Below are 227,574 nucleotides of genomic sequence, written 5' to 3'. Positions count from 1 at the left end.
ACCGGTACACCACCCTCGCCGAAACCACGGACCGGATCCTCGCCACGGACGTCACGGCCAAGTGGCGCTACGCCCCGGACGCGGACCTGGCCGCCCTGGATTTCAACGCCCTCTACGCCTCCGCGCGGACCCTGCTCCTGGACGCCTTCGCCACCACGCACTCCCTGGCCCTGCAGCAGAGCATGTATGAAATGGGCAAAGCCGTGATCGCCGCGCACCCGGAAATCGTGGAAGTGCGTCTCTCCCTGCCGAACAACCACCATTTCCTTGTGGACCTCTCACCCTTCGGCCTGGACAACCCCAACGAGGTCTTCTTCGCCGCGGACCGGCCCTACGGACTGATCGAAGCGTCCGTGCTCCGCGAGGGCACGGACCCGGACGCACCGGTGTGGAACACCGTGGGCGGGTTCTGCTGATGAGCCGCGCACACCGCGCCGCGCCGGATCGGGCCGCCGCCCGCCCCGAGGATGCCCGGCTGCCGCTGGGCAGCACGTTCGCGTACGGCTTCCAGCACGTGCTGACCATGTACGGCGGGATCATCGCCCCGCCGCTGATTGTCGGCACCGCCGCCGGCTTGGATCCCACCGACGTCGGCATGCTGGTGGCCGCCTGCCTGTTTGTCGGCGGCCTGGCCACCCTGCTGCAGACCGTCGGCATCCCGTTCTTCGGCTCCCAGCTGCCCCTGGTCCAGGGTGTGTCCTTCGCCGGGGTGGCCACCATGACCGCCATTCTCGACGGCGGCGGCGGGCTGCAGTCCGTCTTCGGCGCCGTGATCGTCGCGTCCCTGATCGGGCTGCTGATCACCCCGGTGTTCGCCAGGGTGATCCGCTTCTTCCCTCCGGTGGTCACCGGCGTCGTTATCACCACTATCGGCCTGACCCTGATGCCGGTGGCGGCGAACTGGGCCATGGGCGGCAGCAGCGCCGCCCCGGACTACGGCAGCGTCTCCAACATCGGGCTGGCCGGGCTGACCCTGCTGCTGGTGCTGCTGCTGAGCAAACTGGGCAGCTCCGCCATTTCCCGGCTGTCCATCCTCATTGCCATTGTCCTGGGCACGGTCTTCGCCCTCGTCACCGGCAAGGCCGATTTCTCCGGGGTGGGCACCGGCCCCGTGTTCGCGTTCCCGCAGCCCTTCGCCTTCGGGCTGCCCACCTTCGAGGCGGCGGCCATCATCTCCATGGTGATCGTCATCCTGGTGACCCTCACCGAAACCACGGCGGACATCATCGCCGTGGGCGAGATCGTGGACACCAAGGTGGATGCCAAGCGGATCGGCAACGGCCTGCGGGCCGACATGCTTTCCAGCGCCCTGTCCCCGGTCTTCAACTCCTTCACGCAGAGCGCCTTCGCCCAGAACGTGGGCCTGGTGGCCATCACCGGAGTCAAGAGCCGCTTTGTGGTCAGCGCCGGCGGGCTGATCCTGGTCATCCTTGGCCTGCTGCCGATCCTTGGCCGGGTAGTGGCGGCGGTGCCGACGCCGGTGCTCGGCGGCGCCGGAATTGTCCTGTTCGGCACGGTGGCGGCCAGCGGTATCCGCACCCTGGCCAAGGTGGACTACCGGGACAACATGAACTTCATCATCGTTGCCACGTCCATCGGCTTTGGCATGATCCCGATTGCCGCTCCCACCTTCTACGACCGGTTCCCCACCTGGTTCGGCACCATTTTCCACTCCGGCATCAGCTCCGCCGCCGTCATGGCCATCCTGATGAACATCCTGTTCAACCACATCCGCTCCGGCAACCCGAAGGACCCCTCCGTCTTCGCCGAAGGAGCCGACCGGATTGTGCGGGTCGAGAACCTGGCCGCACTGAAAGAGGGCGACCATGTGCAGGACGGCAAGCTACTGGATGCCGACGGCCAGGAAATCCCGCTGACCACCACCGGAACCGAACCCCATTAGGATCTCCACCGTGACACCACCCCTTGCGCACCAACCCGTCCTCGGCGCCGAGCACCTGGCCCGGCTGGACGCCGTCCTCGCGGACACCGACCGGCTGCTCACCGCCGCCTACCCCGGCGGCGACGGCAGCCGCCAGCCCGTGCACACCGTCTACATTCCGGCGGACCGCTGCGTGCCCGCCCTCCCCGCAGCCTGGGGCGAGGAGGGGCTGGCCGCGGTGGCGGAGCACGGCACCCTCGCCGGGCTGGCGGACCAATTGGGGATCGACGCCGGAACGGCCGGCGCCGTCGTCCCGCTGGTCGAGGCGAAACTGCGCACCGAACCGATCGAGGACCTACGCCTGGACTTCGAGGACGGCTACGGCGTCCGGCCCGACGACGAGGAGGACGGCCATGCCCGGCAGGCGGCCGCCGCCGTGGCCGGGGCGGTGGCCGCCGGAACCGCCCCGCCGTTTGTCGGGATCCGGTTCAAGTCCTTCGAGGCTGCCACCCGCGCCCGCGGCGTCCGCACCCTGGACCTGTTCCTGGCCGGCCTGCTGGCAGCCGGGCCGCTGCCGGACGGACTGGTGCTGACCCTGCCCAAGGTCTCCACCGTGGAACAGGTCGAGGCCATGGTCTACATCTGCGAACTGCTGGAGGACGCCCACGGGCTGCCCGAACGGCGGCTCCGGTTCGAGGTGCAGGTGGAAACCCCGCAGCTGATTCTGGCCGCCAACGGCACGGTGCCCGCCGCACAGCTGATCCACCGGGCCAAGGGGCGGGTTTCGGCCCTGCACTACGGCACCTACGACTATTCCGATTCGGTGCAGATCGCCGCGGCGTACCAGTCGATGGAGCATCCGGCCGCGGACTACGCCAAGGCCGTGATGCAGGTGGCCGCCGCCGGCACCGGCGTCCGGCTCGCCGACGGCTCCACCAACATCCTCCCGCTGGGTACGCCCGCCGAGATTCGTTCCGCCTGGCAGCTGCATGCCCGGCTGGTGCGCCGATCCCTGGAACGCGGCTTCTACCAGGGCTGGGACCTGCATCCGGCGCAGCTGCCCACCCGCTTCCTGGCCACCTACGCCTTTTACCGGGAGGGGTTCGACGCCGCCGCGGGGCGCCTGCGCAATTACGTGCAGAAACGCGGCGGCAGCGTACTCGACGAACCGGCCACGGCCCGTGCGCTGGCCCGGTTCGTCCACCGCGGGCTGGTGTGCGGAGCACTCACCGACGCCGAGATTGCACGCGGCACCGGGCTCACCGGCGTCGAACTTGCCGCCCTCGCCCATCCAGCCGCCCAGCCCTCCAACTCCGCCACCGCCTCCGCCACCGCGGAAGCCGCCAACGCCGAAGAAAAGGTCCGATAGTGAACACGCCCCGCTACTACGCCCCCGAAGGCGGCCTGCCCGCACAGACCGATCTGCTCACCGGACGGGCCGTGGTCACCGAGGCCTACACCGTGATTCCCCGCGGCGTGCTGCGGGACATCGTGGTCAGCGTGCTGCCCGAATGGACCGATACCCGCGCCTGGATCCTCAACCGGCCGGTGGCCGGCGGGGCCACCACGTTCGCCCAGTACCTGATGGAGGTGGCCCCGGGCGGCGGCTCCCGCGCCCCCGAACCGGAACTTGAAGTGCAGTCCTTTATTTTCGTCCTCGAGGGCACCCTGACCGTCCGCCGCCTGGGCCGGGACCATGAGCTGACCCCGGGCGGGTTCGCCTACCTGCCGCCGGAAACGCTGTGGGGTGCGTTCAACGAGGGGCAGGAAACGGTGAAATTCGCCTGGATCCGCAAGGCGTACCAGCCGCTCGTTGGACATACTCCGGCGCCGGTGTTCGGCAACGAGGCGGACATCGCGCCGACGCCGATGCCCGGCACGGACAACAAATGGCGCACCACCCGGATGATCCCGGTGGACGACGTCGCCTATGACATGCACGTGAACGTGGTGACCTTCGAACCCGGTGCCGTGATTCCCTTCGCCGAAACCCACGTGATGGAGCACGGACTGTACGTGCTCGAGGGGAAAGCGGTGTACCGGCTCAACCAGGACTGGGTGGAGGTGGAGGAGGGGGATTACCTGTCCCTGCGCGCGTTCTGTCCGCAGGCCTGTTACGCCGGCGGTCCCTCGAACTTCCGCTACCTCCTTTATAAGGACGTGAACCGCCAGGTCCTGCTGGGAGGCCGGTGATGCACGACGGCGCCCGCACCGGATACTCGGTGAACTGCTCCATCCTGTTCACCGAGCTTCCGCTGCTGGAACGTCCGGCCGCCGCACGCGCCGCCGGCTTCGACACGGTGGAATTCTGGTGGCCGTTTCCCGAACCGGTTCCGCCGCAGGCGCAGGTGGCGGAGTTCGAGGCAGCCATCCGCGACGCCGGGGTGCGGCTGGGGGCCTTGAACTTCGACGCCGGGGCAATACCCGCGGGCGAACGGGGACTGCTCTCCCTGCCGCACCGGGGAGCGGATTTCCGGGCCAACGTGCAGGTGGTGGCGGGGATCGGGGAACGGCTGGGCTGCCGGCTGTTCAACGCCCTCTACGGCAACCGCAACGCGTCCTATCGCCCCGAAGAGCAGGACGCCGAAGCCGAGCGGAACCTGCTGGAGGCTGCCCGCGCCGTCGCACCCTTCGGCGGAACCGTGCTGCTGGAACCGCTCAGCGGCGCCCCGGACTATCCACTGAAAACGGCGGCGGACGTGTTCGCGGTGCTGGACCGGATGCACCGCGCCGGGGCGGCCAACACGGCGCTGCTCGCGGATTTCTATCATCTGGCGGTCAACGGCGACGACGTCGCGGCGCTGGTGGCCGCCGACGCCGGCCGGTTCGGACACATCCAGATAGCCGATGCGCCCGGCCGCGGGGCGCCCGGAACCGGAAGTCTTCCGCTGGCCGACTGGGTCCGGGCGAGCCGCAGCGGCGGCTACCGCGGGGAGGTGTCGCTGGAATACGCGGCGCCGGTTTCCGGGGCTTTCGACTGGTTGGATTCGGACGCGGATTCGGACGCGGAGGCTGCGGCGCCCGGCGCGACACCGGCGGAGTCGCCCGCCGCGACACCGGAGGCCGACCGCTACGACCTGGTGATCCGCGGCAATGCCGTCCTCACCCCGGAAGGGATTGCCCCGGCGGAAGTGGCCGTGCGGAACGGCTCGATTGCCGCGGTCGTCCCGCTGGGCACCGGGCTGGAAGGGGAGCGGCTGCTGGAGCTCGCCGAGGATGAAACGCTGCTGCCCGGACTGGTGGACACCCATGTCCATGTGAACGAGCCGGGCCGCACCGAGTGGGAGGGATTCGCGTCGGCCACCCGGGCGGCCGCGGCCGGCGGAGTCACCACGCTGATCGACATGCCGCTGAACAGCATCCCGCCCACGGTGAACGTGGAGGCGCTGGAGACCAAGCGGGCCTGCGCCGAGCCGCAGGCCGCCGTTGACGTCGGATTCTGGGGCGGCGCGATTCCCGGAAACGAAGCCGAGCTGCGTCCCCTGCATGACGCCGGCGTGTTCGGCTTCAAATGCTTCCTGGTCCACTCCGGCGTCGACGAATTCCCGCACCTGGAACCGGCGGAAATGGAAACCGTCCTCGCCGAACTGAAGACCTTCGACGCCCTGCTGATTGTCCACGCCGAAGACCCGGGCAAGATCCGCGACACCCCTGCCGGCTCGCGGTACGCCGGCTTCCTCGCCTCGCGGCCGCCGGAAGCGGAGAACACCGCCGTCGGACAGGTCATCGAGGCGGCACGGCGCACCGGGGCGCGGGCACACATCCTGCACCTGTCCTCCGCCGAGGCGCTGCCCCTGATCCGCGCGGCGAAGGACGACGGCGTCCGCCTCACCGCCGAGACCTGCCCGCACTACCTGACCCTGACCGCCGAGGAGATTCCCGACGGCGCCACGGCGTTCAAATGCTGCCCGCCCATCCGTGAAGACGCGAACCGGGAACAGCTCTGGGCCGGACTGACGGACGGAACCATCGACTGCATTGTCTCGGACCACTCGCCCAGCACCCAGGACCTGAAGGACCTGGTGCGCGGGGACTTCGGCGTCGCCTGGGGCGGGGTGTCCTCGCTGCAGCTGGGCCTGCCGCTGATCTGGACCGAGGCCCGCACCCGGGGAATTCCGCTGGAGCGGGTGCTGCACTGGATGTCCGCGGCGCCGGCGGCGCTGGCCGGACTGGATCGGAAGGGCGGCATTGCGCCGGGCAAGGACGCCGACTTCGCGGTCTTTGCGGCCGGAGACACCTTCACCGTGGATCCGGCCGCCCTGCAGCATAAGAATCCGGTCACGCCGTACGCGGGGAAGCAGCTCACCGGCGTCGTGCGGCGGACGCTGCTGGCCGGCGTCGACGTCGACCCTGCCGTCCCTGCCGGCCGGCTGCTGCGCCGGGGCGAGGCGTAGCCGGGGACGGTTTAGGTGACGGTGCCCACATGACGCCCGTCGCATTTACGCAACCGCCGACCCTGAAAGTAATGTCTTCTGTATGGCCCCCTTCCGAAACAGCCGCGCTGCTGCACTCCCCGCAAAACTGTCCCGTTCCTGGCTGCTGGCATCCGCCGCAGACGAAGCGAACTTTGCACCGGCGCTGGCGTCCGAGGCCGATTCCGTGGTCTTCGACATGGAAGACGCTGTTCCGGCGGGCGGCAAGGCGGAGGCCCGCGAACGAGTCGTCGAGGCACTGTCCACCGGCATGACGGCCTGGGTGCGCGTCAACGGCATTGAAACCGACTACTGGGCCGATGACCTCGCCGCCCTGTCCAAGGCCCCGGGCCTGCGCGGCGTGATGCTCGCGATGACCGAGAAGCCCGAGCAGGTCACCCACACGGCCATGCGGCTGCAGGCCGGCACCCCGGTGCTCGCTCTCGTTGAATCCGCCCTCGGCATTGAAAACGCCACCGCTATCGCCAGCGCGCCGGGCACGTTCCGCCTCGCGTTCGGCGTCGGCGATTTCCGCCGCGACACCGGCGCCTCGGATGATCCGATGGCCCTGGCCTACGCCCGATCCAAGCTCGTGGTCGCTTCCCGTGTCGGCCAGCTCCCCGGCCCCATCGACGGTCCCACCGTCGGCGCGCTGGGCGAGAAGCTGCTGGACGCCTGCAAGGTCACCCAGAGCATGGGCATGACCGGCAAGCTGTGCCTGATGCCCGAGGCCACGGACTTCATCAACCAGGGCCTCTCGCCGAGCGAATCCGAAATCACCTGGGCCCACGAGCTGCTGGAAGCGCACGCTGCCGGCGCCGTGGTGGGCGACGGCTCCTACCTGCCGCGTCTGGCCCGCGCCCAGAAGATATCCTCGCTGGCGGACTCCTACGGCCTCTGGAACGCCTAAGCCGGTTTGTCTGCCCGCTCCAGCAGCTGCAGCACCAGCCGGGTGAGGGTGAACGCGGCGTCCATGTCGTAATCCGGCTGGCTGATGTCCGCGAACAGGTGTGACGCTCCCATGTAAAGGAAGAGCTCGGCGTCCGGTGTGGACGCGGCCAGGTTCTCCGCGGCGTCGAGGTCCCCGCTGTCCACGAATTCCTCATCGGCGTCCATGCCGTGGATCTGCACCGGCACGCCGTCCGGCCATGTGTCGGCGAAGGCGCCAAGCGGGATGCAGCCGCTGACCAGCACCGCGCCACGGGCACCGGGCCGGGTCTGCGCCAGCCCCTGCGCCGGGATCACGCCGAGCGAGAAGCCGATATAGACCATTTCCGCAGGGAACCGGTTCGCAATACTGACGCCGAGCTCTTCGATGGTGTCCATGCCGATCTCCTGGGCATAGGCCACCCCGTCCTTCAGATCGGTGAAGATGCGCCCGTCATAGAGATCGGGCACCGTCACCGTGTGGCCTGCTTCGCGCAGGACGTCGGCGAAGGCATCCATGCCGGAGGTCAGGCCGAGCGCGTGGTGGAAGAGCAGGACGTTGGCCATGGGGACTCCTAGGGTTCGACGAGGATCCCGTCCTCGTCGGCGTAGAGCGTTGCGCCGGGACGGAAGGTGACGCCGCCGAACTCTACGTGCACATCCACCTCGCCGACAGAGTTTTTGGCGCTCTTGCGCGGATTCGAGCCCAGCGCCTTCACACCCAGCGGCAGCTTGGCGACGGCGGCGCGGTCACGGATGGCGCCGTTGATGACGACGCCGGCCCAGCCGTTCTCCACGGCGGCCCCGGCAATCAGGTCCCCCATCAGGGCGGTGTTCAGCGACCCGGCGCCGTCGACCACCAATACCGCGCCCTCGCCGGGGGAGTTCAGCAGGGACTTGATGATGCCGTTGTCCTCCAGACAGCGGACGGTGCGGATGGGGCCGGTGAAGCCCACATGGCCGCCCAGGTCCTGGAACTGCAGGGACACCGACGCCAGTTCGTCGCCGCGTTCGTCGTACAGGTCAGCTGTGCTTGTATTCATGGCACCACTGTGACAGACGGCATAGCAGCGAATCATCCTGCCACGCCGATCGTTGGACGTCAGCCGGCCCTCGGTTTGTCCGGATCCCTGCAGTTTGTCCGGATCCCAGCGTTGCGCGGCGCAGGGATTGTCACAAACCGCAGGGTTCTTCCCAAGCCGCGGGGAATTCCGCGCCGGACACCGCCGGGTGCCGGAGGTTACGTCTGCGCCTGCTGGGCGTGGGATTTCAGGATGTCCACGATTTCCAGCAGGTCGGAGACGGAATGTGCGCGGCTGTCGCGGGTGGCCTGCGGCCAGCCGCCGGGCAGGCCCTCGTTGTAATACAACCCGTCGGCCAGCAGGGTGATGGCACGGGCAATGCCCGGATCGCCCACCTCGTCATGGACCAGATCGAACCAGCTGCGGTGGATGTCCTGCAGCAGCTCCGAGGCCACGGGGTCGGATGCCTGCGCCAGGCGGACGACGCCGATCAGTGCCCGGTCCAGCTCGCTGCCGACGTAAACGGAGCTGCGGACCAGATACCGCGCCGGCCCTTCCGGATCCTCGCGCATGGTCTGCAGGTCTGCCGCGGCGAGACCGCGGAGCTTTTCGATCAGTGCGCCGGCCATCGCTTCCTTGTTCTTGAAGTGATAGAGCAGGCCGCCTTTGGAAACCTCGGCGCGCGCGACGACGGCATCCAGGGTGGCGCCGCGGGGGCCTTCGTTGATGAGGAGCTCCTCATAGGCATCAAGGATGCGGTCCCGGGCGGGACGAGAGTTGGGCATGCTTTTACGCTACGCCATCAGCGGAGGAAACAGCTGCAGATTCGCCACCGTACAGTCTAGACGGTACAGTAGTTATTCGGGTATTTCCCGTTATAAATCCCTAACGCAGTTCCAGAAGGAGGAAGCCGTGCTGGCGGTCCAGGAAAAACCCGCAGTTACGCGTGCAGGAACGCGCGAATGGTGGGGGCTCGCAGTCCTGATGCTGCCCGTTCTGCTCATCTCCATCGACAACAACGTCCTGAGCTTCGCCATCCCGTCGCTCTCGCAGGCGCTGGCCCCCACCGGCGTCGAACTGTTGTGGATCGTGGACGTCTACGCCCTGGTCCTGGCCGGCCTGCTGGTGCCCATGGGCAGCCTCGGCGACCGGATCGGCCGGCTCCGCCTGCTGATGATCGGCAGCGTGGGCTTCGGCGTCTTCTCCCTCGTGGCCGCATTTGCACCCTCCGCCGCACTGCTTATCGTGGCCCGCGCCCTGATGGGTGTGTTCGGCGCCATGCTGATGCCCGCCACCCTGTCGCTGATCCGCAACATCTTCACCGACCCGTCCCAGCGCCGGATCGCGGTGGCCATCTGGGCGGCCGGCTTCTCCGGCGGCGCGGCCCTCGGCCCGATCGTGGGCGGCGTGCTGCTCGAGCACTTCTGGTGGGGTTCGGTGTTCCTGCTGTCCATCCCGGTGCTGCTGCCGCTCCTGATCTTCGCCCCGATGCTGCTGCCCGAGTCCAAGGACCCCAGCCCCGGCGCCGTCGACATTCTCGGCGTCGTCCTGGTTATGGGCGCCATGCTCTCGGTCACCTACGGCATCAAGGAGTTCGCGCACGACGGCGCCGCGGCCGGCTTGCCGTTCATCGCCGCCGGCGTGGTGCTGGGCTTCCTGTTTGTCCGCCGGCAGCTGTCGCGGGAAAAGCCGATGCTCGACGTCCGGCTGTTCCGGAATCCGGTCTTCAGCGGCTCCATCGCCGCGAACCTGCTCAGCCTGTTCGCGATGGTCGGCTTCATCTTCTTCCTCTCCCAGCACCTGCAGCTCGTGGTGGGGCAGACGCCCATCGAAGCGGGCCTGACCATGCTCCCCGGCCTGGTGTTGACCATCATCACCGGCCTGGCCGTGGTGCCCCTGGTGAAGCGGGTCCGCCCCGCGGTTGTGGTGGCCGGCGGGCTGCTCTTCAACGGAGGGGGCTACGCCCTGGTTTTTGCCGCGGGGGAGTCGGTGACCGTGCTCGAACTGGTTGTCGCGTTCCTGCTGCTGGGCGTGGGCGTGGGAGCCGCGGAAACCATTTCCAATGACCTGATCCTGGCCAGCGTTCCGCCGTCCCGTGCCGGATCCGCCTCGGCCATTTCCGAAACGGCCTATGAGATCGGATCCGTCCTGGGCACTGCCGTCCTGGGCAGCATCCTGACCGCTGCCTACCGCAACGGCGTTTCCGTTCCGGGCGGCTTGACCCCTGAGCAGACGGCTTCGGCCGGGGAAACCCTTGGCGGCGCCGTCGAGGCGGCCCGGGACCTGCCTACGGAGGCCGCCTCGGCACTGCTGCATTCCGCGCAGGCGGCCTTCGATTCCGGCGTCAACATCACCTCGCTGATCGGCCTGGTCACCATGGTGGTTGCCGCCGTCGGTGCCGGCATCCTGCTGCGCCGGGTTCCGGCGCACCGCTAGTTCCGGTCCGGCCCCGGGATTCCCGGTGCGACGCGAGGACCGGGCCGCCGTCGTCGCCCGCTCCTCGCGTGCGCGCCGGCAGGGCTCAATCCCGGTGGGGACGGGCGATCAGCACCGGGCAGTAGGCGTGCGCGGCCACAGTGGTGCTGACGGAACCGAGCAGCAGCCCGGCAAAACCGCCGCGCCCGCGGTTGCCCACCACCAGCATCTCGGCCCCGCGGCTGGCTTCCATCAACACCCCGGCGGTCTGCCCGGCCACCGCTGACTGGGTTAGACCGTCCGGAGCGCCCTTACCTTCGAAGGCCGCTTCCACCGCCTCGGCCAGGCCCCGCTCGGCTTCCACCCGCGGCGACCATTCGGCGGTGGGGAACGGTGTGGCCAGCATTGCCGGATACTCCCACACCGTGATGGCATCAATGCGGCAGTCCAGCAGGTCAGCCAGGCGACGGGCCAGGCGGAGCGCCTCCAGTGACTCCTCCGAGCCGTCCACGCCAACGACAATCCGCTTCCGGGTTCCCTCAGTCATGATGTTCCTTCCAAGGCAGTTGGATATGCAGCAGTTTGCGCCCCCGGCAGCTGGCAGGGCCAGAGCAGCGGCGATTTGTGCGGCGGAACCGCGGACTTGAGCGGAACCGCTAATCGGGCATAGGGTAATAAGCATGCTTACTTAGCGTGAGCGCCCGCCTTTTACGGCGGCCCTAACCGGACCGCCCGAATGGACTGACCTACCGAAAGTGGGAACTTCTATGACAAACGGCAACAAGTCGGACCAGTACACCTTCCAGAACCCCGTGGACCGCTACCCGTCCATCGCCCCGCCCATCCAGGACCAGCCGGAGCCCGGCCTGGACAAGGACATGACCCCGCATGTGGACCACGGCGAGGACACCTACCGCGGCACTGGACGTCTGGAAGGCCGCAAGGCGCTCATTACCGGCGGCGATTCCGGCATCGGCGCGGCAGTGGCCATCGCCTTCGCCCGCGAGGGCGCAGACGTTGCCATCTCCTACCTTCCCGAGGAGGAGCCGGACGCCCAGCACATTGCCGAGGTGGTCGAGAAGACCGGCCGTAAGCTGGTGCGGCTTCCCGGTGATCTCAAGGATCCCGAGTACTGCCGCCAGCTGGTCGAGGACGCCGTTTCGGCCCTGGGCGGGCTGGACATCCTGGTCAACAACGCGGGCAAGCAGATTGCCGTGGAGAACCTCGAGGATCTCTCCGACGAGCAGCTGGACCACACGTTCAAGACCAACATCTACTCGTTCTTCCGGGTTACGAAGGCCGCGCTGAAGCACCTGCCGGCCGGATCGAGCATCATCAACACCACCTCGATCCAGGCCTACGAGCCGTCCGCTGACCTGCTGGACTACGCCAGCACCAAGGCTGCCATCAACAACTTCACCAAGGGCCTTGGCCAGCAGCTTGCACCCAAGGGAATCCGCGTGAACGCCGTGGCACCGGGTCCGTTCTGGACCCCGCTGCAGCCGTCCGACGGACAGCAGAAGGAAGCGCTGACGGAGTTCGGCCAGAGCACCCCGCTGGGCCGTGCGGGCCAGCCCACCGAACTGGCCCCGGCCTACGTCTTCCTGGCGTCGCCGGAATCCAGCTACGTCATCGGCGAAACCCTGAACGTCAACGGCGGCACCCCGTCCCCGTAACGTCTGCGGTTTCATCCCGTTAGAACTGAGGCCCCGCATCTGCGGGGCCTCAGTTTGTTTAAGCCGTCCGGCACCAATTCCTGCTTGCCGGGCACCCTGGCCGACACAGCATCCCACGCTTTGGTGCTGGTGTTCCTGGTGGGGTCACAGGAGCCACAGGAGTACCGGATCGTGGGACGTCGTGCTCGGAGCGCGCCGCGGCGGACACAGCATCCCACGCTTTGGTGCCGTTGTGGCTTGTGCGGTCCCAGGGGCCACAGGAGTACCGGATCGTGGGACGTCGTGCGCATGGGGGAACCCGAACCAACAAAAACGGCCGCCGCAACTCCCGGAAACCGGAGGTTGCAGCGGCCGCAGAAGCCGAAGGACCGTCTTAGCGGGCGACGGTTTCTTCCGTGCGGAAGTCGGCACGGTCAATGCGACGGTGGTAACGCATACCGGCCAGGCCGCCCAGGATGGCGCCGAGCAGGGTGGCCACAAGGCTGGCAGCGACGGCGATCCAGGTGCCGGCGTCCATCCCTTCCAGGTTTTCGGGCAGCGGTGCAACCGAGTTCAGCTGGCTGATGCTGCGGATATCGTTGCCGAAGATCAGGCCCAGGACGATGACGACGGCGGCCGCCACCAGCGCCCACAGCCATACGGCCAGGCCCTGCTTGGCGCCGTTGAAGCGGGCCATGCGGCCGGCGACGTATCCGCCGGCAAAGTAGGAGAGCAGCAGTACCAGGAGCATGATGATCGCTCCGATGATCCCGGCGGACTGGTTGGCTGCTGCAGATTCCAGCGCCTGGCCCAGGTTGGTTTCAGCCGAAAGGCCCACGGCAGCGCCGATCGCCGCAGCCAGTGCCGAAAGCAGCACCACCATTCCGGTAGCGGTCAGCCAGCCGAAGAACGCTGCACCGAACTTGAAGCCGCCGAAGCGTTCCTTCTCCCGGGCCAACAGTGCCTCGCGGTTGGGCAGTGCTGCCTCGCGGGTGTGCATCGCGTCACGGTCATCAATTCGGCCGTCCCGGTCGTGGTCGCGTACGACGCCGCGGTCATCGTTCCGGTCGTCGAGGCCGTCGCGTCGATCATCCGTCGTGTCGCCGGCGTTCGTGGCGTGCCGGTTCTCGACGTCGCGGTCCGAGTTGCGGGTGGTGTCAGCGTCGCGGTGGTCACGCACGGCGGATACCGATGTTGCGCCGCGGTGCTCGCCGGTGCCGTCGGTGTCAGCGGAGCGGGTGGCGGTGACCGGGGCGACCCGGGTACGCGTATCTTCGGAGTCCGAACGGGAATCGGAGACCGGCATCGTGCGGCCGGCGGCGTCGTCGTTCGCGGTGCCCGCTACCGGTTCGGCGGCATGGCTGCCCGAGCGGCGTCCGGAGGAGTGCGACGGAGAGGAAGCCGTGTCGGTGTCCATGGCCCGGGTCGCCGTGTCCTCCCGGTGTCCGTCCACGGGAACGGCCTGGCTGTCGTCGACGGGTGCCGGACGATCGGACCGGTCCCGGAACGGGCCGCCCTCAGAGGCTCCGCGTCCGGTGTTGGAAGCGTTTGTGTTCCCTGGTTCGGTGCTCATTTACTGCTCTCCTGTTTTCCGTCCGGTGAATCGGGCTGAAGATGCCACCTTATAAGCATCCTTAGTAGTTTCTCCACCCGGCGGTCCGAGCCACGCCGGGGATTTCGGGCCCGGCGGGCCGGGTAAACGCTCCGATTTGGGAAAAACCGACCGGTTTGGGAAATCCCTGCCACTGCGCAGCGGAGGGATTTCCCCAACCGGCAGCAGAATCGCCAAGGCCGAACCGCCCCGGCCGGGCAAATACGGGGGGAGTAGACAGCTGGTGGAACACTAGGGGAATGGACCCCGACCTTCTTGTAACCATTGCTGCAGCCCTGGTGATCGCCGTGGGCCTGATCGGCATTGTGGTGCCCGTGCTGCCGGGCAGCATCCTGATCATCATCGCCCTGCTGGGCTGGGCCCTCGGAGTGCAGAGCGCGCCGGCCTGGTGGGCCTTCGGGATCGGGGCGGTGCTCCTGATCGCCGGTATGCTCTCCAGCGCCTTCCTCACCGGACGGCGGCTCAAGGAACGGGAAATCCCCAAGCGCTCCGTCGTGGCGGGTGTGGCCGTGGGCATCGTCGGCATGTTCACCATTCCTGCCGTGGGCCTGTTCATCGGATTCGCCGTCGGCCTGCTGCTCAGTGAGTGGCTGCGCAAGCGGGACCTGCCCACCGCCTGGTCCTCCAGTGTGGCAACCCTGAAGGCCATGGGCATTGGCATCCTGGCCGAACTGGCGCTGGCGCTGACCGCCGGCGGACTCTGGGGCGGGGCTGTCTGGCTGCACTTCGCCACCCGGTAAGCCAGCACTGCACCCGGTAAGCCAGCAATGCGGACGGCAAGAAAGCAATGCGGAGCGTAAGCCAGCAATGCGGAGCTGATACAGCACCGCCCCGCGGCTGAACCCTAGCCCTCCGTCACGAACCCCGCGAGGTTCCGCAGCTGGTCGGCACGGCAGCCGGGGTTCACGTACATCATGTGCCCGGCCTCGTAGTAGTGGTGCGTGAACCGGGACCGTGCTTCATCGCTCAGCCGCATGTGCGCCCACACGTACTCCGCGGCGAAATGCGGCGTGGCGCCGTCGTAATAGCCGTAGTCCACGTGCACGCGCAGCGCCGGGTTGTGCACCAGCAGCCGTTCCAGCGTGCCGGTGACATCCACGGGCACGCCCTCGAAGGTCTTGTAGCTCCACGGCTGGACCCGCCCGCTGAGGATTTCGTAGGGGAGATCGTTCTCGTAGCCGAGCTCGGCGCGGACATAGTGGTTGATGGCCGCGGAATAGGGGCCGTTGATGGCTACCAGGCTGGGGTCGTCCCAGTTGATCCAGTCCTGCTGGTGCGCCGGCGCGGCGGTGAACCGGCCGTCGATACGCCCCACCGCCAGGTTCTGGTCCCGCAGCAGCTCCGCGGAAAACATGGCGTAGTCCCAGCGCAGGTTGGTACGGCGGATGAAGCCCTCGCTCAGGGTGGTGATCGCGGCGAGGCGGGCGACGACGTCGTCGTACTCCTCCGCGCTCAGCCGGGCCCCCTGGGTCAGCGCGTACCCGTACTCCCGGGCGGCGTAGGCTTCGGCTTCGCGGACGACGTCGGCCAGCTCACGGCCCGGAAGCCGGCCGTGGAAGTGCGCGATGGCGGCGTAGGTCGGCAGATGCAGTGCATAGGGGGTGTCCCGCCCCGGCGCGAAATCCAGGGTGGCCAGGTTCAGGACCGTCGAAATGAGGCCCAGACCGTTGACTGCCAGTCCGTAGGCGTCGAACAGCTTCCCGGCCACGGCCACTGCGCGCAGCGTGCCGTAGGACTCACCCACCAGGTACTTCGGGCTCAGCCAGCGGTTGTTGCGCGTGGTCCAGAGCCGGATCACCTCGGCCACCAGGTCCCGGTCCTCCTCGAATCCGTGAAACTCCGCGGCGTCGTTGCCGTTCACCACGCGGGAGAAGCCGGTGTTCACCGGATCGATCAGGACCAGGTCCGCGTGCTCCAGCAGTGTCTGCGGGTTGTCCACCAGACCGAACGGGGGAGGGGTCAGCGAACCGGCGTCGCCCGAGTCCACCATCCGCGGGCCCAGTAGCCCCATGTGCAGCCAGACGGAGGAGGAGCCCGGCCCGCCGTTGAAGGCAAACACCACCGGACGCCGGTTGGGACCGGTCTCCGGAGCATCCGCCGTGTAGGCAACCAGGAAAATCTCCGCCTTGGGCCGGAAGCCGTCCGACTTCCCGTCGCTGACTTCTTCCTTGCGGAACACCAACCGTCCGGTGGTGGTGGTGTACGCCAGGCCCGAGGGCAGGGTGTGCCGCCGCACCGCGAAGTCATCGGTGACGTCCGGTGCGGGGTCCGCATCCGGGCCGGCGGGGGCGGAGGCGGGGGTGTCGGGATGTTCCTGGGAGACCATGCCAAGGACACTACCCGGGCATCGGCCGATTACCCGGGAGGAAAACGGCACGGTTGCCACCTGCGTCCGGCAAGTGTCCTGCCCACTCTTCCGCGGGGTCGGGCACGGGTCTACGTTGGAAACACCGTGACCGGCCACGGCATTCCGCCAGAGGGAACGCCCACTTCGGTGCCGGTCCATAAGGTGCGGAGGAATGCATGTTTTTCCACAAACAGGAACTCCAGTTCAAGTCCACGCCGGATCAGCCCGATGCCGTGTTTGCCCGGAAGCTACAAGAGGCCCTGGGGGGACAGTACGGCGAAATCACCGTAGCCATGCAGTACGGCTTCCAGTCCTGGAATGCGCACATCCCGGGCAAATACCGGGACCTGCTGTACGGCATTGCCGCAGAAGAAATGGGCCACGTGGAAATGCTGGCCATCATGATTGCGCAGCTGCTGGAAAAGGCTCCGCTGGGGATTACCGGCGACGCCGTCCAGAACGACCCCACGGTCGCAGCGGTGGTGGGCGGCATGGATGTGCAGCAGGCCATCGTGGCCGGTGCCGGTGCCCGCCCCGCGGACAGCAACGGCAACCCCTGGTCCGGCGGCTACGTCACGGCCAGCGGCAATATGCTGGCGGACTTTACGTCCAACGCCAACATCGAAATGCAGGGCCGCCTTGCCGTTGCCCGGCTCTACCATATGACCGATGACCACGGGGTGCGGGACCTGCTGGCGTTCCTGCTGGCCCGGGACACCATGCACCAGAACCAGTGGACCACCGCGGCACTGGAACTTCAGGCGGAGAACATGGAACAGCTACCGGTACCCAGCAACTTCCCGCTCAACAAGGAACACCGCGAGGTGTCCTACCAGTACCTGAACTTCTCCGACGGGGAGCATGCGAAGGAAGGCTCCTGGGCCAAGGGTCCGACGCCGGACGGCAAGGGAGAATTCAGCTACCACGACGGCCCCACCACAACGGCCCCGATGCCGCCGCCCACCCGCCCGGACGCGCGGTACTACGGCACCACGGACGTACCCAACCCGGTCGAGAAGGCGGCAGGAGCGGTGCAGGACAAGCTGAACAAGGAATAACCAACCCCTGCCAAATCCGGGCGGAGCCGCAGAGTCTCCGCCCGGTTTCCTGCTGCCCGGCGGCAAGGAGAATGACGGCGGCGGTCCGGCGCGGTGGAATCTTCGATGTCCTGAAACTCGCCGGTCTGAATAAGGGTCACGACGCCGGTGGCGGGCGTACGATGCCTGCATCCGGCTGCGGGGACCGGATCCGTTTTCCACTGTCCGTCTCAAAACTGTCCGTCTCAAAACAATGGAGTTTTAGATGAGCGTCAATGCCGCGTCCGCCGCGCCCTCTTCCGGCCGGATGAGCCGGGAGGAACGCAAGGTCCTCGCCGGAACCCTGGTCGGCACCACCATCGAGTGGTACGACTTCTTCATTTACGCCCAGGCAGCCGGCCTGGTGCTGGCCACCCTGTATTTCGGCCCCATCAACGACGGCCCGCTGGGACAGGTGGTCTCCTTTGCCACCATCGGCATCAGCTTCCTATTCCGCCCCCTGGGCGCCGTCGTCGCCGGGCACCTGGGGGACCGGATCGGCCGGAAGAAAATGCTGGTCTTCACGCTGGTCATGATGGGGATCTCGACCGCCCTGATCGGCGTGGTGCCTACCTACGCACAGATCGGCGTCGCCGGTCCGATCCTGCTGATTGTGCTGCGCATTATGCAGGGCTTCTCCGCCGGCGGAGAGTGGGGCGGGGCCGCCCTGCTGTCGGTGGAACACGCACCGGTGGGCAAGCGCGGGCTCTTCGGCGCGTACCCGCAGATCGGCGTGCCGGTGGGCATGATCCTGGCGACGTTCGTGATGTACGTGCTGAGCACGAGCCTGAGCGAGGAGGACTTCCTGGCCTGGGGCTGGCGGATCCCGTTCCTGGTCTCGGTGGTGCTGATCATCGTCGGCTACTTCATCCGCCGCTCGGTGGCGGAGAGCCCTGTTTTCAAGGAGATCCAGGAGCGGAAGAAGGAATCCTCCGCGCCGTTGAGCCAGCTGTTCCGGTACAACAGCCGCGAGGTGATCCTCAGTGCATTGATCTTCATCGCCAACAATGCGGCCGGGTACCTGGTCATCGCCTTCTTCGCCTCGTACGCCACCGGTAAGCCGGACGCGGGCGGGCTGGGAATGGACCGGCCCTCGGTGCTGCTGGCCACCACGCTGGGATCCTTCGGCTGGCTGATCTTCACGCTCTACGGCGGGATCCTTTCCGACCGGATAGGCCGGGTCCGCACCTTCCAGATCGGCTACGCCTGGGTGTTCCTGTGGTCGGTCCCGATGTTCCTGCTCATAGACACCACCAACATTGTTCTGTTCGCGGTGGCGATTTTCGTCCTGACCATCGGCCTGGGCCTGTCCTACGGTCCGCAGTCGGCCATGTACGCCGAGATGTTCCCGGCCCGGGTGCGGTACTCGGGTGTCTCCATCGGGTACGCACTCGGGGCCATCCTGGGCGGGGCTTTCGCGCCGACCATTGCGCAGGCGCTGCTGAACGAGACCGGCTGGTCGCCGTCCATCGGCCTCTACATCATGGTGCTGTGCGTGGTGTCCTTTGTGGCCGTGTCCATGGTGAAGGAAACCAAGGGCAACGACCTGCACGTGGAGGGCTCACCGAAGCAGCGGTCCCGGCACTAGCGAACCTACCGTTCCAGGACGCCGATTTCGGTGCCGGCCTGATCATAGATCCGCAGGGTGCCGCCGTCGACGTCGGCAGCGGCACCCGCGGCGAGCCAGGTGTCCATTCCCGGCGGGCAGGCCATCAGGGTGGTTGCCATGTCCCGGAGGGTGACGTGGCTGCCGGAGATGCTCCAGTGGCCCATCAAACGGTTGCAGCCGTCCGTGCCGCTGACCCGCCCGTCGGGGCTGAAGTCCAGAGACGGTGCGTCCGGATTATCGACGTCGCCCCACGTGCCGGTGACATCCGCTGCCGAACTCCCGCCGCTTTCCCCGGGATCCGGGGACGCGCCGGCGTCGTTCCCGCAGGCGCTCAGCAGCAGCGCTCCCGCCAGCACGGGGAGCAGCAGCCGCATCAGAGCCACTTGTTCCGCTTGAAGGTCACGTACAGGATGAAGCCCATCCCGAACATCGCCAGGATGGCCAGCGGATACCCGAATTCCCATCCGAGTTCGGGCATGTCTTCAAAGTTCATGCCGTAAATGGTGCCTACGAGGGTGGGGGCAAAGAGGATGGCTGCCCAGGACGAAATCCGCTTCACCTGTTCGTTCTGTTCAATGCTGGTCTCCGCCAGCCGGTTGGAGGCGAGCGTGGAGGAGAGGGTGAGTGCGTTGTCCAGAATGGCGCGGTAGGCGTTGACCCGGTCGATCAGGCGCAGCACGTGGTCCATCACGTCCCCGAGGTTGTCATGCAGGTCGGCCGGGATGCCGTACTGGTCCGCATTCTGGCGCAGTTCGCCCACCACGCTTTCCAACGGACTGATGGCACGGTGGAACTGGATGACCTCGCGGGAGAGTTCGTAGATGCGGCGGGACACCTCGGCGTCGCCGCCGAACAGCTGGTCCTCAATCTCGTCGATGTCGTTTTCCAGCCCGGCCGCCACGGGAGCGTATTCATCCACCACCTGGTCCAGCACCGCGTAGAGCACCGCCTGCGGTCCAAGCGCCAGCAGGTCCGGTTCCTGTTCCAGCCGCTTGCGGACGCGGGCCAGGTCCGGGGATTCGGCGTGCCGGACGGTCACCACGAAGTTGGGCCCCACAAACAGGTGCAGCTCACCGAACTCCACGCGTTCGACGTCGTCCAGGTAGCGGGCTGGCCGGAGCACCAGGAACAGCTGGTCACCGTACTGTTCCAGCTTGGAGCGCTGGTGACCGGCCAGGGCGTCTTCGACAATCAGCAGGTTCAAGCCGAATTCCTCGGCCACGGCCAGCAGCTCCACCTCGTCCGGGCGGTACAGGCCGATCCAGGCCATGCCGCCGGAACTGCGGGTCAGCTCGAACGTTTCATCCAGGCTATCCGGGTCATGGTGGCGCTTGCCGTTCACATACACCGCATTGTCGACCAACGTCATGGACATTCCCCTAGCGTCTAAACCGAAAAACCCGTTATCGGCCGGGCACCGGGCGGCGGCCACTGCCCATTATCCCTGCCCGCCGGTCCTTGTGCCGCTCGGTGCCGCGAGCGGGGCGGTGTCCCGGCCCGTGCAGGGCACGCAGGGCATTGAGGATGGCAGCCAAATCCACCAATTCCTGGGTCAGGGCTCCGGCGACCGCCGGAATGTACCCGAACGCTGCCACCAGCATCAGGACCAGGCTCAGCGCGATGCCGAGCCGGATGCTCTGCAGCGCCACCCGAAGCGTGTGCTGGCCGATGTCGACGGCGACGGCTACGCGGGAGAGGTCGTCGGCAGCAATCACCGCGTCGGCGGACTCGCCCGCCGCGGTGGATCCCCTGGCACCCATGGCAATGCCGACGTCGGCCGCCGCCAGCACCGGAGCGTCATTGACGCCGTCGCCCACCATCAGGACCGGCCGGCCGGGCAGGGCGGCGACCGCCCGGACCTTATCCGCAGGCAGCAGGCCGGCGGATACCTGCGTAATGCCCAGCTCGTGGGCGACGCTGCGTGCGGTTCCGGCGGCGTCACCGGTGAGCATGACCGCGGACCGGACTCCCAGCCGCCGCAGCTTCGTCAGCGTGGCCGCGGCATTGGGCCGCACGGTATCGCTAAGCACCAGGGTGCCGGCGAATCCGCCCTCCACCCCTACATAGACCGCCAGCTCGCCGGGCTGCAGGGCCTGTTCGGCCGGGTCCGCGCCCGTGGCGGCAATGAACCTCTGCTTGCCTACCCGGATCCTGCGGCCGCCGATCAGCGCTTCCACCCCGTTGGTCGCCGCCTCCGAGGCGTAGTGGGCCGGCAGCAAGGTCAGGCCCCGTGCGGTGGCCGCCGACTGGACTGCGGCGGCCAGCACATGGGAGGAATACTGCTCCGCGGACGCAGCCAGGGCCAGCAGCTCGTCCGCCGTGAACGGCGGCTGCGGATGCACCGCCACCAGTTCCGGCCGGCCTGCGGTCAGCGTGCCGGTCTTGTCGAAGGCGGCCGTGCGGATCCGGGCAAGCTGTTCCAGGGTTGCTCCGCCCTTGACGATGATGCCGTGCCGGGCAGCCCGGCTCATGCCGCCCATGAAGGCCACCGGGGCGGCGATCAGCAACGGACAGGGCGTGGCCAGGACCAGTACCTCCGCGAAACGGACGGGATCGCCGCTGGCCAGCCAGGCAGCACCGGCAATCAGCAGCGAGAGGCCGGTGAACGGCAGCGCGTACCGGTCCGCCAACCGCACCAAGGGCGCCCGCGTCGCCGCGGCCTCCTGCACCAGGGCCACAATCCGCTGGTACTGGCTGTCCGCCGTCGTCGCCGTGGCGCGGATGCGGACGGCAGCGGTGCCGTTGACCGACCCGCTGAGCACCGTCTCCCCGGCGCTGCGCAGGGCGGGCAGGGATTCGCCCGTGAGTGAGGATTCGTCGAACTCCGCGGCCGGATCCAGCAGGACGCCGTCCACGGGCACCAGTTCGGCGGGCCGGACCAGCAGGATGTCGCCGGGGCGGACATCGGTGGCGGCGAGATCGACGACGGCGTCCGCTTCCAGCCGGTGGGCCTGCTGGGGTGCGCGCTCCAACAGGGCATCCAGCTCGCTGCGGGCGCGGCCGGCGGCATAATCCTCCAGCGCCTCGCCGCCGGAGAGCATCAGCACGATGATCAGCGCGGCCAGGTACTCGCCGACGGCGATGGTGCTGAGGATGGCCATGACAGCCAGAATGTCCAAACCCCAGTTGCCGGCACGGATGTTCCGGACCATCCCCGCGGCGGTCTGCAGCGCCACTGCCCCTGCATACAGGCTTGCCGTCCAGGCCGCGGCGGTACCGGCGTCGACCGCGAGCAGGACAAGGACCGCCAGGCCGACCAGCAGCGTGGCGAACACCAGCGGATAACGGCGCACCGCATCCGGGATCCTGGATAGTCCTTTGCTCCTCATGCCTTCAGTTTTAAGCCGGTCGCGGAGCAGTTTCCAGCAAGATAATGCTTACCTAAAATTCCCCTGCCCGGCACTCAGCGGAGGGCCGCCTCGATCCGCCGGGCGGTTTCGGCCAGCCGCAGTCCCATGGCGTCTTCGTCCTTGCCGGCGCCGAAGTACACCACCGAGACCGCGGCGGGCAGCTGGCCGGAGGCAGTGACGGGAGCGGCAACGGCGGAGACCCCTTCGATGACCTCGTTGTGGCTGACGGCGTAGCCGCGCTCCCGGGCTATGCGGCTTTCGCTGCGGTACTTCTGCCCCGGGGCCAGCCGGTCCCACTGTTCCTCGGTCATGGCGGACTGGATGGCGATCCCCGGAGCGCCGGCGGTGAAGGAGTGCCGGGTGCCGGGGCGTTGAATGAGGGCGGTGCGGCTGTGGGTGGGTTCCACGGTCATCAGGGTTACGCAGTTCTGCCGGTCCCAGACGGCAACGAAGGCCGTCATGGACAGCTCGTTGGCCAGCGCGCTGAGCTCGGGCAGCGCCGCTGACTGCAGGTCCCGTGACACGCCCCGGGCCAGCGCCGCGAGGCCCGGTGCGGCCGAGACCCGGCCGGCGTCGTCGCGCATCACCAGGGAGTGGGATTCCAGCGTCCGCAGAATCCGGTAGGCGATGGAGCGGTGCACGCCAAGCCCTTCGGAGAGTTCGGCAATGCTCAGGGAGCTCTCCGCGTCCGCGAGGAGTTCCAGGGCGCGGATGCCGCGGGAGAGGGTCTGGGACTGGGAGCCGGCTCCGGTTGGCTCAGGGGGTGTCATGGGCCAATCCTAAGCGCACGGCCGCGCACGGCCCTGCGCTGCCGTGCCGCTGCCGTGCCGTGACGGGAGACGCGACGGGAGCCGCGGGACGCCCCGCTACACGCCGCGGCGGCTGAGCAGCCCGGACGTCAGCAGCAGCAGCCCGCCCGCGAGCGGCCAGAGGATGTACATGCTCAGCAGGGCACCGAAGGCAGCGACCACGAGGCTGGTCAACATGGTGCTGCAGACCAGGATCATTCCCAGAACAATCCGGGCCTGGCCGCGGTGCGGCGATGGAATGGGCGGAAGCCATGCGGGACGCTCATCTGTCCAGCTCATGCGAGCCATTTTAGGACTGCGCGCCGAGGATGGAACCGGTCCGTGGCCCGATTTTTGTGCTGCGGCCCGGAAACGGACTCTTCCCGGACACGGACCGGCGTGAAACGATGGCGAAACCCTGCCGCCAACCCAGAGGGAGCCAGCGCGATGGACGAAAGCGATCTTCTTGTTGATGCCTTCGGACGGCTCCCCGGTGCAGTCCGAAGGGCCGTGAACAATCTCGACGCCGGTGCACTGAACCACCGCCCCTATCCGGAAGGTAACTCCATTGCCTGGCTGATCTGGCACCTGAGCCGGGTGGAGGACCACCAGATTGCCGAGGTGGCCGGGCAGGAACAGTCCTGGACCGCCGACGGCTGGGCAAAACGGGTGGGTCTCCCGCTGGCGGTGGAGGACACGGGCTACGGACATACTTCCGAGCAGGTGGCGCTGGTCCAGGTGCATTCCGCGGAGCTGCTCCTGGGCTATTACGACGACGTGCATTCCCGTACCGAGGCCTTCGTCTCGGGACTATCCGGCGAGGACCTGGGCCGGATCGTGGACCGGGCTTGGGATCCGCCGGTTACGCTGGGCGTCCGGCTGGTGAGCACCTTGGCGGACTGCCTTGAGCACGTGGGGCAGGCGGCCTATGTCCGGGGAATGGTGCTGGCGCACTAACCACGTGAAGTCAGCAGTTTTTCGCAGGCGTTAATGCAACGGCGGCAGGCCTCCGCGCAGATCCGGCAGTGCTGGTGCATGGCGGCGTGCTGCTGGCATTCCTCGGCACACGCGGCGCAGGCTGCAATGCAGGCATGCAGCAGGCTGGCGCTCGCCGGCCCCGCGGCACCGGTTCGGGACAGCACTGCGGACGTGGCAGCGCAGATCTCGGCACAGTCCAGGTCGGTGCGGATGCAGCTGACCAGCTCGCCCACCATTTCCTCGCTCAGGCAGGCGTCCGCGCAGGCATTGCAGACGGAAGCGCATTCACCACAGGCCAGTAGGCACTCGACTAGGAGGCGGGGATCGGAAGTGCGGGGGCCGGCGGCGGGATGGTTTTCGAGCATTTCGGTGATCAGGGCCATGGCGTTCTCCTTGGTTCCGGTGTGCTTTGCGCCGACCGCTCTCCGCGGGCGAACCGTGCCGGTTCCTCGACGGTAGCGACGGTCCCAAAGCATTCCTAGGGTGCCGGGGGTTTGGTGCGGGCCGGAGCTCGTGTTTAGAATCGGTGTAGCCTAGCGGGGTCGGTGGTTCATGCTGGTTCGGACTGTAGTTCGGACTGCGGCTCGGACGGAGCACGACGCGGCACGGTGCAGTTTCGGGGCTTTAGCTCAGTTGGTAGAGCGTTTCGTTCGCAATGAAAAGGTCAGGGGTTCGATTCCCCTAAGCTCCACAGGAAAACCCCCGGGAAACCGGGGGTTTTTGCTTTGTCCGGACCGGTAAAACGACTACGGGCTCTTCCGGCGGGAACAATCCGGGAACTGCCTTTTTCATGGCTTCAACCCATCGGCGCACGTCGAGGAACAGGCTGAGCGGCACCGGACTTTCACGCCCGCGATTGAGGGAAAACCCATTCTCGAAGCGCGGGAAGCACTCCAGGCTCAGTTCCCGGAAGGCTGGCAATTGATTATGGTGACCACCCGTTCATAACGCTTAATTAGCGGTACCGGAAGTCCCTAATATAATTCTTTAGCGATACCGGGAGTCCCTTTTAGTTCGAAATACCCCCGGGAATCCGCGGATTGCAGGGGAATAGCGGCACCCCCTCGGTTGGTCAATAGCAGGATGAAAAAACGGTGCCGTAAATGTCCGACTTTTCGGTGACATAACCCGGAGTGCGTGTCATGATTTGGCAATGCCGACCCGTGAAGAAATAGAAGCAGCGCGTACTCCCGCAGGTGGTTTTACCAAACAGCAACTCGAGTTGTGGGGTATCTCCTGGCCGCCCCCGCGCGGCTGGCGCCGCCGGCTCGAAGAAGAAGCGGAAAAGTCCGCCCTGACCGGAAGCCAGGACCGGATCGGCACGCTCTAAAACCGCACGTTACACTTCCCGCATGACCATCACCTTCCGCAGGATGACCCCTGACGACGCCGGTGCGGTCGCTGCCTTCCTGACCGCCAACCGGTTCCCCTTTCATGTGAATCCGGCGCCCGGCGAGTTTCATGTGAATCCGGCGCCCGGCGAGACCCAGGTAAACAAGCGGGTGGCGGAGGGGCACTTCTGGTGCAAGGATTCCCAGGGGTACTGGGTGCAGCAGGGCGGCGAAGACCTCGGGCTGGTGGTCCTGGAGGGACTGGCCGACGAAAATCCGGACTTTGATATCCGCCTGGCGGAAAGCCGGCGCACGATTTCCGGCAATTCGGTGAAGGCCAGCCGGCACAGGGCGCGAACCACGTCCACGCCCAGTCCTTGGCGTCAGGTTTGAAGGCCAGACGCGGGAAGACAACATTGCCATGCGTAAAACGTTCCTGCGCGCCGGTTTCGTCAAAGAAGCCCATTACCGGCAGGCGTGGCCGACGGCGGATGGGTCCCGGCTCGCTTCCGTCGCCTATGCGATACTTCGCTCGGACTGGGAAAACAACACGGTGACTCCACTGGAATTCGATGATCTGCTCCTGGACGCATAGAACCGCAAGAACTAGGGGAGCCAATTGGGAACCATGAATGCCGCAATCTCCGTTCGGGGATTGACCAAACGGTTCGGCCGGGTGGCGGCGGTGGACAACTTGTCCTTTGACGTAGAGCCAGGGAGTGTTTTCGCCTTCCTGGGTGCCAACGGCGCGGGGAAGTCCACCACCATTTCCTGCCTGACCACTGTCCTGCCGTTCGACGCCGGCACTGTCGAGGTGGCGGGGCACGACGTCCGCGGCAGCGGCGGCGGCGTCCGCGAAGCCATCGGTGTGGTGTTCCAGGATTCGATGCTGGACCCGATCCTCACCGGCCGGGAAAACCTTCAAACCCGCGCACGGTTCTACTCACCCGACAAAGCGGCCAACAATGCCCGCATTGATGAGCTGGGCCGGATGGTCGGCCTGGGGGACTTCCTCGACCGGCGCTATGCCACCTATTCCGGCGGAGAACGACGCCGGGTGGACATCGCCCGGGCGCTGTTGCACTCGCCGTCGATCATCTTCCTGGACGAACCCACTGCCGGCCTGGACCCGGCCAGCCGTGCCCTCGTCTGGTCCACCATCCACGACCTGCGGGAAAACCACGGCCTCACCGTTTTCCTGACCACCCATTACATGGAGGAAACCGAGGAAGCGGACCGGGTCTGCGTGATTGAGAAGGGGCAGATCATTGCCGACGGCACGCCCACCACCCTGCGCGCCGAGTACAGCAGCAGCATCCTTTCCATCACGTCTGCCGCCCCGCAGGTACTGGCAGCTTTGGCCAGCGAAGCCGGGGTCGACGTCGCCGCCGTAGACGGCAACGTGCTGCGGCTGCGGGTGGACCGGTCGGATACGGCCCGCCGCCTCCTCGCGGCGCACGGCGACAGTGTCCTGGACTTCGAGTTCCGCCACGGCACCATGGACGACGTTTTCCTGGCCTTGACCGGCCGGCAGGGGGAAGCAGCATGAACGTGGTCCTGGACATCACCGAACGGAACCTGCGCCTGTACTTCCGTGACCGGCTCAACCTGTTCTTTTCCCTCCTCGGCGCACTGGTCCTGTTCCTGCTCTACACCCTGTTCCTGGGCAACCAGCAGACCGAAAGCCTGGCGGAAATGTTTCCGCAGGCCGCCGAGGAGGACATCAAGGGCTTTGTGGACGCGTGGATGTTCGCCGGGATCGTGGGCATCACCGCAATCACCACGGGGCTCGCCGCCGTGAACGTGATTGTGGATGACACCGCCACCGGGCGCTTCCGGGACTTCCTGGTTTCCCCGATCAGCCGCGGGCAGTTGGTCCTGGGGTATCTGCTCTCCACCGTCGCGATCGCGCTGATCATGACCACCGTGGTGCTGGCCGTGAGCCTCGGATATCTCGCCGCGGTGGACGGCGTCGTGCTCACAGCGGGCCAGCTGGCCCGCACTTACGGTTACCTGGTGCTTAGCTGTATCGCCTTCGGATCGCTGAGCGCCTTCATCGTCACTTTCGTCCGTACCCCGGGTTCTTTCGCCGCCCTGTCCACACTGGTAGGCACCATCCTCGGCTTCGCTGCAGGGTCCTACATTCCGGTGGGGGCTTTTCCCGAGGGGGTGAAGAACTTCGTCAGCGCGCTGCCCTTTATGCAGGCCTCCATGGTGGTGCGCCAGGAAATGACCGCCGGACCCATGGACGCCGTGACGGACCAGCCCGAAGCCGTGGCCCAGGTGCAGGACATTTTCGGCATCACCGCGTCGGTGGGGGACTGGGAAGTGCCCACCGGCTACGTCGTGTTCGTCCTCGGTGCCATGATGGTGGTCTTTGTCCTGCTGGCGGCGCTGAGGATCCGTTCCCGGATCCGCTGAGCGTCAGGGCCGGAGCGACCCTAGCGGACCAGTGTCAGTTATCTCCCGCCGGGACTTCATAAACGATCTCCAGCCCGTCCTCGTCATCCCATTGCTCACCCGTGGCCACGAACCCGTACTGTTCCACCAGCCGCCGGGATGCGTCGTTGTCCGGGCTGATGGTTGCACGGACGGTGCGGATCGAGGGTTCCTCTGCAGCCACGGCAAGCAGCGCCTCCAGGGCGGCACGGGCGTAGCCCTGACGCCGGTAGGCCGGGTCCACCGAGTACCCGACTTCCACCATGCCATTGCCGTCCGGAGGGCCGTGGAACCCGGCCAAGCCCACCGCCCGGCCCAGTCCGGGGTCAAAGATGGCACGGGTAATCCATGCCGCATCCCCGGGTTTCTCTTCCAACTGAGCGCTCCGGATACGCCACAGCGGCCGCCGGTCCTGGGAAAAGTGCTCGGTAAGCTCCAGCGGCGCCTGCCGGTTGGCCCCGGGCAGGTCGCCGGCGGCAAGCGCATCAATCACTCCGCGGGGAAGCTGGATCAGTTCAATGGGTTTGAGTGCCGCTGCCACTACTGGCTCCTTTGCCGATTCCGGCCCCGCTTAGCGCGCCCGGGCTACCGACCCTAGCCTGCTCCCCGACAGACTTGAAGGACCGCTGCGGCGAAGGGAAGAGCAGATGGGTACAGATTCCGTCCTGATCATCGGGTCAGGTCCGGCAGGCTACACCGCAGGGGTCTACGCCGCCCGGGCCGGATTGAAACCCCGCATCCTCGCGGGCTCCGTCACCGCCGGCGGCGCCCTGATGAACACCACGGAAGTGGAGAACTTTCCGGGTTTCCCCGACGGCATCCTGGGGCCGGACCTGATGGAGAACCTGCGCCGGCAGGCGGAGAAATTCGGTGCCCTGGTGGAGTACGACGACGCCGTGTCGGTGGAGCTGGGCGTCCACACCAAGCGGGTGGCCACAGGCGGCGGGAAAACCTACAAGGCCCGCAGCGTCATCCTCGCCACCGGCTCGGTCTACAAGGAACTGGGACTGCCGGAGGAAAAACAGCTCAACGGCCGGGGCATTTCCTGGTGCGCCACCTGTGACGGCTTCTTCTTCCGCAACCAGGACATCGTGGTGGTCGGCGGCGGGGATTCAGCCATGGAGGAAGCGCTGTTCCTGACCCGCTTCGCGGCGTCGGTAACCGTCGTCGTACGCCGGGACACGCTGCGTGCCTCCCGCATCATGGCCCAGCGCGCCCGGGACCACGCAAAGATCCGCTTTGAGTTCAACAGCGAGGTCACTGCCATCCACGGCACGGACAAGGTCACCGGCATGACCCTAACGGACACCGTCACCGGCGCAACGCGGACTCTGCCGACGCAGGGGATTTTCGTCGCCATTGGGCACGCCCCGCGTACCGATCTCCTTGCGGGGCAGGTGGACCTGGATCCGGACGGATACATCAGGGTCGCTGCTCCGAGCACCCAGACCAACCTGGACGGGGTCTTCGCGTGCGGCGACGCCGTGGACCACCGCTACCGGCAGGCGATCACCGCTGCGGGCACGGGCTGCTCCGCTGCGCTGGACGCCGAGCGGTATCTCGCAGCGCAGGCGGACGTCGACAGCATCGCCACCGCGCTGGTGGAGGGTTCGCTGAAAGGCTAGCGTCAGGCGCCGGTGAAGGTCAGCACCAGCAGGGTGATGTTCAGCCCGACCAGCAGCACCGAAACCAGCACGCCCAGGCCCGTGGTCCACCAATGGTTACGGTGGCTCCCCATCAGTTCCCGCTGCGCGGTCAGCCAGACCAACGGAATCAAGGCAAACGGAATGCCGAAGGAAAGGATGACCTGGCTGAGGATCAGCGCCCAGGTGGGATCGATGCCGACGGCGAGGATCGCCAGCGCGGGAATCAGGGTAATCAGGCGGCGCAGCAGCATGGGGATGCGCACCTTCAGCAGGCCCTGCATGATTTCGGCACCCGCATACGCACCCACCGACGTCGATGCCAGGCCCGACGCGAGCAGTCCGACAGCGAACATGGTGGCCACCACCCCGCCCAGCGATGCGGCAATGGCGGCATGGGCGCCCTCGAGGGTATCCGTCCCTTCCACGCCCTGCAGCGACCCGGCCGCGAGCAGCAGGATGGCCAGGTTCACCGAGCCCGCCACGGCCAGGGCGATGGTCACGTCCCACTTGGTGGCCTTGATCAGGCGGGTGGTGGTGAGTGAGGCAGTGCGTCCGGGGAAGCGGTCCCGGGTCAGGGCGGAGTGCGCGTAAATGGCGTGCGGCATCACGGTGGCACCCAGGATCGATGCTGCCAGCAGCACCGACTCGCTGCCTTCGAAACGCGGCACCAGGCCGCCCGCAACAGATGCGCCGTCGGGCGGGTTGAGGAAGACGCCGGCCGTGAAGCCGACGGCAATCACCAGCATCAGCGTGACGATCACGTATTCGAAGCTCCGGTGCCGGCCGCTGTTCTGCAGCTGCAGCACCACCATGGAGATACCGCCGGTAATGACTCCGCCCAGGAACAGCGGAAGATCGAAGAGCAGCCAGAGTGCGACGGCGCCGCCGATCACCTCCGCGACATCAGTGGCCATTGCCACGAGTTCAGCCTGCAGCCAGTACAGCCGCCGGGCAGGTTTGAGTCCGATGCGTTCCCCGAGCAGTTCGGGCAGGCTGCGGCCGGTGACCAGGCCCAGCTTGGCCGACAGGTACTGGATCAGCCACGCCATCACATTGCCGGTCACCACCACCCAGACCAGCAGGTAGCCAAACTTCGCCCCTGCAGTCATGTTGCTGGCAACGTTGCCGGGATCCAGGTAGGCGACCCCGGCCACCAGTGCGGGGCCAAGCAGCCACAGGATATTGCGTGGACGCGTTGCTGGGCTCGGGGTATCGGGGAGCTGGACGGTACGGGCCATGACAGCAACCTAACACCTTAAGTTCGGCATGCCTAACAATTCTTCGGGGTGCACCTGAGCAGCCGCGGAACCCGTGTCCCGGTCGCTGTGGAGGGTGGAGAACACAAAGAAAAGGCGCGCATCCCCAAGGGATGCGCGCCTTGTACGGATGGGGTGAGGGTTAGCGTCCGGCCGGCGTGTAGGCGGGCTGGTTCGGGTTCTCGGCCAGGCCGAAGGGGCCCTTGCTGGCCTGCGGGCCGAAGTACCGGGCAGAGCTGTAGGAAAGGTAGAAGTACATCACCAAGCCGAAAAGGGCGATCAGTACGGCAATGAGGGCGCTCTGGCCGAAGACCTTGGCAAGGTTGATGGCCATGAAAATAACGAGAACGAAGCCCGCGAACGGCACCAGGGCCAGCAGGATCCACCAGGGGGACATGCCGGCGATGCGGAGCAGCACCACCGTGGAGTAGACGGGAATGAACGCTTCCCAGGTCTTGCGGCCGGCCTTCTTGAACATGCCCATCATGGAAAGGCCACCAATAACGAAGCCGATAAGGAGAGCAATGAGCCCGCCGACGGCGGCGCCGGCTGCCATTGCCGGGTCGGGGGTGGTGGTGGTGAATTCGGATGCAGAAATGACAAACGGAAGGCTCGAGACTGAATTGATCATGCCGAGAACGATATTGGGTGGAGTATCCATGTCAAGGGCCGGGGCCGTGTTTGCCGAACCGTTATTCGTTCTTATTCTTAAGCTCGCCTGCCTGACGCTTCCACGGCAGGGAGCCGGTGACTTCCAGCTGCAATGAATAACTTAAAAACGTGCGGATAAGCACAATTACGGCAAGTATTCCCACCGACTCGAAGGTAGGAGTAACGGCCACCGTGCGGATAATGTCCGCAGCCCCAACCACCGCCGGAACAACGTTCCGCGTGCCGCGGTTCTGCCGCACCCTTCCATCAGTCCCCTCCTGTTGTGAGGGGTCAAGGGTGCACCGGCAGGGCAGTGCTGCCTCCAGTCGAATCCAGGCGAACGGCGGGGGCGGCGGGTTCAGGCGGCGGCGGGGGAGGACTGGTAGTAGAACCGGAAGTCGTCGTAAGGGTCACGCCAGGCGGAATCGTCCCGGGCAATCCGGTGCACAGTGGAAGCCGGCGTCCACCGGTTATGGGCCTGGCCGTCGTCGTCAATCCAGTGCAGGAGGACCTCTGTGCGCGTCCAGGCCACAGCCTTTCCGTCAACGGTCCCGTTTTTGGTCCGGCAGCGGACGTAGGGTTCCCGGCGGTAGTGCGCGTGGGTGACAGGGTCGGCGGGGGCGGAGCGCATCCGGGTGCCCAGTGAGGAAGTCATGACCTCCACAATGGCAACCGCCTCTGACATTCCTGTCTAAGGGCCTGCCTGGCCGGTCCGGGCTAGGAAGCGCGGTCCCGCCATTTGGCGGCAGCACGGCTGGTGAGGGCAGCGCCACGGATCGCGGCACGGCCGGTCAGGGCGGCACCACGGGCGGCGGCGCGGCGGGGCGTCATCCGGATCACGGGCGCCAGGCCGTTGCCGTGTGCCTCCTCGGCCTGCGGTGCAGCAGACGGTGCGGCGTGCCCCTTCGGCCGGTTGAGTACGAGGTACGCAATACAGATCGGGAGGAAAAGCAGCGAAATAAGCGTGAGTGCGCCAAGGGCGAACACAGCAAGAGCAGCATGTATGGGTGAATCGAAAAGAGCTGCGACAAAGTCAGCGGCGCCGAAAAGCATCCATAGCCAGAAAAGCGCAATCAGTACGAGGCCGCTCCGGGCGCGGCGGAAAAGCATGGTGGACCGCCTCGGTGCTGAAGGCATGGCCTGAGACTGACTGCCCATTCGGTTATTCTCCCCAACTGAGGGTCCATTTTTACGGAACCCGTAAGGCAGATAATAGCCGTTATTTATTGGATTGGAAGGCAGGATGCCGCGTTTTGTTCGGTGTTGGCGGCTCCAATAGTCAGTTTTCCGGCTGGGGATTTCCCCTGAGGCTCCGATGCCGCGGACTGCTTGGATTCAGCAGGGAATGCCGATACCCGTAGAACGCGTAAACCAGCATCCCGATGACCAGCCAAATACCGAAGCGCAACCAGGTTTCCCAGTGGAGCTGCAGCATCAGGAACCCCGAGGCAAGCACGCCGAACGCCGGTACCCACGGCATCAGCGGGAGCCGGAATTCCCGCGGGGCGTCCGGTTGACGGTAGCGCAGCACAATCACTGCCACGCAAACCACCACGAACGCGGCGAGGATGCCGATGTTTGTCAGATCTGCCACGGCGCGAATGGGGAAGAATCCGGCCAGCAAAGCCGAGGCCCCGCCGGCGATCCACGTCACCCGCTGCGGTGTGCCCCGCTTGTCCGTTCCGGAGAACCAGCCCGGCAGCAGCCCGTCCCGGCTCATGGAGAACCACACCCGGGTCACGCCGAGCAGGAACGTCAGCATCACGGTAAGGATGGACAGCACCGCGAAGGCTGAAATGACGGTGGCAATGACGGGCAGCCCGACGGATTGGAACGCGGAGGCGAAACCGGCAGTGGGGCTGATGTCCTGGTAATTCTGCATTCCGGTCAATACCAACGTGGCCAGGATGTACAGGACCATGGCAATGGCCAGGGAGAGCAGGATGGCTTTGGGCATGTGTTTCTTGCCATCCGTGGCTTCCTCGGCGGCGGTGCTCATGGCGTCGTAGCCGAAAACGGCGAAGAAGACAGTGGCAGCGCCGGTGAAGACCGCCCCGAAACCGCTGGGCAGGAACGGCGTGTAATTGTCCGTGTTGACGTAGAAGAAACCCAACCCCACGATGAACACGATCAGCAGGACTTTCAGGCCCACGGCCACCAGTTCAAAGCGTCCGAAGGTCATGGTGCCGCGGCTCAGGATCCAGGTAATGAACAGGCAGACGACGGCAGCGGGCAGGTTGATCAGCCCGCCCTCCACTGTGTCCCCGGTCCCCTGCATCCAGACGGGCATGTCGATGCCGAAACCGGCGAGGAACTCGGTGAAGTAGCCGGAGATGCCGATTGCCACGACTGCCACGATTGCGGTGTATTCCAGCAGCAGGTCCCAGCCGATGAACCATCCGATCAGTTCGCCCAGCGCCACGTAACCGTAGGTGTAGGCGGAACCGGCGCGGGGCACCATTCCGGCGAACTCGGCGTAGGACAGGGCCGCTGCGGCGCTGGCCAGGCCGGCGACCAGGAAGGAGATCAGCACGGCCGGCCCCACGGGAGAGGCATCGGCACCGCCGTTAGCCACCAGGCCGGCGAGGGTGAAGATGCCGATGCCGATGATGCCGCCCACGCCGATGGCCGTCAGCTGCCAGAGGCCAAGGCTCTTGAACAGCTTGTTGCCGGTTTTCTCCTCGTCGATTTCCTCAATGGGCTTGCGGCGAAGGACGGAACCGCCGCTTCCGGCGACTGTGGACATGTGTGCTCCCATCCGTACCCGGCAGGCCGCCGGAATCAAGGTCTACGGCTTCAGCTACGGCAGAAGTATGGACCTTCATTCGATGGCGGGGTACCCCCGCCGCTGTCTTTTCCGGCGGAGCGAGTTCACCAGGCCTCAATGCGGGCACAGTATCCCAGCGGGTGGGGCCTGTGTTGCCTCCGGGTGTCCCACCTGTCACAGGAGCACCAAACCGTGGGACCCTGTGCGGCGGGCGAGTCGTCACCAGGCCTCAATCCGGGCACAGTGTCCCAGCGTGTGGGGCCCGTGTTACCCCGGGTGTCCCACCTGTCACAGGAGCACCAAACCGTGGGACGCCGTGCGGCGGGGCGAGTTCAGCAGGCCTCAATCCGGGCACAGCATCCCAGCGGGTGGGGCTGGTGTTGCCTCCGGGTGTCCCACCTGTCACAAGAGCACCAAGCAGTGGGACCCCGTGCGGCGGGGGCGAGTCACCAGGCCTCAAATCCGGGCACAGCGTCCCATCAGGTGGGGCTGGTGTGGCCTCCTGCTGTCCCACCAGTCACAAGAGCACCAAACAGTGGGACCCTGTGCGGCGGGGCGGGTCACCAGCGCCGGGCCGCCAGCAGAGCGTCCCATCAGGTGGGGCCTGTGTTGCCTCCGGGTGTCCCACCTGTCACAGGAGCACCAAACCGTGGGACCCTGTGCGGCAAAACGGCGTAACTACCGCTTCGTACGCAAGGCCGCCGCGGCGTCGCTCGCCGTAGTGCGGATCCGGTACAGGCTGGTGGTTGCCGTCATATACAGCGTCCGGCCGTCCTGCCCGCCGAAGCAGACGTTGCTGACGGTTTCGGGCACGGGGATGTGTTCGAGCAGCTCGCCGGCCGGCGAAAACACCCGTACGCCGTCGCCGCCGGAGGACCAGATGTTCCCATCCGTATCCACCCGGAACCCGTCCGGAACACCGGGGGCGACGCGCACGAACACCCGGCCGTTCTTCGCCTGCCGGCCCTCGACGACGTCGTAGGCACGGATCGGATTGCCTTCGGACTGAGCCGGACCGTAGGGAGAGACGGCCTCTTCCGCGGTGTCGGAAACGTAGAGGACGGACTCGTCCGGGGAGAACGCCAGCCCGTTGGGGGCCATGATGTCGGTGATCACCGCGGTGAGTTCCCCGCTGGCCGGATCGAAACGGAACACGTACCGGTCCCCGTACTCCAGTTCGCCGGGGTGGCCCTCGGCCGGGTTGTCGATCCCGTAGGAGGGATCCGAAAACCAGATGGTGCCGTCGGACTTTACGACGACGTCGTTGGGCGAGTTGAAGCGGACCTCGCCGAAGCGCTCCACCAGGGTTTCCACGGTGCCGTTGCGGTCCCGTTCAACGGCCCGGCGCCCGTGCGAGCACTGCACCACGGACCCGTCCGGGTCCAGCGCGCGGCCGTTGGTGAACTCGATGTCGGAGCCGTAGACGCTCAGCTCACCGGTGGTTTCGCTGTACTCCAGGATCCGGTTGGACCGAACGTCGCTGTAACGCACCGCGTTACGCTCCGGGACCCACGTGGGACCTTCCGCCCAAACTGCGCCCGTACCCACCTGCTCCAGCGAGGCTCCGTCTTCCAGCAGTTTTGAGGGGCGTGCGTCCATTGCGTTATCTCCTTCTCGAGGCCCGTTGGGCCTGCTTTTCACGCGGGTGGTCTGCGTCCTTTTATACGCGAGGCGGCGGTACCTGCCCAAAGGCTGTCCCCGTCACGTCCAGGCGGAGCGGATAACGAAGTCGGCGCGGGCTTTGGACTCCTGGACCAGACGAGCGTTGGGGCCGTCGACGTTCCGCACCCAGGCGGCGGCTTCCTCCGCTGCCTTGCCGAACCGGATATGCCGTTCCACCAGGCGCTCCGTGCGGAGCCCTTCGTCGGGCTCGCAGTACCAGACCTCGGTGCACCGGGATCGGACCTCCTGCCATTCCGGCCGGTCCAGCAGCAGATAGTTGCCCTCCGTCAGGATCACCTTCGCGGCGGGAAATACCGGAATGTCGCCGGCCAGCGGCTGTTCCAGCGTCCGCTCGAAACCGGGCGCGTAGACCACGGCGGTCCGCGGCAGCCGGAGGCGTTCCAGGAGCGCGGCATAGCCGTAGGCATCGAAGGTTTCCGGAGCGCCCTTGCGCGCCAGCAGCCCGAGACGGGTCAGCTCCCGGTCCGAGAGGTGGAAGCCGTCCATGGGAACGTGGGCAAAGCGCTGCGACTCGACGTCGTCGACGGCGCCGTTCAGGTCGCGGACCAGTGACTCCACCAGGGTGGTCTTTCCTGCTCCCGGGGCACCGGCGACGCCGATGACCACGGTTCCAGCGGAAGTCGAGGCCAGCGCGGAGATCCGGTTTTCCAGCTCCGTGAGTAAGGTTCGGGAATCTGCCACGGTCCTCCGTTCGTGCCGCCGCTGTTGGCGGAGCACCAGTGTACGACGGCGGCCGCGGGCCTACGCGGGGTGCCGTCACCGCACAGGGTCCCACGGTGTGGTGCTGGTGTTGCGGGAGTGGTCGCACCAGCTGCCACCGGCACCACCGGCTGGGATGCCGTGCCGGTTGAGCCGCCCGGTTAGTCCAACGCAGGAGGCTGGCGGCCCGGGCCCCGGCATAAGCTGGGGGTGTTGCCTATTTCGAGGAGAAAACCTTGTCCCTGCTGACCCCTTTGATCACCAGTGCCGGCCTGATCGGCGGCTACCAGACCGCCCGCTCCACCGGTAACCGCCAGTTGGGCGGGGCCGTGCTCGCCGCCGCCGGTGCCGGTGCGTTTGCCCTCTGGAAGCGCGACGCCGGAACGGGCACCGCCGCGGCACTGACCGCCGGCTACGTGGCCGCCTTCGGCCTGTCCCACCCGCTGGCCAAGAAAATGGGCGCCTGGCCTGCGGTCTACACCGTCACGGGTGCCGTGGCCGTGGCGTCGCTGGTTTTCGGCCGACGCCGCTAACAGCCTGGCCGGCCCGCGGCACCGAACATCCCGGGGCGCATCAAAAGGTGCGGCCGGGCGGGAATGATCCGCGGGCCGGCGTCGTTATATCTTCTGGACAGCCCGAGAGGGCTGTGACGCGGCAGCCGGGCAACCGGCCGCCGGCAGCTGGATTGGTAACTCAATACGGGGATGATCGGTTTCGACGATGTTTGTTGAGCCAGGGGAAGCGGGCCGAGAACGCAGAGTTATCTCGTTAACGCTCTCTGCAAAACAATAAGTGCCAAACCTATGCGCACTGACTTCGCTCTCGCTGCCTAAGCAGCCGGAGTAGTCCGTCAGCCCGGAGTCGCTCTCGCTCCGGATCCTGGCGTCGTTTAGAGGGCCACTGCCGAACACTCCCGCCGTCGGGGTGTTCGGGACATTTTGACGGCTGGGCCCGGATCAGCCACCTGTATGCAAGATGGCTGGGGCCGAGAAAATCCGACGCATACTGCGCCCGGAGAAGCCCTGACAATACAACACCGGACGGGGGTTCGATTCCCCCCATCTCCACCAGTCTGAAGGCCTGCCCCGTGGGGCGGGCCTTCTTTGTTTCCGCAGCCGTTCCGCCTCTGCCTGCGCTGAGTCTCAACCGCCGGGGGCGCGGCGCTAATCTGGGATACAGACAGCAAGCAGCCGCGGGAAGGAAAACACATGCAGGCATTGATAATCACCCCCGGGCAGAAGGATTCGCTGGAGCTGCGGGAGCTTCCGGAGCCGGAAGCCGGTGAAGGCAGCGTGCTGGTCGAGACACTCGCGGTGGGCCTGTGCGCCACGGACCGTGAAGTCATTGCCGCCGAGTTCGGCACGGCGCCCGCCGACCGGGATTACCTGGTGATGGGGCACGAGAACCTCGGACGCGTTGTCGAGGCCCCCGAAGGCTCGGATCTTGCCGCCGGGGACCTGGTGGTCGGGATCGTCCGCCGCCCCTGTGCCGAAAACTGCCGTGCCTGCGCCGCCGGCGAATGGGATATGTGCCTGACCGGGACCTACACCGAACACGGTATCGAAGGGCTGGACGGATTCTCGCGCGAATACTGGCGCGGGGATCCCGAAGACATGGTGAAGCTCGAACCCTCGCTCGAACGCGTGGGGGTGCTGCTGGAACCGGCCACCATCCTGGCCAAGGCATGGGAACAGATCGATCGGATCGGCGCCCGCGCCTACTTCCGGCCGCAGGTAGTCGCCGTGACCGGTGCCGGGCCCGTGGGGCTGCTCGGTGCCTTGTTCGGGGTGCAGCGGGGACTCGAAGTGCACGTCTTCGACCTGGAAGAGGACGGGCCGAAGGAAAAGCTGACCAAGGAACTTGGCGCCGTCTTCCACACGGACACCCTCCCCGAGTCCGGTATCACCCCGGACATCATCATCGAATGCACCGGCGTACCCACGGTGATCAATGACGTGCTGCAGCACGGCGCCAAAAACTCGGTCACCTGCCTCACCGGTGTCTCCGAGCCCGACGGCGAGCAGCCGGTGGACCTGGGCGCCCTGAACCTGAATCTGGTGATGGATAACCGCGTGGTCTTCGGCACCGTCAACGCCAACCGCCGCCACTACCTCAAGGCCGCCGCGGCCCTGGCCAAGAGCGATGCCCGCTGGCTTGAGCAGCTGATTTCGCGCCGGGTTCCGCTGGCGGATTATGCGCAGGCCTTCGAGGACCGCGACGGCGACATCAAGGTGGTGCTGGACCTGCGGGACAACGCCTAACCCGTTCCGCAGGCTATTTCTACTGGGCGGCTTCGGTGATAGACAGAAGAGATGGAAGCCGCCCCGGCGGCCACGGCAACCTGCATTGGAGGCACGCACATGCATAAGGACGCTGACCAGCCGGCAATTCCCGGAGGTTCGGAAGCTGACCGGGCCGAGCAGTCGATGCCCGCGGTTCCCGGTGCGGGCGACGCCGGACCGGCCGGGGAAATCCACCGGGACGGTTCCGAAGCGGACGGCATTGAGCAGGATATTCCCGCAGTTCCGGGCGCAGGCGACGCCGGACCGGAAGGTGAGGTCTACCCGGAGGGGTCCGAGGCCGACATCCTGGAACAGAAAGCGGACGTCCCGGGGAGCGACGAGGACTATCCGCCGGGGGACGGCTGATCCCGTTCAGCCACCGCTGGGTATGTGACTCCTCCGCGTTCTCTGATTCCCTCAGGTCCGATTAAACCCTCCGTCGCGCCGGGGAGGGATTAGCACACACCCTCCCCGGCCCGCAGCCACGTAGAATGGACGGCGGCAGAACGGGCAACGGAAACAGCAGGTGCGGCGTGGATCTTTTCGACCCGAGAGCGGTGTTCGACGTCGTCGACCTCGCCGGTGTGCTCGCGAACGGAGTACTCGGCGGCGCCGTGGCGCGGCAGCTGCGGATGGACCCGGTGGGCTTCCTGGTCCTGGCGCTCACCTCGGCGCTGGGCGGCGGCGTGCTGCGTGACACCCTCCTGCAGGCAGGACCGCCCGTGGCGCTGACCAATCCCGCCTATCTCTTCACGGCCATCGCCGGTGCCGTCATTGCCTATGCCATTGAGCTCAAGGGCAAATGGGCCAACCGGTTCCTGATTGTGATCGATGCCTTCGCGCTGGGTTGCTGGGCCGCCACCGGGACGGCCAAGGCGCTGGGCCTGGGGCTGGACTGGCTCCCGGCCATCCTGATCGGCGTCGTCACCGCCGTGGGCGGCGGCATGATCCGCGACATTGTGGTGGGCCGGGTGCCCGCCATCTTCGGCGGCAACACCCTGTACGCCACCGGTGCCCTGGTGGCCGCCGTCGAAATGGCGATCCTCTACGATCTGGGCCTGCAGAATGTGGGCATGGGCGTGGCCATCGGGACCTGCGCCGTGTTGTGCACGGTGGCCCGCCGCCGCGGGTGGCGGCTGCCCGGGCCGGGGGAGTTCAGCGTCCGGCTGAGCCGGCGCCCGCGCACGGAGGACCGGAGGAGCTCGGGCCAGGGCTGGCCGCGGCCGAAGTTTTGGAAATCCCGGCTCCGCCGCTGACCCGCTGCCGGCAGCCGCAATTCAGCTTTGCGGTAATTCGCCCCGGAAACCCGTGAAACAAGAACAGGCGCGGATTTAGTCCCGTAAATTCAGGCTTTCGCAGTCTGGATTTGTAGGGAGTAGCGTGGCCAATATGAGTTCTTACAAGAGCGTAAATCCAGCCACCGGAGAAACCCTTCAGGAATTCGCTGAAGCCACCGACGCCGAAATCAACCAGGCCGTCACAGCAGCCCATGAGGCCTTCGCCAGCTGGCGGAACGAGCCCGTGGAAAACCGCACCAAGGTCATCACCCGCGTTGCGGAACTGTACCGGGAACGTGCCGACGAGCTCGCCCAGCTGATTGCCCTCGAAATGGGCAAGCCGCTGAGCGAGGCGAAAAGCGAGGTTGCCCTCTCCGCCAACATCTACGAGTACTACGCCACCCAGGGCCCCGGCTTCATGGCGGACGAGCAGCTCGACGTCAAGGGCGGCGGCAATGCCGTGGTCCGCACCGTACCGGTGGGCGCCCTGCTGGGGATCATGCCGTGGAACTACCCGTACTACCAGGTGGCCCGCTTCGCCGGCCCCAACCTGATGCTCGGTAACACCGTGCTGCTCAAGCACGCGAACAACTGCCCGCAGTCCGCCCTGGCGATGGCACAGATCTTCGCCGACGCCGGCGTGCCCGAGGGTGCCTACATCAACCTGTTTGCCACCAACGAGCAGGCCGCGGACATCATCGCGGACGCCCGGATCCAGGGCGTTTCCCTGACCGGTTCCGAGCGGGCAGGCTCCGCCGTCGCCGAGGTGGCCGGCCGGAACCTGAAGAAGTACGTCCTCGAACTCGGCGGCAGCGATCCGTTCATCGTCCTGGACACCGAGGACCTCGACGCTACGGTCAAGGCCGGAGTCCTTGGCCGGATGGGCAACGGCGGGCAGGCCTGCAACGCCGCCAAGCGCTTCATCGTGATGGAGGACCTCTACGACGATTTCGTGGAGAAGTTCACCGCCCGGATGTCCGCCATTGAACCCGGGGACCCGCTGCAGCCGGAAACCCGGTTCGGCCCGCTCTCCACGCAGGCCGCCGCAGACGGCCTGGTGGAGCAGATCCGCGACGCCGTGGACAAGGGCGCCACCCTGCACACCGGCGGCAGCCTCATCGACGGACCGGGTGCCTTTGTGCAGCCGACCGTGCTGACCGATGTCACGCCTGAAATGCGGGCCTTCTCCGAAGAGCTGTTCGGCCCCGCGGCGGTCATCTACAAGGTGTCCAGCGAGGAAGAAGCCATTGAGCTGGCCAACAACTCCCCGTTCGGTCTGGGTGGAGCGGTGTTCAGCGCCGACGAAAACCGCGCCCTGAACGTAGCCGACCAGCTGGAAAGCGGCATGGTCTGGATCAACGGCACTTCCGGTACCCAGGAGGACCTGCCCTTCGGCGGCGTCAAGCGCTCCGGAGTGGGCCGCGAGCTGGGCCGCTTCGGCATGGCCGAGTTCGTCAACAAGAAGCTGATCCGCACCCCGCAGAAGCGGTAGGTCCGGTAAAAAACCCGGGGCGGGTCTACCGCCCCGGGTTTTTTATGCCTGCGAGGTTTTGAGGACGAAACCGGCGTAGTCCGGCGCCTCGTCCACCAACCCCGAGTCGGTGTGGAAGGCCGACGCCACTTTGTAGGACTCCTCGGTGACCTTCGTGGAGGTGGCGATTTCCTTGGGCAGCAGGGCCACCAGCGCGTCGACGGTCTGCGGTTGGGTGTCCTTCAGATACTCGCCCAGGAGGGTCCGTGCCTTCTCCGGGTCTTCCTGGATCAGTGCCAGCGACTTATCCAGTGCCCGGTTGAATCCGTCCACCAGATCCTGTTTGGCCTCGATCTGGGCACCCGTGCTGAACACTGCGCCGTGGATAGGGGACCGCAGGGTTTCGACATCGCCGCGGGTCGGTGAGATGTAGATGCTGCCCTCGCCTGCGGTTTCGACCTGTTGCCCGATCGGCTGGAAGAAACACAGTGCGTCCACCCTGCCGGCGGTCAGGGCGCCGATAGCAGCGGTGGCGGCGCTGCCGATGTTCACCATGGTGGAATCTGTCTGCGCGTTCTTGCCGATCTTCTTGAACAGGTACGTCATCAGCGCTTCGGTTCCGCTGCCCGGTCCGGTGATGCCGATCTTCTTGCCCACCAGGGCTTCGATCCGTTCCTCCAGCGGTGCGTCGGCGGAGGGCCCGTCAAAGTTGTTCCCCACCACCACGTCCACGTAGTACTCGGTGACCAGGCCGCTGACCAGCTTCGCGTCGTCGTCGATCTTGTACAGGTTGAACGCGTCCGTGATGACGCCGGCGCCGAGATCGATGCTGCCGGATTTCAGGGCGGCGGCCACCTTGGCACCCGTTCCGAGCCGGGGGCGTTCTCCCATGGTGACTCCTTCAGCGGTGAAGAAGCCCTCCTGCTCGGCTACGAACAAGGGGAAAAACGCGATCGAGTCGCTGATCTGGCCCACATTCAGCACTCCCGAATCGGAGCTGCCGGCGTTGTTGGCGCAGGAGGCCAGGGCAGGGACGGCGGCGATGGCGGGAAGGACGAGCATCGACTTGAGCATGGTGCGTCTGGAGGGGGTAACCGTTTCAAGCATTGGAGTTCCAATCTGTGGAGGAAGAGTTAGTGCTCGTCCAGCGGCTTCCAGCGGTTGATCCGCTTGCTGAGGACGGCGACGCCGGAGTTCAGGATGGTGGCAACGATGGTCAGCACCACGAGGGTCGCGAAGACGCCGGCAGTGTCGAACTGCGCGGCGGAGGCGTTGATCAGGTAGCCGAGTCCTTGGTTGGACGCGACCAGCTCGCCGATGACCGCACCGATCAGTGCGTACGGGATGGCTACCTTCAAGCCGGTAAGGAACCCGGTCATGGAGGAGGGCAGTACCACCTTGAAGGCAACATGGCGGCGGTTGCCGCCCATCAGCCGGACTGCGTCGATCAGGCCGCGGTCCACTTCGCGGACCCCGGCGGCGGTATTGAGGAAAACGAGGAAGAAGACCGTGGCGGCTGCCAGCAGCACCTTCATGTCCATGCCGATGCCGAACCACACAATGAACAGCGGTGCCAGGGCAACCTTGGGGATGGAGTACAGGGCGAGCATAAACGGATCCAGCACCTGGTAGAGCAGGTTGAACGAGGCCAGCAGGTATCCCACCAAGGCACCGGCAAGCGCTCCGAAGAAGAACCCGAGGAGGATCTCCTGCAGGGTGATCCAGGTGTGTGTCCAGAGCGTGCCGTCGGTTATCCAGTCCACCAGCCGTTCCAGGATCAGGCTGGGCTTGCTGACGAAGGTGATGTCGATGACCGGTCCTGCGGTGATCTGCCACAGGGTCAGGAAGGCCACCAGCACTGCCGCTCGCAGGCCCCAGACAATGGTTGAGTGGCCGAACTTGTCCCACCAGGTGCGGTTCAGGTCTTCCTTGACCGGACCGGACCCGGCCGACAGCGGCGGTACCCGGTCCGTTCCCGGTGCGGTTGCCGCCGGCAGTGCCGGCTCGGCCGCGGATGCAGCACTCATGCCGTGGATCCTTCCTTGAGGGCGGCAGCAAGTTTCTTATGCAGTGCCACGAATGTCGGGTCGATCCGGGTTTCATCCACCGAGCGGGGACGCGGAATGTTGATCGGCTCATCCAGCAGAATCCGGCCGAGCTGGCCCAGGACTACTACACGGTCGCCGAGGAGGAGGGCCTCCTCGATGTCGTGGGTGACAAAAACCACCGTCTGCCCGGAGCCCTGCCACAACCGCAGCAGTTCCTCCTGGAGTTCGTTGCGCAGCTGCGCATCCAGTGCTCCGAAAGGCTCGTCCATGAGGAGGGTTTTCGGCGCCCCTGCCAGCATTCGGGCGAGGCTGGCGCGGCGCCGCATTCCGCCGGAGAGCTCCCGGGGATAGTGGTTCTCGAATCCGGACAGTCCGACCTTGGCGATGAGTGCCTGCGCCACCTCCCGGCGCTTCTCCTTGGATTCGCCGCGGATTTCCAGCGGCATTTCGACATTGCGAACGACGTCGCGCCACGGCATAAGCGTGTCCGACTGCGTCAGGTAGCCGATATCCACGTTCGGGCCGTTCAGCACCGAGCCTTGGTAATGCACCGTGCCCGAGCTGGGCCGGGTAAGCCCGGAGAGCAGGTTCAGCATGGTGGATTTCCCGCAGCCGCTGCGGCCGAGGATGCTGACGAATGTGCCTTCCTCGATGGAGAGGTCAAAGTCCCGCAGGGCAACGGTGGCGGTATTATCGCGTTCGAACTGCTTGCTCAGCCCGGAGATTTCCAGCAGGGAGCTCATACGGCCTGCACCTTGCTCCGGTGGTGGGACGGGGCATCCGGCAGCGGTTCCGCGCCGGCCAGCCAGCGGCTGTTGTGCACCGTCATCAGCCGGACCTCTTCCTCCGTGAAATCCTGCGCCAGCAGCAGGTCTGCGGCGATAGCCAGCCCGTCCTCGACGGGAGGGTTGAAGGGCTGTCCGAGGTCACTGCTGATGACTGAGTTCTCAGGGCCGGCATGGCGGATGTTGGAGAACCAGAGGTCCCAGGACACCTTGCCGGTAAGGGGAGTGGTGAGGCACCGCTCCAGCAGGGCACCCTGCTCCGCGAGCTCCCGCTGCTGGTCCAGCAGCATGCGCTGGGAGGTGAACTCCGGGTGGGTAATCACCATCCGGCGTACCCCCAGCTCCACGGCTGCCGGAATCAGGCTGCCCGATTCGTCGGCGTGCAGGTGGCCGGTTGCGAGCGTCATGTCATGCTTTGCGATCAGCTCCAGGACCTGGCGGGCCTCGGGAACCAGCCCGCCCCCGGATTCCACCTCCACGGCGGGTGCGGCCATGCCGGCGGCGCGCAGGTCCTCCTGCAGCTGGGCCCACATGGGCGGGGTGGCGCCTTCGGGTTCTTCCGCGAGGCAGGACCGCTGGTTTGAGCTGTCCACGGTTGGCAGCCAGACAAACTGCGCTCCGCCACGGGCTGCGATCTCCACGGCAATAGGGTTCAGGCCCCCCACGGAGGCATTCAGGGTGATGGCCCCAAGGACATCCACGTCCGGGTGTACCTTGCGGACGACGGCGGCGCGCTCTGCGGTGGGCGTGTAGTGGGACTTGAGCACAAATCCGGCCATTCCGAGCTCCGCGAAACGGGCGGCTAAATCAATATCGTCAATTCGGCGGCGCATAACGTCCGGCGCAATGTGCACGTGGACGTCATAGGCGTCCCGGACCAGGTCCCGGGCGCGGGCTGAGGGCTGGTGATGGTCGGACATAAGGCTCCCTTGCCTGATCAGCGGTTGGTGCCCAAATTGTCGCCAATAATGTCAACGGTTGTCAATGTTCAAAAGTGAGCTGCTTCACAATTGCCCGCAATTCGGGCAGGACAACGAATAGCGCCGACGCGAAATGCGCCGGCGCGGGGACTCTGGTGGCGGGGAGCTAAGCCGAGCGGATGTTTTCCGGTTCCGGTTGCCCTGCGCGTTCGCTTCGCCCGTTGAACACCACATAACGGTAGGCGAAGTAGCGGAAGATATTGCCCAAGGCGATGCCCACCACGTTTCCGGAAATGTTGTCTGCAAACGTGCTGCGGAAACCCAGCACGTAGTGGGAGATGTACAGGCAGCCGGTGGAAATGAGCAGTCCCACCAGATTGGTGAGCGCGAACAGCAGCGTCTCACTGCGGATGCTCCGGGTGCGCAGCTTCCGGAAGGTCAGGTAACGGCTGCCCAGCCATGAAACGGTCGTGGCCGCCACCACGGAGATTGTTTTGGCGAGAATCGGGCTGTCCGGCACCAGGGTGGCGGAGAGAATATTGAACAGGCCTACGTCAACCACGAAGGCGACGGCGCCGACTGCCGAAAACGAGCCCAGACGGCGGACGATTGCGCGCACCTTGCTGGTTTCTGCCATTACCGAAAAATCCGTTCAACGCATTGCTGCGGGACGCAGCTTCCTGCCCTTGCCGGTGCGCACACGCGGGGAGGGACTTTTACCTTTCGGATGATGGCACAAAGTGGATTTGGCCTCAAAATCCCTGCCGATGCAAGCTCGATCAGGGCAATGTGACCGTAAAGACAGTGCCCTTGCCGGCCTCGCTTTCCATCGCGATGGTGCCGCCGTGCTCTTCCACAATGCGCTTGGTGATCACCAGCCCCAGTCCGACGCCGGGGATCTGCGCGCGGCGTGCGGTGCCGGCGCGGAAGAACTTGGTGAAGACCTCGGCCTGCTCGGCCTCGGTCATGCCAATGCCGGAGTCCGCTACCCGAAGGACGGTGGAGCCGGCTTCGGTGCGCCAGGCGCTGACCGTCACCTGGCCGCCGTCGGGCGAGTATTTCACCGCGTTGGAGAGCAGGTTGTCCAGCACCTGGGAAATGCGCTTCGGATCGACCATGGCAGGCAGGGTCTCAGGAACCTCGGCAACGATGGCCACCGCGTTGATTTCGGCACGCGGTGCGGCGGAGGTGATGCCGGAGCGGACCAGTTCGCTGAGGTCGGTGACTTCCTGCTGAACGTTGGCGGAACCGGCTGCGGCAGTGAGCAGGTCCGAGACCAGGTGCAGCAGCTTCTCGGAATTCCGCTGGGCCACCTTCAGCGAGGAGGCCACATATGCCGGGATGGCATCTTCTTCATCCAGCGCCAGTTCCAGGTAGCCCATGATCGAGGTCAACGGGGTACGCAGCTCATGGGACACATTCGCCACGAAGTCGTCCTTCGCCGCGACGGCGTTCACCAGGCCGGTGACGTCGCTGTAGGCGATCACGGAACCGCGGAAGGCGTCGTCGTCGCCCTTGACGGAGCGGGCCGAGACGCTCAGCGCCTTCTGCTCCTCGCCGGTCCCGTACCAGACGAGTTGGTCGGAGAAGGACTGGCCCAGGGCTGCCCGCTTCACCGGGCGCTGGTCCACCGGGATCGGCGTGGTGCGGTCCGGCCCGAAGATGTACATCTCGGCTTCGGTAGGGCGGGTGGTGAAGGAAGGGGCCGCGAGACGTTCGTGGAGCTGCTGGCGCGAATTGGTAAGGATGCGGCGGCCGTCCTCGTCAATGACCGCCACCCCCACCCGGATGGTGTTCAGGATGGTTTCAAGCATTGATTCCTTGCGCAGGCTCTCCATCAGCGAGGCCTGCAGCACCACGTCCTTTTCCTGCAGCACCACGGCCTGGGCGGTGAGGCTGGCCTCAGCCTCGGCGCGGGCGGCCTCGGCGTCCTCGGCGGTGCGCAGGGCCGAGATGAGGTCGCGCTCGTACAGCCGCCGCTCGTGCGCGTAGAAGGCAACCACCTGGTCAAGGGGCGGCCGGCCGCCGGCTGCGGGGGAGCGGGTGGCGGAGAGCAGGACCGGGATGCGCTGGCCGTCGGGGCCCAAAAGGTCGACGGCGAGTTCGGCGAACGCGGCGTTCAACGCCAGCTGCGGCATGGCGTGGGTGGTGTAGACAATCCGGTCGCCCACGGGCAGCAGTTTCAGGAAACTGGTGCCGCGGACCTCGTCCAGCGCCTTGCCGATCCATTTCTGCGCGGTGCCGTTGGCGTCCACCACCGTGCCGTCCATCAGGGTGATGAAATAGCCCGCCGGAGCGGTTTGGGACAGGGCGCGGTAGTCGAGGCGGAAATCCAGGTCCACGAGGCGCCTACTTCGACTGTTGCAGGTAGGCGAGGACGATGTCCGCGGTCTCCTCGGGCGCACTGACATGCGGGAGATGGCCGGTGGCCTTCATCTGCACCAGCGTGCTTTGCGGAATGTGTTCCTGCAGGTAGCGGCCCACATGGTCCGGGGCCAGCAGATCCGCGGATGCCTGCATGATGAGCGTGGGGACGGACACCCGGGGCAGCAGGTTCCTGACATCGGTCAGGAATGCCACGCGGGCAAACTGGCGGGCAATGCCGGGGTTGACCCGGCAGAAACTGCCTTCGAGTTCGGCGCCCAAAGCCGGAGCTGCCGGGTTGCCCATGATTACCGGCGCCATGGTGGCGGCCCAGACGAGGTAATTGGTGTCCAGGGAAACAAGGAGCTCGTCGAGGTCCGCCCGGCTGAAGCCGCCTTCGTAGCCGTCCTCGGGATAGTCCATGTAACTGGGCGACGGTGCTACCAGGATGATCCGGGCAAAGCGCTCCGGGGCGGTGGCCCCGGCGGCAATGGCCATCATGGCGCTGACACTGTGGCCGATGAAGGTGACATCCTGCAGGTCCAGGTCAACACACAGTTCCAGGACATCGGCTACGTAGCCGTCCAGTGTGGCGTACTTGGCGGGCGTGTAGGCATCGAGGTCGGAACCCCCGGCACCGACGTGGTCGAAGAGAACCACTTTGTACTCGTCGGTGAAACGGGGCAGGAGCCGCGACCACATGCCCTGGTCGCAGCCGAAACCGTGAGCGAAAAGCAGTACCGGCCCGTCCGCTCGTCCCAGTACGCGAACATTGTTCCGGGTGCGGATATCAGTCTTCATTTACCTGTACGCCTGCTTTTCTTCTTATTCAGTGCCCGCATTGCCGTGATCGGAGTCTCAGCAAATATTACAGGTCCAATACCGCTTAAACGGCCAGCCGGGCCGCGCACGGAAATGCCGTGTGGCGGGCCGGTGGTAATGCCGGGAAAACGGTTGTACTTCCCGGCCCGCATTCACCAACCGACAGTGCGCCGGTTACCGTTTAGCGCCCGGCAAACGGTAACTACGGTTTTTTCGCCACGGCGTAGCGGAGCTCCGCGGCGCCGCCGTCGAACTGCGTGCTGGCGATCATGCGCATGGGTGCGGTGGGACCGGACACCGGCAGGAGGCGCCGCCCGCTGCCCAACGCCACCGGCATGTAGGTGACCCACAGTTCGTCCAGCAGTCCGGCTTCGGCGAACTGTGCCGCCACGTTGCCGCCGCCCACCACCCAGATGTTCCCTTCTCCTGCCGCGTCCCGGGCCGCCTCGAAGACCTTCCGTACGTCCCCGGAGGCAAACCGGACGTCCCCCTGCGCCGGAACGGGCTCCTCCCCGTGGGTGAGTACCCAGCACGGCTGGGTGTACTCCCAGCTTTCCGGTTGCTCCGCCCGGACCCAGCGGTAGGTTTCCGCCCCCATAACCACCGCGCCGACGTCGGCCATGAACCTTTCGTAGTGGTCCTGGAACGCCTCGAAACCGAACTGGAGCAGCCAGTCCAAGCGGTTGTCATCGGTGGCAATAAAACCGTCAAGGGAGGATGCGACGTAATAGATGACCTTGGGCATGGGATGAGGATAGTCCTCGGCAACGGGGCGGACGTAGTGGCGGGCGGGCTTAACAGGCCGGAATAAAGGGATTGAGCCTAGAAGGGATAACCGGCAATTCCGGGCCGCATGGTCAGCCACTGCGTTTCCGTAAACGCTTCGATGTTGGCGCCCGCCCCGCCGAAACGGGAACCCGTTCCCGAGGCACCCATCCCGCCGAACGGTGAATTCGCTTCGTCGGAGACGGTTTGTTCGTTGATGTGCACTTTCCCCGAGACCATCCGGTCTGCCACCTCCATTGCCATTCCCACCTCACCCAGCACGCCCACGGAGAGTCCGTATTCAGAGGCATTGGCCAGCTCGACCGCCTCATCGATGGCCGAGAACCCCAGAACGGGGGCCACCGGACCGAAGATCTCCTCCGTCCAGGCGGGGTTGTCCGGGGTCAGCCCGGTCAAGACGGTGGGCTGGTAGAAGAGGCCCTCATAGGTCCCACCCGCCGCGATCCGGGCACCGGCGTCCTTGGCCGCCCGTACCAGGCGATCAATGTTGTCGCGCTGACGCTCATCGATGATCGGGCCCAAGGCGACGTTGCCGGAGTGCGGATTCCCGACCGGCAGCGCCCTGGCTTTGGCCGAGAGCCTGTCGATGTACTCCTCCAGCAGGGATTCGTGGACCAGATGGCGTCCGGTGGTCATGCAGATCTGTCCCTGGTGCATAAAGGAACCGAAGGCTCCGGCAGACGCTGCCAGCTCAACGTCGGCGCCGGGCAGCACGATCAAGGCGTTGTTGCCGCCCAGCTCCAGGTGGGCGCGCTTGAGCAGGCGGCCTGCAGTCTCCCCGACCTTGCGCCCGGCCGCCGTGGAACCCGTGAAGGAGATGATGCGTACCTCCGGGGCTTCCACAATGGCCTGCCCGACGTCGGCACCGCCGGGGAGCAGCTGCAGGACTCCCGCAGGAAGGCCGGCCAGTTCGAAGATGCGCATGATGGACACACCGCCGGAGACGCTGGTGCGGGGGTCCGGCTTCAGCAGTACGGCGTTGCCGAGGGCCAGGGCCGGCGCCACCGACCGGATGGAGAGGATCAGGGGGAAGTTGAAGGGGGAAATCACCGAAACGACGCCGGCCGCCCGGCGCCGCGCGAAGGACCAGCGGTCCTCGTTGGTGGTCAGCACTTCCCCTGCCGGGTGGGCGGGAAGCGCAGCCGCTTCGAAGCATTCATTGGCCGCAATATGGGTCTCCAGCGCCGCCTTTGCTTCGATTCCCCCGGTCTCGCGAATGATCCATCCTTGGATTTCCTTGGCATGGTCCTCGAAAAGCATGCCCGCGCGCCGCAGTACTGCGGCACGCTCCTCCGGCTTGGTCCGGGCCCATGCGTGCTGGGCGGCAGCTGCCCGGGTGGCGGCGGCAAGGGCATCGGCGCGGTCCGCTGCCCCAACGGCACCCAGGACTAGCCCCGTGGCGGGTTCGATGACGTCGATAACGCCGGCGGACCCGGCCGTCCAGGAATCGGTGTGGATTTTTCCGTGCCAGGCGGAAGTGGCGAGGATGGACATGGCTGCTCCTAGATTGCGGTGAAACAAGATGGCTGGGAAGGGGTGGTTGCCTTGCGGGGAGGGGTCAGGCCGGGGTGGAAGCACCTTGGCCGGGTGGTGTTTCTGCCGGGGCGGAACCCGCGGCCGCGGAGGCCGGACGCAACGCCCGGGTCTTGCGGCGCTGCACCAGCGTGGCGGCGGAGACGGCGATCAGCAAAGCTACACCGTTGAAGACGTTCGTCACCCAGGTCTTGGCGCCCAGGATGACCAGTCCGTTGGCCCCGACTGCAAGCAGGTACACGCCCGTTACGGTGCCCCAGACATTGAAGTAGCCGGCACGGATGGCCGTGGCACCCAGGAACGCAGCGGCGTAGGCCGGCAGCAGGAATTCCGGGCCAAGATCCGGCGTCGCATTTCCGGCCCGGGAGGCCTGCAGTGTTCCGGCAAGTCCACCGAGCAGCCCGGCGCCGATGAAGGCCGCGGCCAGGTATCTCTTGGTGCGCACCCCCGAAAGTTCGGCGGCGTCGCGCCCCAACCCGGTGGCCCGCAGGTACCGGCCGAAGGGAGTCCGTTCCAGAACGAACCAGAGGATGAGGGCCGCGGCGAGGAAGTAGAACACAGCTACCTGCAGGCCTCCGGGCAGTCGGAGCCCGGTCAGGGCCGAGAAGGCATCGGAGGAATGGGTGATCAGCGTCGAATTGGTCAGCAGCAGGTTCAGCCCGGCCAGGATGGTGGCCATGCCCAAGGTCGCAATGAAGGCGTTGACGCCGACGACGATGGTCATAAACGCGTTGATGGCGCCGATCAGCATCCCCAGGGCAAGCGTGGCGAGCAGGATCAGCGGCAGCGGCAGGCCGGTACCGGCCAGGACTATTCCGGTGATGGTGCAGATGCCGAGGTTGGCACCCACGGAAAGGTCGAACTCTCCGGCGGCCAGCGGCAGGATGACGGCCAGCGCCAGGATACCCGGCACCGCCTGGTCAGCGAGGATCTGCCGGAAGTTGCCGGACGTCGCGAAGGTATCCGGCATAAGCAGTGCGAAGACGGCGATCATCAGTACCAGGAAGACCACGATGCCGTAGTTCTTCATGAGGACACCGGGGTTAAGGCGGAGGTTCACTGTAGAGGCTCCTTGGTGGGGTTTGCGTAGTAGGTGGGGGCGCGGAGACTAGGCCGGCGCGCCGGTCTGGCAGGCGAGAGCGATTCCGTCCTCGGTAATCTCCGGCCCGGCGAGTTCGGCGGCGATCCGGCCGCGGTCCAGGACCACCACGCGGTCGGCCAGGCCGACGAAGTCGTCGTAGTCGGTGCTGGCGACCAGGACTGCCACGCCGTCGTCGGCAAGTTCCTTAAGCAGCCGGCTGATCTCCTGCCGGGCCAGTGCGTCCACGCCCTGCGAGGGTTCATCCAGCAGCAACAGCAACGGCGTGCCGCTTGCTGCGCGAGCGACCACCACTTTCTGCTGGTTGCCACCAGAGAGGCTGCGCACAGGCGCGGCGAGGGACGAGGCCTTCACCAGGAAGCGGCGGGAGAGGTCCTCCGCGGCGGCCTTCTCGGCAGTGCGGTTTATGACCGGACCGCGGGTATAGCGGCGCAGGCGTCCGAGCGTCAGGTTTTCCCCGACCCCCAGGTCCAGGACGATGCCGTCCCGCCGGCGGTTCTGCGGAACGCAGGCCACCCCCGTCGTGATCGCGGCTGCAGGGGAATCCGGTGTGTACGGCTTGCCGGCCAGGGTCATGGACCCGGCGGAAGACTGCTGGGCGCCGGCGATCAGGCGGACCAGTTCACTGCGGCCGCAGCCGACCAGGCCCGTGACCCCCACGATCTCTCCGGCGTGCACATCAAGGTCGATGCCGTCCAGCCGGGGTCCGCTGAGTGCACGGGTGCTCAGCAGCACCGGGCCTTCGCGTTCCTCGGCGCTGCGGATGGCGGGGGACTCCAGTTCACGGCCGATGACCAGGGAAACGACCGCCGCGGCGTCACGTTCGCCCAGCGGCTCGTCCGCAACGAGCAGGCCGTCGCGAAGCACAGCGACGTTGTCCGCGATGCGGCGGACCTCCTCGATCCGGTGGCTGACATAGACGGCGGTTCCGCCGTGGCCGCGGAGCATGTCCAGCAGGGCCAGCACCCGGTCAGCCTCGTGTGCGGGCAGCGAGGCGGTCGGCTCGTCCAGGATGAGGATGTTGCGGCGGAGCGCGTCGACGTCGGCGGGGGCGCCGTCGTCGACGCGTCCGGAGCGGTGCTGGAAGGCACGGGCAATGCCCACCATGGTGCGGGTGGAGGGGGTGAGGTCACCGACCAGCCTGCCGGGGTGTTCATCGATGCCCAGCAGTTCCAACGTGGCTGCCACATGGGCGTGTTCCTTCCGGAGCTTCACCGGGGAAAAAGCGGTGCGGGTGAAGAACCCGTCGGAAAGCGCAAAGTTGTCTGCGATGGTGAGCGCGTCCACGAGTCCCAGGTCCTGGTGAAGGAACCGCAGGCCTGCGGCATGTGCGGCCGCGGGTGTCAGCGGCAGCGGCAGGTCCTTGCCGCGGACCGAAAGGCTTCCGCCCGGATCCGGGGCATAGACCCCGGCCAGGATCTTGATCAGCGTCGACTTTCCGGAGCCGTTCATGCCCAACAGTGCGGTCACCTTGCCGGTCTGGATGTCGAGGCTGACGCCCTCGAGGGCCCGTTGTCCGGTAAAGGTCTTGCTGATTCCGCGGATGCTAAGGGCTGCGGTGTGCTCCATGGGTACTCCTGAATGTGTGGCAGCGGGAAAGCGGTATACGGCCGGCCCGGATAACCGGGCCGGCCGCGTGGGTTCCGCGGCAACTAGCCCGCGTTCTCCCACAGAGCCGTGAAGGCTGACTTCCAGTCGGAGTCACCCGTCCACGGCAGCTCGGGCAGGGTCTCCTGCAGCACCATGCGTTTGGGCATCTCGATGATCTGGTGCCCGCTGGCACCGTTGGCGAAGAGCTTGTTCATTTCATGCACGGAGAGGTAGCCCGTGTGCTCCATCGGCTTGATGACGTCCGCGAACTGGCTCTTGCCGTCCTTGATCAGGTTCAGGTTGGCGGAATTGCCGTCGTAGGAAACCATCTTGATCTTGTCGCCGCTGGCACTGCGCTCCACGGTGGCCTGGGTGGAGACGACGGCGGCACCGGTGTGGGTCCAGATGTAATCGATGTCCGGGTTGGCGGTCAGGGTGGCCTGGATCTGCGGCGGCAGCCCGGACTGCAGCTGGGACATCTGCGTTTCGATGGTCTCGACGATCTCGCAGCCGGAGCAAAGCTCGGGGAGCCACTTCTCGAATGCCTCGGTACGCGCCGTGATGGACGGGAAAGCCGGGTCGGTGGTGACCAGGATCTTCGCGTCTCCGCCGCTGTCCTGGGCGATGGCGGCAGCCATCATCTTGCCCGAGACCTCCTCATCCGGCACAACCTCGACGTCGAAGCGGTCATCGGCGGGGGACATGCTGTTGACCAGGAAAATGCCGGCTTCCCGGGCCTGCTGCAGCGAAGCATCGATCTGATCGCCGACGGCGGCGGTGAAGATGATGCCGTCGGCATCGAGCTGGATCGCCTGGTCGATGGCCTGGCGGGCTTTTTCCGGGTTGCCGGCCGGGTCGATCATGCGGGTTTCCCAGCCAAGGGATTCAGCAGCTTCCATGGCGGCGTCGGCTCCGCGGGCGCAGGCTTCCGAGGAATAGGTGCAGGGGATGACAACGATGCTCTTGTCTTTCGCGATGGCCGCGGACTCCGTCGGTACCTCTTCTTCGAGGGGCTTCTGGAAGTCGGTGAGCATGGTCTCGAGCGCCGCTGTGTCCACGGACGAGGAGCCGGTTTCGGTGGCCTCGGAAGTAGTGCCGGCATCGTCTCCGCAGGCGGCAAGGGACAGGACCAGCGCCGGGACGGCGAGCAGCCCGAGCAGGTGGCGGGGAGTGGTTTTCATAGGGTCCGGAGCCTTTCGGAAATGACACTGGGTGTGATGTAGGTCCCACTGTCTCCGGCGCGGCCGGCCCCGCTGAAGGCCTGGTCCGGAACAGGCAAGCCGATGTCCGGATTCGGCAAGGTTTCCACTTCCGGAAAAGGCCGGCTTACTCCGGCTGGTGTGCTGTCGTTGAAACGCGGGCGTCGCGCGGCGTGCAGCCGTACTCCAGGCGGAACGCCCGGGAGAAGTGTGCGGCCGACACGAATCCGAGGGAAGACGCGATTGCTGCGATTGGGGTGGCGGCGTGGGCAGGATCTGCCAGCAGCTCCTGGGCGCGGGTCAGTCGGTTCTCAAGTACGTACCGAGCCGGGCTGGTACCTGCCTCGGCGAAAACCCGGGTGAGGTGGCGTTCGCTGATCCCCACCGCACGGGCTATCTGGGCCAGGGACAGGGCAGGCTGGCCCAGGTGTGCACCGATGTAATCGCGGGCGGCCGCGAGATAGGCCAGCGAAGGCGCGGCCCCGGGCTCGCCGGTAATGATGAAGAACATTTCCAGCACACTGCGTTCCAGCTCGTCCGCATCCGGGACTGGATCCCGGAAAGCCCCAAGCACCGCATTGGCCGTGGAGCTTGCGTGCGTGGCAGCGGGCGATCCGGTGATGCGGAGCACCCGTGGGCGGAAGTAGTCCTCGCGTACCGACTGCTCGCGCAGCACCGTGCGCGGTACCTCCACAATGACCTGACGCATATCCGTGGAAAAGCCGTACATGAAAGGCCGGTTGGCGTCATAAACGACGGCTTCGCCCGCGGCCAGGGTTTCACAGCCGGCGTCGTGGTAGAAAAATGCCTTCCCCTCGAGCAGCAGGCAGAGCATTACGGCGTCCACCGGGTTCCTGCGGATATTCTCCGGCGCGCGTTCAATCACATGGTCGTTCCCGTTGATGTGCGTAAGGCGGATCCGCGGCAGCGCAAGGTTGGTTTGGGTGGCGAGGAGGCTGCGTTCCGAGAGCGTGCTGCAGCGCAGCCCGAACAGTGCCTGCTCGTTGTATTCCTCCCACAGATCCAGGCGCTGCTGCAGCGGTGCCTGTGCGGTGGAAAACCGGCTTGTACGGCGGGTTCCTTCAGGGGCGGAGCCGAAGGGTGCGGAGTCGTTCATGGGAACGGGAATCGGCACGGCCGGCGCCTCCAATCGGGCATCTTTGTCACGAACCAGGAGCAATGCACCCAAGGGTACGTGAAATGTGCCGCACGTCACTATCTGAAAGTCCGGGGGATGGCGGCACCTGGTGCCTGCTGTGCCACCCTTGGGTTCCCGGGGCGGGCACCTAATGCAATAGTGTGGCCGTATCGTAAGCATGCTGATTACAGGAGGCTTCCATGAGTGAGCAACTCGTAGCGGATCTGATTGTCGAACGCCTGAAGGCCTGGAATGTGGACCGGGTGTTCGGCTACAGCGGAGACGGCATCAACACGGTCCTGGGCGCGATGCGCCGCAGCGGCGACCCCGAGTTCATCCAGGTCCGGCATGAGGAAAACGCCGCGTTCATGGCGGTGGGGCACGCGAAGTACACCGGCGGGGTAGGGGTGATGATGTCCACCCAGGGGCCCGGGGCCATCCATCTGCTCAACGGCCTGTACGACGCCAGGCTGGACGGGGCGCCCGTGGTGGCCATTGTCGGACAGCAGTCCCGCAGCGTGCTGGGATCCTCCTACATGCAGGAAGTGGACCTGATGAACCTGACCCGGGACGTTGCCTCGGCGTTCCGCCAGCAGATCAATTCCCCCGAGCAGGTCCCGCTGGTGCTGGACCGCGCGTTCAAGAAGGCGCTGGCCACCGGCACGCCCGCCGTCGTCATCATTCCGCATGACGTGCAGCAGGCCCCGGCACCGGAACTGGAACAGGAGCACGGCATCCTCAACACCGTCCCGGTGTTCAGCCCCGCGCGGACCTCACCGGCCCCGGCGGACATCCGGGCTGCGGCGGACCTGATCAATTCCGGCGAGCGGGTGGCCCTGCTGGTGGGGCAGGGCGCCCGCGACGCCCGCGCACAGGTCGCCGCCCTGGCCGGGAAGATCGGTGCGGGCATCACCACCAGCCTGCTCGGCAAACCGTACGTGGATGAAACCCTGCCGCTCGCCGCCGGAACCATGGGACACCTTGGCACCAGTTCCGCCGGCTACGTGATGGACAACTGCGACACCCTGCTGATCATCGGGTCCAGCGACCCGTGGACCGAGTTCTACCCGAAGCCGGGGACCGCGCGCGGGGTGCAGATTGACCGGGACGCTTCGGCAATCGGGAACCGCTACCCGGTGGAGGTCGGCATCACGGGAGATGCCGTAGCCAGCCTGGACGCCCTGATTCCGTTGCTGGACGCTAAACCGGATGCTCCGTGGCGGCGGCAGGTGGAGGAAAGCGTGCGCCGCTGGCACGAGCTGTCCCGGGTGCGGGCCATGACGCCCGCCGATCCGGTGAACCCCGAACGCGTGGTCTACGAGCTGAACCTCCGCCTGCCGGACAACGCGCAGGTGGCGGTCGACGTCGGCAGTTCCGTGTACTGGTACGCGCGGCATCTGCACCTTCCGGAGGGCGTGCCCGCGCACCTGTCCAGCACGCTGGCCAGCATGGGCTGCGCCGTGCCGTACGGACTGGCCGCGAAGCTGGCGTATCCGGACCGCCCGGTGGTGGCGCTCTCCGGCGACGGCGCCATGCAGATGGCCGGGGTGACGGAACTGATCACCCTCAGCCGGCTCTGGCAGAAGTGGGAGGATCCGCGGTTCGTTCTCTGCGTGCTGAACAACCGCGAGCTGGCCGAGGTCACCTGGGAACAGCGCGAGATGGAGGGCGATCCGCGGTTCGAGGACAGCCAGTCGCTGCCGGACTTCAAGTACGCCGAGTACGCCAAGCTGCTGGGACTGGAAAGCATCCGGGTGGAGGATCCTGAGCTCCTGGGTGAAGCCTGGGACGTTGCGCTCGCCGCCACCCGGCCGTTCCTGATCGAGGTAATCACCGATCCCGCAGTACCGCTGCTTCCGCCCTTCCCCAGCGGCGCCGCCCAGTCCGAAACCATGAAGGACGGCCTGGCGCAGGAGGGTGCCGCGGGCGAGCACGCGCGCCGGCTGCTGGATGTGTATCTGGAGCAGGAAGAAGGCCTCTACCGCGACCTCTGAGCAGGCGGAGGGGAAGCCGGGAACAATCCCGCATACCGGAACGGGCGCACCCGCGTGGGTGCGCCCGTTCCTCCTTTCGGTGTCCGTCCTAGGTGCGGGTCGGCGCACCGAGCTCCACGGGTTCTTCGTCATTCAGGTAGGCCGATTCGGAGTGGGCCATGAGGTCGATGCCCTTGAGTTCACTCTCCTCCGGGATGCGCAGGCCGATGGTCAGCTGCAGCACCTTGGCAATCAGCCAGGTCACCACGAAGGAGTAGACCAGTACGGCTCCGCAGGCGACAGCCTGGCTGCCGAGCAGCGAGAAGCCGCCGCCGTAGAAGAGGCCGCTGACCCCGTTGGGTGCCGCTTCGGTGGCGAACAGGCCAATCAGGAGGGTGCCCAGCAGGCCGCCGACGGCGTGTACCGCCACCACATCCAGCGAGTCATCGAAGCCGAGGCGGAACTTCAGTTCGATGGCCAGCGAGCAGACCAGCCCGGCGATCGCACCGATGGCGACGGCGCCCAGGGGGCTGACCGCCCCGCAGGCGGGGGTGATGGCCACCAATGCGGCGATCAGGCCCGACGCCGCCCCCAGGCTCGAGGAGCGGCCCAGCCGCAGGCGTTCCATCAGCATCCAGCCGAGCATGCCCGCAGCTGCCGCGACTGCCGTATTAAGGAAGACGACGGCGGCGGAGTGGCCGGCGCTGAGGGCGGAACCGGCATTGAAGCCGTACCACCCGATCCAGAGCAGGCTTGCTCCCAGCAGGATCAGCGGTCGGCTGTGCGGCTGGCCGTGCGAGTGCGGCCAGCCTTTGCTGCGGCCCAGGACCAGTGCCAGGGCCAGGGCGGCAACGCCGGCGTTCAGGTGCACCGCGGTGCCGCCGGCGAAGTCGATGGCGCCCAGCTGGTTCGCGATCCAGCCGCCGACGACGGTGCCTTCCGCGTTGTCGAAAGCGAACACCCAGTGCGCCACCGGGAAGTAGACCAGCGTGGCCCAGAGCCCGGCGAAGACCATCCAGGCGCCGAACTTCATCCGTCCGGCCGCGGAGCCGGCAACCAGGGCGGTGGTTACACACGCGAACATCAGCTGGAAGACGGCAAACAGGGCCACCGGGATGGATGCGGCCGGATCTTCAGTAAGGAGTGCGGAGAGGCCGAGGTATTCCAGCGGGTCGCCCAGCAGGCCCATGCCGCCCAGCGAGTCGCCGAACGCGGCGGAATAGCCGTAAAGCACCCAAAGGACGGCCACGAGGCTGGCCCCGCCAAAGCACATCATCATCATGTTCAGGATCCGCCGTGAGCCCACCATGCCGCCGTAGAAGAAGGCGATCCCGGGGATCATCAGGCAGACCAATGCGGAGCTGGCCAGCAGCCAGGCCGTGTTTCCAGAGTCCATGGAGGTACTCCCGTTCGGGTTGTGCGCCCGTTCCTGCCTCTGCCGATGCAGCCGGGCGGAGAATATGGACGGGCCAGCCCCCCGCGGCTGGCCGGCACCCCGGTACCGGCGGCGCTGGTTTAAGCATGGGGCCGGTATGTTACGGCCGGGAGCGCCTGCAGGTTAGCGCTGCGTTAACGCGGTCTGGATGTCTGCTGGGAGGTTTCTGGACGTGCAGGGCGGGGTCGCGTGCGCCGACCGGCGGACTAAGCGTTACGGGGCATGCCGCGGCCGAAGGCAAAGGCGCGGACAATCTGGATTGCACCCAGGACCACGAGGAAGATCCCGCCGTAAATCACCAGAACCGCGAGGGTTTCCAGGGGGAGGAAGAGCACCACTATTCCGGCGAGGATGCTCAGGATGCCCAGCACAATGGCGAACCAGCGGGAGCCGCCGCGATCGGACTCGGCCAGGGCCATCACGCCCTCCACAATCCAGGCGATCCCGATCACCAGCCCGAGCGCCGTCAGGGTTTCCATGGGGTTGCGCATGGCGATCACGCCGACCACCAGCAGGGCAAGGCCCACCAGGATGTTGAGGATCTTCAGCCCTGCGCCCAATCCGGTGAAAACGCCGAGCAGAATGCGGACGGCACCGGCAATGAGGAAATACAGCCCAAAGAGGACCGCGAGCACTTCGAGCGTCGCTCCGGGCCAAAAGAGGACAAGCAGCCCCAGGACCACGGAAACCAGACCGGTGATGCCCAGTCCGAGGCGGATGCCCCGCACTACGGACTTGGCCATGTTCAGGGCGTCCAACGCGAACCCGCCCTGTTGATGGAACTCGCTGCCTGAAGCGGACATCCTCAAGACCTCCAGAGAGATTCCCCCATCGGCCCGGCGGGGCGCCGGTCTCCCCAGTATCCGATGCCAACACCCTGCTTCTCTAGGGAACAGCCGCAGAACCGGCCGGCCGGACCCGGATCACCACTGCGGTTGCCCGGCGCCGTCAGGAACAGGTGTACCCGTTATGAACCCAGCAGGTCCCGGACCTCGGCATCGGTGGTCTGGCCGAACCGGCGGTACGCCAGTCCCACGGCGTCCAGTCCGCTGTGCGGCCAGGGCACAACAACGTCGTCTGCCGGCGGGCTGAGCAGCTCCGCCGCACTGCCGCACGCTACCGGCGCAGCGGCGACCAGCCGGGCCGGGGCCAGTTGCCGGACGGCACCAAGTGCCGCGCGCATGGTCGCTCCGGTGGCCAGCCCGTCATCCACCGCAATGACCGTGCAGCCCGCAATGCGCCGTTCCGGTAATCCGTGGCGGAACAGCTCCTCCCGCCTCCGGACCTCGCCGAGCTGCTCCTCGGCGGCGGCCGCGAACAGGGCCTCTGCGTCCTGCGTGCGGCCGCGCCAATACCGGAGCACATCCTCGTTGCGGACCATGCAGACCGTTCCCGCGATGCCTGCCACTGCGCCGGCGGCCAGTTCGGGCTGTTCCGGATAGCCGATCTTCCGCACCACCACCACATCCAGCGGCGCGGACAGGATGCGGGCCACCTCGGCCGCCACCGGAATCCCGCCGCGGGGGAGGCCCAGGACCAGCAGGTCCGGTGCACCCGCGTAAGCCGACAGGCCGACGGCGAGCGCACGGCCGGCGTCGGCGCGGTCTTGCCAGCGGGGGGAGGGGGCGGAGGAGGAGAAAAACATGGGATGGGGTTATCCGGTGGGACGGAGAATGGGGTTCGGTGCTCCTCCCAAGCTAGGGACCGCCGCAGGCACCGGCAAGGGGTCCACCCAACCCGCTGCGTTGCCAAACCCGGGCCGGCATAGAAAGGTGGCCTTATGACGCAGACAGCAGTTATTACAGGAGCCACTTCCGGGATAGGCGCGGAGTTCGCCCGCCAGCTGGCGCAGCGCGGCTATGACCTGGTGCTCACCGGCCGGAATACCGAGCGGCTGGAATCCACCGCGGCGGACCTGGCCCGGGACTACTCCGTGAAGACCGAGTGGATCGCGGCCGACCTCGCCACCCGGGAGGGAGTGGACGCCGTCGCCGACCGCGTGCAGAAGCCCGACGTCGGACTCCTGGTCAACAACGCCGGATACGGTTTGAAAAACGACTTTGCCCGGAACGAACTGCAGGCTGAGATCGACCACCTGAATGTGCTGGTGGGGGCGCCGCTGCAGCTGAGCCACGCTGCGTTGAACGCGATGCAGTCGAACGGCGGCGGCCGGATCATCAACGTGGCCTCCGTGGCCGGCTTCATCCCGAGGGGAACCTACAGTGCAGCCAAGGCGTGGGTGATCAACTTCAGCCGCTGGGCCAACCTCTACTACCGGGGCCGCGGCATCACCGTCACCGCAGTGTGCCCGGGGTTCGTGCACACGGAATTCCACGCACGGATGGAAATGGACAAGAGCCTTTACCCCAAGTGGATGTGGCTCAATGCGGACCGCGTGGTGCGTGAAGCCCTCGCGGACGCCTTCGCGGGCAAGGGTGTCTCGGTTCCGTCCAAGCGGTACCGGGTCCTGGCCGCGGTGGGCAGCCGGGCGCCGCAGGCACTGGTGGCCCGGCTGGCGGGCCGGGGGCGGTAGGGGAGCGGCCGACGTCGGACGTCACGGAAGCTGGCGCAGCTGCGGCAGCGGGCCTAGGGTTGCTCTGCACCGCCTGCCCTGCCCGGGCCGACGACGAAACCGGTGAAAGCGAGTCCCATGAGCACCCCCACGGTCTATGCCCTGCATGAGAATCCCGAGTGGTTCCCGCCCTTTGCCCGCGCCTTTGAGGCCGAAGGGGTGCACGTGGAGGAATGGCTGCTGACGGACGGCGTCCTGGATCTGGACTCGGTGCCGCCGGAGGGGATTTTCTGGTCCCGGATCAGCGCCTCCTCGCACACCCGGGACCACGGCCTGTCCAAGGACTACGCCCGGGCGGTGCTGTCCTGGCTGGAAGCGCACGGACGGCGTACGGTCAACGGCCGCCGGGTGCTGGAACTGGAAATGAGCAAGGTGGACCAGCTGACCGCCCTACGTGCCGCTGGCATCGATACCCCGCGCACCGTGGCCGCCGTCGGGCGCCACCAGATCCTGGCCGCGGCCAAGGAATTCCCCGCACCGTTCATCACCAAGCACAACCAGGGCGGCAAGGGACTGGGGGTGCGGAAGTTCGAATCGCACGGGGAACTGGCGGACTACGTGGCGTCGGAGGAGTTTGAGGAGCCTGCGGACGGCATCACTTTGATCCAGGAATACATTGTTGCGGCCGAACCCTTCATTACGCGGGCGGAGATTGTGGGCGGGGAATTCGTCTACGCCATCAAGGCGGACACGGCCCGCGGGGGATTCCAGCTCTGCCCCGCCGATGCCTGCGCCATTGACCCGTCCACCGGCAAGCCGATCATGCCGCCCGGCGCCACCATTGCACCGGACGCGGACACCCAGCTGTTCAGCCTGCGCGAGGACTTCGACCACCCGGTGCTCGGCAAGTATTTGGAATTCGCCCGCCGGAACCGGTTGGAGGTCTGCGGCATAGAGTTCATCGAGGCCGCCGACGGCCGCTTGCTGACCTATGACGTCAACACGAACACCAACTACAACGCCGCCGTCGAAGCAGTGGCTCCGCGGTCCGCGCCCCGTGCCCTGGCCCGGTATCTGGCGTCCCTGGTGCCGTCCGCGGGATAGCGTGGTGCGGCTCAACTTTTTTATCCACAGGGCTGCGGCCTCGATATAGTCGTGGTATTGCCCAACCTGAAGGAGACCGCCATGTCCGCTGCCCTGGAACCGCATTGGGTCAAGAACTACCAGCCCGGCGTTCCCGCGCAGATTGAGCTGCCCACCGAATCCCTCACCGCCATGATGGAAGACGCCGTGGAGCGGTTCGGCAGCAAGGTGGCCTTGGAATTCTTCGGTGCTGAAACCACGTATAAGGACCTGGGGGACCGAATCAACCGGGCCGCCGAAGGCCTGCGCAAGCTGGGCGTGCGGAAGGGGCACCGGGTAGCCGTCATCCTGCCCAACTGCCCGCAGTACCTCATCGCGTTCTACGCCGTGCTCCGGCTGGGCGCCGTCGTCGTCGGCCACAACCCGCTCTACACGGAGCGCGAGCTGCGCCACCAGTTCGAGAACCACGGCGCCAAGGTGGCCATCGTCTGGGACAAGGCAGTGGAGAAGGTGCAGGATTTCCCCGGCGACGTGGCCGTGGAAACCATCGTGGCCGTGAACATCACCAAGGCGATGCCGCGGATCAAGCGGATGGCCCTGGCCCTTCCGGTTCCCTCGCTGCGGCGCACCCGCGCGGGCCTGACCGCCAAGACCGAGCGCACCATGTCCTGGGAGGAACTGCTCGACAACGCTCCGCTGTCCGCGGACCACCCCCGCCCGGCCGTGTCCGACCTGGCGGCACTGCAGTACACCTCGGGCACCACTGGCATCCCCAAGGGCGTTATGCTCACGCATTACAACCTGCGGTCCAACGCACTGCAGGGCAAGGCCTGGATGCACGGCGCGCAGGAGGGCAAGGAAGTCATTTACGGCGTGCTGCCCATGTTCCACGCCTTCGGCCTCACCCTGTACCTGACCTTCTCCGTCCTCACCGGGTCGCGGCTCGTATTGTTCCCCAAGTTCGACGTGGACCTGGTCCTGTCCGCCGCGAAGAAATCCAAGCCCACCGTCTTCTGCGCCGTCCCGCCGATCTACGAAAAGACCGCGAACGAGTCCAAGAAGCGCGGCGTCGACCTGTCCACCATCCGCTACGCCATTTCCGGGGCCATGACCCTCCCGGCGGCCACGGTGAAGCTCTGGGAAGAGGTCTCCGGCGGGCTGCTGGTGGAGGGCTACGGCCTGACCGAATCCTCCCCGGTGGCCCTGGGCAACCCGTTTGCCGAGTCGCGCCGCAACGGCACCATCGGTGTTCCGTTCCCCAGCACCGAGATGCGCGTGGTGGACCCGGAAAACCCGGTGAACGACGTCGAACCCGGCGCCGCCGGCGAGCTCCTGGTCCGCGGGCCGCAGGTCTTCGCCGGCTACTGGAACAACCCCGAGGACACGGCGGAGGTGCTGCTCGAAGGCGGCTGGCTGCGGACCGGCGACATTGTCACCGTCGATGAGGACGGCTTCGTGAAGGTGGTGGACCGCCGCAAGGAACTCATCATTACCGGCGGTTTCAATGTCTCGCCTTCTGAGGTTGAGGACGTGCTGCGCACCCACCAGCACATCCTCGACGCCGCCGTGGTGGGCCTGCCCCGGGCCGACGGCGGCGAGCAGGTGGTGGCCGCCGTCGTCCTGCAGGAAGGCGCCGAGCTCGATGAAGCAGCTCTGCGGGCCTACTGCCGTGAGCGGCTCACCCCTTACAAGGTGCCGCGGAAGATCGTGGTTATCGATGAGCTGCCCAAGTCCATGCTGGGCAAGGTGCTGCGCCGCCAGGTGCGGGATGCCCTGCTGCAGGACGCGTAGTCCCCTCCTCGCAGTAAGTACCTATTGACGGGTATCCGGCAGAGGGCTGGAATTGTAAGTGGGCTTGGTATGTATGCCAGGTTCCTCACCAGTCAACCAGCCGGCCCGGAGCCGCAGGCGGATACCGACCGCCTCGTCGTCTGTCTCCGAACAGGCCGGTGGTGAATCACCGTCGGTCAACCGATTCGGCGGATTCGCTGTCGCGAGGAGAACAAGATGATCACGAATCAGCAGGTCGAAGGACTCATGAGCGGTTCGGGCAGTGTAGTTGGCTCGAACGGTGACCGGATCGGTTCCGTTGGTACCTTCTACCTGGACGACCAGACCGACGAACCGGCATGGGTCACCGTGAACACCGGCCTCTTCGGCACGTCGGAAACGTTTATCCCCCTCAGTGAGGCAACCGTCGAGGGCGCCGACGTCCTGGTGCCCTACTCCAAGGAAGAGGTCAAGAACGCGCCGCACATTGAAAGCGACGGTTCGATCAGCCCCGATGAGGAAGTCACGCTCTACCGGTACTACGGCTTCAGTTACGACGACGGTTCTTCGGAATCCGTCTCGGAAACCGACACCATTACCGAGACGCGGGACAGCGGCATGCGGGGCAGTGACATGAGCAGCGGCACCTCCACGGTGTCGGAGAGCCAGACATCCGGCACGTCCAGCAGCAGCGGCACGTCCGGCCTTTCCTCGTCCTCCGGTTCTTCCGGTTCTTCCGGTTCGGGATCCAGCGGGGACGACGCGATGACCCGTTCGGAGGAGCGCCTCAACGTCGGCACCGAGAACCGCGCTGTGGGCAAGGCCCGGCTGCGCAAGTACATCGTGACGGAGACCGTCACCAAGCAGGTGCCGGTCAGCCACGAGGAAGTGCGGATCGAGCGTGAGCCCATCACGGATGCCAATGCGGGGGATGCCCTGTCAGGTGCCGAACTCAGTGAAGACGAGCACGAGGTGACGCTCCACGCCGAGGAAGCTGTGGTTTCCAAGCACACCGAGCCGGTGGAACGCGTGCGCCTGGACACCGAGACGGTGACCGGCACGGAGAGCGTTTCCGAAGAGGTCCGCAAGGAGCAGATCGACACGGACGTCAACGATTCCTCCTCCCACGGGAAAAAGTCCGGCGGGTCGGGGTCCGGTTCGGGGTCGGGTTCCTCGGGATCGGGATCGGGGTCCGGCGGCAGCCGCTAGGTCCTAGCTCTTCAACGTACGACCCCTTCATCAGCACGACGGCGGGTCCCGGGTTTCCGGGGTCCGCCATCGTCCTGTGTCCGGTCGGTGGACTGCTTTGTTGCTCCGCTGGGCCGGGGGCTATTGAGCGGACGATGGTTTTGCGCGGGCGGCCCGGGGGCGCCTGGATCTAGTGAGCAGATAACGGGCTTATCGGGCGGCCGTAACCCCATTAACTGCTCAGTAGATGACTTGTGCAGGCTGGAGCCACCGCAGCGCCAGCACAGCATCCCACAGGGTGGTGCTGCTGTTGCCTCGTGGGACACCATCTGCCACAAGAGCACCAAGCTATGGGATCCTCTGTCCGCTGCCAGCACACGGCGTCCCACGGGGTGGTGCTGCTGTTGCCTCGTGGGGCGCCGTCTGTCACATGAGCACCACCGGGTGGGATCCCCTGTCCGCTCCCGGCACAGCGTCCCACGGGGTGGTGCTGCTGTTGCCTTGTAGGACCCCATCTGCCACAACAGCACCACCGGGTGGGATCCTCTGTCCGCTGCCGGCCCCGACTGGAGCCCGGCCCCCGCCGAAGCCCGGCTCCGCAGCGGCACCAAAAACCCCGCCGGTCCGGTGCAGGTGCTAGGTTGGGGCAATTGTCCACAAAGTCCCGGGGGAACCATGAAAAAACCCGCAGCCATTCCGGTCCTGGCTCTGCTGCTCGTCACCGGCTGCGGCGCAGAAGCAACGGAGCCCGAAGGCGCGGAGCCTGGTGCCTCCGCTCCTGCCTCCGCCTCGGCAGCTGCCGGGTCAACCGCCGAGACGGTGGCGCTGGACTCGGCAGAGGAAACGTGCCGCAAGCTCCTCGGGACCGACGGTAACGGCCCCCTCTACCGGGCCATCTACTTCGTGAAAGACAACGGTTCAACGTTCGGCTTCGAAGGGTCCGACGGTACGGGTGCAAGCGCGCTCAACACGGAGGTCCGCGGTATTGCCGACAGCGCCCCGGAGGGCATGGACGCCCTGCTCAAGGAGTTGTCAGCCCCGATTGAAAGCGTCATACCGGCAGCGGAGGGCTCCGGTTCCGCCTGGCACTTCGATATCTACGCCTGGAGAAACGCTGTTTCGGAGATCCTGGCCCAGTGCGGGCCCTACGAGGTCACGGCCGACGACGCCGGGGCGGCGCCCGATGCGTCCGCCTCGACCAAAGCGGGCGAGGCCAGCGCCGCGTTCCCGGGCTACCCACTGATCGTAAACGCCGCCTCCGTGGACTATCGGGTGGCCGGCTGGTTCGACAGCAAGCTCGTTGACGGGCTGGTGGTTGCACTGGCGCCGGGACTCTACGCGCCGTACGACCCCAACGTTCCTGATCTGTCGGCCTACTACGTTCCGGGCGGCGTGGCCGGGGACCGCGCCATGAAGGCGACCCTCTTTCCCAACTCAGGCGCCACCGCCAGCTGGTCCGGAGTGAAGCCCGGGCCGGAGGAACCGCAGTAGGACGATAATCCGGTGCGCACCGGCGGTCACGGGCACATGCGGGCTTAAACCCTCCGGTTTGGGAAAAACCGACCGGTTTGGGAAATCCCTGCCACTGCGCAGCGGAGGGATTTCCCAAACCGGCAGAAGAATCCCAAAACGGCAGGAGAACCCCACCGGGGAATTCCCAACCGGCAGAAGAACCCCCAACTGACAGCACGCCCCTACGCGGAGGACACCAGCCGGGCCGTCCGCTCCAGGACCTCCCGGCACGCGAGAATGGCCGGACGCTGGCTTCCCGCTTCCCGGACCGAAGTGAAGATGGTCCGCCGCGGCCGGCCCGGCAGATCCAGCAGCCGGACCGTGGGCGTGCGGCCGGTCCACACCAGCTCCGGCATCAGGCCGACGGCGTTGCCGGACTCGATCAGCCGGATCTGCGCCTGCAGGTCCGCCGTTTCATACCGGACATCCGGCTCGAACCCGGCCTGCCGGCACGCCTGCTCCGCCCAATGCCGGGAGGCGGCGCCGCGGGGTTCCATCACCCAGGCGCGGGAGGCGGTGTCCGCGATGGAACGGATGTCCCCGCCGTCCAGGGGGTCGGCGGGCACCGCCAGCTGGATGGCATCCGTGGTGAGCTGCACGCGGTCCAGGCCGGGATGCCGCGGCGCGGCATGTCCGGGGTACTGTTCGGCGATCACCAGGTCGAAATCCCGGGCCCAGGTTTCATACAGTGCGGTTTCGGGTTCGCGCTGGGTCATTTCGATCCGCACCTCGGGATAGTCCCGCCCCAGGATGGTCAGGGCATCCGGCATCAGGGCCAGTGCCGCTGACTGGAAGACAGCCACCCGGACCGTTCCCGTCACGGTGGTCAGGGACTCGGCCAGATCCGCTTCCGCCCGCTCCATGGCGTCCAGGATCCCGGCGGCGTGGTCCACCAGGATCTCGGCCTGCGGAGTGAGGGTGACCCGGCGCCCGGTCTTGCGCAGCAGGGGCACACCTACCTCGTTCTCCAGCAGGGCCAACTGCTGCGACACCGAGGACGGACTGAAGTTCAGGGCCGCGGCGACGGATGCCAGCGTGCCCCGGACCTTGAGTTCGCGCAGCAGCCGCAGCCGGCGGATATCGAGCACGCGGGCACCTTTCTGATTAGTAAGCAGAGCCAAAGTGTATTGGTCGGAAAAGATCGCTTTATCTAATTAAACAACAGGCGGATACTTGGTCAGTACCTTCGGGGGGATAACTACGTGTTAGATGAAAAGAGCACCAACTAATGACCGATACCTTTGAGGACCGCGCCAGCGCCGACGCCGCCCCCAGCGCCGGGCTGGCAGAGCAGTCCGTAGCCCTCGTCCGCCGCTGGCTGACCGAGGCCTCGGCCGTCCCCGTGGATGCCTCCGCCGCGCAGCTGGCCGGCGTCCTGAAGGACCCGGACGGCCTGGGCTTCACCGTGGGCTTCGTGGACGGCGTCGTGCGCCCCGAAGATATCCGCGTCGCTGCCCGCAACCTCGCCGCCCTGGCCCCCCGCGTTCCCGGCTTCCTGCCCTGGTACATGCGCGCAGCCGTGCGTGCTGGCGGCATCCTCGGCCCGGTGGTCCCGCAGATAGTCATTCCGGCCGCCCGCAAGGTGCTGCGCGAAATGGTCGGGCACCTGATTGTCGACGCCACGGACGCGAAGCTGGGCAAGGCCATCGCCGGCATCCGCAAGGACAACACCCGGCTGAACATGAACCTCCTCGGTGAGGCAGTCCTCGGCCAGCACGAGGCAGCCCGCCGGCTGGAAGGCACCCATGCCCTCCTGGCCCGCGACGACGTCGACTACGTCTCCATCAAGGTGTCCTCCACCGTGGCCCCGCACTCCCCGTGGGCTTTCAACGAGGCCGTGCAGCACGTCATTGAATCCCTGACCCCGCTCTTCCGCCGCGCCGCGCAGTCCCCGGTGAAGAAGTTCATCAACCTGGACATGGAGGAGTACAAGGACCTGGAGATGACCATGGCGGTCTTCACCGGAATCCTCTCCCAGCCCGAGTTTAAGGATCTGGAAGCCGGCATCGTGCTCCAGGCCTACCTCCCGGATGCCCTTTCGGCCATGATGCGCCTGCAGGAATTCGCTGCCGAGCGCCGCGCCGACGGCGGTGCCGCCATCAAGGTCCGCGTGGTCAAGGGTGCCAACCTGCCCATGGAACAGGTGGAAGCCTCCCTGCACGGCTGGCCGCTGGCCACCTGGCACACCAAGGCGGACAGTGACACCAACTACAAGCGCGTCATCAACTACGCCCTGCACCCGGACCGCATCAAGAACGTGCGGATCGGCGTTGCCGGACACAACCTGTTCGACGTCGCGTTCGCCTGGCTGCTGGCGGGGGAACGCGGCGTGCGGGACGGCATCGAATTCGAAATGCTGCTGGGCATGGCCGCCGGCCAGGCCGAGGTGGTGCGCCGCGACGTCGGCAGCCTGCTGCTCTACACCCCGGTAGTGCACCCGGCGGAATTCGACGTCGCGATCGCGTACCTGATCCGCCGGCTGGAGGAAGGCGCCAGCTCGGAGAACTTCATGTCCGCCGTGTTTGAACTGGCCGACAACGAGGCATTGTTCGAACGCGAGAAGCTGCGCTTCCTGGCCTCGCTGGAGAACCTGGACACCGCCGTTCCCGCCCCGCACCGGGTGCAGGACCGCAGTCTCCCCGCCGCGGCTGCCGCTACAGACAGCTTCGACAACACCCCGGACAGCGACCCGTCGCTGCCCGCCAACCAGGCCTGGGGCCGGGGCATCCTCGCCCGCGTCCCCGGTTCCGACCTGGGCAAGGCCGCCGTGGCCGCTGCCGCCGTCGGCACCGAGGCGGAGCTCGACGCCGTCATCAAAACCGCCGTCACCAAGGGCAAGGCATGGGGTGCACTCAGCGGTGCCGAACGCGCCGAGGTCCTGCACCGCGCCGGTGAAGTCCTCGAGGCACGCCGCGCCGACCTGATGGAGGTCATGGCCGCCGAAACCGGCAAGACCCTGGACCAGTCGGACCCCGAGGTTTCCGAAGCCATCGACTTCGCGCATTACTACGCCGAGCTCGCCCGCGAACTCGACAACGTGGAGGGCGCCCGCTTCGTCCCGTCCCGCCTGACCGTGGTCACCCCGCCGTGGAACTTCCCGGTAGCCATTCCCGCCGGCTCGACCCTCGCGGCTCTGGCCGCCGGGTCCGCCGTCGTCATCAAGCCCGCCCGCCAGTCCGCCCGCTGCGGTGCGGTCATGGTGGAAGCGCTCTGGGAAGCCGGCGTTCCACGCGACGTGCTGCAGTTCGTCCAGCTGGGTGAAAAGGAACTCGGCCGCCAGCTGATTTCCAACCCGGCCGTGGACCGCGTGATCCTGACCGGCGGCTACGAGACCGCAGAACTGTTCCGCTCCTTCCGCCCCGACCTGCCGCTGCTGGCCGAAACGTCGGGCAAAAACACCGTGATCGTCACCCCGAGCGCGGACTTCGACCTCGCCGCCCGCGACGTCGCCGCGTCCGCCTTCGGGCACGCCGGACAGAAATGCTCCGCCGCTTCGTTGGTGATCCTGGTCGGTTCCGTGGCCAAGTCCCCGCGCTTCCGGAACCAGCTCGTGGACGCCGTGCAGTCGCTGAAGGTCGGCTACCCCGAAGATCCCACCACGCAGATGGGCCCGGTCATCGAGCCCGCCGCCGGCAAGCTCCTTCGGGGCCTCACCGAGCTGGGCGAAGGCGAAACCTGGCTGCTGCAGCCCGAACAGCTCGACGAGAGCGGCCGGCTGTGGAGCCCGGGCATCCGCACCGGTGTCCGCCGCGGCTCCGAATACCACCTCACCGAGTACTTCGGCCCGATCCTGGGCGTTATGACCGCCGAGACCCTCGAAGAGGCCATCGACATGGCCAACGACATCGACTACGGCCTCACCGCAGGGTTGCATTCCCTCGAGCCGGCGGAAATGGACGTCTGGCTGAACCGCATCTCCGCAGGCAACCTGTACGTGAACCGCGGCATCACCGGCGCCATCGTCCGCCGCCAGCCGTTTGGCGGCTGGAAGAAGTCCGCCGTGGGCGCGGGCACCAAGGCCGGCGGTCCGAACTACCTGATCGGCCTGGGCAACTGGGAAGCAGTGAACGGGACCTCCGAGGCACCCGCCGAGCTGCCCGCCGCGGCGCCGGCTGCACGCCTGGTCGCTGCTGCGGAAACCGCGGGCTCGGCCTTCACCGCCGACGACGCCGCCTTCCTCCGCCGCGCCGCGAACAGCGACGCGCGGGCCTGGAACGGCGAATTCGGCACCGCCAAGGACGTGTCCGCCCTATCCGCCGAGCGCAACGTCTTCCGGTACGTACCCGTTCCGGTGACTGTCCGCCTCTCCGAAGGCCAGCCCGCAGCCCTGCTGGTCCGGGTCCTGGCCGCAGCACTGACTGCCGGATCGGCAGTCAGCGTGTCCACCGCCGTCGACCTCCCGGCCGGCCTGCGGGCCGTGCTGACCGAACTCGGGCTTCAGTTCCGGGTCCAGGACGACGCCGCGTGGCTGGCTTCCGCTGCCTCGCTGACGTCCGGACGGGTCCGGCTGATCGGCGGCTCCGTGCAGGCGCTGGCCGAAGCCACCGGCGGCACTCCGGACGTTGCCGTCTACGCCCAGCCCGTCACCGAATCCGGCCGCCTGGAGCTGCTGCCGTTCCTGCATGAGCAGGCCGTCAGCATCACCGCGCACCGCTTCGGAACGCCGAACTTCCTCTCGGACGCCCTGATCTAGGCGTTCACCGGAGGTTCGGAATCCGACGCCGAGCGGGAAGCACGCAGCACGAAACGCTGCAGCTTCCCGCTCGGCGTTTTGGGTAGTTCGTCCACAAAGTGCACGGCCCGCGGGTAGGCGTGGGCGGCGTACTGGGTTTTCACCAGCTGCTGCAGTTCCGCCGCCAGCTCGGGGGAACCGGAGCCGGAGCGGAGCACCACGTACGCTTCGAGCCGTTCCCCGCGCAGCTCGTCCGGCACACCGATCACGGCACTCTCGGCCACTTCCGGGTGCGTGGCCAGCACGGATTCGACCTCGAACGGGCCGATCCGGTAGCCGGCCATGATGATCACATCGTCATCCCGGGCAGAGAAGTAGGTGTAACCGTCGGCATCCCGTGAACCGGTGTCGCCGGTGTAATACCAGCGGCCGTCGCTGCTGTAGCGTTCGGCGGTTTTCTCCGGATTGTCCGTGTACCCGCTGAACCACATCAGCGGGCTGGCCGGAACGTCAATGGCCACCCGTCCCTTCTCGCCCGGCGCGGCCGGGGAATCTTCTTCCAGCGACAGCACTTCGGTGCGGTAGCCGGGCAGGGCATGGCCCATCGAGCCGGGCCGGATCTCCCGGGACACGGATGCTTCCCAGCCGTTCACAATGCACATCCCCATTTCCGTCTGCCCGTAGTGGTCCCGCACGGCGGTGCCCAGGCAGCGGGTGGCCCAGTTGATGGTTTCCGCGTCGAGGGGCTCGCCTGCGCTGGAGGCGCGCTGCAGCGCCAGGGGGCCGACGCCGTCGGGCGCCTCGGCCCGGAGCGAGCGGAAGATAGTGGGCGCGGCCGCGAAGTTCGTGACGCCGAACCGCTCCAGCACCTGCCAGCACAGCTTCGCGCTGAAGCTGCCGCGCAGCAGCAGGTTCCGGCGGCCCGCGGCCATCGGCGCCAGGATCCCGTAGTACAGGCCGTAGGCCCAGCCCGGATCAGCGGCGTTCCAGAACACGTCCTCCTGCTGCACGTCCAGTCCGTAGTGGAAGTAGGCGGAGAACGCTTCGAGCGCCTGCACCGGTACGGGAACGCCCTTGGGTGCGCCGGTGGTGCCCGACGTGAAGATCTCCACGAGCAGGTCCTGCGGGTCCAGGACTGCCGCCGGCATGCCGGGCTGCTCGGCGGACAGCAGCTGAGTCCAGTCCAGGGCATCCGCGGCACCGTCCGCCGCACCCGCACCGGCACCGGCACCGTCCGTTCCGACAGCCAGGACCGTGAGGCCCAGCTCCGGGACCAGGGGCGCCACCTTGGCCAGCTGGTTTCCGTCGGCCACCACCAGCCGGGCACCGCTGGAAGCCAGGCGTACGGAAATGGCCGGCGTGGCAAACGCCGTGAACAACGGCACGTGGACCGCGCCCAGGCGCCACAGGCCCAGCAGCACCGTCACCAGATCACCGCTCTTGCCCATCAGGGTTGCCACCCGGTCCCCGCGGCGCACACCCAGCCGGGCGAAGGCCGCCGCGGCCCGCTCCGAACCCTCCCGCAGCTCCCCGTAGGTCAGGTCCGTGGCCGAGAGGTCCTGCTCAATGACGGTGAAGGCGACAGAGTCAGCGGGGTGCCGGTCGCACAGCAGTGCGGCGGGCGCCACCGGTTCCTGGACAGTGAGGGCGTTGAACATCTTATGCAGCTCCGTTCCATCAGGTGTGCCGTGGATCACTCCCCGGCCGTAGTCTCCATGCTAGGCCCGCTCGGGCGGGGACAGGACATTGCCTCCCCGCCGGGCGCGGTCCATGATGGGGACCGAAAGCCGTCGGGGACGGATCGGGACGGTCGGGCCGTGACCGGCGGGGCAACCGGGAGGCGGGACCATGGAGCAACTGCTCATCGGGAAGAACGCGGTGGTCTACGGCGGCGGAGGAGGCATCGGCGGCGCCGTGGCGCAGGCCTTCGCCCGGGAAGGCGCGCGGGTTTTCCTTGCCGGACGCACACCGGAGCCGCTCGAGGCCGTGGCGGAGCGGATCCGGCATGCCGGGGGTACGGCGGACATCGCGCTGCTGGATGCCACCAACGAGCGGGCGGTTAATGAACATGCAGACGACGTCGCGGTCGCCGCCGGCAGCCTGGACATCTCCATGAATGTGATCCAACACGGGGACGTGCAAGGCACCCCTATGGCTGAAATGTCCGTCGCCGATTATCTGCGGCCCGTTTCCACCGCCGTCCAGACCTTTTTCCTGACCTCGCAGGCGGCCGCCCGGCATATGATGCGCCAGCACTCCGGGGTGATCCTGGTGTTCGGCGGCTCGGGCGACCCGGTGCCCGGTCTGTACCTGGGCGGGCTGCAGACCGCGTTTGAAGCGATGGAGTCCATGCGCCGCCAGCTTTCCAGCGAACTGGGAACCCACGGGATCCGGGTGGTGACCCTGCGCAGCGGTGGTGTTCCGGAAACTCTGCCGGAAAACATGGAAGGCGCCGGCGAGATCGCCGACGCCATGATTCGCTCCACCATGCTGGGCCGCGCCGCCACGCTGGAGGATGTGGGCTATGCAGCAGCCTTCGCTGCTTCGGACCGGGCTGCCAGCATGACCGCCGCAACGCTGAACATCAGTGCCGGTGCCCTGATCGACCGCTGACCAGGTTCCGCGGCGGGGGTGCCGCTACAGCTTCCAGAGGGTGAAATCGTCCATGCTGGCCGCAGTCCGCTGACCGGTGGATTCATCGCGGATCCAGACGGTGGACAGGCCGGGGGCCGTGTCCTGGACCTCGCCGTGGAAATAGATTGTGCCGCCGCTGCGCGCTTCAACAATGTCTCCGCGGCGGAGGGAACGGATGCTGCGCACGCGCTTTGCTCGTGCTGTTGTGGAGGGGGAGTGGGCACTGGCTACCGGCAAAAGGCATCTCCTGAATTAGTTGATACTTACACTAACCAGCGCATAGCCCTTAAATATTCCCGTTCGCGTATGGACCCCTGACCGGCGGGCAGTGCGCCGGGTAGGATTCGGCCATGGATATCGTCGATTTCCTGGTCACGCGTTTCCAGGAAGACATCTCCGAGGCCCGCAAACTACTCGCATCCTCCGACGTTTCGCTCTCCGACCGCTGGTACGAGGAGCGGCTGCTGAAGGAATGCGAAACGAAGCTCATGCTCATCGAGATCATCGGGGGCGCCCGTCGCCATGCCCTCTCGCGCATGATTGTTGACCCCGACGACGATCCCCAATTCCGTGAGGAGCTGGAGTGGACCCGGCTGGCGCTCTCCGCCCTCGCCGCCGTGCACGAGGACCATCCGGACTTCCAGGACAACTGGCGCCTGACGCAGGAACGCCCCTAGCGGTCCGTTCGCTGCCAGCGATGCCAGAAGGTGCGGCACCGGCCTGCGGGCCATAGATTGGTTGCATGAGTGAAATGCCAAAAGCCCCGTCCGCCGGGCCTGTTCCGGACGCCGCCGGCCTCCTCCGCCAGCTCGCCGACTTTCACAAGGTAGCCACCACGTTCACCGGCTGGGACGGTTCCGAGCAGCAGGTATCCGACGCCACGCTGCGCAGCGTCCTTTCCGCACTGGGCCTGGCCGTCGAATCGGAACAGGACCTGGAACGGTCCCTCGCCGAGTCAAAGGCCGCCGCCTGGAAGCGCCCGCTGCCGCCGACCGCCGTCGTGCGCCAGGGCGCCCCCGGCAGCGTGCCCGTCCACCTGCCGGCGGGCAGCGCCGCGAAACTGACCCTGCGGCTGGAAGACGGCTCAGAGCAGGAACTGGCGTGGCCGGAGCAGCCCGAGGAGGAGCGGGAGATCGACGGCTCGGCCGTGGCACGTACCCTGGTTCCCCTGCCCGAGGGGCTGGAGCTGGGCTGGCACCGGCTGGAAGTGGCAAGCGGCGACATCTCCGGCAGTGCCGTGCTGGTGGTTACCCCGGACCGGCTCGACACCGCGGATAAGCTGGAAGCCGACCGCGCCTGGGGCGTGCAGGCCCAGCTCTACTCGGTCCGCTCTTCCCGGTCCTGGGGGATCGGTGACCTGACCGATCTGGCGGATCTGGCCGCCGTCGCCGGCACGGATTACGACGCCGGGTTTGTCCTGATCAACCCGCTGCACGCCGCGGAACCCGTGCCGCCGATTGAACCCTCCCCGTACCTGCCAACCACCCGGCGGTTCTTCAACCCGCTGTACATCCGGGTGGAAGCAGTGCCGGAATACGCCTACCTGACCGACGGCCAGCGGCAGGCCGCCGAAGAGGCGGCCCGATCCCTGTATCCGGCCGACACCTCCGCGGCGGAACTGGACCGCAATGCCAGCTACGCGGCCAAGCTCCGCGTGCTGCAGGACGTGTACCAGGTGGAACGCAGCCCGAGCCGGCAGAAACAGTTCGACGCCTTCAAGGCCGACGCCGGTCAGGGCCTGGAGAACTTCGCACGCTGGTGCGCCCTGGCCGAGGAACTGGCCCCCGGCGCACGGGAATGGGCCGAGGCCACGGGTCCGGGCAGCGACTACGTGGTCCGTCAGCTGCCTCGGCTGCAGGAACGCATTGACTTCTTCAAGTGGCTGCAGTGGATCTGCGACGAACAGCTGGAGGGCGTGCAGCTGGCCGCGAAGAAGGCGGGCATGGGGATCGGCGTGATCCACGACCTCGCCGTGGGTGTGCACCCCAGCGGCGCCGATGCGTGGATGCTGCGGGACGTGCTGACCTCCGGCATCTCCGTCGGCGCCCCGCCGGACATGTTCAACCAGCGCGGCCAGGACTGGAGCCAGCCGCCGTGGCACCCCGGACGGCTGGCCGAGTCCGGCTACGCGGCCTACCGGGACATGATCCGCACCATCCTCCGGCATGCCGGCGGCATCCGGGTGGACCACATCCTGGGCCTGTTCCGGCTCTGGTGGATCCCGCAGGAGGCCGCTTCACCGGGTGAGGGCGCGTATGTCTACTACGACCACGAGGCGATGATCGGGATCCTCGCGCTGGAGGCGCAGCGGGCCGGCGCCGTCGTCATCGGTGAGGACCTGGGCGTCTTTGAGCCGTGGGTCCAGGAATACCTCGGGGAGCGCGGGGTGCTGGGCACTTCCATCCTGTGGTTCGAGCAGACCGAGCACGGCCCGCGCGATCCGGAGGAATACCGGGTGGGCGCCCTGACCAGCGTCAATACCCATGACCTCCCGCCGACCGCCGGCTACCTGGCCGGCGAACACGTGAACCTGCGCGAGTCCCTCGGCCTGCTCAACCGTCCGGTGGAGGAAGAGCGGAAGGCGGACAGCGAGGGACAGGAAGCCGTCCTGGAGGCGCTCCGGCAGCGCGGACTGCTGCCCGAATCCGCCTCCGAGCAGGTGGCCGGCCAGATGCACGGCGAGGAGGTGCAGCAGACGGTGGAGGCGCTGCACGAATTCATCCTGCAGACGCCGTCGGTGCTTCTAGGCGTGGCCCTGGCCGACCTGGTGGGCGAGAAAAAGACCCAGAACCAGCCGGGGACCGCCGATGAGTATCCGAACTGGCGGATTCCCCTCTGCGGTCCCGACGGCGAGGCGGTGCTGCTGGACGACCTGGAGCAGAACGAAAGGTTCCGCTCCCTGGCCGCCCTGATGCAAAAGGGTATCTAGGGTTACAACCCGCCTCCGCCTTCGGGCGTTGCGGCGGTCAAGGCCAAGTGCCGGTGCGGTGGTCTGCTTTGCGGACCGCCGCACCGTTTTTTTGCGCATTTCCCGGGTCCCTGCCGGTACGCGGGGGAAAAATACTGTTGACATTCTCAACGATCCGGGGTGACATGGAGCCAGCCACCGTCACGGGTATAAGCATCGCCCGTCAGGGTAACGGCCAGCGCACCACTCTTACCACCACAATGAAGAGGTAGGTCATGAGGAACACGATCACCAGGAAACTGTCCACTGCTGCGGCAGGCGGAGTTCTGCTGGCACTGGCACTGACGGGTTGCTCCGGCGGTTCGACCGCCGGATCCGACGCCGGGTCGTCGCCGTCGGGCAGCGAAAGTTCCGGCAGCGGTGAACTTCAGCAGGTAGTGGTGGGGGTGTTGTCCATCGCACCGTCCTCGGCCATGCAGTACGGCATCGATGAAGGCATTTTCGAGAAGCACGGGCTGGAGATCGAGCTCCAGCGCGGCACCGGCGGGGCAGCCATGCTGCCGGCGGTCTCCACTGGCGACATCCATTTTGCCGTGGGTAACCCGCTGTCGGTCATGGTGGCCAAGGACAAGGGCCTGGATATGAAGATCGTGTCCGGGTACTCCAATTCCCTCGCCGAAGGCGATGACATCAACGGTGTGGTGGCGCGCGCGGACTCCGGGATCACGTCCTTCGCCGATCTGGAAGGCAAAACCACCACCGTCAACGCGGTCAATACCCAGGGCGATCTGACCATCATGGAAAGCGCCGCCCTGGCCGGCGCCGATCCGGAGCAGCTCAACTTCAACGAGCTGCCGTTCCAGGATATGGAGGCCGCGCTCGAGCGAGGCAATACGGACGCGGTCTGGCTGCCCGAGCCTTTCCTGAGCCGCGCCCTGGCCAATCCCGACTACGTCCTGGTGGGCTATCCGAACCAGGAAGCGGTCGCCGGGATGCCTACGATGGTCACGTTTACCTCCGGCCGGTATGCGGAGGAAAACGAGGACACCGTCACGGCCTTCAAGGAGGCCGTCACCGAAACGCTCACCCAGGCGCAGGCCAACGTCGACGACGTCCGCGCCACCCTTCCGACGTTCATGGGGATGGACGCGGCAGTCGCCGAGAACCTGAAGATGGAGGAGTTCGACGGCGAACTCCGAAGCGACGAGCTGGATGACCTGGGCGCACTCATGCTGAAGTACGAGTTCGTGGCAAAGGAACCGGACGTCGATGCCATGACGGTGCAGTAGCGCCATGGAGAATCAGGGGCTGGGATCGTGGATACACCGCCGGCGCCTGAAGTCCGCCGGCCGGACGGCACTCGTCTTCCAGGGCCGGGGCATCAGCTACACGGAGTTGGACGAGCGGATCAACCGGCTGGCACAGGCACTGCGTGCCTCCGGTGTGGGCCACGGGTCCCGGGTGGCGTTCCTCGGGGACAACCATCCCGCATTCCTGGAGACGTTTTTCGCCGCCGGAACGCTGGGTGCCGTCTTTGTTCCGTTGAACACCCGCCTGGCGCCGCCCGAAATTCAGTTTGCGCTGCAGGATTCGGGCAGCTCGGTGCTGGTGTACACCGGTGCGCTCGCCCGGCTGGCGCAGCTGGGGTCAGCCGGCACCTCGGTGACGGTTCGGCTGGAGGTGGCCGACGGCGCCGCGCCGGCTGACGGTCCCGCCCCGGCCGGCGGTCCGGCAGCGGACGAGGCGGCCGGGTCGGGCGGGTCGGGCGGAGCAAACGTGTCCGACTTCGACGCCGTGATCGCCGGGGCATCTCCGGACCGGCTGGACCTGCCGGTCGGGGGAGACGACGGGGCGATGATCCTCTACACCTCCGGCACCACCGGCCGGCCCAAAGGCGCCCTGCTGTCCCACGCCAACCTGGCCTGGAACTGCTACAACGTGCTGGTGGACTATGACGTGTCCGGGACGGAGGTTGCACTGATGATCTCCCCGATGTTCCACGTCGCCTCCCTGGACATGGGCGTGCTGCCGGTGCTCCTCAAGGGCGGAACGGTGGTGCTGGAAACCAGGTTCGAACCGGGCCGCACGCTTGCCGCGATTGAACAGTATGGCGCTACCTACATCAGCGGCGTGCCCACCACGTACCAGATGCTGTGCGAACATCCGGACTGGGACAAGCGGGACATCAGCTCGCTGACCACCATCACCTGCGGCGGATCCGCAGTGCCCCTGCGGGTCCTGGAAGCCTATGAAGCCCGCGGGTTGTCCTTCTCCAACGGCTACGGAATGACCGAAACGGCTCCGGGCGCCACGGCGCTTCCGGCCGCCCGGTCCAGGGAAAAGGCCGGTTCCGCCGGATTGCCGCACTTCTTCACCGACGTGCGGATCACGGGCCCGGACGGCGGAGTGCTCCCTGCGGGTGAGGTGGGGGAAATCCAGATTTCCGGCCCCAACGTTATCCGCTCCTATTGGAACCGGCCCGACGCCACTGCGGAAGCCTATGCGGAGGACTCCTGGTTCCGGTCGGGGGACATGGGCTATTTCGACGACGACGGATACCTGTTCATTTCCGACCGGCTGAAGGACATGATCATTTCCGGCGGGGAAAACATTTATCCGGCCGAGGTCGAGCAGGTTATTGCGGAGCTGGAAGCCGTGGCAGCCGTTGCCGTGATCGGGGTGCCGGACAGCAGATGGGGTGAAGTTCCCCGCGCCGTCATCAGCCTGCGGGAGGGATACACGCTGACGGCCGATGAAGTGCAGGAACACCTCTTCGGCCGCCTGGCCCGGTACAAGGTGCCGCGCACCGTGACGATGGTGGAGGACTTTCCCCGAACCGCGAGCGGAAAGATCCGCAAGGCCGAGCTGCGCCGGCAATACCCGGACTGACTGCAGCCCAAATGAAACAGGCGGGGAGCCGATGCTCCCCGCCTGCCTCTGCGATTCTCCCGCCGGGGCTACTGCTCCAGCTTCATGGCCTTGCGCAGCGTCAGCGAGCCTCCGCTCTGCAGCACGGCCCGCCGGTAAATCTTGGCGGCGAAGTTCAGCAGGACGTAGGCCGCGGCCAGCGCGATGGCCAGCGAGGCGAAGGTCTGCCAGAGCGGCACCTCCGAGCTGAGCATCCGGATGGGCATGGCCACCGAGGAAATCACCGGCACAAACGAGGCGATGACCAGCAGCTGACCCTTGGCGAACATGCCGGCAAACAGGGCGGCGAAGATGAGGGCCATGACCGGAGTGGAGCTGCTGTTCAGGTCCTCCGAACGGCTGGCCATGGAGCCGAGCATCGCCCAGAAGGCGGCCAGGATCAGGAACCCGATCAGGAAGAAGACCAGGAACCAGCCCGAAATCGGAATGATGGATCCGACCATGTCCGCGGTACCGGTGAGGTTCAGCGCCAGGAGGGCCGCCCCGCCGTAGAGTGCCAGCTGCACCACGGCCAGGACGGTGTTGCCGATCACCTTGCCGTAGAGGAGCTGGCGGATGGGGATGGCGGTGGCGAGGATTTCCACCACCCGGTTCTGCTTCTCCTCCAGTACGGAGGTCGCGATCGCCAGACCGAAGATGATCGCGGCCATGTAGAAGAGGAAGCTGAACGCGAAGCCGACGGCGGCCGCGATTCCGGCCTGCTCGGCGTCGCCTTCCAGCAGCGCTTCTTCGAGCTCGCTGCCGGCGGTCAGCTCTGCTGCGGTGGTGCCGGCCGCAGCAGCGTTGGCACTGATGACGTAGCTGGTCAGGGCCTCGGAGACAGGTCCGCGGATCCCGGAACCGATTTCGTCCTTCCCGGTCAGGGTCCAGCTGCCGTCATCGTCCTGAATCAGGGCCGCGTCGGCTTCTTCATCGCGGACCAGCTGCAGGGCGGCTTCGGGGGAGTCTGCCGTTACGGCTTCGAAGGTGGTGTTCCCGTCTCCCGCCTGGCCGGCGGCATCGGCGGCAGTGATGATCTCCGTGGCAGCGGTATCTGCCACAGCCACCGTGTGGTCCGAACCGCGGGAGGACATATAGGCGTTGAACAGGATGCTGCCCACGATGAGCACCAGGGTCACCAGCGTGGAGAGCAGGTAGGTGCGGTCACGCATCTTGACCATGACTTCGCGCAGCGTCACGATTGCCCAGGCCGGCGTGGTATCCGGGGCGTCGCTGGCCTGCCCGGGTTTGGCTACGGGAGTGCGGGTTTCGGTGCTCATGCTGTCACCTCACGGTAGATGTCGCTCAGGGACGGGCGGATGGGGGCGAATTCCTGCACCGTGCCGCGGGAGAGGGCGGCGGCCAGGGTGCGCTGGGCGTGCGCGTCGTCGTCGAACTCCACGAGTGCGGAGGGGCCGGCGACGTCGATGACGGTGAGTCCGGTTTCCTCGCGCAGCCAGCCGGCGTCGGGGGAGACCGTGATGCGGTGGCGGCGGGGCGCCGTGGCACGCAGTTCGTCGCCGCTGCCGGCAGCCATGAGGCGCCCGCCCTGCAGGACCACCAGGTTGTCGCAGAGCCGGTCCACCAGGTCCAGCTGGTGGCTGGAGAACAGTACCGGGACACCGGCGGCGGTCCGTTCGCGCAGCAGCTCCACCATGGAGTCGACGGCGATGGGGTCCAGCCCGGAGAACGGCTCATCCAGGATCAGGGCGGTGGGCCGGTGCAGCAGCGAGGCGGCGATCTGCACGCGCTGCTGGTTGCCCAGGGAGAGCGATTCGAGCTTGTCCTTGCTCCGGTCCGCCAGACTAAACCGGTCCAGCAGCTCCATTGCCTCGCGCCGGGCCGAGGACTGGCTCATCCGGTGCAGCTGGCCGAGGTAGACCAGCTGGTCGATGATCGGCTGCTTGGGGTAGAGGCCGCGCTCTTCGGGCATGTATCCGAACTGTGCGCGCTGCGCGGCGGTTACGGGGGAACCGTCCAGCAGCACTTCGCCGGCCGTGGCGGTCAGGACGCCCATGATCATGCGCATGGTGGTGGTTTTGCCGGCGCCGTTCGCGCCGACGAAGCCGGTCATGCGGCCGGACGGAATGTCGAACGTGACGTCGTCGACGGCGGTTTTGTCCCCGAAGCGTCGGGTGAGATTGCGGACCTGCAGCATGTGCTGCTCCTTCCCCGGAAGAAGCCGGGCCTAGTGATGAACTTCTGCTTCGAGCTTAGGCAGAAGAGCAGCACGGCGGATCGGCCGCGGGATGGAACCTTTACGGGTCAGCCGGCGGCCGGCTTGTCCCCCGGGAGGATGAGGCCGGACTCATAGGCGAACACCACTGCCTGCACCCGGTCCCGGACCTGGATCTTGCCGAGCAGGTTGGAGACATGGGTCTTGACGGTCGCCTCCGCTACGAACATCCCCGCCGCGATCTCGGCGTTGCTCCGGCCTGCGGCAACGTTCACGAGCACTTCGCGCTCGCGGGAAGTCAGCGAGTCCAGCAGTTTCTGCTGCTGAGCGGACCCCGCCGGCGGACGGGTCCCGACGGCGGCGGCCGGGGCTGCGGATGGGTGAGCAGCCGCGCCGGCAGCCTCTGCGTGCAGCTGCCGGGCAAAGCGTTCGATGACCCGCACCGTCATTTCCGGTGCCAGCAGGGCGTGGCCGCCGGCGACGGCGTGGACCGCTGCCACCAGGTCGTCCGGGTCGGAGTTCTTCAGCAGGAAGCCGCTGGCACCGGCGCTGATGGCATCAAAAAGGTAGTCGTCGCGTTCAAAGGTGGTGAGGATGATGACCTTCGCGGTGCCGGCCCGCACCACCTGCTCGGTGGCCCGGATCCCGTCCAGGACCGGCATCTGCACGTCCATGAGGATGATGTCCACGGGGTGTGCCGCGGCGAAGTCCACGGCTTCGGCGCCGTTGGCGGCCTGGCCCATCACCTCGATTTCGTCCTCCACTGAGAGCATCATGGCAAAGCCCGCCCGCAGCAGGGCCTGGTCATCAGCCAGCAGGACCCGGATTGGTTCCATTACTTACGCTTCACCCTTTCGAAGGAGTTCTGCCGGCCGCAGCATGCGGCCTTCGGCAACCACGGTAGCGGTCAGTGCAGCGGAAACCGGACCCGGACGCGCCAGCCGCCGCCGGACCGCGGTCCGATTTCGGTGATGCCGCCGTGCAGGTCGGCCCGTTCCCGGATACCGCGGATGCCGAAGCCGGAGCCGGCGGTGCTGCCCGTGCGCGGCCTGCCGTTGTCCACGGTCTCCACCTCCACCCAGCTGTTGCCGGTCCCTGTTGTGCCCGTGCGGAGGGCGACGACGGCGGAGCCCGCGGTGGAGTGACGGCGGACGTTGGCGAGGGACTCCTGGACGGTGCGGTAAATCGAGAGGCCCAGCGGTGCGGGGACCCGGTCCAGCGCGCCGGGCACATGCTCGGACCGGTGATACGACACGGACAGGCCCAGCTGCTCGTGCTCTGCCACCAGTGCCGGGAGGTCCGCCATACCGGGCTCGGGGGTGCGCCGCGCACCGCCGTCGGACTCTGCCCCCGGTTCCTCGCCCGCGCGCAGTACGCCCAGCAGGGAACGCATCTGTTCCACTGCTTCGCGTGAGGAGGCTTCGATGGTCTGCAGGGCACCCGCGGTGGCCTCGGGTTTCTTCTCCAGCACCCGCCGGGCCGCGCCCGCCTGGACGCCGATCACCGCGATGTGGTGCGCGACGACGTCGTGCAGTTCCCGGGCGATGCGCAGCCGCTCATCCAGCACCGCCTGCCGCGCCAGTTCCGTCGCCTGGATTTCCAGCTGGGCGGACTGTTTGACCAGCAGCTCGCGCTGGTGCGCACTGCGCCAGGCGCTCATGCCGAACATGATGGCTCCGCCGAAGAAGGCGGCGTTGATGGCGAAGTTGTAGAGCGCCAGGGATGCCAGCGGCGGCAGCAAACCGCGGTAGGTGTCATCGCCCTCCATGATCCGTTCCAGCATGCCGTCGTAGGTGGAGGAGACGGTGAAGGAAAGGATGATCCACAATGCCATCACGGCAATGACCACGGTGGTGCCGAGCCAGAGCATCCTGCGGTCCTTCGCCCAGGCCACGGCGGTGTAGAGCGAGGCGAAATAGGCGGCCTGGAAGCTCGTCTGCGTGGCGACCATGGGCACCAGCAGCCCCAGTCCGAGGAACACGGCGCTGCAGGCCAGCATGACGGCCACCGGGTAACGGCGGCGCACCACCAAGGGCAGGATAATCAAAGCCAGCGCCAGGTGCTGGAACCAGATGGGCCCGGTTTCCCCGGCCAGGGCGCCGATTCCGCGGCTCACCTCCATAACGAGCGCGGAGACCAGCAACACGACCAGGGTTCCGACGACGTCGTGGCGCTGCTGGGCGCGGGTGGGCCCCGGGCGTTCCCAGTCCTCCCCGGTTCGCCAGGGGAGGCGGGCGAGCCAGCCGGGCCGGGTCCGTGCGTGCTGTTCCGATCCGGCGTCGGCCGTGTCGAAGGCCATGGTCTCGATCATGGTGCCCAGTCTAGGAGCCGCACCGCCGGCGGGGGCTCCGCCGCAGGGATGAACGACCGGGGGATGAGCAGCCCCCTCGCCAGGAGCGGCTCTTCCGCGGGGTCAGTGATGACCCCGCCAGCCGCCGTCGTCGGGCCGGAACCGGTGCGGTTGGGGCCGTGCCCGCTGTGCTGGGGCGAAAGGAGTGATTTACTGCGTAGGTAGCGGCAGCCCGAACGGCTGCCGGCCATCAGCGTAGATGACGGGACTCGAAGCATGTTTGTACAGGAAGCACAGGCGATCCTGCCTGAACTGGTGGCCCTGCGGCGGGAGCTGCACCGGGATCCGGAGACCGGAATCAACCTGCCCCGCACCCAGGAAAAGGTTCTCGCCGCCCTTGAGGGGCTGGACCTGGAAATCACCTTGGGTGTGAAGACCTCCTCCGTGGTCGCCGTGCTCCGCGGTGCCGAGCCCGGGCCCACCGTCCTGCTGCGCGGCGATATGGACGCGCTGCCGGTGAGTGAGCTGACCGATCTGGACTATGCCTCCACCAACGGCGCCATGCACGCCTGTGGCCATGACCTGCACGTCGCCGGCTTGGTCGGGGCCGCCCGCCTGCTCAGCGCCCAGCAGCAGGACCTCTCCGGCAACGTGATCTTTATGTTCCAGCCGGGGGAGGAGGGCCACGACGGTGCGAGCCTGATGATTGACGAGGGAGTGCTCGACGCCGCAGGGGAACGTCCCGTAGCCGCCTACGGCATCCACGTCCGGCCGGGCCCGCTGGGAGTCTTCCGCACCAAGCCCGGCACGCTGATGGCCGGCGCGAACGAACTGCGGATCACCGTGAAGGGATCCGGTGGGCACAGCTCGCAGCCGCAGACCGCCATCGATCCGGTACCCGCCCTCACCGAAATCGCCACGGCGCTGCAGACCATGGCCACCCGCCGGTTCTCCGCCTTCGACCCGATCGTGCTTACCGTGACCCAGCTTTCCGCAGGGGAAGCGATCAACGTCATTCCGGATACCGCGAGCCTCGGCGCCTCGGTCCGCACCCTTTCGGAGGAATCGCTGGACCGGGTGATCGTGGAATCCAAGGCGCTCGCCGAGGGCATCGCCGCCGCGCACGGCTGCAGCGCGGAGGTGGACTTCACCATCCGCTACCCCGTCACCTGCAACGATCCCGACCGAACCCGGGAAGCCGTCACCGGGCTGCGGCAGATCTTCGGCGAGGACCGGGTGTTGGAATCCCGCGATCCGCTGATGGGATCGGAGGACTTTTCGCTGGTGCTCAACGAGGTCCCCGGCACCTTCATCTTCCTCGGTGCAACGCCGCCGTCGGTCAATCCGGTCACCGCCGCCTGGAACCATTCCCCGCGGGTGGTCTTTGACGACTCGGTGCTGGGGGACCAGGCCGCCGCCCTGGCGCAGCTGGCCTACAACCGGCTCACCTAGGCGGCCGTTCCGCGCCCTGCTCCTGCGGGTACGGGATTCCCGGATCTGTTGAGCAGATAACGGGCTTATCGGTCCGCCATAACCCCATTAACTGCTCAGTTGATGAGTTGTGCAGGCTGGAGTCACCGCAGCGCCAGCACAGCATCCCACGGGGTGGTGCTGCTGTTGCCTCGTGGGACACCGTCTGCCACAACTGCACCACCTGGTGGGATCTTCTGTCCGCCGCCGGCCCCGACCGGCCCCGACCGGCCCCGACCGAAGCCCGTCCCGGCTCCGCTGCGGCACCAAAAGCCGCCGGTCCGGTACGGGCGCTAGGTTGGGCAACTGTCCACGAAGTCCTGCGGGCGCGGGGCAGGGGTGTTAGCGTCGGGACCATGTCCGCCCTGAAGAAGGTCCTTTCCCTTGCCGCCCGCCCCGCGCCGCCGACGTCGAAACCGCGCCGCATCGGCGCCGTCGGACTTGGGACGTTCCTGGCCTTCGCCGGGACCTCGCACCTGACCTTCGCCCGGCAGGAATTCCAGGCGCAGGTGCCGGACTGGGTCCCGCTGAACGAGGACGCCGTGGTGCTGCTCTCCGGCGTGGCCGAAATCAGCCTGGGCGCGGCCTTGATCCTGCTGCGGAAACGCCGCGTGCCGGTAGGCCTGGCCGCCGCTGCGTTCTTCATTGCGATCTTCCCGGGCAACATTTCCCAGTACGTCACCCACACGGACGCGTTCGGCCTGGATTCGGACCGGGCCCGCCTGGTGCGGTTGTTCTTCCAGCCGCCCCTGGTGCTGTGGGCACTCTGGTCCACCGGTGCGTGGAAGGCGCTGCGGGACGGGCTGAAGGGCTAGTAACGCCAGGTTTTTTCCCTGATGACCTTCTGATCAACCTCGACGACGATCAGCGGTTCAGCCGCGCCCATTTCCTGGAGCCGAACCCGGCGTCTTTCAGCCCGGGGCAGCTTCCGGAGGCGTTTGCGTCTGGCACGGCGCAGCTCTGTCTCCTGCGCCTCGCGCTCGAATTGGGCAGCTTCCCACTCCCGGTACCAGTGCGGCAGCAGCAGGGGGCGGAGGAATTTCGGCAGGAAGAACTGATGCATCATTGCGATGCTTATGCAGACCGCAAAAAACCCATGTATGGCTGCACGAGCTGCATCGGGGATCGCTGAGCCGTCCGAAGCCAGTGCGGGAATAATTGCCGTGAATGCCATTCCACCCCAGAAGAAAACGAAACCCAGCCGGGAATGCTTTGCCGTCGATTTAGCTGTGAAGGTCAGCCACGACTTCCAGCGGCCCCTGTAGGCACGAATACCCATAATCAGCATGACCGGTCCAACGGCTACAAAGGCGATGCCGCCGACGATGTACGCCAGCAAGTGCGATAGGTCCATGGACGGTGAGTCTAGGGGATGGACGCGGTGTGGTGTGGCCGGGATCGGCATGTGGGATTCGGCCGGCTCCCTAACCCCGTTATCTGTCTACCGGAGATCGCTGAGCCCCAATAGCTGTACCTCCGACGCCGGGTGGGGGGTATTGCGCATTAGGCTACTGGTCGGTACAGTGCAGAAACCGATAATGTCTGGTGTCTTTCGCAGGCAATGCTGCCCCTGTGCACAAGGAGATTCAATGAAGAATGCTCGCGCCCTCACAATCGCAGGCACCGCGCTCGCGGTCAGCCTGTTGACCCTTCCCGGATGCGCCGCATCCGAGGAAGCGGCTGCCGAGCCCGCCGGTTCCGCCGGCGCTGAGTCGAAGGGAGAGATTGCTTTCTTCACTCCGTCCTCCCAGATCGACGTCGTCGCGGCGCTAGCCGACGGCGTGGTCGAGTACTTCGAGGGTGAGGGGTACACCGTCACCATCCAGGACGCGGGCTTCGACGCGGTGAAGCAGGCCCAGCAGATCCAGCAGGCAATTGACACGCGCAGCATCGTGGGGGCGTGGATCATGCCCGTGGCGCCTGAGACCGCCGCTCAGAGCCTCGCGGCGCTGCAGGCGGCGAAGATTCCCGTGGTTGTGGAGGGTCCGCCCATGTCGGTCGGATTGGAGGGACCTCAGCCGGGAATTGCGTTCGACGAGCCGGACTTCATGAAGTACGGGACGATGATCGGCGACACCGCAGCGAAGTGCGCCGTTGACGGCGAAGGGCGCGAGGCGCTGTTCCTGATGCCGCCTGATGCCGCCGGCGGCACAGAGCAGGTCATCGGTGCCATCGAGAATTCCTTTGCGGCCGGAGCCCCGGACGTCCCCATCGTCGCGACCGGCGAGGCTGCGGACATTTCGAGTGCACAGACCACCGTCTCGCAGCTCCTCATCGCCAACCCCGATGCGAACGTCATCATTGCGGCGAGCGACGAGACCGCGCTCGGTGCGGCGGGTGCCTTCAAGGCTGCCAACAAGACTCCGGCCTGCATCGTGGCCGGCGGCGGCGGTGACGGGGCCGTGGCCGCGCAGGAGGCCGGAGACATCACGGCTGTCGTCAGCTGGGACTACTCCAGCGCCGTTGACGAGGCCGGAGCAGACCTCATTCGCCTGATCTCTGACCCCACATCCCAGGGCGGGATCATCGAGACTCCGGTTAAGGCTACGGGCGGTAACTGAATATGGCGCTGGTTACCCGGGCCGACACGGTGAGTCAGCTCTCACCGAACAACGCCCTGCCGTGGAAGATCCGGGGGCTGCTCCTGATTCGTGACCAGGGTCTCCTGGCACTCTTCCTCGCGATCATCGCCGTCTTCGCGTTCTGGGGGGCACCGTACTTCCTCACCCTGCCCACCGCCATCTCGGTACTGAACGCGGCAGCGATCGCGAGCATCTTCGCCGCGGGTGTCGCTGTGGGGATCATGACGGGAGTGCTGGACCTCTCGGTGCCTGGCACAGCTGCACTGGCCGGGGTCGTCACCGGGCGCCTCCTTCAGGAAGGGCTGCCGGTGGGGGCGGCGATCATGTGCGGCTTGCTGGTGGGACTCGTCGTGGGTCTTGTCAACGCCGCGGTCGTACTCCGGGGGTTCAATCCCCTGATCGTCACCATCGCCATGCTCAGTGTGCTCAGTGGTGCCTCGCTCCTGATCGCCGGCAGTTACAACATCTCGGGGCTCACCCAGCTGGTGTTCATGGGAACGCGGACATACTTCGGCATTCCCGCACCGGTGTACATCGCGGTGGTCCTCTTCATTATCCTCACTGTGTTCCTCAAGTTCACCCGCGGGGGGACACGTCTGCTGGCCGTCGGCGGCAGCGCCGAGGCCGCCCGCCGCGTCGGCATCGCGGTTAACTGGTACCGCATCCTCGGCTTCGCGATCTCGGGTCTGTGCGCAGCCCTCGGAGGAATCGTGACAGCGGCCTACATCACGACCGCGGTCCCGAGCGCCAGCGTGGGCACCGTCTTCACCGCAATGACAGCTGTTGCGCTTGCCGGTGTGCCGTTCGTCGGCGGGCGGGGGAGCCTCCCCAGGGTCGGTCTCGGCGTGATTGTGGTAGCGACGATATCTGCCGGACTGTTGCTGGCGAAGGTGCCGGCGGACTGGTCTTCGGTGGTGACGGGCGTGCTGCTGGTCGGCGGTCTCGGCCTCAACATGTGGACGACAAACACAACGTCAAAGCTCCTTCTCGCCAGTGGCGACGACGGCGCGAAAAGAGGAACACGATGAGTGACGCCGCATTGGAACTGAAGGACATCTCGGTCCACTACGGATATGCCCGCGCCCTGGAGGGAGTGTCCCTGACCGTCCATTCAGGTGAGGTAGTCGCGCTGTTGGGCGACAACGGTGCCGGCAAGTCGACGCTGCTGAAAGTCATGTCGGGTGCGCACAGCCCCAGTTCGGGGCAGATCCTCGTGCACGGGCGCCCGGTGGATTTCAAGTCGCCGAGGGATGCTTCCGGTGCCGGTGTCCAGATGGTGTATCAGGACCTCGCACTGGTGGAGGCGATGGATATCGCCGGGAACCTCACCCTGGGCCGGGAGCAACTCATGCGTGGGCCTCTCGGGTGGCTCGGGTTCCTCGACCACAAGGCGATGCGGCGTGAATCGGAGCGCGAACTCGACGAGTTGGGCATCCGGACGGCGCCGGTGACCCGCCCCGTCGAGATGCTGTCCGGTGGGCAGCGCCAGGTCATCGCCATTGCTCGGGCAAGCGCGCGCTTGCCCGAGCAGGGCATCCTCCTCATGGATGAGCCGACGGCTGCGCTCGGACACGAGCAGACCGAACTCGTCGAGGAGCTCATCAAGACCCTCGCTGCGCGCGGCACCTCGATTGTCGTAGTCACCCACAACCTTCCACTCGCCTTCGCCGTGTCCGACCGCACCGTCGTCCTCAACCGCGGGCGCAAGGTGGCAGACACCGCGACGGGGTCAGTCGACAAGGAAAGCGTCATCGGCTGGATCACGGGCGCCTCCGTCCAAGAGGGTGTCCTGGAGTCCTGAGCTGAACGCAGAGCGGAAGCTGGGCAGACGTGCTTCCGCTCCACGGCTGTAGCCCTGAAAGCGCGGTCCCGGGTGGAATGAAAGCTCCACCCGGGACCGTCAGCGTTTACCGTGCCGGTTACTTCTGCGCACCCTTGTCCTGCAGCCCACCGGCGAACATCTTGAACGGGGGCTGTCCGAGGAGCCGGCGACCACTAATCTCCGCAAGGGATTCGAGACGCATTGCACCGTGGGAGAGTATGACGCCCGAGTCGCGCGAGTAACGCTGGAGGGGGTTGGACAGTGCCATGCCTGACGACCCCAGGATGCGCAGGAGGAGGTCGATCGCGTCCTTCGCCAGCTGGCCGGCGAAGGCGAGGTCAGTGCAGCCCTGCGCTTCCTCGTCGCCGGTGTAGTCTTCGCCGCGAACCGCGAGATGGTCGATCTCGTCCGCATACTGGAGCACGGTCGCGCCCGCAACGCCGAGAAGCGCCTTTGCCTTACCGGCTGCGACCTGGCTCGATGCCATTTCGGCAATCGTGTCGTAGGGCGGGCTGAACGGCTTCCGTTTTTGCGCGAGCTCCTGGAACACCTCCAGGGCGCCCTCGGCCATGCCGACCAGGGCGGCCATGTTCAATACCGTTGCGGTCATCATGGATGCCCGTGTCTTCGCCTGGTAGGCAAGACCCGTGAACCGTTCCGCTGCACTGTCCAGGTGCATCGGGAGCTCTGACATATCGATGAAGCGGTGGTCGGGCACAAACATCGGCTTGGTTGTGGTGATGGAGTTGGAGTCGGACGCCATCATGCCGGCCACGTGCCAGTCATCAACCGGTTCGATGTCGGCCGGGTCCATCATGAACAATGCATGGCCGCTGCGGTTTCCGTCCGTCCATGCGGCACCGCCGAAAAGCCAGGCGGCGTCGTGATTACCCGATACGTAGGTCCACTTACCCTCAACGTTCCATCCCCCTTCCACTCTGACCGCCTTGCCCGTCACGGCAGCGAACGTCGAACCCCCGGCGGCCAGCGGGCCGACATGGCCCTGCTGCCGGCTGTAGAGTTCGTCTACCAAGGGCTTGGGGAAGGTGCTGACCATACGGAGGCTGGTGCCGACGAAGAAGGTCCAGTTTGCCGCGGCGTCGCCTCGTCCCAGTGCCCGCGCAATCTCAGCGATGTCGCGGGCACCCAGAGCGGAGCCGCCGTACTCGATGGGGGCACAGGCGCGGTAGAGGCCAAGCTCGGTGAAGGCCTCGACAATCTCCGGGCTGAGTCGGCCGCGGCGCTCGGCCTCGGGGGCGAGCTCCCGAATGCGGTTCTGGAGGGCGCGCACTCCGGCTGCGAGCCGCTTCCCCTCCGCGCTGAGGTACCTGGATGCCGGTGCATCCAGAGGGGTCGACCGCTCAGGGGGAGGCCCCGGGGGGAGGCCCGGACTCAGCTCGTCAGGTGGCTGGGGAATCGTGTCAGTCATGTCATCTCCGTCTGTGTGGCTGGGGTGTACTGTACGGATCAGTGCGCAAGTTGTCCATGCATGTCTTTCCGTACTGGTCGGTGCAGAGCATAGGATGGCGATGAGCGGCAACCCGCAGGTGTGCGGGTTGAGTCGGAGCGTATACAGAGGAGAGCCGAATGCCACGGGCCAAACGAAGCGGCGGGCGCAGCAAGCGCGACGCGGTGCTCGATGCAGCCGTTGAACTGTTGCTGCTCAACGGGTATGACGGCACATCCATGGACGCGGTGGCGGCTCAGGCAGGAGTGTCCAAGACGACGGTCTACGCGCACTTCGCGGACAAGCTCGAGCTCTTCAAAGCTGTTCTGCAGCATGGAAGCATGGAGCTCGGGCAGCGGTTGCGCGAGCTTCGGCAGCGCGACGGATCAGGCGAGGGGTCCGCTGAGGATCGGCTGGTTGGCGCCCTGGTCGCGGCGACCAGGGCCGGCACTGGCGCACAGGCAATCGCGTACTTCCGCGTGATGATCGCTGAGCACAACCGGCGCCGTGAGATCCAGGCTGCGTTCAACACCATCCCGATGCCTGACGTCTCGGACATCATCAGCATCATCGCGCAGCTGCTCGTTGACTATGGCTCCGAGCACAACTTCGAAGTTGATCGGCCGGAGGCGCACGCCTCAATGCTCCTGCGGATGACGGTGTCCGGCATCGAGTTCGATGCACTGATCTCAGACTTCGACGTCTCCGACGAGCTGCTCGAAGCCCATGTCGAATACATTGTGCGTGTCTTCCTGCGCGGGCTGCGTCCGATTGCGGGGGAACAGGACTTGGTGCTGAAACCCGGCTACGACTATCCGTGGGGACCGGCGCTGGGCTAAGAGTGACGGGAGAGAGGTTGTGACGGTGAGTGATCCCGCTGAACGGCCTCGGCACAGCCGACTCTCACCGCACCGTGAGGCGGAGATCCTCGCCGAGACCCTTGGCCTCCTCGAGGAGGTCGGTTATGAAGGCCTAGCCATGCCCGCCGTGGCGAAACGCTCCAAATGCAGCACGGCGACGATCTATCGCCAGTGGCACGGCAAGCCGGGCCTGGTGATGGCCGCCCTCCGTTCACACTCCCAACTGGAGGAGCCGGTCGATGTGGATACCGGCACGTTACGCGGCGATCTGCTCGCCGTCATGGAGCAGATCGCCCATGTGGCTGAGTCCGAAATGACGCTCCTCGCGGCCCTCGCCCACGCGTCGATGCGCGATGAGGCACTCGCGGAGACGATGCGTGAGCAGATCTCGGCTCCTGCGGGTTCCCCGCTCGACCGCGCCATCGACCGCGCCGTCGAGCGTCGGGAGATCTCCGTCGATGCGACCGTTCGGCGGTACTGCCATCATGCGTTCTTATCCATGCCGCTCGCCAAACATCTGGCGGAGGGGACATTTCCGGACCGCGAGTATTTGGCCGGCTTCGTCGACACGATTCTGATCCCGGTGCTCTCGCACCGCTGACACTTCACGCTCCCGCCCCGACGTCGCCCATGCGCTCCACATCGCTCCGACGCCAACCCCTCCCCGAACACGGTCGTCGGCGGCAAAACCAGCCGGAGCCGACCGGCCAACCCCCTCATCTCCTGCGCCGGGAGCAGGCTGCGAACGTGACGGGGGGTTGCGCTCCCTGTGGCGTGGCAGTAGCGTGACCCTCGAACTGATCGAAACGATGGCGTTTCGATGCGGTGTCTGCCCCTGACGCGACGCCGACAGCTGCAGAGAGGATCCGCACCATGGCTGGATTTACCGTCATCAATGGAATCGCAGAGATCAGTGATCCCGCGATTTATCAGAACTGGCTCGACAATGAGGAGTTCAAGGCAGCGGTCGCTGCCGATTCTTCGCCGGAACGCACCGCCGTCAAGCGCCTGCTTATCGACTTCGAAGCAGACATGGCCCGTATTGTCCGCGACGACAAGGTGCAGGAACAGGTCGTCGAGGTCATGACCAGATACGCCGCGGAAGACTACGTCCAGCACGACCCGAACGCGGCCGGTAACGGCCTCGAGAAGCTCATTGAACACTTCCGGCATGTGCCGGTCGTTGGTGAGATCCCGCCGCCGGTGGTGGGCGTCATCCTCGATGGCGAGGTTGCCTGCCTCATGATGCGAAAAGTCGTCCCCGATCCCGTCATTCCGGAGGCCTCCTACGACTGGAACATCCTCACCGTTTTTCGGGTGCACAACGGCAAGCTTGCCGAGCATTGGAGCACTTTCCGCAAAGCGGTCCCCGGCCAGGATCCGCTGGGGGACTGACCGATGCCCAAACTGCAGGTCATTGTCGGCAGCACTCGCCCCGGCCGCCTCGCCGGACCCATAGCAAAGTGGGCCTTTGAGCGAGCGGTGGCGGATGGGAGATTCGAGGTAGAGCTCGTCGACATCGCGGAGTATGAACTGCCCGTCCTCGACGAACGCCACCACCCTGTCCTGGGACGCTACGAGCATGGGCACACGCAGCGGTGGGCCGCGAAAATCAGGGAAGCGGACGCGTTCATCTTCGTTTCACCGGAGTACAACTACGGGCCGTCGGCCGCCCTGCTGAATGCCTTCGACTACCTCGGGCGCGAGTGGACGTATGCTCCCGTCGCCTTCGTCAGCTACGGCGGCATCGCGGGAGGTCTCCGCGCAGTACAGGTCATGAAACAGATCGTCACGACTGTTCGCATGATGCCGCTGCCGGACGGCGTCGTACTGCCGCTTGTTATGCAGAACTTTGAGGAAGGCGACTTCGTGCCGCCGCCTTCCGCCCAGGGTGCCGTCGCACCGATGCTGACGGAACTGCTGCGGTGGACGCATGCGCTGGGGCCGCTCCGTGCCGAAGGCCCGCCGCCCCCGACGCTGCCGTCGGGTCCGGTCGCACCCCGCCCCTGATCACGGAAGCCTCAAAGAAGAGATTGGATCCCTCGATGACAACATCACGCACAATGCCGCCGGCAGGTATCCCCAACGGAGAGCCGATCCTGCCGGACGGGCCTTCCGCCACCAGGGCGAAGTTCCCCGAGTCGCCGTACCTGAGTGATGAGGGCCGCCGAATGCGGGACGAGATTGTCCGGCTCCTCCCGTTGCTGCGCCAACAGGCCGCCGAGGGGGAAGCACTCGGCGCACTGACTCCTGCCACCCTGGAGGCGGTGAATCGGGTCGGTGCCTTCAAAATCACGATCCCCACAGAGTTGGGCGGCTACGCACTCGGGGCCCGCGACACTGCGGAGGTCGTGCGGACACTCGGCCAGGGCGATGCGGCAGCCGCCTGGCTGGTAATCGTCTCGAGCGCAACCCGGAACATCCTTGGATTCGATGCGAAGGTCCGCGACGAAGTACTTGCGGAAATCGACGAATGGGTCGGTCCGCTCGTGTTCGGCGCGACCGTCTTCGCTCCGAAGGTCGGCGACGGCCGCAAGGTGGCCGGCGGCTACCAGGTGAAGGGCAAATGGTCGTTCGGCAGCGGCAGCAAGCACGCTGCCTGGGGCTCCGTTGGTTTCGAGTATGACGACCCGGCAAGCGGCGAGCGGCGACGCGCAATGGGTGTCCTGTCCAGGGACCAGTACACGATCGTCGACGACTGGCATGTCATGGGGCTTCAGGCAACGAACTCGAACAGCATCCGGGCGGACGAGGAGATCTTCGTCCCCGACTACCGCGTCGTCCACACCGCTGACCTTCCGCGTCTGAGCGATTCACTTCGCGGCGCCTACTCGGGGTTGGGCTTCAAGCACGGAGCGTTCGGGATGATGATCGGCAGCAGCGGCGCGTTCGCCGCCTTGGCCATCGGGATCGCACAGGGGGCACTGGACTCGTTCCTGGCGCAGGCCGCGAAGCGTCCGCCGTTCAATCTGCCCTACCCGACAATGGCGGAAATGGCCTCGATCCAGATGGTCGCAGGCAAAGCGCGTGCGGCCATCAACGCGGCGGACGCCGTTCTCGCCCGGCACATGGACGAGGCGGATCGGCGGGCGCTCGCAGGTGAGGACTATCTCCCGTCTGAAGAACCCGAAATCACCATGGATCTCGTCCACCTGATCCACCAGTGCCTCCACACAGTGGACGGGCTCCTCCTCGCTCTGGGATCGTCGGCGGTTTCCCTCTCCAATCCGATCCAGCGCGCGGTCCGGGACATCCACGTCCTGGCCACGCATGGGGCGTTCCGGATCGATCCGATGGCTGAGATCAATGGCCGGGCGATGTTCGGTCTTGCACCTTTTCCGATGATGGCGGCGATAAGTTCGCCCGTCACTGCGCCCAAGGGCGGGCGTCCTCCGGCAGTACCCCCGCGCCCCTAAGTCGTGTCCCGGGGGTTCACCCTCGTGCCCCAGCAGGTGAAAGCGCAGGCGTCAAGGTCGACGCCGGCGACAACCGACCACAAGGAGTCCCGATGCAGAAAGATCATCCAGTTGTGCCGGCGTCGAGCGTTCCGCAGCCCGTGCCCCTGCTCGACAACGCAGCGAAAATCAGCTTTCGACAATACGCCGTCGACTTCCTGAAGGCCCCGGGTCGGGCCAAGGCGGCGCTGATCGGCAGTCTTCTGCTGGTCGCCGTGAGTCCTGCAGCCCTGGCTGCGATGACCCCCTTTATTGTTCCGGCCTACGCGATGAGCACAGGTACACGGCCGCAGGACGCGATACTTCTGTTCGTCAGCATTCCGCTGCTCGTCGGACCATTGTTCCTTCCCTTCCTCGGACGCTGGGTCGACCGCCACGGCGCCCGGACGGTCGCTTTGCCGTCCATCATTCTCTATGCGGTTTTTATGGCCTTGGTTCCGGTCGCCGGCACCACCACATGGCTGCTCGGTGTGCTTCTTACCCTCACGGCAATCTGTGGCTTCAGCGCGAGCCTGGGGGTGGTGTTCAAAGTCATCTCCGGGTGGTTCCCGGCGCATCGTGGTATTGGTTTCGGCCTCGTCGGCGTGATGTCCGGCGTGATCGCAGCGATCTCATCTCCTCTGTTCCAGTGGCTTATTAATGGGAACGCCGCGCCCCAGACAGGTGGGGTGCCCCCGGCAGGCGAGCCGCCGGCGGGAGCCGAGCCGCCGGCGGGAGCCGAGCCGCCGGCGGGAGCCGAGCCGCCGGCGGGAGCCGAGCCGCCGGCGGGAGCCGAGCCCCCCGCAGACTCCGGAAGCGGTGGTCTGGTTCCGCCTGGTGACACGGGCGGTGCGCCTATGCCTAGCGTCGACGCCGGGGTCTTCGCGGGGCTTGGCTGGGACGGCACCTACCTCGTTACCGCCATCGCGGTCGCCGTCATCGGAATCCCCACCGTGCTCTGGCTCATCTCCGAGCCCAAGGTCACTGCGCACGTTTCTCTGCCCAAGGCAGTCGACGCTTCTCTTCCCGGGGTGCCGTTCCGGAAGGCGATTCTGACACGACCGTGGATTCTACTCATCCTCTTCCTCGTCCTCGCTGGGACCGGGCCGATCGCGATGCGTCAGAACGCAGTGGATTTCTTCGGCCAGTCCGGTGTCAATCCCGCCGCCGTCTCGGTCTCGCTTTCGGTACTCGCCAGCACGTCAATCATTGGACTGCTTGCCGGGGGTACCACTCTTGACCGCACACGCCGCCCGTGGGTCGTGGCGCTGCTTCTCCTCGGCGCACCGCTGGGTCTCCTGCTCGCACTCGGTAACGGTGGTTCCCTGGTGCTCGTCTATCTCTCTATGGGACTGCTCGGCATCATCGCGGGCGTGGAGTCGGCCCTGGGTCCGGCGCTGATCGCCAAGTATTTCGGGATGAAGTCCTTCGCAGCACTCCAAGGCATGACGCTCGCGGTTACGGGTGTTGCGCTTGCGGCGTCCCCGTACCTCTTCAGTGCGCTTCAGGCAGCTACGGGAAGCTACGCCGCGCCGATGCTCGTACTCGTTGTGCTGGGCGTCATCGCGGTAGCGTGCGCCGCCCTTCTGCCGAAGTTCCCCGCCCCGTGGACGGGACCTGCCGTTCATAACGAGGAAGCGCTGGTCGAGCCCCGACCTACTGACTGAGTCCCCGTTACGTCACCCGCCTGGCGGACACCCGCCGGCATTCGTGACGCGAGCAGCCATCTCACCACTCTCTCTATCACCCACGTCCCATCACCAAGAAAAGGTTCCCCGTTATGTCCCCTCTGCTTACCGCCCCCCTCCCTGCCGAACTCCTGTCGAATGCCGAAGCACTGGTGCCCCTGCTGAGGGAGCGTGCGGCCCAGACCGAGGAGCTTCGCCGCCTCCCGGACGAAACGATCTCCGACTTCGAAAGGGCAGGCCTATTCAGCGCGATGCTCCCAGCCACGCTGGGCGGCTCCCAGATCGACCTCATCGAGTACGTGGACATCGTCCGGACCCTGTCCCGGGGCGACGCGTCAGCCGGATGGGTCGGCGCGTTCCTCATGGCCCACAATCTCCTGCTCGCTCGTTATGGGGCACAGGCGCAGGCCGACTTCTTCCAGGGCGGCACGTACGCGCTGGCAGCGGCGGCGGCCACCCCTCCCGGAACGGCGGTGACGACCGAGGGCGGCTACCTGGTCAGCGGTCGCTGGCGCTTCGCCTCCGCTGTGATGCACGCCCAATGGGTGATGGTCAGCGCCGTTTCTCCAACCGGGCCGCTCTCGGTGGCGGTGCCCATCGAGGACGTGACGGTGATCGACACGTGGCAGGTCCCCGGTATGAAGGGCACCGGGAGCAACGATGTAGAGGCAAAGGACGTCTTCGTTCCCGCGCACCGAACGATTGAGTTCGCGTTGTTCTCCGCAGACTCGGAACGGGCTGCTGCGCTGCACCCCGGTTACCCGCTCGCTGCGTACCCCGTCAACCGCATTCTGCCTGTCATCCAGGCTGCAGTGGCGCTCGGCACCGCGGATGCGGCCCTGGAGCTGTTCCGTGGAAATGCCGGTAAGCGTGTCCGCATGCAGACCGGGCAGCGAATCGTGGATGAGCCGCTGGTGCGGTCGGCATACGCCCACGCGTGGGACCTGCTGCACGTCGCGGAGCTGCAGATGAGGGACGCACTCGAAATGACGGCCGCCATCTACGGGCCTGAGCGCTCGCAGGAGGCAAGCCTTGAGAATCGCGCCGTGATCAACCTGGGTCTCACCGGGGCGGGCACCAAGGCATTTGCTGCAGTGGACCTGGTGGTGCGCTCGTCGGGGGCCTCTATCTTCCGCACGGGTGACCCGCTGGAGCGCATCTGCAGGGATGTGCAGGTCATCCGCAATCATGCGTCCGCAGATTTCATGACCATGAGCGCTGTTGCCGGCGGTGTCCTCCTCGGGCAGGATCTCGGCGACTTCCCCGAGCCCCTCTTTTAATCGACGTCGCCCCTCCATCCCCTCCGTTACGAAAGGGCATCATGTCCGAACTCGCAGATATCACCCGCCGACTGGAGCGCCTCGAAGCTGTTCATGAAATCGAAAACCTCATGGGGCGCTATGCGTTCTACCACTCGGCCTATCGGGATGACCTGATTCCACCGCTGTTCGCGGACCGGGAGGACCTGGTTGTGGAGATGCCGTTCGGTACGTTCACCGGGCCGGACGCCGCCCGGAGAGCGTGGGCGCCGCCACCGATGAAGGCGCCCTCGCGCGATCTGACCGGTGAGTACGTTGAGCACCTGCTCACGACTCCGGTGGTGGAAGTTGCCCAGGACGGGCGCACCGCTTCGGCGGCATGGATCTCACCGGGCGCCGAGGCGCATCACCTCGGCTGGGTTGAAGGCAACCCGCTTCGGGCGCTTTGGTACTGGGGACGGTACTCGGCGGATTTCGTCCGTGAAGACGATGCCTGGCGGCTCTGGCACTTCCGGCTCTCGGCCACCTTCATCACAGACTACAGCGCCAGCTTCACGGATGCCGCTGCGCAGCTGATCCCGCCTCTGCCGCCTTACGACGAGAACGGACCAGATGCTCCGCCCCGCGGTCAGGTGCCCTACTCGCCGGTCTGGGACCCCCGTGAGCTCCCGCTCGCCCCGGAGCCGTACGACACGTTCCCCGGGCCGCCGGAATAAACCCATTGCACTTATCTGCACTACACCGTACAGTACGACTATGAATCTCAATGAGGAGGTACCGGTGGATACGCATACAGAAGTTTCCGTTGATCCGCAGGCATTCCGGGCAGCCATGGGAGCCGTCGCCACGCCCGTCTCCATCGTGACGACCACTCTCGGTGTCCCGCATGGGACAACGGTCAGTGCGTTCGCATCGTTGTCGCTGGATCCACCGATGGTCCTCGTGTCGCTTCAACACGACTCAGACCTGCTCGAGTTGATCACGCGGTCCGGGCGGTTCGGTCTCAATGTCCTCGCCTTCGACCAGGCGGGGATCGCCTCGACCTTCGCAAGGCGTGGGCTCGACCGGTTCGCCGGCGTGGATTGGGTGATGGATCAGGGATTGCCGCGTATTGCCGGCATCGCGTCGTGGGCAGCGTGCCAGGTCGTGGACCTGGTGCGGGCGGGCGATCACACGATCGTGACGGGTCTCGTCGGTGCTGCGGACAGCTTCGATGTCGCCGGCCTCGTTTATCAGCACCGCCGGTTCGGTCACTTCACCCCCGTGGAGCCGGCGGCCTGAGGGCCCTCCTGACAAAACCGAGCCGCAAGTACAGCAATGAATCGGCTGCAGCGCAGCCGCCGAGTGAAGGAACAATGATGTCCCAGTCCGTCTATGCCACCACGCCGAAACCGCGCCCTATCCGCGCCCCCAAACTCCACCACGCGACCTTCATGACCATGGAGATCGACCCCATGGTGAAATTCTACGAGGCCGTCTGCGGCCTGCAGCCGATCTTCTACTCGGAGAACGCCGCCTGGCTGGTTAACGATGAGGCGAACCACCGCATCGCACTTCTCCGCATCCCCGGCACGGTCCCGCCGGTGGACAAACCCCACTCGGCCGGGATCCACCACACGGCGTTCGAATACCCCGACTTCGACTCGTGGCTGGACAACTACGTCCGCCTGCGGGACCAGGACATCCTGCCCGCCTTCAACATGGACCATGGCATGACGATGTCCATGTACTACACCGACCCGGACGGGAACGGCATCGAGATCCAGGTGGACAACTTCCATGACTGGGGCAAGTCGAGCGAGTGGATGTGGGCATCACGCGAGTTCGCGGAGGACCAGCTCGGACCGCAGTTCGACCCGGACAAGCTGGTTGCCGCACGCGAGGCGGGGATGGATCACGAGGAGATTCACCGCCGGGCTTATGCCGGTGAGTTCCGTCCCGCCGTCGAGGTTCCCAACCCGTCGTTCCCCGACCGTTGGGCAGAGAAGATCGCGGCGAACCCCGAGCTCCTGCGCGGAGTTCCCTTCCCGCTCGCAGCGGAGGCCTGACACATGCGTATAGCCAACCTGAACGGCCGTGCCTCCCTCGTGACCGAGGGGGGAGCAGTCGACATCGCCAAAGCCTCCGACGGCGCTTTCGGGCCTGACCCGATGGATGTCTACGAGCGCTGGAGTGACTTCGCCGCCTGGGCGGCCGCGGCCACCCTGCCGGCGGCTGTGCCCTTCGAGCCGGCCGATCTCGGCATCCCGGTCCCGAGGCCTCCGCAGGTGCTCGCCATCGGCGTGAACTACAAGGACCACGCCGCCGAGGCCAACATCCCGGCACCCGATGACCTGATCGTCTTCACGAAGTTCCGCTCCAGCCTCGCAGCGCCCAACGCACAGGTCGAACTGCCAAGCGACGACGTCGATTACGAAACAGAGATTGTCGTGGTTATCGGTAAGGAAGGCCGCCGGATCGAGAAGGCCGATGCCTGGCAGCATGTGGCCGGCATCGCCGTCGGACAGGATTACTCGGAGCGCACTGTGCAGCGCCGTCCCCCCGTACCGCAGTTCTCGATGGGCAAGTCGTTCCCGAATTTCGGACCGTTCGGACCGTACGTGGTCACACCGGACGAATTCCCGAACCGGGACTCCATCTCGTTCCACGCGGTGCTCGAGCGCCCGGGCGAAGAGACAATCACTCTTCAGGACGGCGACACGGATCAGCTGTTCTTCCCGATCGACGAGAGCATCCACCGGCTCTCGCAGATCGTGACGCTGCTGCCCGGTGACATCATCTTCACGGGCACGCCCGCGGGTGTGGGCCTCTCGCGCGGGATACTGATGCGGCCGGGCTATCGCCTCACCAGCACCCTCGACGGCTTCGGCTCGTTTACGAACGAGTTCACCGCGGCATCGTGACCGAGACGTCCGGGGCGCCCGAAGTCACCTGGGCGCCCACCGAGGAGAGCATCCGGAACACCCAGATGTGGGCCCTCCGTGAGCTCGCCCTCGAACGCCACGGCGTGCTCCTCGACGACTATCCTGCCTTCTGGCGGTGGTCGGTCGAGGAGCCCGGGGCATTCTGGGATCTCGTACGTGAGCATGCGGGCCTGATAGGCGACGGGCTGGTGGGACCTGCCCTTTCGGAGCGCCGCATGCCCGGTGCGGTCTGGTACCCGGAGGCGCGGCTGAACTATGCCGAGAACGTCCTGCGGCATGCGGACACCCGGCCGGACGAGGTGGCGATCGTCGGACTGTCCGAGGACGGGCGCATCGAGTGGACCTGGGCCGGTCTCCGTGATCGTGTTGCGGCCCTCGCCGCCCGCCTCCGCGGCCTCGGCGTCGAGCAGGGCGACGTCGTCGCGGGCGTCTTTCCGAACATCCCCGAGGCGATCGCTGCGATGCTCGCGGCCGCGTCCCTCGGCGCGATCTGGTCGGTGTGCTCGCCCGACTTTGCCAAACCTGCCATCGTCGACAGGCTGGCGCCGCTCGAGCCCCGCGTGCTGCTGGGTTTCTCCGGCTACACGTTCAAGGGCCGCGCGGTCGACTCCCGGCCGCTGGTGGACTCGGTCGGCTCCGCGCTGCCCACGGTGACCGACGTCGTGTACCTCGACGACCTCGATGCCTTGCCGCCTGCACCCGCGGACTACCGGCGCCTCCCGTTCGACCACTCCTTGTGGGTCCTCTTCTCCTCCGGAACCACCGGCACGCCGAAGGGAATCGTGCACGGACACGGCGGAATGCTGCTCGAATCCGCCAAGGGAATCGGGCTGCAGTTCGACCTCGGTCCGGGTGACCGCTACTTCACCGCAGCGAACACGTCCTGGATGGTGTGGAACACTCTTCCGAACACGCTCAGCGTCGGGGCGTCAGTGGTTACCTTCCCCGGTGCGTCCGTGTGGCCGGACGCCGACCGCCAGTTCGCACTCGTCGCTCAGACAAAGGCGACGATGCTCGCCACCGGGGCCGCATATCTCGCCCTCGTGGAGAAGTCCGGTCTGCGCCCGGGAGACCGTTACGACCTCTCGTGCCTGGACACCATCATGTCAACGGGATCGGTTCTCGCCCCCTCGACCTGGCGCTGGGTCCACGCCGCGGTCAAGGCCGATGTCCACCTGTCGAGTGATTCCGGCGGCACCGATATCTGCAGCGGTTTCATCGGGGGCAATCCGTGGCAGCGCGTGCACCTCGGTGAACTGCAGGGACCGACGCTCGGAACTCCCGTCCAGGTCCGCGCGGAGGACGGCCGGGAGGCGGCGGACGACGAAGTGGGCGAGCTCGTGCTGACCGGTCCGATGCCGTCAATGCCGGTCCGCTTCTGGGGCGATGAGGATGGCGCCAAGTACCACGCGGCGTACTTCGAAGCCGATCCGTCCGTCTGGACGCACGGCGACTGGATCAGCCGCACCCCGCGCGGGGGTGTGGTGGTGCACGGAAGATCCGACGCGACGCTCAACCGCGACGGCGTGCGGCTCGGCAGCGCGGAGATCTACGCCGCACTGCAGACCCTGGAAGAGGTGCGTAACGGCGTCGTTCTGGGGATCGAAATGCCGGGCGGGCGGTACTGGATGCCGCTGTTCGTCGAACTGGCCGACGGCGTCGAACTCAGCGACGACCTGGCCGCGCGGATCCGGACCGCGATCCGTTCCCGAGCGACGGCGCGGCACGTTCCGGACGCGATCGAGGCAGCGCCGGGCATTCCCGTCACGTACTCCGGTAAGCGGATCGAGGTGCCCTTGAAGAAGGTGTTCCTGGGGTATGACCAGGCCAAGGCGGTCAACCGCGGATCGCTGCAGAACCCAGGCACGGTCGACTGGTTCGTCCAGCGGGCCCGAGTATTCAACGAACAGAATGGAATCGAAGCCAAATGAGCGACAACGATGTCGATGTGCTTGTTGTGGGGCAGGGCGTGGTTGGGCAACTGACCTCGCTCTACCTTGCACAGCGCGGGTACCGGGTGCTGGCCGTTGAGCAGCACCGCGAGCCGTATTCTCTGCCGCGGGCCGTCCATTACGACCCGGATGTCAACCGATTCCTGGCCGGAGTAGGCCTGGATGCGGAGGAGCAGGCCACATTCAGCGAGCCTGCCCTGAGCTACGACTGGCTGACTGCCGATCGGAAGCTCCTGCTGACCTTCCCCGCACCCCTCGATGGTCCGCAGGGCTGGCCGGAGTCCACTATGTTCGCCCAGCCCGACCTCGAAGCCGCGCTGCGGCGGCACCAGGAGATGGCCGAAGGGCTCGAGATTCGCTGGGGGACCGCTCTTACCGGGTTTGACCAGGATGCCGAGGGGGTATCGGCGGTCATCCACGGCCCTGCCGGCGGGGCCACGGTCCGTGCCAAATTCCTCGTGGGATGCGACGGTGCCAACTCCGCCGTGCGGGAACTCGCCGGGCTGGCAATGACGGATCTGGACTTCAGTTCGGACTGGCTGGTGATGGATCTCCAGATGGCCGAGCGTGAATGGACGCCCGAGAACGGCCAGATCTGCGACCCCCTGCGTCCGACGTCTGTTGTCTCGGGTGGTCCTGGGCGGCGCCGCTTCGAATTCATGCTGATGCCCGGTGAGGACGCTGCGGCATTCGCCAGCACGGAGAACGCCTGGGAACTTGTCGCTCCCTGGGAGGTCACTCCCGAGAACGCGGACCTCGAGCGCCTGGCGATGTACACGTTCAACGCGCGGTGCGTCACCGAATGGAGCCGCGGGCGCGTGTTCGTCGCCGGCGACGCCGCGCACCAGATGCCGCCCTTCTTCGGGCGGGGCATGGTGTCGGGGGTCCGCGATGTCGCGAACCTCGTGTGGAAGATTGACCACGTGCTGAGCGGGCTCGCACCGCTCAGTCTGCTCGACACCTATGGGAGCGAGCGGGGTGCACACGTTCAGCATGCGCTGATGATGTCGCTCGAACTCGGCCGGATGATCTGCGAGACCGACCCCGCCAAGGTCGAGGCGCGCGACACCCACTTCCTCAGTGCCGGGCCGTTCCCCTGGAATGCACTTCCCCCCATGCCCCCGGAGATCCTCGGTCCGGGCTTTTTCCCCGGCGGTGCGCCCGGGGCCGATCCGGTCGCCGGCCGAATCGGCGTGCAGGGACGGTTGCGTGGCCTCGACGGCAGCGAGACGGCCGCGGACCGGATTACCTGGGGTGAGTTCGTGGCCTTCGTCGACGGGCGCGTGGTGAGCGAGGACGATGCGGAGCGTATCCGTGCGGCCAAACCAGCCGGATTCCCGTGCAAGGTCATCGAGGTCATGCCCGCCGACACCGCCGCCCGCAACCGCCACAGCGGCAGTGACGTCGACGGCCGATACGGGGAGGTCTTCGATACGGCGGTGGCCGTCGTCTACCGTCCCGACTTCCATGGGTTCGCCTCCGCAAAGACCGTTGACGACGCCGTAAACCTCATGGCCGCCCTTGAACCAACCCACCTACGGGAGTCCGCATGACCATGCTTACTGACAACGACGCCGTCATCGTCTCCATTGCCCGTACCGCCATCGGCCGTGCCCGCAAGGGCGGACTCGCCGACGTGCGCGGCGACGAACTCGCCCGCCAGGTCTTCGCCGGCGTCATCGACCGTGTACCAGGATTGTCCATCGACGACGTCGATGACCTGATGCTCGGCACGGCGGCCCCCGACGGGGAACAGGGTTTCAATATGGCCCGGGTCGTGGCGACGCTGCTCGGTTACGACACACTGCCGGGCACGACTGTGAACCGCTTCTGCGCGTCCTCGATCCAAACCACCCGGATGGCGTTCCACGCCATTAAGGCCGGCGAAGGGGACGCGTTCCTCGTCGGAGGTACCGAGTCGACATCGCACGCGGCCCCTCCGGCCGGGGCGGGCAATGCCGCGTTCGACGCAGCGGCCGAACGCACCGCGCAGGCGATGCTGTCGGGGGCGTCGTGGCACGACCCGCGCACCGACGGCGGGATGCCCGACGCCTATATCCAAATGGGTCACACGGCTGAGTATGTGGCGCGGCTGACCGGAGTCAGCCGGGCCGATCAGGACGCCTTCGCTGCGCGCTCGCAGCGCCTGGCAGGGGAAGCACAGGCCAGCGGCTACCTGGCACGGGAGATCGTGCCCGTGGTGCGGCCGGACGGGTCAATCTTCGACCAGGATGACTCGCTTCGTCCGGGGACCACGGCGGAGGTGCTGGCCGAGCTGAAGCCTGTGTTCTCGCCCGTCGGAACGGTCACGGCAGGCAATGCCTGCCCGCTCAATGACGGTGCATCCGCCGCAGTGGTCGTCTCCGGACGGTATGCGAAGGCGCACGGTCTGCAGCCACTGGCACGCATCGTCTCGACCGCTGTCTCAGGTCTGTCGCCGGAGATCATGGGGCTCGGACCCGTGGAATCGTCGCGGCGGGCGCTGCGTCGGGCCGGCCTGACCATCGCTGACCTCGACCTGATCGAAATCAACGAGGCATTCGCCGTCCAGGTCGTGGCTTCTGCGAGGGAGCTCGGGATCGACATGGACCGTCAGCTCAACACGCACGGCGGGGCGATTGCCATCGGACATCCCTTCGGTGCGACCGGCACCCGCCTCATCGGCACGCTGATCAACGGCCTGTCGACCGAGGACAAGACGCTTGGCATGGCCACGCTGTGCGTGGGCGGCGGGCAGGGGATGGCATGGGTGCGCCACCCCCCCCGGGGAGGGCCAGACGGCAACGCGGCGGGGTGATTTATCCCCCCGCCCGCTTTTCGGTGTTCCTGCGTGCTTAGAACTCGTCCTCATCGACGAACGTGGCGTAGGGCTCCGGCGCGTGCACGAGTTCCTTGGGATCCCACGACGGGGTGTACTCGACCTGGAATCGCGGAGCACTGTCCGGTCCGCCGTTCCCGATCGGCGCTGGGGGTCGGGGGAGGCTGCCGTCCGTGAAGCTCTTGTAGTAATCGGCAACGAACGTGAGGGAGTTCCGGTACTTCCAGATTTTCCAGGCGCCGTCTTCCTTGCGGAAGACCAGGTGGTAGCGGCCCCAGTACCAGAACCCGTGGAGGGGATTGCCCTCGACCCAACCGAGGTGGTGAGCCTCGGCGCCCGGCGTGATCCACGCGGCCTTCGCCGTTTCGAGGTCATCGGCAACCTCGATGACGGGTGTGGACAGGAGGTGCTCGACGTACTCACCGCTGAGGTCGCGGGGCGGGAGGCCCTCGTCGAGCGCGCCGACGAAGCAGCGCTGCGCGGCGTCGGAACCGGTGTAGCGGCCGAACGGGAGTTCGATCACGGTGTCGGGCCGTGTGCTGAAGTACGGCACAATCGGTTCGTTCGCGTATGCGGAGTGGAGGAACTCAATCCTTCCCATGATGTTCGAGATCTCGATGTAGGCCTCGGTTCGGGAAATCCGGCGTTCAAGTGCAGCAATGTCGGTCATGCGGTCTTCCTTATCAGTAGGTGGAGGGCAGTCGGGTCGACTTAGAACATGGGCTCGGCGTAGTCGCCGATACCAACACCGAGCAGCGCGCCGCCGGCGACGGACGCCATGGTTTCGAAGTCGACTGCGGCGTGATTGCGCATGACCTGTGTATCGCGGACGATCCGCTCCAGCGGGTCGCCGGTGCGGAAGATGGAGGCACCGGCTGCCCGCACCACGAGGTCGATGGCTTGGAAAGCTTTCTGCCCGGATCCGGTCAGCCCCAGATTGATGCGGGCGCGGTCTGCGAGCGACGCGGGACCGGTTGAGTGCCGGCCGTAAACCCGGTCAGTGTGCGCAAGTGCGTCGTGTAACTGGAGACCCGCGACCTGTACGAGGTCCCATGCCTTGCCGTAGGTCTGGCGGGTGATCGGCTCGTCGATCTGCTTCTGCTGCGTCTGCATCCGGACCCGCTTACCGAGACCGGCCGCGAAGAGCTCGAGGGCCGCGTCTGCGGTGCCGATCGCGACAGCGGAATGGATGAGGTTGAGCGTGCGGTTCATGGGGTAGCCGATGAGCGGGTATTCAGTCAGTGCCGCACCCTCGTTGTGCTCGGACGAGTATGCGGGGAAGGAAACCGTGCGGTGGCGGGGAACGAAGAGTCCCTCTACCTGGATGTCGTTGGAGCCCGTCGCCTTCATTCCGGGGACGTGCCAGGTGTCGACGATCTCCGTCTCACTGACGGGTACCACAACGCTGAGAGGGCCATCGGGGGACATTGCACTGAGTGCGGCCCACTCGGCGTGTAGAACACCCGAACCGAACCGCCAGGTGCCGGAGAGGCTATATCCGCCCTCCACGGGGGTTGCGGCTCCGGGCGGGCCCGCAGCGGCGACGGTCAGTCCGTACGGTTTTTCCGCGAAGAACTCGCCCTGTGCTTCCGCGCCGTAGCGATAGAGGAGGGTCGAGTGCGAGATGAGGAATGCGGCGATCCAGCCGGCAGAGGCATCGCCCCGCGAGAGGACGCGGACGAGGTCGGCGAACTCGCTGAGGCCGAGTGCGGAGCCTCCGTGTTCGGCGGGCACCATCGCTGTGAAGAACCCGGCTGATTTGAAATCCTCGATGGTCTCATCGGGCTGCCGTCGGAGGTTCTCGGCCTCGGATGCGCGCTCCCGTAATAGCGGGACCAGCTTTTCCGCGCGGGCGATGAGCTCGCTTGCTGTGGGGGCGGTCGTTGTCGTCGTCGACATCGGTATACCTCTCGTGGGTGACGTGATAACCGAACTATACTGTACGTACCAGTTCAGTAGTGCACAATGGTCGCCCGGTGCGCTGCGTTGCGGAAACTGCGGCGGCGAGTCCAAAGCGATCCCCCTTGGCTGATGCCATGAGATGTCCTTCCCCTTACGGATGGGTTTCGGCTGCCGAATGTATATAGGGGCGTGCATCCGAAAGCGGCCGCGCGTGCGGCGGCGGGTGTGCACGCCCGCCTCGATCCGCACCAGCGAAAAGACCCACGAATGTCGCAGCAGCACGCCAGTCAGTCCACCCCGGAGCAGCCACGGGTTGCAGAACCAGAAACCGCAGAGATGGTGACTGCCGGCTCAGTACCTCCGCCGCCGCCTGCCCCGGAGACCGATACCCCAGCGTCCCTGCGGGGTAGGAAAGCACGAGGAGACCGGCGCACGGCCACGAACCCTGCGGACAAACCACCGGTGGACCGACAGGTGGCGAAACGTAAAGCCGCACGGATCTGGCTGGCGGCCGCCGGCGTCGTACTGCTTGCCGGCGGCGCTGTAGGTGGACATTTCCTGACCGACCCGACCCGGAGCGAGGAATACATCGCGCTCTCGGAAGAATCGGCGCAGCGCCAGTCGATGCTCGAGAAGTCCCAGGACGACTACAGCGTTATGAAGGAGGACTACAACAAGCTCTCCAGCGGCATATACGCCCGGGAGACGAAGGTAGGGGAGCGCGAAGAAGCCGCCGCAAAGGCCGAGGCCGATGTGGAAAAGCGGGAATCGGCTGTCACCGCCGCGGAGAAGCAGAAGGCTGCCGACACCGTCAGCGACGGTACTTGGACGGTGGGCACCAACGTTTCGCCGGGGACCTACACAACCGCGGCCGACGTCGGCTCCAGCTGCTACTGGGGGATTTACCGAAGCGGTTCGAACGGTGACGACATCCTGCAAAACGATCTCCCCGGCGGAGGCAGGCCCACTGTCACCCTGTCCGAGGGCCAAGACTTCAAGTCAAGCCGATGCGGAAAGTGGGAGAAGCAGTAATGACGCAGAACGACGCAACGTACCCGGGTCCGCAGAACCCTGCCGACAGCACGGAGAGTGCGCAGATGAAGCCCATGCCGCCGCTGCCTCCGGCCCCTCCCGCACAGTCCGGGTCTCCCGCGCAGTCCGGGACCGGACCGGAGAATCCCGCGGCACCGCCGTTCGGTATGACGCCGTACCCGGCTGCCGTCCAGCTGCCTCCGTCGCGGCGGAACTACGTGCTGTTCGCCGGTGCTGGAATTGTTGTTGGTCTGGGCGCGGGGCTACTGCTTGCGCAGATCGATATGTCCGGATCTCCCGAGCCGTCCACAGTGTTATTCGACGCGGTGCAGAGTTGTGGCGTCCATGAACAAACGGGTATTGAGCTTGGCGATTCCGGACAGAGTCTAACGATGGATAGCGAGGGCACTGATTACCTCGAGGAGGGGGTCGACTACGCGGACATCGAATGCGTGCTCCAGGCCCTTGACATACCCGACAGCGTAACCAGCCGAATGGACAACACGAGAGCCCTGGACGGGCGGCAAAGCGCAGAGTGGGGCGGATTCTCCGCGTCCTGGAGCTACCACCCCGACAGCGGAACAAACGTGGTCATTGAGAGCGTGGAACCGGGCGAGGATTAGTCTGGCTGCGGCTCGGCTGCGGACCGGTCCAACCGACCGACGGAATCTGAGGTGCTGAGGCACCAGCGGACTTCAGCAGCGTCCCCTGCGGTATCAGCAGGGGACGTTTTCTGTACTATCAACGGACTGGGGAGCGACTGCTGCCCTGTCGACTATTGGGGGATCCACGCCGTGCACATTCCTGAAATACTGACCGAAGAGCAAACCGACAACGCCGTTACGTTGCTCAAGAACTACTACACCGAACCCGTTTCCAAGGGCCGGATCCGCACCGGAGCGCGCTTCGACACCTGGGCCGGAGGTGGAGACGCACCCGAGGTCGTCAACACCATCACAGCGGATGACGTGCTCGCCGCCTCGTTCCTCTCCGTTCGCTTTTCCCCGACGGCGGTCATTGGCGTCCTTGAGACGCGCCGCGAAGACATCACCGCACTGCTTGCCCAGATCCCCGTTGATCTGGACCTGACGGCCCTCAGCCGCGACGAGGTGGAGAAGGTCCTCGGTGAAGATGGCCCGGCCTGGCAGCTCTGGAACATCCTCCGCGGAAAGGATCTTCAGAAGAAGGAAAAATGGGGGATTGGACCAACCAAGGCGAGCAAGCTGCTGGCCCGGAAGCGTCCCCGACTGATCCCCATCTGGGACTCAGTGGTGAAGAACGAGACGAAGCTGAAGGGCTCCCTGACCCAGTGGGATGACTGGTACGAGGCGCTCACCAAGGACAGCGGCGCTCTCGCCCTCCACCTCGATGAAATCCAGCGCCGCGCAGAGCTCCCGCACCCCGTTTCCCGGCTCCGCGTCATGGACGTGGTCCTGTGGATGCACGGCACCGGCGGCGGCGCGACCCAGCCCCCGACCGGCGAAGACGAAGAGGCTTAGCCCCGCAATGTGCATCTACTGAGCAGATAACGGGGTTATCCCCGCGGAATAAGCCCGTTATCTGCTCAACCGATGCGGCTGTGCCCCGTTATCTGTACAACCGGCGCGGAGAAGCCCGGTATCTGTACAACCGGCGCGGCCCGCACGTTCATAGTGCAGTTGATGCTGCGTACCGGCCGGCCAGGGGAGACTAACTGCACTATGAACGCGTCCGGGCCCATGGATCGCGCAGAAGTACCTACCTCCTGTGACTGCTGTTTCTGGTGTGGCAACAGCAGCGACATCCCATCCCAGTGAGTGGGAAATCCTGCAGGACGCGCCGCCTTCTGGGCAGCTGATGCCGCCTCGGACCATGTCAGCCGGCGTCGGCTGCACAGAACGTGAATCCTTGCGAAGTGCGGATGTGACCGCAAACACAAAGTGCATTAGCGTTGTACTTCCGTCAACGCAGCCGGAGCCACTCTCCGCACCCATGCTGCGTCATCACTTGCCCCTATGAGGCGGCACGACATGGAAAGGGGTGCCGGGTGGGAACCTCGCTCCACGAAACCGAGCCCTCGCTCAAGAAAGTCCTCGGCCGGATCGACGTCCTGGCCCTTGGTTTCGGCGCAATGATCGGTTTCGGCTGGGTGGTGCTCACCGGCGACTGGCTGATCAATGCCGGCACCCTCGGCTCGGTGCTGGCCATGCTGACCGGCGGCGTCATTATGGCGGTGGTCGGACTGACGTACGCCGAGCTCTGCGCGGCGATGCCCAAAGCAGGCGGCGAGCACAACTACATCATGCGGGCCATGGGTCCGCGGACCTCCTTCATCGGATCCTGGGCCATCATCGGCGGCTATGTGACCATCGTGGCGTTCGAAGCCGTGGCCCTGCCCCGCACCGTGCAGTACATCTTCCCGGACCTGAGCCAGATCCACCTGTGGACCGTGGCGGGCTTCGACGTGCACCTGACCTGGGCGCTGGTAGGTGCGGTTGCCGCCGTCGTAATCACCTGGATCAACATCCGCGGCGTGAAGGAAGCGGGCATCGTGCAGACCTTCGTGGTGCTTTTCCTGCTGGCCATCGGGCTGGTGATGATCGCCGGGTCCTTCACCGGAGGGTCCGTGGCCAACATGGAGCCGTGGATCAACAACGGCATGACCGGGTTCTTCGCGGTCCTGGTGGTGGTGCCCTTCCTGTTCATCGGGTTCGACGTGATTCCGCAGTCCGCCGAGGAAGTGAACATCCCCGCCAAGCAGATCGGCAAGCTCGTGGTGGTCTCCGTGGTCCTGGCGACCATCTGGTACCTCATGGTGGTACTGACGACTTCCTCGGCCATGTCCGCCGGAGACCTGGCGCAGACGGACATTGCGACGGCGGACGCGGTCGGAGCCATGTTCGGTTCGGACCTCATGGCCAAGATCCTGATCGCCGGCGGCATCGCAGGCATCCTGACCTCGTGGAACTCGCTGCTGATGGGTGCTTCCCGCCTGATGTATTCCCTTGCCCGCTCAGGAATGCTCCCGGCCTGGTTCGGCCGCCTGCATCCGAAATACCACACCCCGCACAACGCACTGCTGTTCATCGGGGCCTTGAGTTTCCTCGCTCCGTTCGGCGGCGCGGAGATGCTCGGCTGGCTGGTGGACTCCGGGGCGCCCAGCATCGTGCTGGCCTACACCCTGGTGGCGATTTCATTCCTCATCCTGCGCCGCCGCGAACCGGACATGGACCGTCCGCTGCGGATCGGCGGGCGCGGCAACGGCGGCATCGTCATCGGTATTGCCGCCGCGGTCTTCGGCCTGGCCCTGTTCAGCCTCTACATGCCGGGCATGCCTGCGGCGTTGGGTGTCGAGCCGTGGGTACTGTTCGCCGCATGGTGGGTGGTCGGCCTGGTCTTCTTCTTCCGGGTGCCGGCCGGCATCAAGGCAGGCCCCGACGCCGAGGAGCACCTCCTTGCCCGGCTTCGGTCCCGCGTGCGGCAAGGCTGATTGGGCGGGCCGTTTTCTTTGCCGGCGGAAATCCGGACCGAATAACTAAACGCAGACAATGATGGGGGACCAATGATACTGAACAGGATGCTCACCGACGAGGAAGTCTTCGCAGAGCACCGGAGGCTCCTCGCCCGGGGCGAGAAGCGATTCCTTCATCGGACGGAGTTCGGCAACCTCCACAGCTACGCCCCGGACGAACTCGGGTTCCGGCCGGACGGTGCTCCGCCGTCGGACCACCCCAATTCCTGGGTGGTGGGGGTGCTTCTCCTCATCCTGTATGCGGTATTTACCCTCGTTTTCACGGCCATTGGCCTTTTCGCGGCGGATGACTGGATGTTGAGAGTGATTGCGGTGATTCTCGTGGCCGCGATGCTCTGGTCTACCGTTCGAGTTGCTGTAGCGAGCCGGAAGGAATACCGGGCCGCGAGGGTGCGGAAGCAGCGAGGGCTTCCGAGGCCCGGCCGCCAGGGTGTGGTTGCCCTTCCTGACGTTGTCGACGGGCGTTTCGGTTTCCGGCACTGACCGGACGTCGCCCGCTGCACAGGGATCCTCGTCGCGGAGGGGGCTGGGGCGGTTTCCGAAAATCCGGTGTACAGATAACGGGCCTATGCCGGCCGAATAACCCCGTTTTCTGTACACCGGACGGGGCTAAGCCCCGTTATCTGTACACCGGACGAGGCTAAGCCCCGTCATCTGTACAACCGACGAGGCTAAACCCCGCTATCTGTACACCGGACGAGGCTAAGCCCCGTCATCTGTACAACCGACGAGGCTAAACCCCGCTATCTGTACACCGGACGAGGGTAAGCCCCGTTATCTGTACAACCGGCGCCGCCCGCACGTTCATAGTGCAGTAGATGCTGCCTCTGGACCGGCCAGAGGACATCAACTGCACTATGAATGCGTCCGGCCGCCGAATCCCCGGCAGAAAATCCCCATCCCACCCCCGCCCCCAAGCCCACGGGCCCGCCCCCAAGCCCACGGGCCCGCCCCCAAGCCCACGGGCCCGCCCCCAAGCCCACGGGCCCGCCCCCAAGCCCACGGGCCCGCTCCACCCGGCAACCCCGCCCGGCCGGGCCTGCTCCACCCGGCCCACCCGGCCCGCCCCACCCCGCCCGTTGCAAAAACATCACGTTAAACCGGGTTTGAAGCACCTCGGGGCGCTTTGTGAAGCAGGTAACGGTAAGGTTGCTTGGTAGTTTTCGCCCGGAGACCAAACACGGACACCAAACACGGACACCAAACACGGACACCAAACGCCGGGCGGCGACAAGAAACAGGCGACAAGAAACATACGCAACCAAAGTGAAGAGGTCTTGATGTGTGGGAATTCGTGGCGGACCGGTATCAGCAGATCCTGTTCGCCGGATGGCAGCACTTCAGCCTAGTTGTCCAGTGCCTCGTCCTTGCGACCGTCATAGCCGTGGTCATTGCGGCCCTGGTGTACCGCAATAAGACCCTCAGCGGAGTGGCCAACGGCGTCTCCGCAGTAGGCCTGACGCTGCCGTCCTTCGCCCTGATCGGCCTGCTGATCGCGCCCTTCGGGTTCGGCGCCGTGCCGGCCGTGATCGTCGTGGCGTTCTATGCCACCCTGCCCATCCTGCGTAACGCGGTGGTGGGCCTGGCCGGGATTTCCCCGACCGTCGTCGAATCCGCCCGCGGCGTCGGCATGAGCCGGCTGCGCACGCTGCTGCGCATCGAACTGCCGCTGGCCTGGCCGGTCATCCTCGCCGGCGTGCGGGTGTCCGCCCAGATGGTTATGGGCATTGCCGCCATCGCGGCCTACGCCCTCGGCCCGGGACTGGGCGGCTTCATTTTCACCGGACTCTCCCGCCTGGGCGGTGCCAACTCCCTCGAATCCGTGGTGGTCGGCGTCGTCGGCGTCATCCTGCTGGCCCTGATCCTTGACCTTCTCCTGGTCGGCCTCGGCCGGCTCACAACCCCGCGAGGTATCCGTGTCTGAGACTCTTTCCCCAACCACCGGCGACACAGCCACCGCCACCGGCATCCTGCTTGAAGACGTCACCAAGCGCTTCCCCGGACAGGACAAGCCTGCGGTCGGCGGGCTGACCATGGAAATCCCGCGGGGCAGCATCGTGATGCTGGTCGGCCCGTCGGGCTGCGGCAAGACCACCACGCTGAAAATGATCAACCGGCTCATTGAGCCCTCCAGCGGACGGATCATCCTCGACGGCGAAGATGTCACCGGGATCGACGGCGACCAGCTGCGCCGCGGAATCGGCTACGTCATTCAGGCAGGCGGGCTCTTCCCGCACATGACCGTGGCGGCGAACATCGCCGTCGTGCCCAAGATGCTCAACTGGGACAAGGACCGCATCCAGGCCCGGGTGGACGAGCTGCTCGAACTGGTTTCCCTGGATCCGGCCCTCTACCGGGACCGCTACCCCAAGGAACTGTCCGGCGGGCAGCAGCAGCGCGTGGGCGTGGCCCGTGCCCTGGCCGCCGATCCGCCCGTGCTGCTTATGGATGAACCGTTCGGCGCCGTGGACCCGATCACCCGCCAGCGGCTGCAGGACGAACTGCTGCACATCCAGTCCGAACTGCAAAAGACCATCGTCTGCGTCACCCATGACTTCGACGAAGCGGTGAAGCTGGGGGACTGGATCGCCATTTTCGACGAGGGCGCCCAGCTGGTGCAGTATGACTCCCCGGAACGGATCCTCGCCAACCCCGCCAACGAGTTTGTGGAAAACTTCATCGGCTCCGGCGCGGGCCTGAAGCAGCTCACCCTGACCCGCGTGAACGAGGTGGAGCTGGCCGCGCCGATTACCGCCGGCATCGGGGACCTAGCCAGCGACACCCTCTCCCGGCTGCAGGGCGCGGGCGAGCAGAACGCCGTCGTGCTGGACGAACGGGAACGGCCCATCCAATGGCTCTCCCGCCGCCAGCTCAGCCGCCTGGACCGGCATACCGACGCCGTTGATCCCAAGCTTCCGGTGATCAGCGAGCAGTCCACGCTCAATGACGCGCTGGACACCATGCTGGTCTCCAGCACCGGCGCCGCCCTCGTGACCGGTCCGCGGGACCGGTTCCTCGGCCTGGTCACCGTCCAGACCGTAATGGAAGCGATCACGGCAGCGAACGACGCCGCGCAGCAGGGCTCGTCCGGCGCACCGGTGGGCCTCAACAGCGGCGGCATCCGACGCGGGACAGAGACAGACGCGCAGGCAGCAGTGCAGGACGACGCCGGTGCTGCCGCCGGCCAGGGCACGCGATGACGGCCGTCCCCACGGCCGCCCAGGCCCGGGCCGAAGCCGAAACCGGTGCCGGCCCGACATCCTGGCGGCCGCTGCTGCTGCAGCTGGCCGGCATCGCGGTGGCCTTCGGGCTCCTGATGCTCTGGCTGACCACTGCCGACCTCAGCGTCACCGAGCGCACCACCCTGGACCCCGCGGCGCTGTGGGAGTACACCGTGCAGCACCTCCTGCTCACCGGAGTGTCCGCGGTGATCGTGCTGGTGATCGCCATCCCGCTGGGCGTGCTGCTCACCCGCGGACGGATGCGCCGGGTCACGGGACCGGTCATGGCGGTGGCCAACATCGGCCAGGCGGCGCCGGCCATCGGGCTGCTGGTGCTGCTGGCCTTCTGGGTCGGCTTCGGTTTCCGCGCCGCCATCGGCGCGCTGGTGGTCTACGCCCTGCTGCCGGTCATGCGGAACACGATGGTGGGCCTGCAGCAGGTGGACCCGCGGGTTGTGGAGGCCGGCCGGGGCGTCGGCATGAGCAACGCCCAGGTGCTGTTCCGGCTGGAACTGCCGCTCGCGGTGCCCGTGATGCTCTCCGGCGTCCGGACCGCACTGGTGCTCTTGGTGGGCACCGCCACCCTGGCCACGTTCGTCAACGGCGGCGGGCTGGGGATCCTCATCACCACCGGCGTGAACCTGAACCTGACCACGGTGCTGGTTGCCGGAGCCCTGCTGGTGGCGCTGCTGGCCCTGGTGGTCGACTGGATCGGCCGGCTGGTCGAGCACATCGCCCGGCCGAAGGGACTCTAATGAAAAAGCAGCCAAACGCACGCGTCCGCCTCGCTGCGGCAGGAGCCGCCGCCGTCGGCCTGCTGCTGGCAGGCTGCGGACTGCAGCCTGCCGCCTCCTACGTGCCGGACGCGGACCCCGGGCTGATCCAGCCCGTCGAGGGCCTGCCCGACGACGCCAAACTCACCATCACCAGCAAGAACTTCACCGAACAGCTCATCCTGGGCAAGATCGCTGTGCTGGCCACCAAGGTCGCCGGCTTCGACGTCACCGACCTGACCAACGTGCCCGGCAGCCAGCCGGCGCGGGAGCTGCTCCTGTCCGGGCAGGCCGGCATGACCTGGGAATACACCGGCACCGGATGGATCGCCTACCTCGGCCAGAGCGAAGGCATCCCGGACAAGCAGGAACAATGGCAGGCCGTGCATGACGCGGACCTGGCAAACGGTGTCACCTGGGGCGATCCGGCACCGCTGAACAACACCTATGCCATGGCGATCCGCAGCGAGGCCGCCGAGGAGCTGGGCGTGGTCAGTATCTCGGACATCACGAACCTGCCGGTGGAGGAGCGCACGTTCTGCCTTGAGGCCGAGTTCAACTCGCGTCCGGACGGCATGAACCCGCTGCTGGAAAAGTACGGCATGCCGCGCGGGGCGCCCAACGGCGTGCCGGACGCCAACATCGGCATCTATGACACCGGTGCCGTGTATTCGGCCACCGACGCCGGGGAGTGCAACTTCGGCGAGGTCTTTGCCACGGACGGACGGATCGATTCGCTGGGACTGACCGTGCTCGAGGATGATCTGGCCTACTTCCCCGCCTACAACGCGGCGCCGGTCTTCAATACCGAGGCGCTTGAGGAATATCCGGAGCTGGTGGACATCTTCGCGCAGGTGTCCCCGTTGCTAACGGACGAGGAACTGCGCAAGATGAACCTTGCCGTGGATGTCAACGGCCAGGAACCCGCCGACGTCGCGTTCGACTGGATGGTCGGGAAGGGCCTGATTACCGCTCCCGAGTGAGGTGGACCCCGTGGACCTACCAGGCATCCTCGACGCCGGCCACATCGACGACGCCGCCGAACTGCTGCGCCGCTACTACACGCAGAAACTGACCTCCGGGCATGTGCGGACCGGGGCGAGGTTCGACACCTGGGCCGGCGGGGGAGACTCCCCGCAGGCCGCGGACCGGATCACCGCCGATGACCTGGTTGCGCTGGCCCTGCTCGGCGAAGAAATCAAGGGACCGGCGGTGGTGGGGCTGCTCGAGACCAAGGCACCGGAGATCGGCGAGCTGCTGGAACTGATTCCGGTGAGCCTGGAACTGGCGGACGTGACCGGCGTCGAATACGTCCACGTCCTCGGCAAGGACAGCCCGGCATGGCTGCTCTGGGAGATTTTCCGCGGCTACCGGGGCGGGCAGTGGAAGATGGGCCCCACGAAAACCAGCAAGCTCCTGGCTCGCAAACGGCCGAAACTGATTCCGATCTGGGATCCGATGGTTGCCCGCAGCATCGGGGCGGGGACCTCCCTCACACAGTGGGAGGAATGGCATGCGCTGCTGACCGCCAATGACCGGGAACTGGTCCGCCTCCTGGACGAAGTCCAGGACCGGGCGGCGCTGCCGGTCCGGGTGTCCGCCCTGCGGGCCATGGACGTGGTGCTGTGGATGGACGCCAAGCAGCGCGGTTTCCGGGCGGCGCCGGGCGACGACGACTGAGCCGGAAGGAGCAGGGCGCGGACTTCACGGAGGGCGCCGGGGAGAAGACAGCTCCCGCCGTAAATTCAGGGGTAGGGTGCTTGAAGCAAATCAACTGGCCTGGGGGCTTTAGTAATGCAAGCAGAGATTGATCCGGCCGAGCCGCGGAAAGCGAATCGACGCGGCAGGCGGAAGGGCACGGCTAAAGAGCATCCGGCGACCAACCTGATGATCGGCGCTTTTCTCCTGATCGTGGGAATCGTTTTCGGAGCCACTGACCTTGGGCACGCACGGGAGGACCACCGTCTGATGGCCGACGGGGTGCGCACCCAGGGCGTCGTCACGCAGGTGGACTTCGAGCGGACAAGCAAGAGGAACATGCGGAAAGTCATCTCCGTTGCGTACGACGTTGAAAGCGGACACACCCATTCCACGAGTTATAGCGAGCGGTACCACCGCAAGAAGGAAGGATCCACTTCAGACGTCTACTGGGAGCTGGTCGGCAGCAAAGTGACGCTTTTCTACGACCCTGCCCATCCCGGCAAAGCCGTTGTAGAGGGCGACGAACGCACATTTTCCGGCGTGGTACTGCCCGGAGGGGTCGCTGTACTCATGAGCACCATGTTCCTGGTTCCGGCGATACGGGGCTTTAGGAAAAAACGAAAGGCAGCAGCATCAGAAAGTACTCCTGCAGCAGCCGAGGAAGCCGCCACTAGTTCCGGTACGTAAACACGGTCAGCCCGCCGGTCGCGAAACGGGGGATGTCGGCGTTGGCTGCCTGCCCCTCGGCGGTGGTCAGGGACTCCTGCATGGCCGATTCGTCGTCGAAATCGGCTTCAAACAGTGCAAAATACGGCGGCTGCTCCTCCGCCGACCTCAGCTCCTCGGAAGCCCGCAGCTCGCGGAGACCGGGGATGTTGCGCACCAGCGGCAGGTGCACGTTGCGGTAGTGCCGGCGGAAGGCAGCCGGGTCCCGCGGCTGCCGGAACAAAACAACGAGGGTGTGCATGCAGAAAAGGTAACGCTCTCGGTGGCAACGGGACAGAGGGTTTGCCCGACGCCGGTTAAGGACAGCGCGTCCCGCACCGGACTAGAGTCCTCAGTACGCCGGGGCCGCCATGCCCGCGGTCCCGCAACGAAGAGGAACCCTAATGTCACTTTCCACCCGCGCCGCCGCCGAGACCCCGACGCCGGAGCTTCCGGACAGCATGCGCGTCTCGGTCCTGCGCGTCCCGGCCACCCGCGGCGGAAACGCCGACGGCGCCGCGGACCAGACCGTGCCCAATCAGCTCTCCGTCGATGAACGCCCGCTTCCGCAGCTGGCGCCCAACGAGGTGCTGGTCCGGGTGGCCGCCGTCGGCGTCTGCGGCAGTGACGTGCATTATTTCCGGCACGGGCGGATCGGGCAGTTTGTCGTGGAGGAGCCGCTGGTCCTGGGGCACGAAGCGTCCGGGACCATTGCCGCCGTCGGCGCCTCCGTGGATCCGGCCCGGATCGGCCAGCGGGTATCCATCGAGCCGCAGAAACCCTGCCGCCGCTGCGAGCAGTGCAAGCAGGGCCGCTACAACCTGTGCCCGGACATGGCCTTCTACGCCACCCCGCCGGTCGACGGCGCCTTTGCCGAATACGTGGCGATCGAGTCCGATTTCGCCCACGCCGTTCCGGACGCCGTCTCGGACGAGGCCGCCGCCCTGATGGAGCCGCTCTCGGTGGGTATCTGGGCCTGCCGGAAGGCCGGCGTCGGGACCGGACAGCGGGTGCTGGTAGCCGGTGCCGGGCCGATCGGCGTGATCATTGCCCAGGTGGCCCGCGCCTTCGGGGCCAGTGCCGTGTACATCAGCGACATCGCGCAGGACCGGCTGGACTTCGCCGCCCGGCATGGAGCCACGCACACCCTGCATGCCTCCCAGTCGGTGGACGGGCTGGGAGTGGATGCGTTCATCGACGCCTCCGGAGCTCCCGGCGCGGTCCGCGCCGGCATCCGGGCAGTGGCCCCGGGCGGCCGTGCCGTGTTGGTGGGCATGGGGGCCGAGGACGTCGAACTGCCGGTCGGCGTGATCCAGAACCGCGAAATCTGGCTCACCGGCGTCTTCCGCTACGCCAACACCTGGCCGACGGCCATTTCGCTGGTCGCAGAGGGCAAGGTGGACCTGGACGTTTTGGTCACCCATGAGTTCGGGCTCGGCCAAGTGCGGGAAGCGCTCGACGCCGGCCGGGAACCCGGGGCGCTGAAGGCCATGGTCCAGCCGTGGCGCTGACGGGAGCGGCGGTGGCGGGACCGGATCCGGTCCGCATGGAACGGAGCGGGAAAAGAAAACTCCGCGGCGCACCTCGACACTAAGTTACTGAGCGGTAATATAGCGGGCATGCACCTCATTCTGCGCACCATCCTGACCCTGTTCCGCGCCCGACGCCGGCCCAAGCTGGGCTTCTTCGAGACTTCCTCGGTACCCATGAAGGTCCTGGTCACGGACATCGACTTTGCGATGCACCTGAACAACGGCATGTACTTCTCGCTGATGGACCTGGGCCGCTTCGATCTGCTGGTCCGCAGCGGCGTCTGGGACATCATGAAAAAGCGCGGCTGGAGCCCGGTGGCGAACAACGAAACCATCAGCTTCCGCAAATCGCTGCAGCTGCACCAGCAATACAGCATTGAAACCCGGGTCATCGGGTTCGATGAACGGGCCATCTACATCGAGCAGCGCATGGTGGCGGACGGCGAGATCTACGCCAGCGCCGTCATCTGCACCCGCCTGGTATCCAAGAACGGACCGGTGAGCAACGAGGAGATCTTCGAGGCCGTGGGTGCCGTCCCGCCGTCGGACCTGGAACTGCCGGAGTGGATCAACGAGTGGCGTGCCGCCGTCGCCCTGCCGAGCACCCGCCGCCCCGCTCCGCACACCTGGGCCTAAGCCGAGCTGCCGCCCCGGGCGTTGTCCGGAACCGTTGACACCCCCGGATGCCGGGCCGAACCTAGAAGCAGGGGGACCTAGGAACGGGGTGCTCGGTGAAGCTGACGGTCAACACTTTTCTAACGTTGAACGGCGTGATGCAGGCTCCGGGCAGCAGGGAGGAAGACCCGTCCGGCGGTTTCACCGGCGGCGGGTGGCTGACTCCGCATGCTGACCCTGACCTGGAGCAGATTGTCTCCGAGTGGTACGGCATGGCCGATGCACTGCTGCTGGGGCGCAACACGTACGACATGATGCAGCCCTACTGGGAGGCCGCAAACCAACCCGGGGACTTCATTGCCACAGCCTTGAACAACCTGCCGAAGTATCTGGTCTCCGCGGCAATGCCGCCGGCACCCTGGCACAACACGCTCCTGCTCGAGGGGGAGCTGATCTCCAGCGTGGAACGGCTGAAGTCGCGGCGCAGCGGCGAACTCCAGGTGCACGGCAGCTATCAGCTGGTCCAGGCGCTGGCCGCGGCCGGGCTGGTGGACGCGTACCGGCTGCTGATTTTCCCGGTGGTGGTGGCCGAGGGCAAGCGGCTCTTCGAAGACATCCGCCAGACCGCCTCCTACAGCGTCTCGCAGCCGCAGACCACGCGGTCCGGCGCCGTCTGCGTGACGCTGCACCCGGCCGCGCTGCCAGCGGGAACCGGTTCCGGAACCGGACCCGGGTTCTCCTTTTGATTCCTTTCCGACGACGCCGGATAAGGAAGAAAGTTTCCGCTCTGCGATAAAGTGAGGGCAATTCGTGGGGAGGGGCAATCATGGCTGAACGGGCCGCCGGATCCGGCGTGCAGTCGGTGGAACGGGTCTTCGAGCTGCTCGAGCTGATTGCCGACGCCGGCGGGGCAGTAACGCTGAGCGAACTTGCCGCCTCCACCTCCCTGCCCCTGCCCACCATCCACCGGCTGCTGCGCACCCTCGTGGGCCGGGGCTACGCCCGGCAGCTGCCCAACCGGCGTTACGCCCTCGGACCGAAGCTGATCCGGCTCGGGGAAGGCGCCAACCTGCAGCTCGGTGCGCTGGCGATGCCGCAGCTGAAGGGCCTTGCGGACGATCTGGGGGAGACCTCCAACATGGCAGTGCTCGACGCCGACATGGTGGTCTACGTTGCCCAGGTTCCCTCGCGGCATTCCATGCGGATGTTCACGGAAGTCGGCCGCCGGGTGCATACCCACGACACCGGCGTCGGCAAGGCGATCCTGGCGCAGCTGCCGGATGAACAGGTCCGCAGCATCGTGGGCAGGGCGGGCATGCCCACCCCCACCGGGCACAGCCTGGGCAGCGTCGAGGCGCTCCTGGCTGACCTGGATGGCATCCGGGAACGCGGCTACTCCGTGGACGAGCAGGAACAGGAACTCGGGGTGCGCTGCTTCGCCATGGCCGTTCCCAACGCGCCCACGCCGTCGGCGGTTTCCGTCTCGGGGCCGGTCTCGCGGGTGGATGAAGCCTTCGCGGACCGTGCGGTGCCGTTGCTGCGCGAAGCCGTGGAGCAGATCTCCGCCGAGCTGAACCGCTAGGACCTTTCCCGGGAGCCTTCCCGGGCACGGATAAGGGCAGGTGCCGCGGCTGCGGTACCTGCCCTTTTCTCAGTGATGCGAGGTGATGCGGTGTGATCTAACCGTGTGCTGTCCGGACCCTAGTGCTGGGTGCCGCGGCGGGTGCCGGCGATCAGCATGCCGATCGGAATCAGCAGCAGGAGCAGCGGGATCAGTACGGCCAGGATCTTCGGGGAGGTGAAGATTTCGCCCGGGGTCAGCGCCGTGGTGCTGGCCCGCATGGTGTCTGCACCTTCGGAGATCTTGCCGTTGCCGTCGGCCAGGGTCTTGCTGCCTTCGGCCAGTTCGGTGTTGCCGTCGGCCAGCTTCTCGGCGCCGTCCTTCAGGTCGCTCGTGCCGTCGGTCAGCGTCTTGCCGCCGTCGTCGAGCTTCACAACACCCTCGTCCAGGGACTCGGTGCCGGTGACCAGGCGGCTGGTGCCGTCGGAGAGGCTGATGGTGCCGTCGTAGATCTTGTAGTTGCCGTCGGCCAGCGTGTAAGCGCCGGTTTCCAGGGTGTCCAGGCCGGTGGCGAGGGTTCCTGCACCGGTGGCGAGCTGGCCGTTGCCGTCGGCCAGCGTGTACGCGCCGGTTTCGAGGGTCTTCAGGCCGGTGTTGAGCTCGGCGGCACCTCCGGAAAGCGTTCCGGCACCGTCATAGGCCGTCTTGACCCCATCAGCTGCGGTCTGAGCGCCTTCAGATAGTGCGGGAGCCTTGGTGTTGAGTTCGGTAAGGCCCTTGAATACGGCTCCGGTGCCGTAGAGGAGGCCTTGACCATCGACCTGGGGGGTTCCCTCACGAGTCAGGTGGTAGGGTGTAGGGCCGTCGACTGCAGGGTCGTAGCCCGTGATTCCGTTATCGAGGCCTGCTACCAGCCACTCGAGGCCTTCGAGCTTGTCAGCTGCCTGGTCCAAAGCTCCTGCGGTGACGAAGTCCAGTGATGCTGCATTGAGATCAGCCAAGCCGCGAAGCTGCTCGACGCCCGCAGAGGTTGCACCCGGCTGGTACGAAGCCAGGTCAGTACTGATGTTCTGGTAAGCGGTTTTCCCGTCCTTGCCCGGAGTGTCGTGGATAGCCTTCCACATCTTGAGAGCTCCGCCGTCAACGCTCTCGGCACCGGGAGCGAGCTCTCCGATCCCGGCTACAGCCTCTTTGGACTTGTCAGCAAGGAGCTGAGACCCGCTGACCAACGGCGCCATCCCCGTGTACAGATCGTTCGCACCGGCGGCCAGATCGTCTGAGCCCTCACGCGCCGTCGTCGCACCGGCAGCCAGCGTGTTGGCGCCGTCGGAAGCGCTGCTCGCGCCGGCAGCCAGCGTGCCCGCACCCGTCCGGGCGTTGGTGGCGCCGGCGGCAAGCTTGTTGGCACCCTCATTGGCGGCCTCGGCGCCGGTGAGAAGCTTGACGGCTCCTTCATCCAGCGTGGTGGCGCCTTCCTTGAGGGTGGTGACGCCCGCCTTGGCGGAGCCGATTCCGTCGGCCAGGGTGTTGGCACCGGCGTCCACCTTTTCGGTACCCTCCGCGAGGTCCTTGGCGCCGGTCTGCGCCTTCTCGGCGCCGGCCTTCAGGTCTCCTGCGCCGGTGGAGGCGCGCTCGGCGCCGTCACTCAGCTCCGTTGCGCCGTTGGCAACCTTGCCCGTAAAGAGCACGAAGAAGGCGAGGAGGAGGACCAGGAACAACGCCAAAAGTACGGTTAAAAGTGTATGTGGGCGGCTGGAGGCGCGCCCGGACGTGGAACTCGTCATTGGATATCCTTCTTCTGCTTCTTACGATTCGAGACTGGCTAAGCGGCGAGCACGACGCCTGTGGGCGCAGCCTCCGCGGATGCAAGGTGACCGGGTCCGTCGCTACGTTGAGACGTAATCGGTAAAGACCAGTGTGATGTCTGTTACATCTAAGCTACCCGCGGGTAACAAAGCAAGGCTTTTTCGAAATTAGTTACCGGCGAGTAGGTTGCGCGGTATGTTTTGCTGCGCTACAGCAAACCAGCGTGTCGAAGCTGCGTAACCCAGCTCACACCGGGCATCGTTGGGTGCAGACAGGATCGGCCTTAAATCAAGGGAGTCCGTATGAGCTGGCTGGACCGCGACCGAACCATCGCCCCACCCGGATTCAACCGGTGGCTGATCCCGCCGGCTGCGCTGGCCGTGCACCTGTGTATCGGACAGGTCTACGCCACCAGCGTCTATAAGACGGCGCTCGTGGAATACTTCGGCGCGAGCCTCACCCAGATCGGCATCATCTTCTCCATCGCCATCGTGATGCTTGGACTCTCCGCCGCCGTAATGGGCACATGGGTGGATGCCAACGGACCCCGCAAGGCCATGTTCGTTTCGGCCATGTTCTGGGTGAGCGGCTTCCTGATCGGAGCCGTAGGCATCTTCACCGGGCAGCTCTGGCTGCTGTATCTGGGCTACGGCTTCATCGGCGGCATCGGCCTGGGCATCGGTTACATTTCCCCGGTCTCCACCCTGATCAAATGGTTCCCCGACCGGCCCGGCCTCGCCACGGGCATGGCCATCATGGGCTTCGGCGGCGGTGCGTTGATCGCCAGCCCGCTCTCCTCGGCCCTGCTGACCTTCTTTGACCCTGAATCCGGCACCCCCGGCTGGGTGGCCAGCGGCGACGCCGTGGGCAAGCTGTTCCTCACCCTGGGCGCTCTCTACCTGGTGTACATGCTCTACGGCGCCTGGAGCATCCGGGTGCCGGCGGCGGACTGGAAGCCCGAGGGCTTTGACCCCTCCACCGTTGCCTCCAAGTCCCTGGTCACCACCAATCACGTTTCGGCCGCCAACGCCATCAAGACCCGGCAGTTCTGGCTGGTCTGGATTGTGCTTTTCTGCAACGTCACCGCAGGCATCGGCATCCTGGAACAGGCAGCGCCCATGATCCAGGACTTCTTCCGCCAGCCCGACGGCGCCTCGCTGGTGACAGCCGCCGTCGCCGGCGGATTTGTCGGCCTGCTTTCGATCGGCAACATGGGCGGGCGCTTTGTCTGGTCGGCCACCTCGGACGTGATCGGCCGCAAGCGCATCTACATGCTCTACCTCGGTGCAGGCGCCGTTATGTACGTCCTGTTGTCCTTCTTCGGGGACACGTCCACCATCCTCTATGTGGCCCTGGCGTTCGTGATCCTGTCCTTTTACGGCGGCGGGTTTGCCACGGTTCCCGCCTACCTGCGTGACCTCTTCGGCACCTTCCAGGTCGGTGCCATCCACGGCCGGCTCCTCACGGCCTGGTCCGCTGCGGGAATCGCCGGTCCGTTGATCGTCAACTCCTTCCTGGACGCGCAGGGCACCCCCGGGGAGCTCACGGCAGCGGCTTACTATCCCGCCCTGCTGACTATGGTGGGACTGCTGGTGGTGGGCTTCATCGCCAACCTGCTGGTGACGCCGGTTGCGTCCCGCTATCACGAACCGCCGAAGGCCGCGCAGGCGGATCCGGCGCAGGCCGCAACCCAGGACGGAGAACGCTGATGACCAAGGCAAAGTTGACGGTGAGCTGGCTGCTGGTGGGGATCCCCCTGGCCTACGGGGTATTCCAGACCCTGACCCGGGCCGCGGCGCTCTTCGGCTGAGCATCGCCCGGGGACCAGGGTAAAGGAGAGGGCATGGCCGGCAGCTGGAATGAGGTTCGGATCCTGCCGCCGGAAGCTGAGCCGGACGCCTATACCCAGCTGCCGTTGACGGGGTGGTTCCTCATGATGGGATGGGCGGCGCGGGCGCAATACACCTATCGCCGCCCCGGCACACTGTATGAAACCCTGCCGACTCAGGAGCTGTTCGCCCCCGAGGACGAGGAACGGGTTTACCAAATGACCAACGACTACCTGGCGTTGGTCGGCATTCCGCCTGTTCCGCGGGGATACGTCTGGTTCCTGGCCCGGCCCGCAGGGATCGCTACCGATGAAGCCTTGTGGCGGCGGCTGAACGAAATGATCGATGACGTGGGAGGCATACCCCACTTCGACGGCCCCGCTTACGTGACGGGGGCCTATCCGGTCATCGCGGAAGCGGTGCGCCGGCTCTACTGACTGGGCTTCGAATCCTTGGCGTCCTTCGAACCCATCATCTGGTCCATGACCAGGGAATAGAGCGCCACCGCCATTGCCATGACGCGACGGGGACGGGCCGCTCCGCGCCGAACCAGCCACGTTTCGACAGCCTCATCCAGCACCAGGGTCAGCGCCGTGATCCCGCTGACGGTTGCACCCATCAGTGCAGCCAGACCTGTCAGCGCAATTTCCGGCATCTGCGTCTGGGACCCGTCCGTGCGCGCGGCAACGTAGGAAGGCACGGTTGCGGATTCGCCCCCGGCTCCGGCCGTGAACGGGGTGACGAGGTCAACGGTCCCGGCGGCAGCCAGTTCCCTCCCTTTCCGGCCGCCCTTACGGACTGCCACGACGCCGATGGCGCCGACGGCTGCGCCGGAACCAAGAACGTAGGCGCGGCGCAGGCCCGGGGACCAGTCGGCGGGCCGAGACAGGGTGAATACTCCGGAAACAGCGGCGATCGCGAGTGACAGCGGAAGATTCTTCATGACCCATACGGTACCTGCCGCCGGAAGGGCTGTGGAACCGGGGACGCGGGTGCAACGATTAACGTGCTAATCCAACCATCGTGCCGTGGCGGATTCCCGCCGGTGCGGAGAGCAGGAGTATGCCATGAAGGCCCTTCAATACCGCGCCATCGGCCAGCCGCCCGAAGTGGTGGAGATCGATACCCCCGAGCCCGGCCCCGGGCAGGTCCGGCTGAAGGTGACCGCCGCCGGGGTCTGCCACTCCGACGAATTCATCATGAGCCTCCCCGAGGAGGAGTACATCTACGGTCTGCCCCTGACCTTGGGGCACGAGGGTGCCGGCGTGGTGGACCGGGTGGGCAACGGTGTGCAGTACATCGAGGAGGGCGCGTCCATGGCCGTCTACGGGCCGTGGGGCTGCGGGATTTGCTACGAGTGCTCCAGCGGCAGGGAGAACTACTGCCGGAACGCCGCGAAGTTCGGCATTGTCCCGCCCGGGCTCGGCGCACCCGGGGCCATAGCCGAATACCTGATTGTGGACAGCCCCCGTCATCTGCTTCCGCTCGGGGACCTGGATCCGGTGCAGAACGTGTCCCTGACCGATGCCGGGCTCACTCCCTACCATGCGATCAAGGGCTCGCTTGAGAAGCTGCCCTCCGGTGCCGTCGCCGTCGTCATCGGCGTGGGTGGGCTGGGGCATGTGGCCGTGCAGATCCTGCGGGCCATGACCGCAGCCACCGTGGTGGCGTTGGATATTGATGAGGCGAAACTGAACCTCGCCACCGACGTCGGCGCGCACTACACCTTCCCGTCCGAGCCCGGCGCGGTGGACCTGGTCCGGGACCTGACCGGCGGGCGGGGCGTGGACGCCGTCTTTGACTTCGTGACCAACCAAGCCACGCTGGACCTGGGCCAGGCGATGGTGGGATCACAAGGAGACCAGGTGCTGGTGGGCGTAGGCGCCGGCACCCTGCCGGTGGGGCTGGGCGCCACCGCAGCGTGGGAAACCTCCATCCGTGCCCCGTACTGGGGCTCCCGGTCGGAGCTGTTCGAGGTGCTGGACCTCGCGCGGGGCGAAGGCATCAACGTGCACACCGAGGTGTTCAGCCTGGACGAAGCGCCGGCGGCCTACGAAAAGCTGAAGAACAACCAGCTCCTCGGCCGCGCCGTCGTCGTGCCGTAACGCCGGAAGCTACAGCGGTGCCGCTGCCAGCCCGGCGAACCCGGCGGCGGCCCGCAGCAGCTGCGGCACGCCGGCCTCCAGCGACGGGGCGAACACCCGGTCATTGGGGCGCTCGCCCTTGAGCCAGCGGGTGTAGATGGCCTCGCAGAAAATGGATGCCTTCCACAGGGCCAGGGTCTGGTACCAGGGCAGCGCTTCCAGATCCAGGTCCATCCGCTGCCGGTACGCCTCGATGACTTCCTCCCGGGAGTAATAGCCGGGGTTGCGGGTCACCCCGGTCAGCTCCAGCGGCGTAGCGATGCTGCCGGGCTCGGAGTAGGTGGCGGTGAGGTAGCCCAGATCGGCCAGCGGGTCGCCGATGGCGGACATTTCCCAGTCCAGGACGGCAATCACCCGGGCGGGGGACTGCGGGGCGAACATCAGGTTCCCGGGCCGGTAATCCCCGTGCAGCACCGAGGAGGCCTGGCTGTCCGGCACGTTGTCCGCCAGCCAGCTGGCGATCCGGGCCACCTCGGGCAGATTGCGCATGGTGTTGACCTCCCACAGCCCGGAGAACCTGTCCACCTGGCGCTGCAGGTACCCCTCCGGCTTGCCGAAGGAGGCCAGGTCCCCGCTGCTGACATCCACGGAATGGATGCGGACCAGGGCGTCGACGACGGCGGCGCTGGTGGCCCGGCGGTCCTCCATTGAGGACAGCACGGGCGGGATGGTGTTGGTGATGACCAGCCCGTCGAGGAAACCCATCACGTAGAACGGCACCCCGAGCACCGACTCGTCTTCGCATACGGCCAGGATTTCGGGCACCGGCACACCCTGCACGCGCAGCAGCTGCTGGATCCGGGCCTCGCGGACCATGTCATGGGTGGAGCGGGGCAGCGGCGGGCGCGGGCCGCGGCGCAGCACAAAGTCATCGTTCCCGCGCCGGATCCGGTAGGTGATATTGGACTGCCCGTCCCCGATCTGCGCCCAGGACAGCTGCCCCGAACCCAGGCCGTGCGCGTCGAAAAACGCGGTGACCTCATCCAGGATCAGCAGCGGAGGGGAGGCCAATGCCTCGGCCTCGGAACGGGTGGCTACAACTTCGGTGCCGTCGGCAGTGGTGTGCATGGGGTTCAGGCTTTCGCTTCGGCGGGGGTTCCGGCGTCGGACGCCGGGCGGGACACATCGGCAAGATCCGGAGCGCCGCGCTCCGCTTCCCGGCGGCGGCCGGCGGAAGCGCGGCGGGCAATGGCCCACTTATGCGTTTCGTTGGAGCCGTCATAGATGCGGAAGGCGCGGACCTCGTTGAGGTAGGACGCCAGGGGCAGCCGGTCGGTGACGCCGTCGCCGCCGCACAGCTGCAGGCTCCGGTCGATCACCCGGTACACCGCCTCCGAGGTGTGGGCCTTGGCCACCGAGGACAGGGCCGAGCCGGCCTTGGCATCGGTTTCCAACAGGGCGGCGGTCTTGGTGATGATGGCATCGGAGGTTTCAATATCGATGACGGACTGCGCGATCATTTCCTGGGCCAGGCCGAGTTCGTTCATCACCGAGCCGAAGATCTCGCGCCGGTTGGTGCGGTCCAGTGCGATGTCCAGGGAACGCCGGGCCAGGCCGAGCCAGCGCATGCAGTGGGTCAGCCGGGCCGGACCGAGCCGGACCTGCGCGTAGCGGAAGCCCTCGCCGGGTGCGCCGAGCACGGCGTCGTCGGGCACAAACACGTCCTCAAAGTGCACGTGCGGATGCCCGCCGCCGATCGCCCGGTCCATGGTGTGCAGCTGCTCGCCGATCCGCACGCCGGGGGCGTCCATGTCGACCAGGAGCATGGTGGCTCCGGCGGGCGCACCGTCCACCGCGTCGGTGCGCACCATGGCGATGCAGAACGTGGCGTTGTTGGCGCCGCTGGTGAAGCGCTTTTCCCCGTTGATCAGCCAGCCCCCGTCCACCTTCGCGGCGCTGCTGCGCAGGGCGGCGGGATCCGACCCGGCACCCGGGTGCGGCTCGGTCATGCCGAAGCAGGAGCGGGCCTCGCCGGAGACCAGCGGGTCGAGGTAGCGGCGCTTCTGCTCCTCGCTGCCGATCAGGTTCAGCATGTGCATGTTCCCTTCATCCGGGGCCATGCAGTTCAGCGCCGAGGGGCCGATCAGCGAATAGCCGGCCTCCTGGAAGATGGGGGACCAGTACGCCAGCGGCACCCCCTGCCCGCCGTACTCGCGCGGTGCGTGCGGGGCGAAGACCCCGGCGGCCTTGGCGGCGGCGCGCAGTTCCTCCAGCAGTGCCTCCGGAACGACGGCGCCCGGCCGCGGTTCTGCGGGCATCACGGTGCCACGGATGAACTCGCGGGTGCGCAGGCGGAGGTCTTCGATTTCCGGAGGCAGGGAAACAGTGCTCATGAGGGGGTCCTTAGGGGATGCGGTGGGAGCGGTCAGGCCGCGCCGCCGGCCACGAGCAGGCCGCCGTCGAGGTTGATGATCTGCCCGGTGACCCAGGCGGCGTCGTCGGAAGCCAGGAAGGCGGCCGCACCGGCCACGTCCTCCGGGGTGCCGAGCCGTTTCAGCGGGTAGGTGGAGCTGACTTTTTCTTCGCGGCCCTCATACAGGGCGCGCGCAAACTGCGTCTTGACGACGGCGGGTGCCAGTGCATTCACGCGCACGGTGGGGGCCAGCTCGACGGCGAGGGTACGGGTGAGCTGTTCCACGGCGGCCTTGCTGATGCCGTAGAAGCCGATGCCGGCGGCCGGGGTCTGCGCCGAGACCGAAGAAAGATTCAGCACCGATCCGCCGCGGCCCAGGAAATCCAGTGCCTCGTGCGCACACACGGCGGAAACCCAGGCGAGGGTGCCCAGCACATTGACGTCCAGGATCCGGCGGGCGGCCTCCGGGTCCAGCTTGCTCAGCGGACCGTACACCGGGTTCACGCCGGCGTTGTTGACGAGGATGTCCAGCCGGCCCCAGGTCTGGGCAACGGTGTCCAGCACCTCCGTGCGGTGGTCCGGGTCATCGGACTTGCCGGCTATGGCCAGGACGCTGCCTTCGGGGAACTCTGCAGCGGCTTCCTTCAACGGGCCGATGTTGCGGGCAGTGATGCAGACCTTCGCGCCCTCGGCCACCAGGCGGTGGGCGATGGCGAGGCCGATGCCGCGGCTGGCTCCGGTGACTATGGCGGTCCTGCCCTCGAGGCGGGGCCTGCCCGCCGACTTCTCCGGTTCGGTCATGTGCTCCGCCAACTTCCGTTTCCATCCACTACCGAGCGACCGCTCGGTATGGTTAGTCTGGTGCAGGGCCCGGAAAGTGTCAAGGATCACATCCGGGTATTCGACCATCGAGGGGACGCCATGACCGCAGTCCGTACGCAGCCCGACTGGCGGGACTTTTCCGTGCCCGCCCTGCCCCCGCTGCTGCGTAATGCCCTGGACTGCTTCGTGGAGCACGGCTACCACGGAACCAGCATCCGCACCGTGGCCACCCGGGCCGGCTTGTCGGTGCCGGGGCTCTACCACCACTATCCGTCCAAGCAGGCGCTGCTGGTGGGGATAGCCGAATCCGCGATGGCGGATCTCTATGCCCGGAGCACCGCCGCCCTCGCGGAGGCGGGCGAGGACGTCGAAGACCGGTTTGCCCTGCTGATCGAATGCCTTGTCCTGGTCCATGCCTACCGCTGGGAACACGCATTCATAGCGGCCAGCGAGATCCGCAGTCTGGAGGGGCCGGCCCGGGACGGGCACATAGCGGCCCGGGACCGGCAGCAGAAACTCCTCGATGACGTGGTGTCGGCAGCGGTCAGCAGCGGCCGCTTCGCCACCGGGTATCCGAAGGACGCCAGCCGGGCGGTCACCACCATGTGCACCGGAGTGTCCCAGTGGTACCGCGCCGGAGGTCCGCTCAGCCCGGAGGAACTGGCGGTGCGCTACGTGCAGATCTGCCGCGGCGCGGTGGGAGCGTCCTAGGGCTCACCGGTACCGGCGGTGCAGGTTCTCCTTTGGTTCGTCGCCGCGGGCCGTCTCCGAAATCCACGGACCCGTGCCCTCCGACGCATCCAGCACGCCTTTCTCCTGCCAGGTGTACCGTCCGGCCAGGATGCCCTTGGACAGCTGCCGGTCGGCGTCGTCGGAGTTGTGCCACAGGCCGTCGAACAGGGACTCGATCCGCACCCGGGACTGCCGGCTGAAAGCGTCCGCAAGTTCGAACGCGGCCGCGCCCTCCGCCGGATCCTCACGCCGAATGTTCAGGGCGCGGACGCAGGAGGCCGAGATCGCGAAGATCTCCGCACCGATGTCCACAATCCGCCCCAGAAAGACCTGATGGTGCTCCAGCCCGGCCTGCCAGCGGGCCATGCCGAGGAAGGTGGAGCGGGCCAGCCGGCGGGAGGCCCGCTCGGCGTAGCGGAGGTGCCTGGCCAGCAGGCCGAACTCGTTGTAAGACGTGGGCACGTTGCCCTTGCCGGTGGCGAGCGTCGGCAGCCACTTGCCGTAAAAGCCGCTGGCCTTCAGCGCCGCCCGTGCCTTGGCACCCACCGGGGCGTCCGCCACCGCCAGGTCCCCGGCCGCGGAAAGGTGCGCATCCACGGCTTCCCGCGCAATGAACAGGTGCATGATCTCGGTGGAGCCCTCGAACACCCGGTTGATGCGCAGGTCCCGCAGCTGCTGTTCCGCCGGGACCGCGCGCTCGCCGCGGGCAGCGAGGGAATCGGCCGTCTCAAAACCGCGCCCGCCGCGCACCTGCACCAGCTCGTCGGCAACGTTGTACGCCATTTCACTGGCCCAGAGCTTCGCCAGCGCCGCCTCGATGCGGATGTCCTTGGTGCCGGCGTCGGCCAGCTGGGCCGAGAGCTCGAAGACCGCCTCCAGCGCGAAGCTGGTGGCCGCAATGTAGGCCAGTTTCTTCGCCACGGCCTCGTGCCGGCCGATCGGCCGGCCCCACTGTTCCCGGGCGCCGGACCAGCCCCGGGCAATCTTCAGCGACCATTTCCCCGAGGCCGCGCACATGGCCGGAATGGAGAGGCGGCCGGTGTTCAGCGTGGTCAGGGCAATCTTCAGGCCCTGGCCTTCGCGGCCCAGCCGGTTGGCCGCCGGAACGCGGACGTTGGTGAAGCGGGTGACCCCGTTCTCGATGCCGCGCAGGCCCATGAAGTTGTTGCGGTTCTCCACCGTGATGCCGGGGGAGGACATTTCCACCACGAACGCGCTGATGCCGCCCTTGGAGTCGCCGTGCGGCGGAACGGCGGCCATGACCACCACCAGCTCGGCAATCACGCCGTTGGTGGTCCACAGCTTGACGCCGTCAATCACGTATTCGCTGCCGTCTTCGGAGGGGATGGCGGTGGTGCGCAGCCGTGCCGGGTCGGACCCGACGTCGGGCTCGGTGAGCAGGAAGGCGGTCACCGCCCCGGCGGCGCAGCGCGGCAGGAACTCTTCCTTCTGTTCCTCGGTGCCGAAGACCTTCACCGGCTCCGGCACGCCGATGGATTGGTGGGCCGAGACCAGCGCCCCGAGGCTGGGGTGCACGCTGCCCAGGACCATCAAGGCACGTCCGTAGTTGAGCAGGGACAGCCCGAGCCCGCCGTAGTGCCGGGGAATCTTGATACCGAACACCCCCAGGTCCGCGAGTCCGCGCAGGTTCTCGTCTGGAATCAGCCCGGTGCGTTCAATCGCCAGGCCGTCCATGGTCCGGCAGTACTCGGTCAAGGCTTCCAGGAACAGCTGGGCCCGGGCCTCTTCGTCGAGGTCCGCCGGCGGCAGGGAGCCGACCAGATCCAGGTTGTAGTTGCCGAGGTAGATCCCCTTGGCGAAACTCGGGCGGGATTCTCCGGTATCGCGTGCTGCTTCGGTGGCGTTGCGGGCGTCTTGTTCAGTGACCACGCGCTCTTTGATTCTGCGGGCACTTCGGTTGCGGCTGGCATCTTGGGACGTATCAGTGGTGCTCATGGGATTTCTCCTCCGTCATGGCTGCACCGTGGATCCGGCACCGTGTCCGGCCTCGCAGCCCACTGTGGGGACCATGCTACGCGTCAGTAGGTAGGGGTAAAGGGCGTGCGGTGGCTAATGTTGGCCGCAGGCCGCAAAGTCGGAGGAAAGCTCCCGGATGAGGGAGAAACCCGGCGGCGTTCAACATGAAGGAGATCGATATGGCATGGGTGGAAACGGAACGCGCGGAATTGGTCCGGACGCTGAGGGAGGCGGATCCGCTGGCGCCGACGCTGTGTGAGGGATGGGATGTGCGCCGGCTGCTGGCCCATCTGGTGCTCCGTGAGCAGGCGCCCTGGAAGATTGCCGCCGATGCGGTGCGCCGGCCCAAGCCGGGCCAGGAAAAGCAGCTGGGCGCCGAGGCTGCTGCTGCGGGCACCCCCGAAGGCTACGCCGCCCTGGTGGACCGGTTCGCCGCCGGTCCGGCCCGTTTTTCACCGTTCCGGCTGGATGCGGCAAACCTGGTGGAATACGTCATTCACCATGAGGACATCCGCCGCGGGGAATCAACGGCAGCGCCGCGGGAACTTCCCGCAGGACAGCAGCAGGCCCTGTGGAAGCAGCTGGGCCTCATGGCCCGGCTGGGCTACCGCAGCAGCCCGGTGGGTGTGGAACTGGCGGCCCCCGGTTCCGGTCGGCGCCGGGTCAAGGGCGGCATCCCGTCGGTGCTGATTTCGGGCGATGTGGTGGATCTCGCCCTGCACGCCATGGGAAGGCGTGCGGCGGCCAATGTGAGCATTGAAGGCGGGGGTGAGACCGTCCGGGCGTTCCGCGAGTGGGCTTCCCGCTAGCTTCACCGGCTTGACAAGCACCCCCTCTTTGCCGTTGAAATAGTAAGCACACTGATTGTTTCAGCGGAGCAGAACCGCCTACCAATGACGTATCAGGGAAGCAGGAAGATGCAGAACGAGGGGGACTGGGAACCCGTGCGGCTGCTCTCAACGGCTGCAAGACTGGTAAGACGAGAAGTAGATAACAAGCTCCGCGCCGTGGGGTTGACCCAGGAGCGCGTGACAGTGCTGCGGGTGCTCCTGGCCGAGGGGCCCATGCGGCGCGCGGAACTGGCCAGACGGCTGCGCGTCACCGCGCAGACCCTGGGTACGGCGCTGGTGAGCATGGCGGCGCAGGGTCTCGTGGAAGAAGTGTCGGCCGAGACCGTAGGCCGCTCCGGACGGTGGATGGCAATTTCCGAGCGCGGGCAGAAGCTGCTGGCTGACGCCGAAAACCTGGAGCAGGACAATTCCACGGCCGGGATCGGCCCGGAGCTGCGCTCGGAGTTGATCACGCTCATCCGCGGTCTGGAGCACGGCAAGCAGCAGCGGCCCTCCGGGACGCCGCCTGCCGCTGCGCGGCAGGACGGGAACCCGTTGAGCGCGGCCTCCGAGCCCCCTCTGCCGGGGTAACGTGTTGACCTAAGAGCAGCACGTTATTGGCCTGGGGCCGGGGAAGGAAGGCATGAGCGAGGGTATCCGCGTTGCCGATGTTGACGAGATAGACGAGGGCGAGGCCCTGACGGTGGATGCCGAAACGGCGGGCACCTCGGACGATATTGCCGTATTCCACAGTGACAATGGAAACTTCTATGCCCTGAATGACACCTGCACGCACGAGGATGCCTCCCTTGCCGACGGATGGATCGAAGGGGACGAGGTGGAATGCCCCATCCATTCCGCGCGGTTCTGCCTCCGCACCGGGGAAGCTTTGTGCCTGCCCGCCCTCATCAACACCAAGGCGCACCGCGTTGACGTGCGCGACGGCGCCGTGTGGCTATACCCGAACGAGAGCCCGCTCAACGCTTGATGGCGCTCGCAGCCCCCGCGTCCATTGCTGTGGTGGGCGGCGGAGTCGCCGGCTTCAGTGCCGTCCGTGAGCTCCGCCGGCGCGGCTATGCCGGCACCCTGACCCTGGTGGACCCTGCCGGGCTGCCCTACGACCGGCCGCCGCTGAGCAAGGCGTTCCTCGCCGGCAGCCTGGACCGGCTCCGCCTGCAGCTTGCCCCGGAACAGTGGTACGAAGACAACGGCATTACGGTGCTCGCCGACGCCGTGGACAAGCTCGACGCCGGCAACGGCACCGAGGCGCCCGTCCTCGCGCTGGCCTCGGGCCGGGACCTCGCCGCCGACGTCGCCCTGCTCGCCACCGGTGCCCGCGCCCGCCGGCTGCCGTTGCCCGGAATGGACCTGCCCGGAGTCTTCACCCTGCGCACTGCCGACGATGCCCTGGCATTGCAGGGGCACCTGGCATCCAGCGCCCGTCTGGTGATCCTCGGCGCGGGACTGGTCGGCGCCGAGGTGGCGGGAACGGCCCGCGGACTGGGAGCCGGCGTCACTTTGGTGGATCCCGCCGAACTGCCGTTCGCGCAGGCCGTGGGCCCCGCAATGGCCGGCTATCTGCATGACCTCCACGCTGCGCACGGGACCGAATACGTGCGGGGAACGGCGGCGGGGATCGCCTCGGACGGGAACGTCCTGCGGGTGGAACTGGCGGACGGCGGCAGGCTCTCCGGAACCGCCGTCCTGGTGGCCGCGGGCAGCCAGCCCGAAACGGCGCTCGCCGAAGCCGCAGGACTCGCCGTGGACGCCGGCCTGCTGGTGGATGCATCCGGCCGCACCTCGCATCCACGCATTTTCGCCGCCGGTGATTCCTCCCGCCGCCTCGGCCCCGACGGTGTGCCCGGGCGGCGGTTTGAACACTGGGACGCAGCCCGCCGCACCGGTGAAGCCGCGGCCGCCGGGATGCTCGGCGCCGAACCTCCCGCCGGCACGGCGGACTGGTTCTGGTCCGACCGCTACGGCGTGCACCTGGAAGTGGCCGGCAGCATGGCCGTTCCCGGGCAGACCGTGCTCCGCGGCGAGCCCGGTTCCGGTTTTATGGTGTTCCGCCTGGGTCTGGATGGGGCGCTGGCGGGGGCGGCCGCCGTCGACGGCGGAACCGCTGTCCGGGCAGCCCGGAAGCTCATTGAATCCGGCCGTATCCTCGACCCTGTGCTGCTGCAGGACCCGGCCGTCGACCTGCGCCGGCTGGCCCGCGCGAAGGCCTAAACAGGCGCGGGTTACGTGCCCGGAGGGGTAATTGCAGTGCGCTGGATGGATTACGAAAGATTAGCGTTGCGTAATTAGGGAAAACCTAGGCTAACCTTACTTTTGGATCCGCGACCGCCGGGTCCGTTCCGTCCGTTTGAGTGATCCAAGGAGCCCAACATGGCCCTGTCCCGGATGCGCCGCGTCGCCGCTGCGGCCGCCGTCGCCGTTCTGTCCCTTTCCGCCTGCTCCACCGGTGCCGCGGGGGAAAATGAATCCTCCGGCAGCGCTGCGGCTGCGGAAGACCAGTTTCCCGTAACCATTAAGCACGCCTTCGGTGAGACCACCATTGAAGGGGTTCCCGAGCGGGTAGCCGCGGTGGCCTGGGCCAACGCAGAAACCGCGCTGGCACTGGACGTGGTTCCCGTGGGGATGCCGCTGATCGAGTTCGGCGGCAATGACCAGGGCACCACCCCTTGGATTGACGAGGCACTCGAAGACCTGGATGCACCCATCGGGTCCGAAAACGCTCCGGCGCAGTACTCCGAGGCTGACGGCATTGCCTTCGACGACGTCGCCGCCACCGACCCCGACGTTATCCTCGCCGCTTACTCCGGCCTGTCCCAGGAAGACTACGACAAGCTGAGCAAGATCGCTCCCGTCGTCGCCTACCCCGAAACGGCGTGGGGCACCTCCTGGCAGGACACCGCCACCATGATCGGCGAAGCCCTCGGCAAGAGCGACGAAGCCGAGCAGCTCGTCGCGGACACCGAGCAGGCCATCACCGACAAGGCAGGCGAATACCCGCAGCTCGAGGGCAAGTCCTTCATCTACGGCAACCTCGCCCCGGGTGCGGAGAATTCCGTCTACACCGCCCTGGATAACCGGCCCAAGTTCATGGAATCACTGGGTCTCACCATGGCGCCGGTGGTAGCGGAGAACACCAAGGGCGACGAGTTCTACATCCCCTGGTCGGATGAAAACCTCAACCAGCTGGATTCCGACATCTTTGTCAGCTGGGTGGCCAGCGACGAGGTTGCGGACAGCATTGCCTCCGATCCGCTGCTGGGGCAGATCCCCGCGGTGAAGAACGGCGGCCTCGTGGCCGACGCCGACCCGACCCGCGTCTTCTCAACCTCGGCCATCAACGTGCTCAGCATCCCCTATGCGCTGGACAACGTGGTGCCGATGATCGCCGACGCCGCGACGGCAGCCGACGAAGCAAAGTAGGACCCATTACAGGTGCCTTCCCCGGAAGGCGCAGCGGACACCCCGGAATCCTCCGGGGTGTCCGCTGTTTAAGCGCACGGCAGGCATAATCCGCCCGGCCCGCCGCGGGACCTGATTGGACAGCCACCCACGGCTGTTTGCAATGATCGAAGGCATGGAAGACCTGCTCTCGCTTGCTGTCAGTTTCAAACCGCTCTTTGCCGTGCTGGTGGCAGTGGGTGTCGCCCTCATCCTGGCCCGGATCCTGCGGGAGGTAGTCCATCGGGCCTTCCGGAAGACGCCGGGCATCCGGGAGATCACCGTGAAGGCCCGGAACCCGCTGCGGCTGGGGCTCTCGCTGATCGGCGCGCGGATTGCCCTCGGAGCCACCGCAGCCGGCACTTTGTGGCTGCCGGCGGTGGACTACGTACTGGTGTTGGGACTGATCGGCGCCGTGGCGTGGCTGGCAGTGGTCCTGCTGCTGGTGATCGAGGCTATGATCCTCACGAAGTACAGCACCGACACCCGGGACAACCGCAGGCTGCGGCGGTTGAAGACGCAGGTGATCCTGGGCAGGCGGGTGGGCATAGCAATGCTGATCATGCTGGCCGTTGCCTGCGTGCTGCTGACCATCCCCGAAGTGCGCGCGCTGGGCGCCGGCATCCTCGCCTCCGCCGGCGTGCTCTCCATTGTTGCCGGCCTCGCCGTGCAGGGGACGCTGACCAATGTTTTCGCCGGGATGCAGCTGGCCTTCACCGACGCGATCCGGGTGGACGACGTCGTCGTGGTGGAAGGCGAGTGGGGCACCATCGAGGAAATCACCATGACCTACGTGGTGCTCCACATTTGGGACGACCGGCGCCTGATCCTGCCCTCCACCTACTTCACCACCACGCCGTTCCAGAACTGGACCCGCCGCCAGTCGGACATCCTGGGCACGGTTGAGCTGGACCTGGACTGGCGCGTACCGGTGGGGGACCTGCGCACCCTGCTGAAGGAAATCCTCGCGGACACCGACCTGTGGGACCAGCGCACCAGCGTGCTGCAGGTGACGGACGCCGTGAAGGGCATGGTGCGGATCCGCATCCTGGTCAGCGCAGCGGACAGCGGCACCCTGTTCGACCTGCGCTGCCTCATCCGCGAAAGCATGGTCGCCTATCTGCAGGAATGGCACCCGGATGCCCTGCCGCGCCAGCGCTGGGAAGAAGTCCGTCCCGCCGGCACTGCCGTGCACAGCGGCCCGCGCGCCGCGTCGGTTCCCCGCGACGAGGACACCAGCGACTCGCAGTTTTTCACCGGAAGCATCGATGCCGTGGAGCGCCGGGTGAACTTCTCCGGCCCCGGTGAAGAGGTCTTCGCCGAACGGGAGGGAAACGCCGTCGACGACGAACGGCGCTGACTTCCCCGCCTCCCGCCGGCCGGTACGCCCGCAGGTGTTGACAGCGGGCCGCGCGCCGGGCGGCAATAAGAACCCCGGCAGTTCGGCCGGGCCGGCGAAGGGACGAGACAATGGCGGATGCATTTACGCTCCACGAAATCCAGGGCTCCAGCGTCTGGGCCAACGACGGCGAGCGGCTGGGGCTGGTGGGCGAAGTGCATCTGGACCGTGCTACCGCAGAGCCTGTCTGGATCACGGTTGACCTGGGCCTGTTCGAAACCGAGGAACACTACGTTCCGCTCACCGGTGCCCGCCGCGACGGGCAGGACATTTTCGTGAACTACTCCAGGGAGCAGGTGTCCCACTCGCCCGGGGCCAATCCGGAGAATCCGCTGAGCCCCGCAGAAGAGGCCGTCCTGATGGATTATTACCGGCTCCGCTGAGCTCCGCTGAGTTCCGCCGGGTTCCGCTGACTTCCGCGGATCCCGTGGCGGAGCGGGACCCCTTTGTTGGTAAGAACGCTTACTAATACGATGGGGTCAGAACATCCATTCCAGCAGGAGGCCGCAGTGGCACAGGACACCAACAGCAAAGCCGAGACCGCACCCAGTCCGGACGATGCCAGCAAGCCCGATAAACCCACCGAGGTATCCAAGCCCAGTTGGAAATACATCCTCAAGAAGACCGTCCGGGAGTTTTCCAAGGACCAGTGCACCGACCTTGCCGCGGCACTGACCTACTACACAGTCCTGGCGATCTTCCCGGCCCTGCTGGCACTGGTCTCCATTCTCGGCCTGGTGGGCCAGGCCGAAAGCACCACCGAGGCCCTGCTGGACCTCGTGCGGCAGTTCGCTCCCGGTGAAGCAGTCAGCGTAGTGGAAGGGCCGATCGAGCAGCTGACCTCGTCCAGCGCTGCCGGCCTCGCCCTGATTGTCGGTATCCTGGGCGCCCTCTGGTCCGCCTCCGGCTTCGTGAAGGCGTTTGGCCGTTCCCTGAACCGCATTTACGAAGTTGAGGAAGGCCGGCCCGCCTGGAAGCTGCTTCCCACGCAGCTGCTCGTGACCCTGGTCCTGGTCCTGATGGCCGCCGCACTGATGCTGATGCTGGTGATTTCCGGCCCGATCGCGGAAGCGATCGGCAATGTCATCGGTCTGGGCAGTGAAGCGGTAACCGTCTGGAACATCGCCAAGTGGCCGGTCATGGTGATCTTCGCCGTGCTGATCATCGCAGTCCTCTACTACGCCACCCCGAACGTCAAGCAGCCCAAGTTCCGCTGGATGAGCATGGGCTCGCTGATTGCGCTCGTGATCCTGGCGATCGTGACCCTTGGCTTCAGCTTCTACGTCGCCAACTTCGGCAACTACAACGCCACCTACGGCGCCATCGGCGGCGTCATCGTCCTGCTGCTGTGGATCTGGCTGGCCAATGTGTCCCTGCTCTTCGGCGCGGAGTTCGACGCCGAGGTGGAGCGCGGCCGCGAGCTGCAGGCCGGCATCCAGGCCGAGGAAACCGTGCAGCTGCCCCCGCGCGATACCCGCCAGACGGAGAAGCGGCAGGAACAGGAAGAGAAGGACATCGCCGAGGGCCGGAAGCTGCGCCAGCAGCATGCCGGCAAGGACTACGACGACGACCTGCACGAGTAACCGCTAGCGCACTGCAAAGCCGCGCAAACGCAAAACCGCCCCGGACCAGCTGGTCCGGGGCGGTTTTGCGTGTGGGTTGGCGTCTACCGCTCCCGCGTGTTTTCGGTGCTGCTTTCCTTCGACTTGCCCGCACCGCGGCGGCCCTTGGCGCCGAGGTTCTTGCCCTTGGCCAGGAAGCGGGCTCCGAACAGCAGCAGTCCGACGGCCATCAGGGCGCCGGCCCGCAGCCAGACCGTGCCGTCCTGCTGGGTGAGCAGCAGCAGGCAGGAGGCAATGGCAAGGTACGGCACCACAATCGGGGCCTTGAAGTGCTTTTCCTCCACCTTGTCCCTGCGCAGCACAATCACTGCGACGTTGGTGCTCAGGAAGACAAAGAGCAGCAGGAGGACCACGGTTTCGGCCAGCGACGCCAGCCCGCCGGTCGTGGTCAGGATCATGGCGACGGCGGTGGTGGCGATGATGGCCACCCACGGGGTCTTCCGGTTGGGCAGCACCCGGCCGAAGACGGCGGGAAGCAGGCCCTGCTCGGACATTCCGTAGGTCAGCCGCGAGGACATGATCATGGTCAGCAGGGCGCCGTTGGCCACGGCTACCAGGGCCACCAGGCTGAAGAGCCAGTCCGGGACGCCGAACCCGGTGGCGCTGACGACGTCGAGCAGCGGACCGGAGGACCCGGCGAGGTCCTCAGTGGGCAGGGCAATTGATGCAGCCAGCCCGATCAGGACGTAGACGAGGCCCGCGGTGAGCATGGCTCCGAAAATGGCCTTCGGGTACACCCGGCGGACGTCGCGGACTTCCTCGGCAATGTTGGCCGAAACCTCGAAGCCCACGAAGGAGTAGTAGGCAATCACCGATGCGGCGAGGACCGCCGTGCCCGGATTCACGCCCACCGGGAACTGGGTGACCTGTTCCGCGAAGCCTTCGCCCTTGCCCAGCATGAGGCCAACCAGCACAATCACCAGGACCAGCCCGGAGAGCTCAATAATGGTCATGACCACGTTGCTGCGCACCGATTCCGAAATACCGCGGGCGTTCAGCAGCGCCACCAGCAGAAGGAACACGATGGCTGCGGGGACGGAGGGTACGTCGAGGAACGGGCTCAGGTAGTCACCGGTGAACGCCAATGCCAGTCCGGCGGCACTGGTCACGCCGGCGGCGAGCATGGCGAAACCGGCCAGGAACGAAATGGCCGGAACCTTGAAGGCGCGCTGGGCGAACACTGCTGCGCCGCCGGCCTTCGGATACTTTGTCACGAGTTCGGCATAGGAGGCGGCGGTCAGCAGCGCAAGCACCAGGGCAACCAGCAGCGGCACCCAGATGGCACCGCCTACTTGGCCGGAGACCTCGCCCACCAGGGCATAGATACCCGCACCAAGTACGTCGCCGAGGATGAACAGATACAGCATGGGGCCGGTGATGCCCTGCTTGAGTTTGGAGGCAGGCTTTTCCTGCGTCGTTTCTTCCATAGGGAAAGTTTATGCAAGATAGTAAGAATGCTGATGATCCCTCTCCGATCCTGTAAAAATTAGCTATGACCAGTTCTGAATCTTCCCTTTCTGCGCCCGAGTATGACGTTGTTATTGTGGGCGGCGGCATAGCCGGACTGACCGCTGCGCTGGTCCTGGGACGGGCCCGCCGCCGGGTGGTGGTGCTCGACGCCGGGTCCCCGCGCAATGCTCCTGCCGGCCATGTGCATGGTTTCCCCACACGTGACGGCATGCCGCCGGCCGAACTGCTTGAGCTCGCCCGCGCCGAGGTCCGCGGCTACGGTGTGGAACTGGCAGAGGCCACGGTGGCCTCCGTGGAAGCCTCCGGTGCGGTCAGGACCGGCGACGGCGGCGAGTTCCGCGGCCGGCAGCTGATCCTGGCCACCGGACTGCGGGACGTCCTGCCGGAGATCGAAGGCCTGCGCTCCCGCTGGGGCCGGGACGTGCTGCAGTGCCCCTACTGCCACGGCTACGAAACAGTGGACAAAAAGCTGGCCGTGCTGGGAACCGGGGAAACCTCCATCCAGCAGGCCCAGCTGGTCCGCAGTTTCTCCGAGGATGTGGTCCTGGTGCTGCACGAGGACATTTCGCTCAGCGAAGAGGATGCCTGCGGCCTGGCTGCCATGGGTGTCCGGGTGGTGGACGGCACGGTGGCGGATCTGAGGGTCGAGAACGATGCCTTGGCGGCCCTGGTGCTGGCCGACGGCCAAACCGTCCCCTGTGAAGCACTGTTCCTGGAGCCCGCGGCCGAGATGGACGCCGGGCTGACCGAACATCTCGAAACGGATGACGACGGCTGCATTGTCACCAACGAGCTCGGGCGCACCAGCCAGGAGCGGATCTGGGCGGTGGGCAATGCCACCGATCCCTCCGCCCAGGTCGTCGCCGCCGCCGGAGACGCGTATCGGCTGGCAGTGGTGGTCAATGCCAAGCTGCTCGAAGAGGACCTCGGGCTGGCGGTGGCCGCCGCCCGCCCCGCAGCAGGCATGGTCGAAGCAGCGGACCTGCGCGCAGCGGTCTAGGTACCGGTTAGCGCACCTGGCTGCGGGGTGCCAGCAGCGGAGAGCCCGCCACCCCGTCGCCGGTGCTCATCCCGTCCAGCACGAACTTCAGGGACTCCAGCGAGGTTCTCCGCGGCTGCCAGCCCAGCTCTTCATGTGCCCGGGTGGTGTCCATCACCGGTGCGGCGGCGGCCATGTCGATCCAGCCCGGATCCGTGGCCTGCAGATGCGCTGCCCAGGTCAGGCCGACGACGGCGCGCACCAGCTTCACCGGCACGTTCAGGACCCGCTTGGCGCCCAGTACCCCGGCCAGGAGCTCGGGCGTGATGATCGGATCGGCGGCAATGTTGAAGGCACCCTCCGCGCGCTGGTCCACCACCCGCCAATAGGCATCGGCAATGTCATCGGCGTGGACCGCCTGGAAAACGAACTCGCTGGGCAGCGGGATCACCGGCAGGCGTAGCTTGTTCAGTAAGAACTTGGGGATCACCCGGCCCACAAAGTAGCCGCCGATCTCGCTTCCGGCATCGGAGGAGAAGATCAGCCCCGGCCGCAGCCGGGCCACGGCGATCTCCGGGTACTCCAGCTCGAACCTGTCCAGGAGGGCTTCCTGTTCGCCCTTGTGCCTGCTGTAGTGCGAGCTGGCGATGCCACGTGCCGGCCAGGATTCATCCGTCAGCCGGTCCTTCGGAGCAGGGCTGTACGCTCCCACCGAGGAAGCGCAGACAAACTGCCGGACCCCAGCGGCGGCCGCCGCAGCCAGCGCGTTTTCCGTGCCCTTGACGTTGACCCGGTGCAGCTCGGCTTCGTCCCGGTTGGGCTGGATCAGCCAGGTAAGATGGATGACCGCATCGGACCCGCGCAGCGCCTCGGTCAACTTGTCCACGTTGGCGGCATCACCGACGTCGATGCTGTGCCACTCGACGTTGATGTACGGAGGCAGCGAGGTGTCCGGAATCCGGCGGGCAATCCCCACCACCTCAAGGTCACCGCGTTCGCTGCGGGCCTCGGCCAGCCGGCGCAGAATAGCCGTTCCAACGTTTCCGGTTGCTCCGATAACCGCTACTCGCATGGTCCAGATCCTTCCGTTGCACTGCTGCCGGCACTGGACTCGACTCTACCGCCGCGCCCGTTTTCCGGCAGCCCCCAGGTGCATCGGCAGACCGCCTGCGGGAGGGCGGAACGCGTTAGTCTGGAAGGCATGACCACTCAGGGATCAGCCCCGGCGGACAGCTCCGCGCACAGCACCAAAGGCGCCTATGTCACCGGCGGCACCGAATACACGCGGGACACGAACTACATCGAAACCCGAATCACCAGGGACGGCCGGGACGGCTATCCCGTGGAGGCCGGACGGTACCGGCTGATCGCGGCCCGTGCCTGCCCGTGGGCCAACCGGACCATCATTGTCCGGCGGCTGCTGGGTCTGGAGGACGCCATCTCGCTGGGCCTGCCCGGGCCCACTCATGACGCTCGCAGCTGGACCTTCGACCTGGATCCGGACGGCCGGGACCCGGTGCTGGGCATTGAACGGCTGCAGGAAGCCTTCTTCCGGCGGGTCCCCGGCTATCAGCGCGGGATTACCGTCCCGGCGATCGTGGACGTTCCCACCGGCGCCGTGGTGACCAACAACTTCCCGCAGATCACCCTGGACTTCTCCACGGAGTGGAAGGAGTTCCACCGCGAGGGCGCCCCGGACCTGCTGCCCGCGGAGCACCTGGAGGAAATGGAACAGGTCAATCGACGGATCTTCACCGAGGTGAACAACGGGGTGTACCGGTGCGGGTTCGCCGGCTCGCAGGAAGCCTACAACGCAGCCTATGACCGGCTGTGGGCCGCGATGGACTGGCTGGAGGACAGGCTCTCGCGGCAGCGCTACCTGGTAGGGGACACCATCACCGAGGCGGACGTCCGGCTGTTCACCACCCTGGTGCGCTTTGACCCCGTCTATCACGGGCACTTCAAATGCAACCGGAACAAGCTGACCGAGATGCCCGCCCTGTGGGGGTACGCCCGGGACCTGTTCCAGACGCCCGGCTTCGGGGACACCGTGGACTTCGAGCAGATCAAGGCGCACTACTACATAGTCCACGAGGACATAAACCCCACCGGAATTGTGCCCAAAGGCCCGGACCTGTCCAACTGGCTTTCGGAGCACGGCCGCGAGGAGCTGGGAGGCCGGCCCTTCGGCGACGGAACCGCACCTGGGCCGGTGCGCGAATCGGAACGGGTTGCCCCGGGACACGGCGCCGATAGATAACCCGCGGCAGGCGTCCTAATACGCAACATAAACGTTTCTTAAAGGCAGTAACCATAGGCTAGCCTTACTTAAGAAATTGCCCGTTGCCCTAGGGAGGTGCCTACGTGAGCGTTGCCGCACGCCCGTCAGGCTTTCCCCGCCAGCGCGGCTCCCGCGTGCACCTCACTGAAGCGCATTCCTCCGCGGGCAAGACCGCCGGTCCCGGCACGGAACCTGTAGTTTCCGGCCTGGAAACCGCTGGAAACCGCGGATCCGGACGACGTGCCGGCCTGCTCCTCCTGACCCTTGTGTTCCTTGCCGTGGCATGCGCCGCGTCCGTCGCCATCGGTGCCCGGCCGGTTGCCCCCGGCACTGTGTGGGATGCCTTTACTGCCTTCGATCCGGCCAACGGAGACCACGCGGTGGTCCACTCCCGCGTCCCGCGTACGGTCCTGGGTCTGGTCACCGGCGCCGCCCTCGGCCTGGCCGGTGCGGCCATGCAGGGCGTAGCCCGCAATCCGCTGGCAGACCCCGGCATCCTGGGCGTCAACGCCGGTGCTGCGTTCGCAGTGGTGGTGGGCATCTACATCTTCGGCATCACCAACCTCAACGGTTACATCTGGTTCGCCTTGGCCGGCGCCGCCGGAGCCGCCGCCGTCGTTTATCTGGTGGCGAGCCTCGGCCGGGAAGGCGCCACGCCGGTCAAGCTGGCCCTGGCCGGTGCAGCGCTCAGCGCCGGGCTGATGTCCCTGCTCAGCGCCGTGCTGGTCTCCAGCCAGCAGACCCTGGACACCTTCCGCTTCTGGCAGGTGGGCAGCGTGTCCGGACGCGACTGGGACACCATTGCGGCGGTGCTGCCGTTCCTGGCGGCCGGCGCACTGATTTCCGTCTTCGCCGGGCGGGCCCTGAACGGCCTGAGCCTGGGCGACGACGTTGCCCGCGGGCTCGGCCAGCGCGTCGGACTCACGCGGGGGATCACAGCCCTGGGCGTAGTGCTGCTGTGCGGCGCAGCCACCGCCGCGGCCGGCCCCATCGCGTTCATCGGGCTGGTCATCCCGCACGTAGTGCGTAGTTTCACCGGCCCGGATTACCGCTGGATCCTGCCCTTCTCCATGCTCCTCGCCCCGGCACTGCTGGTCACCGCCGACGTGGTGGGCCGGGTCCTGCTGCCGCCGGGGGAAATCCCCGTCGGGGTCACTACCGCAGTGATCGGCGCGCCGGTCTTTATCTGGCTCGTGCGGCGGCGGAAGCTGGCCGAGCTGTGAGCACCGCCGTCGAAACTCCCCGCGGGCCGCGCACCCCGCCCGCCGGTGCGGCCGAAGCGGTCCGGGCCGCCCGGCGACAGGGACGGCGACGCCGGGTCCTGGTCCCGTCGCTGCTGGCCGCCTCGGTGTTCGTGCTGTTCGCGGTCTACGTCCTGCTGGGCACCTATACCTTCACCATCCCGGATTTCTTCCGGATCCTGTTCGGCGAGCAGATCCCCGGTGCAAGCTACATCCTGATGGAGAGCAAGCTTCCCCGGGCCGTCATCGGCACCTTGATCGGCGTGGGATTCGGCATCGCCGGGGCGGTATTCCAGACCCTGCTGCGCAACCCCCTGGCCAGCCCGGACATCATCGGCATCAGTTACGGGGCCAGTGCCAGCGCAGTGTGTGCAATCGTGCTGTTCGGCGCCGCCGGGACCACGGTGTCCGTGGTCGCGCTGGTAGGGGCGCTGGTGGTGGCCCTGGCCATCTACCTGCTTTCCCGCCGCGGCGGTGTGGCCGGTTACCGGCTGGTGCTGGTGGGCATCGGCTTCGCCGCCGTCATGCAGGCACTGGTGAGTTACCTGCTGACCCGGACGGACATCCGCACCGCCTCTGAAGCGCTCGTGTGGCTCAACGGTTCCCTGAACAACAGCAGCTGGGACCGTGCAGCGGTCCTGGCCGCCTTCCTGCTGGTGCTGCTTCCCGCCGCGGCCGTGCTTGCCCGGAGCCTGCGCGGACTGGAACTCGGTGACGATGCCGCTGCCGGCCTCGGCATCCGCGTCGAAACAGCGCGGCTGGCCCTGATCATCGTCGGCGTCGGCCTGGCCGCCGCCGCCACCGCGGCAGCCGGCCCGGTGGCCTTCATCGCCTTCCTTTCCGGCCCCATCGCCCGTCGGCTGATGGGCGGGGAAGGCACGCTGCTCACCGCCGGACTGGTGGGTGCCTGCATTGTCCTGGCCGCGGACTTTGTCGGTGCCAACCTCATCCCCGGCGTCACCCTGCCCGTGGGCGTGGTGACCGGCGCCCTCGGGGCACCTTTTCTTCTGTGGCTGCTGGTCACGTCAAACCGCGTAGGCCAAGGAGGCTGACATGGAGAACCTGCTTTCCGCTGAAAAGCTGGAGCTCGGATACGACGAGCGCAAAGTGGTGGACTCGCTTTCGCTCACCCTCCCCGCCGGGAAAATCACGATCATCGTCGGCGCCAACGCGTGCGGGAAGTCCACGCTGCTGCGGGGACTGGCCCGGCTGCTGAAGCCCACCGCCGGCACCGTCTACCTGAACGGCAAGGACATCTCCTCCGTGCCCAGCCGGCAGGTGGCGCGCACGCTCGGACTCCTCCCGCAGACGCCCACCGCCCCCGAGGGGATTACAGTGGCGGACCTGGTGGGCCGCGGCCGCTACCCCCACCAGGGCTGGTTCCGGCAGTGGACAGCCGCCGACGACGACGCGGTGGCAGCGGCGCTTGCAGCCACGGACACGGTGGACCTGGCCGGACGCAGCGTGGACGAGCTTTCCGGCGGCCAGCGCCAGCGGGTCTGGATTGCCATGGCACTGGCACAGGAAACGGACATCCTGCTGCTGGACGAACCCACCACCTTCCTGGATGTCACCCACCAGATCGAGGTCCTGGACCTGATTACCGACCTCAACCGGCGGGCCGGCACCACCGTGGCCATCGTGCTGCATGACCTGAACCTGGCAGCCCGCTACGCGGACCACCTGGTGGCAATGAAGGACGGGAAGATTGCCGCAGAAGGGGCCCCGGCCGACGTCGTGACCGAGGAACTGGTGGGCACCGTTTTCGGGCTGGCCTCCCGCGTGATTCCGGACCCGGTGTCCGGCACGCCGATGGTCGTCCCGCTGGGACGCCACCACAGCGCTGCACCGGAACCGGAGACAGAACCCGAACCGGAACCCGAAAAACCGCAGGGGTACCTGCCCAACCCGGGGGACGGCCAGCGCCGGTCCGGTATCAACGAGCCCATGGAGGCCGCATCATGACGCACGTCCGCTCCGCCAACGGGGCAACTGCCGCGTCCGCTGCAACCGCCCCGGCTGCCCCGGCAGACCCGGCCGTCCCCGCACGCACGGGCCGCCGGGCCCGCAGCGCCGGGGCCGTGATGTCCTTCGACGTTGAGGTCAAACGGATTGTCCGGGTGGGCGCCAACTTCCAGCGCGTCACCTTTGCCGGTCCCTGCCTTGCCGACTTCGGCGTGCAGGGACTGACCCACGACCTGCGGATCAAGGTGATTGTGCCCTGCGTCGACGCTGCCGGCACCTCCCTGCCGCTGCCGGACCTCTCCACGCTGGATGCCGGCTGGTACCAGGATTGGCTGAAGCTGGATCCGGCTACCCGCGGCTGCATGCGCACCTACACCGTGCGCGGTGCCCGCTGCTCCGGACCCGAACCGGAGATCGACGTCGACTTCGTGATGCACTTCGACGAGGACGGCAAGGGCGGACCGGCCTCCAGCTGGGCGGCCGCCGCAGAACCCGGGGACCGGGTCTGCATCATTGGACCGAATGTTGCCCAGTGTGTCACGGCCGAGTCCTACGGAGGCATCGAATGGCGTCCCGGCATGGCCCGGCACGTGCTGCTCGCCGGTGATGAAACCGCGGTACCGGCCATCACCGCGATCCTGGAGTCGCTGCCCGAAGACGTCACCGGCCATGCCCTGATGGAAATTCCTTCCAGCGGCGACCGCCAGGAGGTCAGCACCAACTCCGGCGTGCAGATGATCTGGCTGGCCCGCGGCTCCCGGCCGCACGGGGAACTCCTCGATGCCGCGGTGCGGCAGGTCGTGGCACTGCCCGGCTGGGCCTCGGTGGAGACCGCCGACGGCGAACCGTTCCGTCCCAGCCCCACCCTGCGGGAACCCGAGGAAGTCAACGTGGACGAGGCCATCCTGTGGGAAACCCCGCAGCGGCTGGATCCTGCCGTGGTGGAAGCCTCGCGGAACCCGCACGCCCCGTCCGGCGCCCTTCCCTTCTATGCCTGGATTGCCGGCGAGGCCGCCGTGGTGCGCGGCCTGCGCCGCTACCTGGTGCGCGACGTCGGGATCGACCGCAAGCAGGTGGCCTTTATGGGCTACTGGCGCAAGGGCCGCGCCGAGCTTTCCTAGCGAATCCCGCACCCGATTTTTTGTTTGACGGGCCTGCCGCACGGCGGGCCCGTCCTCCTGAGAGGAAGAACCATGAAAAGAACTCCGATTGCCGCTGCGCTGGCGGTCCCAGCGGTCCTGCTGGCCCTGAGCGGCTGCGGTGCAGACGCGGGGGACAGCCCGGAGGCCGGGTCAAGCACCGCAGGGTCGGAGCACTTTCCGGTCACCATCGACTCCGCCCTGGGACAGGCCGTGATTGAGGAAAAGCCCGAACGCGTGGTCACCATCGGCTGGGGCTCCGCGGACACCGCCGTCGCGCTGGGCACCACGCCGGTGGGCGTGGAGGAAGTCACCTGGGGCAACGACGACCACGGCAACTACCCGTGGGTCAGCGAAGCCATCGAGGAACGAGGCGACGATTTCCCCGCCACCTTCACCGGGGGACAGGACATTGACATTGATGCCATTGTCGCCTTGGAGCCGGACCTGATCCTGGCCCCGAACTCCGGCATCACCCAGGAGGACTTCGACATCCTCAACGATCTGGCTCCCACCGTGGCCTACCCGGAGCAGGCATGGAACATCAGCTGGGATGACCAGATTTCGCTCATCGGCAAGGCCCTGGGCGAACCGGAGGCGGCGCAGGACGCGGTTGACGGCATCGGGCAGTCACTGGCGGACAGCGCGGCCGAGCATCCCGAGTTCGCCGGCAAGACCTTCGCCTACGTCTGGGGCGGCGGCGCACCCGGATCGCTGGTGCTCTACAACGAGGGTGACGCACGCGTGGATATCCTCACCGCGCTGGGCATGACCGTGGCCCCCGAGGTGCAGGACATTCCCTCGAGCGAGGGAAGCTTCACCTCGGACCTGGGGCTGGAGAACGCCGGCAAGCTCAACGACGTCGACGTGCTGTTCACCTGGTACAACGACGAAGCCGAACAGCAGCGCACCGAGGAGCAGCGGCTTTTCGCGCAGATTCCCGCCGTTGAACGCGGTTCCGTAGTGCGCAGCCTGGACCGCCAGGTCGGCATGGCCTCCAGCTTCCTGACGCCGCTGAGCGTTCCGTGGGTCCTGGATCGGTTCGAGCCGATGATTGAAGAAGCAGTTGCCAAGGGCACATAATTCGACGCCTGTGTGGGTCCCGGCGCCGGCCGTAACCCCGGGCGCGGCGGGTGCGGGGGCCCCGGCCGCTCTTCGGCGTCCGCTGCTGGGCGCCGGGCGCGGGACGGCACTGCTGGCCGCAGGGCTGGGCATGCTGTTCCTCGCCGTCATCACCAGCCTCGCCGTGGGCGCCCACCAGCTGAGCCCGGCGGAAGTCGCGGCGTCGCTGTGGACGGAAATCACCGGCACCGGCAGCACCTATGCGGATGACGTGGTGGCCAGCCGGATGCCGCGGACCGTCCTGGGGATCGTTGCCGGCGCCGCCCTGTCCGTGGCCGGGGTAATCATGCAGGGCCTGACCCGCAATCCGCTCGCGGATCCGGGCATCCTCGGCGTAAACGCGGGAGCCGCGGCCGCCATGGTCACGGGCATGGCGTTCTTCGGCCTCGGCGCCACGAGCGCGAATGTGTGGGTAGCCCTGCCCGGCGCCCTGCTCACAGTGCTGGTGGTGTACGGCCTCGCCTCCGGTCGGCGCGGTTCGACGCCGGTCCGGCTGGTCCTGGCCGGCACGGTGATCTCCGCGGTGCTGCTCTCCTACATCCAGGCGATTGCCCTGACCCGGCCGGATGTGTTCACCATGTACCGGTTCTGGGCAGTGGGGTCCCTGAGTGGCCGGACCATGGAGCAGGCCTATGACGTCCTGCCGTTCTTCCTGGTCGGACTGATTGCCGCCCTCGCCACCGGCCGGACCCTGAATGCCCTGGCCCTGGGCGAGGAAGCCGCGGCATCGCTCGGCCTGCGGCCGCAGACCGCCAAGGTCACCGGCGCCCTGGCCGCCGCGCTCCTGTGCGCGTCGGCGACCGCCGCCGTCGGGCCCATCGGCTTTGTCGGCCTCGCAGTGCCGCATATCGTGCGTAGCTTTACCGGCCCGGACCACCGCTGGCTGCTGGTCCTGAGCGCCGTTGTCGGGCCCGCCCTGCTCCTGTTTGCCGACGTCGCCGGCCGCCTCGTGGCGCAGCCCGGGGAAATGCTTACCGGCGTGATCACCGCCCTGCTGGGCGCACCGCTGCTGATCCTGGCCGTCCGCCGGATGCGGGCAGTGGCATGAGCGGCGTCCGTACCGCGCCCGGGAACCGTACCGCGTCCGGGCCGCGCACCTTCCGCCTGGGCAAGCGCCTGAGCTTCCAGTACCGCAGGCGCAGCGTCCTGATCTGTTTGCTCCTGACCATCGCACTGATTCTGGTGGGAGCATTCACGCTGACCGCCGGGGACCTGGGGCTGACCTGGCGCGAGTTGTTCGGGCTTGCCGTCTCCCCGCCGGAGGGAAGCGCTTCCTTTGTGCTCGAACGGCTGCGCGGGCCGCGGTTCCTGACCGCCGTGGGCGCCGGTATCGCGTTCGGTGTGGCCGGATCCCTGTTCCAGACCGTCACCCGCAACCCGCTGGGAAGCCCGGAGGTGGTTGGGCTAACCAGCGGTGCGGCTGCCGGAGCTGCCGCAACCACGCTTTGGCCGGGCTACCTGCCCGTGCCCGTCGCCGCGATCCTGGGCGGTGCCATCGCAGTGGGACTGGTCTGGCTCAGCACCGGCCGCGGGTTCGCGCGGCCCGGGAAGCTGATTGTGGCCGGCATCGGGATATCCGCTGTAGCAACCGCCTTGACCTCGCTGGCAATGACGACTGTGGGGGAGCAGCAGGCACAGACGCTGGCCTTCTACCTCAATGGGTCCTTGGCGTCCCGGTCCTGGTCCCACGTGGCCACGATCGCCGTAACCCTGGTCCTCGTTCTGCCCGCCGCGGCAGCACTGCAGCGGCAGTTGAACCTGGTGTCCCTCGGAGATGACATGGCCGAGGCGCTCGGCGTCCGGGTGGTCCGTACCCGTACGGTCGCCATCCTCCTGGCGGTGGTACTGGCTGCCGCGGCCGTCAGTGTGTGCGGGCCCGTGGCGTTCGTGGCCCTGGTTGCCCCGCAGATCGCGCTGCGCCTGCTCGGGGTTTCCTCACCCGGTGTGGTTGCACCGGCGCTGGTGGGGGCACTGGTACTGACGCTGTCCGACTTCACCGTCCAGCAGATCGACGTCGGCGCAGCCCTGCCCGTGGGCATCTTCACCGCAGCCCTGGGCAGCCTCTATCTGGGGTACCTGCTGTTCGGGGAAGCGCGGAAGGGTGTGCTCTGAGCACATGCCCTGAGCCGGTGCCCGTGGGCCCGGCGGCGGCGAGACCTCTGACACGTGGGTGCCGGACATGGGTCACCAGCGGCATTGGGATTGGCCACAAAAGGGGGACCGGCGGCCGGTCCGGTTTTTAGAATTAAAACGTGCCGGATTGCCAGGCGGAGGACCGGGAAGGTCCCGCAGATACGTTCCAGTCCGGCTTCAGCGCTCCAGGGAACCCGGTGAAGGCTGCCCGGGACCGGAACGCGACGGACTGCAGAAAAGTCCGCATCGTAGAAGAGTCCTTGACCAACGCACACTGAGGTGACTGTTGACCGAGCACTTTTTAGACTCTGAACATTCTAAGAACACTGACTCCTCCCCGGTCCTGCTCCGCACACTCGCCGATGTCCGGGACCGTACCCTGCGTCTGGCGGGGAGGCGCCCGACGGGAGAGCAAGCTCCCGAACGGGTGCCCCAGGACCATCGGGTCTCCGCGGAAAGCCTGCACGCCCGCGCCAAGCAGCTGCATACCGGCCTGCGTACCCAGGCCGGAACGCTCCGTACCCGGACTGAAGACCTAAGCAGCCGTGCGGCCAAGGAGGCGGGCGCCCGGGCAAAGGAACTGGGGGACTATGCCAAGGGGCTGGGCGCACAGACTCGGAAATGGCTCCAGGAGAACGATGCCCCCAACCGGCGGACCGGCGCGCTGTCCATCGCCGCTGCCGTCGCTATCGGCGGGCTCGTCACAGGTACGGCTGAATCAGTCGAACCGGACCTGCGGATTGAACGCCAGGTTGTGGTGGAGCCTGCAGTCCAGAGCGGTGACGGCCCGGACGACGGTGCGGCACCGGACACTGAGGCTCCCGAAGCGGCACCCGCGGCGGAACCGGCCCCCGAGCCTGAACCGGAACCTGAGCCGGAACCCGAGCCGGAACCGGTTGCCGAACCGGACCCGGGGCCTGTCCCGCCCGTGGATGACATGGTGGTCACGTCTCCGTTCGGCTACCGGGACAACCCGCTGGCCCCGGGCGCCCTGGAATTCCACACCGGAACGGACTTCGGCGCCGTGACCGGAACTCCCGTGAAGTCCATGCTCGGCGGCACCGTCACCGAAGCCGGGTGGCATACCACCGGCGGCGGCGGGCTGCGCGTGGTTGTCGACCACGGCGACGGCCTGCAGACCACCTACAACCACCTCAACAGCATTGACGTGAGTGTGGGCCAGGCGGTGGATGCCGGCGCAGTAGTGGGCGGAATCGGCAGCACCGGCAACTCCACCGGCCCGCACCTGCACTTCGAAGTGCTGCGGCACGGGAACTACGAAGACCCGATGGGCTGGCTCTAAACCGGGCCGTTTCAAACGGCCCGGTTAGGGTTACGGCACCGGGTTGGTGAGGACCGCCGGGTCCTTCTTGCCGTGGGGCATCCGGATGCGCAGGGCATTGGCATCCATCTCGAACAGGATATGGGTGGCGTTGCCCAGATGGTCGCCGTCCATTTCGAAGTCCAGCGGGGACTCGGTCCACACCTCGGCACGCTTGCACTGGTAGTACTCCACCGCGGTGCTGCTGCCCTTGCCGCGGCGCAGCAGCCCGGTTACCACGCCAACCCAGCCCAGCTTGCCCTTGGGCGCCAGGGTCAGGATGTCCAGCAGTCCGTCGTCGAGCCGGGCTCCGGGGAAGATCTCCAGGCCGCCGGTGATCTTGCCGCAGTTTCCACCCATGACGCTGCGGAGGCGGCGGTGGATCGGCTTGCCGCCGTCAATCGAGATGGTGGTCTTCACGGGCTTGCCGGGAAGGTTCCGGATGCCGGCGTCGACGTACGCCAACCAGCCGATCTTGTCCTTGAGCGCGTCCTTGGTGTCCGCCATCATGCCGGCGTCGTACCCCAGCCCGGCCATCACCAGGAAGGTATCGCTGTCTACGGCCTCGTCGACGGTGACGTGGACGACGTCGATGCGCCGCTCAGTACCGTTGAGGGCGGCGCGGACCGCCTGCTCCGGGTCATCGACGCCGATGTCCAGGTTGCGGGCCAGCAGGTTGCCGGTGCCCAGCGGCAGCAGGCCCATGGGGAAGGACGTGCCGGCCAGCTCCGCGGCGACGCAGCGCACTGTACCGTCTCCGCCGGCGGCAATCACCAGGTCCACTCCGGCTTCCATGGCCTTGCGCGTCATGGAGTGCCCCGGGTCCGCTTCCTCGGTGTCGAAGAACAACGGCTCATCCCAGCCTTCATCGGCGCAGATCTCCGCAACCCGCACCCGGACGTCAAAGTCCGTCTTCTTGATGGGGTTCACAATGACGGCGGCACGGGGACGCGACTGGGTGTCTGGGCTGGTCATGGTGTCCTTATCGTAAGCATGCGAACTGTAGTTCCGGCTCTGAGTCTAGCCCGGCACGCGGCCGGGCGGAGGCTGATGCGGCTGCCGGTTGGAACACTGGTCGTCGAAGAAGCTTGTAATCTGTGGTGGTGACTTTCAAGCAGCGATACGTGGCCCTGGGTGATTCTTTTACGGAAGGCGTGGGGGACGAGGATGAGACCCGACCCAACGGCGTGCGCGGCTGGGCGGACCGCGTCGCCGAGCAGCTGGTGCTGGCCGACAGCTCCTGGGGATATGCGAACCTCGCCATCCGCGGCAAGAAGCTGCACCAGGTCCTGAACGAGCAGGTGGATGCTGCCATCGCCCTGTCACCCACCCTCGTCACCATCTATGCCGGCGGCAACGACATCCTGCGTCCCAAGGTGGACATTGACGCCATCGTGGCTGCCTACGATGCCGGGATCGCCAAGCTGTGCGCCAGCGGTGCCGCGGTGCTGGTCTTCACGGGATTCGATTCCGGCAACTCCCCGGTCTTCGGACGCACCCGCGGACGCACTGCCATCTACAACGAACTGGTCCGCGAGGCGGTGGAGAAGAACGACGCCGTGCTGGTGGACTACTGGCGCATGAAGAACCTCCAGGACGAACGGTACTGGGCCGTGGACCGGCTGCACATGTCTCCCGCGGGGCACATGCTGACCGCGAAGAAGGTGCTGGAAGTGCTGCGTGGAACGGACGCCATCGACACTCCGGAGCTGGAGGAGCTGCCCGCCCGCAACCGGGTGGATCAGCTCCGCCGGGATGCGCAGTGGGCGCGGGAATACCTCGGTCCGTGGGTGAGCAGGCGGCTCCGCGGAGTGTCTTCCGGGGATAACCTCAGCCCCCGTTATCCGGAGCTTACGCACCCGCCGCTGCCCGCCTTATAGCTAATCGTGCGGGAAATCACATATGTGGTGATAAGTACGCTGTTTGCATACCGAAACCGGCCTTAGTCCCTGCCCTGACGCGGAAAATCCGCTTCCCCGATTCGGTGGATGCGCCGTGCCTTTCCTAAACTTGTATGTCGCCCGGCACCGTGTGGTGCTCGGGTGGTTGCTTTTGTCTCCAGCAGCCGACGTCTATCGAGGGAAGGCCCACATGTCGAAAGATGCACCGCCCCACGCTTCCGGAACCCCGGATTCACCGTCCGCACAGGCGGCCCGTAAGATCCGCAGGCCCCACCTGCGGCGCCGCCGCCTCGAGGTGGACGATGTCAACGTCGTCGACAAATCCATGATGAAGAAGGCCGTCGGCGGCACCGTCGTCGGCAACACCATGGAATGGTTCGACGTCGGCGTGTACGGCTACCTCGCCGTCACCATGGGTGCCGTCTTCCTGTCCGACGCCGACAAGGACGCACAGCTGCTCTTCAGCCTCGGCGTCTTCGCTGCCACCTTCGTCGCCCGCCCGCTGGGCGGCATCGTCTTCGGGCGCCTCGGCGACCGCGTCGGCCGGCAGAAGACCCTGGCCATCACGCTGATCATGATGGCCGCTTCCACTTTCGCCATCGGCGTGCTGCCCAGCTACAACACCATCGGCATCTGGGCTCCGATCCTGCTGGTGCTTATGAAGCTCCTGCAGGGCTTCTCGACCGGCGGCGAGTACGCCGGTGCCACCACCTTCGTCTCGGAATACGCCTCCGATAAGCGGCGGGGTTTCCTGGCCAGCATCCTGGACCTGGGCAGTTACATGGGCTTCGCCCTGGGTGCCGCCGTCGTTTCGGTGATGCAGCTGCTGCTCTCCGAGTCCGACATGGTCGCCTGGGGCTGGCGCATTCCCTTCCTCATTGCGGGACCGCTGGGTCTCATCGCCATCTACTTCCGGCTGAAAATCGAAGAATCCCCGGCCTTCCAGGCCACGCTGGACGCCCAGGAGGCCAGCGCCAAGGCCGGTGACGAAACCGATTCCCTCGGCACCGCCGGAATCTTCCGCGCCTACTGGCGTCCGATCGTGTTGGCCATGGTCCTCGTGGCCGCCGTCAACTCGGTGGGCTACGCGCTCACGTCCTACATGCCGTCCTACCTGACCGATTCCAAGGGCTACGACCCGGTCCACGGCACCCTGCTGACCATCCCCGTCCTGGTGCTGATGGCCCTGTGCATTCCGCTCGCGGGCAAGCTGTCAGACCGGATCGGCCGCCGCCCCGTGCTGTGGATCGGTGCGGGATCCACCATCGTGCTGGCTGTTCCTGCCTTTGTGCTGATTGACCAGGGGCCGGTTGCCACTACGCTGATCGGCCTGCTGCTGCTCGCCGTCCCGGTGACCTTCTATGTCGGCAACCTCGCCGCCACGCTGCCCTCCCTGTTCCAGACCGCCAGCCGCTACGGCGCCATGGGCATCTCCTACAACCTTGCCACCGCCATCTTCGGCGGTACTGCTCCGCTGATCATGCAGGGCCTGATCACCCTCACGGACAACGACATGTCGCCGGCGTACTGGCTGATGTTCACCTCCGTGGCCGGTGGCATCGCCGTCGTATTCATGAAGGAATCCGCCAAGCGGCCGATGCCGGGTTCCATGCCGAGCGTGGACACCCACGCCGAGGCACGCGAACTGGTCGCCGGCCAGGATGAGAACCCGCTGCTCGACGTCGACGCGCTGCCGTTCGACACACTGGGGAGCCAGCAGGCGCCCTCCGCTGCGCAGCCCGCTGACAACCGCGCGGAGCCCGGCGTCAGCCGCTAACCGCATTACCGCCGGCTCCTGCCGTTTGGCACCGGTTGGAGCGCAGCCCCAAGCCTGCGATCATTGAAGCGTAAAGCATTGACGAGAGGAATCCCGGGATGACTGAGAGTGCCCCCCGCTGGCTGAACGCCCAGGAGCGGCAGGCCTGGCTGGCGCTGTACGCCGTATCCGGTCTCCTCCCGGCCGCGCTCGACGCCGATCTGTTCCGCCGCGCGCGGATCACCCTCTTCGATTACCACGTCCTGGCCATGGTCTCCGAGGCCGAAGGCAGGTCCCTGCCGATGAGTGAGCTGGCGGCGCGCTCCAATGCATCGCTGTCCCGGCTTTCCCACGTGGTCAAGAAACTCGAGCAGCGCGGCTGGATGACCCGGACCCCCTCGCCTGCGGATGCCCGGGTGACGACGGCGGCTCTCACGGATGAAGGCATGTCCGCCCTCGAGGGACTCGCGCCGGAACATGTGGAATCCGTCCGGAAGGCGGTTTTTGACGGCCTCTCCGACGAAGACGTTGCCGATCTGGAACGCGTGGGGAAGAAGATACTCGCCCGCCTCGACCCCGGAAACGGCATACTCGGGCCCAGCCAGGCACCGTAGCGCCAAAGTCAATTTGTTGCCCGGGTGCCTGCCCTTGTTAGCGTGGTTAACACCGAGCTAACGCACGATATCCACGGCACGATGAGAGGCACCACAGCATGCGCGTACCCCGAATCCTGACCGTAATCCTCGCCGGCGGTGCCGGCGGACGGTTGGGCAGCTTGACGGACCACCGAGCGAAACCGGCCATCCCGGTTGCCGGGTCATACAACCTCATCGACATTTCCCTCTCCAACCTGCATAACAGCGGCTTCGGCGATGTCTGGATTGTGGAGCAGTACAAGCCCCAGTCCCTCAACGACCAGCTGGTCAGCGGGCGGCCCTGGGACCTTGACCGCACCCAGGGCGGGCTGCGGGTGCTTCCGCCCTTCCAAGGCGGAGACGGCGAAGGGTTCGCGCAGGGCAACGCGGACGCCCTGTACCGCCAGGTGGATTACATCCGTGAATTTGATCCGGACCTCGTGCTGGTGCTCAGCGCCGACCATCTCTACCGCCTGGACTACCGCGACGTCGTCGAGGCCCACCAGGAGAACGGTGCGGCCCTGACCATGGTCACCACGAAGATCAACAACAACCCGGGAGACCACGGGGCGGTCGAGGTAGCAAATGGGCTGGTGACCGGATTCGAGTACAAGCCCCAGAACCCGAAGACGGACCTGGTGGCGGCGGAGATCTTCCTCTACGACACCGATGTCCTCCTGAGCGCTCTGGAAACCCTGGTGCAGCGGGACGGCCAGCTCGAGGACTACGGAGACCAGCTGATTCCCTACCTGGTGGAGCAGGAAAAGGTCGTGGAATACCGGCTGCCGGGGTACTGGCGGGACATGGGTACGCCGCGCAGCTACCACCAGGCGCACCTGGATTTGATTGAAGGCAACGGCCTGGACTTCGATGATCCGCAGTGGCCGATCCTCTCCGCCAGCCCGCGGCGGCTGCCGGCCTATGTCGGGCCGAACGGTGTGGCCACGGACAGCCTGCTGTCTCCCGGCGCCCGGGTCGAAGGCAGCGTACGCCGCAGCGTTCTCAGCGCCGGTGCAGTGGTGGAGGCCGGTGCCGAAGTGGATTCCTGCGTGCTGCTGGACGGCGTGGTGGTCCGGTCCGGAGCGCGGATCGCCAACCTGATTGTGGACTCCACAACGGTGATCGGCGGTGGGCGGAAACTGGACGGCGCTGAGCTGGATCCCGAAAACGGCGTGGCAGTGGTGGGGCGCGATTCAAAGGCGGACCCGCCGTCGTCGTGATACCCGGCACGCAGGTACCTCCGAGTTTGAACGAAACGCCCGTTGGCCCTAGGATAGAGAGGCGTTAAGTCGTGTGTGTGTTAACCTGTTCCGCTTTGCGCGGGCAGGGGAGTATTTGCACGGCCACCCGTATAAACCTAGAATTGAAGGCTGTCGAGCCGGGTTCTCCCGTTCGGCTGCCTGAACTTCACCGTCTTCCCCGCGGCGAGGCACTTCGGCTGGATCTCACCCCGCCAGGTTAACCTCCGGAAAGTCGCAGTAATAACGGTGTCAAAACTGGTGGCGGGACGCTCTTTATGGCAGGTGCTTAGGCGCTTCCGCCTTGTGTCTGTTTTTTGAGGACCGTCATATTTACTACAACTGGAGGAGAGATCATGGCAGCTTACTGCCAGGTAACCGGAGCCATCCCCGGCTTTGGTCACAGCATTTCGCACTCGCACCGCCGCAACAAGCGTCGGTTCGACCCGAATATTCAGAAGAAGCGCTACTGGGTTCCGTCCCTGCGCCGCAACGTGACGCTGCAGGTTTCTGCACGCGGCATCAAGACGATTGACATCCGCGGCATCGACGCTGTTGTTACCGACCTGATCGCGAAGGGTGTGAAGCTGTAGTGGCTAAGGACAAGGACGTACGTCCGATCATCAAGCTGAAGTCCACTGCGGGCACCGGCTACACCTACGTAACTCGCAAGAACCGTCGCAACGATCCGGATCGTATGGTTCTGAAGAAGTACGATCCCAAGATCCGCCAGCACGTCGATTTCCGTGAGGAGCGCTAAGAATGGCAAAGAAGTCCAAGATTGCCCGCAACGAGCAGCGCAAGGTTATTGTTGAGCGCTACGCTGCCAAGCGCCTCGAACTGAAGAAGACTCTGGTCGACGCTAACGCTACCGACGAAGCCCGCGAAGCTGCACGCCTCGGCCTGCAGAAGCTTCCGCGCAACGCTTCCCCGGTCCGCCTTCGCAACCGTGACCAGATTGACGGTCGCCCCCGCGGTACCCTCCAGAAGTTCGGTATCTCGCGTGTGCGTTTCCGCAACATGGCCCACGCAGGCGAACTGCCGGGTATCAAGAAGTCCAGCTGGTAAGCACTGCCTACCGCTTGAAGAAGGACGGTCCCTTATGGGGCCGTCCTTCTTACTGTTAACCGGCCAGGGTGCCCGGCTTGGCAGGTCTTCCCACGCCCCGGTACTTCTGTGGCTCCTGTGACCCCACCAGTAACAGGGACACCAAACTGTGGGATGCTGTGTCGGCCGGGGCGCTCTACGGGCAGGAATTCCCACCACTGGTGCTCCTGTTCCGACGGTGATCGCTTCCACCGGTCCAGCCCCACCGGCCGGGATTCCGTGCCGAGGTACCTCGCAATCCCGTCCGGCCCTGGGTGCTGCTCGATCTAGTGTGCAGATAACGGGGTTATGGGCGCCGGATAAGCCCGTTATCTGTACACCGGGTGCGGGGTCAGCCCGGAGAAGCCCGTTATCTGTACATCGGATGCGGGGTCGGCTGGACCGGCGCCGATAGTACAGATAATGGGGTTATGGGCGCCGGATGAGCCCGTTATCTGTACATCGGGTGCGGGGCGGGACCGCATAGGCCCGTTATCTGTACATCGGGTGTGCGGACGGGCTGGACCGGCGCTGATAGTACAGATAATGGGGTTATTGGGGCCGGAGAAGCCCGTTATGTGTACATCGGATGCGGGGCGAGACCGCATAGGCCCGTTACGTGTACATCGGATGCGGGGCGGGGCCGGATAAGCCCGTTATCTGTACAACTGCGGCCCGGTCTGTCGTCGACGGCGCAGTGATCATTCGGTTCGCCTGCCGGGCAACTGACCCATGACACCCATGACATCCGGTGCCGTCCACTCCGGCCCGCCCGGAGGACCAGACCCGCCCCGGAGGACCAAGACCCGCGGGGGAGGACAAGGGCCCGGAGGCGGGCCAGCGGGGGACGCACCCGCCGGTTGCATTGAACCCGCACCACAAGTCAGCAGATCCACTACTGCCCCGGATTCAGTGGGTGCCGGGACCCGGTCCCTCGTATGAAGGGCAACCGCGTATCACGAGACCAGCTTCCAAGCGAGTTGACTGGTTATTGAGGGCAAAAAGCCACTTTTCGCCCCGATTATCGGGAAAAATCCGCTAAATGCAGGGGTTTTTGCCGGAGTTGGGGGTCCAAGCTGGTAAGTTTTCGAACAGCGGCGGTTTCGCATCCGCGATCCGCTCGAGTTACCCAGAGTCCAGGAGGACATAAATTGGCTATGAACCGCAGTGAACTTGTTGCCGCAGTTGCAGAGAAGTCCGGCAACAGCCAGACCGCAGTCAACGGCGTGCTGGATGCCGTCTTCGACATCTTCGTAGATTCCGTTTCCAAGGGCGAGAAGATCACCATCCCGGGCTGGCTGGCAGTTGAGCGCACCGACCGCGCTGCACGTACGGGCCGCAACCCGCAGACCGGCGAAACCATTCAGATCCCGGCAGGCCACAGCGTCAAGCTGACCGCCGGCTCCAAGCTGAAGGCTGCTGTCTCCACCAAGAAGTAGCAGAACACCGCGGCAATCTGCCGCAGCATTTGAGAGGGCCGGCATCGCGGAGATGCCGGCCCTCCCGTGTTTTTAAGCGCAGCCCCGGGAGCGCAGCCCAATGTCGCTGCGGCCGCACCGGCTGCAAACCCCTGATAGCCGCAACAATGATTGGCCCTATTTTTACAGCGGGTAGAGAATGGGTACTGTGCCAAAATCCGTCAAAACCCAGACCGACCGCCCCGCCGGCAGTTCGCGGCTTCCGCAGCACGGCAACGGGGGCGACCCAAGCTCTGCACGGGAGAGCAGCAGCGCTGTTCCCGCGGTGCGCACCGGCTGGCTTGCAGCTGCCGGCGCCCTCGTCTTCATCGCCCTGGCAGCGGCCATGCTTTTCACCGGTGCCGCCGGAGCGTCGCAGCTGGGAGACCCCGGATCGCTGACCCGCTGGGCACTCCCGGCGGCAAAGGCCGTGCAGAACATTTCCATGGCTGCCGTCATCGGCTCGCTGGTTTTTGCCGTGACGATCCTGCCCAAGAACCTCAACTTCCGACGCGTGCGGAAAAACGCGTCCGGCCGGACTGCACCGGCTGAACCCGAGCATCCGGCGTTCACCCGTGCACTGACCCTGACCTCGGTTGCCGCGGTCGCGTGGACCCTCTCCGCGCTGGCGGTGATGGTGTTCACCTACTCCGATGTTTCCGGGCTGCCGCTCAGCGCCGACTCCACCTACACGGCGGGCCTGGCGTCCTTCCTGACCGACTTTTCCACCGGACGGGCCTGGCTGGCAGTGAGCATCATCGCGGCCGTCGTCACCGCACTGTCCTTCGGTGTGCGGTCCCTCGGCATGCTGGCCTTCACATTGGTCCTTGCCGTCGGCGCACTGCTTCCCACTGCCCTGATCGGCCACTCCGCCGGCGGAGACGATCATGCTGCCGCGGTGAACTCGATCGGACTGCACCTGCTGGGCGTATGCCTGTGGATCGGCGGAATCATTGTCCTGGCCGTGGTATCCCGGCAGCTCGGCTCCATCACCGGCGTAGTACTTGCCCGGTTCTCTGCCCTCGCCGGCTTCGCCTTCGCGCTGGTGTTCCTCTCCGGCGTCGTCAATGCGTCCCTGCGGATCAATTCGCTGGACCAGCTGGGGACGCCGTGGGGCGGCCTCGTCCTCACCAAAGCCGGGCTCACGCTGCTTCTGGGTCTCCTGGGGCTGATGCACCGCAACTGGATCATTCCGCGTCTCGCCGGTTCCCACCCGTCCCGCACCCCGGTGCCTGGCGGCGCCGCAGCCCCCAACGGCGGTCTGTCGGCCCAACGGGTGCTCTGGCAGCTCATTGCCGTGGAACTGGCCGTCATGGGCGCCGTGTCCGGCGTGGCCGTGGCCCTGGGGCGCACCGCGCCGCCGCGTTCCGAAGAGCTTCCCCAGGATGCCTCACCGGCACGTATCCTTACCGGCTATGACCTCCCGCCGGAGCTGACCCCGGAACGCTACCTCACCGAGTGGCGGCCGGACTGGCTCTGGGTGGCTGTCATCCTGACCCTGGCCACGTCCTATCTGATCGGCGCGGTGCGGCTCCGCCGGCGGGGAGACAAATGGCCGGTCCGGCGTACGGCCTGCTGGCTGGTTGGCCTGCTGGCCCTCGGCTACATCACCTGCGGCGCACCGCAGATTTACGGCATGGTCCTGTTCAGCACGCACATGCTGGCACACATGGCCTTGACCATGGTGGTGCCGCTGTTCCTCGTGCTCGGTGCACCCGTCACCCTGGCACTCAAGGCACTGACGCCCCGCACCGACGGCACCCGCGGGATCCGGGAATGGATCCTCATCGGGGTGCATTCACGCTTCTCGAAGATCATCACCAACCCGGTCGTGGCCGCCGTGAACTTTGCCGGCTCCATCGTGGTCTTCTACTATTCGGACCTCTTCGGCCTGGCCCTGCGGGAGCACGTGGGGCACGAACTGATGGTGGTCCACTTCCTGCTGACCGGCTACATCTTCATCCTGACGATGATCGGGATCGATCCGCTGCCCGGCCGTGCGCCGTACCCGCTGCGCCTGGTGATCCTGCTCGCCACCATGGCCTTCCACGCCTTCTTCGGAGTGGCCGTGATGGGCGGAACGGCATTGATCCAGGCCTCCTACTTCGGGAACATGGGCCGGGAATGGGGACTGTCTGCCCTGGCGGACCAGCAGCTGGGCGGGTCATTGATGTGGGGCATCGGTGAAATCCCGACCCTGTTCGTGGCCATCGGGGTGGCTTATCAGTGGTCCAAGAGCGACGCCAGGGAAACCAAGCGGCTGGACCGCGCAGCAGAGCGGAATAATGACGCCGATCTGACTGCTTACAACAACATGTTTGCAAACCTGGCACAGCGTGATGCCGGGACCCCGGATCAAGGAGATCGTTAATGACTGAAACCGTGCGCGCCGGATACCGGGTGCGGGCCTCGGAGCTTGAGGGCCGCAACTGGCTGAACACCGGCGGCCGGCAGCTGAACCTGGAGGATCTCCGCGGCAAGATCGTGTTGCTGGATTTCTGGACTTTCTGCTGCATCAACTGCCTGCACGTGCTGGACGAGCTTCGGCCCCTGGAGGAAAAGTTCTCCGACGTGCTGGTCACGGTGGGAGTCCATTCCCCGAAGTTCGAGCACGAAGCGGACCCGGTGGCCCTGGCCGCCGCGGTGGAGCGCTACGAAATCCACCACCCCGTGCTGGACGATCCGGAGCTGCTCACCTGGCAGGCCTACACCGCCCGCGCCTGGCCCACCCTGGTGGTCCTGGACCCCGAGGGGTACATCGTGGCTCACCTGTCCGGTGAAGGGCACGCAGCGGGCCTGGAATCGCTTGTGGCAGAGCTCGTGGAGGAACACGAGGCCAAGGGGACGCTGCACCGCGGCGACGGTCCCTACGTGCCGGCAGAACCCACCGCCGGAGACCTGCGGTTCCCGGGAAAGGTGACCGCCCTGCCCGGCGGGACCTTCCTGGTTGCCGATACGGGCCACCACCGCCTCGTGGAGCTGGATGCGGACCTGGCGGGCGTCCGCCGGACCATCGGCGACGGCACCAAGGGGTGGCAGGACGGCGACGCCGGTACTGCACGCTTCAACGAACCCCAGGGCGTGGCCCTGCTGCCTGCCGACGTGGCGGAAAAGGCAGGGTACGACGTCGTTGTGGCGGACACGGTCAACCACCGCCTGCGCTCGGTGAACCTCGCTACGGGTGCCGTGCAGACCATCGCCGGCAACGGAGTGCAGCGGCTGCTGGACGCCGGGAACCAGACGAAGGCGGGTGCGGCATCCGCCGGATCCGGTGAAGCCGCCGGGGACAGCGCACCCTCCGATTCCTCCGATCTGCTGGGCGCCGACCCGCTGAACATTTCGCTGTCCTCACCGTGGGACCTGGTCTGGTCCTCGAAGCTGCAGCGGCTGGTTATCGCCATGGCCGGAACCCACCAGATCTTCAGCTTCGATCCGGTGACCGGGGCCGTGGCCGTCCTGGCCGGCACGGGACTGGAAGGCCTGCTCGACGGCGGAGCCTCCGCTGCCTGGTTCGCCCAGTCCTCCGGCCTCGCCGAAGACGGCGACGGCAACCTCTGGGTAGCCGATTCCGAAACTTCCGCTCTGCGCAGGCTGAACCTGGACGGCACCGGCGGAAGCGTCCAAGTGGAAACCGCCGTCGGCACCGGCCTGTTCGACTTTGGCTTCCGCGACGGTGATTCCTCCGTGGCCCGGCTGCAGCACCCGCTGGGCGTAGCGGTGCTGCCGGACGGTTCCGTGGCCGTTGCGGACACCTACAACGGTGCGGTGCGGCGCTACGATCCCGTGACGGGCACCGTCTCCACCCTTGCCCGCGGACTCTCCGAGCCTTCGGACGTGCTGGTGGACAACAGCGCCGCCGAACCGCTGCTGATTGTGGTCGAGTCCAACCGGCACCAGCTGGTCCGCCTGCCCATTCCGAAGGAAGCCCAGTCCGTGGATGAGGGCGCCCGGCAGACGCAGCGGCCGAAGACCGCGGTGGAAGCCGGTCCAATGTCCCTGACGGTGCGCTTTGCCGCCCCCAAGGGCCAGAAGCTGGATGACCGCTGGGGAGATCCCACGCAGCTGAAAATCTCCGCTTCCCCGGAGGGGCTGCTTGTTTCCGGCGGCGGCACGGCTACGGGCCTGAGCCGTGAGCTCGTGCTTTCCGACACGGTGACGGATGGAGTACTCCACATCACCGCCCGTGCCGCTGCCTGCGACGGGGAGCCGGGCGGGGAGATCCCTGACCACGCGGCCTGCCACATGTACCAGCAGGACTGGGGCATTCCCGTGGTGCTGCAGGCCGGCGGCGAGTCCGAGCTGGTCCTGGACCTGCGGGGACTGGACTGAGCACCGCTCTTCCCTGACCGGGCAGCCCGGACTGGATCTGCTTAACGACGCAGGCGGCGGCATGGATTTCCATGCCGCCGCCTGCGCTTTGTTGAGGGGCTGCTTAGTCGACCTGCGGGCTCAGCGTCACGTTTTCCCCGTCCACCCGGAGGGAGGCGTTGAATGTGAAGGACTCCTCGGCCACCAGCGGGCTCTTGTCGCCGCTGAAGAGATCGACCTGGGTGGCGGTGACCTGCGCCGTGCCGCTCAACGGGCTGAGCACCCAGGCGCCCTCCGCCTGCGTCAGTTCAACGTCCGGGTAGTCGGTGATGCTCCACCTGATCGGCTGGTCCACCCGGTTGTTGGTGAGGTGGTAGAACGGGCAGCCCGGAGGCGCCAGACGGTCGGCGGCCGTGCAGCCGTCGAGGAACTCACGGATACCGGCATCAATCTTGGAAACCAGTTCCTTGGTTGGCTCCGGCACGAGGGTGAGCTGCGGTTCGGCGTCGTCGGACACCACAATCTCCCGCTCCGAGGCGGCCAGGTACTGGCTGTCATAGGACGCCGCCACCCGCGAGCCAGGGAAGGCAGCGAACGTATTGGCACCGTCCGGGAGCGTTACCCGGACACCGTTGAGGGTCGCTTCCCGCAGCGCCGGAGCGGTGACCTGCACGGTCGGCAGCGTGGCCGGCACGAATTCCCAGGTGTCAAAGAAGAGCCAGTGTTTGCCGGTGTTTTCCAGCACGAACCTGGTTGTTCCCTCGGCCTCGCCGTAGGCGTAGTCCACCGCAATCTCGGCGCGGTTCCCGCCGATCTCCTCGGCGTCGCCGATTTCGCGCACCTGCTGCCCCTTCACTGAGGCACGGAGCGCTTCGCCGTCCAGCAGTGCGGCGTTGGCCTCGGGGACCTGCGCGTTGAGCATCCCCAGCGCCTGTTCGCCCTCGCCGTCTGCCAGCTTCTGCAGATAGCTATCGACTTGCTTCTCGGGGCCGTACGCCTTGGCGTTAACGAAGTAGATCACGACGACGGCGGCCGCGATGGTGAGCATGAGGGCAAGCAGCCAGGCGGCTACTGCCTTGATTACCGGTGATGTTCCCTGCACTGCTCTTACGTTACCTGCCCGGACGGACGAAGGCCGGATCGGTTTCCCGCTCCGGCCTTCGTGTCAGGTGCCCTGGGGAGGGCCGTACCCGTTTTCCTGCTGCTAGGACGCTGCCGCCGGGACGGCCTCGTGTGCAGCGGCGATCTCCTCGGCGCGGTTAGCGTTGGCTTCCTCGGTCAGCTCGGCACCGGCAGAGGCATCGCGTGTGAGGTTTTCACCGGTTTCCGGGTCGAAGAGGTGCACCTTGCGGGTGTCCAGCCACAGCTCGGCGTCGCGCCCGCCGCGGATCCGGCTGGCGGCGTCGAGCGTCACCACCACCTGCGGGCGCAGTTCGTCGGCATCCATGTCCCGGGCCAGGTTGTTCAGCAGCTCCCGCACCTCGGGCGTGGGATCGAAGTGGATGTACCCGTACTGCTCGTTGCCCAGCCACTCCGTGTGCGTGATCGGAGCCGTGAACGTGGAACCGTGCTGCAGCTTGCTCTCCTCCACCAGGGAGGCGTCCTCGAAGAACTCCGGGCGGATGCCCGCCAGGACAACCTGCTTTCCGGCCGCCTTGGCCGCCTTGTCCTCGGGGACGCGGATGTCGCCGACAGCGGTCTTCAGCACGCCGTTCTCCAGCGTTGCCGGCAGGAAGTTCATGGAAGGGGATCCAATGAAGCCGGCCACGAACAGGTTGATGGGCTGTTCGTAGAGCTCGCGCGGGGAGGCGACCTGCTGCAGGACGCCCTTCTTCAGCACCGCCACGCGGTCACCGAGCGTCATGGCCTCGGTCTGGTCGTGGGTGACGTAGACACTGGTGGTGGCCAGACGGCGCTGCATCTGCGCAATTTCCGCCCGCATCTGGCCGCGCAGCTTCGCATCCAGGTTTGAAAGCGGCTCATCGAAGAGGAACGCATCGGCCTGCCGGACGATGGCGCGGCCCATGGCCACCCGCTGCCGCTGGCCGCCCGAGAGGTTGGCCGGCTTGCGGTCCAGATGGTCGGTCAGTTCCAACGTGGCGGCTGCGTCGGTCACGAGCTTGCGGACCTGCTCGTCGTTGTACTTTCCCTTGTTCAGGCGCAGCGGGAACGCGATGTTCTCGTAGACCGTGAGATGCGGGTAGAGCGCATAGTTCTGGAACACCATCGCGAGGTTGCGGTCGCGGGGTGCCTTGTCATTGACGCGCTCTCCGTTGATGAGCAGGTCGCCGGAGGTGATGTCCTCCAGGCCTACGATCATGCGCAGCAGCGTGGATTTACCGCAGCCAGACGGGCCCACCAGGATGATGAACTCGCCGTCGGCAATGTCCAGGCTGACATCGTTGACGGCCGGAAAACCGTCGCCGTACTTCTTGACGAGGTGGTTGAGGGTGATAGATGCCATGGTTAGGGATCCTTTTCTTCAGTCCGGGTGCCGAGGGGAACTAGCCCTTGACGGCGCCCTGGGTTAGGCCGGAGACGATTTGGCGCTGGAACGCGAGCACCAGGACAACTACGGGAATGGTGACGATGATCGCCGCGGCGGAGATGGCGCCCGTGGGCTCCTCGAACTGTGAAGCGCCGGTGAAGAACGCCAGGGCTGCCGGAACCGGCCGCGCCGCCTCGGTGGAGGTCAGCGAAATGCCGTACACAAAGTCATTCCAGGCGATGAAGAACGCAATGATCGCGGTGGTGAAGACGCCCGGTGCAGCGAGCGGAACAATGGCCTTCCGGAACGCCTGCCATGTGGTGGCGCCGTCAACCTGGGCTGCCTGCTCCAGCTCCCACGGGATCTGCCGGAAGAATGCCGCCAGGGTCCAGATGGAGATCGGCAGGGTAAGGGACAGGTAGGGGATGATGAGGCCCGGCCACGTGTCGTAGAGCCCGATGTTGCGCCAGAGGTTGAACAGCGGGGTCACGATGGAGATCACCGGGAAGATCGAGACACCCAGTGCCGTGGTCAGCACTAGTTTCTTGCCCGGGAAGTCCAGGCGGGCAATGGCGTAGGCGCACAGGGTGGCCAGGACGACGGCGATGAAGGTGGCGATCAGGCAGATACCGATGGAGTTGCGCAGGCTGCTCAGGAACAGCCCCTGCGCGTCGCCGACCAGGATCTGCTCGTAGTTGCTCCATGACCAGTTGGTCGGGAGGAAGGTCCCCGACGTCAGGTCGCTGGGCAACTTGAACGAGGTGGCCAGGATCGACGCCACCGGGAACAGTGCGTAGAGGACGACCAGTATCGAAACAATGGTCCAAACGGTCCGCCGTTTGGCAGGTGAGGACTTCACTTATTTACCCCCTCGTGCGCCGGAAAGGTCCACTTTGAACAGTTTGATGGCGATGAAACAGATGATGATGACGCAGATGAACAGCAGGACCGACACGGCCGAGCCCATGCCGATTTCCAGGCGGGTAATCGAGGTCCGGTAGGCCAGCAGCGACAGCACCTCGGTGCCGTACGCGCCGTTGGTCATGATGTACACGTTGTCGAAGATGCGGAAGGCGTCCAGTGCCCGGAACAGGACGGCGACCATGATGGCGGCCTTCATGTTCGGGATGATCACCTTGGACATCCGCTGCCACCAGGAAGCGCCGTCGACCTCTGCCGCTTCGGTCAGCTCGCCGGGAACCTGGGCCAGGCCCGCCAGCAGCAGCAGGGAGATGAACGGGGTGGTCTTCCAGATTTCCGAGGCCATGATGACGGACAGTGCCGTCCAGGTGTCGGCGAACCAGTTCAGGTCCGAATCGATACCGGGCACCCAGTTGAACCAGCTGTTGATGTACCCGGAGTTGATGTCGAAGGCATAGAACCAGGCGAAGGCGGAAACCACGGTGATGATGCCGTACGGCACGAGGATCGCGGTGCGCAGCCACCCACGGACGGCCTTCAGCGCGCTGTTCATCACCAGGGCCAGGGCAAAGCCGAGGATCAGCTCAATGACGACGGTGATGACCGTGATCAGCACCGTGACACCCAGGTCCCGCCAGAACAGGCCGTCCGAAAGGATGGTGGCGTAATTGCCCAGTCCCACGAACTCCCGGTCCGCCGGAGCGGTCAGGCGGTACTTGAACAGCGATTCCCAGAGCGCCAGGAGGATCGGATAGGCGGTGACCGCCAGCATGATGATGAAGGCGGGCCCGGCCAGCCAGAACCCGAGCCGCCGCTCCGCTTTGGCACGGTCGCTGAGGGGCTGTTTGTTCGGAGTGGGCTTGGCCGGGGCTTCCCGGACCGCTTCAACGGAAGTACTCACAGCAGTTTCTCCCCTCTAAGGACTTCGAGAATGAATTCCTGGCTCTCGGCCGGGGTGGTATCGGGGTTGACATCGCTCGGCGGAGTCCAGGTCTGCTGGATGCCGGTGGAGATCTCGTTGTAGTACGGGGTCTGCGGCCGCGGCACGGCCAGTTCCAGCGAGTCCCGGATGACCGGCGCCATCGGGAATGTCTCTTCGATCCCCGGAGCGTTGTAGGCCTCTTCGTTCGACGGCGGGTTGCCGTTGGTGGTGAAGTACTGCGCCTGGTTCTCGGGCGAGACGATGCATTCGATGGCCTCGAACGCCAGATCAGGGTGCTGGCTGTTGGAACCCACCCCGAGGTTGATGCCGCCCAGCGGGGGAGCAGTGTCCTCGCCCTCGTTCATGGCCGGATACAGGGCCCAGCCAATGTCCTCGATTAGGGACTCAGGCAGCGCGCCTTCCTCGACCGATGCATTGGTGGCCGGCCAGACGAACGGGTAGTTGACCATGAACGATCCCTCGTCGCCCTGGAACTGGATCATGGACGTGTTTTCCGTCTGCGTGGGCAGCCCGGGACCGCCCAGGCCTTCCTTGCCGATCGTGGAGACAACCTCCGCCGCCTGCTTTCCGGCCTCGGAATCGAGTCCCAACCGGAGCTCGTCCGCCGGTGCGTCGGGGTTCTCCACAATTTCACCGCCGGCCGACGCCACCAGGGCGTTGACCCACACGGTCATGGACTCGGCTCGTGCGCCCTGCACGCCGATGTACTTGTCCTGGCTCTGCGCGGCATCGATGATCTTGTCCCAGGTCACCGGCTGGGTCATGTCAAGACCTGCGGCCTGTGCAACGGATTTGCGGTACCAGAGGATCTGCGTGTTGGCCCAGAACGGAACGGCCACCACTTCGTCTTTCCACTTGGCTCCCGCGAGGGCGCCTTCCAGCACACCCTCGGTGGTCCGCTCCGCGACGTCGTCCGGGACGGGCGCCAGGTAGCCCGGTTCCGCGTACTCGGGAACGTTGGGCGGATCCAGGCTCATGATGTCCATGCTTTTGTCCCCGGCCGCGAGGCGCCTGGCCAGCTGTTCGCGCTGGGAGGCGGCATCGTTTGGCAGCAGGGAGGTCTCGATGGTGTAGGCGCCCCCGGAGGCGTCGCTGCACTGTTTCGCGAGTTCGGCCTGCCCGCCCGCATCCGGGTTGATGTACCAGGTCAATGTGGGTGCTGCGCCCTCATCGGTTCCGCAGCCGGTCAGGAGAGTCGCGCCCAGGGCCAGAGCAACGCCGGCAGCAGCCCGTGCCCCTTTCCGGGTACGCCCCCAGTATCTTGCGTCCTTTGGCATCGGTACTGTGCCTCCACCTCGTCGTAAGCGTCCCCTGCCGCATTGCATGAGACGGACCGCACACTAAGCGGCCTTCGCTTTGACCATATGCCTTGAACGTAATTTATGCCACAACCATGCCGGTCAAACCGGGTGTTGCCTCAGGTCAGCAGGGCAGCGGCCAGGACCAACACGGGAAGCGAGGCAATGGTGGTGAGCAGCACGGTGTCCTTGGCTACCAGCACGCCTTCTTCGTAGCGGGCAGCGGCTACGAAAACATTCTGTGCAGTGGGAAGGGCTGCGGTGACGACGACGGCGAAAAGCAGGTGTCCTTCCATCCCAAGGATGAAGCGGGCCAGCAGGAAAGCCAGCAGCGGCTGGACCAGGAGCTTGAAGGCAGAGGCGAGGACGACGTCGGCCCGCCTGCCGCCGTCGGCGTTCAGGGGCCGTGACCCCACCAGTGAAAGCCCGAAGGCAAGCAGCATGGCGGGGACCGCTGCACCGCCGATCAGTGACACCGGTTCATGGATGATTTCGGGCAGCTGTGTGCCGGTGGCAGCCAACAGCAGGCCGATCAGGGAGCCGACGATTATCGGGTTGCGGACCACCTGCACGGCAAAAACCCGAACTGAGGTCCGCCGGCCGCTGGTGGCCGAATCCATCATCATCAGGAACAACGGGGTGAAGAATGCGAGCTGGAAAATCAGCACGGGCGCGATATAGGCAGCGTCCCCGAGGACGTACACGCAGATGGGCAGCCCAAGATTGGCGGCATTGACCAGGGACGAGGACATGGCCGAAATAAGCATTTCCGGCAATGGGCGGCGCAGCCACCAGCGGGTAACGAGCACATAGAGGACCGCCGTGGCTCCGGCGCTGGCGGCGGCCACCAGCAGTGGAAACGAGAAGACCGTGGGCAGGTCGGCATCGCTGAGGGTAATGAGCAGCAGCGCCGGCGAAGCAACGAAGAACGCCAGGCGGCTCAGTACGCTCTGGGCGTTTTCCCCCAGTACGCCGAGCCGGCCGATGGCGTACCCGGTGAGGATGATGATCCAGACAACGGCGAATCCGGTGAGTACCCCCAGCACCGGATGCTGCTATCTGGCTTGGGCTGCGGCGCCCGGGTTGCCGGCCATGACCTGGGTGTTGTCCAGGGCCAGCGGGGGACGCTCGGTGCCTTCCGTCACGGCCTCGGCCGGGTCGGTGCCCAGCTCCAGGATGCGGTTGGCGGAATCAACATGGACAACCGTCGGCACAAAGGAGCGGGCCTCTTCGGTGGTCATATCTGCGTAAGTGATGAGGATGACCGTGTCGCCCACGTGCACCAGGTGGGCGGCTGCACCGTTGATGCCCAGCACCCCCGAGCCCCGCTCGCCGGCGATGGTGTACGTCTCCAGCCGGGCGCCGTTGTCGACGTCGACGATCGAGACGAGCTCGCCGGGCAGGATGTCCGCGGCTTCGAGGAGGTCAAGGTCAACCGTCACGGACCCCACGTAGTGCAGGTCGGCATGGGTCACCGTGGCGCGGTGGATTTTGGACTTAAACATTTTCCGGTTCATCGCGGACAAGTCTACGCCGATTACCCCGGACTTTGAGCAGGGGGTTGACACGCTGACAGCGAAAGTGCATGCGGTGTTGCAGGGGGAGGGGGTGTGGAGCCTTGCTCCGAAATGGAGCGGGCGACGGGAATCGAACCCGCGTATCAAGCTTGGGAAGCTAGCGCTCTACCATTGAGCTACGCCCGCAGTGTCCGGAAGGAATCCGGCACAGCTCCTAACTTTACATGGAACCTGCCGGTTGCCTAATTCGTTTGCGGGTCCTCGCCGGGTTCGGAATCGGCGCCGGCCCGTGCCCGCTCCACGAGTTCACGCCACCTGCCCTTGACCTGCCGTTCCGGGATGGTGACGGCGGTGGGGCCCACTGAGATCTCGTACATGAACCGGTCCGGTTCGCTGTCCGGGGCCTCGGGCGGATCGCTGAGGAGCGGCAGCCACCGCTCCTGTGCCTCTTCGGAGCTCACCTGCGTGCTCCAGGTGCGCTGCATGCCCGCAAAGCCGCCGCTGCGCACTACAACCAGTCTCATACCAAGACGTTAACCTCTTTCCACGCTGCCTGCACAGCAGTACTTTCCTCCGTCCCCGCCCCGTACCTTTTTTCCGCTGCGGTGAGCGTGGCGGCGGCAAAGACGGCGAAGGTGGCGTCGGCGGGAAAATTGCGCTCGGTGATGGTGTCGTACCAGACTTGGCCGGCGCGTTCCCAGGCATACCCGCCCAGGGCCTCAGCCACCAGGTAGAAAGCGCGGTTGGGGATTCCGGAGTTGATGTGAACACCGCCGTTGTCCGCCGCCGTCTTCACGAAGTCCGCCATGGACCCCGGCTGCGGATCCTTGCCAAGCACGTCGTCGTCGTACGCAGTGCCCGGCGCCTTCAAGGACCGCAGGGCCCGCCCCTGCACCAGGTCCGTGAACAGGCCTTCGCCAACCAGCCAGCTCGCCTGGTCCGCTGTTTGTCCCAGCAGTTTCTGCTCGACCAGTACGCCGAAAACATCCGCTATTGATTCGTTGAGCGCCCCGGCCTGGTCGCGGTAGTCCAGCTGCGCGGTGTACTGGATGATGCCGTGGGCCAGCTCGTGGCCGATCACGGTGAGGGACTTGCTGAAGCGTTCAAACACCTCGCCGTCGCCGTCGCCGAGCACCATTCGGGAGCCGTCCCAGAAGGCGTTGTCGTAGGCACGTCCATAGTGGACGGTGGCCTCCAATGCCCGCCCCGCGCCGTCGAGCGAGGAACGTCCGTAGGCATCGCTGAAGAGGCGGTACGTGGCGCCGAGCCCGGCATAGGTTTCGTCCACGGCTGGGTCGCCCGTGTCCGGCTGGCCCTCGGACCGCACTACCGTGCCCGGCAGTTCCTCCAGGCCCAGGGCATCGGAGATAGTGCGGCGCAGGGACGGGGTGAACGCCGTGCCTGATCCCCGGGACGGCGCAGAATGAGGCGCCAGGCGCGCCGATTCCACGCCGTCGATCCCGGTCAAGGCACGACGGGCCGACTTCGCCGCTGTTGCCTTTGCAGGGTCTTCGGCGGCGGCCAGGCGGGCAAGCAGATACGGCGGAACGATGGAACAGATCGAAGAAGCAACGCTTGAGTTGGTCACGGTACAGCCCTCCCTCTGTTGTGAGGTTCCCCAGCGTAGGCCCCGGCACTGACACTGCAAGCGCTAGGCCTGCAAAAACGGCATCAAATGGCCATAACGCAACCTAACCGGCTGTTTTCGACCCTTCCGCGGTCGGATCAACCCTGTTCGGGACCGGTAGGCTCCTGTGCCTGCGCGGCGGTCTTTTCGTACGCCTCGACTAGTGAAGCCACGACGTCCGGGCCGATCTCCAGCCCTACTTCGTGTCCCGGGTTCACGGACATGCCGTATCCCGGGGCGATGCTGCGGATGGTGGCTTCGCCGCTGGCCTTGATGACCACGGGTGCTGCTTCGCGCAGCTGCGCGGGGATGCGGTCCGGGGAGGTGAAGGTGGCGGCCACGGAGTAGTCGGCGTCCGGGGCCTTCAGGACCACGGCCTGGAAGGTGGAGGGATCGCCGTCCTTCGTCAGGCGTCCCACGCTGAGCAGTTCCGACGTCCAGATGACGGACACGACCTCGCGGTTGGTGATCCGGCCCTCGCGGCCGGCGGTGATGGCTTCTTCAAGCGCCGCGCCGGGTGCTTCGACGTCGTCGTTGGCCAGCGGCATTGTCGGGATCTCGGGGGTGTTGTCCGGTTCCATGGGGGCTCCTTCTCAGGGCTCGGTGCCAAAACCCCAAGTCTGGCATATCGAGCGGATACCGTGGTGGGCATGAGTCCGAACGAGAACACCCGCAGCCTCGAAGCAGGCATTGAGCGGGACTTCAGCGACAAGATGAGCTACGGGTCCTACCTTGCCCTGGATGAACTGCTCTCCGCGCAGCATCCGGTGAGCAGCCCCGAGCACCACGACGAGATGCTCTTCATCATCCAGCACCAGACCTCGGAACTGTGGTTGAAGCTCGTCCTGCACGAGTTGCTCGCCGTGCGGGCGCGGCTGGCGGCGGATGACCTGCGTTCGGCCATGAAGGGAATTGCCCGGATCAAGCACATCCAGCGCTCGCTGACCGAACAGTGGTCCGTGCTGGCAACACTGACCCCGTCCGAGTACTCCGAATTCCGCGATGACCTGGGCGCCTCGAGCGGCTTCCAGTCTTACCAGTACCGTGCCGTGGAGTTCCTGCTGGGCAATAAGAACGAGGCAATGATTGCCGTGTTCGCGGCAGACCCTGCCGCTCAGGAGCTGCTGTCCGGCCTGCTTTCCCGGACCAGCATCTACGACGAGTTCATCCGCTATCTTGCCCGGCGCGGCTACGCGGTGGCGCCGGAACTCCTGGACCGCGACGTGACGCAGGCCCATGTGTATAACGAGTCACTGCTCGCGGTCTACAAGTACGTCTACGAAAACCCCGCCGGGAACTGGGACGTCTACGAGGCCTGCGAAGAACTGGTGGACCTCGAGGACAATTTCCAGCTGTGGCGTTTCCGACACTTGAAAACCGTGGAACGCACCATCGGCATGAAGCGGGGCACGGGCGGTTCCAGCGGTGCCGGCTTCCTGCGGCGTGCCCTCGAACTGACGTTCTTCCCCGAGCTCTATGCGGTGCGGACGGAAATCGGCCGCTAGGGGCATGCGCTATTTTTGAAGAGTGCTGATTTCTGACCGCGACATCCGAGCCGAGATTGCCGACAACCGGATTGCCCTGGACCCCTATGACCCCGCAATGGTCCAGCCTTCCAGCGTCGATGTTCGCATCGACCGCTTCTTCCGGCTATTCGACAACCACAAGTACGCCCACATCGATCCCTCGCAGGATCAACCCGAGCTGACCCGCCTGGTGGAAGTGGCTCCGGACGAGCCGTTCATCCTCCACCCCGGAGAGTTTGTCCTGGGTTCGACCTACGAGCAGGTCACCCTGCCGGACGATATTGCCGCGCGGCTGGAGGGCAAGTCTTCGCTGGGCCGCCTTGGTCTGCTGACGCACTCCACAGCAGGCTTCATTGACCCCGGTTTCTCCGGCCACGTCACGCTCGAGCTTTCCAACATGGCAACGCTGCCTATCAAGCTGTGGCCCGGCTCCAAGATCGGCCAGCTGTGCTTCTTCCGGCTCAGCTCCCCGGCGGAGCACGCGTACGGCTCCGGCCGTTACGGCAACCGGTACCAGGGGCAGCGGGGCCCGACGGCGTCGCGCAGCCACCTGAACTTCCACCGCACGGATGTCACTGCCAGTGATGCCTCGAATGACGAGGACACGGCGGGCGTCAGCGCCTCCTAGGGCCCGGCGGGACTGTCCGGCTGGAGGGCCTGGCGGAGGCGGCTTTAATATTCCAAGCAAGCTCTGCGAGCGAAGGAATTTCGTTGCCGCCGGAGCCAGGCCCATAGGCCGGACCCATAGCCCTTAGTCCTTATCGACGGGCGGAGCGGTCCGCGCGGCGGGGGAGCGGACCGGGAGCAGGACCAGCAGGCCCGCCAGCAGCACGGCCATAATGCCGATAATGCCGTACCGCTGGCTGCCGAAGATCGCGATGCAGGCCGAGAACAGGGCGGGGGCCAGGAAACTGACCGCCCGCCCGGTGGTGGCATACAGGCCGAACAGCTCGCCTTCCTTGCCCTCCGGGGCCAGCCTGGCCAGGAACGCCCGGGACGCGGACTGGGCCGGGCCGACGAACAGGCACAGCAGCAGGCCGAAGATCCAGAACGTGGTGTCGCCGGTCCACTGCAGTCCAAACATGTCCTGGTCACCCGGACCCAGCACCACGATGGCCGTGCCGGCAAGGATCAGTCCGATCAGCGAACCGACGATCACGGCCTTGGGGCCGGAACGGTCATCGAGGAAGCCGCCGACCACGGACCCGGCGGCGGCCACCACGTTGCCGAAGATGGCGAACATAATCACCTCTGACAGTTCCCAGTCGAAAGTGCCGGCCGCGATAACGCCGCCGAAGGTGAACACAGCCGCCAGACCGTCCCGGAAGACGGCGCTGGCGAGAAGGAAGTAAATGGTGTGCGGGTCGGTCCGGAAGAGGGCCTTGATGCGCTGGAACAGGAGCTTGTAGGACGCAAGGATCCCCAGCCGTGCCACTGCGTCCTGCCGGGGGACCTCGGGCACGGTGAACATCAGCGGCAGGGCGAACAGCAGGAACCAGACGGCGGAAAACAGCGCAACGGCCCGGATGTTCAGTCCGTCTTCGGAAGTGACACCGAACCAGCCGACGTCGGGCTGCACAAAGCCCACGAGCACCAGCGCCAGGGCGGCGATTCCGCCTACGTAGCCCATCGCCCAGCCCAGGCCGCTGATTTTTCCGACCGTCGCCGGTGTGGAAATCTGGCTAAGCATGGCGTTGTAGTTCACGCCCGCGAACTCGAAGAACAGGTTCGCCACGGCGATCAGGGCCACGCCCAGGATCAGGAACTCGGGGGCGGGGAAAACAAACCAGCACGCCGCGACCAGGGCGCAGGTCAGCAGGGTGTTGACGGTGAGCCATGTGCGGCGGCGCCCACCCGCGTCCGACCGTTGGCCGGTGACCGGCGCGAGGACGGCCACCGCAACACCGGCAATGGCGAGGCCGGCGCCAAGGACGGCGGAGTTCTCGTCCTTGTCCCCGAAATCACCGGACGTCAGATAGACAGTGAACACAAAGGTGGTCATCACCGCATTAAAGGAAGCGGACCCCCAGTCCCAGGCAGCCCAGGCCGCCACCTGCTTCCAGCGGGCAGGTGCGGCGGCGCCCGGCGCCGGGACACCCCGAGGCGTTTTTTGTGTGCTGAGACTCATGCCGCTGAGCCTAGCGGCTGCCGCGGCCGGGGACGGTATTCAACGCCTAAAACGCCGGTGGCCGGTTTCTTCGCCGAACCGCCCGAATAGGAGGGCGGACGTATGCCATGCGTAGAATGTACATACGACCTTGACCACCCCCCTTGATAACTGCAGCCAAAATCAGGCTGAAACATCGACAAAAGAGCCCGGGAGATCATAGTGCTGTTTGTGCTCACCGTTTTATTTGCGGTGGCATTGGTTGCGCCCTTGGTGTTCCGCAGGATCGGTCGGTCTGCGTTCTACATCCTCGCCGCCTTCCCGGCCGCTGCGTTCGTTTGGCTGATGGCCACCTTCCCCCGGTACACCGGTGCGGACCAGACGCTGGCCTCCGGCGCACCGAACGCGCCGCCGTCGGTCACCATTGCCTGGATTCCCGAGCTCCGGGTGGAACTGGCCTTCCGGATGGACACCCTTGCGGCTGTGCTTTCCATCCTGATCCTGGGAGTGGGTGCCCTGGTCCTCTTCTACTGCGCCCGGTACTTCCGGCCGAATGACCCGAAGATGGGCAGCTTCGGCGCCCAGCTGCTGGCGTTCGCCGCCGCCATGTTCGGTTTGGTTACGGCAGATGACCTCATCCTGCTGTTCATCTTCTGGGAACTGACCACCATCCTTTCCTACCTGCTGATCGGGTACTCGGCGCACCGGCTCTCGGCCCGCCGTGCGGCGCTGCAGGCATTGATCGTCACGACCTTCGGCGGCCTGGCGATGCTGGTCGGCATGATCATCCTCGGCACCGCCGCCGGGACGTACCGGATCTCGGAGATCCTGGCGCAGGCGCCGGAACTGGTGAACGCCGGGACGCTGGTCAATGTTGCCATCGCCCTGCTGCTGGTCGGTGCCGTCTCGAAATCCGCGCTCGTGCCCTTCCACTTCTGGCTGCCCGCCGCCATGGCCGCTCCCACCCCGGTCAGTGCCTACCTGCATGCCGCCGCCATGGTGAAGGCCGGCATCTACCTCATCGCCCGGCTGGCCCCCGGCTTCTCCGAGACGCTGCTGTGGCACCCCATCGTGCTGGTCCTGGGCCTGGCCACCATGCTGCTGGGCGGCTGGCGCGCACTGCGTCAGTACGACATCAAACTGATCCTCGCCTACGGCACGGTCAGCCAGCTCGGCTTCCTTACCCTGGTGGTGGGCCTGGGCAGCCGGGAAGCTGCAGTCGCCGGGATGGGCCTGCTCCTGGCGCACGGCTTCTTCAAGGCGACCCTGTTCCTGGTGGTCGGGATCATCGACCACCAGGCCGGTACCCGGGACATCCGCAAACTCTCGGGAATCTTCCGTGCCGCACCGAAACTGGCCGTCGTCGCGGTCATCGGTGCAGCATCCATGGCTGGTGTGCCGCCACTGCTGGGCTTCGTGGCCAAGGAATCGGTCTACGAGACCTTTGTGCATTACGGCGAGCAGCAGGGCACCATCGCCGCCTGGCTCCTGCTTGCCGGCGTGGTGACCGGTTCCATCCTCACCTTTGCCTACAGCGCCCGCTTCATCTGGGGCGCCTTCGCAGTCAAGGAAGGCTACACACCCACTCCGTTCAAGGCGGTGTCCTGGTCCTTCCTTGCAGCTCCGGCGATCCTGGCCGGTGTCACCGTAGTGTTCGGGCTCTGGCCGGCACCGATTGATTCTGCGATTGCGTCCTACGCGGACCTCTTCCCGGCCGAAGGCAAGCCCACCCACCTGGCCCTCTGGCACGGCCTGACCCCGGCGCTGGGCCTGACCGTGCTCACCCTCGGCATCGGCGTGGTCCTGTTCCTGCTGGCCCGGCAGGTCGAGGACCTCCAGCGGGAAGTCGCCTTCCCGGTCGACGCCGAACGGTCCTACCGCGGCGGCATCGGGGTGCTCGACGACGTCGCCGTGTGGGTCACCGGCCGCACGCAGCGCGGTTCGCTGCTGTTCTACCTGTTCGTCATCCTGACCATGGCGATCCTGACGCCGCTGATGGCTCTGATCCTGCGGTCCGCGCCCCTGCCGCAGGACTTCCGCTGGTTCGATACCCCGCTGCAGGCCGTAATCGGCGCGGCGGTGGTCCTGGGCGCCGTTGCAGCGGCCCGCGCCACCAAGCGTTTCCTGGCCGTACTGATGGTTTCCGTCAGCGGTTACGGCATTGCCCTGATCTTTGCGCTGCAGGGGGCCCCGGACCTCGCCCTGACCCAGATGCTCGTCGAAACCATAGTCCTGGTGGCGTTCGTGCTGGCCCTGCGGTCCCTGCCGGCCAGGTTGTGGAAGCGCGAACCCAAGCGCCACCGCTTCCTGCGCGCCCTGCTGGGCATCGCCTTCGGCGCCAGCATGATGGTGTTCGCCATGACTGCCATGGCGTCCCGGGTCGCCACCCCGGTATCCCTCGACTTCCCGGAGCTGGCCTACAACGGCGGCGGCGGATCCAACATCGTCAACGTGACGCTGGTCGACATCCGCGCCTGGGACACGTTCGGTGAAATCACGGTGCTGGCCATCGCGGCCACCGGCCTTGCCTCCCTGATCTTCGTCCGCGGACGCGGCGACAAGCGGCGCCGGGCGGAGGGAGTGGCCAGCGGTTCAGTGGACCGGGGCCGCGAGCAGTTTGCCCCCACCGGGCGCCGTCAGGCTACCCTCGCGCTGGCCCGCAAATTCTCCAGCGTTGGCCGTGACGCCTGGCTGGTGGCCGGCCGGACGCTTGCGCCCGAGCGTCGGTCCATCATCTTCGAAGTCGTTACCCGGCTGCTTTTCCATTCCGTCATCCTGTTCTCGGTCTACCTGCTGATCGCCGGACACAACCTGCCCGGCGGCGGGTTCGCCGGCGGGCTGATGGCCGGACTCGCGCTGACCATCCGCTACCTTGCCGGCGGCCGCTTTGAGTTGGCCGAAGCCAGTCCGGTCAGTGCCGGCACGCTGCTGGGCGGCGGCTTGGGCGTGATTGCGCTGTCCGCTGCGGCACCGCTGTTCTTCGGCGGGCAGATCCTGCAGACCGCGATACTCAAATTCACCTGGCCGGTCTTCGGGGAGGTCAAGTTCGTCACCTCCACGATCTTCGACATCGGCGTCTACCTGGTGGTGGTGGGGCTGGTGCTGGATGTCCTGCGCAGCCTGGGCTCGGAGATCGATGAGCGCAGCGAGGCCGACGCCGATGATGACGACGACGAAAGCATTGTGGAGGAACCGGAAATCATTGACGTTGCCATCCGTTCCGACGTCGATGCCGACGCCGGCTCCCGCCCCGAAGAGGAAGAGGTGGCACGGTGACTGTGAACCTCACCCTCCTGCTCGTGATGGGGTGCCTGTACGCGGCCGGCATCTACCTGCTGCTTGAGCGGAGCCTGACCCGGGTGGTGCTTGGCCTGGCCATGCTCAGCAATGCCACGAATATTCTGCTGCTCGCCACCGGCGGAGCCGCGGGGCTCGCGCCGATCTTCAACAAGGACATCGCGGCGGATGCGTATAACGATCCGCTGCCGCAGGCCTTCATCCTGACCTCGATCGTGATTTCCTTCTCGGTCACCGCCTTTATGCTCGGCATCATTTACCGGTCCTGGGTACTGGGCCGGCAGGACGAGGTCCAAGACGACATTGAGGACCGGCGCGTGGCCAGCCAGAGCAGCTTCGATGCCGAAGATGATGCAGACGTCCCGGAGGACACCACGGAATTCACTCCGCCGGAGGAAGCCGAAGAGGCTCCCGGCTCCCAGCGCGGCAACACACAAAACGAACCGGAGGTGAACCGATGAACACAGCCAGCCTTGCACCGCTGGCGGTGGTGCTCCCGGTTTTCGGTGCCGCCCTCGCGTTCATCCTGATCCGCCACCAGCGCTCCCAGCGCGTGGTGAGCATCAGCATCCTCAGCTTCACCCTGATCCTGGAAGTCATCCTGCTTGGCTCAGTCTGGGAGACCGGCGCGCAGGCCGTGAACCTGGGCGCCTGGCTTCCGCCGTTCGGCATCACCATGGTGGTGGATCAGTTCTCCGCACTGATGCTGGTGGTCTCTTCGGCGATCAGCCTCTCCGTGCTGATCTACGCTGCTGGCCAGGGCATGGCCGACGGCGACGAAGACGGACCCATTTCGATCTTCCACCCGACCTACCTGATCCTGGTGGCAGGCGTTTCCAACGCCTTCCTCGCCGGGGACCTGTTCAACCTGTACGTGGGCTTCGAGATCCTGCTGACCGCCAGCTATGTCCTGATGACCCTCGGCGGGACTACGCCGCGCATCCGCGCCGGCGTGACCTACGTGGTGGTGAGCGTGGTGTCCTCGCTGCTGTTCCTGATTGCGATTGCCATGATCTATGCCGCCACCGGCACGGTGAACATGGCAGACCTGGCGCTAAAGCTCGGCGAGCTGGATCCCGCGACCCAGCTGATGCTGCACCTGATGCTGCTGGTGGCGTTCGGCATCAAGGCTGCAATCTTCCCCTTGTCCTTCTGGCTGCCGGACTCCTATCCCACCGCGCCGGCCCCGGTCACCGCTGTGTTCGCCGGCCTGCTGACCAAGGTGGGTGTTTACGCCATGGTCCGCACCGAGACCCTGCTCTTCCCCGGGGACCGGATCAACACACTGCTGATGGTGGTGGCGGGGCTGACCATGCTGGTGGGCATCCTGGGCGCCCTGGCGCAGACCGACATTAAACGTATGCTCTCGTTCACCCTGGTCAGCCACATCGGCTACATGGTGTTCGGCCTGGCGATTGCCTCCGTGGTGGGCATCGGCTCCACCGTGTTCTACGTGGTGCACCACATTACGGTGCAGACTTCGCTGTTCCTGGTGACGGGCCTGATTGAACGCCGCGGCGGAACCGCTAACATGGACCGGCTCGGCGGGCTGGCGCGGCTGTCGCCGCTGCTGGCCGTGCTGTACTTCATTCCGGCCATCAACCTGGCCGGCATTCCGCCGTTCTCCGGTTTCCTGGGCAAGCTCGGCCTGATGCAGGCCGGCGTGGAACTGGGCACCCCGCTGGCGTATGTCCTGGTCGGTGCGGGCGCCGCCACCAGCCTGCTGACCCTGCTGGTGATGGCACGGGTGTGGAACCGTGCCTTCTGGCGTACCCCCGAGGATGCCGTGCATCCGGACCCCATCCTGCTGGCCACCAGCACCGACGGGTCCAGCCTGCGCAGCTCCGAGCATGTCATCGAGCATGCCACGGGGCGGTTCTCCGGCAAGGAATCCGTCGATCTGCTGCCTCGGACCATGGTTTATCCGACGGTGGGCCTGGTCGCACTCGGTGTCGCCCTGACCGTGGCAGCCGGGCCGCTGTTTTCACTCAGTGACGGCGCCGCGCGGGACCTGTTGGACCGCACGCCGTACATTGAAGCGGTACTGGGCGAAGGGGCAGCGCAATGACCAAGGAAGCACGCATGCGCAGCCGGTCCCGCGTTCCGCTGCTGCAGGAGCTGCCCCTGCTGATCTGGCTGGTGTTCCTTTGGGGAGCCCTGTGGCAGGACTTCAGCGCCGGGAACCTGGTTTTCGGAACGGTGATCGCCTTCTTCGTGGCGAATATCTTCTACCTCCCGCCCGTGGAACTCAGCGGCAGGTTCAACCCGCTCTACGCGCTGCTCTTCGCGGGGCGCTTCCTCTACAAGCTGGTGCAGGCCAGCTTCCACGTGTTCTGGCTGGCGGTGGCCCGTGGGCCGCGGATCCGCAACGGGGTGATCGGGGTGAAACTGCGCAGCCGCTCGGACCTGCTGGTCACGGCCACCGGCCACGTGCTCTCCCTGATCCCCGGCTCGTTGATTGTCGACGTCGACCGTTCCACCTCGACTCTCTACCTGCATGCGCTGAACGTGTCCACGGCGGAACAGGCCGAGAGAGTGCGGGCAGATGCCCTGGACGCCGAGGCCTGGCTGATCCGCACCCTGGGAACGAAAGAGGAGCTGGCCGCCCTGCGCGCCGAAACCGCTGAAACACGGAAACGAAAGATTGGAGGCCGGGCATGATGAGCGCAGCTGTGGTGGCAGTGTCCGTCATGCTGGCAGTGGCCGGCGCCGGTGCCATTTACCGGATTGCCCGCGGTCCCTCGATCCTGGACCGGGTGCTGGCCTCGGACGTGCTGCTGGCCATTGTGGGTGCGGCCCTGATCACGGACATGATTGTTTACCGCAACCTGGACTACCTGGCCCTGGTGGTCGCTATCTCCCTGATCGGCTTCATCGGGTCCGTGACGGTTGCCCGCTTCGTAACGGACAGGCGGTAGCACCATGGAAGAGACCGTCTATGACGTAATCACCGCCGTGCTGATGCTCGGCGGCGCCCTGATGTCCCTGGCCGCGGCCATCGGCCTGATCCGTTTCCCCGACCTGCTCAGCCGTATGCACGCAGCCACCAAGCCCCAGGTGCTTGGGCTGCTGCTGTTCCTGCTGGCGATGGCCGTGGAGTTCCGCAGCTGGAAGCTGCTTCCTATCCTGTTCGTGGCCTGGATCTTCATGCTCCTGACCGCGCCGGTCTCGGCCCACATGGTCGGCCGGGCCGGTTACCGGACCAAGCACCTGCGACCCGAGCTGCTGGTCATCGATGAGCTGGACGACGTCGTCGAACGGGCGCAGCGCCTGCTCCGGGAGGCGGAAGAGGAAGCGCTCGAAGACGAGGATGATGATCCGCGCGTGGATGACGACCCGGGACACAGCTACACCGGCGAGCTCGACGACGACGAGATGCTGCACGCCCGCGGAGCCGGTGCAGGAGATGGGTTAAACAGCGACGCCCAGCGCCCGGGGAAAAACCCCGAGGGCTGAGCGCCCCTGCCTCCACCAACGGCGGAGTAATCGCAGGCTTAGACGATTTCCGGCGTCTTCTGGTAGCGCTGGATGGCCCGCTGCGTGCCGCGGTTGGTCAGCACGCGGATGACCTGGCTGACGGCGCCCGAGACCACGGCGAACGCCACGGCGGAGCGGAGGCTGTTTTCCAGGCTGCCTTCGGCATCCTTGGGCGGCTCGTTGCCGGTGGCCTTGGTCCAGGCGAAGTCGAGCACCTTGGCGGCGACGATCCCGGAGAGGATGCTCGCTCCGGTTCCGAGCAGTTTGAGGATCAGGTTCATGAATACTCCTAGCTTCGGGCGTTTTTCCTAACCCTACGGTACCCGTTTGCCCGTCGCCGGATCGGGAGTGCGTGTGTAGAGTGGAACCGCAAACATACGACAGGGGAGCGCCGTCCCGCAGCAGGTCTTCGGACCGCGAAGGAAAAGGCGCTGAGAGTGCGGATAACCGCAGACCCTCGAACCTGATCCGGTTAGTACCGGCGAAGGGAGTCGAGAGCTCAGGGAAATTCCCCGTTGGCCGGCAACGGTCTGCGGAGAAGTGTGCCGGTTTACCGGCGCAGCATCACCCTCCCCTCCTGACATCAGGAGGATATTCATGAAAGACCAATCCGCAGCACCCGACCGCACCCGACCTGCAGCCGCAGGACGTTCCTGGCGGGTAGTGGACATTGTTGTTGCCTCCGTTCTTGCGGTGGCCGTGGGCGTGATCTTCTGGGCCTGGTCCCTGGGCTACGCCGGGGTCAGTGCACTCACCGCGGCGTTTCCGCCGCTCGCCGGGCTCTACACCGGCGGCTGGCTGATTGCCGGCGTGCTGGGCGGGCTCATCATCCGCAAACCCGGCGCGGCGATCTACTGCGAAATGCTGGCCGCAGCTGTGTCGGGCGTGCTGGGTACGCAGTTCGGCCTCTCCGTACTGCTTTCGGGTTTCCTGCAGGGCCTGGGCGCCGAACTGGTGTTGCTGCTGTTCCTGTACCGGCGGTTCTCCCTTCCCGTGGCGCTGCTGGCCGGGCTGGGGTCCGGACTGTTCCTCGGCCTGAGCGAAAACGTCCTGTACAACGTGGAGTGGGCAGCGCAGTGGCAGCTGCTGTACGTCCTGCTCACCTGCGTATCGGGAGCGGTTATCGCCGGCGGACTGTCCTGGCTGGCGGTCCGCGCGCTGGCACGGACGGGTGCCCTGGCGCCGTTCGCGTCGGGTCGGACCGGAACGGCGTAGCGGTGCTCTTTGGTAAGAAGGGCGGCGGAAACCGTCCGTCCGCTGCGGCGCCTTCCATCCCGCACCCGGAAGCCGCCCCCGGCGTCCGACGCCGGCCCCGCCCGGCCGCCGTCGCTGCCCGCGGCTGGGGCTGGCAGCACGGGGGACGGGCCGGTTCGGCGGTGTCCGGCCTGGATCTGGCGATTTCCCCGGGTGAGCGGGTGCTGCTGCTGGGTGCTTCCGGTGCCGGCAAATCCACGTTCCTGCATGCTCTTGCCGGTGTCCTCGGCCCGGACACCGGCGGAGAGGAACAAGGGGTCCTGACGCTCGACGGCGTCCACCCTGCGAACGCCCGCGGGCGGACCGGGCTGGTCCTGCAGGACCCCGACTCCCAGACCGTCCTGTCCCGGGTAGGGGACGAAGTGGCCTTCGGCGCGGAGAACCTGGCGGTTCCGGCGGCGGAGATCTGGCCGCGGGTGCGTTCGGCACTGGCCGACGTCGGACTGGAAGTTCCGCTGGACCGTTCCACCGCGGCGCTCTCGGGCGGACAAAAACAACGCCTGGCCCTCGCTTCCGTGATGGCCATGGAACCGGGCCTGCTGCTGCTCGATGAACCCACGGCCAACCTGGACCCGGACGGGGTGGTGGAAATCCGCGACGCCGTGACGCGGGTGCTGGACCGCACGGGTGCCACGCTCATCGTGGTGGAGCACCGGGTCGATGTCTGGGCCGGCGTTGTGGACCGTGTAGTGGTCCTCGCCGCCGGCGGCGGCGTGCTGGCCGACGGTTCCCCGGAACAGGTACTGGGCAATCCCGCGCACCGCAGCACCCTGGCGGAGTCCGGCGTCTGGCTTCCCGGCATCAGGCCGGTAATCCCGGGCGGTCCCTGGACACCGGCCGCGGCCGGTCCCTGGACACCGGCCGCGGCCGGTCCCCGGCTGCTGGAGGCCCGCGGGCTGGCCGTTGCGCGTTCGCACCGCGGCCCCGCAGTGCTGACCGGAGCGGACCTGAGCCTGGACGCCGGCACTGCCGTCGGTATCACCGGCCCCAACGGTGCGGGCAAATCCACGCTTGCCCTGACTCTCGGCGGACTGCTCCGGCCACGGGGAGGAACCCTCACCGCGGCCCCTGCCCTGGCCGGCTCTGCCCGCCCGGAACCCGGCCGCTGGACCTCAGCGCAGCTGGTGGACCGCATCGGCACCGTTTTCCAGGAACCCGAACACCAGTTCCTGGCCAACACCGTGCTGGATGAACTGGCCTTCGGGCCGCGGCGGCTGGGCCGGGAGACGGACGGGCAGGTGCTGGCCCGGGTGCATCAGCTGGCGGAACGGCTCCGGCTGGACGGGCTGCTCGAGGCCAACCCGTTCACGCTTTCGGGCGGGGAGAAACGCCGGCTATCCGTGGCGACCATGCTTGCCACGGAACCGTCCATCCTGCTGCTGGATGAACCGACGTTCGGACAGGACGCCCGCACCTGGGCGGAACTGGTGGCCCTGCTCCGAGGCCAGTTGTCGGAGGGACGCTGCGTGGTTTCCGTAACGCACGATGCCGAATTCATCGAGGCGCTCGCCTCCCGGAACCTCCGGGTGGCGGACGGGGTCCTCACCCCTGCAGCTGCCGCGCCCGGCGTTCCGGCCGGCGACGCCGGAACGGTCCGGGATGTCCAGGTGCGGCGATGAGCGCTGTAGTTGCCGGGGCGCCGACCCGTCCCGCCGGCACGTTCCTTGCCCGCGCCAACCCCCTCTCCAAGCTTGCCGCGGCAGTGCTGCTGACCCTGGCAGTACTGGTGACGGTGGACTGGGTGAGTGCCGCCGTCGTCCTCACCGCCGAGCTGGCCCTGCTGCCGCTGCTGCACATCCGGATCGGAACGCTGGTCCGGCGGATCTGGCCGTTGCTGGCCGCCGCGCTGATCGGCGCGTGGGGCACGGCGCTGCTGGCGGAAAAGACCGGGACGGTGCTGCTTGAGGCCGGGCCGCTGGTGTTCACCTCCGGCTCCGTTGCCGCGGGTATCGCCATCGGGCTGCGCGGCCTGGCCATAGCCCTGCCGGGAATCTATCTGCTGGCCACGACCGATCCCACGGACCTGGCCGATGCCCTGGCCCAGAAACTGAGGCTGCCGCACCGCTTTGTCCTGGGCGCGCTGGCGGCCATGCGGCTGGTGGGGCTGCTGGTGGAGGAATGGCGCACCATCGGACTGGCCCGGCACGCCCGCGGCGCGGGACCGGACGCCGGGGGAGCGGCCCGGCTCCGAGGTTTCGCCGGGCAGTCCCTGGCGCTGCTGGTGCAGGCGATCCGCCGGGCCACCCGCCTGGCGACGGCAATGGAAGCGCGCGGCTTCGGCGCAGCGGAACGGACCTGGGCTCGAACGTCGACCTTCAGCGGAGTGGACACCGTGGTGTTCGGGGTGGGGATAGCCGTGTCCGTTGCTGCCGTGGCAGCTGCGGTGGCGGCCGGCACGTTCAACTTCATCCTGACCTGAGGCTTCCCGGCCCGGCCTGCTTAGAGGGCGGCGTCCGCCAGCTTCGTGAGTTCGGCGTTCAGCGCCTCGGAGAAGGGCAGTTCCCTGCCGTCGATGGAACGCACCGGCACCAGCAGCCGGATGCTGGACGCCAGCCAGACGCCGTCGGCCGCGAACAGGTCTTCGGGCACCAGCGGCCCGTATCCCAGCTCCCAGCCGGCCGCTTCGGCCGCCCTGAAGAGGGCATCCTGCGTGGTTCCGGCCAGGATGCCGCTCTTGCGCTCGGGGGTGAGCAGGGTACGCACGCCGTTGCGTTCGCGGGCCAGCACCACGGTGGATGTAGGCCCTTCGAGGACCTTGCCGTCGGAGGACGTGAAGATTGCGTCGTCGGCGCCGTTCGCGCGGACATAGCGCAGGGCCGCCATGTTCACTGCATAGGAGAGCGTCTTGGCGCCGAGCAGCAGCCACGGAGCGCGGGCAGCTGCCAGGCTGTCATAACCGCGGTCCAGGAGCAGGACCTTGATGCCGTCGGTGCGCTGCCGTGAGGCATCGGGGGCAGCGGTCACCTGCACCCATGCCGTGGGCGTGCCGGCGCCCTCGACGCCGCGGGTCACCACGAGCTTCACTGCCGCCCGGGTGTTGGAACCGGTTCCGGCGGTCGAGGCCTCCGTGTGCAGGGCGAGCGCGGTGGCAATGGCCCGTTCCCAGGCTTCGCGCGGCGGCAGCGCCAGGTCCAGCAGCTGGGCCGAGGACGCCATCCGGTCCAAATGGGCGTCCGGTTTACGGGGCACCCCGTCCACGGCCAGGAGCGATTCAAAGATCCCGTCTCCGCGGGTCACGCCCAGATCATTGATCATCAGCTGGGGGACCCCTGCGTCAGCCGGACGGCCGTCGGGGAAAGCGGGATCCAGGAAAACCAGAACAGTCATGTCATCAGCGTAGCGGCGCAGGCCCGGATAGGTCCGTCCGGCGGATAGGCTGTCTAAAAGGCGGCTGCGGGGAGGAGCATATGTGTGGTGGTCTTTGACCGGTATTGACCTGACGGGGTGGACTACCGGTGTCTTAACGGCGGTGGATTACGCGATCCGGATCATTGCCCTGGGTATTGTCCCGGGTAACCGCCGTCCCACCACCGCTATGGCCTGGCTGTTGTGCATCTTCTTCCTGCCGATCCCCGGGATCATCCTCTTTTCACTCTTCGGCAACCACCGGCTCTCCGAACACCGGGTCAAACGGCAGGCCGAAATCAGCCGCCTGGTCCGCGAAAACACCAAGGAGCTGGAAACCGAGGGCACCAATTACGGCGGCCCCGAGTGGGTGCTGAATGCCGCGGAACTCAACCGCCGGCTGGGCTCCTTTCCCACCCTGGACGGCAACAAGGTGGACGTGCAGCGCGACTACCTCGAATCCATTGCGGACATGACCCGCGAAGTGGAATTGGCCAAGCGGTACGTCCACGTGGAGTTCTACATCATGGGCTATGACGCCGTGACCCGCGACTTCTTCCAGGCCCTGAAGGACGCTGCAGGGCGCGGAGTCACCGTCCGGCTGCTTTTCGACCACATCGGCACCCTGCGCATTCCCGGTTACCGGAAGCTGCTGCGGGAACTGCGCAGCAGCGGCGTCCAATGGCGGCGGATGCTTCCGGTGGAGCCGCTCCGCGGGCGCTGGCGCCGCCCCGACCTGCGCAACCACCGCAAGATCCTGGTGGTGGACGGAGCAGTGGGCTTCACCGGCTCCCAGAACATGGTGGAGCCGGCCTACAACAAACGCCGCAACCGCCGGTCCGGCCGCAAATGGGTAGAGCTGATGGCCCGGATGGAAGGGCCGGTGGTGGACGAACTCAACGTTGTCTTCGCCACCGACTGGAACGCCGAAACGGACGAAAACCTGGAACGCGAACTGGACCTGTACGAATCGTCGTTCAATCCCGGCGACGTCACCTGCCAGGTGGTACCCAGCGGCCCCGGCTTCAGTACCGAGAACAACCTGCGCCTTTTCGCGTCCCTTATTTACTCCGCCAGCGACCGCATTTCCATCACCAGCCCGTATTTCGTCCCCGATGACACGCTGCTTTACGCAGTGACGACGGCGGCGCAGCGCGGCGTGGACGTGGAATTGTTCGTCTCCGAAAAAGGCGACCAGTTCCTGGTGGACCACGCCCAGCGCTCCTACTATGAGGCGCTGCTGCGCGCCGGTGTCCGGATCTACCAGTACCCCAAACCGCTGGTGCTGCACGCAAAGCACTTCACCATCGACGAGGATGTGGCGGTCCTGGGTTCCAGCAACATGGACATGCGATCCTTTTCGCTGAACCTCGAGGTATCGGTGATGATGTTCGACGGCACCATCGTGAAGCAGATCCGCCGCATCGAGGACACCTACCGGGCCCTGTCCAAGGAACTCCTCCTGGACAACTGGGTGGGCCGGCCGATCTGGCAGCGGTACATCGACAACGTGGCCCGACTGACCGCGACCCTGCAGTAGTCCCTAGCCGGGAATGTGCTGCGCTTCCGGCTGCAGCCGGGACAGGACGGCCGCCAGCGCAGCTGCGGCGTTCCCCTGCTGTCCCACCAGACGCACGGTGAGATCCGCGGCGGAGGCGGCGTCGTCGTCGGCCGCCCAGCGCCGTTCCTGTGCCGCCCATCGCTCCCAGTGCGGGGCGTAAGTGCCGCCGTCGCGTTCCAGCGCGTAGCGGCGGCGGACGGTTTCCGCACCCGCCACCCAAACCGTGGTGTCCAGCAGGGCGCGGGCCTCGCGGTGCGCCGCGCCGACCCCTTCGAACACCACGACGTCGGCCGGTTCGATGGTCTGCCAGTTTCCGTAGCGGCCGGCATCCCAGTCCCAGGCCTGCCAGCGGGCGGAGCATCCTTCGGCGAGCGGACGCAGGATCTGCTCGCGGTAGTAGGTCATCCCCGATTCCAGGCCGTCCCAGCCCGGGTAGACGTCCTCCAGATGGAACAGCCGCACGGAGCCGGATCGGGTCATGGCGGCGGCGATTTCGGTGGCCAGGGTCGTTTTGCCGGCACCGGAAAAGCCGTCCACGGCGATGAGCAGGGGCGCGCCGGGTTCAGCGGGCATCGCGGGGGTTGCCCATGCACGCGGTCATGATTCGGAACATTCCTTAACCCTAGCCAGAAAAGATCAGGCCCGAAGAAGCAGCTCCCCGCAGGGGATCAGGAACCAGCCGTCCGGTGCTTGGGCCCACTCCTGCCAGCCGGCGGCAAGCTGCGCCAGCACGTGGTTGTCCGCCAGTCCGCGCTCCTGGGCCTGTTCGGCGAAGGCGGAGTGCAGCACGCGTTCGGACCAGGAGTCCGCGTGCCTGCGCCGTTCCTCCGGTGTGGCGTAGAGCCAGTTGGAGGATGAGGGTGTGGCCTCGGTGAAGCCTGCCTCCAGCGCCCAGGAGAGCAGGTGCCTGCCGGCGTCGGGCTCAGCGGAGTTGCCGCGGGCAATCTCCCGGTAGATCCGCATCCACTGCGCCAGTTCCGGTGTGGGCGGGTGCCAGATCATGCCGGCGAAATCGGCGTCGCGCACCGCCACCAGCCCGCCGGGCTTGGCGACCCGGCGCATTTCCCGCAGTGCGGCCACCGGATCCATCAGGTGCTGGAGCACCTGGTGGGCGTGGACCACGTCGAATGTTTCATCCGGGAAGTCGAGGTCATAGACGTTTCCGGCCAGATAGGAGACGTTGTCCAGTCCGCGCCCGGCGGCGAGTTCCCTGGCTTGGACGAGGACGTCTTCGGAGGAGTCCAGGCCTACCACGGGTCCCGGAGCGGCGAGGGCCGCGAAGTCGGCGGTGATGCTGCCCGGGCCGCAGCCGACGTCGAGAATGCTTACTCCCGGCTGCAGCTCCGGCAACAGATACGCGGCGCAGTCCCGCGCCGTGCGGAGGGCATGGACGTCCACCACGCTGCGGTGATGGCCGTGGGAATAGGTTTCGGAAGCCATGGCAGGACCCTACCGCCAGACCCGCCGGCGAGGGGGAAGGGCCCGCTGCCGTGTTTCGCAACCTCCGTGCACAGAGTTGAGCCGGATGCGCTCAAGTTTGTTGACAAAGAAGTGCTGCTGAGTAAAGTTGAGTGCAGAACGCTCAATTGCTCTCCGTGGCGATTCGCGGAACTGTCCTCCGGGGCAGGCCGCGCCGATGTCACCACGAGATGCGGGTTTCTCCAAGGAAAGAGGAAGCAAATATGTCACGTGCAGTAGGTATTGACCTCGGTACTACCAACTCGGTTGTCTCGGTTCTCGAAGGCGGCGAGCCCACGGTTATCGCCAACGCCGAAGGCGGCCGCACCACTCCGTCCGTCGTAGCCTTCGCTAAGTCCGGTGAAGTCCTGGTCGGCGAGATCGCCAAGCGCCAGGCCGTCAATAACATTGACCGGACCATCGCTTCCGTCAAGCGCCACATGGGCACCGACTGGAACGTTGACGTGGACGGCAAGAAGTACACCGCCCAGGAGATCTCCGCCCGCATCCTGATGAAGCTGAAGAACGACGCCGAGGCCTACCTCGGTGAGAAGGTCACGGACGCCGTGGTCACCGTTCCCGCCTACTTCAACGATGCCGAGCGTCAGGCAACCAAGGAAGCCGGCGAGATTGCAGGCCTCAACGTGCTGCGTATCGTCAACGAGCCCACCGCGGCTGCCCTGGCGTACGGCCTGGACAAGGGCAAGGAAGACGAACTTATCCTCGTCTTCGACCTCGGCGGCGGCACCTTCGACGTCTCCCTGCTGGAAGTCGGCAAGGACGAAGACGAATTCTCGACCATCCAGGTCCGCGCAACGGCCGGCGACAACCGCCTCGGCGGCGACGACTGGGACCAGCGCGTTGTTGATTACCTGCTGAGCCAGGCCAAGGCCAAGGGTGCTGATCTGTCCAAGGACAAGATCGCCCTGCAGCGCCTGAAGGAAGCAGCGGAGCAGGCCAAGAAGGAACTCTCCTCGGCCACCTCCACCAACATCTCCCTGCAGTACCTCTCGGTCACCCCCGAAGGCCCGGTCCATCTGGACGAGCACCTGTCCCGTGCCAAGTTCCAGGACCTGACCAAGGATCTGCTGGACCGCACCAAGAAGCCGTTCAACGACGTCATTTCCGAGGCCGGCATCAAGGTCTCCGACATCGACCACATCATCCTCGTGGGCGGTTCCACCCGTATGCCGGCTGTCTCCGAACTGGTGAAGGAACTCGCCGGCGGCAAGGAACCGAACAAGGGCGTAAACCCTGACGAGGTTGTGGCCGTGGGCGCTGCCCTGCAGGCCGGCGTGCTGAAGGGTGAGCGCAAGGACGTCCTGCTCATCGACGTCACCCCGCTGTCCCTGGGCATTGAAACCAAGGGCGGTGTGATGACCAAGCTGATCGAGCGCAACACGGCCATCCCCACCAAGCGCAGCGAGACCTTCACCACGGCGGATGACAACCAGCCGTCCGTGGCCATCCAGGTCTTCCAGGGCGAACGCGAGTTCACCCGCGACAACAAGCCGCTGGGCACGTTCGAGCTGACCGGCATTGCGCCGGCTCCGCGCGGCGTTCCGCAGATCGAGGTCACCTTCGACATCGACGCCAACGGCATTGTGCACGTGTCCGCCAAGGACAAGGGCACCGGCGCCGAGCAGTCCATGACCATCACCGGCGGGTCCTCCCTCAACAAGGAAGACATCGACCGCATGGTCCGCGAGGCCGAAGAGCACGCTGCGGAAGACAAGAAGCGCCGCGAGGCCGCCGACATCCGCAACTCGGCCGAGCAGCTCGCCTACTCGGTGGACAAGCTCCTCACCGACAATGACGACAAGCTGCCCGAAGACGTCAAGACCGAGGTCAAGTCCGACGTCGACGCGCTGAAGAAGGCGCTTGAAGGCACGGACAACGACGACGAGGTCAAGACCGCGTTTGAGAAGCTGCAGGCTTCCCAGACCAAGCTGGGCGAAGCTATCTACGCCCAGGCCTCCGCCGCCGGTGCTGACAGCACCCCCGGTGCCGCTGACGGTGCTCCGGCCGGTGACGGCTCTGCCGCAGGCAGCGCCGCCGGTGACGAAGACATCGTTGACGCCGAAGTTGTCGACGACGAAGAAAAGAAGTAATCATGCCGGCGGAAAACGAGCACGGGAACACTCCCGAAGGTGAAGAGCCCGTAAACGGCCAGGAAACGCCCGGCGCGGGCGAGACTGCGGATTCCGCCAACGGTGGCGCGGCAGGGGAGGAAGCTTCGGCTTCCGCCCCGGCCGCCGGAGCCGACGGAGATGCACTCTCCCAGGCGGAGCAGATCCTGAACAACGCCGATGTACCGGCCCAGCCTTCCGCGTCCGGTTCGCCGGAAGCCGCGGAACTGCGCAACGACCTGCTGCGACTGCAGGCCGAGTACGTGAACTACCGCAAGCGGGTGGAACGCGACCGCGACGTCGCCCGGGGCATGGCCGTCATCGGAGTGCTGAACTCCCTGATGCCCGTCCTGGACGACATCGACGCCGCACGCCAGCACGGCGACCTGGCGGAGGGACCCTTCGCTGCGATCGCCACCAAGCTGGAGAACTCGCTGAAGACGTACGGGCTCAGCCGCATCGATGAGACCGGTGTGGAGTTCGATCCGAACATCCACGAGGCACTCATCCAGCAGCAGAGCGCGGACGTCACGTTCGATACCGTCACGCAGATCCTGAGGGCCGGCTACAAGTCCGGCGACCGGGTCCTGCGTGCCGCGCAGGTAATTGTTTCGGTTCCGGAACAGTAGTTGTACCGTGTCCGGGGCCGCCGTAAAGCGGCCCCGGACATTTTTCCATCGGCAGGTCCCGCAGCAGGGGCAGCAGGCCCGGCAGCCGTGTTTTCGCGGCAATGCAGCGGGATTCGCAAATGAGGAAGGGACACCAATTGGCTAGTCAGGATTGGGTCGATAAGGACTTTTACAAGATTCTGGGTGTTCCCAAGGATGCGTCCGACGCCGACATCAAGAAGGCATACCGCAAGCTGGCGCGGAAGTACCACCCCGACCAGAACCAGGGCGACGCCAACTCCGAGCGGATGTTCAAGGACCTCTCCGAGGCGTATTCGGTCCTCTCCGATGCCGAGGAACGCCAGCAGTATGATGCCATCCGCGCCATGGGAAGCGGCGCCCGGTTCACCGCCGGCGGCCCCCAGGGCGGCGGCGGTGCCGGCGGGGCGGGCTTCGAGGACATCTTCGGGGACCTGTTCGGCCAGACCGCACGCGGCGGCGGCCGGAGGACAACCTTTAACGCGGGCGGCAGCAACATCCCGCCCGAATTCGCCGACCTTTTCGGCGGCGGCAGCGGCTTCGGCGGCGGCGGCTTCGGCGCCCCGCCGCCCACCAAGGGCGCGGACCGAACGGCCAGCACCACCATTTCCTTTGCCGGGTCCATTAACGGAACCGTGATCGGCCTGCGCGAACCCAACGGCGAAGTGGTGGAGGTCCGGGTGCCGGCCGGCGTCAAGGACGGCCAGAAGATCCGGGTGCGCGGCAAGGGCCAGCCCGGCGCCGCAGGTGCGGGGGACCTGATGGTCACCGTCCACGTCACGCCGCACGACTTCTTCACCCGGGAGGGCAACAACATCCGGATCCACGTTCCGGTCTCGTTCCCCGAGGCAGCCCTGGGGGCGACCATCGAGGTGCCTACCCTCACCTCCGATAACGTCCGGCTCAAGGTACCCGCCGGAACACCGTCGGGACGCACCCTGCGGGTCAAGGGCCGCGGTGTGCACACCTCCAAGGGCAACGGGGACCTGCTGGTGACTATCGACGTCGCCGTGCCCACCCACTTGAACAAGGACGCCCGGGAAGCCGTGGAGGCATTTGCCGATGCGACCAAGGGCGAGGACCCCCGGGCCGGATTGGCAGCAAAAGCACGGCTTTAACAGGTGGTTTCATCCGCCGGAGGGCGAACTTCCCGCGTTACCATTTCAACAGCAGTGAAGGAGGAACAATGGGCATAGATGTCAATGCGCCTATTTTCGTGATCTCCGTTGCCGCTGAGCTCGCGGAAATGCATCCGCAGACCCTCCGGCAATACGACAGGCTCGGGATTGTCCGTCCCAGCCGGGCGCCCGGCCGCTCCCGCCGCTACTCGCAGCGCGACATCGAACTGCTGCGGGAGGTCCAGAAGCTCTCCCAGGAGGGCGTCTCCCTCGAAGGCATCAAGCGGATCATGGAGCTGCAGAACCAAGTCACCGGCCTGCGCCAGCGGGTTGTGGAACTCTCCACCCAACTGGACGAGGCGCAGCGGCGCACCCCGGACCGCAGCCGCGTCTTCGCTGCCGGGCTCGCCGGCGACGTCGTCACCCTCAGCCGGGGGCAGCGCCCGCCGGCCGCCGCGACGGCCGTTCAGCAACTGGGCCTGGTCTCGCTGATGGAGCGCCGAAGCAGGCTGCGCGCCCTTCCCGCCGGCAAGTCCGCCGAGCGGAACTACGCCGACGACGACTACGTGCAGTCACTCTAAGCGCCGGCCGGCGGTGTCCTTGTGACACAATGCCGGGATGCCATATGAGGAAACGCCGGTAGGCCAGGTCCGGGCGCTGTACCGCTATCCGGTCAAGTCCACCGCGGGCCAGACAGTGCGCGACTCCGCCGTGACCGGCACGGGACTGCAGCATGACCGCCGATGGGCGGTCTACACCGACGACGGCGGCATCGCCAGCGGCAAGCGGACCCGGCGTTTCCGCCCGGTGCCCGGGCTGATGCAGTGGTCCTCCGTTGTCGAGGACAACAACATCCTTGAGGACAACAACATCCTTGAGGACAACAACATCCTTGAGGACAACAACAACCTTGATGGCAACGGCGGCGTACCGCTGCTGCTGAGCCCCGAGGGCCATCGGTATCGAGTCGATGATCCGGCTGCCTCGCGGGCGCTGAGCGCAGCCTTCGGCCGGGAACTGACCCTGCGGCCCGAAACCGGTGTCGGACACCACGACGAGACGCCCCTGCACCTGGTGACGACATCCTCCCTGGCGGCCCTCGAAGGCTTGGCGGGCGGCGCGGTGGATGACCGCCGCTTCCGCGCCAACATCGTCATCGACACCGGTTCCCAGCCGGCGTTCTGCGAGGACGACTGGGTCGGCGCCGAACTGGTCCTCGGAGGCGAGGTTCTTCTGCGTCTGGGGGAGGGGATGCCACGCTGCGTGATGATCGACCAGGCGCAGGCCGGTGTCCCGGCGGAAACCAAAGCCCTGAAGCTTCTCGGCACGCACCACTCCACCGAATTCGGTCTGCAGGCGCCCGTAGTGCGGACCGGAATGCTGCGGGTCGGAGACGCCGTTGTCCTCCGCCGCAGCAGGAACGCCTAACGGCTACGCGCAGTCCCTCCGGTCAGGACCCCATGACTCCGGTTGCGGGGGCCGGTCCCGCCCAGCCGTAGCGCAGGAGCACGGCTCCATTTTCCGAAGCGGCTGAAGCTTCGAGCAGTTTCAGTTCCGCGGGCGGCCCGTCCGGAGGAAACAGGCGCTTCCCGGGGCCGAGAACTACGGGATACACCCACAGGTTCAGGGAGTCGAACATACCGCCCGCCACCAGGGTGCGGGCGAAATCGATGCTCCCGATGACGTGGACGTCCTGGTGTCGCGCCCGTAAGCCTGCCACCGCGTCCGCCAGTTCCCCCTCGAGGTGGTGCGAGTCCCGCCATCGGCCCAGATCCGGAGTTCCCCGGGACACGACGTATTTGGGGATGGAGTCAAACTTGCGTGCAATGTCGGAGTTGCCACCGTCCAGCTGGTGAGGCCAGTAGCCGGCGAAGATGTCGTAGGTCTTCCGGCCCAGCAGCAGTGCGTCCATGGACTGGATACCCTCGTCCACCTGCGCTCCCACGGTTTCGTCGAACAGGGGAGCCTGCCAGCCACCGTAGGCGAATCCGGCCTCCGGGTCTTCCTCCGGGCCGCCCGGAGCCTGGGCAACGCCGTCGAGGGTCATAAAAAGATCGATGGAAATGCGGCCGGCCATGGTGCCCTCCCGTTGGTTGCGGCACTGGGTAACGGTGCCCGGCACCATGCTCGCGACGCGGCGCTGCACCTGTCAACGGACGGGAGGCGAGCAGGCGGTCCCCCGGGAGGGAAAGCAGCCGGAGGGCTAGCGCAGCCGCCGTGCGCGCAGCACAACATCCTCCGTGTGGTGGGCGCCGGCACCGCTGGCAACGTGCCGTGGGCGGGTTTCGTCGACCTCTGTCCGCCAATCGTCATCGAGCAGTGCGGCCACGTCGGCAACTCCCACGTACTCGTGAAGGTCAATTCCGCGGGCCTTTGCTTCCTCCGCGGTGGGCGGCGGATGGTGCACCCACAGGAGAACCCCGCCCGGCGCGACGGCGCGAAGCAACGCGTGTTCCGCTTCGTTCCCGTCAGTCCGCAGGAGTACGGGGTACTGCGCCGAAACCAGGTCAAAGGACGCCGGCGGCAGGGCAGCCTCGACCAGGCCGGCATGCACCCAGTCCACCCGGACCGAACGCAGCGCGGCCTGGCGGGCCGCCCGGGCGAGCGCTACCCCCGAGACGTCCAGTGCAGTGACGTCCCACCCCTGTTCCGCCAGCCACAGGGCGTCGGCACCCTCACCGCAGCCCACATCCAAGGCGCGGGCGGGCCGGAGCCCCCGGGCCTCGCTGACCAGCACGGCATTGGGCTGCCCGCTCCACAGTTCGCCGCTGTCGGCGTAGCGCCGGTCCCACAGCTCCTCGACGGCTGCAGGATCCCGCGGCTGGGAATCGGAGGGCTCGCCGCTGCGTGTCAACGGCGGGTTTCAGCTTCCGGTCGAAGGCGGATGAGACGCTGCGGCCCGTCGTCGTCCAGCTCCACCAGGTCGCCGTGCGAGGAGAGGAAGTCGGTGAAGGACCGGAAGCCCAGCGGCTTCTCGTTGAAGGCCGGGTCCATCCGGCGCATCTGGTTCTTGACCGTGCCCGTGTTTAGCCACTCGTCGGCGTCGCCCTTCGCGTGCCCGATCTGCAGGGCACGCACGAGGAGTTCGGTTGCGAGGACACCCGGGTCGACGTCGTCGGCGGGCTCCGGCTCCTCAAACCCGGCCTGTCCCGTGTGCGAGAACATGGGGACGGTGGTGAGCCTGCGGGCAGGGGCCGGATCGGGCTGGGAATCCGTCGGCGCCGCAGTCTTCTTGGCGGCAGTATCCGCCGCGGCCGGAGCGGCGGCTGCGGCTTCGATGCCGGGAAGCGAGTCGTAATCCTCGAATTCGTCGCAGGCCGCGGCGAGGGAAGTGCTGGTTGACCCGGCAACGCCGATGCCGACGACGAAGCGGCCGAGCCGCTTGGACTTCTGCGCGAGGGCAATGTAGTCGCTGTCGCCGGCGACGATGATGACGTGGGTCAGGTCGGGCAGGCGGAAGAGGTCTTCGACGACGTCCACGGCGAGGCGGATATCTGCCCCGTTCTTGGTTCCGCGGGTGGTAGTGGTGAACAGCTGAGTGAGGTCCACTGCCCGGGACATCAGCTGGCGCTGGTAACTCGCGTTCACCGGTACCGACCAGTCGGCATAGGCGCGGTTGACCACCAGGGTGCCGAAGGAAGCGGCGAAATCGATAATGGCGTTGAAGTCCACCGTCGCTGCAGTGAGTTTGGCGGCAACTTCGGGGTCGGCCTCGCGGTTCGTCCGGTCGAAATTGCGGATCCCGTCGCGCTGGAACGCGTTGCGGCCATGCAACTGCTGATAGCGCGAGATGACAATGTTGTCGAAGTCGATGTAGAGGCCGACGCGTGCGTCGTTCGGTTCAGTCATGGTTCTTAGATCCTTCGGTAAGCAAGGTCGAAAATCAGTCGGCCGGCCTCGTGGGCCTTGTTCTCGAAGCTGGTCAGGGTCCGGCCCTCGAAGCGCGGGGCCCAGCCGCCGCGGGTGTCGACGTCGTCTTCCGGGGCCTTGTTCTCCAGGCCCTCCCGGTGCACGCGCGTCAGCGGGCTTTCTTCACCGGCACGTTCGCCTGCGTGCAGATTCTCGAACCGGGCCGAAGCATCCAGCACTTCGCGCATCTGTACGGCGTAGTCGGACCAGTCGGTTGCCAGGCGCCAGGTGCCGCCGGGCACCAGCACCCGGGCCACCAGTTCGGCGAAGGATTCCTTGACCAAACGGCGCTTGTGGTGGCGGGTCTTGTGCCAGGGGTCGGGGAAGAACACCCAAACCTCCGCCACGGACCCCGCCGGGAGCATGCTGGTCAGCACCTCCGGGGCATTCGCCTGGACCACGCGGATATTGGTCAGGCCCTTCTGCCCAATCCGCTGCAGGGTCTGCGCCAGGCCCGGGAGATAGACCTCCACGGCGAGGAAGTCCTTATCCGGATTCTGCTCGGCGGCATGCGCAACGGCTTCCCCCAGGCCGGAGCCGATTTCGACGACGAGGGGAGCGGTGCGCCCGAACTCGACGGCGGCGTCGAACACGTATCCGGGGTGCACCGAGGTGTCGGCTTCATCACGCGGGACATCCACCACGAAGCGTTCGGAGAGTTCGTCCCAGGCCTGCTGGCGGCGGCCCTGCAGGCGCGAGCCGCGCCGGACAAAGGACACCGGAGAGCGGAAATGCTGCTCCTCGTCGGTACCGGCGGCGGGATCCGCCGGCCCGGTTTCGGCGGCGTCGGGCAGGGCTGGTTCAGTAGTCATCACTGTTAATGCTATCGGCTGGCACGGCCCCGGATTTCACCGCCGTTGCAGCCCCCGATTAGGAAAGATTCCGCATTACGGTAAACTGGAGGCAGATGTTGGTCCTGCCACTGTTGAACCATGCTTAAAATCCAAGGTTTGAACAGTGTGTGTAAGCAGTCCAGCCTGCGTCGATGAACGCTTTCTTTTGTCCCGCTTCAGTGCGGTAGACACTGTCTGACTTTTCTTCGGCGAACCCCCGGCCCAAACGGCGTTGGGGGCCTCTTACCGAAAGTTGCCTGTCTTTAATGACCACTTTTGCTGCCCTTGGTGTGCCCAAGGCACTTGTTTCCTCCCTCGCCGCCGCCGGAATTGACGAGGCCTTCCCCATTCAGGTGGAAACCCTTCCGGACACCCTTAAGGGCCGTGACGTCCTGGGCCGTGGCCGCACCGGGTCCGGCAAGACGCTGGCGTTCTCCCTTCCGCTGGTTGCACGCCTGGCCGAGAATGAAGCAGCCTACCGCCGCCGCCCGAACCGCCCCCTGGGCCTGGTCCTGGCGCCGACCCGCGAGCTGGCCACGCAGATCAACAACGTGATTGAGCCCCTGGCCAAGGAGCTTGGCCTGAACACCACCGTGATCTACGGCGGCGTGTCCCAGCAGCGTCAGGAAAAGGCGCTCAAGGCCGGCGTCGACATCGTCATCGCCTGCCCGGGCCGCCTCGAAGACCTGATGAAGCAGAAGGTCATCAGCCTCGAGTCCGTCGAGATCACCGTGCTGGACGAGGCCGACCACATGGCGGACCTCGGCTTCCTGCCGGTTGTCCAGCGCCTGCTGGACCGCACTCCGGAAAAGGGCCAGCGGATGCTGTTCTCCGCCACCCTGGACAACGGCGTGGACAAGCTTGTCCGCCGTTACCTGTCGAACCCGCTGACGCACTCCGTGGATGAGCCGCAGGCAGCGGTGTCCACCATGGAGCACCACGTGCTGCTGGTCCAGGACCAGACGGCCAAGAAGCTGCTGGTCAAGGAACTGGCCGGTGGCCAGGGCCGCCGCATCATGTTCATGCGCACCAAGCACCACGCCCGCAAGATGGCCCAGTTCCTCACGGACAACGGCATCCCCACGGTGGACCTGCACGGCAACCTGTCCCAGAATGCCCGTGACCGCAACCTGGCGGAGTTCGCTTCCGGTGACGTGCGCGTACTGGTGGCCACCGACGTCGCCGCCCGCGGCGTGCACGTGGACGACGTCGAGCTGGTTGTCCACATCGACCCGCCCACGGAACACAAGGCCTACCTGCACCGCTCAGGCCGTACGGCCCGCGCCGGTTCCAGCGGAACCGTCGTGACGCTGACCCTTCCGGAGCAGAAGAGCGAGGTGTCGAAGCTGATGAAGGCTGCCGGCGTCGACGTTTCCATCGAGAAGGTCAGCCACAATTCGCCGTCGATCGCCAAGCTCATCGGCGAACGCGCGGCCATCGTGGAACCGCATGTCCGTGCAGCGCAGCTTGCCGCCAAGTCCCCGCAGCAGGGCGGCGGGCGCTCCACCGGCGCCAACGCCCAGCGCAAGCGTGCTGCCCGCAGCACGGGTGCTCCCCGCGCCGGCGGACGCGGCGGTACAGGCGGACGCGGACGCGTTTCGGCTGAACGCCCCGACCGCATGGAACGCAACGACCGCGCAGCCGCCGGTGACGACGTGCGTACGCAGCGTCCGGCCCGGTCCTCTGACGGCCGTCGCAACAGCGCCTCAGCGGCCACCGCATCCGGCCGCAACCGCCGCCCGGCAACCGGCCAGCGTGCCGAGGGCGCCGGCAGCGGCCAGCGTGCAGGCGGGGCCTCCCGCGGCGCCGCCGGTGCAGCCTCCGGCCGTCCGGCACGTGGCGCCGGCCCCCGCCGCGCAACGGCACCGGCGTCGAACGAACGCCGTTCCCGCTAACGCATAACCACAGCTGAAAGAGGCGCCGCACCCACAAGGTGCGGCGCCTCTTTCAGCTTTTCCGGGAGTGGACTACTCCGTGTAAAGCCCCATTCCACGCAGGACATTGCGGCGGGCCGCATTGGAGATAAGGAACCGGCGGCCGGTGGTGACCTCCGGTTCGATGCGGACAAACGCGTTTTTCGTCCCCGTCTGCCACGGGAAGAGCGCGAGGTCCTCGGAGTCCATGATCTCCGAGAAGTCTTCGAGCAGGGTGGCGCCGCCCTTAAGCACCACGCTCCAGGCGGAGGACAGCGTGTCATCGTAACCGTCAATTTCGAACGCAACCCGGTTGTCCGAGAGTGCGCCGGCCAGTTTGGTTCCCGCAGCGGTGCGGAAGACCACCGTGCCGTGGTCCACGGCAAAGTTAACGGGGAAAATTTCGGGATGTCCGTCGATATTCACGGCGAGCCGGCCGAATTTGGCCTGCCGGACGTATGTCCAGCACTGGCTGGAAGTCAGGTGGTCTGCGGGGTTCTCATCGCTGATCGGCATGGCGTCAGTCTAGGGCAGGTGCAGGCGGGCGGGTATGCAGGCAGCGAAGCCGTGGCTTATCTGTGCCGGGTGGAGAACAATTGAGCCATGAAAGCGATTCTGAACGTCATCTGGCTGCTGTTCGGCGGTATCTGGCTCGCGCTCGGTTATGCACTGGCGGGTGTGGTCTGCTGCCTGCTGATTGTGACCATCCCGTTCGGCATCGCATCCTTCCGCATCGCCAACTATGCGCTCTGGCCGTTCGGCCGGACGGTTGTGGACCGGGGTGGGTTCACCGGCCCCCTCAGCCTGCTGGGAAACATTATCTGGCTGCTGCTGGCCGGCATCTGGATCGCCATCGGACACGTCCTCACGGCTATCCCGATGTTCGTGAGCATCGTCGGAATCCCGCTGGGCATCGCCAACCTGAAGATGCTGCCGATTTCGTTGATGCCGCTGGGCAAGGTCATCGTGCCTACGGACACCTGGCAGATAACTCCGTACGCCGGGAACGCGTACCGGCAGCCCGGCTATCAGGGCCGGGTAGCACCCCAGCAGCAGTGGCCTTCCTGATCCCGTCCGTAGCCTGACTGGCTGGCACGGCTCCTAAGCCTGCTGCTAGCCCTGGGCGCCCTCAAGGAAGGCCTTCATCAGCGGGCCGCCCGAGGTGGAACCCCGTTCGCCCTGCTCCACGAACACTGCAACGGCCAGATCGCCCTGGATGGCCAGCACCCATGCGTGGGTTTCCGGCGGCGTCTGGCTGCCGAACTCGGCGGTGCCGGTCTTGGCGAGCACCGGTTCGCCGGGCACGTCGAGCAGCATCTGCACTCCGCCCTCGGCGACGACGGCGCGCATCATCTCCCGCAGTGATGCGGCCTCCTCTGCCGTGAGGTTCCCCGGAACGGGAACTGTCGATTCCGATGCGGAGGCGGTGGGAGAAGCGGAAGCAGACCCGTCTGCCGGGGACGGCGGGGCGGATTCCCGGATCAGCGTGGGGGAGACCCGTTCGCCCTTGCCGATGGAGGCACCGGCAACCGCCATGGCCAGGGGGGAGACCAGGACCTGCCCTTGTCCGATCAGCGAGGCGGCATGTTCGGTGCCTTCAGCCTCCGCGGGCACGGAACCCAGGAACGCGTCGGTGCCGATGGCCGCGTCCGCACCGATACCCAGGTCTCCGGCAGCAGCGGAGAGGCTCTGCTGGGAAACGGTGCCCCGGGCATTGAGGAAGGCCGTGTTGCAGGAGTTCGCGAATGCCGTGCGCAGCGGGATGCTGCCGGTGGCCTCGGCCGGGTAGCCGGGGACGTTGTTGAACTTCCGGCCGTCGACGTTGAGTTCCGCCGGGCACTCCACGGTGCTGGCCGGTGTGGTGCCGTTGCGCAGCATTGCCAAAGCGGTGGCCGTCTTGAACGTGGATCCCGGCGGGTACTGGCCCAGGAGGGCGGTTTGCTGGCCTTCACTGCCGGGGCCGTTGGCCACGGTCAGGATCTCGCCGGTGGAGGGCTGGATAGCCACGATGGCCGATGCCGACGGTTCTTGTTCCAGGACTTCCTCGGCAAGCTGCTGCAGCTTCGGGTCGAGGCTGGTCTGCAGGTCTGAGCCCGTCTGCGGGTCGGAGCTATGGACGGTTTCCTTGGTTCCGGCCTCATTTTCGACGGTAATGGTTACGCCGGGGCTGCCCTGCAGCTGCGAGTCGTACTGCTTCTGCAGGCCGGAGAGTCCTGTCTGGTCCCCGGCGGACACCCTGCCCTCAGACTCCTCGACCAATTCCGCAGTCGCCTCGCCCACGGTGCCCAGCAGGGCACGGGCGAAGCCGCGGGTGGGTGCCAGGATCCGCTGGGCGGGAAGGGAAAGGGCACCGGGGATGGCTTCGACGGCCGCCGGGGTTGCGGGTCCCTCGGCCTCCTCGCGTTGCACAATCGCCTCGACAAAGGCTTCGGGGCCTGAGGCCTGCACTTTTGCGGTGTAGTCGGCGGGATCCAGCCCCACCAGTTCAGCCAGGGCAGCCGACGAGGAGGCGTACTGCTCCTCGGAGAGGTCGGGTTTGTTGATGCCGATACGAAGCACCGGCCGGGCGTTCATCAGCGGTTCCCCGTTGCGGTCCAGGATGTCGGCACGGTTGCCGGGGGTCGTGGAGCGGACCAGCCGATCGCCGTCGGCCAGGGAATCGAACAGTACGGAGGGTGCCCACTCGACAAGCCACTGGTCGTCCTCTCCGCGGCGGAGCTGGGCGGAGCTCTCGTAGGACCAATCCGGCTGCGAATCGCTGTTGACGTCCCAGGCATAGGTTAGCCGCGCGGTGGCGGCGGAGTCATCGTCCTCGTCTTCGTCAATGCCGGCCACTGTGACCTCGGGGCGGAGCGGGCCCATGTCGGCGAGCAGCTGCTCCAGCTCCGCATTCACTTCCGCAGGGGTGCCCGCCGTAAAGGCAGATGCTGAAACGTCCATTTGGCTCAAGCCCTGGGCGAGGTCGGCGGCGGTGCCGTCAGGCGACGGTTTGTCCCCCGAGCAGGACACCAGGGTCAGGGCGAGTGCGGCAACGGCAAGGACGGAAACGGAAGTACGGTTTTTCCCCATCCGCACAGGCTACCCGGCGCGCGTCCCGTGCACAGGGAACAGGTGCCGGAAACCTTTCGCCGGGTTGCCCCGGTCCGCGGCCGTCGGCCGACCCTGTGCAGGGCATTGTTTCCCTGCTACGGTTTGAAAAACGGCCGGGAAACGGCCGCTGAAGGTTACTCAGAACTGTAACCCTGAATACAACTCGCTTCCACCGGCATCCTGCGGACAGCCGGAACGGCCGCAATGGCCGCTGGAGGACCGGATCGGTTGCCGGTTGTTCTACGGCAGGAGTGTGCAAATGTCCGATCTGGACATGATTCTCGAGAAGACGGTGCGGTCCTACGGGCGGCGGCAGATCCAGGCGGGCCACGCACTGATGATCGTTATGGCGCGCGACATTCCGCATCCCATCGGAGAGGTGTGGTCGGCGCTCGCTGATCCGGAACAGCTGCGCCAATGGGTGGCACACCCGGAAGGCGACCTGCGGCGCGGCGGCACCTACACCCTTCCGGACGGATCCCACGGGACGATCCTGCGCTGCGACGGACCCCGCCTTCTCACCGTGTCCTGGGCGCGGGAGGGGTCCTCCGTGGCTGAAGTGGAGTTCCACCTGACCGGAGAGGACGGATTCACCCGGTTCGAGCTGCGGTACGCCTCGGTGCGCAAGGGATTCGCGGTAACGGCCGCCCCCGGCGCAGGCCTGTGGACAGGCGGCGCGGGGTGGGAATATTTCCTCGATGTCCTGGAGGAGTACCTGGCCGGAACCATTCCTGCCGAGCCGCAGGGAATCCGGTTTGAAATCGAGGCTGAGGGCCCGCTCTCGCAGCTCTTCGAAGCCCGCAACGAACGGTGGCTGCGAACAGCCCACGACTTCGATCAGGAGCATATTCCCTAGGCTTCGCGCGCCGCGGTGAAGCTGCGTGCACGACTTTACTTCCAAAGTTGAGCTGATTAGACTCAACTTTGTTTAGCATTGCGGAAGCATTCTTCGCTGAGGTTTTGAGGAGCCACCCGTGGACACGAAATTCACGAACAAGAGCCAAGAAGCACTTTCGGCTGCGGCCATGAACGCGAACACTGCGGGAAATCCGCAGATTGAACCGGCGCATCTGCTGAAAGCGCTTATGGATCAGCGGCAGGGGGTCGCCGTCGCTCTCCTGAAGGCTGCAGGAATCAACGTGGACACCGTCAGTGCCGCTGCCAGCACTGCCATTCACCAGTTGCCGTCCTCCTCCGGCAGCTCGGTGGCGCAGCCCCAGTTTTCCAGGCCCTTGCTCCAAGTCATCAATGCTGCGCAGCAGGAAGCCGAGAAGCTTGGGGATGCCTTTGTCTCCACCGAACACCTCCTGCTTGGGTTGTCCCTCGATAACGGCCCTGCAGGAAAAGCGCTTCGGGATAACAACGCCGGGCACGACGCACTCAGCGCCGTCCTTCCATCCGTACGAGGAGACCGCAAAGTGACCAACGCTGATCCGGAGAACACCTTCCAGGCCCTGGAGAAATTCAGTACGGACCTGACGGAAATGGCCCGCTCGGGCAAGCTGGACCCGGTGATCGGCCGGGATGCCGAGATCCGGCGCGTGATCCAGGTGCTCAGCCGCCGCACCAAGAACAACCCGGTACTCATCGGTGAGCCGGGCGTGGGTAAGACCGCCGTCGTCGAGGGACTGGCCCAGCGCATCGTGGCAGGAGACGTCCCCGAGAGCCTGAGCGGCAAGACGCTGCTGTCCCTTGACCTTGGGTCGATGGTTGCCGGGGCTAAGTACCGCGGTGAGTTCGAAGAGCGGTTCAAGGCAGTGCTCGAGGAAATCTCCAGCGCCGAAGGGCAGATCGTCACCTTCATCGACGAGCTGCACACCGTAGTAGGGGCGGGCGCGGCCGAAGGGTCCATGGATGCCGGCAATATGCTCAAGCCGATGCTGGCGCGCGGCGAGCTCCGGCTGATCGGTGCCACCACCCTGGACGAATACCGCGAAAACATCGAAAAGGATGCGGCCTTGGAGCGCCGCTTCCAGCAGGTATATGTCGGCGAGCCCAGTGTTCCGGACACCATCGGCATTCTGCGCGGCTTGAAGGAACGGTACGAGGCCCACCACAAGGTCGCCATTGCAGACTCCGCACTGGTTGCCGCCGCCACGCTGTCCAACCGCTACATCACCGGACGCCAGCTCCCGGATAAGGCCATTGACCTGGTGGATGAGGCCGCATCCCGGCTGCGGATGGAGATCGATTCCGCCCCTGAGGAAATCGACGAGCTCCGGCGTTCAGTGGACCGGCTCACCATGGAAGAACTCGCACTGGCGAATGAAACGGACGAGGCCTCGATGGAGCGGCTGGCCGTTCTGCGCGAGGACATGGCCAATAAGAAGGAACAGTTGGCGGCGCTCAACGCCCGCTGGGAGGCCGAGAAGGCGGGACTGAACCGGGTCGGCGACCTCAAGGCAAAGATCGACGAGCTGCGCAGCGAGGCGGAGAAATTCCAGCGCGACGGCGACCTCACGGAAGCCTCCCGCATCCTGTATGGGGAAATACCTGCCCTGCAGAAGGAACTGGAGGCAGCTCAGCAGGACGAGGAGAACAGCTTCGGCGAAGAAACCCGGGAACTGATGGTCTCCGAGGAAGTCACTGCGGACGACATCGCGGAAGTGGTCTCCGCCTGGACGGGCATCCCCTCCGGACGCATGCTGCAGGGCGAATCCCAGAAACTGCTGGACATGGAAGAAGCCATCGGCTCGCGTCTGATCGGACAGAGCAAGGCCGTGGCCGCGGTCTCCGACGCCGTGCGCCGCTCACGGGCCGGTGTCAGCGACCCGGACCGGCCAACCGGTTCCTTCCTGTTCCTTGGCCCCACCGGCGTCGGCAAGACCGAACTGGCGAAGGCCCTGGCGGACTTCCTCTTCGACGACGAGCGGGCCATGGTCCGCATCGATATGAGTGAGTACTCCGAGAAGCATGCGGTGTCCCGCCTGGTGGGTGCGCCTCCCGGATACGTGGGCTATGAAGAGGGCGGCCAGCTGACTGAAGCTGTGCGCCGCCGCCCCTACTCGGTGATCCTGCTGGACGAAGTGGAGAAGGCACATCCTGATGTCTTCGACATCCTGCTTCAGGTGCTCGACGACGGCAGGCTGACCGACGGCCAGGGCCGGACAGTGGACTTCCGCAACGTCATCCTGATCCTGACGTCCAACCTCGGGTCCCAGTTCCTGGTGGATCCGGGCCTGACCGAGGAGCAGAAGCGCGAATCGGTGATGTCCATGGTCAACGCGAACTTCAAGCCGGAGTTCCTTAACCGGCTCGACGACGTGATCCTGTTCGATCCGCTGAGCCTGGAGGACCTGACCCGGATCGTGGACATCCAGGTGCGTGCCCTGGCCAACCGGCTGCATGAGCGCCGTCTGGTGCTGGACGTGACCGATGCGGCTCGGGAATGGCTGGGCCTGACCGGCTACGATCCGGCCTACGGTGCACGGCCGCTACGCCGTCTGGTGCAGCGGGAGATCGGCGACCAGCTGGCCCGCGGGATCCTGGCCGGAAAGATCAGCGACGGCGACACAGTCCTGGTGGATAGGCCGTCAGACGGGCTGGACGGCGACGGGCTGGTGGCCGAGCCCGGGCTTACGGTGGCTGCGGTCGCCTAGGCCAAACAGTAAAAGGCGCGCGGCGGCTGATGCCCGCCGCGCGCCTTTCTGCTGTCGCCTGCGCTTACTCCTGGACCCGCTTACTCCTGCACCAGGGACTCGGTGAGTTCCTGGCCTTCAGGGGCGAAAACGATGCAGTCCACGCGGCGGTCGCCTGAGGCCCAGGTCTGCTCCGTGGGGATGGACTTGGCCAGCTTCAGGCCCGGGAACTCCGCGGCGGCGCCGGCATACTGCACAGCCTCGCAGACATCGTTGACCCGCTCTTCCAAGGCGCTGGTGCCGGGGAAAGCAGCGTCCTCGGTGAAACTGTCGGTGGCGACCAGCTGGGCGTTGTGCGGCGTTTCGCAGGTGACTACGGTGGCGCTGGAATTGACGTCGTCCCAATCCTTCAGGCACGCGCCGTCTTCCAGCTCCAGGGGACTTACGTCCTCGGAGATGACGCCTTCCGCCTTGCCGTTAAAAACGAACACGAAAAGCAGGATGGCGACCACGGCGGCGAGTACAACACCGCCGAGCACCAGAATCAGGCGGGTGTTGCGCTTGCTCTTGCCGCTGTCCTTTACCGTGGCGGGGGCTGACGCCGTCCCTGCCCCTGTCGCGGGGTCCGTGGTGCCGTAGGATGCGCCGGGCTGCTTGAATGCTGCTGTGGCCCCTGCTGTCCGGCTTTCGGCCAGCCTCCGTGACCTGCGGGTATCGCCGGCCGGCACAGCTGCCGTAACGGGCTCCGGTTCGCCTGCCGCAGCAACCGGGGCGGGTGTGCGCTCCTGGTGCGCGGTGGTCATTGGAGCCGCTGCATTGATGCCGTGCAGGGGGTGCGGTTCGGCGTCCCCTTGGGACGGTTCGTGCTCCGCTTCGCCAACCGGTTCACGTTCTTCCACAGGTTCCGGCGTCTCTGACTTTGAAGCGGTTTCATCCTCGGCGCTGTCGGCCTTGGACTCATCCGCGTCTGCTGGGCTGTCCGGCACCGTTTCATCCTCGGCGTCATCGGCCTCGGAGCCGCCTTCCGTGGCGGTGCTGCCGGCCTCGGAGTCGACCGCCTCTGCACTGTCGGCCGTAGGGCTTTCTGCGCTGTCGGTCGCGGCTCCATCCCCGGCGCCATCATCCGTCGCGGCGTCCGTCTCGGCGCTGCCTTCGGAGGCGGTGCCGGCAGCCGAATCGGGATCGGAGGCCGTTGCCTCGCCGTCCTCGGGTGTTGGACCGGAAAGAGCGGTCGCCTCGCCGGTTTCTCCGGACTCATTGACGCCGGCGGCGTTGGCGTCCACCTGGACTTCCGTCCCGGCAGGAGCGGGTTCCAGCCCGGACAGGCGTCCCGCTTCGGCGGCGGTGGCCTCGGCTGCAGCGGTTTCCGAGGCAACCTGGTCGAGGGCCGCTGCTTCCACAGCGTCATCGCTCAGGGTCGGTTCGGCCAGTGAAGGTTCCTCCAGCTTGAGTTCCTCGGGTGCCACCACCACCGGTTCCGGGGGAAGCTCCAACGCAGCGGTACCGTCGCCTTCAGTCCCGGCGTCCGTAGATGGCGCATTCACTGCTGAGCCTGCACCGTCGGCCTCTTCGACTCCGGCCGGTTCACCGCTCACGGCACCTTCGAAACTGCGTTCCCAGACGCCGGCGTCGTGGTTTCCATCTTCGGAGAGCCACGCGGGGGAGTCCGAATGCGCGCTCAGATCGGGGAAGGCGCCCGGCGTACTTTCCTTCTCCGGTGGCGGAAAACCCGCTCCCGGTGTACTTTTCTGATCGCTCATGGTGAACGTCTGTCCTCCCTGTAGGCGGTGGCATGATGCACCCCAAAACTGTCTCTACCCCCGACTTTAGCCAATATCGGAGGGCGGGCGCAGGGACCGGCGTGCCGGAGGCGCTGTGCTAATGCCCGGGGAACACCCCCTGCCGGGGCGGAGGGGGCACAAGCCAGCGGGAAAACATGTAACCTGTACTTACGACAAATTGACCAAATATTCCGGGGCCCTCGTTCATCTGCCCGAACGACTAACCTCCGGATCGACGCAAAAAGGGGGTCACGCCATGGGGCGCGGCCGTCAAAAGGCAAAAGCAACCAAGCAGGCACGGGAGATGAAGTACTTCACCCCTGCCACGGACTACTCGGCGCTGCAGCGTGAGCTCTCAGGACCGACGAGTCGTCCATCCAGTCGATATCCCGAGGAGCCGGCTGAACCCGACTACTCGGCGTACGAAGATAAGTACGCGGATCAATTTGGCGACGATGACGATGATGAGGGTAACCGCCGCGTAGGCTAGCGGTAATTTCCTCAACGACGTTGGCCAATTGCCTCCTTCAGCGGATCACCTCAGGGTGGGTCCGCTGAATGGCGTTAAGCCTGCAAATCCAGGTTCCAGTTCCAAGCTAAGGCCCCGCACCGGCGCATCCGGTGCGGGACCTTGGCTTTGCCCGGCGGGGCTGCTCAGGCGTAGGTTCCGACCAAACGGACCGCGCCGCCGTCAACGCCCTTGGCACCCTGCACGAAATCGGAATCGGCGCCGGACGGCGTTTCGATCCCGCCGACGGTGCCCATGACCCAGGCGGGGACGCCGCGGGCCGCGAGGCGCTCAAGCGCGGCGTCCGCGCTTCCCTCGTCGACGATAGCCACCATGCCGACGCCGAGGTTCAGCGTACGTTCGAGGTCCGGCTGAGGGACGTTGCCCAGTTCGGCGATCAGCTTGAACACGGGTGGCAGTTCCCAGGTGGAACGGTCCACCGTGGCCTGCAACCCCTTCGGCAGCACACGCGCCAGGTTTGCTGCCAATCCGCCGCCGGTCACGTGGCTGAAACCGTGCACTCCGGCCGCGTCGTAGCGGGCCAGGTCCAGGCAGTCAGCGGCGTAGACGCGGGTAGGTTCGAGCAGTTCCTCGCCCAGAGTGCGTCCCAGCTCGGAAACCTGGCGTTCAAGCTGCCAGCCTGCATGGTTGATAACGCGTCGGACGAGGGAATAGCCGTTGGAGTGGATACCCGAAGACGCCATACCGATGATTACGTCGCCGTGGCGAACGCGGTCCGGTCCGAGGAGCCGGTCCGCCTCCACAACGCCCGTGGCAGCGCCCGCGACGTCGTACTCGTGCTCACCCAGCAGCCCCGGGTGTTCGGCGGTTTCCCCGCCCACCAGTGCCGTGCCGGCCACCTCGCAGGCAGCCGCGATGCCGCGGACTATGTCGGCGATGCGCTCCGGCACCACCTTGCCGCAGGCAATGTAGTCGGTCATGAACAGCGGCTCGGCCCCCACCACCACGATGTCGTCCACCACCATGCCCACGAGGTCGAAGCCGATGGTGTCGTGGATATCCATGGCCTGCGCAATGGCGACCTTGGTTCCGACGCCGTCCGTGGACGTTGCGAGCAGCGGCTTCCGGTATTGGAGCAGCCGGGAGGCGTCGTAAAGGCCGGCGAAACCGCCCACTCCGCCCAGGACCGACGGATTGTGGGTGGCCTTTACGGCCGCCTTCATCAGTTCAACGGCTTTGTCGCCGGCTTCGACATCCACTCCTGCGGACGCGTAAGTGATGGGAGCGGCGTTCATACGGCTTCTTTCTTTTCGGCGTCGGTAAGCAGGTTCTCGTATTCGCTGTCCGGTCCCGGGTCACAGCCGTTGGAGCCGGCGTCCTCCGCAGGGTTGGCGGGATTCGCGGGTTCCAGCAGGTTCTTCCCCAGCCGGTCCGCGGCGGGCAGCTCGATCGGGTAGACACCGGTGAAGCAGGCCGTGCACAACCGTTCCCTCGGCTGCAGGGTTGCGTCGATCATGCCGTCTTCGGAAATGTACGCCAGGCTGTCCGCGCCGATGGACGCGCGGATTTCCTCCACGGCAGCGCCGTTGGCGATCAGCTCGGCGCGCGAGGCGAAGTCGATGCCGTAGAAGCACGGCCACTTGACCGGCGGAGAGGAAATCTTCACGTGTACCTCAAGGGCGCCGGCTTCGTGCAGCATCCGGACAATGGCACGCTGTGTATTGCCTCGCACAATCGAATCGTCCACCACCACTACCCGCTTGCCGCGGATTACGGATTCGAGGGCGTTCAGCTTCAGCTTGATTCCGAGCTGGCGAAGGGTCTGGCTGGGCTGGATGAAGGTGCGTCCAACGTAGGAGTTCTTGACGAACCCATGGGCAAAGGGAATGCCGGATTCCTCGGCGTATCCCACCGCGGCCGGGGTGCCGGATTCCGGGACCGGGATCACGATGTCCGCCTCAACCGCGTTCTCCCGTGCCAGCTGGCGGCCCATCTCGACGCGGGATTCGTATACCGACCGCCCGGCAATGGTGGCATCGGGGCGGGCGAGGTAAACGTACTCGAACACGCAGCCGGCCGGCGTCGGCTCACCGAAGGTGCGGCTGCGGACCCCCGATTCGTCAATGGCAATGAATTCGCCCGGCTTGATCTCGCGGATGAAACTGGCTCCCACCGTCGCGAGGGCGGAGCCTTCGGAGGCCACCACCCAGCCGCGCTCCAGCCGCCCAAGCACCAGGGGCCGGACGCCGTAGGTGTCCCGGGCGGCGTAGAGGGTGCCCTCATCCATAAACACAAACGAGAACGCGCCGCGAAGTTTCGGCAGCAGTTCCATGGCCGTGTCCTCGAGTGACCGTCCGTCGCTGCCATTGAGCAGTGCGGTGACCAATGCCGTGTCCGAGGTGTTGCCCTGGGCGATTTCGCCGGCGCGCGGCCGGCCTTCGCGCTCCAGGATCAGTTCGTACAGTTCGGCGGAGTTGGTCAGGTTGCCGTTGTGCGCCAGGGCCACGGTACCGCTCGCGGTGGCGCCGAGGGTGGGCTGGGCATTGGCCCAGTGGGAGGCCCCGGTGGTCGAATACCGGCAGTGCCCCACCGCGATGTGCCCTACGAGGGTATTGAGCGTGGTTTCATCGAAGACCTGGGAAACCAGTCCCATGTCCTTGTACACGCTGATGCGGTTGCCGTCGCTGGTGGCGATGCCGGCGGACTCCTGTCCGCGGTGCTGCAGGGCGTAAAGGCCGTAATAGGTTAGCTTCGCTACCTCTTCGCCGGGGGCCCAGACTCCGAAGACCCCACAGGCATCCTGTGGGCCTTTTTCGCCGGGCATCAGATCATGGGAAAGCTGTCCGTCTCCACGTGCCATGTGTGCATTCTCTCACGGACACCCGGCGGCGCGGGCTGTATGCGCCAGCGTTACGCCGGCGGCTGCTCCCGGCTTTGCGGTTCCGCGGGATCCACGCTTTCAACCGTGGACCGGCGTGCCTTGCGGACACTGATCCAATCCAGGATGAGGGCAGTCAAGGCTCCCAACAGCAGCCCCGGGAGGCCGAACATGATGGTGAAGAACCCGAGGGTGGCCTCACGGGTGAAGCCGGGGTTCTCGGCCCCGCCGTAGGCGACAAAGAGGGCAGCAATAAACCCGGCGACCACGCCAAGTGCCAGGAAAGGGACGAAACGGGGAGCGCGGCGGACCGTAATCTCGCGGCGCTCAGGGCTGTGCTGCTCGGAAACCATGCTCCGATTCTACCGGCCTGGCACTCGCCCGCTGTGCCGACGGAGAACAGGCACGGACGGGACGGACATGGGCCGGGGACCCTACAACCCGGTCCGGAAGAGCGGCAGCACATCCGAAAGGTCGGCGCGCAGCCCCGAGGCCGCGACCTTCCCAGCGGAAACGGCGTCGGCCCAGGACTGCCGGCCGGTGACCAGCGCCAGCCAGGTGGCGCCGTCGGTCTCGATGACGTTCGGGGGAGTGCCGCGCGTGTGCCGGGGGCCGGCCACGCACTGGGTCACCCCGTACGGCGGAACCCGGACCTCAACGCTGTTGCCGGGGGCGCGTTCAGCGAGTTCTTCCAGGGCATAGCGCACTGCCATGGCAGTGGTGCCGCGGTCCGTTGCCCCGGCAGCTGCTGCCTGCAGTGCCGCCCGGCCGTCTTCGCCGGAGATCCGGCGCCGTGCCACCCTTCTAGCCCAGCAGCGCCGTGACCGGCGCGCCCAGCCGCAGGCTTCCCACGGGCTGTCCGCCGCCGAGCACCGGCTGCATGATCTTGTCCAGCACCTTCTCCACGGCCAGCGGGTCGACGGCGCCGCTGGCAGCCAGCAGCGTCAGGCCCACCAGGGATGCGGCGCGGGTATTGCCGTCGAGCATCTTCAGGGCCACGGAAGCGCCGGTGTCGGTGCCCAGCACCAGGACACCCTCGGCGCCGTTCTTGGCGATGATCCCCAGGTCCTCCATCACGACCGAGTTCTCGCGGCCGTGGCCGTGCACCGCCCAGGGGTAGTCGAGCATCGCGGTGGCTACCGTTGCCGCACGGGCGTTGCCGTGCTTGCCGGACGGCGCCTTAGCCAGCCGGCCGATGCCGCGTGCCAGCCCGGTCAGCGAAACAGCGGCCAGCGGTGCACCGCAGCCGTCCACCGCCCAGTGCTGCACGGTTTCACCGGTGAACTCCTCAATCACCTCGGCGATGCGGCGCTGCAGCGGATGCTGGGGATCCAGATAGGTTGCGTGGTCCCAGTTGTTCTCGGTGCAGGCCCAGAGGAAGGCGGCGTGCTTGCCGGAGCAGTTGAAAGCGATCCGCTCCGGCCCCTTGCCCTCGCGGATGAGTTCATTGCGGGCCTCAGCGTCCTGCGGCCAGTCCTCGGGGCACTGCAGGTGCCCCTCGGTGACGCCGGCCGCGGCCAGCATGCCGCGGACGACGTCGGTGTGTTCCCGGGAGCCGACGTGGCTGGCGGCGGCAAGCGCCACCTGCGGTCCCCGCAGGGGCACCCCGGACTGCATGGCTGCGACGGCTTGGAACGGCTTGAGCGTGGAGCGGGGGAAGATCGGCGTGGTGATGTCACCGAGCTCCGTGACCACGGTGCCGTCGGCGGCCATCACGACGGCGGAACCGATGTGGCGGGACTCAATAAAACCGTTGCGCTCCAGCACGGCCAGTTCAACGGCGTCGGACGCGGTGAAAGTTGCGTTCATGTACTTCAGTCTAAAGGGGTGCGGGGGGCGAACCGGCGATGACGGCCCCGGCACCGCCGTCGATCTCGCTGCCCCCCGCTGTTCCCCGGCGTGCGCTTTACCACTGCGGCGTCCGCAGTCCCACTATCGATCCACCTCCGGCTACCTGCAAGGGTTGCTGGCCTACAGGTACCGGGCAGGCGTCAAATAGGTAGCCCCGGGGTTTCGAACCGTCGCCAGCGGGCATCGCGGCGGCAATCACCGGGGCCGCGTCATGTTGGGCAGGTGCTTTCGAGCGGTCCATCCCAGCAAGTACCCTGATCTACTGTGAAGGTTCTCGTAGTAGGCCCAGGCGGCCGCGAACATGCCCTTGTCCGAGCGCTCCTGGCCGATCCCTACGTCCGCGAGGTCCACGCGGCACCCGGGAACGCAGGCATTGCCCAGATGGTCCCGGTCCACCCGGTCGAGGCCACCGACCCCTCCGCGGTCACGGACCTGGCCCGCTCCCTCGGTTCCGACCTGGTGGTCATCGGCCCGGAAGCACCGCTCGCGGCAGGTGTTGCCGACGCACTGCGGGAGGCAGGGATTGCCGTGTTCGGCCCGTCGCAGGCGGCCGCCCAGCTCGAAGCTTCCAAGGCCTTTGCCAAGCAGGTCATGGCGGCCGCCAACGTTCCCACCGCGATGGCACGCGTGGCCGGCACCGTGGAAGAAGCCGCCGACGCGCTCGATACCTTCGGCACCCCGTACGTGGTCAAGGATGACGGGCTGGCCGCGGGCAAGGGCGTCGTGGTGACCTCGGACCGGAACGAAGCACTGGAGCACGCCCGAGCCTGCTTCGATGCGGGCGGAACCGTGGTGATCGAGGAGTTCCTGGACGGCCCCGAGGTCTCCCTCTTCGTGCTCTCCGACGGACGGCACGTGGTGCCGCTGGCTCCCGTCCAGGATTTCAAACGGATTTTCAACGACGACGCCGGCCCCAACACCGGCGGCATGGGCGCCTACTCGCCTCTGGACTGGGCGCCGGCCGGGCTGGTGCAGGATGTGGTCCGCCGGGTCGCGCAGCCGACCATTGACGAAATGGCGTCCCGCGGTACCCCTTTCGTGGGCGTGCTTTACTGCGGGCTTGCCCTGACGACGCGCGGGGTGCGGGTCATCGAATTCAACGCGCGCTTCGGTGACCCCGAGACGCAGGCGGTGCTGGCCCGGTTGAAGACGCCGCTCGGCGGGCTGCTGATGGCGGCGGCCAAGGGAGAGCTGGACGCCATGGAGCAGCTCAAATGGGACCCGCGCCCCGCCGTCGCCGTGGTGGTGGCGGCAGAAAACTATCCGGGCACGCCGCGGACCGGTGACCGGGTGCGCGGGCTGAAGAAAGCCGCGCAGCTGGAGGGTGTGCACGTGCTGCACGCCGGAACGAAGCTCAAGAAGGACAAGGTGCGCAGCGCCGGCGGGCGGGTACTTTCCGTGGTCGCGCTGGGGTCCACCTTGGACGAAGCGAGGGACCGCGCCTACGCCGGCGTCGATTTGATCCGGCTGGAGGGGTCCCAGCACCGCACCGATATTGCCTTGAAGGCTGCCCGCGGCGAAGTACGGGTTCCGGAAGGCAGTTCGGGGCAGGCGGGCGGTAAGCCGGCGCCGGAAGCGGCTGTGGCCCGCGAAGGGAACCCGGCGTGAGCGACGGTACGGGCCGTGCGCCTCAGCTGCCGGGCTGGCGGCACGTGTATTCGGGCAAGGTCCGCGATCTGTATGTGCCAGAGGGAGCCGGGGACGACGCCGGCCGGGTGCTTGTGGTGGCCAGTGACCGGATCAGCGCGTATGACCACGTGCTGGCCAGCACCATTCCGGATAAGGGGCGGATCCTCACCCAGCTCAGTCTGTGGTGGTTTGACCAGTTGGCGGAAATCCCGAACCATGTGATTTCCGTCCGGGAGGGCATTCCGGAGGCCGTGGCCGGCCGGGCGATGATCTGCAAAAAGCTGGAGATGTACCCGGTGGAGTGCATTGCCCGCGGTTACCTGACCGGATCCGGGCTGGCCGAGTACCAGGCATCCCGGACAGTGTGCGGGCTGCCGCTGCCTGCCGGGCTGGTGGATGGTTCGCGGATTGAACCGGCCGTTTTCACTCCCTCGGCCAAGGCCGAGCAGGGCGAACATGACGAGAACATTACCTATGAAGCGGTGGTGGACACGGTGGGCGCCGGCACGGCTGACGAGCTGCGTTCACTGACGCTGCAGATCTACACCCGTGCCGAAGCCGTGGCACGGGAACGCGGGATCATCCTCGCCGATACCAAAGTGGAGTTCGGGAAGGACCCGCTGACCGGTGCGGTCACCCTGGGGGACGAGGTGCTGACCCCGGATTCGTCCCGTTTCTGGGACGCGGCACTGTATGCGCCCGGCCAGGCCCAGCCGTCCTTCGATAAGCAGTATGTGCGGGACTGGCTCACCTCGCCGGCCTCGGGCTGGGACCGGCACTCCGCTGCGCCGCCCCCTGCTCTCCCGGCCGACGTCGTCGAACGCACCCGGGCCCGGTATGTGGAGGCCTATGAACGGCTGACGGGGGAGAAGTTCGTCTAGCCTCGGCTTGCTCGCGCTACTTAACACAAAAGGGCCGGTCAGATTTCTCTGACCGGCCCTTGCTGGTCGGGGTGACAGGATTTGAACCTGCGACCTCGTCGTCCCGAACGACGCGCGCTACCAAGCTGCGCCACACCCCGTAACCACTGCTTCGGTGAAGTGTTTGACGACCTCGCGAAGCAACTTTACAAGGATACTAGACAAATCCCGATTCCGCGAAACGGGCGTTTTGAACGTCTCCGGCGGCACCTGCGGAAGGCAGGTCCGGGACCCCGATTCGAGCTAGGCGTCCCGCGCCGTCAGGGTCAGCAGGACCGCCTCGGGGCGGCAGGCAAAGCGCACCGGCGCGTAGCGCGAGGTGCCGATGCCGGCGGAGACGTTCAGCGGCACCCGGCGTCCCGCATGTGCCCAGGAGGTCAGGCCGCGGGCCTGCCAGGTCGGCAGGTCGCAGTTGCTGACCAGGGCGCCGTAGCCGGGAATGCAGACCTGTCCGCCGTGGGTGTGCCCCGCAAGGATGATCTCGGCGCCTCCGCCGGTGAATTCGTTGAGCACGCGCTGGTAGGGAGCGTGGGCGACGCCGATTTTCACTTCGGGCGCTGCATTGTTTCCCGTGGATGCGGGTACGCCGGACGGTGCAAAGCCCTGATATTCGTCCCGCCCCAGGTGCGGGTCATCCACGCCGGAGAAGTTCAGGCGCAGGCCGGGCAGGTCCATCACGCTGTTGGTGTTGGTGAGGTTCTGCCAGCCGGCGTCCTGGAAAGACTCGAAGAGGCTTCCCCAGGGCAGTTTCTCCGGCTCGCGCCGATGCTTGGAAGGGCCGGTGAAGTACGTAAACGGGTTCTTCAGTACCGGGGCGTAGTAATCGTTGGAGCCGGGGACAAAGACGCCCGGGAAACGCATCACGGGTTTCAGCGCTTCGAGCACGGCTGGTACTGCCTGCGGGTGGCTGAGGTTGTCGCCGGTGTTGACTACCAGGTCCGGTTCCAGATCAGCCAGGCCCTGCAGCCAGCGGACTTTCCGTTCCTGGCCGGGAACAAAGTGGATGTCCGAAAGGTGCAGGACCCGCAGGGGCGTGCTTCCCGCCGGAAGGACCCGGACGTTTTCTTCACGGACACCGAAGAGGTTCCGTTCTATCAGGGAGCCGTAGGCGAAGGCCGCAGCACCGGTGCCGGCGAGGCCGCCGGCCAGCCATGCGGCCTTGCGTCCCACGGATGTGAGGGTCGAATCAGTCACTAGCCGTTACCGCCGCCGTTGCCGCCGCCGTTACCGTTGCCGCCGCCGTTACCGTTGCCGCCGCCTTCACCGCCGGCATTGCCGCCGCCTTCACCGCCGGCATTGCCGCCGCCTTCACCGCCGGCATTGCCGCCGCCTTCACCGCCGGCATTGCCGCCGCCTTCACCGCCGGCATTGCCGTTACCGCCGCCTTCACCGCCGCCGTTGCCGGGACCCTGATCTGCAGCCGGGGACGCCGGCGGGGAGGCAGGAGGCGTTGCCCGGGGAGGGGGAGCCATGTTGCCGATCATGCTGGCCGGGGGAGCGGTAAACGCATTGGCTTCGTACTGTCCGGCAATCCGCTGGATGTAGTTCTTCCAAGACGGGCCGGCGATCAGGGAACCGTCGATCTCCGGGTAGGTCCGTCCGCCGATCAGCTTGTCAGACATGGTGGTGTTATTGGCTTTCCAGTTGCCGATCCACGAGGCGGTGACCATCCCGGTGCTGTAGCCCATGAACCAGGTCTGCGAGCGGGTGTCGTTGGTGCCGGTCTTGCCTGCGGTGGGAACACCGACCTGCAGGTTCACACCGGAACCGTTGGTCATCACCCGCTGGGTGGCCATATTGACGCCCTGGGCAACCTCTTTGCGCATCACCTGTTCGCAGGACTGCTTCGGAACCTGATATTCGGTGCCGTCGGCACCGGTGACGGATTCAAGGGCAATGGGGTCACACTGCAGGCCTTCGGCGGCCAGAGTTGCAAAGCCGGTGGCCATGGACAGCGGCGAGGCGTCGCCGCCGCCGCCGAAGGTGGACGGCGGGTTGACGGAGAGCATGTCCTCTTTGCCTTCCGAGCTCTTGCCGTCATGGATTCCTGCAGCAAAGGCCATTTCCTGGAAGGAGCACAGATCCAGCTGGTTGATCTCGGCGAGGGTGATGGTGTTGTAGGACTGGGCCAAACCGTCCAGGACGGTGGTGGTTTTGTAGTTCGTATCTCCGTAGTTGATGGGCGTCCACGGTTCAAGTGCCACATAGCGGCCGCCGGGAAGGCACTTGGCGTTCCAGGAGTGTCCCGCGGGGTAGGTGCGCTTGGAACCGTTCAGGGTGGTGTTCAGGGTCTTACCCGCATCCAACCAGGCAGCAACGGTGAACGGTTTGTAGGTGGATCCGGGCTGGAATCCGCCGAGGCCGTTAAGGGGCTTGGTCGGATCGCCGCCCTGGTTAACGTCCACGTTGAAGTTCTGGACGGAGTTGCCGTCCGCGAGTTCGGGGGTGTAGCGGGTGTTCTGGGCCATCGTCAGGATCTTGCCGGTGCCGGGTTCAACGCTGACCATGGCGTGGCCGATTTCAGCGTCGGTGGTGTCCGGATTGGCCGTTTCGTTGACTGCTGTCTGCGCGGCGTTCTGGAACGTCGGGTTCAGCGTGGTCTTGATGGTCAGGCCGCCGCGCTTGAGCAGCTTGTCCCTGTCTTCCTCGGTTGCACCGAAGTTCTCGTCATTGAGCACAAGGCGCGTCACGTAGTCACAGAAGTAGGGGGCCTGCGAGGCCCCGACGCAGTTGCTGGACACCGGCGTGATCTGCAGGTCCAAACCGGTGGCAACAGAAGCGTCGAAGTCTGCCTGGCTGATGCGGCCCTTATCCAACATGGCCTGCAGCACCAGGTTCCGGCGTTCCAGGGCGCGCTCGGGGTTCAGCTCCGGGCTGTAGAACGTGGGACCGTTGACGACGCCGGCCAGCAGCGCCGACTGCGCAATGTTCAGGTCCTTGGCGTCAACGTTGAAGAAGTAGCGGGCCGCAGCCTGGACGCCGTACGTGGTGCCGCTGAACGGAACGATATTGAAGTAACCCTCAAGGATTTCGTCCTTGCTCAGCTCTTTCTCCACCGCAATTGCAAGCTTCATTTCGCGAAGCTTGTCGCCAACCGATTTACCGCCGCTGAAAACAACTTCCTCGTTGTTCTGCATGTTGGTGTCAATGATGACGTTGTTTACGTATTGCTGGGTGATGGTGGAAGCACCGCGGGTGCTGTCGCTGGTGGCATTGGACACCAGGGCGCCCATGATGCCCTGCAGATCCACCCCGCCGTGTTCGTAGAACCGGTCATCCTCGATGGCCAGCATGGCGTCCACCATATTGGGTGACACCTGGTCGAGGGTCACCGGCTGGCGGTTCTCCTCATACACGGTGGCGATCAGGGAGCCGTCGTTTGCATAGATCTTTGACGGCGTGGCCAGTGCCCCGCGTTCGAGTTCCGACGGAAGCTGGTCAAAGAACTGGATGGATCCGGATGCGGCTGTGCCTGCTGCTGCGGCTACCGGAACCAGGAGACCGGCCGCCAGGACTCCGCAAAGAGCACTGATGCCGAAGAACGCGACGAGCTTCCCGAGAGTGGTCGCCGTGTCAAAGAACGGTGATTTGCGTGCTGCCATGCGAGACAGTCTACAAGCACGTTACGCTTTCCCTTATGACCAAATGGGAATACTTCATTACGCCTCTTCCACTGCACACACCCGGGCAAGTCCTAAATATGCACGGGGACGAAGGCTGGGAACTGGTGCAGATCGCTTCGGCGCCGAACGGAACCGGTTCCGTTGCCTACATGAAACGCGAAAAAAACCAGTGACCGGCGCTGCCGGTGCAGTCTCGGCTGTTGAGATCAGGCTCCGGGAACTGGGCCTGAGCCTTCCTGCCGTCGCGTCTCCGGTGGCCGTCTACGTTCCGGCCGTGATCAGCGGAAACCTCGTCCACACATCCGGCCAACTGCCGTTTGTGGACGGGGTCCTGCCGGCCACGGGCAAGGTTGGTGCGGAAGTGGGCGCAGAGGATGCGGCGTCCTACGCGGCCATCTGTGCCGTCAACGCCCTGGCCGCCGTGAAGGCTCAGATTGGTGACCTTGACCGCGTGGTACGGGTGGTCAAAGTGGTGGGGTACGTCGCCTCCGACCCTTCCTTCACCGGCCAGCCGGCCGTCATTAACGGTGCTTCCGAGCTGCTGGGAAATGTCTTCGGCTCCGCGGGAAGCCATGCGCGTTCCGCCGTCGGAGTGGCGGTCCTGCCCCTGGACGCGCCCGTTGAAGTAGAAATGATCGTTGAATTTGCCTAACTCCTCAGTCCGGCTGTTCCCGGTGGCCCCCTCGGAACGGGTGGCGGCCCAGACCTGGTTCGAGCGCCCCGACCGCACGCCCCGCAAACCGCGGCTGGCGTCCTCAGTGGTGCTGCTGCGGGACTCTCCGCGCGGCACCCAGACGTACCTTTCCTACCGGCGGGGCGAATCGCCTCTGGGCAAGGTCGCCTTCCCGGGCGGCAGCATCGAGGAGAACGACGACGCGCAGGTCACCTGGTACGGTCCGGCACCGGCGCTGTGGGCGAAGTCCATGGGGGCCGACGACGCCCGGCTGGCCCGCCGCCACGTCGTGGCCGCGATCCGCGAGTTGTTCGAAGAAACCGGCATCCTGCTGGCCGGCCCGGACGAGTCCACGCTGCTGGAAAGCAACCGCGGCCCGGAATGGATGGCAGCCCGGACGGCGATTGCCACCCAGGAGGCATCCTTCCTGGAGTTGCTTGGAAAGCGCGGCCTCGGTCTGCGCACGGACCTTTTGCGCCCGCTGTCCAACTGGCACAGCGCCGACTTTGCGCTCCGGCGCTTCGATACCCGTTACTTTGCTGCGGTCCAGCCGGTAGGCCAGGACGCCACCCTGCTGGAGGGTAAAGGTGTCTGGGCCGACTGGAAACCGGCGTCGGAAGTCATTGCCGCTCGGGACAGCACCGCGCTGGGTGACGAAATCGGCCAGCCGGACACCTCCGGGCTGACCCTGGGCGAACTGGTGGTTCCCGCCGTTGAAATCACCCTGGAAAAGGTGGCGTCCGCCCGGGGCTGCATCGCTTACCTTTCGAGCCGCCGGCCCGCCGCTGTTTATCAGCCGGAACTGGTGGAGGTTGACGGGAAGCCCTGCGTAGCCGTTCGTGCAGCCGGCGGTGCCGAAGGATCCTCGCAGCACGGGCGCTGACCGGCCGCGGGTAGGCCGGTGCACAAATGTGCACGGTTTGAACCAATAACGGCGGGGGGCGGGCCCCCGGCGCGGGGCGCCCCGGGTTTGTTTTTTGTGGC

General features: G+C 66.4%; 214 protein-coding genes, 3 tRNA genes, 1 other RNA gene, 3 pseudogenes and 1 riboswitch (1 of these 222 only partly in view). Of the genes and pseudogenes, 132 read left to right on the top strand and 89 right to left on the bottom strand.

Annotated features, from left to right (window positions below; all coding sequences use genetic code 11):
• The 7 genes and pseudogenes from pucL to LOC56_RS04185 form a co-directional block, all read left to right on the top strand.
• Positions 1-416, top strand: the end of a protein-coding gene (gene pucL, locus LOC56_RS04215) for a factor-independent urate hydroxylase (RefSeq protein ID WP_229950773.1). 535 nt of this gene lie to the left of the window's left edge; the window shows 416 of its 951 coding nt (coding positions 536-951); its start codon lies beyond the left edge, outside the window; it ends in the stop codon at positions 414-416.
• Entirely contained in the window at positions 416-1,903 is a 1,488-nt protein-coding gene (locus tag LOC56_RS04210) for a nucleobase:cation symporter-2 family protein (RefSeq protein ID WP_229950771.1), read from the top strand. The genes pucL and LOC56_RS04210 overlap by 1 nt, the downstream gene beginning before the upstream one ends.
• A gap of 10 nt (positions 1,904-1,913) precedes the next feature.
• Entirely contained in the window at positions 1,914-3,251 is a 1,338-nt protein-coding gene (locus tag LOC56_RS04205; RefSeq protein WP_229950769.1) for a DUF6986 family protein, read from the top strand.
• A complete protein-coding gene (locus LOC56_RS04200; RefSeq protein WP_229950767.1) occupies positions 3,251-4,075 on the top strand; it encodes a bifunctional allantoicase/(S)-ureidoglycine aminohydrolase in 825 nt (274 codons plus the stop codon). Before LOC56_RS04205 ends, LOC56_RS04200 begins: the two co-directional genes overlap by 1 nt.
• Positions 4,075-4,863 (top strand): annotated as a pseudogene (locus LOC56_RS04195) (hydroxypyruvate isomerase family protein); the annotation flags it as partial. The gene LOC56_RS04200 and the pseudogene LOC56_RS04195, both read left to right, overlap by 1 nt.
• 96 nt (positions 4,864-4,959) lie before the next feature.
• Complete coding sequence (allB, locus tag LOC56_RS04190) at positions 4,960-6,276, top strand: allantoinase AllB (RefSeq protein ID WP_229951506.1); 1,317 nt, start codon at positions 4,960-4,962, stop codon at positions 6,274-6,276.
• An 82-nt stretch (positions 6,277-6,358) separates the two neighbouring features.
• Positions 6,359-7,204 (top strand): HpcH/HpaI aldolase/citrate lyase family protein, encoded by an 846-nt coding sequence (locus LOC56_RS04185; RefSeq protein ID WP_229950764.1) that lies wholly within the window; start codon positions 6,359-6,361, stop codon positions 7,202-7,204.
• Here LOC56_RS04185 and LOC56_RS04180 read toward each other — a convergent pair.
• The 3 genes from LOC56_RS04180 to LOC56_RS04170 form a co-directional block, all read right to left on the bottom strand.
• Positions 7,201-7,788, bottom strand: a complete 588-nt coding sequence (locus LOC56_RS04180; protein WP_229950762.1) for a dienelactone hydrolase family protein — start codon at positions 7,786-7,788, stop codon at positions 7,201-7,203. The genes LOC56_RS04185 and LOC56_RS04180 overlap by 4 nt on opposite strands.
• Before the next feature lie 8 nt (positions 7,789-7,796).
• On the bottom strand, positions 7,797-8,264 hold the full coding sequence (gene rraA / locus LOC56_RS04175; RefSeq protein ID WP_229950760.1) for a ribonuclease E activity regulator RraA: 468 nt from the start codon (positions 8,262-8,264) through the stop codon (positions 7,797-7,799).
• A 197-nt stretch (positions 8,265-8,461) separates the two neighbouring features.
• On the bottom strand, positions 8,462-9,028 hold the full coding sequence (locus LOC56_RS04170; RefSeq protein ID WP_229950758.1) for a TetR/AcrR family transcriptional regulator: 567 nt from the start codon (positions 9,026-9,028) through the stop codon (positions 8,462-8,464).
• Between the two features lie 127 nt (positions 9,029-9,155).
• Between LOC56_RS04170 and LOC56_RS04165 the strand changes: the two genes are divergently transcribed.
• Complete coding sequence (locus LOC56_RS04165; protein WP_229950756.1) at positions 9,156-10,679, top strand: MFS transporter; 1,524 nt, start codon at positions 9,156-9,158, stop codon at positions 10,677-10,679.
• Positions 10,680-10,764: 85 nt separating this feature from the next.
• On the opposite strand, the gene LOC56_RS04160 is transcribed toward LOC56_RS04165, so the two are convergent.
• A complete protein-coding gene (locus LOC56_RS04160; RefSeq protein WP_229950753.1) occupies positions 10,765-11,205 on the bottom strand; it encodes a universal stress protein in 441 nt (146 codons plus the stop codon).
• 220 nt (positions 11,206-11,425) lie between these two features.
• Between LOC56_RS04160 and LOC56_RS04155 the strand changes: the two genes are divergently transcribed.
• Positions 11,426-12,334 (top strand): SDR family oxidoreductase, encoded by a 909-nt coding sequence (locus LOC56_RS04155; RefSeq protein WP_229950751.1) that lies wholly within the window; start codon positions 11,426-11,428, stop codon positions 12,332-12,334.
• Between the two features lie 373 nt (positions 12,335-12,707).
• Here the strand turns inward: LOC56_RS04155 and LOC56_RS04150 are convergent, their stop codons facing one another.
• Entirely contained in the window at positions 12,708-13,886 is a 1,179-nt protein-coding gene (locus LOC56_RS04150) for a hypothetical protein (RefSeq protein WP_229950749.1), read from the bottom strand.
• Positions 13,887-14,164: 278 nt separating this feature from the next.
• Between LOC56_RS04150 and LOC56_RS04145 the strand changes: the two genes are divergently transcribed.
• Positions 14,165-14,665, top strand: a complete 501-nt coding sequence (locus tag LOC56_RS04145) for a DUF456 domain-containing protein (protein ID WP_229950747.1) — start codon at positions 14,165-14,167, stop codon at positions 14,663-14,665.
• 104 nt (positions 14,666-14,769) lie between these two features.
• On the opposite strand, the gene LOC56_RS04140 is transcribed toward LOC56_RS04145, so the two are convergent.
• On the bottom strand, positions 14,770-16,251 hold the full coding sequence (locus LOC56_RS04140) for a S10 family peptidase (RefSeq protein WP_229950746.1): 1,482 nt from the start codon (positions 16,249-16,251) through the stop codon (positions 14,770-14,772).
• Between the two features lie 197 nt (positions 16,252-16,448).
• Here LOC56_RS04140 and LOC56_RS04135 point away from each other — a divergent pair, with 197 nt between their 5' ends.
• Complete coding sequence (locus LOC56_RS04135; RefSeq protein ID WP_229950744.1) at positions 16,449-17,330, top strand: manganese catalase family protein; 882 nt, start codon at positions 16,449-16,451, stop codon at positions 17,328-17,330.
• A gap of 244 nt (positions 17,331-17,574) precedes the next feature.
• Positions 17,575-18,936, top strand: a complete 1,362-nt coding sequence (locus LOC56_RS04130; protein ID WP_229950742.1) for an MFS transporter — start codon at positions 17,575-17,577, stop codon at positions 18,934-18,936.
• A gap of 5 nt (positions 18,937-18,941) precedes the next feature.
• Here LOC56_RS04130 and LOC56_RS04125 read toward each other — a convergent pair whose 3' ends face one another.
• The 5 genes from LOC56_RS04125 to LOC56_RS04105 form a co-directional block, all read right to left on the bottom strand.
• Entirely contained in the window at positions 18,942-19,331 is a 390-nt protein-coding gene (locus LOC56_RS04125; RefSeq protein WP_229951505.1) for an META domain-containing protein, read from the bottom strand.
• Positions 19,331-20,326, bottom strand: coding sequence for a magnesium and cobalt transport protein CorA (locus LOC56_RS04120; protein WP_229951504.1), 996 nt, complete (start codon positions 20,324-20,326; stop codon positions 19,331-19,333). Before LOC56_RS04120 ends, LOC56_RS04125 begins: the two co-directional genes overlap by 1 nt.
• A 34-nt stretch (positions 20,327-20,360) precedes the next feature.
• On the bottom strand, positions 20,361-22,286 hold the full coding sequence (locus LOC56_RS04115; RefSeq protein WP_229950741.1) for a heavy metal translocating P-type ATPase: 1,926 nt from the start codon (positions 22,284-22,286) through the stop codon (positions 20,361-20,363).
• A 74-nt stretch (positions 22,287-22,360) separates the two neighbouring features.
• The gene (locus LOC56_RS04110) at positions 22,361-23,077 is read right to left on the bottom strand and encodes an IclR family transcriptional regulator (RefSeq protein ID WP_229950739.1); all 717 of its coding nucleotides are present in this window, start codon (positions 23,075-23,077) and stop codon (positions 22,361-22,363) included.
• A 96-nt stretch (positions 23,078-23,173) separates the two neighbouring features.
• Complete coding sequence (locus LOC56_RS04105; RefSeq protein ID WP_229950736.1) at positions 23,174-23,395, bottom strand: hypothetical protein; 222 nt, start codon at positions 23,393-23,395, stop codon at positions 23,174-23,176.
• A 147-nt stretch (positions 23,396-23,542) separates the two neighbouring features.
• Between LOC56_RS04105 and LOC56_RS04100 the strand changes: the two genes are divergently transcribed.
• Complete coding sequence (locus LOC56_RS04100; protein ID WP_229950735.1) at positions 23,543-24,052, top strand: mycothiol transferase; 510 nt, start codon at positions 23,543-23,545, stop codon at positions 24,050-24,052.
• Here the strand turns inward: LOC56_RS04100 and LOC56_RS04095 are convergent.
• Positions 24,049-24,456, bottom strand: a complete 408-nt coding sequence (locus LOC56_RS04095) for a four-helix bundle copper-binding protein (RefSeq protein ID WP_229950733.1) — start codon at positions 24,454-24,456, stop codon at positions 24,049-24,051. The genes LOC56_RS04100 and LOC56_RS04095 overlap by 4 nt on opposite strands.
• Positions 24,457-24,691: 235 nt before the next feature.
• Between LOC56_RS04095 and LOC56_RS04090 the strand changes: the two genes are divergently transcribed.
• The 6 genes from LOC56_RS04090 to LOC56_RS04065 all read left to right on the top strand — a co-directional run bounded on the left by LOC56_RS04090 (position 24,692) and on the right by LOC56_RS04065 (position 27,825).
• Positions 24,692-24,764 (top strand) — tRNA-Ala (locus LOC56_RS04090).
• A 462-nt stretch (positions 24,765-25,226) separates the two neighbouring features.
• The gene (locus tag LOC56_RS04085) at positions 25,227-25,403 is read left to right on the top strand and encodes a hypothetical protein (RefSeq protein ID WP_229950731.1); all 177 of its coding nucleotides are present in this window, start codon (positions 25,227-25,229) and stop codon (positions 25,401-25,403) included.
• A gap of 22 nt (positions 25,404-25,425) precedes the next feature.
• On the top strand, positions 25,426-25,797 hold the full coding sequence (locus LOC56_RS04080) for a hypothetical protein (RefSeq protein ID WP_229950730.1): 372 nt from the start codon (positions 25,426-25,428) through the stop codon (positions 25,795-25,797).
• A gap of 28 nt (positions 25,798-25,825) precedes the next feature.
• Positions 25,826-25,999 (top strand): hypothetical protein, encoded by a 174-nt coding sequence (locus LOC56_RS04075; protein WP_229950729.1) that lies wholly within the window; start codon positions 25,826-25,828, stop codon positions 25,997-25,999.
• A 33-nt stretch (positions 26,000-26,032) separates the two neighbouring features.
• Positions 26,033-26,953, top strand: coding sequence for an ABC transporter ATP-binding protein (locus LOC56_RS04070; protein WP_229950727.1), 921 nt, complete (start codon positions 26,033-26,035; stop codon positions 26,951-26,953).
• The gene (locus LOC56_RS04065; protein WP_229950725.1) at positions 26,950-27,825 is read left to right on the top strand and encodes an ABC transporter permease; all 876 of its coding nucleotides are present in this window, start codon (positions 26,950-26,952) and stop codon (positions 27,823-27,825) included. Before LOC56_RS04070 ends, LOC56_RS04065 begins: the two co-directional genes overlap by 4 nt.
• A 34-nt stretch (positions 27,826-27,859) precedes the next feature.
• On the opposite strand, the gene LOC56_RS04060 is transcribed toward LOC56_RS04065, so the two are convergent.
• A complete protein-coding gene (locus LOC56_RS04060) occupies positions 27,860-28,384 on the bottom strand; it encodes a GNAT family N-acetyltransferase (protein WP_229950724.1) in 525 nt (174 codons plus the stop codon).
• A 106-nt stretch (positions 28,385-28,490) separates the two neighbouring features.
• Between LOC56_RS04060 and trxB the strand changes: the two genes are divergently transcribed.
• A complete protein-coding gene (trxB, locus tag LOC56_RS04055; protein ID WP_229950722.1) occupies positions 28,491-29,468 on the top strand; it encodes a thioredoxin-disulfide reductase in 978 nt (325 codons plus the stop codon).
• 2 nt (positions 29,469-29,470) lie between these two features.
• Here the strand turns inward: trxB and LOC56_RS04050 are convergent, their stop codons facing one another.
• From LOC56_RS04050 to LOC56_RS04015, 8 genes and pseudogenes are all read right to left on the bottom strand, one after another.
• Complete coding sequence (locus LOC56_RS04050) at positions 29,471-30,727, bottom strand: Nramp family divalent metal transporter (protein ID WP_229950721.1); 1,257 nt, start codon at positions 30,725-30,727, stop codon at positions 29,471-29,473.
• 160 nt (positions 30,728-30,887) lie between these two features.
• The gene (locus LOC56_RS04045) at positions 30,888-31,376 is read right to left on the bottom strand and encodes a DUF5684 domain-containing protein (protein WP_229950719.1); all 489 of its coding nucleotides are present in this window, start codon (positions 31,374-31,376) and stop codon (positions 30,888-30,890) included.
• A gap of 61 nt (positions 31,377-31,437) precedes the next feature.
• Positions 31,438-31,608: pseudogene (locus LOC56_RS04040) on the bottom strand (DUF1622 domain-containing protein); the annotation flags it as partial.
• A 146-nt stretch (positions 31,609-31,754) separates the two neighbouring features.
• Positions 31,755-32,081 (bottom strand): hypothetical protein, encoded by a 327-nt coding sequence (locus LOC56_RS04035; protein WP_229950717.1) that lies wholly within the window; start codon positions 32,079-32,081, stop codon positions 31,755-31,757.
• A gap of 32 nt (positions 32,082-32,113) precedes the next feature.
• Positions 32,114-32,554 carry a hypothetical protein gene (locus LOC56_RS04030; protein ID WP_229950716.1) on the bottom strand — a complete coding sequence of 147 codons (441 nt, stop codon included), beginning with the start codon at positions 32,552-32,554 and terminating at the stop codon, positions 32,114-32,116.
• A gap of 121 nt (positions 32,555-32,675) precedes the next feature.
• On the bottom strand, positions 32,676-34,142 hold the full coding sequence (locus LOC56_RS04025; protein ID WP_229950715.1) for an amino acid permease: 1,467 nt from the start codon (positions 34,140-34,142) through the stop codon (positions 32,676-32,678).
• A gap of 699 nt (positions 34,143-34,841) precedes the next feature.
• Entirely contained in the window at positions 34,842-35,762 is a 921-nt protein-coding gene (locus tag LOC56_RS04020) for an SMP-30/gluconolactonase/LRE family protein (RefSeq protein ID WP_229950714.1), read from the bottom strand.
• 102 nt (positions 35,763-35,864) lie between these two features.
• Positions 35,865-36,527, bottom strand: coding sequence for a nucleoside/nucleotide kinase family protein (locus LOC56_RS04015; protein ID WP_229950712.1), 663 nt, complete (start codon positions 36,525-36,527; stop codon positions 35,865-35,867).
• Between the two features lie 254 nt (positions 36,528-36,781).
• Between LOC56_RS04015 and LOC56_RS04010 the strand changes: the two genes are divergently transcribed.
• The 6 genes from LOC56_RS04010 to LOC56_RS03985 all read left to right on the top strand — a co-directional run bounded on the left by LOC56_RS04010 (position 36,782) and on the right by LOC56_RS03985 (position 41,596).
• Positions 36,782-37,078, top strand: coding sequence for a hypothetical protein (locus LOC56_RS04010; RefSeq protein ID WP_229950711.1), 297 nt, complete (start codon positions 36,782-36,784; stop codon positions 37,076-37,078).
• 167 nt (positions 37,079-37,245) lie between these two features.
• Positions 37,246-37,615: a transfer-messenger RNA gene (gene ssrA / locus LOC56_RS04005) on the top strand.
• A gap of 138 nt (positions 37,616-37,753) precedes the next feature.
• Positions 37,754-38,806, top strand: a complete 1,053-nt coding sequence (locus LOC56_RS04000; protein WP_229950709.1) for a glucose 1-dehydrogenase — start codon at positions 37,754-37,756, stop codon at positions 38,804-38,806.
• A gap of 99 nt (positions 38,807-38,905) precedes the next feature.
• On the top strand, positions 38,906-39,193 hold the full coding sequence (locus LOC56_RS03995) for a hypothetical protein (protein ID WP_229950707.1): 288 nt from the start codon (positions 38,906-38,908) through the stop codon (positions 39,191-39,193).
• A gap of 167 nt (positions 39,194-39,360) precedes the next feature.
• A complete protein-coding gene (locus tag LOC56_RS03990; RefSeq protein ID WP_229950705.1) occupies positions 39,361-40,083 on the top strand; it encodes a trimeric intracellular cation channel family protein in 723 nt (240 codons plus the stop codon).
• A gap of 133 nt (positions 40,084-40,216) precedes the next feature.
• Complete coding sequence (locus LOC56_RS03985; protein WP_229950703.1) at positions 40,217-41,596, top strand: NAD-dependent succinate-semialdehyde dehydrogenase; 1,380 nt, start codon at positions 40,217-40,219, stop codon at positions 41,594-41,596.
• Between the two features lie 42 nt (positions 41,597-41,638).
• Here the strand turns inward: LOC56_RS03985 and LOC56_RS03980 are convergent, their stop codons facing one another.
• The 13 genes from LOC56_RS03980 to LOC56_RS03920 all read right to left on the bottom strand — a co-directional run bounded on the left by LOC56_RS03980 (position 41,639) and on the right by LOC56_RS03920 (position 55,856).
• On the bottom strand, positions 41,639-42,682 hold the full coding sequence (locus LOC56_RS03980) for an ABC transporter substrate-binding protein (RefSeq protein ID WP_229950702.1): 1,044 nt from the start codon (positions 42,680-42,682) through the stop codon (positions 41,639-41,641).
• A gap of 26 nt (positions 42,683-42,708) precedes the next feature.
• Positions 42,709-43,602 (bottom strand): ABC transporter permease, encoded by an 894-nt coding sequence (locus LOC56_RS03975; protein ID WP_229950701.1) that lies wholly within the window; start codon positions 43,600-43,602, stop codon positions 42,709-42,711.
• A complete protein-coding gene (locus LOC56_RS03970) occupies positions 43,599-44,366 on the bottom strand; it encodes an ABC transporter ATP-binding protein (RefSeq protein ID WP_229950699.1) in 768 nt (255 codons plus the stop codon). Before LOC56_RS03970 ends, LOC56_RS03975 begins: the two co-directional genes overlap by 4 nt.
• Entirely contained in the window at positions 44,363-45,328 is a 966-nt protein-coding gene (locus LOC56_RS03965) for a DUF6282 family protein (protein ID WP_229950697.1), read from the bottom strand. The genes LOC56_RS03970 and LOC56_RS03965 overlap by 4 nt, the downstream gene beginning before the upstream one ends.
• 166 nt (positions 45,329-45,494) lie before the next feature.
• Complete coding sequence (locus LOC56_RS03960) at positions 45,495-45,965, bottom strand: GtrA family protein (RefSeq protein WP_229950695.1); 471 nt, start codon at positions 45,963-45,965, stop codon at positions 45,495-45,497.
• Positions 45,966-46,107: 142 nt separating this feature from the next.
• Positions 46,108-47,670, bottom strand: a complete 1,563-nt coding sequence (locus tag LOC56_RS03955) for an ATP-binding protein (RefSeq protein WP_229950693.1) — start codon at positions 47,668-47,670, stop codon at positions 46,108-46,110.
• A gap of 7 nt (positions 47,671-47,677) precedes the next feature.
• Positions 47,678-48,493: an alpha/beta fold hydrolase gene (locus tag LOC56_RS03950; protein ID WP_229950691.1), complete on the bottom strand. Its 816-nt coding sequence runs from the start codon at positions 48,491-48,493 to the stop codon at positions 47,678-47,680.
• A 223-nt stretch (positions 48,494-48,716) separates the two neighbouring features.
• Positions 48,717-49,259, bottom strand: a complete 543-nt coding sequence (locus tag LOC56_RS03945) for a dihydrofolate reductase family protein (protein WP_229950689.1) — start codon at positions 49,257-49,259, stop codon at positions 48,717-48,719.
• Between the two features lie 77 nt (positions 49,260-49,336).
• Positions 49,337-50,794, bottom strand: coding sequence for a benzaldehyde dehydrogenase (locus LOC56_RS03940; protein ID WP_229950687.1), 1,458 nt, complete (start codon positions 50,792-50,794; stop codon positions 49,337-49,339).
• 64 nt (positions 50,795-50,858) lie between these two features.
• Positions 50,859-51,893, bottom strand: coding sequence for an ABC transporter permease (locus LOC56_RS03935; RefSeq protein ID WP_229950685.1), 1,035 nt, complete (start codon positions 51,891-51,893; stop codon positions 50,859-50,861).
• A gap of 48 nt (positions 51,894-51,941) precedes the next feature.
• Positions 51,942-53,501, bottom strand: coding sequence for a sugar ABC transporter ATP-binding protein (locus LOC56_RS03930; RefSeq protein WP_229950683.1), 1,560 nt, complete (start codon positions 53,499-53,501; stop codon positions 51,942-51,944).
• 83 nt (positions 53,502-53,584) lie between these two features.
• The gene (locus LOC56_RS03925) at positions 53,585-54,703 is read right to left on the bottom strand and encodes a sugar ABC transporter substrate-binding protein (protein WP_229950682.1); all 1,119 of its coding nucleotides are present in this window, start codon (positions 54,701-54,703) and stop codon (positions 53,585-53,587) included.
• A gap of 145 nt (positions 54,704-54,848) precedes the next feature.
• Positions 54,849-55,856, bottom strand: a complete 1,008-nt coding sequence (locus LOC56_RS03920) for a helix-turn-helix domain-containing protein (protein WP_229950680.1) — start codon at positions 55,854-55,856, stop codon at positions 54,849-54,851.
• 203 nt (positions 55,857-56,059) lie between these two features.
• On the opposite strand from LOC56_RS03920, the gene LOC56_RS03915 reads away from it, so the two are divergent.
• Entirely contained in the window at positions 56,060-57,853 is a 1,794-nt protein-coding gene (locus LOC56_RS03915) for a thiamine pyrophosphate-requiring protein (RefSeq protein WP_229950678.1), read from the top strand.
• Between the two features lie 88 nt (positions 57,854-57,941).
• Here LOC56_RS03915 and LOC56_RS03910 read toward each other — a convergent pair whose 3' ends face one another.
• From LOC56_RS03910 to LOC56_RS03900, 3 genes are all read right to left on the bottom strand, one after another.
• The gene (locus tag LOC56_RS03910) at positions 57,942-59,228 is read right to left on the bottom strand and encodes an ammonium transporter (protein WP_229950677.1); all 1,287 of its coding nucleotides are present in this window, start codon (positions 59,226-59,228) and stop codon (positions 57,942-57,944) included.
• A gap of 245 nt (positions 59,229-59,473) precedes the next feature.
• On the bottom strand, positions 59,474-60,070 hold the full coding sequence (locus LOC56_RS03905) for an HdeD family acid-resistance protein (protein WP_229950675.1): 597 nt from the start codon (positions 60,068-60,070) through the stop codon (positions 59,474-59,476).
• Positions 60,071-60,234: 164 nt separating this feature from the next.
• Positions 60,235-60,912: a phosphoribosyltransferase gene (locus tag LOC56_RS03900; RefSeq protein ID WP_229950674.1), complete on the bottom strand. Its 678-nt coding sequence runs from the start codon at positions 60,910-60,912 to the stop codon at positions 60,235-60,237.
• Between the two features lie 135 nt (positions 60,913-61,047).
• Here LOC56_RS03900 and LOC56_RS03895 point away from each other — a divergent pair, with 135 nt between their 5' ends.
• From LOC56_RS03895 to LOC56_RS03875, 5 genes are all read left to right on the top strand, one after another.
• On the top strand, positions 61,048-61,800 hold the full coding sequence (locus tag LOC56_RS03895) for an SDR family NAD(P)-dependent oxidoreductase (RefSeq protein WP_229950669.1): 753 nt from the start codon (positions 61,048-61,050) through the stop codon (positions 61,798-61,800).
• 117 nt (positions 61,801-61,917) lie between these two features.
• Complete coding sequence (locus tag LOC56_RS03890) at positions 61,918-62,883, top strand: ATP-grasp domain-containing protein (protein ID WP_229950667.1); 966 nt, start codon at positions 61,918-61,920, stop codon at positions 62,881-62,883.
• 81 nt (positions 62,884-62,964) lie between these two features.
• Positions 62,965-64,653 carry a long-chain-fatty-acid--CoA ligase gene (locus tag LOC56_RS03885; RefSeq protein WP_229951503.1) on the top strand — a complete coding sequence of 563 codons (1,689 nt, stop codon included), beginning with the start codon at positions 62,965-62,967 and terminating at the stop codon, positions 64,651-64,653.
• Positions 64,654-64,869: 216 nt separating this feature from the next.
• Complete coding sequence (locus LOC56_RS03880; RefSeq protein WP_229950665.1) at positions 64,870-65,841, top strand: DUF2382 domain-containing protein; 972 nt, start codon at positions 64,870-64,872, stop codon at positions 65,839-65,841.
• A gap of 654 nt (positions 65,842-66,495) precedes the next feature.
• Positions 66,496-67,311: a hypothetical protein gene (locus LOC56_RS03875; protein ID WP_229950663.1), complete on the top strand. Its 816-nt coding sequence runs from the start codon at positions 66,496-66,498 to the stop codon at positions 67,309-67,311.
• Positions 67,312-67,514: 203 nt separating this feature from the next.
• Here the strand turns inward: LOC56_RS03875 and LOC56_RS03870 are convergent, their stop codons facing one another.
• Positions 67,515-68,420 (bottom strand): LysR substrate-binding domain-containing protein, encoded by a 906-nt coding sequence (locus LOC56_RS03870; RefSeq protein ID WP_229950660.1) that lies wholly within the window; start codon positions 68,418-68,420, stop codon positions 67,515-67,517.
• A gap of 140 nt (positions 68,421-68,560) precedes the next feature.
• On the opposite strand from LOC56_RS03870, the gene LOC56_RS03865 reads away from it, so the two are divergent.
• Positions 68,561-72,025, top strand: coding sequence for a bifunctional proline dehydrogenase/L-glutamate gamma-semialdehyde dehydrogenase (locus LOC56_RS03865; RefSeq protein ID WP_229950657.1), 3,465 nt, complete (start codon positions 68,561-68,563; stop codon positions 72,023-72,025).
• Here LOC56_RS03865 and LOC56_RS03860 read toward each other — a convergent pair.
• The gene (locus LOC56_RS03860) at positions 72,022-73,662 is read right to left on the bottom strand and encodes an AMP-binding protein (protein WP_229950654.1); all 1,641 of its coding nucleotides are present in this window, start codon (positions 73,660-73,662) and stop codon (positions 72,022-72,024) included. The two genes, LOC56_RS03865 and LOC56_RS03860, sit on opposite strands and share 4 nt — an antisense overlap.
• Before the next feature lie 190 nt (positions 73,663-73,852).
• Between LOC56_RS03860 and LOC56_RS03855 the strand changes: the two genes are divergently transcribed.
• Positions 73,853-74,617, top strand: a complete 765-nt coding sequence (locus LOC56_RS03855; RefSeq protein WP_229950653.1) for an SDR family NAD(P)-dependent oxidoreductase — start codon at positions 73,853-73,855, stop codon at positions 74,615-74,617.
• Positions 74,618-74,641: 24 nt separating this feature from the next.
• Here the strand turns inward: LOC56_RS03855 and LOC56_RS03850 are convergent, their stop codons facing one another.
• Positions 74,642-74,824: a hypothetical protein gene (locus LOC56_RS03850; RefSeq protein ID WP_229950651.1), complete on the bottom strand. Its 183-nt coding sequence runs from the start codon at positions 74,822-74,824 to the stop codon at positions 74,642-74,644.
• A gap of 164 nt (positions 74,825-74,988) precedes the next feature.
• Between LOC56_RS03850 and LOC56_RS03845 the strand changes: the two genes are divergently transcribed.
• From LOC56_RS03845 to LOC56_RS03830, 4 genes are all read left to right on the top strand, one after another.
• A complete protein-coding gene (locus LOC56_RS03845) occupies positions 74,989-75,315 on the top strand; it encodes a DUF6221 family protein (RefSeq protein ID WP_229950649.1) in 327 nt (108 codons plus the stop codon).
• Positions 75,316-75,380: 65 nt separating this feature from the next.
• Positions 75,381-77,567 (top strand): 4-alpha-glucanotransferase, encoded by a 2,187-nt coding sequence (gene malQ, locus LOC56_RS03840; protein ID WP_229950648.1) that lies wholly within the window; start codon positions 75,381-75,383, stop codon positions 77,565-77,567.
• Between the two features lie 254 nt (positions 77,568-77,821).
• Entirely contained in the window at positions 77,822-78,835 is a 1,014-nt protein-coding gene (locus LOC56_RS03835; RefSeq protein WP_229950647.1) for an ABC transporter substrate-binding protein, read from the top strand.
• Between the two features lie 4 nt (positions 78,836-78,839).
• A complete protein-coding gene (locus LOC56_RS03830; protein WP_229950645.1) occupies positions 78,840-80,435 on the top strand; it encodes an acyl-CoA synthetase in 1,596 nt (531 codons plus the stop codon).
• A 68-nt stretch (positions 80,436-80,503) separates the two neighbouring features.
• Here the strand turns inward: LOC56_RS03830 and LOC56_RS03825 are convergent, their stop codons facing one another.
• The 4 genes from LOC56_RS03825 to LOC56_RS03810 all read right to left on the bottom strand — a co-directional run bounded on the left by LOC56_RS03825 (position 80,504) and on the right by LOC56_RS03810 (position 84,940).
• The gene (locus LOC56_RS03825) at positions 80,504-81,733 is read right to left on the bottom strand and encodes an ABC transporter permease (protein ID WP_229950643.1); all 1,230 of its coding nucleotides are present in this window, start codon (positions 81,731-81,733) and stop codon (positions 80,504-80,506) included.
• Positions 81,730-82,611 (bottom strand): ABC transporter ATP-binding protein, encoded by an 882-nt coding sequence (locus LOC56_RS03820; RefSeq protein ID WP_229950641.1) that lies wholly within the window; start codon positions 82,609-82,611, stop codon positions 81,730-81,732. Before LOC56_RS03820 ends, LOC56_RS03825 begins: the two co-directional genes overlap by 4 nt.
• A gap of 107 nt (positions 82,612-82,718) precedes the next feature.
• The gene (locus LOC56_RS03815) at positions 82,719-83,465 is read right to left on the bottom strand and encodes a response regulator transcription factor (protein WP_229950638.1); all 747 of its coding nucleotides are present in this window, start codon (positions 83,463-83,465) and stop codon (positions 82,719-82,721) included.
• Positions 83,466-83,536: 71 nt separating this feature from the next.
• A complete protein-coding gene (locus tag LOC56_RS03810) occupies positions 83,537-84,940 on the bottom strand; it encodes a sensor histidine kinase (RefSeq protein WP_229950636.1) in 1,404 nt (467 codons plus the stop codon).
• Between the two features lie 255 nt (positions 84,941-85,195).
• On the opposite strand from LOC56_RS03810, the gene LOC56_RS03805 reads away from it, so the two are divergent.
• Together LOC56_RS03805 and LOC56_RS03800 are read left to right on the top strand one after the other, a co-directional pair.
• A complete protein-coding gene (locus LOC56_RS03805) occupies positions 85,196-86,371 on the top strand; it encodes a M20 metallopeptidase family protein (RefSeq protein ID WP_229950635.1) in 1,176 nt (391 codons plus the stop codon).
• A gap of 374 nt (positions 86,372-86,745) precedes the next feature.
• The gene (locus LOC56_RS03800) at positions 86,746-87,204 is read left to right on the top strand and encodes a DoxX family protein (protein WP_229950633.1); all 459 of its coding nucleotides are present in this window, start codon (positions 86,746-86,748) and stop codon (positions 87,202-87,204) included.
• Here the strand turns inward: LOC56_RS03800 and LOC56_RS03795 are convergent.
• Positions 87,201-87,743, bottom strand: a complete 543-nt coding sequence (locus LOC56_RS03795; RefSeq protein WP_229950631.1) for a hypothetical protein — start codon at positions 87,741-87,743, stop codon at positions 87,201-87,203. The two genes, LOC56_RS03800 and LOC56_RS03795, sit on opposite strands and share 4 nt — an antisense overlap.
• A 235-nt stretch (positions 87,744-87,978) precedes the next feature.
• Here LOC56_RS03795 and LOC56_RS03790 point away from each other — a divergent pair, with 235 nt between their 5' ends.
• From LOC56_RS03790 to LOC56_RS03780, 3 genes are read left to right on the top strand one after another with little or no spacing between them, the layout of a single operon-like run.
• On the top strand, positions 87,979-88,950 hold the full coding sequence (locus tag LOC56_RS03790) for a substrate-binding domain-containing protein (protein ID WP_229950629.1): 972 nt from the start codon (positions 87,979-87,981) through the stop codon (positions 88,948-88,950).
• A gap of 29 nt (positions 88,951-88,979) precedes the next feature.
• Positions 88,980-89,999 (top strand): ABC transporter permease, encoded by a 1,020-nt coding sequence (locus LOC56_RS03785; protein ID WP_229950627.1) that lies wholly within the window; start codon positions 88,980-88,982, stop codon positions 89,997-89,999.
• Positions 89,996-90,772 carry an ATP-binding cassette domain-containing protein gene (locus tag LOC56_RS03780; RefSeq protein WP_229950625.1) on the top strand — a complete coding sequence of 259 codons (777 nt, stop codon included), beginning with the start codon at positions 89,996-89,998 and terminating at the stop codon, positions 90,770-90,772. The genes LOC56_RS03785 and LOC56_RS03780 overlap by 4 nt, the downstream gene beginning before the upstream one ends.
• Positions 90,773-90,890: 118 nt before the next feature.
• Here LOC56_RS03780 and LOC56_RS03775 read toward each other — a convergent pair whose 3' ends face one another.
• Entirely contained in the window at positions 90,891-92,222 is a 1,332-nt protein-coding gene (locus LOC56_RS03775) for an acyl-CoA dehydrogenase family protein (RefSeq protein WP_229950621.1), read from the bottom strand.
• Positions 92,223-92,380: 158 nt separating this feature from the next.
• On the opposite strand from LOC56_RS03775, the gene LOC56_RS03770 reads away from it, so the two are divergent.
• The 14 genes from LOC56_RS03770 (at position 92,381) to LOC56_RS03705 (ending at position 107,154) form a co-directional block, all read left to right on the top strand.
• Positions 92,381-93,079 (top strand): TetR/AcrR family transcriptional regulator, encoded by a 699-nt coding sequence (locus LOC56_RS03770; RefSeq protein ID WP_229950620.1) that lies wholly within the window; start codon positions 92,381-92,383, stop codon positions 93,077-93,079.
• 25 nt (positions 93,080-93,104) lie between these two features.
• Positions 93,105-93,701 (top strand): TetR/AcrR family transcriptional regulator, encoded by a 597-nt coding sequence (locus tag LOC56_RS03765; protein ID WP_229950618.1) that lies wholly within the window; start codon positions 93,105-93,107, stop codon positions 93,699-93,701.
• A gap of 272 nt (positions 93,702-93,973) precedes the next feature.
• Positions 93,974-94,495: a nuclear transport factor 2 family protein gene (locus LOC56_RS03760; RefSeq protein WP_229950617.1), complete on the top strand. Its 522-nt coding sequence runs from the start codon at positions 93,974-93,976 to the stop codon at positions 94,493-94,495.
• Positions 94,496-94,498: 3 nt separating this feature from the next.
• Positions 94,499-95,110 carry an NADPH-dependent FMN reductase gene (locus LOC56_RS03755; RefSeq protein WP_229950615.1) on the top strand — a complete coding sequence of 204 codons (612 nt, stop codon included), beginning with the start codon at positions 94,499-94,501 and terminating at the stop codon, positions 95,108-95,110.
• A gap of 35 nt (positions 95,111-95,145) precedes the next feature.
• On the top strand, positions 95,146-96,516 hold the full coding sequence (locus LOC56_RS03750; protein ID WP_229950613.1) for a hypothetical protein: 1,371 nt from the start codon (positions 95,146-95,148) through the stop codon (positions 96,514-96,516).
• A gap of 92 nt (positions 96,517-96,608) precedes the next feature.
• Entirely contained in the window at positions 96,609-98,201 is a 1,593-nt protein-coding gene (locus tag LOC56_RS03745) for an MFS transporter (protein WP_229950611.1), read from the top strand.
• A 113-nt stretch (positions 98,202-98,314) separates the two neighbouring features.
• Positions 98,315-99,502 carry an acyl-CoA dehydrogenase family protein gene (locus tag LOC56_RS03740; RefSeq protein WP_229950609.1) on the top strand — a complete coding sequence of 396 codons (1,188 nt, stop codon included), beginning with the start codon at positions 98,315-98,317 and terminating at the stop codon, positions 99,500-99,502.
• A gap of 41 nt (positions 99,503-99,543) precedes the next feature.
• On the top strand, positions 99,544-100,197 hold the full coding sequence (locus tag LOC56_RS03735; protein ID WP_229950607.1) for a nuclear transport factor 2 family protein: 654 nt from the start codon (positions 99,544-99,546) through the stop codon (positions 100,195-100,197).
• Between the two features lie 40 nt (positions 100,198-100,237).
• Positions 100,238-100,762 (top strand): flavin reductase family protein, encoded by a 525-nt coding sequence (locus tag LOC56_RS03730; RefSeq protein WP_229950605.1) that lies wholly within the window; start codon positions 100,238-100,240, stop codon positions 100,760-100,762.
• A gap of 74 nt (positions 100,763-100,836) precedes the next feature.
• Complete coding sequence (locus LOC56_RS03725) at positions 100,837-101,529, top strand: VOC family protein (protein ID WP_229950604.1); 693 nt, start codon at positions 100,837-100,839, stop codon at positions 101,527-101,529.
• A 3-nt stretch (positions 101,530-101,532) separates the two neighbouring features.
• Positions 101,533-102,384 carry a fumarylacetoacetate hydrolase family protein gene (locus tag LOC56_RS03720; RefSeq protein ID WP_229950602.1) on the top strand — a complete coding sequence of 284 codons (852 nt, stop codon included), beginning with the start codon at positions 101,533-101,535 and terminating at the stop codon, positions 102,382-102,384.
• The gene (locus tag LOC56_RS03715) at positions 102,381-104,336 is read left to right on the top strand and encodes an acetoacetate--CoA ligase (protein ID WP_229950600.1); all 1,956 of its coding nucleotides are present in this window, start codon (positions 102,381-102,383) and stop codon (positions 104,334-104,336) included. The genes LOC56_RS03720 and LOC56_RS03715 overlap by 4 nt, the downstream gene beginning before the upstream one ends.
• Positions 104,333-105,910, top strand: a complete 1,578-nt coding sequence (locus LOC56_RS03710; protein WP_229950599.1) for a bifunctional 3-(3-hydroxy-phenyl)propionate/3-hydroxycinnamic acid hydroxylase — start codon at positions 104,333-104,335, stop codon at positions 105,908-105,910. Before LOC56_RS03715 ends, LOC56_RS03710 begins: the two co-directional genes overlap by 4 nt.
• Positions 105,907-107,154: an acetyl-CoA C-acetyltransferase gene (locus LOC56_RS03705; protein ID WP_229950598.1), complete on the top strand. Its 1,248-nt coding sequence runs from the start codon at positions 105,907-105,909 to the stop codon at positions 107,152-107,154. The genes LOC56_RS03710 and LOC56_RS03705 overlap by 4 nt, the downstream gene beginning before the upstream one ends.
• A 37-nt stretch (positions 107,155-107,191) precedes the next feature.
• Here LOC56_RS03705 and LOC56_RS03700 read toward each other — a convergent pair whose 3' ends face one another.
• Together LOC56_RS03700 and LOC56_RS03695 are read right to left on the bottom strand one after the other, a co-directional pair.
• Complete coding sequence (locus LOC56_RS03700; RefSeq protein ID WP_229950596.1) at positions 107,192-107,845, bottom strand: nuclear transport factor 2 family protein; 654 nt, start codon at positions 107,843-107,845, stop codon at positions 107,192-107,194.
• A gap of 41 nt (positions 107,846-107,886) precedes the next feature.
• Entirely contained in the window at positions 107,887-109,074 is a 1,188-nt protein-coding gene (locus LOC56_RS03695; protein ID WP_229950595.1) for an acyl-CoA dehydrogenase family protein, read from the bottom strand.
• 477 nt (positions 109,075-109,551) lie between these two features.
• Here LOC56_RS03695 and LOC56_RS03690 point away from each other — a divergent pair, with 477 nt between their 5' ends.
• The 11 genes from LOC56_RS03690 (at position 109,552) to LOC56_RS03640 (ending at position 120,002) form a co-directional block, all read left to right on the top strand.
• Positions 109,552-110,109, top strand: coding sequence for a hypothetical protein (locus tag LOC56_RS03690; protein WP_229950594.1), 558 nt, complete (start codon positions 109,552-109,554; stop codon positions 110,107-110,109).
• A complete protein-coding gene (locus LOC56_RS03685; RefSeq protein ID WP_229950592.1) occupies positions 110,109-110,732 on the top strand; it encodes a hypothetical protein in 624 nt (207 codons plus the stop codon). Before LOC56_RS03690 ends, LOC56_RS03685 begins: the two co-directional genes overlap by 1 nt.
• Before the next feature lie 171 nt (positions 110,733-110,903).
• Positions 110,904-111,608: a DUF6308 family protein gene (locus LOC56_RS03680; RefSeq protein ID WP_229950590.1), complete on the top strand. Its 705-nt coding sequence runs from the start codon at positions 110,904-110,906 to the stop codon at positions 111,606-111,608.
• A gap of 527 nt (positions 111,609-112,135) precedes the next feature.
• Positions 112,136-113,578 carry an APC family permease gene (locus tag LOC56_RS03675; protein WP_331460906.1) on the top strand — a complete coding sequence of 481 codons (1,443 nt, stop codon included), beginning with the start codon at positions 112,136-112,138 and terminating at the stop codon, positions 113,576-113,578.
• A gap of 87 nt (positions 113,579-113,665) precedes the next feature.
• The gene (locus tag LOC56_RS03670) at positions 113,666-114,103 is read left to right on the top strand and encodes a hypothetical protein (protein ID WP_229950588.1); all 438 of its coding nucleotides are present in this window, start codon (positions 113,666-113,668) and stop codon (positions 114,101-114,103) included.
• 799 nt (positions 114,104-114,902) lie between these two features.
• Positions 114,903-115,544, top strand: coding sequence for an ABC transporter permease (locus tag LOC56_RS03665; RefSeq protein ID WP_229950586.1), 642 nt, complete (start codon positions 114,903-114,905; stop codon positions 115,542-115,544).
• Entirely contained in the window at positions 115,537-116,820 is a 1,284-nt protein-coding gene (locus tag LOC56_RS03660; RefSeq protein WP_229950584.1) for an ATP-binding cassette domain-containing protein, read from the top strand. The genes LOC56_RS03665 and LOC56_RS03660 overlap by 8 nt, the downstream gene beginning before the upstream one ends.
• A complete protein-coding gene (locus LOC56_RS03655) occupies positions 116,817-117,596 on the top strand; it encodes an ABC transporter permease (RefSeq protein WP_442860063.1) in 780 nt (259 codons plus the stop codon). The genes LOC56_RS03660 and LOC56_RS03655 overlap by 4 nt, the downstream gene beginning before the upstream one ends.
• On the top strand, positions 117,596-118,597 hold the full coding sequence (locus LOC56_RS03650; protein ID WP_229950582.1) for a glycine betaine ABC transporter substrate-binding protein: 1,002 nt from the start codon (positions 117,596-117,598) through the stop codon (positions 118,595-118,597). Before LOC56_RS03655 ends, LOC56_RS03650 begins: the two co-directional genes overlap by 1 nt.
• Positions 118,598-118,607: 10 nt before the next feature.
• Entirely contained in the window at positions 118,608-119,294 is a 687-nt protein-coding gene (locus LOC56_RS03645) for a DUF6308 family protein (protein ID WP_229950579.1), read from the top strand.
• 114 nt (positions 119,295-119,408) lie between these two features.
• Positions 119,409-120,002, top strand: coding sequence for a DUF3592 domain-containing protein (locus LOC56_RS03640; protein WP_229950577.1), 594 nt, complete (start codon positions 119,409-119,411; stop codon positions 120,000-120,002).
• On the opposite strand, the gene LOC56_RS03635 is transcribed toward LOC56_RS03640, so the two are convergent.
• Complete coding sequence (locus LOC56_RS03635; RefSeq protein WP_229950574.1) at positions 119,986-120,282, bottom strand: EthD family reductase; 297 nt, start codon at positions 120,280-120,282, stop codon at positions 119,986-119,988. The genes LOC56_RS03640 and LOC56_RS03635 overlap by 17 nt on opposite strands.
• A 142-nt stretch (positions 120,283-120,424) precedes the next feature.
• Here LOC56_RS03635 and LOC56_RS03630 point away from each other — a divergent pair, with 142 nt between their 5' ends.
• The 4 genes from LOC56_RS03630 (at position 120,425) to LOC56_RS03615 (ending at position 123,749) form a co-directional block, all read left to right on the top strand.
• Positions 120,425-121,531 carry an NAD(P)-dependent alcohol dehydrogenase gene (locus LOC56_RS03630; protein WP_229950572.1) on the top strand — a complete coding sequence of 369 codons (1,107 nt, stop codon included), beginning with the start codon at positions 120,425-120,427 and terminating at the stop codon, positions 121,529-121,531.
• A gap of 108 nt (positions 121,532-121,639) precedes the next feature.
• Positions 121,640-122,188 (top strand): acyl-CoA thioesterase, encoded by a 549-nt coding sequence (locus LOC56_RS03625; protein WP_229950569.1) that lies wholly within the window; start codon positions 121,640-121,642, stop codon positions 122,186-122,188.
• A 95-nt stretch (positions 122,189-122,283) separates the two neighbouring features.
• On the top strand, positions 122,284-122,913 hold the full coding sequence (locus tag LOC56_RS03620; protein ID WP_331460905.1) for a dihydrofolate reductase family protein: 630 nt from the start codon (positions 122,284-122,286) through the stop codon (positions 122,911-122,913).
• An 80-nt stretch (positions 122,914-122,993) separates the two neighbouring features.
• A complete protein-coding gene (locus LOC56_RS03615) occupies positions 122,994-123,749 on the top strand; it encodes an IclR family transcriptional regulator (RefSeq protein WP_229950566.1) in 756 nt (251 codons plus the stop codon).
• A 119-nt stretch (positions 123,750-123,868) separates the two neighbouring features.
• On the opposite strand, the gene LOC56_RS03610 is transcribed toward LOC56_RS03615, so the two are convergent.
• Positions 123,869-125,452, bottom strand: a complete 1,584-nt coding sequence (locus LOC56_RS03610; protein WP_229950565.1) for a hypothetical protein — start codon at positions 125,450-125,452, stop codon at positions 123,869-123,871.
• 384 nt (positions 125,453-125,836) lie between these two features.
• On the opposite strand from LOC56_RS03610, the gene LOC56_RS03605 reads away from it, so the two are divergent.
• Genes LOC56_RS03605 through LOC56_RS03600 form a run of 3 tightly spaced genes read left to right on the top strand, consistent with a single transcriptional unit; the run spans position 125,837 to position 127,800 of the window.
• Positions 125,837-127,243 carry an OFA family MFS transporter gene (locus tag LOC56_RS03605; RefSeq protein ID WP_229950562.1) on the top strand — a complete coding sequence of 469 codons (1,407 nt, stop codon included), beginning with the start codon at positions 125,837-125,839 and terminating at the stop codon, positions 127,241-127,243.
• Positions 127,243-127,344, top strand: a complete 102-nt coding sequence (locus tag LOC56_RS16380) for an MFS transporter small subunit (RefSeq protein WP_442860062.1) — start codon at positions 127,243-127,245, stop codon at positions 127,342-127,344. Before LOC56_RS03605 ends, LOC56_RS16380 begins: the two co-directional genes overlap by 1 nt.
• A 33-nt stretch (positions 127,345-127,377) precedes the next feature.
• Positions 127,378-127,800, top strand: coding sequence for a DUF5956 family protein (locus LOC56_RS03600; protein ID WP_229950559.1), 423 nt, complete (start codon positions 127,378-127,380; stop codon positions 127,798-127,800).
• On the opposite strand, the gene LOC56_RS03595 is transcribed toward LOC56_RS03600, so the two are convergent.
• Entirely contained in the window at positions 127,794-128,306 is a 513-nt protein-coding gene (locus tag LOC56_RS03595; RefSeq protein WP_229950557.1) for a hypothetical protein, read from the bottom strand. The genes LOC56_RS03600 and LOC56_RS03595 overlap by 7 nt on opposite strands.
• A gap of 124 nt (positions 128,307-128,430) precedes the next feature.
• Here LOC56_RS03595 and LOC56_RS03590 point away from each other — a divergent pair, with 124 nt between their 5' ends.
• A complete protein-coding gene (locus tag LOC56_RS03590; protein WP_229950554.1) occupies positions 128,431-129,468 on the top strand; it encodes an NAD(P)-dependent alcohol dehydrogenase in 1,038 nt (345 codons plus the stop codon).
• Between the two features lie 9 nt (positions 129,469-129,477).
• Here LOC56_RS03590 and LOC56_RS03585 read toward each other — a convergent pair whose 3' ends face one another.
• The 3 genes from LOC56_RS03585 to LOC56_RS03575 are packed head-to-tail and all read right to left on the bottom strand — an operon-like array spanning position 129,478 to position 132,661.
• Entirely contained in the window at positions 129,478-130,575 is a 1,098-nt protein-coding gene (locus LOC56_RS03585; RefSeq protein ID WP_229950551.1) for a phosphotransferase family protein, read from the bottom strand.
• A 5-nt stretch (positions 130,576-130,580) separates the two neighbouring features.
• Positions 130,581-131,840 carry an acyl-CoA dehydrogenase family protein gene (locus LOC56_RS03580; RefSeq protein ID WP_229950546.1) on the bottom strand — a complete coding sequence of 420 codons (1,260 nt, stop codon included), beginning with the start codon at positions 131,838-131,840 and terminating at the stop codon, positions 130,581-130,583.
• A gap of 32 nt (positions 131,841-131,872) precedes the next feature.
• A complete protein-coding gene (locus LOC56_RS03575) occupies positions 131,873-132,661 on the bottom strand; it encodes an SDR family oxidoreductase (RefSeq protein ID WP_229950543.1) in 789 nt (262 codons plus the stop codon).
• A gap of 120 nt (positions 132,662-132,781) precedes the next feature.
• Between LOC56_RS03575 and LOC56_RS03570 the strand changes: the two genes are divergently transcribed.
• Positions 132,782-133,393 carry a TetR/AcrR family transcriptional regulator gene (locus tag LOC56_RS03570; RefSeq protein WP_229950542.1) on the top strand — a complete coding sequence of 204 codons (612 nt, stop codon included), beginning with the start codon at positions 132,782-132,784 and terminating at the stop codon, positions 133,391-133,393.
• A 3-nt stretch (positions 133,394-133,396) separates the two neighbouring features.
• On the opposite strand, the gene LOC56_RS03565 is transcribed toward LOC56_RS03570, so the two are convergent.
• Positions 133,397-135,370: an acyl-CoA dehydrogenase family protein gene (locus LOC56_RS03565; protein WP_229950539.1), complete on the bottom strand. Its 1,974-nt coding sequence runs from the start codon at positions 135,368-135,370 to the stop codon at positions 133,397-133,399.
• A gap of 200 nt (positions 135,371-135,570) precedes the next feature.
• On the opposite strand from LOC56_RS03565, the gene LOC56_RS03560 reads away from it, so the two are divergent.
• The 8 genes from LOC56_RS03560 to LOC56_RS03525 all read left to right on the top strand — a co-directional run bounded on the left by LOC56_RS03560 (position 135,571) and on the right by LOC56_RS03525 (position 142,659).
• Positions 135,571-136,200 carry a TIGR03085 family metal-binding protein gene (locus tag LOC56_RS03560; protein WP_229950536.1) on the top strand — a complete coding sequence of 210 codons (630 nt, stop codon included), beginning with the start codon at positions 135,571-135,573 and terminating at the stop codon, positions 136,198-136,200.
• A gap of 108 nt (positions 136,201-136,308) precedes the next feature.
• On the top strand, positions 136,309-136,812 hold the full coding sequence (locus LOC56_RS03555) for a MarR family winged helix-turn-helix transcriptional regulator (protein ID WP_229950532.1): 504 nt from the start codon (positions 136,309-136,311) through the stop codon (positions 136,810-136,812).
• 52 nt (positions 136,813-136,864) lie between these two features.
• Positions 136,865-137,209, top strand: coding sequence for a bifunctional 3-phenylpropionate/cinnamic acid dioxygenase ferredoxin subunit (locus LOC56_RS03550; RefSeq protein ID WP_229950529.1), 345 nt, complete (start codon positions 136,865-136,867; stop codon positions 137,207-137,209).
• On the top strand, positions 137,209-138,450 hold the full coding sequence (locus LOC56_RS03545; protein WP_229950527.1) for an NAD(P)/FAD-dependent oxidoreductase: 1,242 nt from the start codon (positions 137,209-137,211) through the stop codon (positions 138,448-138,450). Before LOC56_RS03550 ends, LOC56_RS03545 begins: the two co-directional genes overlap by 1 nt.
• A 159-nt stretch (positions 138,451-138,609) precedes the next feature.
• Positions 138,610-139,659, top strand: coding sequence for an iron-siderophore ABC transporter substrate-binding protein (locus LOC56_RS03540; protein ID WP_229950523.1), 1,050 nt, complete (start codon positions 138,610-138,612; stop codon positions 139,657-139,659).
• Between the two features lie 115 nt (positions 139,660-139,774).
• Positions 139,775-141,037: a mechanosensitive ion channel family protein gene (locus tag LOC56_RS03535; protein WP_229950521.1), complete on the top strand. Its 1,263-nt coding sequence runs from the start codon at positions 139,775-139,777 to the stop codon at positions 141,035-141,037.
• 110 nt (positions 141,038-141,147) lie between these two features.
• Entirely contained in the window at positions 141,148-141,459 is a 312-nt protein-coding gene (locus LOC56_RS03530; RefSeq protein WP_229950518.1) for a PRC-barrel domain-containing protein, read from the top strand.
• Between the two features lie 90 nt (positions 141,460-141,549).
• Positions 141,550-142,659: a YihY/virulence factor BrkB family protein gene (locus LOC56_RS03525; protein ID WP_229950515.1), complete on the top strand. Its 1,110-nt coding sequence runs from the start codon at positions 141,550-141,552 to the stop codon at positions 142,657-142,659.
• A gap of 83 nt (positions 142,660-142,742) precedes the next feature.
• Here LOC56_RS03525 and LOC56_RS03520 read toward each other — a convergent pair whose 3' ends face one another.
• Positions 142,743-144,125, bottom strand: coding sequence for an APC family permease (locus tag LOC56_RS03520; RefSeq protein ID WP_229950513.1), 1,383 nt, complete (start codon positions 144,123-144,125; stop codon positions 142,743-142,745).
• Positions 144,126-144,190: 65 nt separating this feature from the next.
• Between LOC56_RS03520 and LOC56_RS03515 the strand changes: the two genes are divergently transcribed.
• The gene (locus LOC56_RS03515) at positions 144,191-145,168 is read left to right on the top strand and encodes an NAD(P)/FAD-dependent oxidoreductase (protein ID WP_229950511.1); all 978 of its coding nucleotides are present in this window, start codon (positions 144,191-144,193) and stop codon (positions 145,166-145,168) included.
• A 7-nt stretch (positions 145,169-145,175) separates the two neighbouring features.
• Here the strand turns inward: LOC56_RS03515 and LOC56_RS03510 are convergent, their stop codons facing one another.
• On the bottom strand, positions 145,176-146,219 hold the full coding sequence (locus LOC56_RS03510) for an NAD-dependent epimerase/dehydratase family protein (RefSeq protein ID WP_229950508.1): 1,044 nt from the start codon (positions 146,217-146,219) through the stop codon (positions 145,176-145,178).
• 129 nt (positions 146,220-146,348) lie between these two features.
• On the opposite strand from LOC56_RS03510, the gene LOC56_RS03505 reads away from it, so the two are divergent.
• The 9 genes from LOC56_RS03505 (at position 146,349) to LOC56_RS16260 (ending at position 156,331) form a co-directional block, all read left to right on the top strand.
• Entirely contained in the window at positions 146,349-147,407 is a 1,059-nt protein-coding gene (locus LOC56_RS03505; protein ID WP_229950506.1) for a glutathione S-transferase family protein, read from the top strand.
• A 227-nt stretch (positions 147,408-147,634) separates the two neighbouring features.
• Complete coding sequence (locus LOC56_RS03500; RefSeq protein WP_442860074.1) at positions 147,635-148,651, top strand: FecCD family ABC transporter permease; 1,017 nt, start codon at positions 147,635-147,637, stop codon at positions 148,649-148,651.
• Positions 148,648-149,721 (top strand): FecCD family ABC transporter permease, encoded by a 1,074-nt coding sequence (locus LOC56_RS03495; RefSeq protein ID WP_442860061.1) that lies wholly within the window; start codon positions 148,648-148,650, stop codon positions 149,719-149,721. Before LOC56_RS03500 ends, LOC56_RS03495 begins: the two co-directional genes overlap by 4 nt.
• Position 149,722: 1 nt before the next feature.
• Positions 149,723-150,634, top strand: a complete 912-nt coding sequence (locus LOC56_RS03490) for an ABC transporter ATP-binding protein (protein WP_229950505.1) — start codon at positions 149,723-149,725, stop codon at positions 150,632-150,634.
• A 119-nt stretch (positions 150,635-150,753) separates the two neighbouring features.
• Positions 150,754-151,755 carry a siderophore-interacting protein gene (locus tag LOC56_RS03485; protein ID WP_229951497.1) on the top strand — a complete coding sequence of 334 codons (1,002 nt, stop codon included), beginning with the start codon at positions 150,754-150,756 and terminating at the stop codon, positions 151,753-151,755.
• A gap of 72 nt (positions 151,756-151,827) precedes the next feature.
• The gene (locus LOC56_RS03480) at positions 151,828-152,856 is read left to right on the top strand and encodes an iron-siderophore ABC transporter substrate-binding protein (RefSeq protein ID WP_229950503.1); all 1,029 of its coding nucleotides are present in this window, start codon (positions 151,828-151,830) and stop codon (positions 152,854-152,856) included.
• The gene (locus LOC56_RS03475; RefSeq protein ID WP_229950501.1) at positions 152,828-153,943 is read left to right on the top strand and encodes a FecCD family ABC transporter permease; all 1,116 of its coding nucleotides are present in this window, start codon (positions 152,828-152,830) and stop codon (positions 153,941-153,943) included. Before LOC56_RS03480 ends, LOC56_RS03475 begins: the two co-directional genes overlap by 29 nt.
• Positions 153,940-155,007, top strand: coding sequence for a FecCD family ABC transporter permease (locus tag LOC56_RS03470; protein WP_229950499.1), 1,068 nt, complete (start codon positions 153,940-153,942; stop codon positions 155,005-155,007). Before LOC56_RS03475 ends, LOC56_RS03470 begins: the two co-directional genes overlap by 4 nt.
• A gap of 448 nt (positions 155,008-155,455) precedes the next feature.
• Positions 155,456-156,331 carry a M23 family metallopeptidase gene (locus LOC56_RS16260; protein ID WP_229950498.1) on the top strand — a complete coding sequence of 292 codons (876 nt, stop codon included), beginning with the start codon at positions 155,456-155,458 and terminating at the stop codon, positions 156,329-156,331.
• A gap of 30 nt (positions 156,332-156,361) precedes the next feature.
• On the opposite strand, the gene LOC56_RS03460 is transcribed toward LOC56_RS16260, so the two are convergent.
• On the bottom strand, positions 156,362-157,324 hold the full coding sequence (locus LOC56_RS03460; RefSeq protein ID WP_229950497.1) for a diacylglycerol/lipid kinase family protein: 963 nt from the start codon (positions 157,322-157,324) through the stop codon (positions 156,362-156,364).
• Positions 157,325-157,452: 128 nt separating this feature from the next.
• On the opposite strand from LOC56_RS03460, the gene LOC56_RS03455 reads away from it, so the two are divergent.
• The 10 genes from LOC56_RS03455 to LOC56_RS03410 all read left to right on the top strand — a co-directional run bounded on the left by LOC56_RS03455 (position 157,453) and on the right by LOC56_RS03410 (position 168,751).
• A complete protein-coding gene (locus LOC56_RS03455) occupies positions 157,453-158,229 on the top strand; it encodes an SGNH/GDSL hydrolase family protein (RefSeq protein WP_229950496.1) in 777 nt (258 codons plus the stop codon).
• Between the two features lie 211 nt (positions 158,230-158,440).
• Positions 158,441-160,027: an MFS transporter gene (locus tag LOC56_RS03450; protein WP_229950494.1), complete on the top strand. Its 1,587-nt coding sequence runs from the start codon at positions 158,441-158,443 to the stop codon at positions 160,025-160,027.
• A gap of 98 nt (positions 160,028-160,125) precedes the next feature.
• A complete protein-coding gene (locus tag LOC56_RS03445; protein WP_229950493.1) occupies positions 160,126-160,620 on the top strand; it encodes a MarR family winged helix-turn-helix transcriptional regulator in 495 nt (164 codons plus the stop codon).
• 98 nt (positions 160,621-160,718) lie between these two features.
• Complete coding sequence (locus LOC56_RS03440; protein ID WP_229950491.1) at positions 160,719-161,861, top strand: glucose-1-phosphate adenylyltransferase family protein; 1,143 nt, start codon at positions 160,719-160,721, stop codon at positions 161,859-161,861.
• Between the two features lie 374 nt (positions 161,862-162,235).
• Complete coding sequence (gene rpmB, locus LOC56_RS03435; protein WP_146360594.1) at positions 162,236-162,472, top strand: 50S ribosomal protein L28; 237 nt, start codon at positions 162,236-162,238, stop codon at positions 162,470-162,472.
• A complete protein-coding gene (gene rpmG, locus LOC56_RS03430; RefSeq protein WP_227919278.1) occupies positions 162,472-162,639 on the top strand; it encodes a 50S ribosomal protein L33 in 168 nt (55 codons plus the stop codon). Before rpmB ends, rpmG begins: the two co-directional genes overlap by 1 nt.
• A 2-nt stretch (positions 162,640-162,641) precedes the next feature.
• A complete protein-coding gene (gene rpsN / locus LOC56_RS03425) occupies positions 162,642-162,947 on the top strand; it encodes a 30S ribosomal protein S14 (RefSeq protein ID WP_227919276.1) in 306 nt (101 codons plus the stop codon).
• Positions 162,948-164,116: 1,169 nt separating this feature from the next.
• Positions 164,117-164,404, top strand: a complete 288-nt coding sequence (locus LOC56_RS03420; RefSeq protein ID WP_269436490.1) for an HU family DNA-binding protein — start codon at positions 164,117-164,119, stop codon at positions 164,402-164,404.
• Between the two features lie 178 nt (positions 164,405-164,582).
• Complete coding sequence (locus LOC56_RS03415; protein WP_442860060.1) at positions 164,583-166,793, top strand: cytochrome c oxidase assembly protein; 2,211 nt, start codon at positions 164,583-164,585, stop codon at positions 166,791-166,793.
• The gene (locus tag LOC56_RS03410; protein ID WP_229950489.1) at positions 166,793-168,751 is read left to right on the top strand and encodes an NHL domain-containing thioredoxin family protein; all 1,959 of its coding nucleotides are present in this window, start codon (positions 166,793-166,795) and stop codon (positions 168,749-168,751) included. Before LOC56_RS03415 ends, LOC56_RS03410 begins: the two co-directional genes overlap by 1 nt.
• 103 nt (positions 168,752-168,854) lie before the next feature.
• Here the strand turns inward: LOC56_RS03410 and LOC56_RS03405 are convergent, their stop codons facing one another.
• The 11 genes from LOC56_RS03405 to LOC56_RS03355 all read right to left on the bottom strand — a co-directional run bounded on the left by LOC56_RS03405 (position 168,855) and on the right by LOC56_RS03355 (position 178,105).
• Positions 168,855-169,832 carry a hypothetical protein gene (locus LOC56_RS03405; protein ID WP_229950487.1) on the bottom strand — a complete coding sequence of 326 codons (978 nt, stop codon included), beginning with the start codon at positions 169,830-169,832 and terminating at the stop codon, positions 168,855-168,857.
• A gap of 102 nt (positions 169,833-169,934) precedes the next feature.
• Complete coding sequence (locus LOC56_RS03400; protein ID WP_229950485.1) at positions 169,935-171,194, bottom strand: ABC transporter ATP-binding protein; 1,260 nt, start codon at positions 171,192-171,194, stop codon at positions 169,935-169,937.
• Between the two features lie 40 nt (positions 171,195-171,234).
• A complete protein-coding gene (locus LOC56_RS03395; protein ID WP_229950482.1) occupies positions 171,235-172,077 on the bottom strand; it encodes a carbohydrate ABC transporter permease in 843 nt (280 codons plus the stop codon).
• Entirely contained in the window at positions 172,078-173,040 is a 963-nt protein-coding gene (locus LOC56_RS03390; RefSeq protein ID WP_229950481.1) for a carbohydrate ABC transporter permease, read from the bottom strand.
• Complete coding sequence (locus LOC56_RS03385) at positions 173,037-174,359, bottom strand: extracellular solute-binding protein (RefSeq protein ID WP_229950479.1); 1,323 nt, start codon at positions 174,357-174,359, stop codon at positions 173,037-173,039. The genes LOC56_RS03390 and LOC56_RS03385 overlap by 4 nt, the downstream gene beginning before the upstream one ends.
• Positions 174,360-174,499: 140 nt before the next feature.
• Positions 174,500-175,426: an AEC family transporter gene (locus LOC56_RS03380; protein WP_229950477.1), complete on the bottom strand. Its 927-nt coding sequence runs from the start codon at positions 175,424-175,426 to the stop codon at positions 174,500-174,502.
• Positions 175,427-175,435: 9 nt separating this feature from the next.
• On the bottom strand, positions 175,436-175,897 hold the full coding sequence (gene panD / locus LOC56_RS03375) for an aspartate 1-decarboxylase (protein ID WP_229950475.1): 462 nt from the start codon (positions 175,895-175,897) through the stop codon (positions 175,436-175,438).
• A 112-nt stretch (positions 175,898-176,009) separates the two neighbouring features.
• Positions 176,010-176,083: transfer RNA gene (locus tag LOC56_RS03370), tRNA-Gly, on the bottom strand.
• A gap of 56 nt (positions 176,084-176,139) precedes the next feature.
• Positions 176,140-176,421: a protealysin inhibitor emfourin gene (locus LOC56_RS03365; RefSeq protein WP_229950472.1), complete on the bottom strand. Its 282-nt coding sequence runs from the start codon at positions 176,419-176,421 to the stop codon at positions 176,140-176,142.
• A complete protein-coding gene (locus tag LOC56_RS03360) occupies positions 176,418-177,485 on the bottom strand; it encodes a M4 family metallopeptidase (RefSeq protein WP_229950470.1) in 1,068 nt (355 codons plus the stop codon). Before LOC56_RS03360 ends, LOC56_RS03365 begins: the two co-directional genes overlap by 4 nt.
• Positions 177,486-177,622: 137 nt before the next feature.
• Positions 177,623-178,105: an SseB family protein gene (locus tag LOC56_RS03355; RefSeq protein ID WP_229950468.1), complete on the bottom strand. Its 483-nt coding sequence runs from the start codon at positions 178,103-178,105 to the stop codon at positions 177,623-177,625.
• Positions 178,106-178,174: 69 nt separating this feature from the next.
• On the opposite strand from LOC56_RS03355, the gene LOC56_RS03350 reads away from it, so the two are divergent.
• Positions 178,175-179,029, top strand: coding sequence for a tryptophan 2,3-dioxygenase (locus LOC56_RS03350; RefSeq protein ID WP_229950467.1), 855 nt, complete (start codon positions 178,175-178,177; stop codon positions 179,027-179,029).
• A gap of 22 nt (positions 179,030-179,051) precedes the next feature.
• Positions 179,052-179,678: a dCTP deaminase gene (dcd, locus tag LOC56_RS03345; RefSeq protein ID WP_229950465.1), complete on the top strand. Its 627-nt coding sequence runs from the start codon at positions 179,052-179,054 to the stop codon at positions 179,676-179,678.
• 123 nt (positions 179,679-179,801) lie between these two features.
• Here dcd and LOC56_RS03340 read toward each other — a convergent pair whose 3' ends face one another.
• Positions 179,802-181,178, bottom strand: a complete 1,377-nt coding sequence (locus tag LOC56_RS03340) for an MFS transporter (RefSeq protein ID WP_229950463.1) — start codon at positions 181,176-181,178, stop codon at positions 179,802-179,804.
• A gap of 201 nt (positions 181,179-181,379) precedes the next feature.
• Here LOC56_RS03340 and LOC56_RS03335 point away from each other — a divergent pair, with 201 nt between their 5' ends.
• From LOC56_RS03335 to mnhG, 6 genes and pseudogenes are all read left to right on the top strand, one after another.
• Positions 181,380-184,433 carry a Na+/H+ antiporter subunit A gene (locus tag LOC56_RS03335; protein ID WP_229950462.1) on the top strand — a complete coding sequence of 1,018 codons (3,054 nt, stop codon included), beginning with the start codon at positions 181,380-181,382 and terminating at the stop codon, positions 184,431-184,433.
• A complete protein-coding gene (locus LOC56_RS03330; protein ID WP_229950460.1) occupies positions 184,430-184,915 on the top strand; it encodes a Na(+)/H(+) antiporter subunit C in 486 nt (161 codons plus the stop codon). The genes LOC56_RS03335 and LOC56_RS03330 overlap by 4 nt, the downstream gene beginning before the upstream one ends.
• A complete protein-coding gene (locus LOC56_RS03325; RefSeq protein WP_229950458.1) occupies positions 184,912-186,522 on the top strand; it encodes a Na+/H+ antiporter subunit D in 1,611 nt (536 codons plus the stop codon). Before LOC56_RS03330 ends, LOC56_RS03325 begins: the two co-directional genes overlap by 4 nt.
• The gene (locus tag LOC56_RS03320) at positions 186,519-187,115 is read left to right on the top strand and encodes a Na+/H+ antiporter subunit E (protein ID WP_229950457.1); all 597 of its coding nucleotides are present in this window, start codon (positions 186,519-186,521) and stop codon (positions 187,113-187,115) included. The genes LOC56_RS03325 and LOC56_RS03320 overlap by 4 nt, the downstream gene beginning before the upstream one ends.
• Complete coding sequence (locus tag LOC56_RS03315; RefSeq protein ID WP_227919225.1) at positions 187,112-187,372, top strand: monovalent cation/H+ antiporter complex subunit F; 261 nt, start codon at positions 187,112-187,114, stop codon at positions 187,370-187,372. The genes LOC56_RS03320 and LOC56_RS03315 overlap by 4 nt, the downstream gene beginning before the upstream one ends.
• Positions 187,373-187,376: 4 nt before the next feature.
• Positions 187,377-187,769: pseudogene (mnhG, locus tag LOC56_RS03310) on the top strand (monovalent cation/H(+) antiporter subunit G); the annotation flags it as partial.
• Positions 187,770-187,948: 179 nt separating this feature from the next.
• Here mnhG and LOC56_RS03305 read toward each other — a convergent pair.
• The gene (locus tag LOC56_RS03305; RefSeq protein ID WP_227919224.1) at positions 187,949-188,212 is read right to left on the bottom strand and encodes a DUF4235 domain-containing protein; all 264 of its coding nucleotides are present in this window, start codon (positions 188,210-188,212) and stop codon (positions 187,949-187,951) included.
• A 91-nt stretch (positions 188,213-188,303) separates the two neighbouring features.
• Positions 188,304-188,438: riboswitch (TPP riboswitch) on the top strand.
• Between the two features lie 90 nt (positions 188,439-188,528).
• On the opposite strand from LOC56_RS03305, the gene LOC56_RS03300 reads away from it, so the two are divergent.
• From LOC56_RS03300 to LOC56_RS03290, 3 genes are read left to right on the top strand one after another with little or no spacing between them, the layout of a single operon-like run.
• Entirely contained in the window at positions 188,529-189,146 is a 618-nt protein-coding gene (locus LOC56_RS03300; RefSeq protein ID WP_229950455.1) for an ECF transporter S component, read from the top strand.
• A 2-nt stretch (positions 189,147-189,148) separates the two neighbouring features.
• Entirely contained in the window at positions 189,149-190,804 is a 1,656-nt protein-coding gene (locus tag LOC56_RS03295) for an ABC transporter ATP-binding protein (protein ID WP_442860059.1), read from the top strand.
• The gene (locus tag LOC56_RS03290) at positions 190,801-191,604 is read left to right on the top strand and encodes an energy-coupling factor transporter transmembrane component T family protein (RefSeq protein ID WP_229950453.1); all 804 of its coding nucleotides are present in this window, start codon (positions 190,801-190,803) and stop codon (positions 191,602-191,604) included. The genes LOC56_RS03295 and LOC56_RS03290 overlap by 4 nt, the downstream gene beginning before the upstream one ends.
• A 20-nt stretch (positions 191,605-191,624) precedes the next feature.
• Here LOC56_RS03290 and LOC56_RS03285 read toward each other — a convergent pair whose 3' ends face one another.
• A complete protein-coding gene (locus LOC56_RS03285) occupies positions 191,625-192,512 on the bottom strand; it encodes an aminodeoxychorismate lyase (RefSeq protein WP_229950451.1) in 888 nt (295 codons plus the stop codon).
• An 82-nt stretch (positions 192,513-192,594) separates the two neighbouring features.
• Between LOC56_RS03285 and cls the strand changes: the two genes are divergently transcribed.
• Entirely contained in the window at positions 192,595-194,070 is a 1,476-nt protein-coding gene (gene cls / locus LOC56_RS03280) for a cardiolipin synthase (protein WP_442860058.1), read from the top strand.
• Positions 194,071-194,073: 3 nt separating this feature from the next.
• Here cls and LOC56_RS03275 read toward each other — a convergent pair whose 3' ends face one another.
• Both LOC56_RS03275 and LOC56_RS03270 read right to left on the bottom strand, forming a co-directional pair.
• Positions 194,074-194,664, bottom strand: a complete 591-nt coding sequence (locus LOC56_RS03275; protein ID WP_229950450.1) for a hypothetical protein — start codon at positions 194,662-194,664, stop codon at positions 194,074-194,076.
• A 63-nt stretch (positions 194,665-194,727) separates the two neighbouring features.
• Positions 194,728-195,531 (bottom strand): methyltransferase domain-containing protein, encoded by an 804-nt coding sequence (locus LOC56_RS03270; protein WP_229950448.1) that lies wholly within the window; start codon positions 195,529-195,531, stop codon positions 194,728-194,730.
• Positions 195,532-195,773: 242 nt separating this feature from the next.
• On the opposite strand from LOC56_RS03270, the gene dnaK reads away from it, so the two are divergent.
• The 5 genes from dnaK (at position 195,774) to LOC56_RS03245 (ending at position 200,871) form a co-directional block, all read left to right on the top strand.
• Positions 195,774-197,660 carry a molecular chaperone DnaK gene (gene dnaK, locus LOC56_RS03265; RefSeq protein WP_229950447.1) on the top strand — a complete coding sequence of 629 codons (1,887 nt, stop codon included), beginning with the start codon at positions 195,774-195,776 and terminating at the stop codon, positions 197,658-197,660.
• A gap of 2 nt (positions 197,661-197,662) precedes the next feature.
• A complete protein-coding gene (locus LOC56_RS03260; protein WP_229950445.1) occupies positions 197,663-198,307 on the top strand; it encodes a nucleotide exchange factor GrpE in 645 nt (214 codons plus the stop codon).
• Between the two features lie 137 nt (positions 198,308-198,444).
• Positions 198,445-199,443 carry a DnaJ C-terminal domain-containing protein gene (locus tag LOC56_RS03255; RefSeq protein ID WP_229950443.1) on the top strand — a complete coding sequence of 333 codons (999 nt, stop codon included), beginning with the start codon at positions 198,445-198,447 and terminating at the stop codon, positions 199,441-199,443.
• A 68-nt stretch (positions 199,444-199,511) separates the two neighbouring features.
• Complete coding sequence (locus tag LOC56_RS03250; RefSeq protein ID WP_229950441.1) at positions 199,512-200,024, top strand: heat shock protein transcriptional repressor HspR; 513 nt, start codon at positions 199,512-199,514, stop codon at positions 200,022-200,024.
• A 37-nt stretch (positions 200,025-200,061) separates the two neighbouring features.
• A complete protein-coding gene (locus LOC56_RS03245) occupies positions 200,062-200,871 on the top strand; it encodes an MOSC domain-containing protein (protein ID WP_229950440.1) in 810 nt (269 codons plus the stop codon).
• A 22-nt stretch (positions 200,872-200,893) separates the two neighbouring features.
• Here the strand turns inward: LOC56_RS03245 and LOC56_RS03240 are convergent, their stop codons facing one another.
• The 4 genes from LOC56_RS03240 to trmB all read right to left on the bottom strand — a co-directional run bounded on the left by LOC56_RS03240 (position 200,894) and on the right by trmB (position 204,164).
• Positions 200,894-201,520, bottom strand: a complete 627-nt coding sequence (locus LOC56_RS03240) for a dihydrofolate reductase family protein (protein ID WP_229950438.1) — start codon at positions 201,518-201,520, stop codon at positions 200,894-200,896.
• Positions 201,521-201,646: 126 nt separating this feature from the next.
• Positions 201,647-202,297 carry a class I SAM-dependent methyltransferase gene (locus LOC56_RS03235; RefSeq protein ID WP_229950435.1) on the bottom strand — a complete coding sequence of 217 codons (651 nt, stop codon included), beginning with the start codon at positions 202,295-202,297 and terminating at the stop codon, positions 201,647-201,649.
• Complete coding sequence (locus tag LOC56_RS03230) at positions 202,294-203,292, bottom strand: NYN domain-containing protein (protein WP_229950434.1); 999 nt, start codon at positions 203,290-203,292, stop codon at positions 202,294-202,296. The genes LOC56_RS03235 and LOC56_RS03230 overlap by 4 nt, the downstream gene beginning before the upstream one ends.
• 5 nt (positions 203,293-203,297) lie before the next feature.
• On the bottom strand, positions 203,298-204,164 hold the full coding sequence (gene trmB, locus LOC56_RS03225; RefSeq protein WP_229950432.1) for a tRNA (guanosine(46)-N7)-methyltransferase TrmB: 867 nt from the start codon (positions 204,162-204,164) through the stop codon (positions 203,298-203,300).
• A gap of 287 nt (positions 204,165-204,451) precedes the next feature.
• On the opposite strand from trmB, the gene LOC56_RS03220 reads away from it, so the two are divergent.
• Positions 204,452-206,080 (top strand): DEAD/DEAH box helicase, encoded by a 1,629-nt coding sequence (locus LOC56_RS03220; RefSeq protein ID WP_229950430.1) that lies wholly within the window; start codon positions 204,452-204,454, stop codon positions 206,078-206,080.
• Positions 206,081-206,152: 72 nt separating this feature from the next.
• Here the strand turns inward: LOC56_RS03220 and LOC56_RS03215 are convergent, their stop codons facing one another.
• Entirely contained in the window at positions 206,153-206,614 is a 462-nt protein-coding gene (locus LOC56_RS03215) for a pyridoxamine 5'-phosphate oxidase family protein (RefSeq protein ID WP_229950428.1), read from the bottom strand.
• Between the two features lie 87 nt (positions 206,615-206,701).
• Here LOC56_RS03215 and LOC56_RS03210 point away from each other — a divergent pair, with 87 nt between their 5' ends.
• Positions 206,702-207,166 (top strand): YccF domain-containing protein, encoded by a 465-nt coding sequence (locus LOC56_RS03210; protein WP_229950426.1) that lies wholly within the window; start codon positions 206,702-206,704, stop codon positions 207,164-207,166.
• A gap of 45 nt (positions 207,167-207,211) precedes the next feature.
• Here the strand turns inward: LOC56_RS03210 and LOC56_RS03205 are convergent, their stop codons facing one another.
• Positions 207,212-209,167, bottom strand: coding sequence for a penicillin-binding transpeptidase domain-containing protein (locus LOC56_RS03205; RefSeq protein ID WP_229950424.1), 1,956 nt, complete (start codon positions 209,165-209,167; stop codon positions 207,212-207,214).
• A 280-nt stretch (positions 209,168-209,447) separates the two neighbouring features.
• Here LOC56_RS03205 and LOC56_RS03200 point away from each other — a divergent pair, with 280 nt between their 5' ends.
• Positions 209,448-210,044: an SRPBCC domain-containing protein gene (locus tag LOC56_RS03200; RefSeq protein WP_229950423.1), complete on the top strand. Its 597-nt coding sequence runs from the start codon at positions 209,448-209,450 to the stop codon at positions 210,042-210,044.
• Positions 210,045-210,162: 118 nt separating this feature from the next.
• A complete protein-coding gene (clpB, locus tag LOC56_RS03195; RefSeq protein ID WP_229950421.1) occupies positions 210,163-212,787 on the top strand; it encodes an ATP-dependent chaperone ClpB in 2,625 nt (874 codons plus the stop codon).
• Positions 212,788-212,867: 80 nt separating this feature from the next.
• Here the strand turns inward: clpB and LOC56_RS03190 are convergent, their stop codons facing one another.
• The gene (locus LOC56_RS03190; protein ID WP_229950418.1) at positions 212,868-214,526 is read right to left on the bottom strand and encodes a septum formation family protein; all 1,659 of its coding nucleotides are present in this window, start codon (positions 214,524-214,526) and stop codon (positions 212,868-212,870) included.
• A gap of 277 nt (positions 214,527-214,803) precedes the next feature.
• Between LOC56_RS03190 and LOC56_RS03185 the strand changes: the two genes are divergently transcribed.
• A complete protein-coding gene (locus LOC56_RS03185; RefSeq protein ID WP_146361664.1) occupies positions 214,804-215,037 on the top strand; it encodes a DUF3073 domain-containing protein in 234 nt (77 codons plus the stop codon).
• Positions 215,038-215,201: 164 nt separating this feature from the next.
• On the opposite strand, the gene purM is transcribed toward LOC56_RS03185, so the two are convergent.
• From purM to LOC56_RS03160, 5 genes are all read right to left on the bottom strand, one after another.
• Positions 215,202-216,311 carry a phosphoribosylformylglycinamidine cyclo-ligase gene (gene purM / locus LOC56_RS03180; RefSeq protein ID WP_229950417.1) on the bottom strand — a complete coding sequence of 370 codons (1,110 nt, stop codon included), beginning with the start codon at positions 216,309-216,311 and terminating at the stop codon, positions 215,202-215,204.
• Entirely contained in the window at positions 216,308-217,876 is a 1,569-nt protein-coding gene (gene purF, locus LOC56_RS03175) for an amidophosphoribosyltransferase (RefSeq protein ID WP_229950413.1), read from the bottom strand. Before purF ends, purM begins: the two co-directional genes overlap by 4 nt.
• Before the next feature lie 50 nt (positions 217,877-217,926).
• Positions 217,927-218,247, bottom strand: a complete 321-nt coding sequence (locus tag LOC56_RS03170; protein ID WP_229950411.1) for a hypothetical protein — start codon at positions 218,245-218,247, stop codon at positions 217,927-217,929.
• Between the two features lie 81 nt (positions 218,248-218,328).
• On the bottom strand, positions 218,329-218,694 hold the full coding sequence (locus LOC56_RS03165; protein WP_229950410.1) for a sterol carrier family protein: 366 nt from the start codon (positions 218,692-218,694) through the stop codon (positions 218,329-218,331).
• 4 nt (positions 218,695-218,698) lie between these two features.
• Entirely contained in the window at positions 218,699-219,703 is a 1,005-nt protein-coding gene (locus tag LOC56_RS03160; protein ID WP_229950408.1) for an asparaginase, read from the bottom strand.
• 306 nt (positions 219,704-220,009) lie between these two features.
• On the opposite strand from LOC56_RS03160, the gene purD reads away from it, so the two are divergent.
• Positions 220,010-221,353, top strand: coding sequence for a phosphoribosylamine--glycine ligase (gene purD / locus LOC56_RS03155; protein ID WP_229950406.1), 1,344 nt, complete (start codon positions 220,010-220,012; stop codon positions 221,351-221,353).
• Positions 221,350-222,255 (top strand): phosphoribosylaminoimidazolesuccinocarboxamide synthase, encoded by a 906-nt coding sequence (locus LOC56_RS03150; RefSeq protein ID WP_229950404.1) that lies wholly within the window; start codon positions 221,350-221,352, stop codon positions 222,253-222,255. Before purD ends, LOC56_RS03150 begins: the two co-directional genes overlap by 4 nt.
• A 63-nt stretch (positions 222,256-222,318) precedes the next feature.
• On the opposite strand, the gene LOC56_RS03145 is transcribed toward LOC56_RS03150, so the two are convergent.
• From LOC56_RS03145 to LOC56_RS03135, 3 genes are all read right to left on the bottom strand, one after another.
• Positions 222,319-222,395, bottom strand: a tRNA-Pro gene (locus tag LOC56_RS03145).
• Between the two features lie 142 nt (positions 222,396-222,537).
• A complete protein-coding gene (locus LOC56_RS03140; protein ID WP_442860057.1) occupies positions 222,538-223,488 on the bottom strand; it encodes a metallophosphoesterase in 951 nt (316 codons plus the stop codon).
• The gene (locus tag LOC56_RS03135) at positions 223,488-225,896 is read right to left on the bottom strand and encodes a transglycosylase domain-containing protein (protein ID WP_229950402.1); all 2,409 of its coding nucleotides are present in this window, start codon (positions 225,894-225,896) and stop codon (positions 223,488-223,490) included. Before LOC56_RS03135 ends, LOC56_RS03140 begins: the two co-directional genes overlap by 1 nt.
• 35 nt (positions 225,897-225,931) lie before the next feature.
• On the opposite strand from LOC56_RS03135, the gene LOC56_RS03130 reads away from it, so the two are divergent.
• From LOC56_RS03130 to LOC56_RS03120, 3 genes are read left to right on the top strand one after another with little or no spacing between them, the layout of a single operon-like run.
• Positions 225,932-226,090, top strand: coding sequence for a DUF4177 domain-containing protein (locus LOC56_RS03130; protein WP_227919175.1), 159 nt, complete (start codon positions 225,932-225,934; stop codon positions 226,088-226,090).
• Positions 226,087-226,569, top strand: coding sequence for a RidA family protein (locus LOC56_RS03125; protein ID WP_229950400.1), 483 nt, complete (start codon positions 226,087-226,089; stop codon positions 226,567-226,569). Before LOC56_RS03130 ends, LOC56_RS03125 begins: the two co-directional genes overlap by 4 nt.
• Positions 226,562-227,473 (top strand): NUDIX hydrolase, encoded by a 912-nt coding sequence (locus LOC56_RS03120; RefSeq protein ID WP_229950397.1) that lies wholly within the window; start codon positions 226,562-226,564, stop codon positions 227,471-227,473. The genes LOC56_RS03125 and LOC56_RS03120 overlap by 8 nt, the downstream gene beginning before the upstream one ends.
• Positions 227,474-227,574 lie beyond the last annotated feature (101 nt).

Origin of the sequence: Arthrobacter sp. zg-Y179, from assembly GCF_020907345.1 — a bacterium.
Classification (GTDB): Bacteria; Actinomycetota; Actinomycetes; order Actinomycetales; family Micrococcaceae; genus Arthrobacter_B; species Arthrobacter_B jinronghuae.
Note: the sequence above shows the minus strand (reverse complement) of the source record. Positions and strands in the feature narration are given on the sequence as shown.

Coding starts and splice junctions, on each gene's coding strand:
- LOC56_RS03815 (WP_229950638.1), bottom strand. CDS start 83,465: ATGGAACCAATCCGGGTCCTGCTGGCTGATGACCAGGCCCTGCTGCGG.
- LOC56_RS03745 (WP_229950611.1), top strand. CDS start 96,609: ATGCAGAAAGATCATCCAGTTGTGCCGGCGTCGAGCGTTCCGCAGCCC.
- LOC56_RS04160 (WP_229950753.1), bottom strand. CDS start 11,205: ATGACTGAGGGAACCCGGAAGCGGATTGTCGTTGGCGTGGACGGCTCG.
- LOC56_RS03750 (WP_229950613.1), top strand. CDS start 95,146: ATGACAACATCACGCACAATGCCGCCGGCAGGTATCCCCAACGGAGAG.
- LOC56_RS03365 (WP_229950472.1), bottom strand. CDS start 176,421: ATGAGACTGGTTGTAGTGCGCAGCGGCGGCTTTGCGGGCATGCAGCGC.
- LOC56_RS03805 (WP_229950635.1), top strand. CDS start 85,196: ATGTTTGTACAGGAAGCACAGGCGATCCTGCCTGAACTGGTGGCCCTG.
- LOC56_RS03790 (WP_229950629.1), top strand. CDS start 87,979: ATGAAGAATGCTCGCGCCCTCACAATCGCAGGCACCGCGCTCGCGGTC.
- LOC56_RS03545 (WP_229950527.1), top strand. CDS start 137,209: ATGGCGCTCGCAGCCCCCGCGTCCATTGCTGTGGTGGGCGGCGGAGTC.
- LOC56_RS03570 (WP_229950542.1), top strand. CDS start 132,782: ATGACCGCAGTCCGTACGCAGCCCGACTGGCGGGACTTTTCCGTGCCC.
- LOC56_RS04100 (WP_229950735.1), top strand. CDS start 23,543: ATGGACGAAAGCGATCTTCTTGTTGATGCCTTCGGACGGCTCCCCGGT.
- LOC56_RS04140 (WP_229950746.1), bottom strand. CDS start 16,251: ATGGTCTCCCAGGAACATCCCGACACCCCCGCCTCCGCCCCCGCCGGC.
- LOC56_RS04065 (WP_229950725.1), top strand. CDS start 26,950: ATGAACGTGGTCCTGGACATCACCGAACGGAACCTGCGCCTGTACTTC.
- LOC56_RS03350 (WP_229950467.1), top strand. CDS start 178,175: ATGAGTCCGAACGAGAACACCCGCAGCCTCGAAGCAGGCATTGAGCGG.
- LOC56_RS03260 (WP_229950445.1), top strand. CDS start 197,663: ATGCCGGCGGAAAACGAGCACGGGAACACTCCCGAAGGTGAAGAGCCC.
- LOC56_RS03780 (WP_229950625.1), top strand. CDS start 89,996: ATGAGTGACGCCGCATTGGAACTGAAGGACATCTCGGTCCACTACGGA.
- LOC56_RS03595 (WP_229950557.1), bottom strand. CDS start 128,306: ATGAAGAATCTTCCGCTGTCACTCGCGATCGCCGCTGTTTCCGGAGTA.
- LOC56_RS03555 (WP_229950532.1), top strand. CDS start 136,309: ATGCAGAACGAGGGGGACTGGGAACCCGTGCGGCTGCTCTCAACGGCT.
- LOC56_RS03740 (WP_229950609.1), top strand. CDS start 98,315: ATGTCCCCTCTGCTTACCGCCCCCCTCCCTGCCGAACTCCTGTCGAAT.
- LOC56_RS04130 (WP_229950742.1), top strand. CDS start 17,575: ATGAGCGTCAATGCCGCGTCCGCCGCGCCCTCTTCCGGCCGGATGAGC.
- LOC56_RS03325 (WP_229950458.1), top strand. CDS start 184,912: ATGAACACAGCCAGCCTTGCACCGCTGGCGGTGGTGCTCCCGGTTTTC.
- LOC56_RS03985 (WP_229950703.1), top strand. CDS start 40,217: ATGAGTTCTTACAAGAGCGTAAATCCAGCCACCGGAGAAACCCTTCAG.
- LOC56_RS03565 (WP_229950539.1), bottom strand. CDS start 135,370: ATGAGCACCACTGATACGTCCCAAGATGCCAGCCGCAACCGAAGTGCC.
- LOC56_RS03540 (WP_229950523.1), top strand. CDS start 138,610: ATGGCCCTGTCCCGGATGCGCCGCGTCGCCGCTGCGGCCGCCGTCGCC.
- LOC56_RS03320 (WP_229950457.1), top strand. CDS start 186,519: ATGACCAAGGAAGCACGCATGCGCAGCCGGTCCCGCGTTCCGCTGCTG.
- dnaK (WP_229950447.1), top strand. CDS start 195,774: ATGTCACGTGCAGTAGGTATTGACCTCGGTACTACCAACTCGGTTGTC.
- LOC56_RS03865 (WP_229950657.1), top strand. CDS start 68,561: ATGACCGATACCTTTGAGGACCGCGCCAGCGCCGACGCCGCCCCCAGC.
- LOC56_RS03925 (WP_229950682.1), bottom strand. CDS start 54,703: ATGAAAACCACTCCCCGCCACCTGCTCGGGCTGCTCGCCGTCCCGGCG.
- LOC56_RS03830 (WP_229950645.1), top strand. CDS start 78,840: ATGGAGAATCAGGGGCTGGGATCGTGGATACACCGCCGGCGCCTGAAG.
- LOC56_RS04150 (WP_229950749.1), bottom strand. CDS start 13,886: ATGAGCACCGAACCAGGGAACACAAACGCTTCCAACACCGGACGCGGA.
- LOC56_RS03215 (WP_229950428.1), bottom strand. CDS start 206,614: ATGCCGATCAGCGATGAGAACCCCGCAGACCACCTGACTTCCAGCCAG.
- LOC56_RS04135 (WP_229950744.1), top strand. CDS start 16,449: ATGTTTTTCCACAAACAGGAACTCCAGTTCAAGTCCACGCCGGATCAG.
- LOC56_RS03575 (WP_229950543.1), bottom strand. CDS start 132,661: ATGACCGAACCGGAGAAGTCGGCGGGCAGGCCCCGCCTCGAGGGCAGG.
- LOC56_RS03795 (WP_229950631.1), bottom strand. CDS start 87,743: ATGGACCTATCGCACTTGCTGGCGTACATCGTCGGCGGCATCGCCTTT.
- LOC56_RS03135 (WP_229950402.1), bottom strand. CDS start 225,896: ATGGCAGCACGCAAATCACCGTTCTTTGACACGGCGACCACTCTCGGG.
- LOC56_RS03220 (WP_229950430.1), top strand. CDS start 204,452: ATGACCACTTTTGCTGCCCTTGGTGTGCCCAAGGCACTTGTTTCCTCC.
- LOC56_RS04105 (WP_229950736.1), bottom strand. CDS start 23,395: ATGAGCTGGACAGATGAGCGTCCCGCATGGCTTCCGCCCATTCCATCG.
- panD (WP_229950475.1), bottom strand. CDS start 175,897: ATGAACCGGAAAATGTTTAAGTCCAAAATCCACCGCGCCACGGTGACC.
- LOC56_RS03685 (WP_229950592.1), top strand. CDS start 110,109: ATGACGCAGAACGACGCAACGTACCCGGGTCCGCAGAACCCTGCCGAC.
- LOC56_RS03530 (WP_229950518.1), top strand. CDS start 141,148: ATGGCGGATGCATTTACGCTCCACGAAATCCAGGGCTCCAGCGTCTGG.
- LOC56_RS04115 (WP_229950741.1), bottom strand. CDS start 22,286: ATGAGGAGCAAAGGACTATCCAGGATCCCGGATGCGGTGCGCCGTTAT.
- LOC56_RS03200 (WP_229950423.1), top strand. CDS start 209,448: ATGTCCGATCTGGACATGATTCTCGAGAAGACGGTGCGGTCCTACGGG.
- purM (WP_229950417.1), bottom strand. CDS start 216,311: ATGAACGCCGCTCCCATCACTTACGCGTCCGCAGGAGTGGATGTCGAA.
- LOC56_RS03315 (WP_227919225.1), top strand. CDS start 187,112: ATGATGAGCGCAGCTGTGGTGGCAGTGTCCGTCATGCTGGCAGTGGCC.
- LOC56_RS03875 (WP_229950663.1), top strand. CDS start 66,496: ATGAAAAAACCCGCAGCCATTCCGGTCCTGGCTCTGCTGCTCGTCACC.
- LOC56_RS03670 (WP_229950588.1), top strand. CDS start 113,666: ATGCTCACCGACGAGGAAGTCTTCGCAGAGCACCGGAGGCTCCTCGCC.
- LOC56_RS03590 (WP_229950554.1), top strand. CDS start 128,431: ATGAAGGCCCTTCAATACCGCGCCATCGGCCAGCCGCCCGAAGTGGTG.
- LOC56_RS03245 (WP_229950440.1), top strand. CDS start 200,062: ATGCCATATGAGGAAACGCCGGTAGGCCAGGTCCGGGCGCTGTACCGC.
- LOC56_RS03810 (WP_229950636.1), bottom strand. CDS start 84,940: ATGATCGAGACCATGGCCTTCGACACGGCCGACGCCGGATCGGAACAG.
- LOC56_RS03605 (WP_229950562.1), top strand. CDS start 125,837: ATGAGCTGGCTGGACCGCGACCGAACCATCGCCCCACCCGGATTCAAC.
- LOC56_RS03385 (WP_229950479.1), bottom strand. CDS start 174,359: ATGCCAAAGGACGCAAGATACTGGGGGCGTACCCGGAAAGGGGCACGG.
- LOC56_RS04050 (WP_229950721.1), bottom strand. CDS start 30,727: ATGGCCCGTACCGTCCAGCTCCCCGATACCCCGAGCCCAGCAACGCGT.
- LOC56_RS03190 (WP_229950418.1), bottom strand. CDS start 214,526: ATGAGCGATCAGAAAAGTACACCGGGAGCGGGTTTTCCGCCACCGGAG.
- LOC56_RS03185 (WP_146361664.1), top strand. CDS start 214,804: ATGGGGCGCGGCCGTCAAAAGGCAAAAGCAACCAAGCAGGCACGGGAG.
- LOC56_RS03415 (WP_442860060.1), top strand. CDS start 164,583: ATGGGTACTGTGCCAAAATCCGTCAAAACCCAGACCGACCGCCCCGCC.
- LOC56_RS03270 (WP_229950448.1), bottom strand. CDS start 195,531: ATGGCTTCCGAAACCTATTCCCACGGCCATCACCGCAGCGTGGTGGAC.
- LOC56_RS03470 (WP_229950499.1), top strand. CDS start 153,940: ATGAGCGGCGTCCGTACCGCGCCCGGGAACCGTACCGCGTCCGGGCCG.
- LOC56_RS04095 (WP_229950733.1), bottom strand. CDS start 24,456: ATGGCCCTGATCACCGAAATGCTCGAAAACCATCCCGCCGCCGGCCCC.
- LOC56_RS03160 (WP_229950408.1), bottom strand. CDS start 219,703: ATGAACGCAACTTTCACCGCGTCCGACGCCGTTGAACTGGCCGTGCTG.
- LOC56_RS03275 (WP_229950450.1), bottom strand. CDS start 194,664: ATGCCCGCTGAACCCGGCGCGCCCCTGCTCATCGCCGTGGACGGCTTT.
- LOC56_RS03460 (WP_229950497.1), bottom strand. CDS start 157,324: ATGACCAGCCCAGACACCCAGTCGCGTCCCCGTGCCGCCGTCATTGTG.
- LOC56_RS03770 (WP_229950620.1), top strand. CDS start 92,381: ATGCCACGGGCCAAACGAAGCGGCGGGCGCAGCAAGCGCGACGCGGTG.
- LOC56_RS03250 (WP_229950441.1), top strand. CDS start 199,512: ATGGGCATAGATGTCAATGCGCCTATTTTCGTGATCTCCGTTGCCGCT.
- LOC56_RS03505 (WP_229950506.1), top strand. CDS start 146,349: ATGACCACTCAGGGATCAGCCCCGGCGGACAGCTCCGCGCACAGCACC.
- LOC56_RS03970 (WP_229950699.1), bottom strand. CDS start 44,366: ATGAGCTCCCTGCTGGAAATCTCCGGGCTGAGCAAGCAGTTCGAACGC.
- LOC56_RS03885 (WP_229951503.1), top strand. CDS start 62,965: ATGTCCGCTGCCCTGGAACCGCATTGGGTCAAGAACTACCAGCCCGGC.
- trxB (WP_229950722.1), top strand. CDS start 28,491: ATGGGTACAGATTCCGTCCTGATCATCGGGTCAGGTCCGGCAGGCTAC.
- LOC56_RS04110 (WP_229950739.1), bottom strand. CDS start 23,077: ATGACACCCCCTGAGCCAACCGGAGCCGGCTCCCAGTCCCAGACCCTC.
- LOC56_RS03640 (WP_229950577.1), top strand. CDS start 119,409: ATGCAAGCAGAGATTGATCCGGCCGAGCCGCGGAAAGCGAATCGACGC.
- trmB (WP_229950432.1), bottom strand. CDS start 204,164: ATGACTACTGAACCAGCCCTGCCCGACGCCGCCGAAACCGGGCCGGCG.
- LOC56_RS03910 (WP_229950677.1), bottom strand. CDS start 59,228: ATGGACTCTGGAAACACGGCCTGGCTGCTGGCCAGCTCCGCATTGGTC.
- LOC56_RS04180 (WP_229950762.1), bottom strand. CDS start 7,788: ATGGCCAACGTCCTGCTCTTCCACCACGCGCTCGGCCTGACCTCCGGC.
- LOC56_RS03960 (WP_229950695.1), bottom strand. CDS start 45,965: ATGGCAGAAACCAGCAAGGTGCGCGCAATCGTCCGCCGTCTGGGCTCG.
- LOC56_RS03485 (WP_229951497.1), top strand. CDS start 150,754: ATGTCCTTCGACGTTGAGGTCAAACGGATTGTCCGGGTGGGCGCCAAC.
- LOC56_RS03835 (WP_229950647.1), top strand. CDS start 77,822: ATGAGGAACACGATCACCAGGAAACTGTCCACTGCTGCGGCAGGCGGA.
- LOC56_RS04000 (WP_229950709.1), top strand. CDS start 37,754: ATGCAGGCATTGATAATCACCCCCGGGCAGAAGGATTCGCTGGAGCTG.
- LOC56_RS03410 (WP_229950489.1), top strand. CDS start 166,793: ATGACTGAAACCGTGCGCGCCGGATACCGGGTGCGGGCCTCGGAGCTT.
- LOC56_RS03980 (WP_229950702.1), bottom strand. CDS start 42,682: ATGCTTGAAACGGTTACCCCCTCCAGACGCACCATGCTCAAGTCGATG.
- LOC56_RS03735 (WP_229950607.1), top strand. CDS start 99,544: ATGTCCGAACTCGCAGATATCACCCGCCGACTGGAGCGCCTCGAAGCT.
- LOC56_RS03895 (WP_229950669.1), top strand. CDS start 61,048: ATGACGCAGACAGCAGTTATTACAGGAGCCACTTCCGGGATAGGCGCG.
- LOC56_RS03630 (WP_229950572.1), top strand. CDS start 120,425: ATGTCACTTTCCACCCGCGCCGCCGCCGAGACCCCGACGCCGGAGCTT.
- LOC56_RS03355 (WP_229950468.1), bottom strand. CDS start 178,105: ATGGAACCGGACAACACCCCCGAGATCCCGACAATGCCGCTGGCCAAC.
- LOC56_RS03625 (WP_229950569.1), top strand. CDS start 121,640: ATGCACCTCATTCTGCGCACCATCCTGACCCTGTTCCGCGCCCGACGC.
- LOC56_RS03710 (WP_229950599.1), top strand. CDS start 104,333: ATGAGCGACAACGATGTCGATGTGCTTGTTGTGGGGCAGGGCGTGGTT.
- LOC56_RS04080 (WP_229950730.1), top strand. CDS start 25,426: ATGACCATCACCTTCCGCAGGATGACCCCTGACGACGCCGGTGCGGTC.
- LOC56_RS03860 (WP_229950654.1), bottom strand. CDS start 73,662: ATGTTCAACGCCCTCACTGTCCAGGAACCGGTGGCGCCCGCCGCACTG.
- LOC56_RS04020 (WP_229950714.1), bottom strand. CDS start 35,762: ATGGACGCACGCCCCTCAAAACTGCTGGAAGACGGAGCCTCGCTGGAG.
- malQ (WP_229950648.1), top strand. CDS start 75,381: ATGAGTGAAATGCCAAAAGCCCCGTCCGCCGGGCCTGTTCCGGACGCC.
- LOC56_RS03230 (WP_229950434.1), bottom strand. CDS start 203,292: ATGACTGAACCGAACGACGCACGCGTCGGCCTCTACATCGACTTCGAC.
- LOC56_RS03975 (WP_229950701.1), bottom strand. CDS start 43,602: ATGAGTGCTGCATCCGCGGCCGAGCCGGCACTGCCGGCGGCAACCGCA.
- LOC56_RS03480 (WP_229950503.1), top strand. CDS start 151,828: ATGAAAAGAACTCCGATTGCCGCTGCGCTGGCGGTCCCAGCGGTCCTG.
- LOC56_RS04120 (WP_229951504.1), bottom strand. CDS start 20,326: ATGACGTTGGTCGACAATGCGGTGTATGTGAACGGCAAGCGCCACCAT.
- LOC56_RS03525 (WP_229950515.1), top strand. CDS start 141,550: ATGGGGTCAGAACATCCATTCCAGCAGGAGGCCGCAGTGGCACAGGAC.
- LOC56_RS03695 (WP_229950595.1), bottom strand. CDS start 109,074: ATGTCGACGACGACAACGACCGCCCCCACAGCAAGCGAGCTCATCGCC.
- LOC56_RS03400 (WP_229950485.1), bottom strand. CDS start 171,194: ATGGCATCTATCACCCTCAACCACCTCGTCAAGAAGTACGGCGACGGT.
- rraA (WP_229950760.1), bottom strand. CDS start 8,264: ATGAATACAAGCACAGCTGACCTGTACGACGAACGCGGCGACGAACTG.
- LOC56_RS03515 (WP_229950511.1), top strand. CDS start 144,191: ATGACCAGTTCTGAATCTTCCCTTTCTGCGCCCGAGTATGACGTTGTT.
- LOC56_RS03650 (WP_229950582.1), top strand. CDS start 117,596: ATGAAAAAGCAGCCAAACGCACGCGTCCGCCTCGCTGCGGCAGGAGCC.
- LOC56_RS03700 (WP_229950596.1), bottom strand. CDS start 107,845: ATGACCGACATTGCTGCACTTGAACGCCGGATTTCCCGAACCGAGGCC.
- LOC56_RS03130 (WP_227919175.1), top strand. CDS start 225,932: ATGACCAAATGGGAATACTTCATTACGCCTCTTCCACTGCACACACCC.
- LOC56_RS04170 (WP_229950758.1), bottom strand. CDS start 9,028: ATGCCCAACTCTCGTCCCGCCCGGGACCGCATCCTTGATGCCTATGAG.
- LOC56_RS03440 (WP_229950491.1), top strand. CDS start 160,719: ATGCGCGTACCCCGAATCCTGACCGTAATCCTCGCCGGCGGTGCCGGC.
- LOC56_RS03900 (WP_229950674.1), bottom strand. CDS start 60,912: ATGTTTTTCTCCTCCTCCGCCCCCTCCCCCCGCTGGCAAGACCGCGCC.
- LOC56_RS03305 (WP_227919224.1), bottom strand. CDS start 188,212: ATGAACCTGATCCTCAAACTGCTCGGAACCGGAGCGAGCATCCTCTCC.
- LOC56_RS03905 (WP_229950675.1), bottom strand. CDS start 60,070: ATGTCCGCTTCAGGCAGCGAGTTCCATCAACAGGGCGGGTTCGCGTTG.
- LOC56_RS03580 (WP_229950546.1), bottom strand. CDS start 131,840: ATGAGCACTGTTTCCCTGCCTCCGGAAATCGAAGACCTCCGCCTGCGC.
- LOC56_RS04125 (WP_229951505.1), bottom strand. CDS start 19,331: ATGCGGCTGCTGCTCCCCGTGCTGGCGGGAGCGCTGCTGCTGAGCGCC.
- LOC56_RS03520 (WP_229950513.1), bottom strand. CDS start 144,125: ATGGAAGAAACGACGCAGGAAAAGCCTGCCTCCAAACTCAAGCAGGGC.
- LOC56_RS03995 (WP_229950707.1), top strand. CDS start 38,906: ATGCATAAGGACGCTGACCAGCCGGCAATTCCCGGAGGTTCGGAAGCT.
- LOC56_RS03490 (WP_229950505.1), top strand. CDS start 149,723: ATGGAGAACCTGCTTTCCGCTGAAAAGCTGGAGCTCGGATACGACGAG.
- LOC56_RS03205 (WP_229950424.1), bottom strand. CDS start 209,167: ATGGGGAAAAACCGTACTTCCGTTTCCGTCCTTGCCGTTGCCGCACTC.
- LOC56_RS03965 (WP_229950697.1), bottom strand. CDS start 45,328: ATGTCCGACCATCACCAGCCCTCAGCCCGCGCCCGGGACCTGGTCCGG.
- LOC56_RS03615 (WP_229950566.1), top strand. CDS start 122,994: ATGGCTGAACGGGCCGCCGGATCCGGCGTGCAGTCGGTGGAACGGGTC.
- LOC56_RS03820 (WP_229950641.1), bottom strand. CDS start 82,611: ATGCTGCAGGTCCGCAATCTCACCCGACGCTTCGGGGACAAAACCGCC.
- LOC56_RS04075 (WP_229950729.1), top strand. CDS start 25,826: ATGCGTAAAACGTTCCTGCGCGCCGGTTTCGTCAAAGAAGCCCATTAC.
- LOC56_RS04145 (WP_229950747.1), top strand. CDS start 14,165: ATGGACCCCGACCTTCTTGTAACCATTGCTGCAGCCCTGGTGATCGCC.
- LOC56_RS03890 (WP_229950667.1), top strand. CDS start 61,918: ATGAGCACCCCCACGGTCTATGCCCTGCATGAGAATCCCGAGTGGTTC.
- LOC56_RS03635 (WP_229950574.1), bottom strand. CDS start 120,282: ATGCACACCCTCGTTGTTTTGTTCCGGCAGCCGCGGGACCCGGCTGCC.
- LOC56_RS03775 (WP_229950621.1), bottom strand. CDS start 92,222: ATGACTGACACGATTCCCCAGCCACCTGACGAGCTGAGTCCGGGCCTC.
- rpmB (WP_146360594.1), top strand. CDS start 162,236: ATGGCAGCTTACTGCCAGGTAACCGGAGCCATCCCCGGCTTTGGTCAC.
- LOC56_RS03880 (WP_229950665.1), top strand. CDS start 64,870: ATGATCACGAATCAGCAGGTCGAAGGACTCATGAGCGGTTCGGGCAGT.
- LOC56_RS03170 (WP_229950411.1), bottom strand. CDS start 218,247: ATGGTTTCCGAGCAGCACAGCCCTGAGCGCCGCGAGATTACGGTCCGC.
- LOC56_RS04085 (WP_229950731.1), top strand. CDS start 25,227: ATGCCGACCCGTGAAGAAATAGAAGCAGCGCGTACTCCCGCAGGTGGT.
- LOC56_RS04185 (WP_229950764.1), top strand. CDS start 6,359: ATGGCCCCCTTCCGAAACAGCCGCGCTGCTGCACTCCCCGCAAAACTG.
- purF (WP_229950413.1), bottom strand. CDS start 217,876: ATGGCACGTGGAGACGGACAGCTTTCCCATGATCTGATGCCCGGCGAA.
- LOC56_RS03705 (WP_229950598.1), top strand. CDS start 105,907: ATGACCATGCTTACTGACAACGACGCCGTCATCGTCTCCATTGCCCGT.
- LOC56_RS03720 (WP_229950602.1), top strand. CDS start 101,533: ATGCGTATAGCCAACCTGAACGGCCGTGCCTCCCTCGTGACCGAGGGG.
- LOC56_RS03240 (WP_229950438.1), bottom strand. CDS start 201,520: ATGGCCGGCCGCATTTCCATCGATCTTTTTATGACCCTCGACGGCGTT.
- LOC56_RS03760 (WP_229950617.1), top strand. CDS start 93,974: ATGGCTGGATTTACCGTCATCAATGGAATCGCAGAGATCAGTGATCCC.
- LOC56_RS03940 (WP_229950687.1), bottom strand. CDS start 50,794: ATGTCCATCCTCGCCACTTCCGCCTGGCACGGAAAAATCCACACCGAT.
- LOC56_RS03510 (WP_229950508.1), bottom strand. CDS start 146,219: ATGCGAGTAGCGGTTATCGGAGCAACCGGAAACGTTGGAACGGCTATT.
- LOC56_RS03730 (WP_229950605.1), top strand. CDS start 100,238: ATGAATCTCAATGAGGAGGTACCGGTGGATACGCATACAGAAGTTTCC.
- LOC56_RS03800 (WP_229950633.1), top strand. CDS start 86,746: ATGTCCGCCCTGAAGAAGGTCCTTTCCCTTGCCGCCCGCCCCGCGCCG.
- LOC56_RS03445 (WP_229950493.1), top strand. CDS start 160,126: ATGACTGAGAGTGCCCCCCGCTGGCTGAACGCCCAGGAGCGGCAGGCC.
- LOC56_RS04070 (WP_229950727.1), top strand. CDS start 26,033: ATGAATGCCGCAATCTCCGTTCGGGGATTGACCAAACGGTTCGGCCGG.
- LOC56_RS03210 (WP_229950426.1), top strand. CDS start 206,702: ATGAAAGCGATTCTGAACGTCATCTGGCTGCTGTTCGGCGGTATCTGG.
- LOC56_RS03945 (WP_229950689.1), bottom strand. CDS start 49,259: ATGCCCAAGGTCATCTATTACGTCGCATCCTCCCTTGACGGTTTTATT.
- LOC56_RS03915 (WP_229950678.1), top strand. CDS start 56,060: ATGAGTGAGCAACTCGTAGCGGATCTGATTGTCGAACGCCTGAAGGCC.
- LOC56_RS16380 (WP_442860062.1), top strand. CDS start 127,243: ATGACCAAGGCAAAGTTGACGGTGAGCTGGCTGCTGGTGGGGATCCCC.
- LOC56_RS03855 (WP_229950653.1), top strand. CDS start 73,853: ATGGAGCAACTGCTCATCGGGAAGAACGCGGTGGTCTACGGCGGCGGA.
- LOC56_RS04210 (WP_229950771.1), top strand. CDS start 416: ATGAGCCGCGCACACCGCGCCGCGCCGGATCGGGCCGCCGCCCGCCCC.
- LOC56_RS03550 (WP_229950529.1), top strand. CDS start 136,865: ATGAGCGAGGGTATCCGCGTTGCCGATGTTGACGAGATAGACGAGGGC.
- LOC56_RS03930 (WP_229950683.1), bottom strand. CDS start 53,501: ATGGAGCACACCGCAGCCCTTAGCATCCGCGGAATCAGCAAGACCTTT.
- LOC56_RS03755 (WP_229950615.1), top strand. CDS start 94,499: ATGCCCAAACTGCAGGTCATTGTCGGCAGCACTCGCCCCGGCCGCCTC.
- rpsN (WP_227919276.1), top strand. CDS start 162,642: ATGGCAAAGAAGTCCAAGATTGCCCGCAACGAGCAGCGCAAGGTTATT.
- LOC56_RS03825 (WP_229950643.1), bottom strand. CDS start 81,733: ATGAGCACCGAAACCCGCACTCCCGTAGCCAAACCCGGGCAGGCCAGC.
- LOC56_RS04045 (WP_229950719.1), bottom strand. CDS start 31,376: ATGATCAATTCAGTCTCGAGCCTTCCGTTTGTCATTTCTGCATCCGAA.
- LOC56_RS03845 (WP_229950649.1), top strand. CDS start 74,989: ATGGATATCGTCGATTTCCTGGTCACGCGTTTCCAGGAAGACATCTCC.
- LOC56_RS03655 (WP_442860063.1), top strand. CDS start 116,817: ATGACGGCCGTCCCCACGGCCGCCCAGGCCCGGGCCGAAGCCGAAACC.
- LOC56_RS03600 (WP_229950559.1), top strand. CDS start 127,378: ATGGCCGGCAGCTGGAATGAGGTTCGGATCCTGCCGCCGGAAGCTGAG.
- LOC56_RS03450 (WP_229950494.1), top strand. CDS start 158,441: ATGTCGAAAGATGCACCGCCCCACGCTTCCGGAACCCCGGATTCACCG.
- LOC56_RS03285 (WP_229950451.1), bottom strand. CDS start 192,512: ATGACTGTTCTGGTTTTCCTGGATCCCGCTTTCCCCGACGGCCGTCCG.
- LOC56_RS03950 (WP_229950691.1), bottom strand. CDS start 48,493: ATGAAGACTGATATCCGCACCCGGAACAATGTTCGCGTACTGGGACGA.
- LOC56_RS03290 (WP_229950453.1), top strand. CDS start 190,801: ATGAGCGCTGTAGTTGCCGGGGCGCCGACCCGTCCCGCCGGCACGTTC.
- LOC56_RS04030 (WP_229950716.1), bottom strand. CDS start 32,554: ATGGGCAGTCAGTCTCAGGCCATGCCTTCAGCACCGAGGCGGTCCACC.
- LOC56_RS04155 (WP_229950751.1), top strand. CDS start 11,426: ATGACAAACGGCAACAAGTCGGACCAGTACACCTTCCAGAACCCCGTG.
- LOC56_RS03300 (WP_229950455.1), top strand. CDS start 188,529: ATGAAAGACCAATCCGCAGCACCCGACCGCACCCGACCTGCAGCCGCA.
- LOC56_RS04035 (WP_229950717.1), bottom strand. CDS start 32,081: ATGTCAGAGGCGGTTGCCATTGTGGAGGTCATGACTTCCTCACTGGGC.
- LOC56_RS03560 (WP_229950536.1), top strand. CDS start 135,571: ATGGCATGGGTGGAAACGGAACGCGCGGAATTGGTCCGGACGCTGAGG.
- LOC56_RS03340 (WP_229950463.1), bottom strand. CDS start 181,178: ATGAGTCTCAGCACACAAAAAACGCCTCGGGGTGTCCCGGCGCCGGGC.
- LOC56_RS03725 (WP_229950604.1), top strand. CDS start 100,837: ATGATGTCCCAGTCCGTCTATGCCACCACGCCGAAACCGCGCCCTATC.
- LOC56_RS04025 (WP_229950715.1), bottom strand. CDS start 34,142: ATGTCCACAGTCGCCGGAAGCGGCGGTTCCGTCCTTCGCCGCAAGCCC.
- LOC56_RS03585 (WP_229950551.1), bottom strand. CDS start 130,575: ATGCACACCACTGCCGACGGCACCGAAGTTGTAGCCACCCGTTCCGAG.